The organism is Actinoplanes sp. CA-142083 (assembly GCF_050942195.1).
Taxonomy (GTDB): domain Bacteria; phylum Actinomycetota; class Actinomycetes; order Mycobacteriales; family Micromonosporaceae; genus Actinoplanes.
In genome coordinates this window covers 7041177-7271862 of record NZ_CP192076.1, presented here as the reverse complement: position 1 = coordinate 7271862, position 230686 = coordinate 7041177, and the positions used below count along the sequence as shown (strand labels likewise).

Here is a 230686-nt window from a genome sequence, read left to right as displayed (position 1 = left end):
CGGGGCGGGTGAAGCGGCCGGTTGCGGCGCCGCCGACCGCGCCCTTGGCGACCTCTTCGGGAGCGAGGCCGCCGGCCGCGCCGACGGTCTCGGCGACGCCGCCGGCGCCGAGCCACAGGTCGGTTTCCACGGGGCCGGGGCTGATGGTGTTGACACGTACGCCTCGGGGCCCGACCTCTTTCGACAACGCCTTGCTGAAGTTGGCGAGGGCGGCTTTCGCGGCGCTGTAGTCGATGACCAGCGGGTCCGGAAGCGACGCGTTGACCGAGCTGACCGTGACGATCGTTCCGGCCCGTTCCAGCAGGTGCGGGAGGGCGGCGCGGGTGACCCGTACGGCGGAGAGGAAGTTGATCGTCAGGGTCTCCAGCCAGTCGGCGTCGGTGACCGACAGGAAGCCGCCGGTGCGGGGATGCACGCCGCCGACGTTGTTGACGAGGATGTCCAGGCGGCCGCCGAGCAGGGCCGTGCCCGCCTCGACCAGGGCGGCCGGTCCGTCGGGGGTGCTGAGATCGGCGGTGACCGGGTGGACGTGGCCGGTCCCGGCGAGGGCGGCCAGCTCCGGCGGGGTGCTGCGGGCGCCCGCGACGACGGTCACGCCCTCGGCGGCCAGCGCCCGCACGATCGCCAGCCCGATGCCGCGGCTGGCCCCGGTGACCAGGGCCGTCCGGCCCTCGAGATCAAGCTGCATGACGCGGACCCTACAAGCGGGCCGGCGCCGGTCGCGAGCGTCAGATGACGGTCGCCCGGCCGCGCACGATCGCGCCCAGCTGGGACCGTGACGTGATCTCCAGCTTCGGGAAGATCCGGTGCAGGTGCGAGCTGATCGTGCGGTGCGACAGGTAGAGCCGTTCGCCGATCTCGCGGTTGGTCATGCCCTCGGCGGCCATCTGCGCGATCTGCAGCTCCTGGGCGGTGAGCCGCTCGTACGCCTCGACCGTCCGGCGCCGGCTCGTCTCGCCCGACGCCCGCAGCTCCTGACGGGCCAGCTCGCCCCACGGCGTGGCGCCGAGGCCGTCGAACGTGTCGCGGGCGGCCCGCAGCGGCTCGCGGCAGTCGGCGCTCCGGCGTTGCCGCCGCAGCCATTTCCCGTACGCCAGCTGCACCCGCGCCCGGGTGAACGGCCAGCGCCCGGCCCCTTCCCCGAGCGCCACCCGGAACAGCTCCTCGGCGTCGGCGTCCCCGGCGAGGACGGCCCGGGCATGCCGGAGCCCGCCGTGCAGCGCCGGCGACGGGGTCTGCCGGCCGAGCTCCTCGATCTCGGCGATCACCGTGGCCACCGCCGTGGCCTGCCCGCTGTGGAGGGCGGCGTCGGCGAGCTCGCCGACGGCGAAACAGCGCAGCGCCGGGTGGAACGACGGATCGGCCGGGTCGTGCATGCGCCGCAGTTGCTGGTACGCCTCGGCGTACCGGCCCGCGCCGAGCGCCGCCAGCCCGCGGGCGAGCCGGGCGGTGGCCAGCACCGGGCGGACCCCGCCGGAGAGGGCGCCCTGCTCCGCGGCGGTGGCCAGGCGCCCGGCGGCCTCCTCGTCGCCGCGCAGCGCCGCCAGCACCGCGGCCGTGGACTGGCCGATCCCGACGAAGAGCGGCTGGGAGGTCTCGGCGGCCAGCCGGGTGCACTCCTCGGCGGCGGGAATGCCGGCGTCGAGGTCGGCCAAGTGGGCGGCGCTCCACGCCTGGGCGCCGAGGGCCCGGGCCAGGAGGCCGAGCCGGCCCTGGGCGCGCAGCGCGGGCAGGGCGGCCGCGGAGCAGGTCTCCGCCAGGTCGAAGACGCCCACCAGGATCGCCGCGGAACCCACCAGCCGCATCGCCTCCGGATCGCCGTCCGAGCGGGCGGCGCTGCGCCGGAGGCTGTCGATGACCGCGGCGCCCCGCTCGATCGGCGCCGCGAACGCGAGGATCGCCAGCAGGTCCGGATCGCCCGCGGCGACCGGCAGGGACTCGGCGACATCGACGATGCGGAGCCGGGCCGCGGTGTCCGCCTCCGTCCAGAACGAGCGCAGGGCGGCGCCGTTCAGCAGCCGCATCGCCACGTCGGCATGCCCGTCCGCCGCCACTTGCTCGGCGGCGGCCGCGATCGCCTCCGGCCGCCGGTGCTCCTCGCGCAGGCCGGCGCCGAAGCTCGCCTCGATCCACAGCAGCTGGCCGCGCTGCCGCGCCGACAGCTCCACCGTCCGGACTTCCCGGACGAGATCGGTCACCACGTCGTGGCGACCCAGCTCGACCGCGGCCTCGGCGGCGCGCAGCAGCCGTGCTGCCCGGCGGGCCGGGTCGGCGGTGAGGCGTGCGGCCCGTTCCAGCGCGGACAGCGCCAGCCGGGCCGCGCCCTGCCGGCGGGCCGCCTTGGCGGCCTCCTCCAGACCGGCCGCCACGCTCTCGTCCGGCTCCGACAGCGACGCCGCCCGGTGCCAGATCGCCCGGTTCGGCTTGCCGGCGAGCACCTGGGCCAGCGCCGCGTGCGCCGCGTGCCGCTCGGCGACGCTCGCCCGCTGGTGGATGGCCGAGCGCATCAGCGGGTGCCGGAACCGGACCCGGATCTCGTCGGGGTCCAGCAGGGACGCGGCGACGGCGGGGGCGAGGTCGTCGGCGGTGACCCCCTCGCCGCCGGCCGCCATCGTCTCGGACAGGGAGTCGCTGTCGTTGATCGCGGCGATCAGCAGCAGGGTCCGGGTGGCGGCGGGCAGCCTGCCGACCCGGGCCGCGAACGCCTCCTCCAGCCGTTCGCTGAGCGGCTGGAACGCCTGCGCCGAGGACTCGGCCCCGGCCGCCAGCTCCACCAGCGCCAGCGGATTGCCGGCGGCGTCGCGCAACAGGCGCCGGCGAGCGCCGGGCGGCAGGGCGCCGGCCCTGGCGTCGAGCAGGGCCGCCGCCGCAGCCTCGCCCAGCCGTTCCAGGCGCAGAGCCGGCAGGTCGGCCCCGAACGAGCTGGGGAATCCGTCACGCACCGCGGCGAGCAGCAACACCGGGTCCGCGTCGAGCCGTCGGGCGACGAAGGCGAGCACGTCCGCGCTGGCCGGGTCGAGCCAGTGCGCGTCCTCGACGAGCAGCAGGGTGGCGGGTTCGGGGCCGGTGTCGGCCAGCAGGTTCAGCGCGGCCAGGGCGACGAGGAAGAGGTCCGGCGTGGCCGCGCCGGTCATGCCGAACGCCGCCATCATCGCGTCCCGCTGCGGCGCCGGCAGCGCTCGGGTCCGGCCGAGGACCGGTCGCAGCAGGTTGTGCAGGCCGGCGAACGGCAGCCGCGACTCCGCCTCGACGCCGGCGGCCGACAGGACGAGCAGCCCGTCGCCGGTCGCGATCCGGCGGGCCTCGCTCAGCAGCGTCGACTTGCCGATGCCGGCCTCGCCGCGGACCACCAGCGCCCCGCCCCGATCACGCCCGCCCCGATCACGCCCGCCCCGATCACGCCCGCCCCGATCACGCCCGCTCCGGACGAAAGCGCTCAACTGCCGCAGTTCGGCATCGCGGCCGTAAAGGGCCTCGCCGCTCATCCCCATTGTGATCATCAGGCCCTTGAGCCTAAGGCTCGGGTGCCGGACCGGCCAGGGCGCGTCAGGCGCGGCGGAACAGGTCGGCCTCGAAGCGGTAGGCGTCGCCCCGGTACTTGTTGTGGCCGATCAGCACCGGGGTGCCGTCGGCGGTGTAGGCGACCTCGTCGCCCACGAGCACGGGCGCGCCGGCGGTGATGCCCAGCAACCGGGCCAGCTCCGCGTCGGCGCTCTCGGCCATCAGCGTGTAGGCGCTGCGATGCACCTCGATGCCGCAGGTCTCCCGCAGCACGTCGTAGAGCGACGCGTCGGTGAGGTCGGCGGTCGCCAGGTCGGCGGCGCGGGCCTCCGGCACGACCACGACGTCGAAGCAGACCGGTGTGCCGTCCATGCCGCGCAGGCGGTCGACCTCGATGACCGGCGCGGCCGGCGCGATGCGCAGCTTGGCGGCCTCGTCGATGCCGGCGGGCCGCACCTCCTGCCGCATGACGCGGGCGGTCGGGCGCAGGCCGCGAGCGCGGGCCATCTCGGTGAAGGACTGCAGCGTGCTGGGCGGCTCGCTGAGCACCTGGGTGGGCACGAACCAGCCGCGCTGGGCGGATCGCTGCAGGGTGCCCTCGGACTCGAGACGGCTCAGCGCCAGGCGCAGCGTGGCCCGGCTGACGCCCAGCTGGGTGGCCAGGTCGCGCTCGCCGGGCAGCCGCGAGCCGGGGGCGTAACGGCCGACGGTGAGGTCGCGGGTCAGCTGCTCATAGGCCTGCGTCGAAGCGGTCCCAGTCGTCACGCGGAGCAGAGTACCAGTTTCACCGCTGGGTGGACCAGTGGCGATTCGTGGTTCAGCACTGGACTAACTGGTATAGGAGGATCTAGTGTCCGTTAACACCGGCGACACAACGGAGTGAAGATGAGATTTCATAAAGCGGGAGTTGCGGCGGCCATAGCGCTGAGCCTGGCGGCCTGCTCGCCCGGAGGCGGCTCGACCGCCAAGAACGACGCCCCGAGCACCGTCTCGACCGACGTCGCCAAGGCCGGCAACGTGACGCTCAAGCTGACCGACTTCTGGGGCGCGGCCGAGGGCGAGTGGATCAAGTCCTTGATCACCGGCTTCCAGACGAAGTACCCGAACGTCAAGATCGAGCGCACGACCGAGGACTGGGGTCAGCTCAACTCGACGCTCAACCTGCAGCTGCAGGACGACAGCGGGCCCGACATCGCGACCGCCAACAACGGCTGGCAGTCGCTGGGCACCCTGGCCAAGGGCAACCTGGTGCTCAACCTCGACGCGTACGCGAAGGCCTATGGCTGGGACAAGAAGGTCCCGAGCACCATCACCCGGCAGAACACCTTCACCACCGACTTCAAGACGATGGGCGCGGGCTCGTGGTTCGGCACGCCCATGGCCCGTACGTCGCTGATCGGCCTTTATTACAACGCCGACAAGCTGAAGAAACTCGGCATCACCCCGCCCACCACCCTCGACGAGCTCGAGGCCGGCGCCGCCAAGGCCAAGGCCGCCGGCGAGGTCCCCTTCGAGTACGGCAGCCTCGACGGCTCCACGACGATCCTTCTCGGCACGCAGGCCTTGCTGGCCGACAAGAAGAAGCTGAACGACTACATCTACGGCGACACGTCGGTGAAGGCCACCGACGTCGGGATGACCGACGCCATCACCCTTACCAAGAAGTGGGCCGACGCGGGCTACTTCCCGCCGAAGTTCAACGGCATCGACTACCAGACGGCGGTCGCCAACTTCGTCGGCGGCAAGGGCGTCTTCCGCTGGGAGTACACCGGCTCGCTCGGCCTGAACGCCTCGCAGCAGGGGCACTTCGGCTACATCCAGCTGCCGCAGAAGAGCGGTAGCGGCACGGTCGGCGTCGGCGCCGCCCCGGGCGCCATGGTGATCTCGGCGAAGAGCAAGCACCCGGACGTCGCCGCGGCGTTCCTCGACTACATGATGTCGCCCGACGCCGGCCAGGTCGCCGTCGACAAGGGCCTCGTCCCCGCGATGTCCCCGGACGTCAAGGTGCCGGCCTCGTCGCTCAGCCTGACCGGCGAGTCGGCGGGCGCGGCGACCCTGGACAAGAACGACGGCTACGTGCCGTACTTCGACTGGTCCAGCCCGACGATGCTCGACACCATCAGCCAGAACCTGCAGCTCGTGTACGCCGGCAAGATGACCCCGGACAAGTTCACCGAGGCCGTCGACAAGGACCGGGACACGTTCCTCGCGGGGCAGGGCTGACCCGTGACCGACACGGTGGCCCCGGCACGCGAGGTGCGCACGGCCACGAACACCGACGTCCGGCGTCGCCCCCTGCGGCGCAGGACGCGGTGGATCGGCCTCGGCTTCGCCGCGCTCCCGCTGGGCGTGTACGCGCTCGTCGTGCTCGTCCCGCTGGCCCAGTCGGTGCAGTACTCGTTCTACAAGTGGGACGGGGTCACCGCCTCGACATGGGTCGGGTTCGACAACTACAAGGCGTTCGTCACGGACCCGGTCCTGCGGTCGACGCTCGGACACGTACTCGTGCTCATCGGCTTTTTTGCCCTGTTGCCCATCATCCTGGGGCTGTTGTCGGCGGCGTTGCTGACCCGGGCGAAGCAGCCGGGCATGGCGGTCTACCGGTGGATCTTCTTCCTGCCGCAGGTCATGACCACCGTCGTGATCGCGCTGGTCTTCAAGCGGATCTACGCGCCGGACGGCCCGCTCAACACCGCGCTGCGGGCCGTCGGCCTCGACTCGCTGGCCAAGACCTGGCTCGGCGACTTCACCTGGGCGCTGCCGGCGCTCGGCCTGGTCGGCACGTGGGTGACCTTCGGTTTCTGCATGGTGCTGTTCATTTCCGGCACCTCTGCGATCGCGCCCGAGCTGTACGAGGCGGCCCGCATCGACGGCGCCGGTCCGGTCCGCGAGTTCTTCGCGGTGACGCTGCCGGGCCTGCGCGGTCAGCTGGCCGTCGCGCTGACGCTGACCATCACCGCCGCGCTGCGCACCTTCGACCTGGTCTGGATCACGACGCACGGCGGCCCGGGCACCTCGACCCTGACCCCGGCGGTGGCGCTCTACAAGGCGGCGTTCCAGAACCCGCAAGTCGGACTCGCGGCGGCGATCGGCGTCGTGATGGCGGCCCTGTGCCTGGTCATCGCGGTCGTCATCACCCGCGTCTCGGAGAGGGACTGACCGTGATCTCGAAGATGGAACGCGTCGTCAACTACGTCGTGCTGACGATCCTGGCCGTGGTCGTGCTCTTCCCGGTCGGCACGTTCGTCGTCGCGGCGCTCAGTCCCGACCGCTCCGGCAAGCCGGTCGGCGTCGGCGACTTCGCGTGGGGGAACTTCGCGACCGCGTGGCGCGACGCCGACTTCTCCCGGGCCATGACGATCTCCATCGTCATTGCCGTGTGCGTTGTCGCGGGCCAGGTCCTTCTCGCTCTTCTTGGCGGGTACGCCTTCGGCGTGCTGGGCGTGGTCGGGGACAAGGTGCTGTTCCCGATCGTCCTGCTCGGCATGATGATCTCCCTCGAGGCCATCATCGTCCCGCTCTACTACCAGTTCCGGACGTTCGGCCTCACGAACACGCTGCCCGGCATCATCCTCATCCATTTGGGCATGGGCGTGCCGTTCGGCATCTTCTGGATGCGCGCCGCGTTCCGCGCCCTGCCCCGCTCGGCCTTCGAGTCGGCCGAGATGGACGGCGCCGGCGCGCTGCGCATGCTGCGGTCGATGGCCGCCCCCATGGCCCGGCCCGCCATCTACACGCTGATCCTGCTCAGCTTCATGTGGACCTGGAACGACTACTTCCTGTCCCTGGTGTTCCTGCACGGCTCGAACCAGACGGCGACCGTCGCGCTCGGGGTCTTCCAGGGCAAGTACGTCACCCAGATCAACCTGATGGCCGCGGGCGGGCTCATCGTCGCCGCGCCCGTGCTGGTCCTCTACGTCGTCTTCCAGCGGAAATTCATCTCCGGAATGCTGGCCGGCGCGATCAAGGAGTAACCCTCGTGTCTCTGCAACCCATCGTGCTGCCCGACGCCGACGCGGTCGGCGACCAGGTCGCCGCGACGATCCTCGACCGCATGGCCGCGACCGGCGACCGGCCCTTCCTGCTCGGCTGCCCCAGCGGCCGTACGGCGATGCCGGTCTACCGGGCCCTGGCGCGGCACGCCGCCCTCGGCACCGACCTCTCGCGCCTGGTGATCGTCATGATGGACGACTATCTCGACCCTGCCCTCCAACGGGTCGCGCCTGAGTTGTCCTATTCATGTCTCGGCTTCGCGCAACGCCAGATCGCCGATCCGCTGGGAGCGCCCCTCGAGATCTGGGTGCCGGATCCGGCCGACCCGATCGGCTACGACGAGAGCATCGAGGCGTCCGGCGGGATCGACCTGTTCCTGCTGGCCACCGGCGCCGGGGACGGTCACATCGCCTTCAACCAGCCCGGCACGCCCCGCGACGCCCGCACCCACGTCACCGCGCTCGGCGAGGCGACCCGGCGCGACAACATGGGGACGTTCCCCGAGTTCACCCGCCTCGACATGGTGCCCACCCACGGAGTGACGGTCGGCGTCGACACGATCGCCACCCTGTCCCGCGAGGTGATCATGATCGTCTGCGGCGCGCACAAGCACGAAGCGTTCGCCCGCATCACGGCGGCCGAGGCCTACGAAGCCGACTGGCCGTCCACCATCGTCGTCGAATGCAAGAACCCCACGCTCATCGCGGACCACGCGGCCGCTGTCAGGGAGAAATGATCATGGCATCCATCAAGCTCGTCTACATCGGTGGCGGATCCTCCCGCGGCGCCGGCACCATGGCGTCGATCCTGGCGCACGGCAAGGAGTTCGACGGCTCCGAGATCGTCATCCAGGACGTCAACCCCGACCGCCTCCAGGCCGTCGAGACCATCGCCCGCAAGATCGCCAAGGCCGACGGCCTGAACATCAAGATCTCGTCGACCACCGACCGGCGGGCCGCGCTGACCGACGCCGACGCCGTCCTCGCGAGCTTCCGCCCCGGCGACTTCGCCGCCCGCGCGCTCGACGAGCGGATCCCGCTCAAGCACGGCGTCATCGGCCAGGAGACGCAGGGACCGGGCGGCTTCTTCATGTCGCTGCGGTCGATCCACATCTACGAGGACATCATCCGCGACCTTGACGCGGTCGCCCCGAACGCGGTCATCTTCAACTACACGAACCCGGTCAACATCGTGTCGCAGGCGGTCACCCGCTTCACCGACCGCACGATCTGGTCGATGTGCGAGGGGCCGATCACCTTCCCCAACACGGTGCTCCGGGCCGCCGGCCTCGACCCGGCGAAGGCCAACGTGGTGATGGCGGGCGTCAACCACAACTGCTGGTCCTACGAGCACACGTACGAGGGCAAAGATCTTATGCCTTTGCTCGACGCCGCCTGGGAGGCGCGCAAGGACGATCCGACCCTCGACCTGCACGCCAAGCGGATGCTGCGCCTGGCCACCACGATGCGCTCGGTGCCCAGCGACTACTTCCAGTACTACTACTTCCGCGAGGAGGTGCTGCGGGAGGCGCAGGCGGCCCGGCGGACGCGCGCCGAGGTCCTGCTCGACGCGCTGCCCGGGTACTGGCAGCACTACGAGGAGCAGATGCTCGCCGACGTTCCCCAGCTCGACCCCAAGCGGTCGCGGGGCGGCATCCATGAGCTCGAGCTGGCGATCGACGTGATGAGCGCGTACTACAACGACAACAGCGCCCGCCTGCCGGTCAACCTGCCGAACATCGGGGGCGCGCTGCCGGGCTTCGACGAGGATGTCGTCGTGGAGATGTGGTGCACCGTCGACGGGCAAGGCGTCCGGCCGCTGCCGCAAAAGCCATTGCCGCATTCCGTACGGGGTCTGGTCCAGCAACTCGCCGAGTTCCAATATCTCGCCGCCGAGGCCGCGTGGAAGGGCACCCGGGCCGACGGCGTCCGCGCGCTGGCCGCCAACCCGATGGTCCCCACGCTCGCCGTCGCCGAGGAGCTGTACGACGAGATGGCGTACGCGCACCGCGCCTACCTCCCGGAGCGTCTGCTCAAGTGAGTCACGCGTACCTGGCGGTCGACGCCGGAAACTCCAAGTCGGTCGCCCTCGTCACCGACGCCGAGGGTGCCGTCCTGGGCCGCGGCCGGGGCGGCAACGGCGACATCTACGGCGCCGACAGCGTCCCTTCCGCGCTCGAGTCGGTATTCGAAGCGGTGCAGGCCGCCCTGGCCGGCGCCGGGGCCGTCGACATCGCTGCGGCCGCGTTCCGGATCGCCGGCGTGGACTACCCCGAGGACGCCACCTTCTGGGACGACCACCTGCGGTCGCGTTTCCCTTTTCTGCGGGCAGTGAGCGTCAAGAACGACGCGTACGCGTCATTGCGGCTGATCGACGGATCCGGGGTCGCCGTGTCGATCACCGTCGGCACCGGGCCCGCGGTGGCCGCGCGCGCCAAGGACGGCCGCGAGGAGCACTCCGGCTTCTTCGTCTTCGACCACCTCGGCGGCAGCGGGCTCGGCAACGCGGCCCTGCGGGCGGTGTGCCTGGCCTGGATGGGCGCCGGCCCGGAGACGGCCCTCACCGAGTCGATGTTGTCGTTCTACGGCGTCGCGGACGGCTGGGAGTTGCGCCACGTGTTCACCCGGCGGTTCGGCGCGCGGCCCGCGTCGGACCTGTGGCAGGCGTCGCGGCTCGTCCTGGCCGCGGCGGAGGCCGGTGACGCGGTCGCCGTTTCCATCGTCGCCGAGCAGGCGTCGGCGTTTGTTCGGTACGCGGAATGGTGTGCCCGGCGGGTCGGCGTCGACCTCGCGTCGGGCGAGCTGCCGGTGCTGCTCAACGGATCGGTCGCCACGTCCGAGCACCCGGCGATGCGCGACGCCCTGTTTTCTTCGCTTCATCGCGTCGCGCCGGCCGCGCGGGTCGTCGTCGCCGACGCCTCCCCGCTGAGCGGCGTGGTGCTCGACGCGCTGGCCGAGGGTGGCGTCGAGGTCGGCCCCGAACTGCTGGCCCGGGTGCGCGACGACCACCCCCACGACTTCCTCACGACGTTCTAAGGAACCCCTTGATGATCGACATCGCCGCCCTCACGCTCGAGGAGAAGGCGTCCCTGCTCTCGGGCCACGACGACTGGTACACCGAGGCGATCGACCGGCTCGGCCTGCCCGCCATCGAGGTCGGCGACGGCCCGCACGGGCTGCGCAAGGAAACCGGCGTCGACATGGTGTGGGTGCCCGCCACGGGCTTCCCCACCGCGTCGGCGATGGGCGCCTCCTGGGACCGCGACCTCGTCCGCCGGGTCGCGGTCGCGATCGGCGAGGAGGCCCGCGCCGAGGGCGTGCAGGTGGTGCTCGGCCCCGGCGTCAACATGAAGCGGTCCCCGCTGTGCGGGCGCAACTTCGAGTACTTCTCCGAGGACCCGCTGCTTTCCGGCGAGCTCGGCAGCGCGTACGTGAAAGGCGTGCAAAGCGTCGGCGTGGGTGCCTCCCTGAAGCATTTCGCCGCCAACAACCAGGAGATCGAGCGAACCCGCATCTCGGTCGAGGCCGACGAGCGGACGCTGCGCGAGATCTACCTGGCCGCCTTCGAGCGGGTGGTGAAGGCGGCCGACCCGTGGACCGTCATGTGCTCCTACAACCGCTTGCACGGCGTGCACGCCTCGGAGAACCGGTGGCTGCTCACCACGATCCTGCGGGAGGAGTGGGGCTACGACGGCGTCGTCGTCTCCGACTGGAACGCCGTGCACCACCGTGTGCGCGCCCTGGCCGCCGGCCTCGACTTGGAGATGCCCGGCACCGCGGGCAAGACCGACGCCGAGATCGTCTCCGCCGTCCGCGCGGGCGAGCTGGACGAGAGCGTCGTGGACGAGGCGGTCCGCCGGGTGGTGCGGCTGGTCGAGCGCGCTCACCCCGCCGCCGTCCCCGGCTTCGAGGTCTCGCCCGGCGCCAGGCTCACCGATTCGCAACTGGAGCTCCTGCGCGCCGACGAGCACCACGCGCTCGCCCGGGAGGCCGCGGCCGGTTGCGTGACGCTTCTGCGCAACGAGGGCGGCGTGCTGCCCCTGAACCCTTCCGCCCGGGTAGCCGTCATCGGCGCTTTCGCCGCCCACGCCCGCATCCAGGGCGGCGGCTCCTCCGGCGTGGACCCGACCCGCGTTGACAACGCCCTGGATTTCTTCGAGGCCGCCGCCTACGCCCCCGGCTACGTCCACACCCCCTTGAACGCCTACCAGGACGACCTGACCGCCTACTTGGCCGCCCACGACGCCACTTTCGTGGACGACGGCCGCGGCCCCGCGCGCCGCTCGGCCGCGCTGGCGGAGGCTTTACGCCTGGCCGCCGCCGCCGAGCGCGTAGCCGCCGGCCCCCTTTCCGCCGAGGCCCGCCGCTTGATCGACGAGGCGGTGCTGGTAGCCCAGGACGCCGACGTGATCGTCGTCTTCGCAGGCTTGCCGCTGGCCTTCGAGCAGGAGGCCGACGACCGCACCACGCTGTCCTTGCCGGCCGACCAGTTGGCCCTGCTGGACCGCCTGGCTTCCCTGCGCGACCGAACCGGCGCCGACCTGGTAGTGGTCCTCTCCAACGGCGCGGCAATCACGATGGACCCGTGGCACGACCGAGTAGACGCCATAGTCGAGGCGTGGCTGCCCGGCCAGGCAGGCGCCGGCGCCGTGGCAGACGTCCTCTATGGCCGCGTGAACCCTTCGGGAAAGGTCGCCGAGACCTTCCCCCTGGCCTTGGAGGACACCCCCAGCTACGTCACGTGGACCGGAGAGCGCGGCACGGTGCTCTACGGCGAGGGTGTCTTCATCGGTTACCGCTGGTACGACGCCCTCAACCGCCCGGTCCGCTACCCCTTCGGCCACGGCTTGTCCTACACAACCTTCGACTACACAAACCTCAACATCAAAATCACCGATTCCGTACGGGTCACCTGCACCGTCACCAACACCGGCCCCCGCCACGGCCGCGAGGTGGTCCAGCTCTACATAGGAGACCCCGACGCCACAGTCCGCCGCCCCGTACGCGAGCTGCGCGCCTTCGAAAAGCTAACCCTGGCCCCCGGCGAAAGCACCCCAGTCACCTTCGACCTGACCCCCCGAGACTTCGCCTACTGGGACATCGCAGCGGGCCCCCACGGCGCCTGGCGCTTGGAGGGAGGCGAGTTCGTCATCGAGATAGGCGCCTCGTCACGCGACATCCGCCTGCAAACAACCATCACCCTCCCCGACGACCCCACCCTCCCACCCATAATCCCCGACGAGAAGCTCCTAGAACTAGGCGGTTCACGCTTCACCCAGGGCCACCGCTGACCCCGAACGCGAATTCGAGATTACCTTTTACCCCCACCCCCGTCCCTGCCAGCAAACACCGATTCTTGGGTGCCGACTTTCGCCCTCAAAACGCCGGGAAATGGGTTGCCCAGCCACCGAAATCCCGGTAAGAACGAAGGACGGTTTGAACGGCGCGCCGACCCGCTGAATGCCGCGTGCATTACCTGCTCGCGACTTGGACGCGCGCGCCGTTCTTCGACGCCGACGGTCAACTCGGCCCTGGCACCCCTCGCTGTCGCCGCCACTGCCGCCGCCGCCGCCGCTGCTGCCGCTGCTGCCGCCACTGGCGTCGCTGCTGCCGCTGCCGTCGTTCGCGCTGCCGTCGTTCGCGCTGCCGTCGTTCGCGCTGCCGTCGTTCGCGCTGCCGTCGTCGCCGCTGCCGTCGTCGCTGCCGTCGTTCGCGCTGCCGTCGCTGCCACGGTTGGCGCCGTTGCCGCTGCTGGCGCGGCCGTTGGTGGTGCCGCCGTTGCTGCTGGCGTTCGCGCTGTCGTCGCTGCCACCGTTGGCGCCATTGCCGCTGCTGGCGCGGCCGCCGCTGCCGCCGTTGGCGCCGCTGGGGCCGCCGTCACTGCCACCGTTGGCGTCGCTGTCGCTGTCGCCGTTGCTGCTGGCGTTGGCGCCGCTGGGGCCGCCGTCACTGCCACCGTTGGCGTCGCTGTCGCTGTCGCCGTTGCTGCTGGCGTTGGCGCCGCTGGGGCCGCCGTCACTGCCACCGTTGGCGTCGCTGTCGCTGTCGCCGTTGCTGCTGGCGTTGGCGTCGCTGTCGCCGCTGGTGCTGGCGTCGCTGGCGGAGCAAACCGACGTGCTGTCTGGCCAGGCTTCGGCGCCGTCGCTGCTACCGCGTCGCCCTCGTGCAGGCGGCGCAGCTTCTGAGCGTGGCGCTGAGTCAGGCCCCAGGCGCGATGCCGGGCATGCTCCCGGCGAAACGCCTCCGCCGCCGGCGAATAACGGCGTGACCGGGTGCGATCGCGCATTTCGGCCAATTGCGCCTTGGAAAAGAACCCCAGCTGTCCCACCCCAGAATTCTCCCACCTCCGAGAATGCCGCGGTAAGCCCGGGACCGCGTTCGATCATGCCATTCTTTGGCGGCGCGGTGATGGCATGGCAGAGTGGGCGATGTGACGCTTCCCGAGACCTCAGATTCCCGATGAGCCCCGCCCGCACGCTCGCCGCCGGCCAGGTGTGCCGGATCCACACCTACGATGTGGCCACCGGCATCACGACCCTGGTGCACTCCAGCGACTCCGTGCTGTTCGAGGCGCCCAACTGGGCCGCGAACGGCGACCTGATCCTCAACGGTGACGGCCTGCTCTGGCGCCTGCCGGCCGACGGTGATGGCCCGGCCGACGGTGATGGCCCGGCCGACGGTGATGGCCCGGCCGACGGTGATGGCCCGGCGCCGCAGCGGATCCCGCTCGACGGCGTGCCGGAGCTCAACAACGACCACGTCCTGGCGCCCGGCGGCGACACGATCTACGTCTCCGCCGACGACGGGCACATCTACGAGGCGCCGCTGGGCGGGGGAGCGGCGCGCCGCGTGACCCACGAGGACCGCCTGCATTTCCTGCATGGCGTCAGCCCGGATGGCGCGGCCCTCGCCTACGTGGGGATCGAGCCCGGCAACTGGGATTCCGCCGCCCTCTTCACGATCGGCCGCGGCGGCGGCCCCTCGACCCGGCTCACGTCAGCTGGCGGGCGGGATGACGGGCCGGAGTACACGCCCGCCGGTGACTGGATCTACTTCAACACCGAGCTGTTCACCGGCCGAGCGCAGATCGCCCGGATCCGCCCGGACGGGAGCGACCCACAGCAACTCACCGACGACGAGCGGGTCAACTGGTTCCCCCACTTCGCGCCGGACGGCGGCCGGGCGGTCTACCTGAGCTACCCGCCCGGCACGCAAGGCCATCCCGCCGACCGGCGAGTCCAGCTGCGGCTGGTCGACGGCGACGGCTGGAAGGCGCCGCGAACCATCGCCGAGCTGCCCGGCGGCCAGGGGACGATCAACGTCAACAGCTGGTCGCCGGACGGCCGCCGCTTCGCCTACGTCGACTACCCCATCGGCTGACCGTCACGCCGCCCCGCGCGTTATTGAGACCGCCGGGTCAGTAGGTCCGTGCCTGGCCGCTTTGCTCTGCTTACCTATGCGCGCGCCGACGTGCGTTCAGGTAAGCAGAGCAAAGTGCCGCGGAGTGCAGCCCGGCGCGCCCGCCCGTCGGCCAGCAGCGGGGAGGGTTTCAGGCGGCGCGCCAAGCGTCGCGCAGGCGGACGCGGGCGCCGCTTCGCAGCACCGCGTTGCTGTAGATGCGGGACGCGATCCAGAGCAGCAACGGGATCACCACGATGATGCCGGCCAGGGCGATCGCCGCCTGCCAAGCCGGCACCACGCCGAGGGCCAGCCGGACCGGCATCAGGGTGGGTGCGAAGACCGGGATCATCGAGAGCAGCGCGACGAACCCGGAGTCGGGGTTGCTCGGCAGGATCGAGATGCCGATGACGTAGCCGACGATCAGCAGCATCATCACCGGCGTGACCACCGCGGCGACCTCCTCCTGGCGGCTGACCAGGGAGGCGACCGCGGCGAAGGCCAGCGAGTAGGCGGCGTAGCCCAGCAGGAACCAGATGATCAGCCACACGATGGTGCTGACGGCCGCGCTGATGTGCAGGTCGAGCGATCCCGTGGCGAGGCCGACGGCCACGCCGGACAGCGCGATGATCGCCACCTGGATGAGGCCGACGATGCCCAGCCCGAGAACTTTGCCGATCATCAACTGCCATGGTCGTACGGCGGCAAGGATGATCTCGACGACGCGGCTGGTCTTCTCTTCCACGACGCCCTGGGCGACGGCCTGGCCGTTGAGCAGCAGCGCCATGTAGATCAGGATGCTCGTGAGGATGCCCAGCACCAGTTGCTGGCCGTTGTTGTGCTTGGGCGGGGAGAGCGGCGTGACCGCGACGGTCGCCGTGGAGATCGAGGCCGCGACCTTGGCCGGGTCGCCGCCGAGGGCCTGGACCTGCTGATCGAGCGCGCTGCGCTGGGCCACGAGCTGGAGCACCGACTGGAGGCCGTCGTCGAGCTCGGTCTTGACCACGACCTGGATCGGGCTGGCCCCGGTGACCAGCAGCGCGTCGAGCGTGCCGGCGTCGACCTGGACCCGGCCGGTCGCATCGTCGACCTCGTGGGTGTGCATGTCGACGTTGATCGAGGCCGCCGTCGTGGTGAGCGCGCCGGTCAGGTTCGCGGCCGCGGGGGTGACGCCGACGTCCAGGTAGGACGGGCCGTTGTCGGCCAGCTTCGCGATCAGCCCGAGGGCGACCAGGATGAGCACGCTGACCACGGTCGCGATGCGGAAGGCCTTGGAGCGCAGCCGGGTGCCGATCTCCCGGCCGGCGATCATCCAGATCATGCCGCTTCTCCCTCGGTCGGAGCGCTGACGATGTGACGGAACAGGTCGGTCAGGGACGGGCGGCGGCGGGCGAACTCGTGCACCGGGCCGGTGGCGAGCGCGGCCTGCAGGATCGCCTGGTCGTCGGCGCCGTCGAGGAGCGCCAGGCGGGTGCTGGCGCCGGACTGGTCGAGCACGGTGACGCCGGTCAGGGAGTCCGCCCACCCGGGTGGTGCGGCCGGCGCGTTGATGATGAGCTCCTCCGGGCCGCCGGCGCGCAGCTCGTCGACGGTGCCGACGGCGACCATGCGGCCCTGCCGGACGATGCCGATCCGATCGCAGAGACGCTCGACGAGGTCGAGCTGATGAGAGGAGAACATGACGGGTACGCCTGCGTCAGCCTTGTCGCGGAGCACGCCACTCATCACGTCGACGGCCACCGGATCGAGGCCGGAGAACGGCTCGTCGAGCACCAGGATCTCGGGGTCGTGGACGAGCGCGGCGGCCAGCTGGACGCGTTGCTGATTGCCCAGCGAAAGCTTGATCACATCGTCGTCGCGCCGGCCCGCGACGCCCAGCCGCTCCACCCACGCGTCGACCGAGGCGCGGGCCGCGGCCGGCGTCATGCCGTGCAGGCGGGCCAGGTAGACGAGCTGCTCGGCGACCTTCATCCGGGGGTAGAGGCCGCGCTCCTCGGGCATGTAGCCGATCTTGCGGCGGGTGTCGCGATCGAGCACCTGGCCGTCCCACCGGACCGCGCCCGCGTCCGACGCCAGGACGCCGAGGACGATGCGCATCGCGGTGGTCTTGCCCGCGCCGTTGCTGCCCACGAGACCGAAGATCTCGCCGGCGCGCACCTCGAAGGTGGTGCCCTGCAGGGCGACCACGTCGCCGTAGCGCTTGCTTACCCCGTCTATCTCCAACTGGCGTGTCACAGAAAATGTGATATCACTTTGATAGGAGCGGGGCAACCCCGTGCCGACCGGAGGGGGAGGACCATGGTCACCGAAACCATCACCCAGGAACGCCGCGCCGACGGCGCGCCCGGCATTCCGGTCCTGCTCGGCGGCATCGTCGTGATCGTCGCGGCCTTCGTCCTGCTGGCACAGGGCACCGAGGCAACCGTCGTGACCGGTGCCCTGATCATCGCCGCCGTCATCGTCGCGCTGCGCGGGCTGACCCCGGTCGCTCCCGGTGAGGCGCGGGTCGTCCAGTTCCTCGGGCGGTACACCGGCAGCGTCCGGACGACCGGCCTGCGCTGGGTGAACCCGTTCACGACCCGGCGCCGCGTCTCCACCCGCATCCGCAACCACCAGACCGAGGTGACCAAGGTCAACGACGCGGACGGCAACCCCATCGAGATCGCCGCCGTCGTCGTGTGGCAGGTCAGCGACACGGCGAAGGCGGTCTTCGAGGTCGACCAGTTCGAGCAGTTCGTCGCCATCCAGGCCGAGACCGCCGTACGGCACATCGCCAACTCCTACCCGTACGACGCCCACCAGGCCGGCCAGACCTCCCTGCGGGACAGCGCCGACGAGATCACCCAGAAGCTCGCCGAGGAGATCGGCGCCCGGGTGGCGGCGGCCGGCGTGACGATCGTCGAGGCGCGGCTCTCCCACTTGGCGTACGCGTCGGAGATCGCCCAGGCGATGCTGCGCCGCCAGCAGGCCAACGCGGTGGTCGCCGCCCGCCAGCGCATCGTCGAGGGCGCGGTCGGCATGGTCGACATGGCGCTGACCAAGCTGGCCGAGGAGTCGATCGTCGAGCTCGACGAGGAGCGCAAGGCGGCCATGGTCTCCAACCTGCTCGTCGTGCTGTGCGCCGATCGAGACACCCAGCCTGTCGTCAACACCGGCACCCTCTACCACTGACCTGGGCACGCGAATGGCAGAGCGCAAGAGCATCCTGTTGCGGCTGGACCCGGCCGTGCACGATGCCCTGGCCCGGTGGGCGGCCGACGAGCTGCGCAGCACCAACGCGCAGATCGAGTACCTGCTCCGGCAGGCGCTGCAGGCCCAGGGGCGGCTGCCCGGCGAGGCCAAGAAAATGCGCCGGCCCGGGCGTCCCTCTCGTGAAGAGGAGGACTAGGGCAGGCGGGTCTTGCCGGTGACCAGGACGATGACGTGGTGGCCGACGTTGACGGCGTGGTCGGCGTACCGCTCGTAGTAGCGGCCCAGCAGCGCGCCGTCGACGGCGGCCTCGACGCCCATTGGCCACTCCTGGCTGATCATGACCTTGAACAGCTCGCGGTGCAGCTGGTCCATCGCGTCGTCGTCGCTGTCGAGCTGGGCCGCCAGCGTCGCGTCGTGGTCGGCCAGCGCCGCCACGATCTTGCCGGCCAGCTCGTCGGCGACCTTGCTCATCTGCCGGAACATGCCGGCCAGCTCGGGCGCGACCGCCGGCACCGGGGACCGGCGCAGCGTGGCCCGGGCGACGTGCGCGGCCAGGTCGCCCATGCGCTCGAGGTCGGCGGCCGCCTGCAGCGCGGTCAGGGCCACCCGCAGCTCGTCGGCGACCGGCTGGTGGCGGGCGATCAGGTCGAAGACCCGGTCGTCGACGACGCGGTAGAGCACGTCGATCTCGGCGTCGCGTACCGTCACCTGCTGGGCGAGGGTGTGATCGGCCGCGAGCAGCGCCGCGCTGGCCTGGCGCATCGCTTCCCGTACGGCCTTGGCCATGGTGACCAGTGAACTGCTCACCCTTGCGAGCTCGTCGTGAAAGTCCCCGCGCATCGGCAAACTCTATGCGCCGGCACGTACGGAAAACGCATAGTGACTCAGGTCACAGCGATTGGTGAATCGTGGGCGATGCGGGGGTCGTCTTGCTTGGTGTGAAACGGAGTCTGGACGCGGCCGACGAGGGCGAGCTGGTGCGGCGCACCGCCGCCGGCGATCGGCGCGCCTTCGACGAGCTCTACCGGCGGACTTCGCCGTGGTTGCTCGCCCGGCTGCGCCGCCGGTGCGCCGACGAGGACGTGGTCGCCGACGTGATGCAGGAGACCTACCTCGCGGTCTGGCGGGCGGCGGGCAGCTTCAGCGGTCCGGGCGTCCAGGGCAGCGCGGTCGGCTGGCTCTGGACCATCGCCGCGCACCGCCTGGTCGACGCGTTCCGCCGGCGGGCCCGGCAGCACGACGTGCCCGCCGTGGCGCTCGCCGAGACGGTCGCTCCGGCCGCCGAGGACGAGGTCATGGCCGGGCGGGTCGGCCAGGAGCTCGAGCAGGCCCTGCTCGTGCTCCCGGCGGAGGCGCGGCAGGTGCTGCGGGCGATGGTTCTCGACGGCCTCTCGGTGCGGGAGACGTCGCTGCTGCTGGGCGTGCCGGAGAGCACGGTGAAGTCGCGGGCCCGGCGGGCCCGGATTGCTCTGCGAGAAACATTGGGGGAGGCGCTGTCATGACCACACATCCGAGCGCCGCGGTGATCGCCCGCTACGCCGACCCGGGGGCCGACCTCGACGAGGTCACGATGTGGTCGGTCGAGCTGCACCTGGAGGAGTGCGCGGAGTGCCGCTCGCGGCTGACCGGCGGCGCCGACGTCCTCGAGCGGGTCGCGGCCGCCCTGGACCGCGAGATCGCCGCCGGTCCCGCTCCGGCCCGCCGCCGGCGCTGGTCGGTGGCGAGCAACCGCTGGCTGGTCTGGCACCTGGTGCCGTGGCTCGTCATGTCGCTGGCGGTGCTGGCCTGCGCGGTCCTGCTGCAGGCGGCGCAGCCCCTCGTGCCGCTGGTCTTGCTGCTGGCCCCGGTGGCGCCGCTGCCCGGGGTCGCGATCGCGTGGAGCCGGCGCCACGACCCCGCCTGGGAACTGATCGCGGGCACCCCCGCCGCCGGCCTGGCGATGCTGCTCAGGCGTACGGCAGCGGTCTTGATCGTGATTGTGCCCTCGCTGGCCTTGGCCAGCAGCCGGACCGGCGTCTCCCTGGCCTTGACGCTCCTGCCCTGCCTGGCTTTCACGGCCGCGACCATCGCGCTCGGCGCCTTCATCGGCGTCCATCGCGCCGCGGCCGGGCTCGGGATCGCCTGGACGCTGGCGGTCCTGGTGCCCGCCGTGATCTCCACGCACGTGCCCCTGGTGCTGCGACCCGGCAGCTCCGGGGCTTGGGCGCTGCTCACCCTCGCGCTCGCCGGTCTCGCGGCGACGCGCGCCGCCAACTACCGCCGGCTGTCCAGCCACAACTGAGGAGGACGAAGATCATGCGTACGGTGAGCGCGGCCGAGACGGCCCCCACCACGTTTCCCTGGGTGGTGGCCGCCGAGGGGCTGAAGGTGCGCGCCGGCAGGCACCTGGCAGTCGACGGTCTCGACCTGACCCTCGGCAACGGCGTCCACGGCCTGCTCGGCCCGAACGGGGCCGGCAAGACGACGCTGATGCGCGCGCTGGCGACGGTGGCGAAACCGGCCGGCGGGCGGTTGACCCTGCTCGGCGAGCCGGTCGACGGCCGGGCCGACCTGCGGCGGGTGCGCCGGGGGATCGGCTACCTGCCGCAGCAGTTCGGCTTCTACCCGCGCTTCACGGTGCGCGAGTTCGTCGAGTACATGGCTTGGCTCAAGGAGATGCCGAAAGGCGAGGTGGCGGGCGCGACGCAGCGGGCGATCGACCGGGTCGGGCTGACCGCCAAGGCGGACGCGCGGATGAAGACGCTCTCCGGCGGCATGCTGCGCCGGGCCGGGATCGCCCAGGCGATCGTGAACGACCCGGCGATGCTGCTGCTCGACGAGCCCACCGTCGGCCTCGACCCCGAGCAGCGCCTCGACTTCCGGGAGCTGCTGCGCGACGCCGGCGTCGACAGCTGCGTCGTGGTCTCCACCCACCTCGTCGAGGACGTGGTGGCCGCCTGCTCCGACGTGGTCCTGATCAACGAGGGCCGGCTCGTCCACCAGGGCACCCCCGGCGACCTGGCCGCGCAGGGCGGCGAGAGCGACGCCGGCGACAGTCCCGCCGAGCGCGGCTATTCGGCGCTGCTGCGCCGGCACCGGGCGGGGGAGGGCCGGTGAGCCGCGTGTTCGGCATCGAGCTGCGCCGGTCCGCGGCGCTCGGGTCGGCCGTGATCCTGCTGGTGGTCGGCGTGCTGGTGCTGTTCTTCGCCGGCGAGACGTTGTTCACGACCGGCTGGATGCAGCTGGCCATGTCGCAGCGGCTCTTCCTGGCCCTGCTGTGGCCGGTCGCGCTTGCGGCCGGCGCCTGGCAGGCTCGCCGCGAGATCCGGTCGAAGGTCGAGGAGCTGTTCGCCACCACCCCGCGCCCGCGGGCGCACCGGATGATCCCGACGCTCGGCGCGATGGGAGTCGGGGTCGTCGCCGGCTATCTGGCGATGGCGCTCGCCGGCGGCCTGTGGATCGTCCGGACCGCTCGTTACCTGCCGGTTCAGTTCTTCGCCGTCACGGCCGTCGGACTGCTGTCGCTGATCGCGGCGGTCTGGCTCGGGCTGGCGGTCGGCCGCCTGCTGCCGTCGCCGGCGACCGCCCCCGGGCTCGGCGTCGCCGGATTGGGGCTGCTGCTGGTCATCCCGGGCGCGACGCGTCCCCGCGGGTGGCTGGCTCTGGTGTTCTCGCCGATCTACGAGATGAACATGCCCGACGCCTACACGACCGTGCCCGGCCGGGTCAGTCTCTCGCAGGCGATCTGGATGACCGCCCTGGCCGTCGCCGCGGTGCTGCTGTTCGCCTCGAACGGCTGGCGGCTGCGGGTGGCGGCGGTGCTGCCGGTGGTGCTCGGCGCCGCGCTGGCGATCGCCGCCATGCCCCACCAGAAGAGGGTCGTCGTCGACGCGATCGACCCGGTGGCGCGAGAGCTGGTGTGCGAGCCTCAGGTGTGCGTCAGCCGGGTGCACTCCGGGCTGCTCGGCGAGGTGACCCCGCGGGCGCGGGAGGGGCTGAAGATCCTGGCGAAGCTTCCGGCGGCGCCGACGCAAGTGCATGAGGACACCACGACGTACGGGCCGCCGATGTACCCGGCGTGGCACGACGACGTCGTGTTGCTCACCGTGCACGCCGACTCGAAGGCCCACCTCGACAACCGCGGCGGGACGGCGGCGGAGGTGGTCGCCGGCGCCTTCGCCAGCAAGCCCAACTGCGCCAATTTCGCCGGTCCGGCCGAGCGGCTCGCGGCCGCCTACTGGCTGATCGGCAGCGAGCCGGTGGCCCGCGGCGACTACGACCCGGCGGCCATCGGCGAGGCCGTCCAGCTGTGGCAGGGCCTGCGTCAGCTGCCCGAGAGCGAGGCGATGGCCAAAATCGTGGCGCTGCGCCAGGCTGCCCTCGCCTGCACGGTCGAGAAAGGGCAGCTGTCCCGATGAGGTGGCTCGCTCTCTACCTGCGCTCCCGGCGCGCGCCGCTCGCGCTGGCCGTCACTCTTACCGGCTCGGCCGCGATGTGGACCCTGTGGTCGGTCTTCTCCGACAGCCGCGAGGTGGCGGTGGAGATGGTCGTCCTGACGGTCCTGCTGCTGGTCACGGCGCTGACCGCCACCCTCGGCGGCCCCGACGACGCGCTCGAGGGGACGGCCGCGCTGCCGTGGCGGCCGCGACGGGCCGCGCACGTGCTGGCGGCGTTCCTGGTCGTGGCGGGATTGCCGCTGGTCACGCTGGCGACGGGCGCCCGGTTCGGCCCGGCCTGGCTGGTGCTGCGCGACGCGGCCGGGCTGATCGGGCTGACCGCCCTGGGCGCCGCGACGATCGGGGTCGCCCGGGCCTGGTTCGCGCCGCTGGGCTGGACGCTGGCCGCGACCCTCTTCCCCCAGTCGGAGCCGGTCATCGCCCGGGTCCTGACGTGGCAGACCCAGCCGCGGGTGAGCACGGCCGCGACGGTGACGGCCGGGTTGCTCGCCGTCGGCGGCCTGATCGTGTACGCGGTCGCCGGCCCGGCCCGCCGCGCACCCGCCGAGGCCGCCCAGCAGTGACCCGGCCGGCGCTCGGCCCGCGGCGCGGGCTGCGGCGCGAGGCCCTCACCCTGCTCGGCTCGCCGGCCGCCGCGCACACATAGACGATCCTCGCCGGCTTCTTGACGCAGGCGTACGATGCCGGTAGGTGTGCCGGGAAGACTGGTCGGCGAGTCGTCGACCCGTGGAGGCGTCATGGTTTCCCGCGCGATCACCATCTCCGAGCTTCGCAAGTCCTTCGGCAGCGCCAAGGCCCTCGACGGGCTCGACCTGACCGTCGCCGAGGGCGAGGTGCACGGCTTCCTCGGGCCTGACGAGGAGTCCGGGCGATGACCGGGACGCTGCCGCTGCTGCGCTTCCTGCTGCGGCGCGAGCGCCGAGGCCTGCCGCTGTGGCTGCTGGGCGCCACGCTGCTGGTGCTGGTCCAGTCCGGGCAGAGCCAGAACCTCTACGGCACCGCCGAGGCGCTGCAACGGCTGCGGCAGACCATCGGCTCCAACAGCGCCGTGATCGCCATGAGCGGGCCCACCGGGCTGCTCGCGTCGATCGGCGGCGAGATCGTGTTCGAGATCTTCGCCTTCGCGTCGATTGTCGTCGCGCTGATGAGCATGTTCCTGGTCGGCCGGCACACCCGCGCCGACGAGGAGTCCGGCCGGGCCGAGCTGATCCGGTCGGCGCGGGTCGGCCGGCACGCCCCGCTGGCGGCGGCGCTGGTCCTGGCGGGGACGGCCGACGTGGTCGCCGGCCTGCTGGTGTTCGCCGTGGCGGCCGGCACCGGTCTGCCGGTCGCCGGGTCGGCCCTTTTCGGCGCCGGCATCGCCGGGGTCGGCCTGGTCTTCGCGGCGCTGACCGCGATCGCGGCGCAGGTCTTCGAGAGCACCCGGGCCGTGTACGGGTCGGTGGCGCTCCTGCTCGGCGCCGCCTTCGCGCTGCGGGCCGCCGGCGACGTGAGCAACGGCGCGATGGCCTGGGCCTCGCCCATCGGCTGGGGCCAGCGCGCGTACCCGTACTCCGAGAACCGCTGGTGGCCGGTGCTGCTCGCGGTGGCCGTCTCCGCGCTGTTGGCCACCGCCGCGGTGGCGCTGCTGGCCCGCCGGGACTTCGGCGCGGGCCTGGTGCCGCCCCGGCCCGGCCGGCCGTCCGCCTCGCCGCTGCTGCGCAACCCGTACGCGCTGGCCTGGCGCCTGCATCGCGGCGCCCTCGCCGGATGGACCGCCGGGCTCGCCCTGCTCGGCGTCGCCTACGGTTCCATCGGCGACAGCATCGCGCAGTACGTCCGCGACAACCCGGAGATCGCGCAGTTCCTGCCGGGCGGCGCCGACGACGTCGTGAACTCCTATCTGGCGCTGACCACCGGGCTGTCCGCCCTGCTGGCCGCCGCCTACGGCGTGAGCAGCGTGCTCCGCGTCCGGTCCGAGGAGACCACCGGCCGCGCCGAAGTCGTCCTGGCCGGCCCGACCAGCCGGTGGGCCTGGCTGGCGGGTCAGCTCAGCGTCGCCCTGGCGGGCGCCGCCATCACCCTGACCGCGTTCGGGCTGGGCTTCGGCATCGCGTACGGAATGGCGGTGTCCGACGCCGGCCAGGTGCCGCGCCTGATCGGGGTCGCTCTCGCGTATCTGCCGGCGGTGTGGCTGGTCATCGCCGTGACGGTGCTGGCGGTCGGCTGGCTCCCGCGCCCCGCCGCCGCCGTGGCCTGGGCGGTGGTCGCCTACTGCGCCGTGATCGCCCTGTTCGCCGACTCGTTCGACCTGCCCGGCTGGTCCCGGCGCGCGTCGCCGTTCGTGCACACCCCGAGGGTGCCGCTCGACGACCTCAGCCTCCCGCCGCTGCTGACGCTGATCCTGATCGCGGCGGCCCTCATCGCCGCCGGTTACGCCGGCCTGCGCCGCCGGGACGTCGGAATCTGACCATGGTCCAATGGGTGCCGTGCTGCATCTGCGGATCATCAGCCCGGCCGATCGGACCACCAGAGTTGAGCGGCTGCTCGCCGAGGACGTGGCGGCAACCCATGTCGTGGTGTTCCCGGGCGTCGCGCGAGATCCGATCGGCGATCTGATCACCTGCGACGTGGCGCGGGAGGGGGCCAGCGCGCTGCTGGCGCGATTGCGCGATCTGGATCTGGAGCGGGACGGCTCGATCATGCTGGAGACCGTCGACGTGTCGCTGTCCCGGTCGGCCGATCGCGCCGAGCGGCGGGCGCCCGGGTTCGGGGTGGACGCAGTGGTGTGGGAGCAGATCGAGCAATCCACCGGGGAGGAGTCCCGGCTGTCGGCGGCCTTCCTGGTCTTCATGGCGGTGGCCACCGCGATCGCCGGGATCGGCGTGCTGCTCGACCAGCCGATCCTCATCGTCGGGGCGATGGTCGTCGGCCCGGAGTTCGGACCGCTGGCCGCGCTCTGCGTCGGTCTGGTGCGCCGCCGCGCCTTCCTGTTCCGGCGGGCGCTGGTCACGCTGGCCGTCGGGTTCCCGGTGGGCATGGCGGTCACCGTGCTGACCACCTGGTTGCTCGACGCGGCCGGGCTGGTCAGCCGGGACATGCTGCTCGCCGACCGGCCGCTCACCAGCTTCATCTGGCAGCCGGACGCGCTGAGCTGGGTGGTCGGCTTCCTCGCCGGCGTCGCCGGGATGCTGTCGCTGACCTCGGCCAAGGCGGGCACGCTCGTCGGGGTGCTGATCTCGGTGACCACGGTGCCGGCCGCGGCGAACGCCGCGGTCGCCCTCTCCTACGGCGTCACCGACGAGGCGGTCGGCTCGGCGGTGCAGCTCCTGGTGAACGTGGCTGCGATCGTCCTCGCCGGGGTGCTCACCCTGCTGGTCCAGCGGGTCGCCTGGCACCGCCCTCGGCGCTCCTAGCCGCCGAGCTGGAACCGCTCGAACCGCGCGAGTGCGGCGTCGATCGGCTCCCGATCGGCGCCGCCGAGCCACGTCCACTGCTGGATCAGCAGCTTGCCGGCGGCGCGGTCGGTCTTGAGGTCGATGACGGCAACGATCTCGTCGCCCACGAGCACGGGCAGCGCGAAGTAGCCGAAGACCCGCTTCTCCTTCGGCACGTACGCCTCGAACACATGCCGGTAACCGAAGAACAGCTCGAGCCGCTTGCGCTGAATGACCAGCGGATCGAACGGCGAGAGCAGATGCGCGGTTCCCGGATCCGGCTGCGGCGCCGTGTCGAGCGCCTCCGACGTGGCCCAGTGTTCGGCGCCCTCCACCGTCACCGGCACGAGCCGCTTGCGGCGCACACGTTCGTCGATCAGGGCCCGGACCGCCGGCTTGGCCGCGTGCTCGTGGTAGCAGGCGGAGTCGAGGCTGATCAGGCCCTGTGAGCGGAGCGCCCGGTCGAGCCGGTACGCGGCAATCTGCTTGGCCGTGGCGGCCCGCGGTTTCGCCCAGCCGAAGTGCCGCTCCGGCAGCTCGTACGTCTTGATGATGCCGGTGCGCTCGCTGACCGTGACCAGACCCCAGGCGAAGGCGACCTCGAGGGCGCGCTTCGACGGCTTCCGGCTGGCCCAGGCCCAGTCCTTGTCGATGAGCACGTCGTCCTTGATGTCGCTGACCTTCAGCGGCCCGTTGTCGCGGATGCGTTTGACCGCGCGCCGGACGTCGTCGGCCGTGAACCCCTTGTGCCACGACAGCCAGGGCCCGGTCCGCACGCTGCGCATCGCCGGGACGAAGTACTTGTAGTCGTCGGTCGGCACGTAGGAGAGCGCGTGCGTCCACGTCTCGAAGAGCGTCTTGTCGACGGTCTGCGCCCGATGCAGATGCGCCTTGTCGTAGCCCGGGATGCGACTCCACAGGATGTGGTGGTGGGCGCGCTCCACCACATTGATCGAGTCGATCTGCACATACCCCAGATGCTTCGTCGCGGCGAGGGTCGCCTCCGGTCCGCTCCCGAACGGCTCGGCCACGTCGAGCCGCTGAGCACGCAACCAGACGCGGCGGGCTTGATCCACTGCGATGCGCATCGCTCCACTATGCCCGCCTGGAAGCGGGAGGCAAGCGGTAGATCCACTGACGACGATGGATGACATGAACGGCACGATCCACGGCGGCGTCCACAACTACTACCAGGTCCCGGAGGGCGCCTCGGCCGGGGAGAAGTTCGAGTTCGCCCGGAACTATCTCGCCTCCGGCCAGGCGACGACCGCCCGCAAGCTGCTGGCGGACGTGACCGCCGAGATCCGCTATTCGAACGAGATGTGGTTCTTCTGGATGCTCGCCTTCTACAGCGGGCGGACCCGCTGGGAGCTCTCCGCCGAGGACCGGGCGCATTGGCGGACGGCGTGTGAGCAGATCGACGATCTGCCGAGGGACAGCTGGTCGCCGGGCATCGACGTCATCCGGAGACTGGCCGGGAATGAGGCCACCCAGGACGAGGCCACCCTTCGCGACCTCGACGCGCTGGATGCCCCGCTGCGCGACGAGATCCTGCGGCACCTGGAGCGTGTGCTGCGCGGCGCGCTCAAGGACGAGCTCTGGCTGCGTGAGGTGACGCGGGCGGTAGCCGAGCAGAACGCCGAGCGCAGGCAGGAGCGGGTGTGGAAGTTCTTCGAGCCCGAACCGGCGGAGCCGCGGGCCCGCCGCGTGCGCGGGCCCGACTACTCCGCCGCGCACCTGGCGCTGGCGGTGCTGGCCGGCGCGGTCGTCGCGGGCGCGCTCGGGACGATCGGCTGGCTCGCGCTCGGCCGCGACGACACCTCGGCACTCGTCGCGCTGACGGTCACCATCCTCGCCGCCGGCGTGGCCCTGATGAACGGGGCGGACTGGCGGTTCCGGCTCGATCAAGCGCGCGCCGAGGAGCGCCGGCGCCGGGCGGCGCGCTTCCCCGGCGCCCAGGCGAGGCCTCCGGGATTCGCCGCGACCGTGGACCGGATGTACACGCGCTACGCCCGCCGGTGCGGCGAGGAAGGCGCCGAACGTGCCGCTTGGCTACTGGATGCCTACCTGCCGCTGTGCCGGCTCCGCGACGACCTGGTCGAGGCCTACCGCGAGAACCGCGTCAAGGCCGACCGGGTCAGATGGCTGATCCGGTTCCAGGTCCGGGAGCTGTACCGGCAGTGGTCCGAGGGCACGCCGCTCGATCCCCGGCAACGGTGGGCCGTACCGGCGCACCTGAAGGCGCTCACCGCGATCGGCACGGTCGCCGCCTTGGCCGCCACCGTCTGGGCCGTTCAGGCCGCCGCGCGGCAGGACCCGGTGTACGCGGCGGAGGCCCTGATCGCGTTGATTCTCGGCGCCTGGGTGGCCGTCCCCATCGGGCTGCGCATCGCGGCCGAGAACCGGCGGTTCGCGGCCGAGCGGATCGACCACGACCAGCGGCTGACGGCGTCTTTCTTCGAGTTCCAGCGGTGGCGGCACCGGCTCTCCGACCGCCCCAGCGACATCGAGATGGCGCGGTGGCTCGAGTGCGACCGCCGCATCCTGTTGCGGCTCGCCATGCGGATGCATCAGCTCAGCTGGAGCGACATCAGCGCGTACGCCTCGCTGGAGGCGCCGGGACCGGACAGCCGCAAGGCGCGCGCCAAGAACGGCCCGTGGCGGTACTCCCGGTACCGGCTTTTCGTCTTCCTGCTCACCGTGGACGGGGTTCGGCAGATCACCGTCGAGCTGGACTTCGAGGAGGCCTCCTTGCACCACTGGGAGCGCACCAACTATCGCTACGAAGCCGTGGCCGCCGTCCGCGTGACGCTTCAGGACGACGGCGCCCGCGAGTTTCAGCTGTTCCTCGTCAACGGCGCCGACATCGACGTCCCCGTGACCGAGCCCGGTGGCGCGCTCGACGACGAGGACCAGCGGATCCTGGCCGACGGCGCGCAGGACGCCACCGGCCTGCGCAACACCCTGTTCGTCCTGGAAGGCGTCGCCGCGGAGGGCCGCAAGTGGTGGAAGGGCGCCGCCAACCGGCGGTGAAGCGGAAATGAATCACCGCCCTGCCAGCATCCGGACATCAAGTCTGCGATCGCGCGGCGGGGGGAGACGGTGGTGCGGGGACGGATCATGCGGGTTGTCGCCTTGGTGGCGGCTACCGCGCTCACGATAGGGACGATGGCCGCGCCACAAAGCGCGGCGGCCGATACCAAGAAGCCGGAACAGCGCGTCGAGGTCACCTCGGCGCGGTCGGAGACCCGGCAGGTGTTCGCTGAGCCCGACGGCACGTACACGATGGAGATCTCGGCCGAGCCGCAGCGGGTCCGCCGGGGCAAGGGCTGGGTTACCCCCGACGCGACCCTGCAAGCGCGTCCGGACGGCACCGTCGGCCCGCGCGCCGCGGTGTCCGGCATCTCCTTCTCGGGCGGCGGCGAGGGTAAGCCGCTCGTGCACCTCACCGCCGACGGCCATCGGCTGGATCTGTCGTGGCCCGGCCGTCTGCCGGCACCGAGGCTGGAGGGCGCTGCGGCGGTCTACCCCGACGTGCTGCCGGGCGTGGACCTGCGCCTCGAAGCCGGCCAGCGGGGCTATACCCAGGAACTCGTGATCAAGACCCGGGAAGCCGCCTTGAAAAGCGTCACCTACAAGGTGGCGACCGACGGGCTGACGCTCAGCGCCGACGGTAAGGGCCTGCAGGCGAAGGACGAGCACGGCAACGTGGCCTTCGCCTCCGGCCCCGCCGCGATGTGGGACGCCGCCGGGGCGAAGGCGGTGGCCGAGCAGCGCGCGGGCCCGGGCACGATCACGCTGACCCCCGACCAGAAGCTCCTGGCCGACCCGGCGACCGTCTACCCGGTCACGGTCGACCCGGACTTCTCGCCGCCCAGCACCGGCTGGGCGAAGGTCTTCTCCGGCCACCCCGACCAGAGCTACTGGACCGGCCAGGGCGACGACGCGCTCGCGAAGATCGGCAACTGCGCCTTCGCGGGGTGCAACGGCGTCGGCACGGCCCGGTCGTTCTGGCAGTTCAACATCTCGGCCCTGCGCGGCGCGGTGATCCTCGGCGCCGAGCTCAACCTGCACGAGACGCACGCGCCGTCGTGCTCGGCGCGGCCGTTCCGGGTCTATCAGATCGACCCGATGACCTCGGCGCCGACGTGGAACCGCCAGCCGACCGGCTGGTACGGCCCGATCGCCCAACCCAATGTCGCGTACGGCTACAGCTCCGCCTGCCCCGCGAACTGGGTCGGCATCTCCGCCGGTGAACGGGTCGCGGCCCAGCTCGCGGCCGGCTGGACCACCTCGGCCTACGCGGTGGTGGCCGCCGACGAGAACGACTCGCTGGCCTGGAAGAAGTTCGACAACGGCTACCTCGTCGTGCACTACGACTGGAAGCCGGGCGTGGCGTCGGCCTGGAGCACGGTCGGGCAGGGCCCGAGCCTGGGCTGCGCCGACGACCCGGCCAAGGCGTTCACCGCGACCGCCCGCCCGATCCTGCACGCGACGCTGACCGACCCGGACGGCCAGAACGTCAGCGCCACCTTCGAGTGGGCGGTCTGGAACGGCGCCTCGGTCGGTTCGCAATCGCTCGCCGCCCAGGCCAACGGCAGCTCGTTCCAGGTGACGGTCCCGGCGGGCGCGTTCGCCCACGGCAGCCGGATCGCCTGGCGGGTCAAGCCCAACGACGGCATCGTCGACGGCCCCTGGTCGACCTGGTGCGGCCTGACGGTCGACACCGCGCCACCGGACCGACCGGCGGTGTCCTCGGTGGACTACCCCGAGGGTCAGACCGCCGGGTACGTGGGCCGGACCGGCTCGTTCACCGCGCGCTCGACCGAACCCGACCTGCTGGGCTTCCAGTGGAGCCTGAACTTCCAGGACTTCCCGCCGGTCAACGTCAGCTCGCCGTTCTTCGCGCCGGCGGCCGGCGGCGCGGCCACGATCCGGGCCACTCCGCCCCGGACCGGCCGCAACGACCTGTACGTGCGCGCTGTCGACAAGGCGCTGAACGTCTCCGCGGCGTACCAGAGCGGCTTCAATGTCGGCTCGGCGATCCCGCCCCCGGTCGGCTATTGGCCGATGGACGGCACCGGCACGATGACCGAGGTCCCCGACCTCTCCGGCGGCGGCCGGCACGCCACCGCGACCGGCATCTGGCCGGGCAGCGCCGCGGCCTGGACAACCGGCCGGGTCGAGGACGCCATGCGGTTCAACGCGAGCGCCGACGGAACCTCGGGTGGTTTCGCCCTGGCGTCGGGCACCCGGGCGGTCGACACGACCGGCACCTTCGCCGTGTCGGTCTGGGCGAACCTGGATCGCGCCGACGCCGTCAGCCACACCGCGATCAGCCAGGCGTCCGGCTTCAGCCTCGGCTACGAGGGCGACACCCGCCGGTTCGCCTTCACGATGTACGCACCGGACGGCGCCCCGACCCGAGCGACGGCGGCCCTCGCGCCGACCCCGGGAGCGTGGGCCCACCTGATCGGCATGTATGACGCCGGCGCCAAGCAACTACGCCTCTACGTCAACGGCGCCCTCGACGGCACCGCCGGCCTGGCCTCGCCGCGCGCCTCGACCGGCCCGGTGCAGCTCGGCCGCGGCCAGGCCGGCGCCTACTGGCCCGGCCTGGTCGACGAGGCGAAGGTGTGGAACCGGCTGCTCTCCGACGACGAGATCCGGACCGCGGCGGGCACCCCCGCGATCGAGGAAGCGTTCTACCCGCTGAACGACGACACCGGCGACGAGTCCGGCAACTACCGCACCGGCGTCCTGACCGGCGGCGCGCGGCTGGATTCGGGCGCGGTGCTGCTCGACGGCGTCGACGATGCGGTCACCACCGCGGGACCGGCCGTCCGCACCGACACCAGCTTCACCGTGAGTGCCCGCGTCGTCCTGAGCGACGACACCCGCACCCAGACGGTGGTCAGCCAGGACGGGTTCGCCCTGCGATATGAGAGCGGCCGCTGGGTGATGCGGGTCGGGTCCATCGTCGCGGCGTCCGCGCCGGCGGAGGTCCACGAGGAGTGGGTGTTCGTGGCCGGCGTGTACGACGCCGGCTCGCGCCAGGTCCGCCTCTACGTCGATGGCAACGAGTACCTCGCCCCGGGCCGGGTCGCCGCGAACGTGGGCGGCAACCTCGCGATCGGCCGCGACACCACCGGCAACTTCCTCGACGGCCGGGTCGACGACGTGCACGTCTGGACCGGCGCGCGCAGCCCCGAGGACCTCACCGCCGACAAGCTGAGCCTGGCCACCTCGCGGCCCACGCCGTACACGGGTCAGCTCAGCCGCTATTACGACCACAACAGCCACCACTGGGTCACCAGCGGCCCGGTCCCGCCCGGCACCGCCTTCGAGATCGGGCTCGGCACGATGGCGCCGCCCGGATCGCCGGACACCCGGATGCTCTACTCCTGCCTGTACCCCGGTGGCCAGTACGTGACCCTGACGCCCGGCTGCGAGACCTCGGACAGCCGCGTCCTCGGCGAGATCGGCCTGCTGTTCAAGAATCCGCGCCCCGACGTGGCGACGGTTCCGGTGTACCGGTGCGTGACGACCAAGGGCGACCACTTCGTCGCGGTCACCGAGGACTGTGAGGGAAGCAAGAACGAAGGACTCCTCGGGTACGCCCAGGCGTATCGCGCCCTGATCCGATACGTGCACGTAGTGGCGCCGTCCGACCACTTCACCTCGATCACCGGGCGTACGGCGTTCAACGGCGGCCCGGCCTACACCTACCGGGCGGAGGGCCGGCTGGGCTTCGTCGGGATGGCCACCGAGCCCGGCCAGCGCCCGCTGTACGCCTGCGTCGACGGCGCCGACGAGTTCCTGGCCACCAGCTCCGCCTGCGACGGGAAACAGCAGCGGTACTGGACCGGCAACGTCTGGAACGATCCACCGCCCGTCGCCCTGGAGAGCCGCCCGCTCATGGCGTGCCGCTCCGGCCTCGACGGGTCGGGGGAGTGGTTCGCCTCGACCGACCCGCTGTGCGAGCAGCGCAGCGTTCTGGGTCCGCTCGGCTACGTGATCACCAGGTTGTGACGGGGGAGATGAGCATGCGAAGAGTACGAAGCGTGGCGGCCGTAGCCGTCCTGGCCTTGGTCACGACGATCGCCGGCCAGATCCCGGCCTCGGGCGCGCCGAAAACGCCCGCGGAGAAAAGGCAGCACGACCCAGCGGTTCCCGTGACGCCGGTGAAGCCGCGAGAAAAGGCAGCGGATCCCGCCGCCGCCAAGGCAATGCGGGGGACTCCCAAGGTGTCGTGGCCCGCGTCGGAGAAAGGCATCGATGTCGAGGTCGTGGACCGGGGTGGCGGGAAGAAAGACACAAAGGTGACCCTGGACTACAACGGTTTCCGCCAGGCGTACGGCGGGGACTGGGCCACCCGCCTGCGCCTGGTCCGCCGCTCCGACGGCAAGCCCGTGCCCACCACCAACGACCCCGCGACCGGCACGCTGACCGCCAAAGTCCCGGGCTCCGCCACGGCCGAGACCTTCGCCCTAGCCGCCGGACCGTCCGGAGCGGGCGGCTCCTTCACCGCCAACCCCCTGCCGCTGCAGTCCAAGTGGGACGTGACCGGCCAGACCGGCGAGTTCGCCTGGAACTACCCGCTCCGGCTCCCGGAGGTGCCCGGCACCCTGGCGCCCCAGCTGGCGATCTCGTACTCGTCGGGCTCGGTCGACGGCCGGACCGCCTCCACCAACAACCAGCCGTCCTGGGTCGGCGAGGGCTTCGACCTGGCCACCGGCTATATCTCGCGGTCCTACAAGGGCTGCAACGAGGACCCCGGCAACAACGGCTCGACACTGACCGGCGACCAGTGCTGGGCGTCGGACAACGCGACGCTGGCGATGGCCGGCCATTCCGGGGAGCTGGTCCGGGATGACGCCACCGGTGTGTGGAAGCTGAAGTCCGACGACGGCACGAGGATCGAGAAGCTGGCCGATCACTGGAAAGTGACCACCACCGACGGCACGCAGTACTTCTTCGGTCAACTGCCGCAGACCAACTCGACGCAGATGGCGCCGGTCTTCGGCAACAACCCGGGCGAGCCCTGCAACAAGCCCACCTTCGCGGCGTCCTGGTGCATGCAGGGCTACCAGTGGAACCTCGACCACGTCGTCGACCGCCGGGGCAACGCGATCGTCTACACCTACGCCAAGGAGACCAACTCGTACGGTCTGCTAGCCGGCGCTCAGACCGTGAGCTACGACCGTTCGGCGACGCTGCAGCGGATCGATTACGGCCTGCGCGCGGGCAGCGAGTTCGCCGGCGCCGCCCCGGCGAGCGTAGTGTTCGAGACCGCGCCGCGGTGTGCACCGGGCGCCAACTGCACCGCGCAGACGCCGCAGAGCTACCCCGACACCCCGCTGGATCAGGCCTGCGCGGCGAACTGCAAAACCGTTGTCTCCCCGACCTTCTGGACCACCCGGCGGCTGGCGAGCATCACCACCCGCGTCGGCTCGTCCGATGTGGAGAAGTGGACGCTCGACCAGGACTATCCCGACCCCGGCGACAAGTCGAGCCCGTCGCTGTCGCTCAAGAGCATCGCGCACACCGGTCTCTACGGCGGCTCGGTGGCGTTGCCGCCGGTCACCTTCAGCCGGGAGGCCAAGGCCAACCGGGTCGACGCGGACGCCGACGGTCTGCCCGCGATGAACAAGTTCCGGGTCATCGCGATCAACAACGAGTCGGGCGGCACGACGAGCGTCAACTACGCGCCGGCCAACTGCCCGTCCAAGCCCACCGCCGAGGACACCAACACGCTGCGGTGCTTCCCGGTGTTCTGGGCGCCCGAGGGCGCCCCCGAGATCAAAGACTGGATGCACAAGTACGTCGTGAGCAGCGTGACCCAAGTCGACAACGTCGGCCGCTCGCCCACCGAGGTCACCTCCTACGAGTACGTCGGCGACGGCGCCTGGCGCTACAACGACAGCGAGCTGATCAAGCCCGAGCGGCGCACCTGGTCGGAATGGCGCGGCTACGGCAGCGTCGTGATCCGGCACGGCGACGCCACCACCACCCGCGGCATCACCGAGATGCGCTACTTCCGCGGCATGAACGGCGACCGGCTCAAGACCGGCACCCGCCCGGCCGTGTACGTGGAGGACAGCCGGGGCGGCAAGGTGCTCGACGACGACCAGCTCAACGGCGTCGTGCGGGAGGTGCTCACCCGCAACGGCGACGGCGGCCCCGTCCTGGGCACCACGATCACCGATCCGTGGCAGAGCGGGCCGACGGCTCAGCGCGGGTCCCTGAAGGCGTACCTGCTCGACACCGCCGCGGCCACCGACTACACCGCGCTCGACGGCGGCCGGTGGCGCCGCACCCAGGTGGTCCGCCGGCACGATCCCGGCAACGGGCAGGTCACCCAGATCGACGACCACGGCGACCTCGACGTCGCCGGCGACGACACCTGCACGCGTACGTGGTACGACGGCGCCCTGGTCACCCGCTCGCAGGTGACCGCCGCCGCCTGCCCGGCCGCCCCGGAGTATCCGGCCGAGTCGCCGGCCACCGAGGCGACCGCCCTGTCCGATGTGCGCACCTCCTACGACGCGGCGGGCCTGCCCACCCGGGTCGACCAGCTCAAGGGCGTCGGCACCTACGTCACGGTCAACACCAGCACCTACGACTCGTACGGGCGGCCGAAGGTGTCGACCGACGCGCTCGGCCGCAAGACCACCTTCGACTACGTCGAGACCGGCGGCCTCACCACCCGGCAGACCATCACCAACAACGTCGGCCACGCCACGACCACCGAGATCAGCCCGGCCTGGGGCGAGGCCACCCGCGCGCTCGACCCGAACAACCGGCGCACGGACGTGACCTACGACCCGGTGGGCCGGGTGACCGCGGTGTGGCTGCCCGGCCGCAGCAAGGACGCCCTGCAGGGGCCGAACACGCGCTACACGTACAACGTCGGCGCCGACCGCACCAACTCGGTGCTGACCGAGGCGCTGCACGCCAACGACAACTACGTCGGCACCTACGTGATCTACGACGGGTTCATGCGGCCGCGGCAGACCCAGGCCCCGGCGTGGGGCGGCGGGCGGGTGCTCACCGACACCGTCTACGACTCGCGCGGCCTGGCGGTCAAGAACAACAACCCGTACTACGTCGAGGGCAACCCGTCCGGCACGCTGCAGGGCTTCGGGGACCAGAACATCCCCTCGCAGACGGTGACCACCTTCGACGGCGCGTCGCGGCCGCTGACCGTGACCGTGCTGAACAAGAACGTGCCGCAGTGGTCGTCGACCAGCAGCTATCACGGCGATCACACCGACTTCACCCCGCCGCGGGGCGGTACCGCGACCAGCACCTATGTCGACGCGCAGGGCAACACCACGGCCCTCCACCAGTACGCCGGCAGCACCCCCGACATCACCCGCTACACGTACGCCAAGGGCGGGCAGCCGGCCACCGTCACCGACCCGGCCGGCAACCAGTGGCGGTACGAGTACGACCTGCTCGGCCGCCGGATCAAGGTGCACGACCCGGACACCGGCGACAGCACCACCTCGTACGATGACGGTGGCCAGATGCTGACGGCGACGGACGGCCGCGGCCGGACGCTCTCCTATGTCTACGACGGCCTCGGCCGTCGCACCGAGGAGCACGACGCCGCCACCGGCAAGCTGCTGGCCGGCTGGACGTACGACCAGACGCCCTCCACCGCCGGCGACGGCGTGACCGCGATGAAGGGCCTGCCCAGCACCAGCACCCGGTACGACAACGGCAACGCCTACACCAGCACCACGGTCGGCTACGACGCCGCCAACCGGCCCACCGGCGCGAAGGTGAGCATTCCGGCGGCGGAAGGCAACCTCGCCGGGACGTACCAGAGCAGCGTCGCCTACCGCCCCGACGGCAGCGTGGCCTCGACCGGCCTGCCGTCGGCGCCGAACCCGGTGCCCGGCGACCTCGCCGCCGAGACCCTCACCTACGACTACGACAACCTCGGCATGGCCAAGACGCTCAAGGGCAGCGGCGGCTACACCGCGACCTACGTCGCGGCCAGCTCGTACACCCGGTTCGCCGAGCCGGAGCAGTTCGCCTACGGCGCGGCCGGCAAGCAGGTCACCAGCAACTTCTACTACGACGAGACCACCCGCCGCGCGACCCGGGTGCTGACCAGCCGCGACCCGGCCGGCGGGTCCGCGACACCGTCCGCGGTGGACGACTTCCGCTACGACTACGACCCGGCCGGCAACGTCACCCGGATCGGGGACGAGCCCGCGGCCGACAATCAGTGCTTCAAGTACGACTACCTGCGCCGGATGACCGACGCCTGGACGGTCGAGGGGGCCGGGTGCCCGGAAAGTGTCGGCGGCCGGCAGCCTTACCGGACCTCGTACACCTACGACAAGACCGGCAACCGCACGTCGGAGACCCAGCAGGGCGGCACGACCCGCACCTACACCTACCAGGGCCATCTGCTGTCCTCGGTGACCACGGGCACTCACACCGACACCTACGAGTACGACAAGGCCGGCAACACCGTCACCCGGCCCGGCCAGACGCTCGAGTGGGACGTCGCCGGAAGACTGGCGGCGGTCGGGGACACGACGTTCGTCTACGACGCCGACGGCAACCGCCTGCTGCGGCGCGAGCCCGGCGCGGTCACCCTCTACCTCGGCGACCAGGAGTTCCGCCTCGACAAGGCCACCGGCAAGCGCACCGGCACGCGCTATTACGGCAACGGCGACGCCACGGTGGCGGTGCGGACCGGCGGCAGCCTGTACTGGCTGGTCAACGACCGGCACGGCACCGCGACCACGCTGGTCGGCTCGGTCGACCTGGCCGTCATCCGGCGCCTGTTCACCCCGTTCGGCGACGTCCGCGGCGCGGCGGTGGACTGGCCCGGCGACCGGGGCTTCGTCGGCGGCGTCGACGACGTGTCCCTCGGCCTGGTCCAGCTCGGCGCCCGCGAGTACGACCCCGGCACCGGCCGCTTCCTCTCGGCCGACCCGGTCGTCGACCCGGGCGACCCGCAACAACTCAACGGCTACGCGTACGCCAACAACAGCCCGGCCACCTACAGCGACCCGGACGGGCTGCGGTACATCGTCGACGCCGACGGCTACGTCTCCATCCCGTCGCTGGCCCACGCCACCGCCGGGCAGATCAAGAAGGCCGCCGCGAAGGCCGCCAAGTTCGCCCGCGTCAACAAGCAGATCGCCGACAAGATCAAGCAGCGCAAGGCGAAGGCGGCCAAGGCCAGCGGGCACTCCCAGAAGGAGATCGACGAGGCCCGCCGGGTCAAGAACATGAGCGTGATCGACGTCGTCCTCGAGGTCGGCGGCGACGTCATCAAGGAGTTCCTGCACGTCGACGAGATCAAGGGCTGCTTCGGGCAGGGCAACCTCGGCTCCTGCATCTCGCTGCTGTTCACCGCCGTCCCCTGGGGCAAGATCTTCGAGATCGGGCGGCTGGTCGGCGCGGTCAAGAAGGCCTGGTCGGCGGTGAAGGACTTCCTGCGGATCAAGAAGAAGTCCCCCGAGGTCCTCGAGGACGTCGCGGAGGCCGAGAGGGACCTCGCGAAGCTGGACGACGAGGTGCCCGGCGGCGGCACGAAGGAGTCGTCCAAACCCGCGGCCGAGAACGCCGAGGGGCACGACGGCGGCGCGGCCAGCCAGGAGACCACCCGGAAGGGTCCGGTGAGCGCGGTCGCCGACGGGCTGGAAGGGCCCGGGAAGAGAACGGAAACCCGGCCCGAGACCTACATCGAGGTTCCGGTCAGCCGCGAGCAACCGGGAATGCACGGCAACAAGACCGTCATGACCCCTGGTGGAGCCGCCATCGGCGCCGCGGTGATCGTGGCCGCGGGGAAGATGCTGTGGGACCGGTGGCGCCGCTGACCGATGGAAGCCGGCGTTTGCGTGATCGCGCAACGGATGTCAGGGATGTCCCGCACGACCGCAGACGCCGGCGGCACGGCTGTGCTTCCCTCAGGGGGTAACGGAGTCCAACGGGGAGGGTTCTTCGTGACACGGAACAGCAATACGGGGGTGCTGACCGTCGGGAGTGCGGTGCCGTCGCTGGTCCGCTGGGGTGTCTCGGCCGACGCCGACCTGGTGTACCGGTACCTGGCGAGCTTCGGGCCACGGCCCGCCGGCGAGGTCGCGGCCGACCTGGGCCTCGCCGCCCGGCGAGTCCGGGCCGCCCTGGACGAGCTGGACGGCTGCGGCGCGGCCGGCACGGACGGCACACGGTGGCGGGCGTCGCCGGTCGGCGCTGCGGTGAACACGCTGCGGCGGCGGGCGTTGCGTCCCGCCAACGCTCCGGCCCGCCGCGCCGACCATCCGGTGGTGGCCCGGCGGCTCCCGGACCGGGCCGCCACCCGCCGCCGGATCGCCGAGCTGGTGGCGGTCGAGCGCGGCGAGCACCTGGCGATGAACCCGGAGCAGACGTTCGGCGCCGAGACGCTGGCGATCGCCACGCCGATGGACGCGGAACTGCTCCGGCGCCGGATCCGGCTGCGGTCGCTGGGCCGCCCGCCGACCGACGGCGACCGATCGGCCCGCCGCGCCGAGGAGTTCGTGCGGCTCGGCGGGGAGTACCGGGAGGCGCCGCGGCTGCCGTACAAATTGATGATTTTTGATCGGCGGGTGGCGCTTCTGGCCGTCGACCCGCTCGACCTGGACAGCGGCACCTGGGAGATAGACGAGCCCGCCGTGGTCGCCGCGCTGGTCACCCTGTTCGTCCGCCACTGGAGTGGCGCGACGGATCCGCGCCGAAAGGGAGTGCCCACGGTCGTGCTGACCCCACGGGAGAAGGCGGTGGTGGCGTTGCTCGCCGAGGGGCACACCGACGCCACCGCGGCGAAATGCCTGGGCATGTCCCAGCGGTCGGTCACCTATCTGCTGCGCGGGGTGATGGATCGCTTCGGCGTGGAGAACAGGTTCCAGCTGGGCCTCGCGCTGGGCGCGACGCACGCGATCACACCGCCGGGCGACGCGACAACGGAGGAGACCGAGCAATGAGATCTTTTATCGTACGGGTGGGAGCGGCGTTGACCGCCGCGGTGGTGCTGCTGGCCGCCCCCGCCACGGCCCGGGCCGACGACCCCGGGTGGACCCGCATCCCTTGCGCCTCGGGCGCGATCGACCGGGTCACCGCGTCCGGCGGCCTCATCGAGGTCGACGGTCACGTCGACTGCGCGGCGGATCCGGAAACCCCGAACGCCGCCTTCATGTACGCGCTGTACCGCGACAAGCAGGCCGTGGCGTACTGGTCCACGATGAACGGCTACGACCTGACCGGCCCGGCGACGACGAACTCGATCCGCAAGGACCTGCCGTCCGGCCAGTTCGTGATCTGCCTGGTCACCGACTACAACGTCCGGGTCGCCTGCGACACGGTCAGCCCCGGTCGCGGCGGCACGGTCTTCACGACGCCGCTGCCCACCGACGACCCGCTGGTGAACCGGGAGGTCCGCGTCCACGGCTACGACGGCGGCGGCGACCCGGCCTGCGGCACCTGCTGGTAGCCATGCCGTCCCCGGCGCCTGGCCCGTCCGGGACCGGACTGCTGCTTTTCGTCGGCGTGCTCGGCCCCTTGGAGGTCCGGCTCGGCGGCCGGCCGGTGGAGATCACCACCGGCCGGCTGCGGGCCCTGCTGGCGGTGCTGGCGATGACGGCCGGCCGCCCGGCCTCGGCGGACCGGCTGGCCGGCGCCATCTGGGGCGAGAACCTCCCGGACGACGCCCGCCGAAGCATCCGCACCTACGTGACCCGCCTGCGCACCATCCTGGGCGCCGACGCGATCGAGTCCGGCCCCGACGGCTACCTCCTGCACGCCGAGGTCGACGCCCTTTCCTTCGAACGCCTGCTGGAACGCGAGGCCGTCGCGGAAGCCCTGGCCCTCTGGCGAGGCGAGCCTTTCGAGGGCATCCGCGCGGTGTGGCTGGAAGACGTCGAGGCCCCCCGCCTGGCCGAGCGCCGCCTGGACGCCGTCGAGCGCCGCATCGAGCTCGACCTGGCCGCCGGCGCGCCCAGCGGCTTGATCGGCGAGCTGCGGGATCTGACCGCCCGGCACCCGCTGCGCGAGACGTTCTGGGCCCAGCTGATGGTCGCCCTCTACCGCTCGGGCCGCCAGGTCGAGGCGCTATCCACCTATCAGATCCTCTACCGACTGCTGGCCGACGAGGCCGGTGTCGAGCCGGGCGCCCACGTGCAGCACCTGCACCGGCGAATGGTCCGCGCGGATCCGGCGCTGCACCACCGTCCCACCGATGACCCAGTCGTTCCCGTGCCCGAGCGGCTCCCACCGGGCGTCGCCGGCCTCGAGCAGCTCCTCCCATCCGGTGACGCCGCGGCCGTTGCCGTGGTCGCGGGCGGCTCCTGGTCCTACGCCGCGGTCGGTCCCGCCGCGCAGCGGCTGTTCCGCCTGCTCAGCGCCCACCCCGGCCCCGACATCGCCCTGGACGCCGCCGCCGGCCTCGCCGGCCTGCCGATCCCCGAGGCGAGACCGGTGCTGCGCGAGCTGTGCGACGCCCACCTGCTGACCGAGCACACCCCCGGCCGGTACGCGATGCACGAGCTCCTGCGGGCCTATGCCGCCGAGCTCGGCCGGCAACACGACGGCGAGGGCGACCGCGAGGCCGCCGAGCGCCGGCTCCTCGACCACTACCTGACCACGGCGGGCGCGGCCGCCGAACTGATCGAGGCCGAGGAGCATTGCGACCGAGCGGTGGCCTGGTTCGGCGCCGAGCTCTCCCCGATCCTGGGCGCGGTGGCCCTGGCCCGCTCGACCGGCCGCGACGACGAGGCCGGCCGCCTCGCGAGATCGCTCGCCGACTACCTCCAGTGGCAGTGAGCCGCCCTACGGAGCGGCGTTCAACAGGTCCAGCGCGCTGTGCTGACAGCCGTGGTTGGTCCCGCGGAACGGTCCGGCCCAATGCGACCCGTACGCGTCAATGCTGTCTCGGTCGTTGGCGTAGGCACTGTCGGCGTTGCGTTGCAGGTAACCGTTGTAGGCTCCGCCGGTCGCCGCGTTCAGCACGCCCAGCCCGCGGATCGCCGCGCCCTTGAAGGACACGCCGTCGCCGCCGCAGGCGTCCGGCTCGTTGGGCTCACGCAGGATCCCGCCCGGCGACAGATAGCCGCTGGCAGTCATCGCGTCGCCGATCCGCCGCGCGGTCGCGAGCAGTCCGGAGTCACCGGTCAGGCGATTCAGCTCGACCAGGGCATTGATCGAAGCCCCTTGGTTGTACGTCCACGTCACGTCGCCGTTGTTCTTGCAGGTCGACAGGTTGACGCCGTCATTGACCAGGTTGCCGCTGTTGAGCATGCCGGTGCTCTGGAACCACGACCATCCCGCCTGGGCCCGCTGGCGGTAGACGGTGTCGCCCGCGATGCGCCGGCTGAGCGCGGCGTTGAGGTGGATGTAGAGGCTGTTCGGGATCGCGTTCTTCACGGTCCGGCTGGTGCTCCAGTAGACGCCCCCGCCGCAGCGCGAGTCCCAGTAGCTGTACATCCAGTCCGCGTCCGCCCGGGCCGTGTTGAGGTACCGGCTGTCGCCCGTCACGTCGTACGCGGCCACCCACGCCAGACCCCACCAGCCGGTGTCGTCGAGGTACTCGTTGCGGAACTGCCCCTGGTGCGTGCCGACCTGTTTGTCGTAGGTGCTCGCGATCGCGTACCGATAGCTGTTCATGCCGCTGCGCTGGATGTTGTTGATGATCGCGGTCAGCGCGTTGGCCCCCGTCCACCAGCCGTTCGTGTCGAACAGACCGGTGGCGCGGTCGAAGCGCATCATCAGCGCGGTGGCCGCCGCCGTACGCCGATCCCACGCGTTCCACGTGCTGCGCGTCCACGCCGTGCACACGATCTCCGGCCGGTCGCCCGCTTTCCCGCACGCGCGCAGCGCCCCGACGCCGTTGCTGGCCCAGTCGTCCACGTTGAACTGACCCGTACGCCGGCTGCCGGCGCCACTGGGAATCGTCCCGTCCCCGAGCTTCGAGCCGCCCGCCCACGTCCGCCCGCCATCGAACGACCGGTCCAGCCACACCTCGTCGCCCGCCGAGCCGTTCTCCACCGACCCCCAGGCCATCGCGTCGGTGTCGTTCACGTGGACCTTGAAGACCCGCCCGTAGAGCCCCGCGCTCACCGGAGCCCGATCCGCCGGCGCGAGCCCCGCATCGCGCCCGTCGCAATACTTGTTACAGATCGCGGCCGCCACCGCCGGCGCCGTGCTCACCTGCGGGGAGACTGTCGCCGCGATGGCCAGCACCGCGGCCGAAATCCACGTCGTCATGAAGTTAACAAAGCTTCAATATCGGCGTCTGTCAATGAAATGTGCCCACAGGGGCAGCTCACAGGGCTTCCGGGAGCAATTTCCGCAGCAGGCGGTCGAGCGTCTCGCGCTCCTGGTGCGTCAGCGGCGCCAGCAGATCGCTCTCATCCCGGTTCTCCGCCTTGGCGTGCCTCTCGAAGGCCGCGTGGCCCGCATCGGTGAGCCGCACCTCGACCCGCCGGCGGTCACTCGTGTCGTGCGTGCGAACGAGCAGCCCCGCTTCTTCCAGTGGCGCCAGCCGCGCCGAGAGCGCCCCGCGGGTCAGTCCCATCTCGTCGGCCAGCCGAGACGGGCTCGTCGCATAGGGCGCCCCTTGCCGACGCAGCGTCAGCAGAATCTTGAACTCCCACAGCCGGAGCCCGCTACCGGCGAGCGCCCGCTTGCGCGACTGCGTGAGGTACCGAGAAGCCGCAGCCAGCCGCACCGTGATCGCCTCGGTGAGCGGATCCAGCCACTCGAGCTCCCGAGTCCAGGTCTCCACATGCCGATCGACCGACCCTTCCACACCCACCCCCAGGTAGTTTTCTTGTGGATAGTTTTCCCGAAAACTACCGTCCTCCACCATGACGACTTTGACGAACGAGATTGTGGCGGCCGCCCGGGAGCTGTCCAACGGCGGCCGCTGGCAGAGGGCGCTGGCCCTGCTGGACGCCATGGATCGCGATGGTTCGATCGCTTTGGCGGCGGCCGAGGTGGCCCTGGAACAAGACTGGTGGGTAGGCACCGATACCGCGGGGGAGCGGCTCGATGAGGCCGAGAGGGCCGGCGCCCAGGGTTGGTCCCTCGACTTCCTGCGTATGCGCAACGACTACCTCCGGCTGATCCACCCACCGGGCGAGACCTTCCAGCCGGGCCCGTGGGGCAAGGACTCCGACGCGATCCTCGCCGTGGAACGCGGCGCCGAGCTGCTGCTGCAGACCGCGCCGGGCCCACTCGAGGCAGGTTGGGCCGAGATGTATCTAGGCCTGATCGCCGACAACCTCCGCGCCGACCGCGAATCAGCACCACCCCACTACGAGGCAGCCCTGGCCGCGGCCACCGGCGACGACCTGCTCGCCCGGGAGGCGCTCCGGCACCTCGGCGACCATGACCACGACCACGGCGACCACGCGCTGGCGCTGGACCGCTGGCGACGGGCGACGGCCCTAGGCGCGGGCGTAGGCAAGGTGACCGGCACGCTCTCCCAGCAGTTGCTCCTGGCCGTCCTGGCCCGAGACGCCGGCGACGAGGCAGGCGCCGCGGCCCTGGCCACCGAGATCCAGCGCTGGGCGAACGCCCTGGGCGCCACCCGCGTCCGCGACAACGCGGCCGCATTCCTGGCCGGCGTCGATCCCACGGCCGCCCCGGAGGAAGCAGCGGCATAGGGCTCAAGGTTGGCCTTCCTCCGCCGATGGGGGCGTTCCCCAGACCGCGGAGGTCGGCCTTGAGCTTGTCCCGCTATGGCGCCCGGACCGCCGGATTCGCCCTGCTCTACCTGCTTGCCCTGGTCGCCGGCGACGCCACCGACGGCGTCGTCTGGCCGGCCGCGGCCGTGGGCGCGATCTGGCTGGTCGCGCAGGCCGGGCTCGGGCCCCGCCGTTTCGACATGCTCGCGATGATGGTGCTGTCCGCGCTGGTCCCGATGACCGACGACCTGCTGGCGGGCCTCTCCCAGGCGGTACCGCAGGTCGTGCCGGCCGTGCTCTTCGCCTGGTTGCTCGAGCGCTGGCTGCCCGGCTACTGGCGGGGCCACGGCGACCGTTTCCGCCGCCGCGAGACCACACTCGCCCGGCTGGCGGGCGCGGCAGCCTCGGCGGCCGCAGCCGGCGCGATCCTGCAGAGCGTCGCCCTGATCGCCGACTTCGATCCGGCCGAGGCGGGCTACGCGCTGGTGCGCGACACGGTCACCGTCCTCGCCGCGGTCCTGCTCGCCCGGCTCACCAAGCAGCGAATCTTCAAGAACCGACCCGCCGAGCAGCGGTCCGCCGACCAGCGGTCCGCCGAGCTGGCGCCGGGCAAGGGTGGGAGGCCGCGCCTCACCATCGTCCGGTAGGGCACGGTGTTGGATGGTGGCATGGACATCGTCGATCGCTTGGCGGGCGCCTCCCGGATCGGGCTCGGGCTGGCCGCCGTCGGACGCCCGGCCTACATCAACCTCGGGCGCGCAGAAGACCTGCCGGCCGACCGGACGGTCGAGGCGATGCGCTCGCGTGCGCATGAGCTGCTCGATCAGGCGTACGCGATGGGGGTCAGGTATTTCGATGTTGCACGCTCCTACGGGCGCGCCGAGGAGTTCCTGGCCGAGTGGCTGGATGACCGCGATGTCGTGGTGGGCAGCAAGTGGGGCTACACCTACACGGCGGGGTGGCGGATGGATGCCGAGGTCAACGAGGCCAAGGATCACAGCGTTGCCACCTTCGAGCGGCAGCTCGGCGAGACCCGGGCGCTGCTCGGCGACCGGCTCGACGTCTATCACATCCACTCGGTGACCCCGGAGAGCACGGCGCTGCGCGACCCGGCCCTGCACAGCCGGCTCGCAGCTCTCGCGGCGCAGGGCGTCGTGGTCGGGCTGTCGACCAGCGGGCCGGCGCAGGCCGAGGTGATCCGGGCCGCGCTCGAGGTGCAGGTCGGTGGGCAGCCGTTGTTCCGCAGCGTGCAGGCCACCTGGAACCTGCTCGAACCCAGCGCCGGCCCGGCCCTCGCCGAAGCCCACGACGCCGGGTGCCTGGTCATCGTGAACGAAGCCCTCGCCAACGGACGCCTGGCCGTCGCCACAGGAGACGCCGCCGCTCAGGCAGACGCCGCCGCTCAGGGAGACGCCGGGTCGGGGGCGCCGGGCGACGCCGTCTCGATCGCTGCGGCGCTCGCGCAACCCTGGGCGACGATCGTCCTCTCCGGCGCCGCCACCGTCGATCAGCTCGCGTCGAACCTCCGCGCCGAGCAGATCACCGCGCCGCCGCCGAACGATCTGGCGGAGCCGCCCGACCAGTACTGGCGGGAGCGCTCACGCCTGCCGTGGAGCTGAGGCTTTGCCGGCGAGGAGCAGCTCCACCCCGTTCGCCTCGAGGGCCTCGCGCAGGTCCGGCGGCGGCGCCGTGTCGGTGATCAGGTAGTCGGCCGCGCCCAGCTCGGACACCTGGGCAAAGAGGCGGCGGCCGAATTTCGACGAGTCGGCGAGGATCGCCACCCGGGCCGCTCGCGAGATCATCTCCTGCATCATCGCGGCCTCGGCCAGGTTGCTCGTCGTGTAGCCCGCCTCGGCCGCCACCGCGCCCACCCCGATCAGCGCCAGGTCGCAGCTGATGTCCAGCTCGGCGCCGGTGTTGGCGCGGAAGCTGACCGGCCCGATCGTGGCGAGGGTGAGCGCGCGGACCGCGCCGCCGAAGACGTAGATGTCGCGGACCGCGGTGGCCGGCAGCGCCCCGGGCACCAGCAGGTTGTTGGTCGCCACTGTCAGGTCGCGGTGCTGGCCGAGGCTGCGGGCGAGCGCCAGCGTGGTGGTGCCGCCGTTGATCATGATGGTGGAGCCGTCCTGGACGAGGGCCGCGGCCATCGCCGCGATCTTCTCCTTTTCCTGCTCCTGCACGGAGAGCCGCTGGTCGACCGCGCGGTCGGTGGTGCGCGAGACCGTGGAGAGGCTGACGGCGCCGCCGTACGTCCGCACCAGGCTGCCCTCGGCGGCCAGCTGATCGAGGTCGCGGCGCACCGTGTCGATCGAGACGCCGAAGCGTTCGGCCAGCTCGCCGACCGTGACCTGACCAGCCTCGGCGACGTAGGTGGCCAGCTGGGCCTTGCGTCCGGCCGGCAGATGGCGCTGCCGGTCGTCCTTGTCAACGGTCACTGCTTCCCCCTAGGTCAGTGCGGGAGTATGCCACACCTGCGTGTCCACTGAGCACAACGCCGCGTAGAGCGGCGCAGAGCCGCAAGCGCGCGCAGGGCCTCTCAGCTCGACAAACCCGGAACATGCGCAAGAGTATGCCGTACTCCGCTGTTTTCTGCTGTTCTTCTCTTGTCTCCTTGTGTAACACGCTGCTAACGTGACGCCAACACGGCAGAGAACAGAAAGATCTCGATATAGAAGGAGCCACCATGGCGGTTCGTGCAACCCGGCTGAAGCGAGTGATAGGGGCGGTGACGGCGGCCGCGATGGTCGCGTTCGTGGCGGCGTGCGGCGGTGGCGGCTCGGAGGAGGCCGCCTCGGGTGGCGACGTCACGCTGGAGTTCGCCCAGTGGTGGGGGGCCGAGCTTCCGGCCGGGGAGTTCGACAAGATCGTCAACGATTTCACGGCGCAGAACCCGAAGATCAAGATCAAGCTGCTGAGCGCGCCGTACGCTTCGACCAAGCAGCAGCTCGTCACCGGCGCCGCCTCCAAGACCCTGCCCGACGTGGTGGGCCTCGACGGCGCCTGGGTCAACGACTTCGCCAAGCAGGGTGCGATCACCGATCTGTCCAAGCTGATGACCGACGCCAACTACGACGCGAGCCAGCTCGCCAGCGAGGTCAAGGTCAAGGACAAGACCTACATGATCCCGGTGGTCAACTTCGTGTATCCGCTCTTCGTCAACAAGGACCTGCTGGCCAAGGCGGGCGTCACCAAGACGCCGACGACGCGTACGGAGTTCCTCGACGCGGCCAAGAAGATCAGCGCCTCCGGCGGTGACGTGAAGGGCTGGGCGCTCCCGCTCGACACCGCCGTCCCCAACGGCATCCAGAACGACGTCATGTCCTGGCTCTGGGCCTCCGGCGGCAGCATGCTGCAGGACGGCAAGCCGGCCCTGCAGACCCCTGCGGTCAAGAGCACCGTCGAGTACGTGAAGAGCCTCAACGACGCGGGCGTCATCGTCCCCGGCTCGCTCACCATGAAAGAGCAGGACAAGGTCGAGAAGTTCACCAACGGCCAGGTCGGCATGATGATCGACTCGCTCGCGCACATCAACCTGATCAAGAAGAACAAGCCCGATCTGAAGTTCGAGGTGGCGGCCCTGCCGGCCGAGGACGGCTACACCGGCAAGCGCGGCATCCCGTACGCGTCATGGGGAATTGGCATCTCCAACTCGACAAAGCACAAGGCCGAAGCGTTCAAGTTCGTGTCCTACCTGCTCGACCAGCAGACCAACGCGAAGCTGAGCACGATCGCCAACGGCTTCCCCGGCAACAAGAACGCGCAGCCCGACTTCGGTGACAGCGACCCGCTGTTCAAGACCGCTTTCGACATCTACCAGCAGGGCTACCCGGCCAACGAGTTCACCGGCCTGCCCAAGTCCGAGGACCTGATGCGCAGCTTCGACGAGCAGCTGCAGCTGGTGCTGACCGGCAAGACGAGTGTCGATGACGCGCTCGCCAAGTCCCAGGCCTCCTGGTCCGAGGTCATCGGTTAGTCATGTCATCCCTGATTGCTTCCAAGGTGGCGCCGCCGATCGAGCAGGCGGCGCCACCGGCGAAGAAAACGCTGGCGCGGCGCCTGATCCCGTACGGCTATCTGTCGCCCACGGTGATTTTGATCGTGGTCCTGATGGTGGTCCCCATCGTCATGGTGATCAGCTACTCGTTCCGGGACAACGTGATCGTCCAGGAGAACTCGGTGTTCGCCGGGTTCGCCAACTACACCAAGGTGCTCACCGACGCCGACTTCCTGGCGGCCATCAAGAACACGGCCATCTTCATCTCGGTCAGCACGGTCGCCCACCTGGTGCTCGGCCTGGCCTTCGCGATGATGCTCAACACCCCGCTGCTGGGCGGATTCACCAAGGCCGTCTTCCGGATCGTCTACATCCTGCCGTGGCTGTTCACGATCGCGGTGATCGCCGTGATCTGGCGGCTGCTGCTCGACCCGACCGGCGTCGTCAACTACGTGCTGCACACCCTCGGCCTGATCCAGCAGGGTGTGAACTGGCTCGGCGACCCGGGCACGGCGCTCTGGGCGATCACCTTCATCAACATCTGGTGCGGGTACCCGTTCTTCATGATCAGCCTGCTGGCCGGGCTGCAGGGCATTCCCGGCGAGCTGTACGAGGCGGCCGGCGTGGACGGGGCGAACTGGTTCCAGCGGTTCCGGCACGTCACGCTGCCCCAGCTGCGGCCGGTGATCATCAGCATGGCCGTGCTCGACCTGATCTGGACCTCGCAACAGTTCGCCCTGATCTGGATGACGACCGGTGGCGGCCCGCTCAACACCACCGAGATGCTCAGCACTTTCACCTACAAACAGGCATTCAGCGAGTACGAGTTCTCGACCGCGTCGGCGGCCGCGGTGATCGTGCTGCTGCTGACGATGGTCCTGGCGTTCTTCTACGTGCGTCAGCAGAGAGAGCGGTGAGACGCGTGGCCACCCTGAAGACCCGTCGCACCGTCGCCAAGGCCGGCGTCATCACCGGGCTCGTCCTCGGCGGCCTGTTCGCCGGCCTGCCGGTGCTGTGGATGCTGTCCACCTCGTTCAAGGCCAACGGCGAGGTCTTCCAGAACCCGCCGCGGCTGATCACCAAGACCTTCTCGTTCGACGCCTACCGCGAGATCCTCGGCAGCTCGACCCAGCTGCGCTTCTTTGCCAACAGCTACATCGTCGCCATCGGGGTGACGGTCCTGACGCTGCTGGTGGCGCTGCTGGCCGGGTTCGCGTTCAGTCGCTTCACCTTCCCCTTCCAGAAGACCATCAACGCCGTGATCGTCAGCGTCCAGGCGGTGCCGCCGATCACGCTCGTCATCCCGTACTTCGGGCTCGTCGTCGCGCTCGGCCTGTACAACACCTATCCCGGCCTGATCCTCACCCACATGGTGTTCACCCTGCCGTACGCGATCATCATGATCACCGCGTACCTGAACACGCTGCCCAAGGAGCTGGACGAGTCCGTCAAGGTCGACGGCGGCACCAGCTGGACGGCGCTGTGGCGGATCCTGGTGCCGATCTCGGTGCCCGGGCTCATCGCGGTCGGGGTCTACACCTTCATGATCTCGTGGAACGAGTACCTGTTCGCGCTCACGCTGACCCGCACCGACGACATGCGCACCGTGCCGATCGGCATTCAGCTGCTCATGGGCCAGCACTCGTACGAGTGGAACCAGATGATGGCGATGAGCATCCTCGGCTCCATCCCGGTCCTCGTCCTCTTCCTGCTCTTCCAGCGGCGCTTCATCGGCGGGCTCACCGCCGGCGCCGTCAAGGCCTGACCCCCGTTTCTCGTCGAAGGAGAAAAAGCCGTAATGCTCACGACCGGCAAGGCGATCCTGGACGTCGCCAACGAACACAGCTTCGCCGTGCCCGCCTTCAACATCAGCGACTGGGCGATGTTCCAGGGGATCGTGGAGATCAGCGAGGAGACGAACGCGCCGCTGATCGTCGCCATCCACCCCGACGAGGTGAAGCACATCGGCCCCGACATGATCACCGGCATCATCTCGCGGGCGCACCGCTCCTCGGTGCCGATCGCGATCCACTGGGACCACGGCGCCACCTATCACGAGGTTCTGACCGCCATTCAGTACGGCTTCACCTCGGTGATGATCGACGGCTCGCTGAAGCCGTTCGACGAGAACATCGCGATCACCAAGAAGGTCACCGAGTCGGCGCACATCCTCGGCGTCTCGGTCGAGGGCGAGCTCGGCACGATCGGCGGGAACGACAGCTACGCCGAGGCCGGCGCCGCCGAGATCATCTACACCGACCCGGACGACGCGGTCACCTTCGTCGAGCAGACCGGCGTGGACAGCCTGGCCATCGCGATCGGCACGTTCCACGGCTTCTATCCGGCGCACCTCAAGCCGGAGCTGAAGCTCGACCTGCTCAAGGAGATCAAGGGCCGGCTGCAGATCCCGCTGGTGCTGCACGGCGGCTCCGGCAACCCGGACGACGAGATCCGCGAGGCGGCCCGGATCGGCATCAACAAGATCAATATCTCGACCGACATCAAGGTCGCTTACCACAACAAGATGCGGGAGGTGCTCGGCAACGACCCGAAGGTCCGCGAGCCCAATGCCATCCAGCCTGCTTGCATTCGCGCCATGCAGGTGGTCGCCGCCCAGAAGATCGAGCTGTTCGGGGCGGCCGGCAAGGGCTCGCTCTACTGACATGACCGATGCGTCCCGTGTGCTGCTGGGTCTTGGCGGTTGTGTCGACTACGAGCTCAAGCTGACCCCTTTTCCGTTGGCGCGGCTGATCTCCGAGCACGGCATCGTTGCCGCCGACCTGACGTCGCCGGCGGTGGTGACCAATGAGCGGGACCTGGTCGTGTCGATCCTCAGCTACGTGGCGCGGGGCGCGGGCGGCGAGCACTTCGTCGCCTCCGCCCCGGCGCTGTCGGCCTTCGCCAACCGGTTCCCCCATCGGGAGACCCTAGGCGGCACCTCGGTGCGGGCCGGGATCCTGATGAGCCGGCTCGGCGTCCCGTCGACGCTGCATCTGGTCACCGTCAACGACACGTTCCGCCGGCTGCTGCCGGCGGACACCGACTACATCAACAGCGGCGTCGAGGACACCTTCTTCCCGCACCTGATCGTTCAGTACGACAAGGGCCTGCGGATCCGGTCGGGCGACCTCGACATCGAGGCGCCGTCGCCCAACCGCCTGATCTACGTCAACGACCCGGCCAACGGCGACATGCTGCTCACCGACGACCTCGGCGACCGGCTGGCCCAGGCGGAGGTCTTCCTGATCTCCGGCTTCAACGCCATGCGGAGCGAGCAGGAGCTCGACGCCCGCCTGGCCCAGCTGCGAGACCACATGCGCCAGCTGCCGTCCGGGGCGGTGACCTACTTCGAGGACGCCGCCTACCACGAGCCCGCCTTCAGCCGCCGGGTCCGTTCGGCGCTGCTCGACGAGATCGACGTCTACGGCCTCAACGAGGACGAGCTGCAGTCGTATCTGGGCCGCCCGGTCGACCTGCTCGACGCCGCCGAGGTGGCGAAGGCGCTCACCGAGGTGCGCGAGCTCATCCCGGTGCCGACGCTGGTGCTGCACACCAAGTACTGGGCGCTGGCGCTCGGCGCCGGCGACCACGCCGCGGCCCTGGACACCGGCACCGTCATGGCCGCCACCCGCTACAGCCACGGCGACGACTTCACCGACGAGGACGCCGAGCGCCTGCGCCGGCAGCCCCGGCGACCCGAGTCGGTGGCTTTCGCGGCGGCGCTGCGCTCGCGGATGGGCGAGACTGTTGTCTGCGTCCCGGGCTTCGCCCTCGACGTGGAGAACCCCACCACCGTCGGGCTCGGCGACACCTTCGTCGGCGGATTCCTGACCGAGCTAGCCCTGGAGCGACACCGATGACCGTCGAGGCCCTCGCCGCCAACCAGCCCGAGACGTTCTACCGCGGCGCCGGCCGGATCGCCGAGTTCCGCAACGTGCCGGCGCTGCCCGACCGTCCCGAGGACTGGGTCGGCTCGACGACCAGCCGCTTCGATCTCGCGCCGTCCGGGCTGTCGGCGCTGGCCGACGGGCGGCTGCTGGCCTCCGCCGTCGAGGACGACCCGCGGTACTGGGTCGGGCCCGGCCGCAAGGACACCGGCGTCCTGGTCAAGCTGCTCGACGCCGGCCAGCGCCTGCCCCTGCACGTCCACCCTGATCGCCGTTTCGCGACGTCGCACCTCGCATCGCCGTACGGGAAGACGGAAGCGTGGGTGATCGTCTCGGCGCGACCCGGCGCGTACGTGCATCTGGGTTTCGCTCGCGACGTCGCGAGCGAGGAATTGGCAGCCTGGGTGACCACGCAGGACTCCGCGGGCATGCTCGCGGCCACCAACCGAATCCCGGTCGCGGCCGGTGACGCGATCCTCTGCCCGGCCGGCCTGCCGCACGCGATCGGCGACGGCATCCTGCTGGTCGAGATCCAGGAGCCGACCGATTTCTCGGTGCTGCTCGAGTATTCGGAGTTCGGCCTGGCGGACGGCCACCTCGGCCTCGGCTACGACCTCGCGCTGGCGTGCGTCGACCGCAGCGCCTGGAGCCCGTCGCGACTGGCCGGCCTGCGCGGCGGCGAGACCCTGCTGCCGGCCGCCGCCGACGAGTTCTTCCGGGCCTCGCGCCATCGCGGTGGCGACCGGCTCGAGCAGGGCTTCAGCATTCTGGTCGCGGTGGCCGGCGGGGGCCGCTTGACCGGTGAACAGGACAACCTGTCGATCCGGCGTGGCGACACCCTGCTCGTGCCGCACGCCGCCGGCCCGCTGCGCCTGGACGGCCCGGTCGAGGCGATCCGTCTCTCGGCCTCCTCCTGAGGCGTCCGTTAGGCTGGGCGGCATGGCCGTTCTCTGCCGGTTCGCCTGTCGAGCCGGGCGGGCTCATGGGCATTGACTTCGCCGCGTCGAGCAGGTCGCGGCTGGGGATCGAGTGGGAGATCGCCTGCGTCGACCGGCGCAGCGGGGAGCTTTCCCCGGCCGGCCCCGAGCTGCTGACCAAGCTCGGCACCGCCGACACCTTCCCGCATGTGACGAGCGAGCTGCTCACCAACACGGTCGAGCTGGTCAGCGCGCCGCACCCGCGGGTGCGCGACGCCGTCGACGATCTCACCCGCCTGGCCGAGCGGGTGAGCGAGTTCGCCGAGCCGATGGGCGTCGACCTGATCTCGTCGGGCACCCATCCGTTCGCCCAGTGGTTCCAGCAGCACGTGACGCCGGGCAAGCCGCGCTACGCCACGCTGATCGACCGCACGAGGTGGTGGGGCCGGCAGATGCTGATCTGGGGCGTCCACGTGCACGTGGGGGTCGAGGACCGCCGCAAGGTGTTCCCGATCATCGACGGCCTGCTCACCTACCTGCCGCACTTCCAGGCGCTCAGCGCGTCGAGCCCGTTCTGGGGCGGGGAGAACACCGGGTACGCGTCCAACCGCGCCCTGATGTTCCAGCAGTTGCCGACGGCCGGGCTGCCGCCGCAGTTCACCGAGTGGGCGCAGTTCGAGGCGATGGTGGCCGACCTGCGGCACATCGGCGTCATCGAGGAGCTGAGCGAGCTGCGCTGGGACATCCGCCCGTCGCCGCGGCTGGGCACGATCGAGGTGCGCACCTTCGACGGCATCCCCACCGCGCGGGAGATCGGCGCGCTCGCGGCCCTCACCCAGTGCCTGGTCGAGCACTTCTCCCGTGAGCTCGACGCCGGCCGGGAGATCCCGCAGATGCAGCCCTGGTTCGTCCGTGAGAACAAATGGCGCACCGCCCGCTACGGCATGGACGCGATCATCATCCAGAACGCCGCAGGCGACGAGCGCCTGGTCACCAAGGACCTCGACCAACTGCTGCCGGCCCTCACGCCGATCGCCGAGGAGCTCGACTGCGTGGCGGAGCTGGAGCATCTGCGCGACGTCGCCGAGTGCGGCGCCAGCTACCAGCGCCAGCTGCGCGTCGCGGCGGCGAACGACGGAAGCCTCAAAGCCGTCGTTGCCTCCCTCGTGCGTGAGCTGCGCGAGGGCCGGCCCCTCTGATGCCGGAGTTGCCGGAGGTCGAGTTCGCCAGATCGGTCATCGAGCGCGCAGCCTTGGGCCGGCTCATCGTCGATGTCGACGATTCCGACGCGTACGTGTGCCGCCCGCACCGACCGGGTGACATCCGTGCCGCCCTTACCGGTCTCAAGCTCACCGCCGTCCACCGGCGTGGCAAGACCATGTGGTGCGACACCTCCGGCGGCCCGATTCTGGGCGTCCACCTGGGCATGTCCGGCAAGATCGTCATCGCCGACCCCGGCGGCCAGGAGATCGACGGCGGCGACTACTGGGAGGGCCGGCGCGTGCCCGGCGACTACCGCTGGTCCCGCTTCACTCTCACCTTCGCCGACGGCGGGCGCCTCATGCTCGTCGACCCTCGCCGGCTCGGCCGGATCCGCCTCGACCCGGTGCTCGACGCCCTGGGCCCCGACGCGACAACCATCACCGACAAGGCCTTCCTCCACGCCGTCACGGGCGGCACAGCCCCGGTCAAGGGCCGCCTGATGGACCAGCACCTGATCGCCGGGATCGGCAACCTGCTGGCCGACGAGATCCTCTGGCAGGCACGGGTGAACCCGGCCCGCCCCGGCGACGAGCTGACCCGCCCCCAGGCAAAGCGCCTGCTGAACGCCACCCGGGAAGCCGTGGCCGCCGCCCTCCGCGACGGCGGCGTGCACACCCTGACGATCGTCGCCCAGCGCCGCCCCGACGGCCGCTGCCCCCGGGACGGCGCCCCGATGAAACACGGCACGGTCGCCGGCCGGACCACCTGGTGGTGCCCGGCCGAGCAGCGCTAGCACGCCGGGTCAGGGCCGCCAGGCTGCCACCACGTCTCCGGCACCCCACACGACGTCGGCGGCATCCGCCGGAATATCCGCACTGGAGCGGCTGACGGCGAGCAGCCCGGTGGCGGCAGCGTCGAAGCCGGGAACCTGGCGAGCGCCGTCCCGCAATTGATGTAGGTCGTGGCCGTCGAACGGAGTGCTAAGCCATTTCACCGACCCGCAGAAATGAATCCGCGATGCGACGGGGGCCCGGTCGGCGCCCACCAGGTCGATCTCGGGGTTGAACTGCCGGTTCCACCAGCCACCGACGACCTGGGCTTCCGGCCACGGCAGCGCCCCGGTGAGGGTGGCCTGCTCCACCGACGTACGGATCAACGGTTCGACGGCCCGGCCACGCCAGCTGCTCCACCGGTTCTGGAACAGGGCGTACCCGGCGTCGGGCCGGCCGCGTGGAGGTGGTCTTCGGCGGGAGTGCCGGACGGCCAGCGCAGGAGCATGCCGGGTAGGCCACCGGTGATCAGGTGTGCGTCGACGGCGTCGGATCCCGCCAGACCGGCTGCGTCGGCCGTCTCCGCGAGATTCAGCGGGCCGAGGACGAGGTTGTCGGCACGGCCGTAGAACGGCTGGTCGTATGCGGTGAAGCGCCGCATCATGTGCAGGTCGCTGCCGAGAAGGAGCAACAGGACCGGCCGGTCAAGGCCGCGAGGAACTGGGTCGTGGATTCGGTGACGGAAGCGCCCTTGACCGCGGTGAAGTACAGGTAGGGCAGGCCCGAACGGTCGCAGAGTTCCTGAACCAGACGCGACTTCCCGACCTTCCCTTTGTTGTGAGTATGGGAGCGCTCCCGTAACATTCTTCGCGATCTTTAAATGCGATTATGCAATGACTTTCATGAATGCGCCGGGGAGGACTGCTCCATGCCCAGATCGAGAGCGACCACATTCGGGCTGGCATCCGCCGGTGTCCTGGCGCTGGCGTCGGCGGCGGTTGCCGTCGCGCTGCCGGCCGATGCCGCGGCGGCCGGATGTTCGGTCGACTACGCCGTGTCGTCGCAGTGGCAGGGTGGGTTCGGCGCCAACGTCACCATCACCAATCTGGGCGATCCACTCACGAGCTGGACGCTGACGTGGTCCTACAGCGCGGGCCAGTCGGTCACCCAGGCCTGGAACACGACGCTGACCCAGAGCGGCGCGGCGGTCACGGCCAGGAACGTGAGCTACAACGGCGCCGTCGCGACCAACGGCACGGTCTCGTTCGGCTTCAACGGCTCATGGACGGGCAGCAACCCGGCCCCGACCAGCTTCGCCGTGAATGGAGTGGCGTGCACGGGCGGCACCGGACCGACGACGGGGCCAACTTCCCCGCCTCCGGCCACCTCGGCGGACATCACCGTCAATACCGCGACCAAGTATCAGACCGTCGACGGTTTCGGTGCGGCGGTGTCGATCTGGGGCAGCGCCTGGTCGACGACCGAGACGCAGACCCTGGTCGGGCTCGGCGCCGGCCAGCTCGGCCTGTCGATCGTGCGTACCGGGATCTCTCCGGTCTCCAGCGAATGGGCGACCCAGGTGAGCGCCCTGAAGACCGCGAAATCCTCCGGCTCCGGGGTGAAGATCCTCGCCACCCCGTGGACCGCCCCGGCGGCGTGGAAGACCAACAACAGCCGGACCAACGGCGGGTCGTTGAAGACTGACTACTACGACGACTACGCCGGCCATCTGAACAGCTATGTCCAGTACATGCGCAACCAGGGCGTGACCATTGACGTCACGTCGGTGCAGAACGAGCCGGACTGGGCCCCCGACTACGACTCGATGACCTGGACCGGCAACCAGTTGCGCGACTTCGTCCGCGATCAGGGCGCCAAGGTGCAGAACACCAAGCTGATGGTCGCCGAGGCGGTGAACCTTAACTACGGCTACACCGATCCGGCGCTGAACGACGCGGGCGCCCGCGCCAACCTCGGCTACATCGGCGGCCACCTGTACGGCACCGAGGACGCCGGCCGGCTGAAGCAGTATCCGCTGGCCGAGCAGTACAACAAGCCGGTGTGGATGACCGAGTGGAACTTCCACGAGGCCGACGGCAGCGGCTCGAACATCTGGGGCGACCCCGCCAACAAGGCGGCCTGGGACGAGACGCTCGACGACATCATGCGTACGGTCCACAAGTCGATGGAGTCGAACTGGAGCGCCTACATCTGGTGGTACGGCAAGCGGTACTACTCCTTCATCGGTGACGGCGAGGCCGCGTACGGCACCACCGCCGGCGCCCCGCTCAAGCGCGGCTACGCGTTCTCGCAGTACGCCAAGTACGTGCGTCCCGGCTACCAGCGGATCGCCCTGACGAAGAGCACCAAGGCGTCCCCGCTGGAGGTGACCGCGTACCAGGGCGGCGGGAAGATCGCGCTGGTGATCCTCAACCGGTCGGGCAGCGCGGTCAACGGCGCCGTTCTGCAGGCGCCGCAGAGCATCGCGAAGGCGGAGTACTACGCCACCACGCAGAACGCCGGCGCGGCCACCCAGCCGGCGAGTGTGAACAGCAGTCAGGTCACCGTCACTGTCCCCGCGCGCAGCGTTTCCACGGTCGTGCTGACCCTCTGAATCAGCGGATCAGACCCGGAAGCGGGACACCACCGATTGCAACTCCGCGGACATCTGGGCCAGCTCCTGGGCCGAGCGCTGCGTCTCGGCGACCGTGGCGGTCGTCGTCCGGGCGGCCTCGGCGACGCTGGCGATGTTGTCCGAGATGCTCGCGGAGCCGGTGGAGGCCTCGCCGATCGAGCGGCTCATCTCGTTGGTGGTGGCGGTCTGCTCCTCGACCGCGGAGGCGATGGTCGTCTGGTAGTCGTTGATCTGGGCGATGATCTCGGAGATCCGCCCGATCGCGGCCACCGCGCCGTCAGTGTCGGCCTGGATCGCCTCCACCCGCTGGGAGATGTCGCCGGTGGCCTTGGCGGTCTCCTGGGCGAGGTCCTTGACCTCGGAGGCCACCACGGCGAAGCCCTTGCCGGACTCGCCGGCCCGCGCCGCCTCGATGGTGGCGTTGAGCGCCAGCAGGTTGGTCTGCTCGGCGATCGCGGTGATGACCCGGACCACGTTGCCGATCTCCGCCGACGACTCGCCGAGCTTGGCGATGCTCGCGTTGGTGGCGGCGGCCTCGGTGACCGCCTGCGAGGCGACGCCGGCCGCGTCGTTGGCCGACTGGGAGATCTCGCGGATGGCCGACCCCATCTGCTCGGTGCCGGCGGCCACCGTCTGCACGCTGCGCGCGACGTCCTCGGACGCGGCGGCCAGCAGGCCGGTCTGGGCCGACGTGTCCTGGGCGTTGCCGGCGATGGCCTCGGCCGAGGACGACAGCTGCCGCGACGACTCGGCGAGCGTCCGGGACGAGCCGGCCAGCGCCGCCACGGTCTCGCGGATCGAGGTCGTGGCCTGGTTCACCGAACCGGCCATCATGCCCACCTCGTCGCCGCCGCCGGCCGCCGCCTGCCGGGTCAGGTCACCGCCGGCGACGGCGTCGAGCACGCCGCGGACGCCGGCCAGGCGGCGGGAGATGCTGCGGCCGATCAGCATCGCCAGCCCGACCGCGATGATGACCCCGGCCAGCACCAGGATGAGGATGGTCCGCCGGCCGCCGACCGCGTCCTGGTGGGCCTCGGTGCTGTCCTGCGCCGCCTGCGAGCGCTCGAGGTCCATCAGCTTGTCGACGGCGGTGTTCATCGTGTTCTCGGAGTCGCTCCACAGCTTGTACTGCTCGGCCTGTGTGGTCGGCAGGGTGACCCCGGCCGGCGGCGCCTCCTGGAACAGCAGCAGGTTGACCAGCGCCTTGTACTGGCTCCAGGCGGCCCCGAAGGCCTTGGTCTGGGTCTGCCAGGTGGACGACGGGTCGGGGGAGGAGACGTACTGCTGGCCGGCGGCGTCCACCGCGGCCTGCCCGTCCCTCGTGAGCTTCGCGTAGTTGGTGCGGTCGGCGGCCGTCTGTGCACCCGAATAGAGGAAGAGCGCACGATACATGTCCGACATGCCGTTCTGCAGGCTTACCAGCGCATCGAGCCGCACGATGTTGTCGCTCTTGAGGCCCTGGACGCGGACGTCCAGCGACCCGAGCCGCGCCCAGGCGACCCCGGCGGTCACCACGGCGACCAGGGCGACCACCGCCACCGCCAACACGATCTTGACGCTGACCCGCATGTCGTTGAGGCGACCGTTCATGTTGCTCTCCTGGCCTGGCGCAGTCGCTGAATGATGCAACTTCCCGTTCGGCCGGTTCGCAAAGTTGCTGAGCGGTTGCTGACATACATCGGATCTTTCAGCAAGCGCTGAAACTCGATCATCACCGAAGTAGGCAGCCCACCGGCCTTTTGTGCGCCTCGCGAGACATCGACATCAGGGAATTGACGGCGGCAGAGACCCGATGTTAATCCTTCGTGGCGGACATGTGTCGATCCGATCTCACTCCCCGGAGGGTCGTCCCTATGAGAGTGCTCCGTGCGGCCGCGGCCGGCCTCCTCCTCGCCGGCCTGGTCGTCGCCCACCCGTCCCCGGCGAGCGCCGCCCCGACCGACGCCGCCTTCAACTCGAGCTCCGGCGCGCTGAACGTCGACTACGCCGGCTATCTCGCCAAGCACGACGTCGTCTACAACCGCCCGAACACCAATCCCCTGCACGGGCTGACCGTCGGCAACGGCCGCACCGGCGCGATGGCCTGGGACCAGAACGGCATCACCATGCAGGTGTCCGGTGTGGACCTCGCCGAGCAGTCCACCTACGCGGCCGGCAACCTGAATTTGAACCTGAACACGGCCGCCACCACGTACCAGCAACGGCTCTCGCTGTACGACGGCACGCTCACCACGAAATACGACAGCAACCGTACGGTCACCGTGATGGGCGCCCCGAACTCCGAGGTGATGGGCGTCCACGTCGAGGGACCGGCGGGCGGCAGCATCACGCTCGACTTGAGCCTCTGGGACATGAACACGGTGCAGAACATCGCCGACGTTCCCGACCTCAACACCTGGCGCACGGTGAGCACATACGCCGACTCGACCGGCGCCGGCCTCAGCCGCGGGCAGACCGACGCCAACGGGTTCGGCTACACGTTCGCCGCGACCGTCGAGGGCGCCGCCTACACCTCGCAGACCGTCAACGGCACCCGGGTCCGCCTGAGCATCACGCCGACCAGCAGCTACACCATCTGGTTCACGGCGGCGAGCCGCGTCAACGCGCCCGGCCGCAACTCGGTGCAGGAGGCGAGGAACCAGCTCGCCGCGGTCAAGCAGACCGGTTACGCCACCACGTTCGCCAACTACAAGAACTGGTGGCACGCGTTCTGGCAGAGGTCGTTCGTGCAGTACAACGCCGGCGGCTCGGATTACCTGGAGAACGTCTACTACCTCGCGACGTACATGATCGCCGCGGGCGGCCAGGGCAACTATCCGCTGCACTTCATCAACGGCGTCTTCCGCGCCACCCAGGACAACTCCAAATGGAGCAACGGGTACTGGTACTGGAACCAGCGCGACGTCTACAACTCCTTCTACGCCTCGAATCACGCCGACATGATGCGGACGTTCAACAACCTGTACGGCCGCAACCTCAACTCGCTCAAGGCGTACACCCAGACCCGCTACGGCACCGACTCGCTCTGGGTGCCCGAGACGATGGGCTGGGACGGCAACGCGCGGGGCACGGTCGGCAGCGACTTCGTCAACGACATCTACTCGACCGGCACCGAGGCCGCCTACAACATGTACCTCTACTACCGCTACACCAACGACGCCTCCTACCTGCAGAACGTGGCGTACCCGTTCATGCGGGAGTCGGCGCGCTTCTACCAGAACCGGTTGTCCCGCAACGGATCCCAGTACTACATGGCCAGCTCCAACGCGCACGAGACGTACTGGGACGTGAAGAACGCGATCACCGACCTGGCCGCCGTACGCCTGCTGTTTCCCTTGACCATCCAGGTCTCGACGCAGCTCGGCCTCGACGCGGGGTTGCGCGCCGGCTGGCAGGACGTGCTGAACAACCTCGCGCCCTACCAGACCAGCAACGGCGCCTACCTCCCGCACGACCCGCCCACCGCGCAGACCCGCAACGGTGAGAACGTGGCGCTCGAGCTCGTCTGGCCCTACGACCAGACCGGCATCGGCTACCCCGACACGCAGACCGCCGTCCAGACCTGGAACGTGCGGCCCTTCCCGTACGGCAACGTCTGGGCCAACGACCACGTGCACGCCGCGCGTCTCGGCCTCGGCGAGCAGGCGTACCAGGGCATGCGGACGATGCTGCAGAAGTACCAGAACTACCCGAACGGGATGACCAACAACACCAACGGCGTGTTCGAGTACCTCGGCATCCACCTCGCCGCGATGAACGAGTCGCTGCTGCAGTCGTACAACGACAAGATCCGGGTCTTTCCGGCCCTCCCCAGCGACTCCGGCTTCGTCGGCAAGTTCACCCTTCTCGCCAAGGACGGCTTCCTGGTCAGCTCCGAGCGCGAGGCGGGCGAGACAAAGTACATCGGGATCCGCAGCCAGTTCGGCAAGCAGGCCCGCGTCGTCAATCCGTGGGGCACCCAGCAGATCCGGGTCCGCCGCACCTCCGACAACGCCATCGTCACCACGGTCTCGACCGCCGAGGTCAGTTTCGCGACCACCAGCGGCACCACCTACGTCATCGAGAGAACGGCAAAACCCCTTTCCTCGTACGCCTCCGTCACGCTCACCGGCACGCCGAACCAAGGGGTGAAGACGCTCAGCGGAACGGCGTCCACCTTGGGCCTCGGGACCGCGACCGGCGGAGGCGGCGGCACCGCGCTTCTCGCCCAGGCCAACAGCAAATACGTGAGCGCGAACGGCAATCTCGTCGCGAGCGCCACCGCGATCGGCGCCACGGAGCGCTTCGACCTGATCGACCTCGGCGGCGGCAACGTCGCCCTGCGTTCCCGAGCCAACAACCTGTATGTCTGCGCCGAGAACGCCGGCGCCAACCCCCTGGTGGCCAACCGCACCGCGGCCGGCCCGTGGGAGACCTTCGCCCGCGTCAACAACAGCGACGGCACGATCAGCCTGCGCGCGACGGTCAACAACAAGTACGTGGTGGCCGAGAACGCCGGCGCCGCGGCCCTGATCGCCAACCGGGACGCCATCGGTCCCTGGGAGAAGTTCACGCTCGTCAACGGCTAGGAGTCGATTCCCCATGTCGCGACGCCTCACCACGATCCTCTGCGCCCTCGTCCTCCTGTTCATCGCGTCGCCGGCGATCCCCGCGTCGGCCGCGCCCCTCACCAAGGTCCTGGTCTTCTCGAAGACGGCCGGCTTCCGGCACGACGCCATCCCCGCCGGCATCGCCGCCATCCAGAAGCTGGGCAACGAGAACGGCTTCTCGGTCACCGCCACCGAGGACGCCGCCCAGTTCACCGCCGCCAACCTGGCGCAGTACCAGGCCGTCGTCTGGCTCTCCACCACCGGCGACGTGCTCGACGCCAACCAGCAGGCCGCGTTCCAGTCGTACATCGGGGCCGGAGGCGGTTACGTCGGCGTCCACGCGGCCGCCGACACCGAGTACGACTGGCCCTGGTACGGCGGCCTCGTCGGCGCGTATTTCCTTTCCCACCCGGCGATCCAGCCGGCAACCGTGCGGGTGGAGGACGCCACCAACCCGGCCACCGCGCACCTCCCGGCGGCCTGGGTTCGCACCGACGAGTGGTACAACTACCGCGCCAACCCGCGAGCGAACGTCCGCGTGCTGCTGAGCCTGGACGAGAGCACCTACTCGGGCGGCTCGATGGCCGGCGACCACCCGATCACCTGGTGCCAGAACTACGGCGGCGGCCGCGCCTTCTACACCGGCCTCGGCCACACCCAGGAGTCCTACGCCGACCCGAATTTCACCCGGCTCCTGCTCGGCGGCCTCCGCATCGCCGCCGGCGCCGTGACGGCGGACTGCACCCCCCGAAGTAACCCGCAGCCGACCGGCACCGCGCTGCGCGCACGGGCCAACAACAAGTTCGTCACCGCCGCCTCCGGCAACCTCATCGCCAGCGCCGCCACGGCCGCCGACCGCTTCGACATCGTCACGCTCTCCGGCGGCAACGTCGCGCTGCGCTCCAAGGCCAACGGCCTCTACGTCTGCGCCGAGAACGCCGGCAACAATCCCCTCGTGGCAAACCGGGCCGCCGTCGGCTCGTGGGAGACATTCGCGCTGATCCGCAACAGCGATGGCACGGTCAGCCTGCGCGCCACCGTCAACAACCGCTACGTCACGGCCGAGAACGCCGGCGCCGCGCCGCTCATCGCCAACCGCACCGCGATCGGCCTCTGGGAGAAGTTCGACCTCGTCACGGGAGCCTGACCATGCGACGCACTCGATTCCTGACCGCCGTTCTCCTGGGACTGACCAGCGCCGTCTTCGTGGCGAAAGGCGCCGAGGCCGCCGACATCCCGGCCGCCGACTACCAGCAGGTCTCATTGGCGCGCGGCAGCGCCGAGCTCGGTGAGGCCATGTCCCTGGCCGTCCTGCCCAACCGCTCGGTCCTGCACACCGCCCGCAACGGCGTGGTCCGCGTGACCGACGCCGCCGGCAACACCAAGGTGGCCGGGACCATCCCGGTCTACACCCACGACGAGGAGGGGATGCAGGGCGTCGCGGTCGACCCGAACTTCGCGACCAACCGCTGGATCTACCTCTACTACTCGCCGACCCTCAGCACGCCCGCCGGCGACGCGCCCACGACCGGCACCGCGGCCGATTTCAACGCCTGGAAGGGCCACCTGAACCTGTCGCGCTTCACCCTCAACGCCGACGAGACCATCAACCCGGCCAGCGAGGTCGTGGTGCTGACCGTCGACAACGACCGCGGCCAGTGCTGCCACGTCGGCGGCGACATCGACTTCGACGCGGCCGGCAACCTGTACCTGACCACCGGCGACGACACCAACCCGTTCGAGTCGCAGGCGTTCACCCCGATCGACGAGCGCACCAACCGCAACCCGCAGTTCGACGCGCAGCGCTCCTCGGCCAACACCAACGACCTGCGCGGCAAGGTGCTGCGCATCAAGCCGCAGGCCAACGGCACGTACACGATTCCGGCCGGCAACCTGTTCGCGCCCGGCACCGCGAACACCCGTCCCGAGATCTACGCGATGGGCTTCCGCAATCCGTTCCGGATGAGCGTCGACAAGCCCACGGGCATCGTTTATCTCGGCGACTACGGCCCCGACGCGGGCGCCGCCGATCCCAACCGCGGGCCGGGCGGGCAGGTCGAGTTCGACCGGATCACGTCGCCCGGCAACTACGGCTGGCCGTACTGCACCGGCAGCAACTCGACCGCCGAGACCTACAACGACTACACGTTCCCGTCCGGGCCGTCCGGCGCGAAGTTCAACTGCGCCGGCGGACCCACCAACAACTCGTTCCGCAACACCGGCCAGCAAACGCTTCCGGCCGCGCGGCCCGCGTGGATCCGTTACGGCTTCGACTTCACCCCGCCGGAGTTCGGCGGCGGCTCGGAATCCCCGATGGGCGGCCCGGTCTACCGCTACGACGCGGCGCTCAACTCGCCCGTCAAGTTCCCGCAGTCGCTCGACGGCCGCTACTTCGCCGGCGAATACGGCCGCCGCTGGATCAAGGCGATCCAGGTCAACACCAATGGCACGTACGGCGAGATCAGCGGCTTCCCGTGGACCGGCACCCAGGTCATGGACATGGCGTTCGGGCCGGACGGCGCGCTGTACGTCCTCGACTACGGCACCGGGGCGAACGACCAGGCCCTGTACCGGATCGAGTACATCGGCGGCGGCAACCGCAGTCCCGTCGCGGTGGCCACGGCGAACCGGACCTCCGGCCCGTCGCCGCTCACCGTCGCGTTCTCGTCGGCGGGCAGCAGCGACCCCGAGGGCGGCGCGCTGACCTACCTGTGGACGTTCGGCGACGGCACCACGTCGACCGCGGCGAGCCCGACGAAGACGTACACGGGCAACGGCAGTTTTGTCGCGACGCTCAGGGTGACCGACCCGACCGGCTTGAGCGGCACCGCCAGTATCCCGATCACCGTGGGCAATACCGCGCCCACGGTCACGCTGACCACCCCCGCCGACGGCACGCTGTTCAGCTTCGGCGACACCGTCCCGTTCAGCGTGACGGTCACCGACCCCGAGGACGGCGCCATCGACTGCACCAAGGTGACCGTCGCCTACTTCCTCGGCCACGACAGCCACCAGCACCAGATCACCTCGAAGACCGGCTGCACCGGCACCCTGACCGTTCCGGCCGACGGTGAGCACGACAACGCCGCCAACATCTTCGGCGTCTTCGTCGCCTCCTACACCGACAAGGGCGGCCTGACCGGCACCAGCCAGCGCACCCTGCAGCCCCGGCACCGCCAGGGCGAGCACTTCGGGAGCCAGTCCGGCGGCGTCCAGGTAGCCACGCACGCGACCGCCGAGGGCGGCGCCACGGCCGGCTACATCGACAACAACGACTGGATTTCCTTCCGCCCCTACAACCTCTCCACGGCGACCCGCTTCACCGCCCGGGTGGCCTCGGCCGGCGCCGGCGGCACCATCGAGGTCCGTACGGGTTCGGCCACCGGCCCCCTCCACGGCACGGCAACGGTCGCGAACACCGGAGGCTGGGAGACCTACGTCAACGTCAGCACCGCGCTCACCAACGTGCCCGCCGGCCCCACCCAGCTGTACCTGGTCTTCAAGGGCGGCGCCGGCAGCCTCTTCGACGTGGACGCCTTCACCTTCGACGCTCCCGCGCAGTCGCAGGGCTCGACCTTGAAGGCCCTGGTCAACAACCAGTTCGTCTCGGCCCCCAACGCCACCACCGCCCTGATCGCCAACAAGCCCACGGCCGGCGCCACCGAGCGCTTCGATGTGATCGATCTGGGCGCCGGCAACGTGGCCCTACGCTCCCGCGCCACCAACATGTACGTCTGCGCCGAAAACGCCGGCGCCGCCGCCCTGATCGCCAACCGAGCCGCGGTAGGCCCCTGGGAGACGTTCGCCCTGATCCGCAACGCCGACGGAAGCGAAAGCCTCCGAGCGGCCGCCAACAACATGTACGTCACCGCCGAAAACGCCGGCGCGGCAGCCCTGATCGCCAACCGCGCCGCCATCGGCGCCTGGGAGAAGTTCGACCTCGTCTGACCACTGGCCGAGCGCCTAGTGCCGCGTGAAGAACGCGGCCAGGCGCTCGGCCAGCCCTCTCGGATTCTGGAGGTGCATGAGGTGATTGGCGCCCGGCAGCTCGAAGGCCTCGGCGTGCGGCAGCCAGTCGCGCAGCAGGGCGTGCCGCTCGGCGAACGCCGGGCTGACGTCCGCGCTGCGCTCGCCGAGGACGAGCAGGACCGGCTGGGTGAGCGACCGGGCCTCGGCCGGGCCGAACGACCACGCCCGCACGGCCGGCAGCTCCTGCCCGAAGAAGGTGTCGGCGTCGGCGACCGCGCGGTCGATCGCGCCGGGTAGGACGGCCTCGAACGCCTTGCGGTAGTCCGGGCCGCAGACGCCACGCATCCAGGTGTCGACCGCCGCCGCGTGGTTCCCCTCGGTATAAGCCCGCAACGCCTCGCCGGCGAACGGGCCGCTCGGCACGTCGAGCACCGCGGTCTCCAGCAGCGCGAGGCTCCGCACCACCTCGGGATGATCGAGCGCCAATTGCAGGGCGATCACCGCGCTCGACGAATGCCCGACAACGTGTGCCCGCTCGGCTCCGAGGTGACACAGCAGATCCCGGCACTGGTCCGCCATGCGCGCGACAGTGACCGGCCCCGCCATCCTGTCACTGTCGCCGTATCCGGGCCGGTGACAGCGGATCAGCCGGTACGCCCCGGCCAGCGCCGGCTCGGCCGTCAGGGTGGCGAACCAGTCCGCGCAGACGCCGGCGTGCAAGAGCAGGACCGGCGGCCCGGCACCGCGCTCCTCGTAGGCCCGGCGCATGGTCAGTCCACCCGTACCGTGACTAGCAGCCAGGCGAAGCGCCAGCGCCCGGGCGCGCCCGGCGCAGCCTCGTGCTCGGCGGTGAGCAGGTCGACCAGGTCGCGGTCGAACGCGGTCCGGGCCTCGTCGCTGTCGAGGGCCGCGCGGGTCGCGATCACCGGTGCGAACGACGAGCGGTAGAGGGCCGCCAGCTCGGTCGGCGTGCCGGTGAAGGGGTACTCGACCACCCGCTGCTCGGTCTTGACCGGTCGGCCCCCGAACAGCGCGCCGACCTGGGCCGGATCGCCCCACCGCGTCGGCGGCGGGCCGCCCGGAGGTCCGGGTGCGTAGCGCGCGAGCAGGGCGAAGAACCGGCCCACGCCGCCGTCCGGTGTCCAGTTCGCCATCGCGACCAGGCCGCCGGGGCGGCACACCCGGGTGAGCTCGCGGGCGGTCGCCTCCTGGTCGGCGGCGAACATCGCGCCGACCGCGGAGAGCACGACGTCGAACTCGCCGTCGGCGAACGGAAGATCGCTCGCGTCGGCCTCGACCCACTTGATCGGCAGATCGCCGGCCGCCCGCCGGCCGGCTTCCAGCAGCTCCGGCGTGATGTCCGACGCGGTGACCTTTGCCCGCGCCTGTGCGGCGGGGATGGCGACGTTGCCCGTGCCGGCGGCGACGTCGAGGACCCGATCGCCGGGCCGCAGGCCGGCCGCGACGACCAGGTCGCGGCCGATGTCGGTGATGAGCTCGGCGATGCGTGCGTAGTTTCCCAGTTCCCACATGCGACCAGGCTGCGCCCGGGCCGCGGGGACGCGAGGTACGAAGAATGGACTTCCCTTGGCCGCGGGGCGGCCGGACGATGGGTCATGCGCAGTTACGGACAGTACTGCCCGGTCGCGCTCGGCGCGGAGGTCTTCGCGGAGCGCTGGACCCCGATCATCCTCCGCAATCTGCACCTCGGCTGCGAGCGGTTCGCCGAGATCCTCGAGGGCGCGCCCGGCCTGCCCCGTAGCGTCCTGGCCGCGCGCCTGCGCACCCTCTGCCAGGCCGGCGTCGTCCGGCAGACCGCATCGGGACGGCGGACCCGGTACGTGCTCACCGACTGCGGCCTCGAGCTCGCCGAGGTGTGCACCGCGCTCGGGGCCTGGGGCGCCCGCTGGCTCGAGGCGCGGCCCGAGGACCAGGACCCCTACCTCGCGCTGTGGACCGTCTCGCGGATGGTCGACCCGGGCTCGCTGCCGCGCGACCGGGTGGTGGTGCGGTTCGATCTCACCGGCGTGCGTGGCCCGCACCGATACTGGCTGGTCGCGGGCCGGACCGGCAACGAGGTGTGCGTCGAGCCGCCCGGCTACCCCGAGGACGGCGTGGTCACCAGCGACCCGGCCGCGCTGATCGGCTGGTACGCGGGGCGGCTCCCGCTCGGCGCGGCGCAGCGGACCGGTCGGATGACGGTCACCGGCCCGCGCTGGCTCGAACGGGAGCTGGCCCGCTGGGGACGGCTGAGCCCGTACGCCGGTATCGAGACGGGCTGACGTGGCCTGGGCCACACCGGGCGCGTGAGCCGATCGGTTCGGGGCGGGCAGCGGGTCTACACCACCGGAAGCCGAGCGGCTGACGAGTGGGGGTGACGCGATGAGCTGGGCACTGACCGCCATGGCCGGCCTCGCCGGCGTGTTGCTGACGGTGGGGTGGGTCGCCGGCCGCCCGGCGAGCGTCGGCGACTGGCTGTCGGGCGTCGTTCACGTCGCGGGCAGCGTGGCCATGACTCTGATGGCCTGGCCCTGGGGAACGAAACCGCAGATTGCCGCGTTCGCGCTGGCGGCGGCCTGGTTCGGCGCACGGGCGGCCCGTGGGGTGATCGCCCGGTCCGCCGGGCGATGGGCCGACCTTCACCACGCGGCGATGGCCGGTGCTCTCGCCTGGTCCATCGCCCAGCCGGCGCATCACCATCATCATCCGGCGCCGCCGTTCGCCGCGGTCGTCTTCTCGGCGTACTTCCTCGTCGCGGCGTGGCCGTGGCTGTACGCGGCATTCCGGACCATTCGAAGCTCGGGCCGCGCGGCGACCACCGAGCCCCTGGGTCACGCCGTCATGAGCATCGGCATGGCCGCCATGTTCACGGCGATGACCTGACCATCCACCACCAAGGTAAGGAAAGACGATGAACCTGCCACAGGTCGTGTCCCAAGACGATTGGCTGACGGCTCGCAAGGAGCTTCTCCAGGCCGAGAAGGAGGCGTTGCTCGCGCAGGACTCGCTGAGCGCGCGACGCCGCGAGCTGCCGATGGTCCGGATCGACAAGGAGTACACGTTCGAAGGGCCACAGGGGAAGGTGCGCCTGCTCGACCTGTTCGAGGGCCGGGACCAGCTGATCATCTACCACTTCATGTTCGGCCCGGACCAGGACGAGGGCCACAACAGCTGCTCGCTGCTGGTGGACAACATCGGCCACCCGTCGCACCTGCACGCCAACAACACCACCATCGCGCTCGTCTCCCGGGCGCCGATGGCGAAGCTCGCGGCGTTCCGGGAGCGGATGGGGTGGACCGTTCCCTGGTACTCGTCGTTCGGCAGCGACTTCAACTACGACTACCACGTCACCAACGACGAGGCGGTCGCCCCGGTCCAATACAACTACAAGGACAAGGCCACCCTGGAGGCGAAGGGCACGCCGTGGTACGTCGACGGGGAGTGGCAGGGGCTGAGCGTCTTCCTGCGTGACGGGGACGACGTCTACCACACCTATTCGACCTACGAGCGCGGGCTCGACCCGCTGGTCAACACGTACACGTACCTGGACCTCACGCCGCTCGGCCGGCAGTCACACGTCACGCAGTTCGCCCTGCACGACGCCTACGAGGCGTGATCAGGCCTCGGCCCTGAGGACCGGGCCGAACAGGCGCCGCGTCTGTTCGGCCCGCAGGCCGACGAACGTGCCCGTGGCCGAGACCAGCACCGTGTCGGGCTCGGCCTCGGTTGCTATCGCGCCGGTGGCGGTCACCCGGCGGCCGTTCACCTCCTGCACCTCGGCGGTGAGCCGCAGCGGAGTCAGCAGGGGCACCGGCGCCCGGTAGGAAGTGTCGAGACGAACCGTCATCCCGGGATTGCCGGAAGCGACCACGGCGTGGCCGAGGATCTGGTCGAGCAGCATCGCGCTGACGCCGCCGTGGGCGAACCTCGGCGGCCCCTCGTAGGCCATGCCCAAGGTGCAATGGCCGATCGCCGTGCCGTCCACCACCTCGATGTGCACCGGCGGCGCCAGGGCGCTGCCCGCGCCTATGACCGGGTTGTACATGCGCACACCGTCCAACAGGTCGTCGGCGGTGGACAGGGTCGAACGATCGCGCACCCGCTCGCCGAGCCGGGCGGCGACCTCGCGGATCTCGGCCGCCGCGCGCCGCAGATCGCCGGCCGGCGCCTCGGTGGTGGTGGCTTGCTCGACCAGCACCCGCAGCGCGTCACCCAGCTCGGCGATGGCCGCGCGCCTCTCGATCCGCGTGTCTTCCACAAGGAACAGCATCGCTGCCCCACGACGGTCAGAGCTAGTGAATCAAGTCACACTGCTATAACCTGTTCTAGTTGCTCTAACGGAGGAGGCGCGCCATGACCAAGGTGACTGTCGAGGCCGATGCCAAGGCGGATCCGCAGCGGGTTTGGGAGATCGTGGCGACCCCGTCGCGGGTCGGAGAATGGAACACGATGCACGAGGGTTTCACCGGTGAGGTCCCGGAGACTCTCGGTGAGGGCGCCACCTACCGGCAGCGGGTGAAGCTGATGGGCATGCCGGCCGAGATGGCATGGCGGGTGACGACCGCGGCGGCGCCGGGCCGGCTCGAGCAGAACGGCGACGGCCCGATGGGCGTGAAGGCCAAGAATCTTTTTGTGATCGAGCCGAGCGGCGAGGGCTCGCACATCACCTACGAGATGGAGTTCGTCGGCCCGGCGCTCAAAGGCCCGATGGCCGGCATGCTGGAAAAGCAGGCCGGCGCCGCGGGCAAGCAGGCGTTGGAGAAGCTGGTGGCGCTAGCGCAGCAGTAACCGGCTGGCCAGTTCCAGATGGTTGACCACGTCGTTGGCCGAGGCGCGGCGGGTCACCCAGGCCACCAGGTTGGACAGCCACACGTCGCCGATGACCCGCGCCTTGGCCCGGTCGTCGGCGGTCGGCTCGCCCTCGTGCATGGCGCGGGTGAACATCTCCTCCATCAGGCGGGCGACCGCGTTGACCTCGGCGCTCGCGGAGGGGTCGGCGAACATGAAGGCCCGGGTCATCGCCTCGGTGAGCAGCGGCTCGCGCTGCATCGCCCGGGTCACCAGGTTGAGCACGAACTGCATGCGCTCGTGCGGGGTGTCGCCGGGGATCGGCTTGCGCTCGAGCTTCTCCTGGATCTTTTCCAGCTCGGAGGCCAGCGCCGACACCAGCAGGTGGATCTTCGACGGGAAGTAGCGGTACAGCGTGCCGAGGGCGACCTCGGCGCGCTCCGCGACCGCGCGCATCTGCACGGCCTCGTAGCCGCCCCGCGACGCCAGCTGCAGCGTCGCCTCGAGGATCCGGCGTCGCCTGTCCCGCTGCGCGGCGGAGCCCTGCTCGCCGTCGAGGGTGCTGCGGGCGGCGCCAGTACTGGTATTCGTTCTCGATGCTGCCATCGCTACCTTCCAAGGCCCAACGTCTCTTCCCAGCCTAGCAACGCGATGTTGTGAGGATGTCGTGGCGAGCGGTGTTCTTCCCGAACTGGAACGTGTTCTAATGGCGGAATGGGTCCGGACTTCGCGCTCGACGACGCCCAGGAGGCGATCGTCCGCCTCGCCGGCGAGGTGCTGAGCGACAACGCCGACACACCCGAGCGCCTGTGGAAGTCTCTCGGCCAGGCGGGGCTGCTCGGCCTCGCGGTGCCCGAGGAACTGGGCGGCGCCGGGCTCGGCGCGATGGCGACCGGCCTGCTGCTCGCCGAGATCGGCCGGCGCGCCGCCCGGGTCCCCGCATGGTCCACGCTGGCCCTCGGCGTGCTGCCGGTGACCCGCTGGGGCAGCCGCGAGCAGCAGCGCGACCTGCTCCCGGGCGTGCTGGAGGGCCGGGTGCTGACGGCCGCGCTGGGCGAGCCCGCGGTCTTCTCGAGAACAGCGAAAACGATCAGCGGCGAGTGGAGCTCGGTGCCGGACGCCGACCGGGCCTACCGCATCCTCGTCCCGACGACCAACGGCGTCGCGGTGGTCGACCGGGCCGCGCCGGGCGTGACGCTGCGCCGGAGCGCGGCACCGGAGGAGTTCGTCCTGCTGCTCGAGGACGCCGCGGCCGAGCCTCTGGGTGACAAAGACGCCGACTTGTACGGCTTCGCCGTGGCGGGCGCGTGCGCGCTCGGCGACGGGGCGCTGGCCGGTGCGCTGACGATGACCGCCGGCCACGTCCGGGACCGGCATCAGTTCGGCCGCCCGCTGGCCACCTTCCAGGCGGTCGCCCAGCAGATCGCCGACGTCTACATCGCCTCGCGCACCATGCATCTGGTGTCCCTCGCCGCGTCCTGGGAGGTCGAGAACGACAAGGACGGCGAAGACCTGTGGACCGCCGCGCACTGGCTGCGCAGCGAGGCCCTGCCGGCGTTGCGCACGTGCCACCACCTGCACGGCGGGCTCGGCCTGTCGGTGGACTATCCGCTGCACCGGCACACCGCCCTGGTCCGCGATCTGGTCCGCCATCTCGACCGGCTGGGAGCCCATGGTGTTCATCGACCTCACTGAGGAACAGCACGCTCTGCGGGCGCGCCTGCGCGCGTACCTGAAAGGGGTCCTGTCCCGCGAGGAGCGCGAGATTCTGCTGCGAGAGCGGCACGGCGGGGTTTATCGCGGCCTGGTCCGCCGGCTGGGCCACGACGGCTGGCTGGGGCTTGCGTTCCCGGAGCGCTTCGGCGGTGGCGGTCTCGGCCCGGTGGAGCAGCAGATCTTCGTGAACGAGGCGGCCCGCGCCGATGTGCCGCTGCCCGCGGTCACCTTGCAGACCGTGGCGCCGACGCTGCTGGCCCACGGCTCGGCCGAGCAGCAGGAGTTCTTCCTGCCGCGGATCCTGGCCGGGGAGCTCCATTTCGCGATCGGTTACACCGAGCCCGAGGCGGGCACCGACCTCGCCTCGTTGCGCACGCGGGCGGTGCGCGACGGCGACGAGTACGTGGTGAACGGGCAGAAGACGTTCACCACCGGCGCGCACGACGCCGACTACCTCTGGCTCGCCTGCCGCACCGATCCCGACGCGCCTCGCCACAAGGGTTTGTCCGTCCTCATCGTGGACACCCGCGACCCCGGCTACTCATGGACGCCGATCATCACCTGCGACGGCGCGCACCACGTCAACTCGGTCTACCTCACCGACGTGCGGGTGCCGGTCTCCCGGCGGGTGGGCGCGGAGAACGGCGGCTGGCGGCTGCTCACCACCCAGCTGAACCACGAGCGCGTGATGCTCGGCCCGGAGGGTCGCCTCGGCGCGCTCATCGAGCGGGTCGGCGCCTGGGCCGAGGGGCGGAACCTGCCGGACGCCCGGGACGCCCTCGCCCGCGCCGAGGCGTGCCGGCGTGTCAACGAGCTGCTCAACTGGCAGGTGGCCGGCGCCGAGCCGAACGCCGCCGACGCCTCGGCCACCAAGGTGTTCTCCTCGGAACGGCTGCTGCGGCACCTCCAGGAGCTCGAGGAAACGGTCTGGCGGCACGGCGACCCCGCCGACCCGGCGACCGCCGAGCTGCTGACGTGGCTGGACGTCCAGGCCAAGCGCAACCTCGTGCTGACGTTCGGCGGCGGGGTCAACGAGATCCAGCGGGAGATCATCGCGTCGGCCGGTCTCGGGCTGCCCCGGGTGCCGCGATGAGCGACATCGAGGAGGCCGCGCGGCGAATCCAGGAGGCCGGCCCGTCGCCGGCCCGGCTCGCCCGCGATCCGGTGAACCGCCCGGCGATCCGGGACTGGCTGGCCGCGATGGGCGACGACAATCCCGTGTACGAGCGGGACGGCGTGGCCCCGCCCGCCATGGTTCAGGTGTGGACGATGCGGGGGCTGCGGCCCCTCCCGAGTGAGCGGGACCCGCTGCAGGCCATGTCGGACGCGCTCGACCAGGCCGGATTCACCTCCGTGGTGGCCACCGACTGCGCCCAGACCTACCACCGCTACCTGCGCGAGGGCGAGCGGGTGGCGGTCAGCACCCGCCTCACCGACGTCACCGGGCCGAAGCGAACGGCGCTTGGCGAAGGCTGGTTCTTCACCACCGACAGCATCTGGGAGGTGGACGGCGAGCCGGTCGCCGAGATGCGGTTCCGGATCCTCAAGTTCCGTCCCGGCGGCGCCGCCCCGCCCGCGCCGCGCGCCGAGCCGATCCGGCCGGTCGTCAGCCCCGACACCGCGTTCTTCTGGGCCGGCGTGGAGGCCGGCGAGCTGCGCATCCAGCAATGCGGCGACTGCGGCGGGCTGCGCCACCCGCCCGGGCCGGCCTGCCCGCGCTGCGGGGCTCTGAAGCCCGAGTACGCGGTGGCGGCGGGCACCGGCCGTATCCACAGCTACGTCGTGCACCACCATCCGCCGCTGCCCGGGCGGAAGTCGCCCGTGGTGGTCGCGCTGGTCGACCTGGACGAGGGGGTACGGATGGTGGGCGAGCTGCGCGGCGTACGGCCGGGCGAGGTGCGCATCGGCGACGAGGTGCAGGTCGGCTTCGCCGACGGTCTCCCGGTCTGGTTCGCCGGAGAGCGCCTGCCGCCGTGGGAGCTGGCGGTGACTCCGACGGTGGTCATCAGCACGGCCCTGGCCACCCACGACTTCCAGGACGTCCATCACGACCGGGACGCGGCCGTGCGCCGCGGCGGCAAGGACATCTTCCTCAACATCCTCACCACCACCGGCCTGGTGCAGCGCTTCGTCACCGACTGGGCCGGTCCCGAGGCGGTGCTGCGGGGCATCGAGATCCGGCTCGGGGCGCCCTGCTACCCGTACGACACGTTGACCTTCACCGGGTCGGCGCGCGGCGGCGAGGTGGCGGTGACCGGGCGGACGGCGGGCGGCGAGCACGCCTCCGGCATCGTGCGGGTGGCGTCGTGATCGCGCGGGCCGCGGCGATCGCGGGCATCGGCGCCACCGAGTTCTCCAAGGATTCCGGGCGCAGCGAGCTGCGACTGGCCGTCGAGGCGGTGCGCGCGGCGCTCGACGACGCGGGCCTGCAGCCGTCCGATGTGGACGGCCTGGTCACCTTCACCATGGACGACAACGCCGAGATCGCGGTGGCCCGCGAGATCGGCGCGGGCGAGCTCACCTTCCTCAGCCGCATCGGGTACGGCGGGGGAGCGGCGTGCGCGGTCGTGCAGCAGGCGGTGCTCGCCATCGCGGCCGGCGTCGCCGAGACGGTGGTCTGCTACCGCGCGCTCAACGAGCGCTCGGGCCGCCGGTTCGGGCAGGCGATGGCCGCGCCCGGCATCGACGCGAGCTGGCACTATCCGATGGGCCTGGCCACGCCGGCCGCGATGGTGGCCATGGTGGCCCGGCGCTACCTGCACGACTTCGGCGCGACGCCGGACGATTTCGGCCGGGTGGCGGTGACCTCCCGGCGGTACGCGGCCACCAATCCGGCCGCCTGGTTCTACGGCCGCCCGATCACGCTGGAGGACCATCGCGCGTCCCGCTGGATCGCCGAGCCGCTGCGGCTGCTGGACTGCTGCCAGGAGAGCGACGGCGCGGTGGCCCTGGTGGTGACCTCGGCGGAGCGGGCCCGCGACCTGCGGCGGCCACCGGCCGTGGTGTGCGCGGCGGCGCAGGGCAGCGGGCCCGACCAGTTCGTGATGACCAGCTACTACCGCGACGAGGTGGCCGCGCTGCCGGAGATGGGCGTGGTGGCGCGCCAGCTGTGGCGGCAGTCCGGCTTCACCCCCGCCGATGTGCGCACCGCCGTGCTCTACGACCACTTCACGCCGTACGTGCTGCTGCAGTTGGAGGAATTGGGTTTTTGCGGTCGCGGCGAGGCGAGGCACGTCATCGAGGCCGGACGGCTGCCGATCAACCCGCACGGAGGTCAGCTCGGCGAGGCCTACATCCACGGCATGAACGGGATCGCCGAGGGCGTGCGGCAGGTCCGTGGCACGGCGGCCAACCAGATCCCCGGCGACGGCCCGGTGCTGGTCACGGCCGGCACCGGGGTGCCGACGAGCGGGCTGATCCTCAGCGCAACGTGACCACGGCGTCGGAGAGCGCCGGGGCGTCGTCCCGGTCGGCCACGGTCGCCCGCAGCACGATCCGGCCGTCCTCGCGCCAGATCCGGGTGCGCAGCGTCTCGCCCGGAAAGACCACGCCGGCGAAACGGGCCTGATAGCCGGCCACCCGATCGGGCTCTTCACCGACAACCGATTTCAAGACCATCCCGTACGTGCAAAGGCCGTGCAGAATCGGGCGCGGGAACCCGGCCCGCGCCGCGAAGACCGGGTCGACGTGCAACGGATTGCGGTCGCCCAGCAGCCGGTACCAGAGGGCCTGCCGCGGATCGGTGGGGGAGAGCACCTCGGCGTCCGGCTCGCGCTCCGGCACGGGCACCCGGGTGGATGGGCCACGGTCGCCGCCGAAGCCGCCCTCGCCCTTGACGAAGATGCTGATCCGGCTGGTGAAAAGCTCGGTGGTGGTCTCGGTGACGACGACCGCGGCGCTGCCCTTGTCGTAGACGGCTGCGACCCGCGCCCGGGCCGTGCATTGGCCGCTGACCGGGATCGGGCGGTGCAGCTCGATCTCCTGCCGGCCGTGCACCACCCGGGCCAGATCGACGTCGACGCCGGGCATCTTCACCGCGGGCGGGTCGGTGTCGCGCAGGGTGGTGGCCACGGTGGCGAAGGTGGGCAGCACGCCGCACAGCTGCTCCTCGTACGCGTAGGACAGCTCGCCGGCGCCCACCGCCAGGTGGTAGAGCAGAACGTCGTTGCTGTCCCAGCTCAGCTCGCGGCCGGGCAGCTCGGCGCCGACCGCGACATCGGGGTCGATGGGCATCAGGACTCCTTCGCCATGTCGAGCGCCGCCAGGTATCCGAAGGTGATGGCGGGGCCGAGCGTCGCGCCGGCGCCGGCGTAGCTGCGGCCCATCACCGCGGCGCTGACGTTGCCCGCCGCGTACAGGCCCGCGACGGCCGTGCCGTCCGGTCGCAGCACCCGGGCCCGCTCGTCGGTGCGCAGGCCGCCCTTGGTGCCGAGGTCGCCGGGGACCATCCGGAACGCGTAGAACGGCGGCTTGGCCACCGGGCCCAGGCACGGGTTCGGGCGCTGGCGCGGATCGCCGTAATAGCGGTCGTAGACCGAGTCGCCGCGGTGGAAGTCGTCGTCGCGGCCGCTCGCCGCGAACTCGTTGAACCGCCGTACGGTGCCGGCCAGCGCCTCGGCGGGCACGCCGATCCGGCCGGCCAGCTCGTCCAGCGTGCCGGCCCGGTGCGCCACCCCGGCGTCGAACCAGCGGCGGGGCAGCGGTGCGCGCGGCCCGCGCCCGGCGAACAGGTAGCGGTCCCGGTAGGTCTGGTCGGCCACCAGCCAGGCCGGCAGGCTCACCCCCGGGCCGAGCATGGCGTGCACCGCGTCCACGTAGGGCGCGGCCTCGTTGACGAAGCGCTTGCCGGAGCTGTCGACCATCAGGCAGCCCGGCTGGTTGCGCTCGGCGAGGCAGAAGTACGGTCCGCCGGTGAGCGGGATCGACGGGCCCCACCACGCCTCGTCCATCAGGTCGAGCGCCGCGCCCAGCTGCGCGCCGACCTCGATGCCGTCGCCGGTGTTGCCCGTCGCGCCGACCGACCACTCGGTGCCGATGTCCTGATATTTGCGGCGCATCGCTTCGTTGTGCTCGAACCCGCCGCTGGCCAGCAGCACACCTCGCCGGGCGCGGAACTCCCGGTCCTCGGAGCGCACCCCGGCGACCCGCCCGTCGTCGACGATGAGCTCGGTCATCGGCGTCTCGAGCAGCACCGGAACGCCGGCTTTCCGCAGCCCGGCGCGCAGGCCGGCGGCGAGCGCCTGGCCCATGGTGAGCATCCGCCGGCGGCGGAGCCGGGCGCTCAGTCCGCGTCCGGCGAGCCGGACCGCGGTGAGAATGGCCCGTGGATGCCGGGTGCCGAGCGAAAGCCACCGGTAGTCGACCTGGGTGACCGCGATCCCGTCCGGGGCGGCCCGGTACGGCGCGGCCAGCTGCGCCAGGTCGGGCCCGATCAGGCGGGCGTCCAGCGGCCGCGGCTCGATGCTGCGCCCGCCCGCAAGCCCGCCGGGCGCCTCGGGGTAATAGTCCGGATAGCCGGGCACCCAGGCGAAGTCGAGCGGCGTGTGCGCGCGGACGAAGGCCAGCACCTCGGGCCCGGCGGACAGGAACGCGTTCTGCCGCTCGGTGGTGGCGTCCGGTCCGGCGACGTGCGCCAGGTAGACCCGGGCGTCCTCGCCGGCCCCGGCCCGCTGCAGCACCTCGTTGCCCGGCATCCACAGGCCGCCTCCGGAGCGGGCGGTGGATCCGCCGTACGCGTCCGCCTTCTCCAGCACCACCGCACTCAGCCCGTGGTGCGCCGCGGCGAGCGCCGCGACCATGCCCGCACCGCCGCTGCCGGCCACGACAACGTCGAACTCACCCTCGGTCTTCGACACTAGAACAGGTTATAGTTTTTCCGTGAATGCCACCACCGACGTCATCGTGGTCGGCTTCGGCGCGGCCGGGGCCTGCGCCGCGATCGAGGCCGCCGACGCGGGCGCCCGGGTGGTGGTGCTCGACCGCTTCGGGGGCGGGGGCGCCACCGCGATCTCGGGCGGCGTGGTCTATGCCGGGGGCGGCACGCGCCAGCAGCGGGAGGCCGGCGTGGCGGACACCCCGCAGGCGATGTTCGACTACCTGCGCGAAGAGGTCGGCGACACCGTCTCGGCCGAGACCCTGCGCTGGTTCTGCGAGCAGAGCGCCGACATGGTCGACTGGCTCGCGGGGCTCGGCGTGCCGTTCGACGCCCGGGTCTGCCCCTACAAGACCTCGTATCCCACCAATCGGCACTACCTGTACTTCTCGGGAAGCGAGATCTCCTTCGGCCAGCGGGCGCCGCGCGGCCACCGGGTGCTCGCGCGCGGGACCTCGGGCCGGATGCTCTACGCCCGGCTCGCCGCGGCCGCCCGCAAGAGAGGCGTGGTGCTGCTTGCCCAGACCCGCGTCACCCGGTTGCTGACCGATGCCGGCGGGCGGGTGACCGGGGTCGAGTGCCAGACCCTGCGCGGCGCCCCGGCGTGGGCCCATCGGGTGCTGCATCGGTGGTCGGTCAAGCCGGGCCTCTACCTCCCGAGCCTGGGGCGTGCGCTGCATCGGCCGGTCGCCTGGCTGGAACGGCGCTACGGCCGCCCGCTGCGGGTCGAAGCCACGCGCGGCGTCGTGCTCGCGGCCGGCGGCTTCGTCTTCGACCGGGCGATGATGCGCGAGCACGCCCCCGATTACCGCGGCGGCCTGCGGCTGGGCACGCCCGGCGACGACGGTTCGGGCATCCGGCTCGGCGTCTCGGCCGGCGCCGGCACGGCCCATCTCGACCGGGTCAGCATCTGGCGATTCATCACCCCGCCCTCGGCCATGCTCGGCGGCCTCATCGTCGACCGGGACGGCCGGCGGGTCTGCGACGAATCCCGTTACGGCGCGGCCGTCGGCGAGGCGATCCTGCGGTCACCGGGTGCCCGGAGCTGGCTGCTGCTCGACGCGTCGGTGCTGGCCGAGTCCCGCCGTCAGGTGCGCGAGCAGACCCTGTGGTTCCAGCGGTGGCAGGCGCGTTATCTGCTCACCGCGGGGCGGGTCACCGCCCCGACGCCCGAGGCGGTCGCGCGCCGCGCCGGGATCGATCCGGCCGGGCTGGCGAAGACGCTCGCGGGATATCGGAGCGGGCCGCCGGGGAAGCCGCCCGAAGTCGCCCGGCCGCTCGACACGCCACCGTATTCGCTGATCGACGTCTCGGTGCGCAACCGGCCCGCGGCGCCGGCGCCGATGCTCACCCTCGGCGGCCTGACCGTGGACGAGGAGACCGGGCGGGCGCTGCGGCCCGACGGCCGTCCGATCGAGGGCCTCTACGCCGCGGGGCGCACCGCCGTCGGCATCTGCTCGCGCAGCTACGTCAGTGGGCTCTCGCTGGCCGACTGCGTCTTCTCGGGGCGCCGGGCCGGCCGCGACGCCGCCATCCAGGACAGGGGAGGACTGCATGCTCACCGAGGCTGACCGCCGCGCGCTCGCCGACCGGCTGTTCGCCGCCGAGCGCGACCGGGAGCCCATCCTGCCGCTGGTCGCCGAGCGACCGGATCTGACCGCCGCGGACGCGTACGAGATCCAGCTTTTGAATGTGCGCCGCCGCGGCGGCGTGGTCGTGGGCCACAAGGTCGGGCTGTCGTCGAAGGCGATGCAGCAGATGATGGGCGTCGACGAGCCCGACTACGGGCATCTGATGGCCGACATGCGGCTCTCCGAGAGCGAGCCGGCCGACGCGGGGCGCTACTGCTACCCGCGGGTCGAGATCGAGGTCGCCTTCCTGCTGGGCGCGGACCTGCCCGGCGAGGGGTGCACCGAGGAGGACGTGCTGGCCGCCACCGCCGCCTTCGCGCCGTCGATCGAGCTGATCGACAGCCGCATCCAGGATTGGAAGATCAGCCTGGCCGACACGATCGCCGACAATGCCTCCTCGGCCGGCTTCGTCGTCGGCGCCGCCCGAGTGCCGCCGTCCGACGTGGACCCGCGCGGCATCGATGCGGTCCTCTACAAGGGCGAGGATCTGGTGTCGGAAGGCCGATCGGACGCAGTCCTCGGCAACCCGGTCACGGCGGTGGCCTGGCTCGCCCGCACGGTCGCCGGCTTCGGCGTGCGGCTCCACGCAGGTCACCTGGTCCTGCCCGGCGCGTGCTGCCGGGCCGTCGACGCGCGTCCGGGCGACGAGTTCCGGGCGGTCTTCACGGGCCTCGGCGAGGTCCGGCTTTCCTTTGGAGAGGCATCATGACGCTCACGGCCGCCATTGTGGGATCGGGGAACATCGGCACCGACCTCATGTACAAGCTGTTGCGCTCCAAGGAGATCGAGCCGTGCTGGATGGTCGGCATCGATCCGGAGAGCCCGGGGCTGCGCCGCGCGTCCTCCCTCGGTTTAGCCGCTTCCGCCAAGGGCATCGACTGGCTCCTGGCCCAGGATCCGTTGCCGGACATCGTCTTCGAGGCCACCTCGGCGGCCGTGCACCGGGCCGCCGCGCCCCGATACGCCGAGGCCGGCATCCGTGCCATCGACCTCACCCCGGCCGCCGTCGGCCCCCTCGTCGTGCCCGAGGTCAACCTGCACGAGCACGCCGGCGCGCCCAATCTCAACCTCATCACCTGCGGCGGCCAGGCCACGATCCCGATGGTGTACGCGGTTTCCCGCCGCACGCCGGTCAGCTACGCCGAGATCGTGGCGACCGTCGCCTCGCGCTCGGCCGGCCCCGGCACCCGGCAGAACATCGACGAGTTCACCCGCACCACCGGCCGCGCCCTCGAACTTGTCGGCGGCGCCGGGCGGGGCAAGGCGATCGTGGTGCTCAACCCGGCCGACCCGCCGCTCGTCATGCGCGACACCATCTTCTGCGCGATCGGCCCCGACGCCGACACCTCCGCGATCGCTGTCTCGATCCACGAGATGGCCGCCGAGGTGGCGCGCTACGTGCCCGGCTACCGGCTGCTCAACGAGCCACAGTTCGACGAGGGCCGCGTCGCCATCTTCGTCGAGATCACCGGCGCCGGGGACTTCCTGCCGCCGTACGCGGGAAATCTCGACATCATGACCGCGGCCGCGACGCGCGTGGGAGAGGAACTGGCCTCATGACCGCCGACATCCGGATCACCGACTCCTCGCTGCGCGACGGCTCGCACGCCAAGCGCCATCAGTTCACCGTCGACGAGGTCACCGCGGTCGTCGCCGCGCTCGACGCGGCCGGCGTGCCGGTCATCGAGGTGACCCACGGCGACGGCCTCGGCGGCTCGTCCTTCACCTACGGCCTGAGCCGCACGCCCGAGCAGGAGCTCATCAAGGCGGCCGTGCGCACCGCCGCGCGCGCGAAGATCGCGTTCCTGATGCTGCCCGGGATCGGTGTCTTCGACGACATCCGCGCGGCCGCCGGCAGCGGCGCGACGGTCTGCCGGATAGCCAGCCACTGCACCGAGGCCGACATCACCGAGCAGCATTTCGGCCTGGCCCGCAAGCTCGGCCTCGAAACTGTCGGCTTCCTGATGATGGCCCACTCGCAGCCGCCTGAGGCCCTCGCCAAGCAGGCCCGCATCATGGCCGACGCCGGCTGCCAGTGCGTCTACGTCGTCGACTCGGCCGGCGCGCTCGTGCTCGACCAGACCGCCGACCGGGTCGCCGCGCTGGTGGCCGAGCTCGGCGACGACGCGCAGGTCGGCTTCCACGGCCACGAGAACCTCGGCCTCGGCGTCGCCAACTCGGTGCTCGCCGTGCGGGCCGGCGCCAAGCAGATCGACGGCAGCACCCGCCGCTTCGGCGCGGGCGCGGGCAACACGCCGGTGGAGGCCTTCGTCGGCGTCTGCGACAAGCTCGGCATCGAGACCGGCGTCGACTTTTTCTCCATTGTGGACGCCGCCGAGGACGTGGTGCGCCCGGTGATGGCCGACGAGTGCAAGCTCGACCGGATGGCGCTCATCATGGGCTACGCCGGGGTCTACTCCAGCTTCCTCGGCCACGCCTTCACGCTGGCCCAGCGATACCAGGTCTCCGGCGCGGAGATCCTGGTGCGGGCGGGCGAGCGGCGCCTCGTCGGCGGCCAGGAGGACCAGCTCATCGACATCGCCGTGCGGCTCAGTAATAGGTGACCGAGACCTCGTCGCTGCGGGCTAGGGCCTGGCAGGCGAGGATGTAGCCCTCGTCGAAGTCCTCCTGCTCGAGCACCTCGTTGTTGACCAGATCGACCTTGCCGCGCAGCATCCGCAGCGCGCAGGCGCCGCAATGCCCCTGCCGGCAGGAGAAGGGCGGGTTCAGCCCGGCCCCGATGATGACGTCGAGCATGCGGCTGCCGGCCGGCCACGGCAGCCGGTGCGTCTGCCCGTCGATCTCCACCTCGAGCGTGGCGTCCATGGATTTCTCCTGCTCGACCTCGAAGCGCTCGACATGCACGCGTTCCGGCGCGACACCGGCTTTCTGCAGCGCGTCGCGGGCCACTGCGACAAAGGGCTCAGGGCCGCACACGTACGCGTCAATGCGGTTTTTTGGTTTGAGTAGCGCGGCGAAAGCGGTCGCATCCGGAGCGCCGCGCTCGCTGTCGAGCCAATGCGTGACGGTCAGCCGGTCGCCGTGCCGCTCGGCCAGCTCGGCCAGCTCGGCCGCGAAGATGACCGATTGCTCGTCCCGATTGGCGTACACCAGCGTGACCCGGCCGCTGCCGTGCGCGAGCACCGACTTGATGATGCCCATGCCCGGGGTGATGCCGCTGCCGCCGGCGAGCAGCAGCAGGTCGTCGTCGAGCGAGGCGGGGGTGAACTCGCCGGCCGGGGGCAGGAGCTCCAGCGTCTCACCCGCCACCACATGGTCGCAGATCCAGTTCGACGCCTGGCCGTCGCGTACCCGCTTGACCGTGATTTTCAGATCGGTGTCGGTGTGCGGGGAACTGGAGAGCGAGTAACAACGGGCGACGCTGCCACCGTTGTGCGGCACCATCACGGTCAGGTATTGCCCGGGGCGGTAAGCGAACTCGGCGGCCAGGGTGGGTGGCACCGTGAAGATCAGCGAGTGCGCGTCGGGCGTCTCCGCGACGACCTCGGCGACGCGCAGCCGGTGGGTCATCAAGTCACCTCCAGCTTGCCCGCGCGCACCGCCTCGTCGATGCTGGCGCGCAGGTCCAGGCACGTGGGCACGAGCGCGCCGAGGTCACCGGCGCATCGTTTCGCGGCCTGGGCCGTCCACTGGACGCTCGTCTGCTGCGGGCTCGATTTGCGGACCCGGACCAGGGCTTCGCAGCGGGCGCAGGCCAGCTCGCTGAACCCGCCCTCCAGGTATTCCTGGCGCTCGGTCAGTGTCATGCCGACTTCTTCATGTTGGCTTCCACCTCGGCCGTCCAGGTCTCGACGGCGCGGGTGGTGTCGACCTCGAACTCGTAGCGCGCCACCATGTCCTCGGTGACGTCCTCGGCGTCGACGTAGAACTGCTCGTACCAGCGGCGCAACTGGTACACCGGGCCGTCCTCGGCGCACAGCAGCGGGTTGTCGATGCGGCTCTTGTGCTTCCAGATCTCGACGTCCTGCTCGAAGCCGATGCCGATGCTCTTCGAGAACTTCACCGCCGCCCGCTCGGCCTGCTCGGTGGTGAGGCCGGGCAGCCGCTTCACGATGACGCCCCACTGCAGCACGAACGAGTTGGCCGACACCGGGTAGTGGCAGTTGATCAGCACCGACTCGACGTCGATGCCGCGGTAGTTGTTGAAGAGGTAGTCGATCATGTACGAGGGGCCGTAGTAGGCCGCCTCCGAGCGCAGCGTCGCGTCGCCCGACTGCCGCGCCGTGATCGGCACGTCCGGCCGCGGCCGGGTCTCGAGGAACTGCGAGGCCACGTGGCCCTCGAGGACGTTCTTGAAGAACGTCGGGAAGGCGAAGTGGATGTAGAAGAAATGCGCCATGTCCACGACGTTGTCGATGACCTCGCGGCAGTTGGCGCCGTCGATCCGGATCGAGTCCCACGTCCAGGCGCTCCACTCGTCGGAGAAGGCGCCCTCGATGTGCGGGATGGTGACCTCGGGCGGCGGGGGAGCGCCCTGCGGGTCGTTCCAGACGAAGAGCTGTCTGTTTTCTTCGAGGGTCTGCCAGGAGCGGGTGCGGGCGCGCAGGGGCACGCGATGGGCGTACGGGACCGCGGCGCACCGGCCGTCGCCACGCCACCGCCAGTCGTGGAACGGGCAGGCGATCTCGTCGCCCTTGACCGTGCCCATCGTCAGGTCGCCGCCCATGTGCCGGCAGAACCCGTCGAGCACGTGCAGGGCGCCGCCCGAGTCGGCGAAGACCACCAGCTTGGTGCCGAACGCCTCGATCGCGTGCGGCTGACCGTCGCGGAAGGTGTCGGCCAATCCCAGGCAGTGCCAACCCCGGGCGAACCTGGTCGGCAGGGCCCCGGTGTCGATCGTGCGTGCTTCCGCGCCGTCGCTCATGTGTCGCCCCCAGGTTCGGCGGTAGCCCGTCAGGTAGAACGTGTTCTAGTATAGGGACCGTTCAGTTCGCCAGCCAAGCTTCGCCAGTCAAGCCGAGCCGGGGAGGGGTCTCATGGAGGTCGCAGCGGTCGCGCCGGGAGTGCGGGAACTGTTACCTGTTCTTCGTGACCGGGCGCAGGAGACCGAGGACCGCCGGCAGTTGTCGGCCGAGACGGTCAAGTCGCTGGCCGAGACCGGCTTCTTCAGGCTGCTCCAGCCGTCCCGCTTCGGCGGGTTCGAGGCCGATCCGCTGACCTTCCTCGGCTGCGTGCGCGACATCGCGTCGGCCTGCGGCTCGACCGGCTGGGTCGCCTCGGTGATCGGGGTGCACAACTGGCAGATGGCGCTCTTCCCCGACCAGGCCCAGCAGGACGTCTGGGGCGAGGACCCCGGCACGCTCATGTCCTCGTCGTACGCGCCCACCGGCAAGATCAAGGCGGTCGACGGCGGCTATCAGGTGAGCGGCCGGTGGAGCTTCAGTTCCGGCTGCGACCACGCCACCTGGGTGCTGCTCGGCGGTATCGTGCCGCCCGGCGAGGACGGCACGCCGGCCGACTTCCGCACGTTCCTGATCCCGGCCGCCGACTACACGATCGAGGACGTCTGGCACACCATCGGGCTGCGCGGCACCGGCAGCAACGACATCGTGGTCGCCGACGCGTTCGTTCCCGCGTACCGGTCGCTCAGCTTCGGCGACACCGCCCGCTGCGTCTGCCCCGGCCAGGAGCTGAACACGGCGCCGCTGTACCGGATCCCGTACGGCTCGATCTTCCCGTACTCGATCACCACCCCGATCATCGGCATGGCCACCGGGGCGTACGACGCGCACGTGACCTACATGCAGGAGCGGGTCCGGGCCGCGTACGCGGGGGTGCGCGCGGCCGAGGATCCGTACTCGCAGGTGCGGGTGGCCCGCGCGGGCGCCGACGTGGACGCCGCCTGGAACGCGCTCGCCGCCGACATGACCGAGCTGATGGGACTGGCGACCGCCGGTGCGAAGCTGCCGATGCGGCTGCGCCTGCGGATCCGGCGCGACCAGGTGCGCGGCACCGAGCTGGCGATCCAGGCGGTGGACCGGCTCTTCGAGAACTCGGGCGGCCGGGCGATCTACACATCGCACCCGATGCAGCGCTTCTGGCGCGACGCCCATGCCGGGCGGGTGCACGCCATCAACGACCCCGAGCGGGCGCTGTCCATGTACGGGCGGGGCGAGTTCGGGCTGTCCGTCGCCGACGCGATGGTGTGAGGCGGTTCCTGTGGAGCTCCTTCATTTCCACCGGGCCGGACCGGCGGACGTGGCCCCGGAGGGGCCTGGGTTCTCCGCGCCGTCAGTAGGACCAGGCGCCGGTAGCAGCACAGTTGTCCTGCTGCACGGCGGTGGGCCGGGCGCATCGGCGATGAGCAACTTCTCGCGTACTCTGCCCGCCTTTGCTTCTCGCTTCGACACCATCGCCGTCGACCAGCCCGGGTATGGCGGGTCTGCACTCGGGGATCTCAAGGATCAGTACTTCACCCATTCCGCCGACGCTCTCGCCGCGCTGCTCGACAAGCTCGGCCTCGAAAAGGTCGACCTGGTCGGCAACTCGCTCGGCGGCGGCACCGCGGTCCGCTTCGCGCTGCGCCACCGCGCGCGGGCCGGCAAGCTGCTGCTGATGGGCCCCGGCGGGCTGAGCCTCAACGTGTTCGCCGCCGATCCGACCGAGGGCGTCAAGCGGCTCGGCGCCTTCGGGGCCGGGCCCAGCCGCGAGAGGATGGCCGCGTTCCTTCGTACGCTCGTCTTCGACCCGTCGCTGATCACCGACGATCTGATCGACGAGCGCCTCGCCGCCGCCTCCACGCCCGCCGCGCTGCACGCCCTGCGCGAGATGGGCGCGTCCTTCACCGACCCGGCGCGATACGAGGACGGCATGCTCTGGCGCGAAGCGCACCGGCTGCGCAACGAGGTCCTGCTGGTGTGGGGCAGGGAAGATCGGGTCAACCCGCTCGACGGCGCGCTGGTCGCGCTGAAGGTGATCCGCCGCTGCCGGCTGCACGTCTTCGGCGGTTGCGGGCACTGGGCGCACCTCGAGAAGTTCGACGAGTTCAACCGCCTCGCGTTCGACTTCCTCGAAGGGGATAGGTCGCTCGCATCCGACCTCCGGGAAGGGGACAGGTCGTGAGTCTCATCCGATCCCTCGGCTACCTGCGCGTCGAGGCCACCGACGTGCCCGCCTGGCGGGAGTTCGGCGTCAAGGTGCTCGGCATGACCGAGGGCCGCGGCCCCGACCCGTCGGCCGTCTACCTACGCATGGACGACCTGCCCGCCCGCATCGTCGTCGTGCCCGGCGACCGCGACCGGCTCGCCGCCAGCGGCTGGGAAGTCGCCGACCCCGTGGGCTTTGCCCGTCTGCTTGGCGTGCTCGACGATGCGGGAGCCGCGGTGAAGATCGCCGGGGCCGACGAGCTCGCCGACCGGCGGGTCGCGCAGATGGTCAGCGTCGACGATCCGGCCGGCAACCGCCTCGAGTTCTTCTGCGGGGCCGCCCTCGACACCCGGCCCTTTTTGGGGCAATACGGAACCAGGTTCGTCACCGGCGACCAGGGCATGGGCCATGTCGTGCTGCCCACCTTCGACGACGCCGCCGGCCTGCGGTTCTGGACCGAGGTGCTCGGCTTCCGGCTGCGCGACTCGATGCGGCTGATCCCCGAGACCATCGGCCTGCCGCCCAGCGACAAGCCACTGTGGATGCGCTTCCTCGGCTGCGGGCCGCGCCACCACAGCGTTGCCCTGGCCCCGATTCCCGCCCCCAGCGGCCTCGTCCACCTGATGACCGAGACCGAGACCATCGACGACGTGGGCCGCGCGATCGACCGCTGCGCCCGCAACAAAGCGCCGATGATTTCCACCCTCGGCCGCCACGCCAACGACAAGATGATCTCGTTCTACGTCCGCACCCCGAGCGGTTTCGACATCGAGTACGGCACCGCCGGCCTGACGGTCGACGACGCCACCTGGGTGGCCCGCCAGACCACCGCGCACAGCGTTTGGGGCCACCGATTCGCCGCCGGCGGCGGGCACTGAGGCCGGGGTGACAGTCATCCCGGCCGGGTTGGACGCCCGCGAGTTCCGCCGGGTCTTCGGCCACTTCTGCACCGGCGTCACGATCATCACCACGGCCTCCGACGAGGAAGGCCCGGCCGGCTTCGCCTGCCAGGCCTTCGCCCCGCTCTCGCTGGACCCGCCGCTCGTGCTGTTCTGCCCGCAGGCGGGCTCCTCGACCTGGGCGAGGATCCGGCACAGTGGCCTTTTCGCGGTCAACGTGCTGGCCGAGGGCCACGACGACCTGTCCCGAGCTTTCGGCCTGCGAGGCGGCGACAAGTTCGCCGGCGTCTCCTGGACTCCGTCCCCGTCCGGCATGCCGATCCTGACCGGCGCGCTGACCTGGGCCGAATGCCGGGTCGAGGATGTCCACCCCGGCGGCGACCACGCCATCGTCGTGGGCCGGGTGCTCACCCTCGGCGAATGCCGCGGCGACGGGCCCCTGCTGTTCTTCAAGGGCCGCTACCACGGGGCCGCGCCCGTGTCGCCCAACGCCTCGCCCGAGGTGGTCGACACGCTGCTGGCGTGGCCCCGCCACACCGACTGGATCTAGGCGCCCCGGGCAAGGCCGTCAGTTCGCCGTCTGCAGACGATCGCGCCAACCTCCGCCGGGGCCGCCGCGTCGCCCGCCCGCGTCCCCCGCCCGCCCGCGTCCCCCGCCCGCGTCGCTCGCCCGCCCGCGTCGCTCGCCTGCCCGCCCGCCGCGTCGCTCGCTCGCCCGCCGCGTCGCTCGCCCGCCGCGTCGCTCGCCCGCCCGCGTCGCCCGCCCGCCCGCGTCGCCCGCCCGCGTCGCCTGCGATCTTGATGACAGAGATGATGGTGGGTGAGCACCTCCCGCCGGGGTCTGACCCGCTTGATGACTGACTTCGGGTCCTTCGTAAGACTTGTCGGCTCCGGTCGGGAGGTGCTCGTGCACGTGCCGGGTCGTGGCGTTGTGACTTCATAGGAGCCTGGCCAGAGGCCCCATCTCTGTCTTGTCCATCGTTGCCCGGCCGGTGCGTGCCGCCCTGCCCACAGTCACGAACGACAGGACGACGATGCCCTCCATTACACCTGACCCGGCCCTTTTCGATGTCGTCGGCGGCGTCGACACCCACCTGGACACTCACACCGCGGCGGTCATCGACCTGGTCGGGCGGGTCCTGGGCACCGAGCAGTTCCCGGCCACGGCGGCCGGCTATCAGGCGTTGCTGGCCTGGATGCGCGGGCACGGCCGGCTGTGGCGGGTCGGCGTCGAGGGCACCGGCGTCTACGGTGCCGGGCTGGCCCGCCGGCTGCGCGCCGCGGCCGTTGAGGTGATCGAGGTCGACCGCCCGGACCGCAAGACCCGCCGGTCACAGGGCAAGTCCGACCCGATCGACGCCATCGCCGCGGCCAAGACCGCCCTGGCCGGCGAACGCACCGGCCTGCCGAAACAACGCGACGGCCAGGTCGAGGCCCTGCGCCACCTGCGGCTGGCCCGGCGCAGCGCCATCGACCAGCGCGCCGACACCCAACGCCAGATCAAAGCCCTGATCGTCACCGCCGACGACCAGCTGCGCGCCCGGCTCCGCGAGCTGAGCGTCAAAGAACTGATCGGCACCTGCGCGAACCTGCGGCCGGACCGAGCCGACGCCGCCAGCCCGGCCACCGCCACCAAAATCGCCCTGCGCTCGCTGGCCCGCCGCCACCAGCACCTGACGGCCGAGATCACCGACCTGGACAGCCTGCTCAAACCCCTGGTGGCCGCGATCAACCCGGCCCTGACCGCCGCCCACGGCGTCGGCACCGACATCGCCGGTCAACTACTGGTCACCGTCGGCCAGAACCACCAGCGACTCACCAGCGAAGCCGCGTTCGCCATGCTCTGCGGCGTCGCGCCGATCCCCGCCTCGTCCGGCAAAACCCGCCGGCACCGGCTCAACCGCGGCGGCGACCGCCAAGCCAACGCCGCCCTCCACCGCGTCGCCATCGTCCGGCTCCGCAGCGACCCCAACACCCGCGCCTACGCGCAACGCCGCACCAAAGACGGCCTGTCCAAAAAAGAAATCATCCGCTGCCTCAAACGCTACATAGCCCGCGAGCTCTACCAACTCATCACCACCAACACCCACGAACCCGCCGCTTGACATCTATAGGAGCGTCTTGCCGTTCGAGGCATGCGGGAACTCACCAGTCTTCGCCGCCCGACCCGGCTGGCATCGGAAATATCCGGGTATTTCAGGCCCAGCCTTCGACCCGCTCCTCTCCGGCGGCGCTTTGCTCTGCTCACCGATACGCACCGATGCGCGTCAAGGTAAGCAGAGCAAAGCGTGCTGGTGGCTCCTCCCGGGCCGGGTCCGCGGGGGCAGCCTTTCGGGCAGCCGTCGCCTGCGGCCTTGTCGGCGCCGGTGCATCGGCCGATGCTGGGTGGCGGTCGCCGGTGCGGCCGTGTCATCGAGGCTGCGTCGCCGCGCGAGAAGCCGGCCCTGGTCCCGTCCGGGGTGAGGCGGCGAGGCGGCCCGCAGGGGCGCGGATCGGAAGGGGCCGGTGAAGGGTCACGGTGAGGCCGAGATGACGTATGGGCTGGGCGTGGACCTCGGTACCACCTGGACCGCGGCGGCCGTCCGGCGCGGCGACAAGGTCGAGGTGCTCCGCCTCGGCGGGCGGCGCCATGAGATCCCGTCGGTGATCTTCCTGCCGCCGAGCGGGCCGGTGCTGGTGGGCGAGCCCGCCGCGCGCCGCGGCGAGGAGCAGCCCGGCCGGTTGGCCCGCGAGTTCAAGCGGCGGGTCGGCGATCCCGTGCCGCTGCTGGTCGGCGGCTCGCCCTATCCGGCGCACGCGCTGCTCGCCCGCCAGCTGGAGCATGTGCTGGCGGTCGCCACCGCCGCCGAGCAGGGGCCGCCCGCGTCGGTGGTGCTCACCTGCCCGGCGAACTGGGGTCCCTACAAGCGGGACCTCCTCGAGCAGTCGGCGCGTCTGGCCGACGCACCGAGGGTGGTGCTGCGCAGCGAGCCGGAGGCGGCGGCCATATCGTACGCGGCGAGCGAGCACATGGCCGACGGCGACGTGGTGGCCGTCTACGACCTGGGCGGCGGCACCTTCGACGCGGCCGTGCTGCGCCGCACCGCCTCAGGCTTCGAACTGCTCGGCTCTCCGGAGGGGATCGAGCAGCTGGGCGGGGCCGACTTCGACGAGGCCGTCTTCGACCACGTGATCCGGCTCCTGCCACCCGACCGTCTGACCGGGGACGACGCCGAACTGCTGCCGGCCCTGACCCGCCTGCGGCGCGACTGTGTGGACGCCAAGGAGGCGCTCTCCTTCGACACCGAGGTGATGATCCCGGTGGCGCTGCCCGGCCTGCACACCCGCGTGCGCCTGACCCGCCGCGAGTTCGAGGAGATGATCGCGCCCGCGCTGCAGGAGACGGTGCGCGCCCTCGCCCGCGCGCTGCGCTCGGCCAACGTGGCGCCCGACCAGCTGCGCGTAGTCCTGCTGGCCGGCGGCTCATCCCGGATCCCCCTGGCGGGGGCGCTGGTGGGCGAGGCGTTCGAGCGCCCGGTCGTAGTAGACCCCGACCCGGAGCACAGCATCGCCCTCGGCGCCGCCCGCCTGACCGGCGCCCTCCCGACGCCGGCCCCCGCACGCCCCGCACCCGCCGCGCCGGCGCCTGCCGCGCCCGCGCCTGCCCCGCCCGTGTCCGCCTCACCCGCGCCTGCCGCGCCCGCGCCTGCCGCGCCCGCGCCTGCCGCGCCCGCGCCTGCCGCGCCCGCGCCTGCCGCGCCCGCGCCTGCCGCGCCCGCGCCTGCCGCGCCCGCGCCTGCCGCGCCCGCGCCTGCCGCGCCCGCGCCTGCCGCGCCCGCGCCTGCCCCGCCCGTGTCCGCCTCACCCGCGCCCGCCTCGCATGTGCGCGCGTCCGCCTCGCACGCGCCAGCCCTGCCCGGGCCTGCCTTGGCGGCGCCCGTCTCCGCCCCGGCCGCGACCACTAAGCCCGAGCCCGCCACGGTGCCAGTGGTCTCCCCACCGGCGCCGAAGCCACGGTCGCCTGAGCCGCGGGCCGAGCCGACCTCGCCGGCGTCGCCTTCGCCCGAGCCCGCCCCGCCGTCGGGCGGGACTCCACCAGGCGGGACTCCGCTGAGCCACACTCCGCCGGGCGGGACTCCGCTGAGCCACACTCCGCCGGGCGGCACTCCGCCGGGCGGCACTCCGCCGGGCGGCACTCCGCCGGGCAGGCCCCCTGCGGGCGGGGCGCCGGCGGCCCGGGATTCAGCGGGCGGGACTCCGTCGGGCGGGACGGCGGCGCCCCGGGATTCTGCGGGCGGGACTCCGTCGGGCGGGACCGCGGCGACGCAGCCTCTTGCGGTGGGGCGGGCCGCGCCTGATGAGGCCACCGAACCGCTGTCCGGAGCCACCCGCTCCGGGCGGCGTCGCACGCTCGTCGTGGTCGCGGCGGCGGCCGTCCTGCTGATCGCGGTCAGCGTGCCGATCACCGTGCGGGTTCTGCGGGACAATGACGGGCGGACCGGGGCGCAGCCGCCACCCGGCGCCAGCACCAGTGCCAGCGCGAGCGCGGCCCCGGCCTGCGGGTTCACTGACGACTTCGCCGGTAGCACGGTGGACAGCGCCTGGGAACGCAACCGCGCGGATCTCGGCATCACCGTCAGCGGGGGCGCGGCCGACCTGAACGCGCCGGACGGCGCCGACATCTACCAGTCCAACATGACGGCGCCGATGCTCTTGCGGCCGGTAACGGGTGACTTCGTGCTGGAAGCCACGATGCAGGTCTCCCCGGCCGTGTTCTACCAGGGCGCGGGTCTGCTTCTGTGGAACGGCCCGACCAGTTACGTGCGGATCGAGCGGGGCTTCGGTGGCGGGGTGGGCACGATCGGCTTCGAGTATCGGGACGGCGGCCCGCATCAGCGGGTGCACGGGCCGCTGCCCAGTCAGCATCCGATCAAGACCGGGGCCACCCGGATGGTTCTCCGGATGGCCCGGTCGGGCGGCACCATCACCGGTTCCTGGCGTCCGGCCGACAAGCCCGCCTTCGCCCAGCTGGCCAAGATCCCGATGACGCTGCCGCAAACCGTGCGGGTCGGCGTGTCCGCTCTCAACCGGGCCCAGTTCGGGGCGAAACCCACCCCGTTCCACGCGCGCTTCGAGCAGATCTCGGTGACCTGCTGACAACATTCAGGACAAGAAGCTCCCGTACGGCCCGGCCATGATGGCGTTCTTCTGCGCCTGGCTGAAGTGGGTGTTCGGGTAGCTGTAGAACGACGCGGACATCGGTGTCCCGTCGGTGGACGTCGAGTCGGGCAGGCCGAAGCCGTGGCCGAGCTCGTGCACCATCCCGCCGTACCAGCGGTTCATCGGCCCGTTGATGCCGGCCGCGCCGTCGGCGTCGTGGCCGCTGAGCACTACCCAGCCGGGGCTGGCGCCGCCGCCGGACTGGTTGGTCTCCTCGGCGCTGATCTCGCCGACGCACAACCAGCGGCTGTCGGGGTTGCTGATCCCGAAGCGGCGCATCAACTCCTGGTGCATGTTCCCGACCACGCACCAGTAGTGGTCGCTGCCGGTGCAGTTGGTGGTGATGTACCAGTTCCGGTCGTGTTCGCCGTTGACCACCTCGACCACGGTGTTGTTGAGCGTGAAGGTCTTGCCCAGCTCCTGCTTGTAGTAGCGCTGGGCCTCGCGCATGACGGCGGCGATGCCGTCGGGGTAGCGCTGGTCGAAGGCGACGTCGGTGGGCTTGAGGTAGAAGACCCGGACCGTCTTGAGGGCGGGGGAGCCGGTAGAGGTCGGCGTCGGCGTCGGGGTCGGGGTCGGGCTGGCCGGCGGTGAGGTGGACGGCGTCGTCGGGGTCACCGTGCCGGTGCAGGTGACGCCGTTCAGGGTGAACGAGCCGGGCACCGGGTTGCTGCCGGTCCAGGACCCGTTGAAGCCGAACGAGGCGCTGCCGTTGGTGGCGAGCGCGCCGTTGTACGAGACGTTGACGGCGGTCACCGCCGAGCCGCTCTGCGTCACCGTGGCGTTCCAGGCTTGCGTGACCGCCTGCCCGGCGCCGAACGACCAGCGTAAGGTCCATCCGGTGATCGGGTCGCCGAGGTTGGTGACGGCCACGCTCGCGCCGAAGCCGCCCTGCCATTGCGAGCTGATCGTGTACGACACCCGGCAGCCGGCCGCGGCGGCGCTGGCGCCCTGCGCGGAGATGGCGGTGGCGGCCAGCGCGGTCACGGCGGCGACCGCCATCAGGCCGCGGGTTCGTCCAGAAACCATCGTTTCCTCCAGACATGAGATTGATGCTCGTCAATCAACATGCCTGCCGAAAACGTTTTCGTAAAGAGGGTCAGCCCAGCAAAGTCGCCGCCAGCCGGTCGAGATGGGCGGCGGGCGCGCCGAACAGCTGTGCGTCGGCGTACGCCCGGCGCAGGTAGAGGTGGGCGTCGTGCTCCCAGGTGATGGCGAGTCCACCGTGCATCTGGACCATCTCGGCGGCGATCGCCTGCAGCGCCTCCGAGCAGTAGACCTTGGCCATCGCGGCCAGCGTCGAAGCCTCGGCCGACCCGGCCACCAGAGCCTCCGCCGCGGTCCAGGAGGCGGTGGTGGCGGCCTCCAGGCGCAGGTACGCCTCGGCCAGCCGGTGCTGGATCTCCTGGAACGATCCGATCGGCCGGCCGAACTGGACTCGCTGCTGCACGTACTCATGGGTGGCCTCGAACGCCCGCGACGCCGCGCCGACCTGCTCGGCGCTCAGCGCCACGCAGGCCAGGTCGCGCAGCCCGGGAAGCGAGATCTCGCCGATGCGGCGGCCGGCCACGCCGTCGAGCCGGATCGTGGCCAGCCGCCGGGTCGCATCCAGCACGTCGGCCGGCTGCACCGTGACCCCGGAGGCATCCGTTTCCACCTCCCACAGCTCGTCTCCGACCGGGACGAGCAACACCGAAGCGCCGAGGTCGAGCAGCTGATCCGCCGACCCACTGAGCCGGCCCGCGGCGGAAAGCGAGAAGTCGCCGGGCCACGCCACCGAGACGATCAGGTCGCCGGCGCAGATGCCGGGGAGAAGCCGTTTGTCGGCGTTCAGCAGCGCCTGGGTGGCGAGCACCGCGCAGCCGAGCATCGGCCCCGGTGTGAGCCCGCGGCCCCACTCGCCCAGCACCACGCACGATTCGAGCAGGGTCGCGCCGGCCCCGCCGTACGCGTCAGGGACCGCAAGCCCCGCGACCCCGATCTCTTTGCAGAGCCGTTGCCAGAGGCCGGTGTCGTAGCCTTCGGGCTGCTCGACGGCGGCGCGTGCCGGGTAGCCGGCCAGCAGGCCGCGCACGGCGTCGCGCAGCGCCCGGTGTTCCTCGGTCAGTTCCATGCGGCCCCCTTCTTCAGCTCCGCCATCACTCGCGCCCGGTGCTCGCCCGGGGTGCCCCAGGACAGGCTCAGCGCCCGGACTTTCGTCAGCCAGCGGCCCAGCCCGTGCTCCTGCGTGTAGCCGATCGCGCCGTGCACCTGCAGCGCCGCGCGGGCGGCCCGGCATGCGGCGCCGGAGCAGGCCACCTTCGCGGCCGAGACGTCCCGGGCGGTCAGGGTGACCGCCGCCGCGTACAGCAGCGGCCGCGCGAACTCCAGCCCGACCGCCACGTCGGCCAGCCGGTGCTGGACGGCCTGGAACCGCCCGATCGGCCCGCCGAACTGGACCCTCGTCCGTGCGTGGGCCACTGCCGCCTCGAGCAGCGCCCGGCCCGCACCGAGCAGCTGCGCCGCGCAGACCAGCGCGCCCAGATCGAGCGCGCGGCCGACCGCCGGGCAGGGAGTCAGCGGGCCGGAGACGGACACCTCGAACAGGCGGCGGGTGGGGTCCACGGAGGAGTGGACATCGCCGGGAACGGCGACCCCGACGGCATCATGAGAGGCGAGCAGCACGAGGCCTGCGGCGTCGGCGTCGGCGCCAAAGGGCAGCCACGGCGGCGCGGCAAGAGTTGCCAGAGCCCGCCCGGCGGCCAGCTCCGGCAGCCACCCGTCCGGGTCCTCCCAAGAGGCCAGCAGCGTCGGCACGGCAGCGAGGGACTCGGCGACCGGTCCCGGCAGCGCGTGGTGGCCCAGCTCCTCCGCGGCGATGATCAGGTCGGGCGTATCGGCGCCCAGGCCGCCGGAAAGCAAAGGGATCGCAAGCCCGGTGACGCCCACCTCGGCGAGCCGCGACCAAAGGAGCCGGCCGGGTCCGTGGTCGCCGGCAGCCCAGCTCTCCGCGGCCTCCGGCACCGCGGCCGCGGACAACAGGTCGTGCAGCGCTTCCCCGAACGCGGCCTGCTCCGCCGACGGCGCCAGATTCATCGGGGGAGCCCCAGCACCCGGGTGGCGACGATGCCGCGCTGGATCTCGTTGGTGCCCGCGTAAATCGGGCCCGCGAGCGAGAACAGGTACCCGCCGGTCCACGCGGCATGCGTCTCCGCATGCGGCCCGAGCACCTCGAGCGCGGTCTCGTGCAGCGCCACGTCCAGCTCCGACCAGAACAGCTTGGTGAGGCTGGCATCGCTACCCGAGGACGGCCGGTCGAGCGCCGCGAAGGCGTGCATCCGGTACGCCTGCGCGCCGATCCACGCGTCCGCCACCCGATCCCGCAACGCCGGATCCTCATCCTCCTGCCACAGCGCGACCAGCCGCCGGGCCGCCGCCATGAACCGCCCCGGACTGCGCAGCGTCAGACCGCGCTCGTGCCCGGCCGTGCTCATCGCGACCCGCCAGCCGTCGCCCGGCGCGCCGATGACGTCGGCGTCCGGGACGAACACGTCGTCCAGGAAGATCTCGGCGAAGCCCGGCTCGCCGTCGAGCTGCCGGATCGGCCGCACGGTGACCCCGGGCGCCCGCAGGCCGAACATCAGGTAGGTGAGGCCGCGGTGCCGTTCGGCCCCGGGGTCGCTGCGGAACAATCCGAACGCCCGGTCGGCGACCACGGCCCGGGAACTCCATGTTTTCTGCCCGGACAGCAGCCAGCCGCCCTCGGTGCGGCGCGCTCGCGAGCGGATCGCGGCGAGGTCGCTGCCCGCCTCGGGCTCGGACCAGGCCTGCGCCCACACCTCGTCGGCCCGGGCCATCGGCGGCAGGATCCGGTCGCGCTGCTCGTCGGTCCCGTGTGCCAGCAGGGTCGGGGCGAGCAGAAACAAGCCGTTCTGCCCGATCCGCACGGGCGCGCCGGCGGCGTGGTACTCCTCCTCGAAGAGCAGGGTGTGCAGGAGTGGCGCGTCCCGCCCGCCGTACCGCGATGGCCAGGACACCACCGCGAGCCCGGCGTCCGCGAGTCGCCGTTCCCAGGCACGGCCGTCCAGCGGCGCGGCGGGAACGTTGGCGGCGAGCCACTCCCGGACCTCGTCGCGGAACGCCAGCGCCGCCGGATCCAGATCGAGGTTCACGACGAAGCCTTCTTCATGGCGGCCGGATCCAGGCCTGCCAACGGGTTTCCGGTCACCTCGGCGTTGTGCGCGTGCGCCACGTGATGCAGGCCGAACACCGAATCCATGCCGGCCCGCATGCCCATCAGATCCTCGCACTGGTTCACCGCGCGCTTGGCCAGCGCGAGCCCGAACGCCGGCATGGCGGCCACGCGCTCCGCGAGCGCGAGCACGGTGGGTTCCAGCTCGTCGCGCGGCACCACGCGATTGACCATTCCGATTTCGTACGCCCGGCGCGCGCCGAACCGATCGCCGGTGAACAGCATCTCGCGGGCGAACCGCGGCCCGACCACCCATGGATGCGCGAAGTACTCGACCCCGGGGATTCCCATGCGCAGCACCGGATCGGCGAAGAACGCGTCCTCGGCCGCGACGATCAGGTCGCACACCCAGGCCAGCATGAGCCCGCCGGCGATGCACGCGCCCTGCACCATGGCGACGGTGGGCTTCGGGATCTCCCGCCACCGCCGGCACATGCTCAGGTAGACCTCAATCTCCCGGGCGTAGCGGCGGTCGGCGCCCTCTTTTCCGGTGTGGTCCCACCAGATCGCCGCGCGGCGCGGAAACGTCGTGTCCGCGTCGCGCTCCGGGGAGCCGATGTCGTGGCCGGCCGAGAAGTGGTCGCCGGCCCCGGCCAGCACGATCACCCGGACCTCGTCGTCGTCGACCGCGCGGGTGAACGCCGCGTCCAGCGCGTACGTCATAGCCGAGTTCTGTGCGTTGCGGTACCGCGGCCGGTTCATCTTCACCAGGCCGACCACGCCCCGGCGCTCGTACAGCACCTCGTCACCCATCGGCCGCCTCCGCGCGCAACAGATACTTGAGGACCTTGCCGGAAGCGTTGTGCGGCAACTCTTTCCGCACCTCGATCGAGCGGGGCACCTTGTAGCCGGCCAGCCGCCCCCGGCAGAACTCGATGACCTCGGACTCGGTGAGCGTCGCGCCCGGGCGGCACACCACGTACGCCCGGCCGACCTCGCCGAGCCTCGGGTCGGCCACGCCGATCACCGCCGACTCGGCCACCCCGGGCAGGCGGGCCAGCGCCCGCTCCACCTCGGCCGGGTACACGTTGAAGCCGCCGCAGATGTACATATCTTTGAGCCGGTCGGTGATGGTCAGGTAGCCCCGCTCGTCGAGCCGCCCGATGTCGCCGGTGTGCAACCAGCCGCCGGCGTCGATCGCCTCGGCGGTGGCCTCGGGATCGTCGAGGTAGCCGAGCATCATGTTCGGCCCGCGCAGCAGCACCTCACCGCCCGGCTCGGCTATGCGCACCTCGAAGCCGGCCGCGGCCCGTCCGCACGTCTCGGCCACCGTCCGCGCGTCGTCGCCCGCCCGGCACATCGTGGCCACTACTGCTTCGGTCAGGCCGTACGCGGTCAGCACGTCCGCACCCAGCTCCTTGCGCATCCGCTCGACCAGCGCGGGTGGCACCGTGGCGGCCCCGGTGACCGCCAGGCGCAAGCTCGACAGGTCGTGCCGCGCCGCGTCCGGATGGTCCATCAGGCTGGTGTAGAGCGTCGGCGGGCCGGGCAGCACGGTGATCCGCTCCGCGCCGATCAGCGCCATCGTGCGCGGCACGTCGAACACCGCCTGCGGCACGATGGCCGCGCCGCTGACCAGGCAGGCCAGGATGCCCGCCTTGAGCCCGAAGCTGTTGAAGAACGGGTTCACCACGAGGTAGCGGTCGTCGGGGGACAGCCCGGCGATCCCGGCCCAGGCGGCGGCCACCGCGAGGGACTGCCGGTGCGCGCTCATCACGCCCTTGCTGCGCCCGGTCGTGCCCGAGGTGAACAGGATGTCGGCGACGTCGTCGGGCGTGACCGCGGCGGCGCGGGCATCGGCCTCACCCTCGGGAACCTCGGCTCCCCGCGCCAGGAATTCGTCCCACTGGGAGGGGATCTCGACGACGAGGTGGGGGAGCGGGAAGCCCTCCGCATCGGCGGCGGCGCGCAATGCGGCGAGCCGGTCGACGCCGAGGAACGGCCCGGTGATGAGAAGGCCGCGGGCGCCGCTGCGCTGGATCACGTCGAGCGCCTCGACGCCGGTGAACCGGGTGTTGACCGGCACCAGGGTGAGGCCCGCGTAGCTCGAGCCGAGCGCGGCCAGCACCCACTGCGCCGAGTTGGGCGCCCAGAGCGCGAGCCGGTCGCCCGGCCGCAGCCTGTCGGCGATCAGGGCCCGCGCCACCCGGCGCGCCCCGGCCAGGAGCTGCTCGAACGTCAACCGCTCCAGGGCCGGTGAGCTGCCGAAATCGCGGGCCGCTCCGATCACCGCCGCCGGGACGGTCGACGTCATCGGGACCTCCCCACCGGCATGGTCAACCAAGCAAGTGCTTGGTAGGGTGAGCCTACGCGTGGAGCGGGAGGCGACGCCAGTGGACGATGACCGGCAGTTCCGGCGCGAGATCCGGGACTGGCTCGCCGCGAACGTGACCGGTGACCTGCGCGGCGCCGGCGGCGCCGGCCGGGAGAACGAGGCCTTCGAGCAACGCCTCGACTTCGCCCGCCGCCTGGCCGCGGCCGGCTGGAGCACCCTCGCCTGGCCGGTGGAGCACGGCGGGCAGGGCGCGTCCCTCGCGCGGCAGGTCATCTTCCACGAGGAGTACGCGCGATCCGGCGCTCCCGGTCGCGTCGACCACATCGGCATCACCATGGTCGGGCCCACCCTCATAGCGCTCGGCACCGACGCGCAGCGGCGACGCTTCCTGCCCGGCATCGCCTCGGCGACCGAGCTGTGGTGCCAGGGCTATTCCGAGCCCGGCGCCGGCTCCGACCTGGCCGCCGTCACCACCCGCGCCCGGCTCGACGGTGACCAGTGGGTGCTCACGGGGCAAAAGGTGTGGACCTCCCTTGCCCACGTGGCCGACTGGTGCTTCGTGCTGGCCCGCACCGCGCCGGTGCCCGAGGGCGCTTCCCGGCACGCCGGACTGTCCTATCTGCTCGTGCCGATGCGCCAGCCCGGCGTCTCGGTGCGCCCGATCCGCCAGCTGACCGGCGACAGCGAGTTCAACGAGGTCTTCTTCGACGAGGCCCGCACCGAGCGCGACCTGGTGGTCGGCGAGCCCGGCCAGGGCTGGCGGGTCGCGATGGCGACGCTCGGCTTCGAGCGCGGCGCGGCCACCGTCGGCCAGCAGGTCGGCTTCCAGCGCGACCTCGACGACCTCGTGGCGCTGGCCCGGCGCACGGGCGCGGTCGGCGATCCCGCCGTGCGCGAGAAGCTGACGCGCGCCTGGATCGACCTGACCGTCCTTCGTGCGCACACCCTGCGCGTGCTGGCCGCGCCGCCCACCATGGGCACCGCCACGGTCATCAAGCTGCTGTGGTCGCGCTGGCGGCAAGGGCTCGGCGAGCTCGCCATGACCGTGCTCGGCCCCGCGGGCATCGCGGCCACCGCCGGCGACGCCGAGGTCGACCGCTGGCGGCGGCTGTTCCTGTTCAGCCGGGCCGACACGATCTACGGCGGCTCCAACGAGATCCAGCGCGGCATCCTCGCCGAGCGGGTCCTCGGCCTGCCGAGGCAGGATCGCCGGTGACCACCCCGCCGGCGGGGCACGGGCTGCTCGACGACAAGGTCGTGGTGGTCACCGCCGCGGCCGGCACGGGCATCGGCTTCGCGGTGGCCGAGCGCTGCCTGGCCGAGGGCGCCTGCGTGGTGCTGAGCGACAGCCACGAGCGGCGCCTGGCCGAGACGCGGGAACGCCTGACGGAGGCGTACCCGAAACGGGTTGGGCATTTGATTTGCGATGTGACCGACGAGAACGCGGTGCGCGGGCTCATCGCGGGGGCGGTCGAGGAGTTCGGGCGGCTCGACGTGATGATCAACAACGCCGGGCTGGGCGGCAATCGGCCGGTCACCGAGATGAGCGACGACGAGTGGGGCAAAGTCCTCGACGTCACGCTCACTGGAACGTTCCGGTGCACCCGCGCGGCGCTCGGCCAGATGATCGCGCAGGGCGGTGGCGGCGCGGTCGTCAACAACGCCTCCGTGCTGGGCTGGCGGGCGCAGGCCGGGCAGGCACATTACGCGGCGGCCAAGGCCGGAGTCATGGCGTTCACGCGCTGCGCCGCGCTGGATGTGGCCGCACACGGGATCCGGGTCAACGCGGTCGCGCCCAGCCTCGCGATGCATCCCTTTCTCACCAAGGTGATCGGCGCGGAGGAGCTGGAGGGTCTCGCCAGGCGCGAGGCGTTCGGCCGGGCCGCGCACCCCTGGGAGGTGGCCACGGTGGTGGCGTTCCTGGCTAGCGACTACGCCTCGTACCTCACCGGCGAGGTGATCTCCGTGAGCAGCCAGCACCCGTGACCGCGACCGTGGTGTGGCGGCTGCGCGTGGCCACCTGCTGCGTGCTGCTGACCGCGCTGTCGTTCTGGCAGCAGCCCGGCCGGATCGTGCCGGACACCAAAGTGGACCTCGTGGTCGCGCCCGAGGCGTGGCTGGCCCGCGCGCTGCACGCCTGGGATCCGTCCGGCAACTTCGGCCAGATGCAGAACCAGGCGTACGGCTACCTGTGGCCGATGGGCCCGTTCTTCGCCCTCGGCAAGCTGCTCGGCGTTCCCGCCTGGGCCGTGCAGCGCCTGTGGTGGGCGCTGCTGCTGTGCGCCGCCTTCACCGGCGTGGTGCTGCTGGCCGGGCGGCTCGGCATCGGCACGCCCGCGGCCCGGCTCATCGGCGGCGTGGCCTTCGCCCTTTCCCCGCGCATCCTCAGCGAGCTCGGCCCGGTGTCGGTCGAGGCCTGGCCCACCGCCATCGCGCCCTGGGTCCTGCTCCCGTTGGTGGGCCTGGCCAACGGCCCGCTTCCCACGCGGCGGCTGGTGCGGGCGGTCGCGCTTTCCGCGCTCGCGGTGGCGACCGCCGGCGGGGTCAATGCCACCGCGGTGGTCGCGGTGCTGCCGCTGCCGCTGCTGTGGCTTTTCACCGTACGGCCATGGCGCCGGCGGTTGAAGGTAGGCGCCGCCTGGGGTGTCGCGGTCGCGTGCGCGACGGCCTGGTGGGTGGTGCCCCTGCTGCTGCTCGGCCGGTACAGCCCGCCGTTCCTCGAATACATCGAGACCGCCGCGACCACCACCCGCACCACCGATGTGGTGAGCAGCGTGCGTGGCGCCTCGCATTGGCTCGCCTATCTGGGCGGTGCCTACGGTCCGAGCTGGCCGGCGGGCTGGCGGCTGGCCGTCGAGACGCCGCTGGTGATCGCCACGATGGTGCTGGCCGGCCTCGGCCTCGCCGGCCTCTCGCGGCGCGGCCTGCCGCATCGGCGCTTCCTCATCGCGGCGGCGCTGACCGGACTGGCCGTCGTAGGTCTCGGCCATCTCTCCGCGGTGCCCGCCGCCGGCGCCGAGGCCGTGCGCACCTGGCTCGACGGGGCCGGCGCGCCGCTGCGCAACCTGCACAAATTCGATGTCCTGCTGCGATTGCCGCTCGTGCTCGGCCTCACCCATCTGCTCGGCATCGTCCTGCGGGCACGGCACGCTCTGTTCCGGCCCGTTCGTGTCGCCGCCGCTTCTGTCGCTGCCGCTTCTGTTGGTGCCGCTTTTGTCGCTGCCGCTGTGGGCACGGCGCTCGCGGTCGCCGCCGGGCCGGCTTTCGCCGGCGGTCTGCCGAGTCAGGGCACGTTCGCCGAGGTCCCGCAATATTGGCGTACGGCAACCGCATGGCTCGACGCGCACGCCGGCGCCGGCCGCACCTTGGTCGTGCCCGGCGCCCGCTTCCCGAGCTATTTGTGGGGCGCCCCCGGCGACGAGATGGTCCAGCCGCTGCTGAGCTCAGGCTGGGCTGTACGCAACTCGATCCCACTCGTACCGCCCACCACCGTCCGCCTGCTCGACACCGTCGAGGGTGTGCTCGCCTCCGGCGAGGGCTCACCCGGCCTGGCCGCGCTGCTTTCCCGCTCCGGCGTGCGATACCTGCTGATCCGAGCCGACCTCGACACCGGCCGCACCGATTCGCTGCGGCAGCTCATCGTGCGCTCCGCCCTGGCCGCTTCGCCGGGCCTGCGCCCGGTCACCAGTTTCGGCCCGCCCGTCGGAGGGCAGCCGTCCGGATCCTATGTGGATCGAGGCTTGGATGTCGCGGTGACCGCGCTGGAGGTATGGGAGGTGACCGACGCGGCCGCGCCGATCGGCGCCTACGACCTGTCCGACGTGCGCACGGTAGTGGGCGGCCCGGAGTCGCTGCTCGCACTCGCCGAAGCGGGTCAGCTGAGCCCGGCTCCCACCGTGCTCGCCTCCGACCTCGAAGCGCTCAGCTCCTCCTCCGCGCCCACCGCGCGCGCCACCTTCTCCGCGCCCAGCGCGCGCGCCACTTTCTCCGCGCCCACCGCACGCTCTTCGTCCTCCGCGCCCACCGCGCGCGCCTTCTCGTCCTCCTCCGCGCCTACGGTGCCCGCCGCCGGGGTCGCCGCCACAGGTGCGGGCGGCCTCGGCTTGCCCGCAGGCCTCGCCACGGGCGGCACGGTCGTCACCGACGGCCTGCGACGCCGGGAGGTCACCTTCGGGCAGGCGCGCGACAACGCGTCGGCCACGATGACCGCCACCGACCCGTGGCGGCTCACGCAGCCCGCGCACGACTACTCGCCCACCGACGCGGTCCGCTGGCAGACCGTCGCGCGCTACCTCGGGGTGCGGGGCATCACGGCGTCGAGCGCATACAGCCAGGCACTCACGCTCACCGGCAACCGCCCGGAGCACCTGCCCTACGCGGCACTCGACGGCGACGCGTCGACCTCGTGGCGCTCGGCACCGGGCACCGCGGCGGTCGGGCAGTGGCTTACCGTGGCCCTCGACCAGCCGCGCCGGATCAAGCAGGTGCGGCTCACCTTCGACCTCGGCGCCGACGCCATCCCCACCCGGATCGCCGTGCAGGCCGGCGGCGAGCGGCGCGAGGTCCCGGTCGCGGACAAGACGGTGACGGTGCCGCTCGAAGGGTGGTTTGCGGTCACCAAGGTCACCGTCGAGATCACGGCGGTCTGGAGCGTGCGGCTCGGCTACGGCGGCGTCGGCATCGCCGAACTGGCCATCCCCGGCGTATCGGCGCGCCGCACGCTGGTCCTGCCCGCCGAGCCGTCCGCCGCCGCCGGGGACAGCACGGTCGCGATGGCGGCTCCCACGAGCGCGGCCGCGAGTGCGGCATCCTCCCCAAGCGGGGCGGCTCCCCGGAGCGCGGCTTCGTCGCCCGGCGTGGCGGCCCCCACGAGCGTGGCTTCCTCCCCAAGCGGGGTGACTCCCGCCAGTGCAGGGACGGCGTCTTCCGCGAAGGCGCCGACGGTCTTGCTCGGGGCGGCGCCGTCCGTGCCTTCGTGCTTCTTCGCCCTCGGGTTGCCCTACTGCGCCGCCACGGCGGCGCGCGGCTCGGAGGACGGCTCGGTCCTCGACCGTACGGTGCCTTGGTCCCTGCCTGGCACCTACACCGCCCGGCTGTGGGCGAGGCCGCGCGCCGGACCGGCCGTCGATGCCCTGCTCGACCGCGCGATCGCCGGACCGGACACGCCCTGGGTGACCGCCTCCTCGACCGGGGTGGCCGATCCCGCCGCCCGGGCCGGAACGGTGGTCGACGGCAATCCCGAAACGGTCTGGTACGCGGGCGACGAGGACCGCACGCCGTGGCTGCGGCTCGACTGGTTCACCGCGCGGACGGTCACCGGCCTGCGCATCACGCTGCCCAATCGGGCCGCGGCGGCGCACCCGTGGGCGGTGACGGTGCAGACCGACGAGGGTTCGCGTTCCGGCACCCTCGATGCCCAGGGGCAGTTCGTCTTCAACCCGCCGGTGCACACCGACGACATCACGGTGCTGTTCGGCGGGGCGCCGGAGGCGATCTCGTTCAGCCCCTACGACAATCGCTTCGAGCGACTGCCGGTCGGCGTGGGCGAGCTGACCGTGCTTTCCGATCACCGGCAGTCCGCTCCCGCCGGACCGAACACCGTGGTCCGCGCACCGTGCGGCACGGGCCCGACCCTCGAGATCGGCGGCCGGCGGATCCGCACGTCGTTCACCGCAACGGTTTCCGACCTGCTCGCACGCCGCGAGCTCCCGATGCGACTGTGCGAGACCGACCGGGTGCGGCCAAGCACGACCGCGGGTGCGGCGCGACCCAGCACGGCTGAGGATGCGGCGCGGCCCGGCACGGCTGAGGATGCGGCGCCTGGCACGGCTAAGGGGACAGCGCGACCGGGCACCGCGGAGAATGCGGCGCGACCGGGCACGGCCGAGGATGCGGCGCGGCCGGGCACGGCGGAGGGCGCGGTGCGTGTCGTGGCGACCGGTAGCGCTGCGGCTTTGCCGACCCGGATGGCGCTCCTGCCCGCCGCCGGCGGCGCTTCCGCGGTGCCGGTGGACAGCGTGCTCTCCATCGACCGGTGGGACGCCGACCGGAGGCGGGTCACGCTCGCGCCGTGGGCGTCGGCACGGGTCCTGGTGCTCCGCGAGAACACCAACGCGGGCTGGCGCGCGCGGATCGGCGGCCAGACGCTGCGCCCGATCGTGGTCGACGGGTGGCAGCAGGCCTGGATCGTTCCGGCGGGGTTGTCCGGCGTGGCCACCATCGAATTCGCCCCGGACAGCCTCTACCGCGCCGGCCTCCTCGGCGGCGCCGTCCTGGCTGCGGCCGTCGTGGCAGCCGCTGCCCTTCCGGCCGGCTCGTCCGCTGCCCTTCCGGCCGGCTCGTCCGCTGCCCTTCCGGCCGGCTCGTCCGCTGCCCCGCCGGCTGGCTCGTCTGCCGCCCCTCCGGCTGGCTTGTCTGCTGCTCTTTCGGCCGGCGCTGTGGGCGGCGTGTCGCCTACTGCGTCTGTCCGGCGGCGCCGTCGTCGCGATGGCTTCCTGACGGCGTGGGGCGCCGTTCTCCTTGTCGTGGTCGGCGGATACGCGGGGGCGACGCTGGCGTTGCTCGGCGTTCTGGCCTTGCTTGGGTCGTGGGCGGCGATGCGGGCCGCGCGCGGCGAGCCACGTCGCGAGTTGCGGCGGGCGGTGCTGCGCGGCGAACGATGGGCGCCGGCTGGTCTCTTCGCCGTTGCCTGCGTGCTGTCGCTGCGATCCGACAGCCCACACGTGGCGCTCGGGCCTCAGCTCGCGGGACTGGCGGCTTTCGTCGCGCTCTGGCTGGGCACCTTGCCGTTGCCGTTCGTCCGCGGTACCGCCGACTCGGCTGACGCTGCGGAGGCCGGCTCGGCCGATGGCGCCCGCGCCGGCTCGGACGGCTCTGCGACGGACGATCCCGCGACGGGCGGCCGTGCGGCTGGCGGCCGTGCGGCGGACGGCCCTGCGGCGGACGGCCCTGCGGCGGACGGCCCTGCGACGGACGGCCCTGCGACGGACGGCGCAGCGGCGGACGGCGCAGCGGCGGACGGCGCAGCGGCGAACGGCCTTGCGGCGGACGGCTCGGTCGTTTCCTTTTCGACCGGTCGGGGTGAGGGCGGGGCCTGAGCGCCGGCCCGCGAGGCGCGGCTGAGCCGACGGCGACCGAGCTGTTGCATCGGCTGCTCCAGGCCGTACCAGCTCAGCGTGGCCAGAACCAACGCGCCGGCCACGGTCAGCAGGTACACCCGCATTACGCCGGCGAACGTCTCAGCGGTCATGACCGGGTGCAGCAGGGCCAGCACCAGCGGGTGCCACAAGAACAAGCCGTAGGAGACCATCCCCAGCCACCGGGCGACGGGAGCGGAGAGCGCCGACGTGACCCGCCCGGGGCCGGCGAAGGCGACCGGCAGCACGATCGCGACCGCCACCCCGAGGAACAGCAACACCTTGGTGGCGTACTGGCCGGGCGTGGGCTCGGCAAGGTCGCGCGGCCCGGTCAATGGGGTAGCGGCGACCACGAACAGCCCAGCCGCGAGCGCCCACCACGTCAGCGGCGCCTTGGCTGCCTCGGTCAGGACCGACCGGCCGCCGGTCGCCACAGCTACCTGAATCGTGGCCATCGCCATCCCGGCGGCGAACCAGACCGCGAAACCGGGCAGCCACATCGTGTGCAGCCCCATGTCGAGGCGGCCGGTGGCCATCGCGGCGAACCAGCCCAGGGTGACGACCGCCCCGCCCGCGCAGAGGATCAGGGCCGTGCGCCGAGGCCGCCACGACTTGCCCAGGGCGAGCACCGCCAGCAGCGGCAGCATCAGATAAAACACGGCCTCGACGGTCAAGCTCCAGGTGTGGCCGAGCGCGTCGTGCAGATGCCCGCGGTCGTAGAACTGCGTGAACGTGGCGTACCGCAGCCACTCCACCCAGGAGACGCCGGCGTTGTTCGGCAATACCAGGAAGCACACGGCCACGGTGAGCCAGTAGGCGGGCAGGATCCGCAGGGCGCGCCGCCACAGGTAGGCGCCGACGCCGGGGCGGCGGTCGCCGTGTGCGCGCGCCCAAGCGAACGGGCGGAACAGCACGAATCCGGAGAGGACGAAGAAGACCGCGACGCCCACGTCGAGCCGGACGACCATGCCGCCCCAGCGGCCCGCGCCCCAGCCGGTGGCGAAGCCGACGTGCACGCCGACCACGGCGGCGGCGCCGGCGGCGCGGAGCGCGTCCAGGGCGGGCAGGCGGGGTGGTGCCGATACGTCGTCGGAAGACATCGTTCTCCCGGGGTTTCGTCGTCGGTTACGCGGCAGTAGATTATAACGAGTTCTAGTCCATGGGAGGTGCTACGATGCGGCGAGTTGCCGGCGCGACGCTGTTCGGCCTGGGGTTGCTCTGCGTGGTTGCCGCGGCGGCCCTCGCATGGCTGATCGTCCCCGCCCTCAGTCAGGTTCCGTACGATCTGAAGCCGCCAGACGTCGTGGTCATGGCCCCGAATGCGAAGTTTGTGAGCGCCCGCCTGCTGGCCAACGGCGAACCGAGAATTGCCGTCGAGTCGGGCACGCTGCGTTCGATGACCGGCGTCAAGCCCGACTACCAGGCTGCAGCCGATCTGACCGGCGACCTCGCTGGAAACACTCTTATCTGGAACGTGTATCAGGCGACAGACTGGGTCGACGAGCAGGTGCCGATCAACCGGGCCGAGAGCCGCATCGCGCTCGACCGCAAGTCCGGCGCGGCCGTCCCGTGGGAGGGCCAGTGCTACAACGACGTCAAGGTCACCAAGCAGGACGCGACCACGTGCGAGCCGGGAAACATCGAGTACTCGGGGCAGCTTTACCTCTTCCCGTTCGGGACCGAGAAGACGACGTACCAGTACTTCGACGGAACCCTGCGCAAGGCGCTGCCGATGCAGTACCGCGGTGACGACGACGTCGCCGGCATGCCCACATACCGCTTCGAGCAGACGGTGCCGCAGCAGGAGATCGAGGCCGACGACGAGACGCTCGCCGGGCTCATCGGCTTCCTGGCGCCGAAGGCGAAGAGCGCGACGATGAACTACGAGGCCTCCCGCACCCTGTGGGTGGAGCCGATGACCGGCGCCATCGTGGCCTACCGCGAGCAGCAGCACCGCCAGCTGGTGCCGGACACCGGGGCGCCCATCGACATTCTCGACGCGACCTTCACCTACGACCAGGCCACCGCCGACGCCATTGTGAAGCAGGCCAAGGACGGCCGGTCCCAGCTGCTGCTCTACGGCCGCTACCTGCCGATCGGGCTGCTGGTCGGCGGGCTGCTGGCCATCGTCGCCGGGCTGATGATCACGCGACGCGTCGCGCCGCCGAAGGAGCACGCCCCGGCGCACGCCGCCGAACCCGAGCCGTCCACTGTGCCGCAAGGCTGACGGCCGCCCGCCGCCGTGCCCGCCGCGACCGCGGCCCGCCATATCCTCTTCCTCAACTGGCGGGACACCCGGAACCCCGAGGGTGGAGGCTCCGAGGTCTACACCGAGCGGATCGCGGCCGAGCTGGTGGCCCGCGGCCACCGGGTGACGCTGCTGTGCGCGGCGCATGACGGCGCGCTCGCCGAGCAGGTGCTTCCCACCGACGTCCACGTCCTGCGGCGCGGTGGGCGGCACACGGTGTACCTGCGCGCGGCAATTACGTACCTCGCGGGCGCCTGCAAACTCGGGCGCCTTGCCGCAGGCGTACGCGGAAGACCGGATTTGATTGTGGATGTCTGCAACGGGGTGCCGTTCCTGTCGCCGTTGTACGCCCGATGCCCGACCGTCGTGGTGGTGCATCACGTGCATCGCGAGCAGTGGCCGGTGGTGTTCGGCGACTGGCGCGGCCGGTTCGGCTGGTGGCTGGAATCCCGCGTGGCGCCGCGCATCTACCGGCAATGCCGCTACGTCACGGTTTCGGCGGCCACCCGCGACGAGTTGGTGCGCCTCGGCATCAACGGCCCACGCATTTCCATAATTCAAAACGGCCTTTCCCGTACGGGTGGGGAGCCGGCCGTCCGCGCCGCGTACCCATGTCTCGTGGTTCTCGGGCGGCTCGTGCCGCACAAGCGGGTCGAATACGCGCTGGATGCCCTCGCGGCGCTCGCGCCGGACCTGCCCGGCTTGCGGCTGATCGTGGCCGGCCGCGGATGGTGGGAGCCGCGGCTGCGGGAGTACGCCGCGCGGCTCGGCGTCGAGAGCCGCACCGAGTTCGCCGGATACGTGAGCGAGCGCACCAAACACGAGCTGCTGTCGCGGGGCTGGGTGGCGCTGGTCCCGTCGCTCAAGGAGGGCTGGGGCCTGACCATTATGGAGGCCGCCGCGCACGAGACTCCGGCCATCGCGTTCCGGAGCGGGGGCGGCGTGTGCGACGCGATCCGGGACGGCGAGACGGGCCTGCTCGCCGAGGACCGCGACGACTTCGTCGCGAAGATCCGATGGTTGCTCACCGACGACCAGGCGCGCGGGCAGATGGGTACGGCCGCGCGCGCGTACGCGGAAAGCTTCACCTGGACCGCCGCGGGGGAGCAGCTCGCCGCCCTCGTCGACGGGCTGCTCGCCGATCAGCGGGCGCCGTAGAAGGTCGGCGGCTCGATCGGGTCGGCGGCCGCCTTGCCCGCCTCGCCGTTCGAGCTCGCCTGGCTGGCCATCTCGGTCGCGACCTCCTTGGCCGTGGGGTTGAGCGCCGCCATCGCGGCCGCGACACCGACGACGGCGAGCAGCGCGCCCACCGCGGCGCCGACGATCAGGGTCTTGAACATAATCATCGGGATTTCCTCCTCATCGCTCTGCCAAGGGCCAAACGTCGCCATCCCGCGATGGCTATGACCAGTCCGGCCAATGCGTAGCCGGCCAGCGCCCATACCGGCGCTTCGCCCCGGGCGCGGTAATCCGGGTTGCCGTACAGCTCCAGACTCGGTCCACGATGGACCGGTACGAGCCCGTCCAATGCCGTCGCCGGCACGCTCCCGGCGGCGTCGACCTGCACGAGCACCCAGCGGATCCGGTCGTCGGCGGCCGGGCCTCCGGTCTTGAGCCGCTCCTGCACGGTCTCCGCCACTTCGCTCTCACCGCGGATCGTTGTGGAGCTGCCGTGGCCCCGGTCTATCCGCAGGCGGTCGTCCATGATGACCGTGGCCGGCAGGTAGCGGTTCGCGGGGTCGTACACGATCGTCCCCGGATTCCACGGGTAGGCCCGGTAAGCCGACATCGGCAGCGACACCACGGGTCCGGGATCGGCCCTTATCGCCGCCGCCACGGTGGCCCATTCCGCCGGATATTCGACCGGGCGCAGCTTTCCGCCGGCGCCCCACGCCAGGTCGGGCAGCGCCACCACCGGCAGCAGCAGGAAGCCGGCCAGCACGAGACGGCCGCCGACGGCCGGGAGCCGGTCGGCGATCCGCTCGGCGCCCAGCGCCAGACAAACGGCAAGCAGCAGCGCGTACGGCATGGCGAACTTCTGCCCGTCGCGGAACAGGCCCGCGCCCGGCAGCAGATCGACGGCGGAGCCCAGGGCGCCGCGGGTGCCCGGCAGCACGCCGACCGACGACAGCAGCAGGGCGCCGCCGGCGAGCCACGCGAAGCGGGTCGCGGTGCCGTCCGGCCAACGCCGGCGGAGTGGCCAGAATCCGACCACGGCCACGGCGACCAGGGCGATCGTGATCAGCGGGACCAGCTGCCCGGCGCGGCTCGCGGGTGCGGCGTTGGCATTCCAGATGCCGCCGGTGCCGGCGAGCGCGAGGAGAGCGCCGCCCCAGTTCTCGGCGCGGGCCGCGAACATGGCCACGACCTCCGGGCCGGACACCCGGATCATCGGCGACGTCACGGCCACCACCAGCCAGGGCGCGTTCAGCGCGACGACCCCGATCACGACGAGGTTTCCCCGGCGGCGGCTAAGGTGCCAGGCCGGATCGGTGGGAGTGTGCCCGGCCGGCCGCTTGGCGGTGGGCCGCCCACCGAGGACCAGGACGGCCGTCGTGACCATCGCGATGACCCCGCCGGTCGGCGTCACCGAGGCGCAGGCCGCGGCCAGCACGAGCCGGGCGCCGGCGCCCGGCCGGCCCAGCCGCAGGTCACGCGCCGCGCCGACCAGCCACGGCAGCGCGGCATAGCAGATCAGCAGGCCCCACTGGCCGATCAGCAGCCGCTCGGCGAGGAACGGGCTCCAGGCGTAGGCGAGCGCCGCGACCAGCCGGGTGAGGCCGCGCCGGGTGGGCACGAGCCGGCCGGCGCCGATGGCTGCCGCGGCGAGAATGCCGGCGAGCACCAGGCGCTGCACCAGCCAGCCGGGCGCGAGGAGCGCGGAGAGGCTCACGAGCGCGTCCTCCGGCACGGCCCGGGGCATCGTGCCGACGGGCGCCAGCAGGTTCCAGGTCAGCGGCTGCCGGGGGACGAAGACCATGTCGTAGCGCAGCACGTAGCCGGCACGGACGAGCGGCGCCAGGACCGCCACCACGACGGCAACCGCGCAGCCGTAGAGAAGCAACCGCTGCCGCCGGTCGGGAGGACCGTCAACGAGCGCTACGCTGTCGGCACGATCGGGCCCCGCGTCACGCAACGACGGTGGAGGCACAGTGGATTCTTCCCCGGGCATTCGCGGCTCCCTCACCGCTCTCGGCCGCGCGGGCCTCGCCGTCACCGCAGCCACCGCGGCCGCCAACCTGCTGGCATACCTGCCACCGGCACTCGGCGCCCGCCGCCTGGCCCCGGCCGACCTGGGCGCGCTGGCAGCGGCGCTGGCGCTGGTGGCGATCGCAACCATGCCCGGCATCGGCCTGCAAACCGCCGTCGCCGTCGCGGTGGCCCGCGCGGGCGGGAAGGCCGCGGCGACGCGCGCGAGTGGGCCGGGCTCGGTGGCTCGGCAGGCGTGGCTCACGGCGCTGATGTGCGGGGGAGTGGTGCTGCTGGCCGCGCCCGTGCTGGCAGTGTCGCTGCGTCTGCCGGTGGGCGTGCCACCGATGCTGGCCGCGATGACCGTTCCGGCGGTGCTTGCCGGTTGGCCGCTCGGCGTGCTCCAGGGCGGCGAGCGCTTCGGTCGCTTGGCCGTCGGGACGGTGGCGCTGGCCTTCGGTCGATACGCCGGGGTGCTCGTCGGTCTGGTGGCCGGCCTCGGGCTGACCGGGACCTTCGCGCTCGGCGCGCTGGCGGCGTGGTTGGTCCCGCCGACGCTCTCGTGGCTGCTCCGCGCCAACGGCACCGCGTCGCTTGCCACCGCGTTGCCGGACGCCGAGACACCCGGCATCGAGGCGGCCGGCGTGACGAGTTCGGCGACTGAAGCGGCGCCCGGCGCGCTGCGTGGGCGGGCGGTGTTCGCGGCGGCGAGTGCCTCGCTGGCCATCCTGGTGGCCTCCTACGCCGATCTCATCCTCGCCCGGCGGCTGCTGCCACCCGGCGAGTCCGGGGCGTATGCGGTGGGCGCCGTGCTCACCAGGGCCGCGATCTGGGGCCCGCAGGTGGTCACGATCGTGGCCCTGCCGAGGCTGGTCCGGGGCGGCGCTGCCCTGCGCGTCGGCCTCGCTTTGGTCGTGGCGGCCGGCGCCGCGCTGGTCGGGGGCGCGGCCGTCGCCGGCGATCTGCTCGTGCGCGCGGTCGGCGGCGACGGATACGCCCGGATCGGCGAGCTCGCGCCGTACTTCGTGCTGGTCGGCGCCTTGTACGCCGTTACCGTCTTCTTCATCAATGCGCTGATCGCCGACCGTGCCCGCCGCCCGGCCGTGGGTGTGTGGGCCGTGGTGGCGGGCCTGGCGATCGTCGCCGCAATAGTCCGGCCGGGCACCGTGGGCGAGCTGCTCGCGTGCGCCGTCGGCGCCGCGGCGGCAAGTGCGCTGGTCACCGGCGCCGCGGTGTGGCGGCGCAAACGACCGGCCTTGGCGTGACCAAGGCGGCGGGGGCTCACATCCGCTCGATGATGGTCGCCGTGGACATCGCGCCTCCGGCGCACATGGTGACCAGCGCCGTTCCTCCACCCGAGCGCTCGAGCTCGTGAAGGGCCGTGGCGATCAGCCTCGCGCCGGTGCTGCCAACGGGATGGCCGAGGGCGATCGCGCCGCCGTTCACGTTGACCCGCGACGGGTCGGCCTGGTGCACGCTCAGCCAGCTGAGGACGACGCTGGCGAAGGCCTCGTTCACCTCGACCACGTCGACGTCCTGGATCTTCATGCCGGTGCGGGCCAGGACGCGGTCGGTGGCCGCGATCGGGCCGTCCAGGTGGTAGTAGGGCTCGGCGCCGACCAGGCATTGGGCCAGGATCCGGGCCCGCGGCCGCAATCCGAGGGCCTGCGCGCGGTCGGCCTCCATCAGCAGCACCGCGGCGGCGCCGTCGGAGATCTGTGACGAGGTGCCCGCGGTGTGCCGGCCGTCGGGCAGCACCGGCCGCAGCCCGGACAGACCCTCCATGGTGGTCTCCCGCAGGCCCTGGTCGCGGTCGACGTCGCCGACCGGGATCACCTCGCGCTGGAAGCGGCCCTCCTGCCAGGCGCGCGCGGCGTTGGCCTGTGAGCGCACGCCGAAGGCGTCCAGATCCTGGCGGGTCAGCCCGCGCCGGTCGGCGATCCGCTCGGCCGCCACGTACTGGTTGGGCAGGTCGATGTCCCACGAGTCGGGGCGGGGGAGGCCGGCGTCACCCAGGTTGGCGCGCAGCGGGACGCGGCTCATCGACTCGACCCCGCAGCCCACGCCGGCCTCGATGGCGTCCGCCGCGATCAGGCCGGCGATCAGGTGGGTGGCGTGCTGCGCGGAGCCGCATTGCGCGTCGATGGTGGCGCATCCGGTCGTGTACGGCAGTCCGGCGTGCAGCCACGCCGTACGCGTGATGTTGTTGGATTGCTCCCCGCCCTGGGTGACGCAGCCGCCGATCGCCTGTTCGACGAGGCCCGGGTCGAGGCCGGCGCGGTCGAGCAGCCCGTGCTGCGCCGTGCCGAGCAGCTCGGCGGGGTGCAGGCCGGACAGCACGCCGCCGCGGCGGCCGATGGGCGTGCGGACCGCGTCGACGATCACCGGTACGCCCACGGCGACCCTCCCGTTCATAGAACGTGTTCTTATATCAAAGCACAGCAGGCATACCGCTGGGGGCTTGTGCGTGCTTGAATCGGTAGAACCTGTTTCTGTAGGAGGAGCCGTGGCTGAGCCCCGTATCCCCGCCGGTTTCGACTTCACCGATCCGGAGATCTGCGTCCACGGCATCCCGCACGCGGAGTTCGCCGAGTTGCGGCGCCATGCCCCGGTCTGGTGGATCCCGCAGGAGCGCGGGAGCGCCGGCTTCGACGACGACGGCTACTGGGCGGTGACCCGGCACGCCGATGTGATGGCCGTGTCGCGCGACAGCGAGACGTTCTCCAGCTGGGAAAACACCGCGATCGTCCGGTTCCAGTCGGACATGCCGCGCGACCGCATCGAGATGCAGCGGTACGTGATGCTCAACATGGACCCGCCGCAGCACACTCAGCAGCGCGCGATCGTGTCCCGCGGCTTCACCCCGCGGGCGATCAACAGCCTGCGCGCGGCCCTGCAGACCCGGGCCGAGCGGATCGTCGGTGAGGCGAGCGAGGCCGGCGACGGCAGCGGTGGCGACTTCGTCACCGAGATCGCCTGCGAGCTGCCCCTGCAGGCGATCGCCGAGTTGCTCGGCGTGCCGCAGGAGGACAGGCGCAACGTGTTCGACTGGTCGAATGCGATGATCGGCTACGACGACCCGGAGTACCGCAACGTCGGCGATCCGCTCGAGCCCGCGATGGAGCTGCTCGGCTACGCCATGAAGATGGCCGAGGACCGGCAGGCGTGCCCGCGCGACGACATCGTGAGCACCCTGGTGCAGGCCGAGATCGGCGGCGAGCACCTGTCATCCGACGAGTTCGGGTTCTTCGTGCTGATGCTGGCCGTGGCCGGCAACGAGACCACCCGCAACGCCATCTCGCACGGCATGCTGGCCCTGCTCGAGCACCCCGAGCAGTGGGAGGCGTTCAAGGCGAGCCGCCCGCGCACCGCGGTCGACGAGATCGTCCGCTGGGGCACCCCGGTGAACGTCTTCCAGCGCACCGCGACCCGCGATGTCGAGCTCGGCGGCCAGCAGATCGCCAAGGGCCAGCGGGTCGCGCTCTTCTACGGCTCGGCGAACTTCGACGAGGAGGTCTTCGACCACCCGGAGAACTTCGACATCACCCGCAGTCCGAATCCGCATCTCGGCTTCGGCGGCAGCGGCGCGCATTTCTGCCTCGGCGCCAACCTGGCCCGGCTCGAGATCGACCTCATCTTCAACGCGATCGCCGACCACATGCCCGGCATCAGCCTGGCCGGCCCGGCCGAGCGCTTGCGCTCCGGCTGGCTCAACAGCATCAAGCACTTGCCGGTGCGCTATCGCTGACGACCCACATCGAGAAGAACTGAGATCCGCCACCGTACGCGTGACCGAGCGCCACCCGCGCCCCGGCCACCTGATGCTCGCCGGCGCGGCCCATCACCTGCATGGCCGCCTCGGCGAAGCGCAGCATGCCGGAGGCGCCGATCGGGTTGGAGCACATGACCCCGCCCGACGGGTTGACCGGCAGCCGCCCGCCGATCCGGGTCTCGCCCGATTCGGTGAGCTTCCAGCCGTGCCCGGCCTCGGCGAAGCCCAGGTTCTCCAGCCACATCGGCTCGAACCAGGAGAACGGCACGTAGATCTCGGCGGCGTCGACCTCGTCGAGCGGGTCGGTGATGCCGGCCGCGTGCCACAGCGCCTGGGCCGCCTCGGCGCCGGCGCGCGGGTTCACGTGGTCCTTGCCGGCGAAGAAGGTCGGCTCGGTGCGCATCGCGGTCGCCCGGATCCACGCCACCGGTCGCGAGGAGGACTCGGCCGCGGACTGGTCGCCGATGACGACCGCGCACGCGCCGTCGGAGGAGGGGCACGTCTCGTCGTACCGGATCGGATCCCACAGCATCGGTGACGCCTGCACGGACTCGAGGGTGATGTCGGGCTGGCGGAGGTGGGCGTAGGGGTTGAGCGCGCCGTTGCGCCGGTCCTTGACCGCGACCAGCGCGCCGATGTGCCCGGGCGCGTGCGAGCGCCGGATGTAGGAGCGAATGTGCGGGGCGAAGTAGCCACCGGCCCCGGCCCCGATCGGCGCGGTGAACGGCGGCTGGATCGACAGCGCCCACATCGCGTTGGACTCCGACTGCTTCTCGAACGCGACCGCCAGCACCCGCCGGTGCACGCCCGCCCGGATCAGGCTGGTCGCCACGATCGCGGTGGCGCCGCCGACCGAGCCGGCCGTGTGCACCCGCAGCAGCGGCCGGCCGGAGGCGCCGAGCGCATCGGCGAGGAACAGCTCGGGCATCATCACGCCCTCGAACAGGTCGGGCGCCTTGCCCAGCACCACCGCGTCGATCTGCGGCCAGTCGATGCCGGCGTCGGCGAGCGCCCGGTCGATCGCCTCCCGGCACAGCCCGGCCATCGACACGTCGGTGCGCCGCGTGCGGTGGTGCGTCTGCCCGGTGCCCAGCACGGCCGCTCGTCTCACGACTCCGCCTCCATCACGCAGATGAGGTTCTGTTGCAGGGCCGGCCCGCTGGTGGCGTGGCCGGCGACTTTCCGTGCTCGCCCGGACATCACTTGCTCGGCGGCGGTGCCGATCCGGGCCAGCCCGGCCGAGAACATCGGGTTGCCGCAGAGCGCGCCGCCGGAGGGGCTGATCCGGACCCGGTCGCTCAGGCCGAGCGCCGCGCGCAGGAGCAGTTCCTGATGGGTGAACGGCGCGTGCAGCTCGATCAGGTCGAGGTCGTCGGGCAGGCCGGCCGCGTCGGCCGCGTCGGTCGCCGAGGGCACCGCGGTGAGGTCGCGCTCGCCGAGGCCCTGCGGGTCGATCCGGTGCGCCAGGCCGGTGATCCAGGCCGGTCGCTCGCACAGCTCGCGGGCGCGGTCGCCGGCCGCCAGCACCAGCGCGGCCGCGCCGTCCGAGACCGGCGCGCAGTCGTGCTTGCGCAGCGGGTCGGCGACATAGGGTCCGGCGAGCAGGTCACCGGACGCGTCCCGGCCGGACACCTGGGCGTACGGATTGTCGATGGCGTCGGCCCGGCTGCGGGCCGCCACCTCGGCCATCGCCTGCTCGGTGACGATCCCGGCGTCGAGCGCGAAGCGGGCCTGCAGCGCGGCGATGCTCACCGAGTCGGGCCAAAGAGGCGCGGACACGTACGGGTCCAGCTGCAGCGCGAGCACGCGGCGCAACTCGCCGGCGGACGCCTTGCCGAAGCCGTACACGAGCGCGGTCTTCGCCTCGCCCGCCAGGATCTTCACGTAGGCCTCGTAGAACGCCCACGCCGCGTCCATCTCCACGTGGGACTCGCAGATCGGCGGGTACGCCCCGATCGCGTCGACCGCGTTGACGAAGCTGAACGCGCGGCCGGCCAGGTAGTCGGATGAGCCGGAGCACCAGAAGTCGATGTCGCGCCGGTCGAGGCCGGCCGAGGTGAGCGCCTGCTGAAAGACCGGCACCAGGGTCTCGACTCCGCTGGTGGTGCCGGCCGACGGGAGGTTGGGGGCCTGGGCGAAGCCGATGACGGCGACGTTCTCATCCATCACAGGTGGTCCTTGTAGGACTCGTAGGGGGCGTCGGGCTCGCCGGTGGGCCGGAAGTGCGCGATGTTCTCGGGCGTGGTCGTCCATTTCTCGCGTTCGCGCCAGACCGCGGCCACCCGCATGCCCATCCGCACGTCTTCCGCCGGCAGGCCGAGGATCAAATGCGGAATCGGGATGTCGGCGCCGTCCAGCAGGATCTGGGCGACCACGTACGGCGGTTCCAGGCGCTGCCCCGCGAACGGCACGTTGACGACGCAGAAGGTGGTGACCGTGCCGTGGTCGTGGACCGCCACCTCCTCCTCGGTCGGCACGCCGTCGGCGGGGCAGACCCGCGGCGGCACGTAGACCTTGCGGCAGACCGGGCAGCGCTGCCCCAGCAGCCGTCCCTCGGCCAGCGCGCGCAGGTAGCGGCTCTCGTCGTCGGAGGTGGTGTGCGTGTAGGCCAACCGGATCGGCGTCGTCATGATGGTGACCGGCTCACCGGCATCCGCGGAAGGACCGGCGGCCGGCGGGGACAGCGGTTCGAAGCACTCGATATCGCTGATGTGCCCTTTTCTCGAAAATGCCCACCGGATCTGGACCCGCATGCCGGTGTGCATCTCCTCGCGCGCGCCCGCGTCCACGGCGTGCAGCAGGGCGGTGTCGGCGCCGTCGAGCCGGATCAGCGCCCAGCCGAAGGGCCGGTCGAGGGGCTGGCCGTCGAGCGGCCGGTCGGTCCAGGTCCAGCTCGCCACCGTGCCGGTCGGCTGGACGTCGACGAGCTCGGTCACCGCGGCGTGGGTCACTGGGTCGTACTCGAGCGGGGGCACATGGATCCGTCCGTCCGCGGTGCGGCTGCCGAGCACCCGGCCCTCGCGCAGCGCGGTCATGAACCGGCCGAGTACCGGGCCGAGCGATCGGGTGTAGTCGAACTCGATGACCAGCGGCGCTTCCACGCCAGTCAGTGAAACACGTTCTAACTTCAGGCGGCAAGCGCGCGAGCGGCCGCTTCTCAGTAACTAGAACGCGTTATAGAGTGGCGGCCATGACGAGCGTCGGGCTGTGGAACATCGCGCGCGAGGAGCCGGGACTGACCGCGGTCGTCGACCCGGACGGCCGCACCGTCACCTACGGCGAGCTGGCCGCCGAGGCCGACCGGATCGGGCGTGGTCTCCAGGCGCTCGGGCTGGCGGCCGGCGACACCGTGGCGATGCTGCTGCCGAACGGCGCCGACCTGCTCGCCGTCGAGTTCGCGACGCTCGAGACCGGGCTGTATTCGGTGCCGCTCAACTGGCACCTGACCGCCGCCGAGATCGCCTACATCCTGCGCGACAGCGGCGCCAAGGTGTTCATAGCGCACGAGCGCTTCGCCGCGGCAGCCGCGGACGCGGCCGCACAAGCCGGAGTGCCGGCCGTGTTCTCGGTGGGCGAGGTGCCGGGATTCCCGCCGCTCGCGAGTCTCGGAGCCGGCGACAACAGGCCCGAGCCCCGCACGGCCGGCGCGCTGATGGTCTACACCTCCGGCACCTCGGGGCGGCCCAAGGGCGTGCGCCGGCCGCTCACCGGGCTCGACCCCGACGACGTACCCCCGGTGTCTCTGTGGTTCTTCGGCCTTTTCGGTCTCAAGCCCTTCGATGGGAACGTCCACCTTTGCTGCTCGCCGCTCTACCACACCGCCGTGATGAACTTCGCCGTCATCTCGCTGCAGCTCGGCCACTCCGTCGTGGTGATGGACCGCTGGGACCCGCACGAGATGCTCCGGCTCATCGAGCGCCACCGGGTCACCCACAGCCACATGGTGCCGACCCAGTTCCGCCGCCTGCTGGCCCTGCCCGACGACGTCCGCGGCGCCTACGACCTGTCCTCGATGCGCGTGATGATCCATGGCGCGGCGCCGTGCCCGCACGAGGTCAAGCGCCGCATGCTCGACTGGTGGGGCCCGGTGGTGCTGGAGTACTACGCGGCCAGCGAGGGCGGCGGCACGCTCATCACCGCGGCCGACTGGCTCGACCGGCCCGGCTCGGTCGGACAGGCCTGGCCCGGCTCGCGCGTGCGGGTGCTCGACCCGGAGGGCAACGACGCCGCGGCCGGCCAGCCGGGGACGGTGTACCTGCAGATGGGCGACGCCACCTTCGAATACCTCGGCGACCCCGAGAAGACCCGCGAGTCCTGGCGCGGCCGCATGTTCACGGTCGGCGACATCGGCTACCTCGACGACGAGGGCTACCTGTATCTGTGCGACCGCAAGAGCGACATCATCATCTCGGGCGGCGTCAACGTGTACCCCGCCGAGATCGAGAACGAGCTCGCCGTGCATCCGGCGGTCGCCGACGTCGCGGTCTTCGGCATCCCGCACGAGGAGTGGGGCGAGGAGATCAAGGCGGTCGTGCAGCCCGAGGCGGGCGTGCAGGCCGGGCCCGAGCTGACCGGCGAGCTGCTGGCGTTCCTGGCCGGGCGGCTGGCGAAGTTCAAGCTGCCGCGCAGCGTCGACTATGTGGACGAGCTGCCCCGCGACCCGAACGGCAAGCTCTACAAGAGACTGTTGCGCGACCCCTACTGGGCGGGGCGCGAGCGAGCCATTTAGCGGCCCTGGAACTGCGGCGCGCGCTTCTCGACGAAGGCGCGCGGTCCCTCCTTGGCGTCGGCGCTACGGAACACCGCCATACCGATCCGGGACTCCACGGCGAAGGCGTCGTTCTCGGCCATGCCTTCGGTTTCCCTTATCGTACGGAGGATCGCCTGCACCGCGACCGGACCGTTCGCGGCGATCGCGCCGGCCAGTTCGAGCGCCTTCTCCCGGGCCTGGCCGTCCGGCACGACGTGGCCGATCAGCCCCACGCGGTGAGCTTCGTCGGCGCTCAACTGGCGGCCGGTCAGGAGCATCTCGGCGGCGATCGTGTACGGGATCTGCCGCACCAGCCGCACCGCCGAGCCACCCAGCGGGAACAGGCCCCACCGCGCCTCGGAGACCGCGAACCGAGCGCTCGCGCCCGCCACCCGTACGTCGGTGGCTTGAAGAATCTCGGTGCCGCCGGCCACCGCCGGCCCTTCCACCGCGGCCACCAGCGGCTTGGAGAGCCGCCGCCCCTTGAGCAAGGCGTCGATGCGCGACAGGTCGGAGCCGTTGAAGTTGTCGCCGGGGTGGGACTGGGTCATCGCCTTGAGGTCGGCGCCCGCGCAGAACGCGCCGCCCGCGCCGGTGAGCACGGCAACCCGGATCTCCGGATCGTTGTCGACCCGATCCCAGGCGTCGCGCATGATGGCCATCATCTCGGCGGAGAGCGCGTTGCGGACCTGCGGCCGGTTCATCGTGACGATCAGGATCGGTCCACGTTGCTCGACGAGGGCATGCGGTTCCACGACGCCTCCTGCGGTGATTCTGGGGCTTGTCACGAACAATAACAGGTTCTACTTTCTGGTGATGGCGGCAAATATTGCGGACCTGTTCGAGCACGCGGTCGACGCCTTCGGGGACCGGACCGCCGTGTGCTTCGGCGAGCAGGCGATCACCTATGCCGAGCTCGAGGAGCGCGCCAATCGTCTGGCTCACTTCCTGCAAGATCGCGGCGTGCGCCCGGGCGACCACGTCGGCCTGTACGCCGGCAACTCGATCGAGGCCGTGGTGGCGATGATCGCCGTCTACAAGCTGCGGGCCGCGGTCGTCAACGTCAACTACCGCTATGTCGAGAACGAGTTGCAATTCCTCTTCGCCGACGCCGAGCTCGCGGCCCTGGTCCACGACCGTCGTTTCGCGCCCCGGGTCGCCGCGGTCCTCGCCGCTTCGCCCGGCCCGCACACGCTGGTGGCCCTGCCCGACGGCTCCGACGAAAACGCCGACGGGGTGCTGCTCGCGGACGCGCTCGCCGCCGGCGATCCCGGCCGGGACTTCGGCGAGCGCTCGGCCGACGACATCTACCTGCTCTACACCGGCGGCACGACCGGCTATCCGAAGGGTGTGCTCTGGCGGCACGAGGATGTGTGGCGCGCGCTCGGCGGGGGCGTCGACTTCATGACCGGCATCCCGCTCGAGGACGAGTGGCAGCAGTCCCAGCGCGGGGTCGGCGCCGACCCGATGGTGCGCCTCTGCCTGGCCCCTCTCATCCACGGCAACGCCCAATGGGCCGCGCTCATGGCGCTGTTCGCCGGCGACACCGTGGTGATGCTGCCGCACTTCGACGCCGACGAGGTCTGGCGCACGATCGATCGCCGCCGGGTCAACGTGGTGGTGCTGATCGGCGATGCCATGGCCCGGCCCATCATCGAGGCGTACGCGCAAGGCTCCTATGACGGCTCCTCGGTGGGCGCCGTCTCGTCGAGCGGCGCGCTGTTCTCTCCCGTGGTCAAGCGCCAATATCTGGATCTGCTGCCGAACGTGCTCGTCACCGACGCGGTCGGCGCCTCCGAGACCGGCTTCACCGGCCTCGGCGTGGTCGCCGACGTGCCCGGCGGCGCGGTCGAGGACCCGCGGGTGATGCCCGGCCCGACCACGGTCGTGCTCGGCGACGACGGCAAGCCCGTGCCGCCCGGAGAGGTGGGCCGGCTGGCCAAGAGCGGCTATCTGCCGCTCGGCTACTACAAGGACCCGGTCAAGACCGCAGCCCTGCTGGCCGAGGTCGACGGCGTGCGGTACGCGTTCCCCGGCGACCTGGCCCGGCTCGAGGATGACGGCACGATCACCCTGCTCGGGCGGGGCGCGACCTGCGTGAACACCGGAGGCGAGAAGGTCTTCCCCGAGGAGGTCGAGGGCGCCCTGAAGACCCACCTCGACGTCTTCGACGCGCTGGTCATCGGCCTGCCCGACGAACGGCTCGGGCAGCGCGTTGCGGCGCTGGTCCAGCCCCGCCCCGGCGCGAAGCTCGACCTGGCCGCGGTCGAGGAGCACCTGCGCGAGCAGATTGCCGGATACAAGGTGCCCCGGGCGGTCTGGCTGGTCGACGAGATCCACCGGACGATCAGCGGCAAGGCCGACTACCGATGGGCCCACGAACACGCTGCCGGGCATCCGGCCGAGGAGGTCAGCCATGCGGACTGAGCTGTGCGAGCGGCTCGGCATCGAGCACCCGATCGTCGGCTTCAGCCCTTCCGAGCACGTGGTCGCCGCGATCACCCGCGCCGGCGGCCTGGGGGTGCTCGGCTGCGTGCGCTACAACGACCCCGCCGAGCTCGACGAGGCGCTCAGCTGGCTCGACGCGGAGACCGACGGCCTTCCGTACGGGGTGGACGTGGTGATGCCGAGCCACGTGCCGACCGAGGGCGTCGCAACCGACCTCGACAAGCTGATCCCCGAAGGGCATCGCGACTTCGTCGAGCGGACGCTGCTGCGCCTGGGCGTGCCGCCGCTTGGCGTCTCCTCCGGCCGAGAAGGGGTGCTGGGCTGGCTGCACTCGGTCGCCCGCTCGCACGTGGAGGTGGCGCTGACCCACCGGCCGCGGCTCATCGCCAACGCGCTCGGCCCGCCGCCGCCCGACGTGATCGACCAGGCGCACGCGCACGGCCTGGTGGTGGCCGCGCTGGCCGGCCGGGCCGACCACGCCCGCAGCCACGTCGCGAGCGGCGTCGACATCGTGGTGGCGCAGGGCTACGAGGCCGGCGGCCACACCGGCGAGATCGCCAGCATGGTGCTGGTGCCCGAGGTGGTCGACGCGGTGGGGGAGTCGGTGCCGGTGCTCGCGGCCGGTGGCATCGGCAGTGGCCGCCAGATCGCGGCGGCCCTGGCCCTGGGCGCCCGCGGCGTGTGGATGGGGTCCGTCTGGCTCGGCACCGCGGAATACCGCAGCACGGACGCGCTGCGGGAGGCGCTGCTGAAGGCCCGTTCCTCGGACACCGTGCGCAGCCGGATCTACTCCGGCAAGCCGGCCCGCCTGCTGCGCAACCGCTGGACCGACGCCTGGAACGAGGCCGAGGCGCCGTCGCCACTGCCGATGCCGCTGCAGAACCTGCTGGTGGCGGAGGCGCACACCCGGCTCATGGAGTCGGGCGACCCGACGGTGGTGCCGATGCCGGTCGGCCAGATCGTGGGCCGGATGAACTCGGTCCGCCCGGTCGCCGACGTGCTGGCCGATCTGGTCGCCGAGGCCGACGAAACCCTGACCCGCCTGGGAAAGCTCGTTTAGTCACTTAATCGTTCGTCCGATCATCCGGCCGGGGCTGACCGTCCGGTTATCGCGGCTGTCAAATACCTTGCTCTCGCCAAACGCCCCCGGTTATTCGGGCCGAGAATTCCGGGATGGAAGACCGGACGCTCGACCACCTCCGCTCCCTGGCCATTACGGTCCTGGTAGCCGTGCTGGCGGGCGTCGTCGTCGTGCTGACTCCGCTGCTCGTCGGCGCCGCGCGGGCGCAGCGGACGGATACCGATGTGGTCAACCTGCGGGCTTATCCGGATATCGACGATCAATTGCTGCAGAAACAATTGAAGGATACCGACGGGTCATCCGTACTGCTCCTCATTCCACCGCCCGGGTCCTACGCCGGGCAGCCGTTCGATTGCACGAACCGCCGGCTGCCGCGTTCCTGCCCGATCATTCATGAGCACGAGCGGCGCGTCGTGCTCGACGGCGACACCGGCGACACGCTGAACACGATCTACGGCCAGGACACGGCGGACGCCGACGGGACCACCTACGTCCGACCGCTGCACGGCACGTTCGCCTGGGGCGCGGCCACGAAGGTGGGTTTGGTGATGGCCATCGTTGTTGCGGCTGCCTTCTTCTTCGTGCTGCGGGCCGGCCCGCGCAAGCTGCGCTCGGTCGCGCCCGACTCGGGGCCGGCGGGCGCCAGGCCCGCACCCGCCACCGGACCGCCGCCGGTGCAACACATGTCCGCCGCTCCCGTTCACCGGGGCGCCGCGGCGCCGCCGCCCTCGCCGCGCAAGCCGTCGCCGCCCCGGCCCGAGCCTCTCCCGGCCGACGCCATCCCGCCCGCCGGCCACCGCGTCGTCGCCCGCACCCACTTCGGGCCGGGTGGCGGCTACGTCGACGCCGGCGGCGTGGTCCTGTGGGCGAGCCTGGCCGAGCCCGCCGACGGCGCGTACCCGGGGCAGGAACTGACCGTGGTCGGCCCGGACCGGGGCAAGAACGGCCTTGTCGTCTCGCATCACGTCATCGAGGAGGTACGGCCATGACGGTCGATGCCCTGCCCGTCCGCCAGGCCCGCAACCGCACGCTGATCACGCTGGTGCTCGACACGTCGTCCTCGATGCGGCAGACCGGGGCGATCGACGAGCTCAACGACGCGCTCCGCAAGTGGTGCGAGGAGCTGCGCGGCAACGACTCGCTGCAGATGTCCGGCGAGATCGCGATGATCACCTTCGGCAAGGACCACGTGCGGGCGATCGACCCGAGCGGCCGGATCGGCGGCAACACGCCCCGCCCGTACGTGCCGCTGCGCGACTTCGACCCGCCCCGGCTGGAGGCCGACGGCGTCACCCCGATGGTCGAGGCGATCCAGTACGCGCTGGAGGTGCTCAGCGTCCGGCGCAACGAGCTGACCAGCGAGGGCGTCGGGCTCGCGTACCGGCCGATGCTGCATCTGATCACCGACGGGGTGCCGACCGACCCGCACGGCAACCGGACCGACCGGTGGCGGGACGTGGCCGCGATGCTGCGCCAGCACGAGGCCGGCAAGCACCTGCTGTTCTTCGCGCTCGGCGTGCGCGGCGCCGATCAGGAGGTGCTCACCGGGCTCGCCCCCAAGGCCTGGTACCTGCTCGAGGACACCGACTTCAGCAAGGTGCTGAGACTGGTCTCGACCAGCATCGGCTCGGCGCAGGCGGAGTCGCGCGACGCGCCGGCCGACGTCATCTACGACCACTTCCAGCGCGACAACCGCAAGAACGAGGAGATGCGCCGCTGGCTCGAGCGGGAAGGCGCCGCGGACGATGGCTGACAGCCGTTTGGAGCGGGGCTGGCGGGTGATCGCCGCCTCCGTGGCGGGCCCGAACCACGCCAGCGTCGGGATGGAGAACCAGGACAGCGCGCGGACCGGCGCGGTCGGCGACGCGCTGCATCTGCTCGCGGTCGCCGACGGGGCCGGCTCGCAGCCGAGGGCCGCGCTCGGGTCGCGGCTGTCGGTGGAGGCCGCGCGGGACGCCGCAAACCGTGTCTTCGTGACCGCCCCGCGCTCGCTGGCCGAGTGGCGGCGTGCCGCACAGGTGTTCGCGGGCGCCTGTCTCGCGGAATTCGACGAGCAGGTCGAGCGCCAGTTGACGCCGCTGCGCGCCCGGCCGACCGCGACCGGTGCGAACACCGCCGCCCGCACCGAGTTCGCCACCACGCTGCTCGCGGTGGTGGCCGACCCGCCGTACTTCGCCTATGTCTGTGTCGGCGACGGGTTTCTGGTCGTCGAGCGCGCACCGGGCGGCTCGCACCTGGTGCTGGCGCCACCGTCGGGGCGCGAGACCGCCAGCGAGACGGTGTTCATGACGTCGCCCGGGCGGGAGGCCGACCTGCGCTGCGGCGTGCTCGTCGACCCGGCGGTCGTCGGGCTGGCGCTGTGCACCGACGGCCTCATCGACGGCATGCTCGATGTCGCGCCGTCGCCGGACGGGCTGCGGCTGCTGACCGCGCCGGCCGACTTCGACGCGTACTTCGCGGCGTTCCGCGCTCCGGGCGTCGACGGCACCGAGCTGAGCCGGAAACTGCAGTCCCGGGAGTTCGCCGCCTCCTCCGGCGACGACAAGACGATGGTGCTGGCGGTGCGGCGATGACCAGGCTCAGTCTTCGGACCTCCACCGGCCGCCGGGTGCAGATCCTGGTCGACCAGGAGATCGGCAGCGGCGCCGAGGGCGTGATCTACCCGGTTGCCGATTCGCCGCACGTCTGCGCCAAGATCTACACCGACTTCGACCGGGCCACGGCGCTCGGACCGCGGATGGACGCGCTGACCCGGCTGCCGCCGGTCGCCTGGGGCGGCGATTGCCCGGAGCATCTGCACACCGCCTGGCCGCGGGCCTCGCTGCGGGACGAGCACGGCGACCTGCGCGGCGTGGTGCTGCCGCGGATCGACGGCACCCCGCTGCTGCGGCTGCGCGATCCGTTGCGCCGCATGGAGATCCTCGACGAGCCGACCTGGCGGACGACCTTCGCGATCGCGGCCCGCGTCGGGCGGCTGTTCGACATGCTGCACGCGGCCGGGGTCGTGGTCGGCGACGTCAGCCCGTCCAACGTGCTGGTCGACCGGCATGGCCACGTGACGCTGCTCGACTGCGACGGCGTGCAGTTCACCGATCCGCTGACCGGCACGCTGTACCGGGCCGAGAAGTTCACCCCGGAGTACGCGGCCCCGGAGGTCCTCAACGGCACCGGGCTGACCCGCGAACACGACCTGTTCGGGCTCGGCGTGATGGTCTGCGAGCTGCTGATGGAGGGCGAGCACCCGTTCGGCGGCGTGTCCACCGAGCGGCCGCCCTCGCTCAGCGTCGAGGAGAACATCAAGCGGCAGAACAACCGGGTGACCCGGGCCGAGCGGCTGGTGGCGTCGCCGGACGCGATGACCGCCGAGATCCTGCCCGGCCGGATCCAGGACCTCATCCGCGGATGCTTCGAGAACGGCTTCCTCGATCCCGCCCGCCGCCCGGGCGGGCAGGCCTGGGCGCACGAGCTCGACCAGGCCGGGTACGAGCTGATGGGCTGCCGGTACAACCCCCGGCACGCCTACCACCGGTCCGCGCCCTCGTGCGTGTGGTGCGCGCGGATCGCCGCCGGGTACGCCGACCAGTACCCGCCGCCGGCGGGATGGGTCGCGCCCGTCGCTGCTGTGCCCAGCGTCGTGCCGTCCGGGCGCCTTGCGGTCGCCGCCTTCTCGGCCTATCCGCCGCCGCCCTCGCCGACCGGCGCGTTCCCGGCCGTGGCTCCCTTGCCCGTCAAGCGGTCGCAGCCGATCCCGGTCTGGGCGATCGTGCTGATCGTGCTTCTGGTGCTGGCTTTCTGCATCGGGGTGGGGTCGACGCTGGGATGACCGATTTCACCGTACGTGTCGCCGCGCTGCACCCGTCCTGCACGGTGCTCGGGCCCGGCACCCGGTTCGCGATCTGGGTGCAGGGGTGCCCGCTGAGCTGCCGCGAGTGCATCAGTCCCCAATGGATCCCGGCCGAGGGTGGACACGAGACACCCATCGGCGAGCTGGCCGACCGGGTCGTGCGGGAGGCCGCCGACGGGCTGACGATCTCCGGCGGGGAACCGTTCGCCCAGGCCGCCGCGCTCGCCGCGCTGGTCGAGCAGGTTCGTGCCCGCCGTGACCTGTCGGTGCTCAGCTACACCGGGTACACCGTCGAGCACCTCCGCCGGCACGGCACGCCCGCACAGACCCGGCTGCTCGGCCTGCTGGATGTGGTGATCGACGGGCCGTACCTGGTGGACCGGCACGCCGATCTGCGCTGGCGCGGCTCGGCCAACCAGCGGATCCACGTCCTGACCGACCGGCACCGGGGGCTGGGTTCCGGCCCGGAGGCCGGCGTTGGCCTCCAGTTCGAGATCGACCGGTCGGGAGCGCTGACCTGGCTCGGGGTGCCGCCGGTGCGCGGTTTCCGGGGACGGCTGGAAGAGGCGCTCGGGGTGGCGGGCCCGTGAGCAGGTCGCCCAAGTACAGCTTCGCCCAGCTCGGCCAGCAGGTGCACGAGCGGCTGCGGCGCGAGCAGAGCGCCCGCCGCAAGCGCCGCGCCGACGCGGTCGAGCGGGAACGGGACCGGGCGTTCGCCCGGGCCCGGGCCGCGGCGCTCGAGCGGCAGCGTGAGCTGGCCGGGCGGGCCACGGCGCCCGACGTCCGCCAGACGCTTGCCGACGCGCTCTCCGCGATCGACCGCGCCACCACCGCGGCCGCGCTGGCCGCGGCGGACGGCATGCTGGACGGCGCGGAGCGGCAGATCGGCCGGCACCGGGCGGAGGTCACCCAGCGGGGCCGCCCCGACCCGGACCGCGTCGCGGTGCTCGCCGCCGAGCTTGCCGGTTTCGGCCCGGGCCGGCTGGCCCTCGACCCGGTCGGCGCCGCCGTGGTGGAGACCGGGCTCGCCCGCCTGCGCGCCCCCGTCCCGCCGGGTCCCGCCGCCGTCGACGAGGTCGAAGCGACCGTGCGCCAGCACCTCGAGCGGGCCATCGCGCGGCGCAGCGAGCACGACCGGAAGCGGCGCGAGGCCGTCGCCCGGGTCGGCGAGCTGGCCGCCCGGCTGACCGCGCTGACGGACGACGCCCGGGAGGCGCGGGTGCGGGTGCGCGACGGCGAGCGGGCGGCCGACGCGCTGGACGTGCTGCGCGGGCAGATCGCGGCCGGCGAGGTCGCCGACGTGCTGCGGCTCTGCGCTCGGCTGGAGCAGCGGCTCGACGCCAGCGAGGCGGCGCTGGACGCCGCGATCGACCAGATCACCCAGCGCCGGGCGATCCTGGGCTCGCTGATCAAGGCGCTGCCGGACGTCGGGTTCGCGGTGGACCGCGCCAGCCTGACCGAGAACGCCGACGGCGCGATAGCGGTGCGCGCGGTCCGGGCCGGCGGGGACACGATGGCGGTCGTGGTCGAGCCGCGCGAGAGCGATCACCGCGTGCTCTACAACTCCGACCGGCTGCGGCGCGAGCAGCGGCAGGGCCGGGGCGAGGCGGCCTGCGCGCAGCTGGTCGAGGTGATCGACGCGCTGCAGGCCTCCGCCGTCCACGACGGCGTCGTGCTGAGCACGGTCTCCTGGGAGGGCCAGGACCGGCCGGCGGCGCCCGGGGTGGTCGTCCGGCGGCAGTCCGCCGAGGAGGTCAAACAGCAGAAGGGGCAGCCATGGGCACGCTGACCGCGCCGCGCGGCGCGCCGTGGCTGGTCCGCGCCTACCACGAGCTCCAGCGTCGCCGCCATCTGGTGATCCACGGCAACGTCGACGACCTGGTTCGCTGGCACGACCGGTATCAGCCGTTCGCGGACACGCTGATGGAGTTCCTCGCGGTCGCCGGCTTCGACGTGATCGTCCGGTACAACATGGTCGACGGCCTGACCTACCACAACGAGGCGAGCCGCGAGTTCGTCCGGCGCCATCTCGGCGACGCCGCGAGCGACAGCGCTCGCGTGCCCAGGAGCCGCCCCCGGCGCGATGGTGTGGTCACCTCCGCCGACCTGCTCGAACAGCAACTGCTGGCGGCCGGGCAGGCGCAGCCGCGCACCGCTGTCGACGTGCTCGCGCTGGCGCTGCGGCTGATGGCCCAGCCGGACCGGCCGTGCGTGGTCGTGATCGAGTCGGCCGACCTGATCGTCGGGCCGGCGTCCGAGCTCAGCGCCGACCACGTGATGCAGCTGGCGTACGTCCGCCGGCTGCTCGCCTCCGGCGCCGCCGCCCCGCCCGGCGAGCAGCGCCACCACAACACGATCGTCTTCGTCGTGCGCGACCTCGGCTCGCTGCCGGCCTGGCTGCGCCGCGACAACCCGCACGTCGCCACGGTGCTCGCCGACCGGCCCGGGATCGTGGAACGGGCGGCGTTCCTGCGGGAGAACCTGCTCGCCTACTACCAGGCGGACGCCATGACCGACGAGGCCCGGGACAACGCCATCCGGGTGCTGGCCAACCTGACCGACGGCATGACGATCGTCGACATCGGCGCCCTCAGCGTGACCTCGCAGGTGGCCCTCATCTCGCCGTCCATGCCGCGCCGGCTGGTCGCCCGGCATCGGTTCGGGCTGCGCGACGACCCGTGGGAACAGCTCGACATCGCCAAGATCAAGTCGGCGGAGGAGCTGCTGTCCCGCCGGGTCATCGGCCAGCTCCCGGCCGTCCGCGCGGTCACCGACGTGCTGGTCAACGCCCGTGTCGGGCTCGACTTCGTCTCCGACGCCCAGCAGACCGGCACCCGGCCCAAGGGCGTCTTCTTCTTCGTCGGGCCGACCGGCGTGGGCAAGACCGAGCTGGCCAAGGCGCTCGCCGAGCTGGTCTTCGACGACGAGTCCGCGCTGCGCCGTTTCGACATGAGCGAGTACAGCGAGGAGCACGCCAGCGAACGGCTTACCGGGGCGCCACCCGGGTTCGTGGGGCACGACCACGGCGGCACGCTGACCAACTGGGTCCTCGACCGTCCGTTCAGCGTGCTGCTGTTCGACGAGATCGACAAGGCGCACGAGAAGATCCTGGACAAGTTCCTGCAGATCATCGACGACGGGCGGCTGACCGACGGGCAGGGGCGCACGGCGTACTTCACCCACTCGATCGTCATCTTCACGTCGAACATCGGCGCCGGCGACATCCGCCGCACGTTCAGCGATCCGGCCATGTCGTACGAGGCCATCAAGGAGCACTTCAACCGGGCGGTCGCCGACTTCTTCACCACCCGGCTGGGCCGCCCCGAGCTGCTCGGCCGGCTCGGCAGCGGGATCGTCGTCTTCGACCTGCTCCGGGAGAACGTGATCGTCGACATCACCAACAAGTTCCTCGACCAGATCATGACGGCCGCCCAGGCCCGCGGTTACGACCTGGTCTTCGACCGGATCGCCATCGGGCGGGCGGTGGTCGAGGAGATCGCCCGCCGCGGCGCCGCGCTCGGGGCCCGCCAGATCCGCAGCCCGCTGCTCGAGCAGTGGGTCCGGGTCCCGCTCAACCGCTGGATCCTCGAGAACCAGCCGCCGCCGGGCACCCGGATCATCGTGCATCGCAGCGACACGTCGCCGCCGTTCGCGGTCGACGCGCTGGGCGTGGCGGAGGCGCCATGACCACCCCGCCGCCGATGTCCGGCCTGGACGACTTCGCCAGCCTGCTGGCCGAGGTCGAGTACTACGAGCACCTGGCCGCGCTGGACCGGGACGACTTCGACCGGTACGTCCGGGCCGAGGCCGCGCTGGAAGACATGATCAGCGCGGAGGCGGCCCGGCGGCAGAAGGAGTTCGGCTTCGCCGAGGCCGGCGCCCTGCTCGACCAGTTCGTGGTGCTGAACACGACCCAGCGCGACATCGCCGAGCGGGAGATGGGCCGTCCCGGGCTCGACGACGACTACAGCCGGCAGCTCGCCTACGTCCGGGCCGCCGCGGCCGGCAACGTGCTGCTCGCGGAGGGGCAGCAGTACGCCAACCGCGCCGAGCGACGCCGGCTCGCCGGGGATTTCGAGGTCGCCCGCGACCACCTCGGCGAGGCGAAGAAGTGCTTCCGGCAGCTCGCGCTCAGCGACCTGCCGCTGCAGCCGGTCGGCGAGCTGCGGTACACGCTGGCCGAGAGCAACCGGCAGATGGTGGCCGGCCTGGCGCAGATGCGGACCGGCGACTTCAAGGGCGCCTACCAGAGCTTCGACCGCACGCACGTGGCGCTCGACGAGCTGCTCGTCGAGGTCGAGCAGGAGCACGAGCGGGCCGCGGACAAGAACGACGCCACGTTCGAGGAGCTGCGCCGTGATCTGGCCGACGGCATCCGCTACATCCAGGCCGTGCAGAGCTTCGTCGAGACCCTGCGCGAGGCCCAGAACGGCAACTACGGCGACGCCGTGGTGTCCGGCCGGGACGCGGTCGGACACTTCCAGCGCATCGTCGACGAGGCCGTCGCCCGCGAGACGTCGCGCAACGCCCAGTCTCTGCACGAGACCGAACTGGCCCGGGTCAACGGCTGGCTCAGCTGGGTGAACGCCGAGCTCGCCGTCGACGAGCGACGGTGGGCCGCCTGCCGCGAGCATGTCCGGGCCGCCCGCAACCACTGGAACCAGGCCGCGCGGCTGGCCGCCCGCAACACGTACCTCGGGATCATCACGCAGCGCTCCGACGACGGGAACACCGACATGCTGCTGCAGAACACGCTGCGGCGCTGCGACCGGGAGCTGGCGTTCCGCAAGGAGATCGACGGGCTGAACACCCAGCTCGCCTACATCAAACGAATCGAGATCAACGCCGTCGGCCAGGGAGGAAACGCCATGTCGTCGCCCAGCAACTACAACTTCAACGGGCCGGTCAGCTCGAACATCATCGGCAACGACGCCCGCATCGAGAACGCGCAGGCCCAGCAGACCGTGGGCGGCGACCTCAAGGAGCTCACCGGACAGCTGGCCGAGCTGCGCGACGTGCTCGGCGCGGCCGCCCGCTCGCCGGAGGAGCGGGAGACCGTGGAAGCGGTGACCGCGGCCCAGGAGGCGGCGAGCCGCAACGACGAGGCCGGGATGCGGCGTCACCTCGCCCGGGCGGGTCAGTGGGCGCTCGGGATCGCCGAGCAACTGGCGCTCACCGCGGTGAGCACCGCGATCAAGGCGGCGATCGGGGTCTGAGCCGTCACCGGGCCGCTTGGAGGGCGGCGGCCAGGACGGCGCTGCCGGTCATGTCCAGGGCCGGCTCGTCGGTCTGCCACGCCCGCACGTCATCGACGTAGCGGCTGCCATGGCCGGTGAACGCCGCGTACCGGTCGGCGCCGTCGGCCGGGCATTTCACCATGTCGTCCATGTAGTCGCCGAGGCCGTCGGCGAACAGCTCCGGGTCGTTCGGGCCGTTCACGACCGCGCCGGTCAGCGTGCGGCCGGTCAGGTTGGCGATCTGGTGCTGCGGGCACCTCGGGAAGGTCGAGCCCACTCCGATCATGAAGCTGACGCCCCAGGCGTTCGCGCCGAGCAGCCAGTCCCGCTGCCGGGTCGCGAACGTGGCGTACGAGCGGTCGCCGCTGCTCGTGCGGTAGAGCGCCTCGGTGGCGAGCAGTCCGAAGGTGTGCGACGCGACGTCAAAATCGGTGTAGACGCCGCCGGCGTGGAACACGTCGCGGGCCGCGCGGTCGGCGCCGGTGCGCACCTGGCGGCGCAGGTCGGCGACCAAACGGCCGGGACCGGTCTCGAGGCCGTGCGGGCCGCCGGTGCGCCGGATCGCGGTGATCAGGTCGGCGTGGGCCAGCGCGCTCACGTCGTACAGATTGAAGGTGTCGCCTGTTTCCTCGGCGAGATAGCCGTCCGCGAAGGCAGCGGCGTCGCGCACGTAGGCACGGCCGCCGGGCAGGCCCAGCCGTTGTAGCGCCAGGGCGATCTCGGTGGCGCCCAGCTCCATGTCGTCGTGCCAGGTGTCCTCGGGGTAGAACTCGTTGGGCAGCGCCGTCACGAGCGGCTCCGGCGGGCTGTCGACGTCGGCGCGGGCGTAGAGCGACGTGGCGGCGCGCAACTCGGCGCGGGCCCGCCGGGGATCGGTCGCGGCGTCCTCCTGCGCGGCCAGCGCGAAGGCGGCGGCGACCCGGCCGGCCAGGTTGGGGCTGATTCGCTCGCCTGGTTCGGCGGCGTCGAAGACCGGGCGGTGGGCGGTGGCGTACCGGTTGGCGGGGTCGGTGTCGCGGTCGTCGCCCGCCGGCAGCCGCCACAGATCGTGGTCGCCCGTGAAGGTGCCGGCCTCGTTGCCCGAGCCGATGCCGACCTGCAGGCGCAGCGTTCCGGTGCGCTCGTCCCAGGCCTTGCCGAGCCAGTCGACGCCCGGCCGGGCCGCGGCGCCGAGCGATTTCTTACCGAGGGCACGCTCGGCCGAGAGCAAGGCGATGACACCGTACGCGGTGGTGTGCGCCATCTTCAGATAGTCGCCGGCGTCGTACCAGCCGCCCGCGACGTCGACCGGTCCGCCGATCCGGGTGAGGTCCTCATCGCCGATGACGTCCTCGGTGACGAAGTGGGGCGTCGCGTACACCGTGGCGGCGGCGTCGTTGCGGTGCGCGGTGTCCCGTTGGGTGCGGAAGAACTTCACCCCGTCGCGAACGAGCTCGCCGTAGAGGTCGGCGGCGGGCCGCACGCTGAAGGCGGGGGATTTGATGCCGGCGACCCGGATCCGGTACGTGCCGGGGCGGTCGAGACGGCTCAGGTCGATCGGGTGGACGGCCGGATAGGCGGCGTTCCAGGAACCTCGGCTGGCGGCGACCTTCCCCGACAGCACGGAGTGGCCGGCGGCGTCGACGACCGTGAAACGTGCGCCCGGGGCGGGGGTGGTGGCCATCAGGTACGCCTGCTTGCTGTCGCCAGGCGTGTAGCCGGCCTGGTCGACGCGGATGACGCCGTGCACGACGGGATGCGCCGGCGGTGCGGCGGCGCCCGTGGTGACGAGCAGCAGCAGGCCACTGACCAGAGTCCGGATCACGGGCCCTCCAGCAATAGGAAAACCATTTAACATATTCGCGAGCGACAGTACGTCCGGCTCTCGCGCGGGGTCAAGAGATCGCCTGTGGGAAGTCGAAGAAGCGGTCCGGGTCGTACGCGTTCTTGACCGCCACCAGCCGACGGTAGTTGCCCGCGTGGTACGCCGTGGCCCAATCGTCGAGGGCCGGGTCGGGGAAGTTGGGGTAGACCCGGCCCGACCCGTCGGCGTGGGCGATCGCCCAGGACCGATCGACCCACGGGTCGTCCGGGTCGCCGACGTGCTCGAGCAGGAAGCGCTCGCCGCGGTGGGCGAAGGCTGTTGCATCCTCGGCGACCCGGTTGTAGGCCCCGCCCATGGTGGTGAAGCTCAGCCGGCCACCCAGCTCGGTCAGCAGCGTGGCGATCGTGCCGTCGGACAACCCCCGGGAGAAGAACTCGGATCGGGTCCGCTGACGCGGCTCGGGCGGGCCGGCGAAGGTTTGCTTCAGCCGGTGGTAGGGCAGCCCGTCGCGCAGTTCGAACGGTCGATCGGTGAACTCCCGCAGCAGTTTCCGGGTCGACGCTTCGTCGAGAGTGGACGCGCCGAAGAGCGTCGCCCGGCTTCCCATCAGGGTGAGGTTGAGGGTGAGCTCGTCGGGAGCGTCGGGCGCCCACGCCTGCCATTCGCGTACGAGATCCTCGAGCGCGACCTCCGGCCAATGCGCCTCGATGCGGGTCGTCAGCGGCTCGGCGATCGTGTCGAACCGGAACTCGGTCACCACCCCGAACTGGCCTCCGCCCGCGCCGCGCAAAGCCCAGAACAGCTCCGGATGCCGGTCCTCGTCGCAGTCCACCACGGTCCCGTCGGCCAGCACGACCTGCGCGCCGACGAGGCGATCGCAGGTCAGCCCATGTTGGCGGCCGAGCAGGCCGATCCCGCCGCCGAGGGTGAGACCGGCGATGCCGACGGTGGGACCGCATCCGGCGGGCAGGGTCCGGCCGTACGTGTGCAGCCCCTCGTACACCTGCTGGAGGCGAGCTCCGGGCCCGATCGCGGCGGGGGAGACGCTCTGGAGGCCGGAGAGGTCGAGCACGATGCCGTCGGTCGACGACCGGCCCGCGAAACAATGCCCGCCGCCGCGGGGAACGAGGCGTTCGCCGGTGGCCCGGGCGTACGCCAGCGCGCTGACCACATCGGCTACCGAGCGGCACAGCACCACGAAGCGGGGCCGCACATCGCCGTAGGCGGGATATCCCGGCGACTCCGGTGTGAACACCTGGCCGTCCGGCACAAGGAAAGACACGGGTTGAAGCTACGTGCGGCGGGGCGACCGGTCTTGAACAAAACGCGCGAGGAAGGGCTTGTACGAGGCGGAGTGGTCGTGGCCGCAGGAGCAACGGTCGACGGTGCCGCCGAGCAGTTGGGTCGGGGTCTGGCCGGTCAGGCGCAGGCACTCCCGGCTGAGGTGGGCCTGGTCGGCATACCCGACGTCGACCGACAGGCCCGCCACGCTCGCCGCGCCGGCCTGGGCCAGCGCGAGGAATCCCTGGAACCGCAGGGTCCGCTGCAGAACCTTGGGGCTCACGCCCACCGCCTGCAGGCAGCGGCGACGCAGCTGGCTCGCGGACAGCCCGAGATGGGCGGCGAGCGCGTCGATGCCGGCCGGGCGCCACGGCATCAGCGCCCGCACGGCCGCGCGGATCAGCGGATCCACGTGCCCGGCGCTGCGGAACTCGCGCACGAGGTGGGCCTGCAGGTCCAGGAGCGCCCGCTCGGGCGTCTCGGCGCGAGCCATCGCCTCCACCAGACGGTCGGCCGTGCGCCCCCACAGATCGGCCAGGCTCAGGCGCTGGTCGACCAGGTCGTCGAGCACCGTCGGCAGGGGCGGCGCGGTGCCCGGCAGGAACCGCACCCCCACGAGCGTGGTGCGCGGCGGGATGACCTCGACCTCGGGACCGGTCAGCGGGCCGACCAACTGGGGAGCGCCGCCGATCGGAAAGTGGATCTCGACCCCGCCGGTGGGCAGGTGTCGCTGCACCTGCGCCGTGTCGCCGGTGCGCTGGATCCAGACCGTCCGCACCACGCCCGCCAGAGCGGGCAGCGGTGGCCGCTCGATGTAAGAGTCCATCAGGCGACCACGGTAACCGGCTCTCTCCGATCCGTGTTTCCCCGTTCCGCGGACAACGCTCGGGACAGCAGCGGCACGACGAGCGCCAGCGTCGCGGTCACCCCGAGACCGGAGATGACGAGCAGCGAGCGGCCGCCGACCGCGCCCAGCAGCGCGGCGCCGGCGAGATAGGCGAGCACCTCCGCCGCGTACGGGAAAAGGTAGATCGTCCCGAAGACGGTGCCGAGGCGGTTGGCCGGCACGTGGCGCTGCACCAGCGTGTCGGCGGCGACGTTGTGCCAGCCCGCGCCCGCGCCGGCCAGGGCCTGCCCCGCCACGGCGATGGCGACCGCGTAACTCAGGCCGGTCAGCACCGTCCCCGCGCCGATCACCAGCAGGGAGGCGTACAGGACCAGGTCGATCCGGATCCGGTCGGCGCCGCGCGCGATCAGCAGCGGACCGGCGACCATGCCGACGCCGTACGCGGAAGTCAGCAGCCCGACCGCGACCGGGCCGGCGCCGAGGCTGTCGCGCACGAGCGGCACGATGGCCACGTTGTCCAGGGCCGCGAACGTGACCAGCATCAGGAAACCGCAGGCCACCGCCCGGACGACCAGGTTGCGGCGGACCACGCCGAGGCCGTCGCGCAGCACCGCCCGCAGCGGCTCCTTGATGGGGGCGCCGCGCCGGGCCAACGGGCGCAACCCTGCCACGAGTGCCGCCGAGACGAGGAACGTCGCCACGTCGAGCAGCAGCGTGGGCGTCAGGCCGGCGGTCGCCAGCAGCACGCCGCCGAGCGCGGGGCCGGCCGCGAAGCCGATGTTGACGCCGACGGCGAGGCGCGCGTTTGCCTCGCCGAGCCGCTCGGGGCCGACCAGCTCGGGCATCAGGCTGCGGCCGGCCGGCGTGAACGTCGTCGCGGCGACCGAGGCGGCGGCGACGAGCGCGAGCAGCACCGGCAGCGACGGGCTCAGGAGGGCGATCGTCGTATACAGAGCCGCCTGGGTCAGGTCGCAGGCCACGATGATGCGCCGCTGGTCGAACCGGTCCGCTAGCGCGCCAAGCGCCGGGCCGAACAGCCGTGGCACGGTGGCGGCGAGCAGGAACAGGCCGAGCGCGGCCCCGCCGTACCGGTCGAAGACCGCGACGAGCAGGGCGGTGCGGGCGATCTGGTCACCGGCGTACGAAACGAGCCGAGCCGTCCAGTAACGATGAAATGCCGCATTCATGAAGGCCCCCGTGATTGCAGTTTCCTGCAGTTCGCCGTCAAGACATTGTGCTCCAAGATTGTGCGGAACTAGTGTCGGGTTCGCAACAGCAAATGGGTATTTCCGATCGTGGCCCGGCCGGACTATGGTCGTCCACATCGGAATTTGGAAACGCTTGTCACAGGGGGATCAAATGATCAAGCAAGCGCACACCACCTGGGCCGGTCCCACCCGCACGTGGGCTGGCCCGACCCGCTAGGGTCACTCTTTCCGCAATTGGCCGCGTGGCCCGGTCGCGCCCCTTTTTCGGCGCGGCTGGGCCGCCGCCCGAGCCTGCCATTCTTATCGCGGGAATGGTCGCCATTCTCACCGCCGCGCCACCGCTCGTGGGGGTGGCGCGGCGGTTACCTTTCCGGCCCGAACGGAGAAATGATGACCCTATCCTGGCGCCGCGTCACCCTGGCACTCTTCACGCTGGCCACCTTGGCGCTGCTGCTCTACACGGTCGGCGCGCCCTACACGCACGGCGGCTAGACGACGGCGAACGCGGCGTCCACGTCGGCCGGGGTCAGCCCGAAATCCGCGAGGTCGTACCGGTGGGACGGTCGCCGGCCCTCGGCTTGCAGCGCAGTCATGGCAACCCGGGCCGGCGCCGTCAGTGGCATTCCCAGCCGGTCGTAAATACCCTCGACCGTCCTCATCGGATCGGCGACGAAGTCGTCGTAGTCGACGTCGATGAAATGCGCCGGGTCGTGCCGCGCGCGGGCGGAAGCGAACTTCCGCAACCCGCGCGACCACAACTCCAGCTGCGCCCGCCCCAGCACCGGTCCCCGGAACAGCGTCGACCATCCGTCCGAGGCGCGGGCGTTGAGGCTGCACACCGACGCGATCGCCACCCGCGGCGCCCGATGCGTCTGAATCACCACGGCGTCCGGGTATGCCGCGAGCAACGCGTCCAGCGCGAACAGGTGGCTCGGATTTTTGAGCACCCACCGGCGATCCCGGTCGTTCAGGCCGATCAGCTGCAGGTTGCGCCGATGCCGCCGATACGCCACGGTCCAATCCTGCGCGGCCAGCCAGGTCGAGTAACTCGGGATGTGCGCGAGGCACTCGAACGACACCGACGTCATCGACTGGCACAGCAGCCGCCAGCATTCCTCCACCTGGTCGGCGCCGGTGTAGTGCATCCCCATGAACTCCGGGTCGGCCTCGTGATGCTCCTCGTATCCGGCCTGCAGGGCCGCGAAAATCGGGTTCCCGGCCCAGGACGAACGCGGCGGGCGGGGCTGCGGCACCTCGGTGAGCCACAGCTCGAGGCCCTGATGCTCGGGATCGGCGGTGAGCAAGCGGTGCAGCGCGGTGGTTCCGGTGCGCGGCAGGCCGGTCAGGAAGATCGGGCGGGGCAGCGCCACGCCGGCGTGCTCGGGGAACTGCTTCCACGCCGCCTCGCTGAGGAGCCTCGAAACCAGGGCCGAACGCAAAAACGCCCGGGAAATCTTGCTGCCGGCGGGGGTCAGGGCCGCTTCTTTCCCGTACGCGTGAAGCAGCGCACCCATTCCCTCGCGATAGTCATCGCCGCCGAAGTCGTCGAGCCCGGTGAGCCGGGTCGCGGAGGAATGCAGGTCCTCGACCGTGCCGACATCCGTGCGTGCGCTCCGCATGCTCGCCCCCGGGGCTCAGTGGTGGAACTCGCCGCAGTTGACGTCGAGGCACTGCCCGGTGATGCCGCGCGCCAGCGGCGAGAGGAGGAACAGCACGGCGTCGGCCACCTCGTCGGGCTCGGGCAGGCGGCGCAGATCCGTGGTCGCCGCCACCTCGTCGTAGATCTGCTGGGCCGGCACCTCGCGTTGCGCGGCCTGGTAGTCGAACCACATGCGCAGGCTGTCCGCCCAGATCCAGCCGGGCGCCACCGAGTTGACGCGCACACCTTTCGGCCCGAGCTCGCCGGCCAGGTTCTGCGCCACCGCGAGCAGCCCGGCCTTGGCCAGCTTGTACGGCCCGAACGGGCGCCGGGAGTGGCGCAGCACCGCCGAGTTCACCATCACCACCGCGCCGGCCGACTCGATGAGCGCGGGCGTCAGCAGCCGGGTCAGCCGCAGCGCCGCCAGCACGTTGACGTCGAAGTTGGCCCGCAGCTCGTCCAGGTCGACCTTGCCGAGGCTGCGCATGGGCGGCATCGCGAACGCGTTGTTCACAAGCGCGTCGACCCGGCCGAACTCGTCGAGCGCCGCCCGCACCAGCGCCTCGCTCGCGTCGTCGGAAGTGAGGTCGGTGGGCACCACGAGCGCTCGCCTCCCGGCCGCCGTCACCTTGCCCGCCACCTCGGCCAGATACGACTCGGTGCGGGCCGCGAGCACCACGTCGGCCCCGTTCTGCGCCGCGCGGACCGCGACCGCCTGGCCGAGCCCCGGCCCGACGCCGGCTACCAGCACGACTTTTTCTTCGAGCAGCATGGCTCAGCCCAGCATCCGGATCGCGGTGGCGGCCTGGCGCGCCGCGATGCGGTCCCGCCACGCCGACGCGTCGATGGGCTCGTAGTACGGCAGTTGTTTGGGCAGGTCGTCCACGGCCATCACCTCCACCCGGGGACCGTCCTCATCGGTCAGTGCGCGGGACAGCCGCTGCCACCGCAGTTGCACGTAACCGCGGGAGTGGCCGGTGCGCTCGATCCAGTTGGCCACGCCCGGGTCGCGCTCGCTGATGACGTACCGGATCATGCCGTCGGCATCGGCGCGTGCCTGCGGCGCGGTGAGGCTGGTCTGGTGGTTGATGTAGTCGAGCGAGATGTACCACATGCTGCCCAGCTGGAGCCCCTGGTAGGGGGCGTCGGAGACCGGCACGGTGACCACCATGGCCTGGTCGTCGGCGAGCTCGTAGTGCCCGGCCGACGAGTACTGCGTGGCCAGCCCACCCGGGGTGAGCCGCGGCGGCGTGAGCGTGTTCACCGGCAGGTTCAGATAGAAGCGCTCGGCGAACGCCAGGAACGTGCGGATCCGGCCGACGAGCATCTTGCCGGCCACCTCGTACCGCTTGGCGATCAGCTCGGGCGTGAGCGGCGGCGGCGCCAGGCCGGCCCGGTCGGCGCGGTGGATGCGCAGCATGCCCGGGCGCTCGGTCGCCCAGTCGCTGAACACTTCGCGCACCACCAGCATGGCCGACCCCGGCGCGAGCGCGAACGCGTTGCGCCCGGACAGTCCCGGCCCGAACCGGATCTCGAAGCTGCCGTCCGCCGCGATGTCGATCTCCCGGTCGTCGAACGCCGCGAGGCTGCCCGGCACGTTCACCGGCGAGTAGGAGCCGTCGAGGATCTGGAAGCTCAGGTCGGCCGTGCTCCCGCGCCGGCCGGTCACCACGTACTCCGCGTCGTCGCGCAGCCATGCGTGGAAGTAGAGCGTGTCGGGGTTGTCGAGACCCATTTTCGTGTACGGCCCGGTCGAGCGCACGAAGTAGGGAAAGTCGCGCTCGTAGGCCCAGGCCATCTGGATCGAGGCCCGGATGCCGCCGGCCAGATAGTCGGCGCCCTCGACCAGATCTTGCTCGCTGCGGATGTGGGGTGCCTCGGCAACGACGCGCTCGGCTTCCGCGATGGCTTCGGCGAACGGCTGAGTAAGCACGCCTCATGCTAGAACGCGTTCTAACTTAGGGTCAACTTCGCCCCGGCGGTGCCTTGACCGTGGATAGAACGTGTTCCACTCTGGTGGTCATGCGGGCTTTCCGGATGACCGGCTGGGGTGCCGACCCTTCGCACACCGACGTGCCCGTGCCGTCGCCCGGCCCCGGCGAGATCCTGGTGCGCGTGGCCGGCTGCGGCCTGTGCCGTTCCGACCTCACCATGCGCCAGATGCCGCAGGCCGTCGGCGAGCGGCTCGGCTGGCGGATGCCGTTCACGCTCGGCCACGAGATCGCGGGCTGGGTGGCCTCGACCGGTCCCGGCGTCACCGGACTGGCCGAGGGTGCCCCCGTCGCGCTCGCTGCCTCCGCCTCCTGCGGCAATTGCTGGTTCTGCCTCCGCGGCCTCGACAACGGCTGCCCGCAGGGCCTGGCCGGCCGGGGCTACGGTCGCGACGGCGGCCTGGCCGACTACGTCCTGGTCGCCGGCGCCCGCGGGGTCGTGCCGCTGCCCGGCCTGGACCCGCGTCGTGCCGGCCCGCTGACCGACGCCGGCGCCACGGCCTATCACGCGGTGCGCCGCGCCCTGCCCCGCGTGGCCCCCGGCGGCACCGCCGTTGTCATCGGCGCGGGCGGCCTCGGCGCGTTCGCCGTCCAGTTCCTGCGGGTCCTGACCGCGGCCCGCGTCCTCGCCGTCGACACCGACCTCGCCCGGCGCGCCTACGCCGAGGCGGTCGGCGCCCACGAGGCCCTGGCCGGCGTCGAGCTCCTCCGCCGCGTCGGCGCCGACGCCGTGCTCGATTTCGTCGGCACCGACGAGACCATCGCGGCCGGCATCGCCGCGGTCCGCCCCGGCGGCGCGTACGGCCTGATCGGCTCGGCCGGCGGCCGGCTCGACCGGCCGTGGTTCGGCACGCTGCCCCGCGACGGCGAGGTCTTCACGTTCCAGGGCTCCACGATCGCCGACGCCCAGGAGGTCATCGCCCTGGCCGGCGCCGGCCTGATCCGCAACCAGGTCGAGGAGTTCGCCTTCGAGAAGGTCGAGGAGGCCTACGAACGGCTGGCCTCCGGCACCCTCACCGGCCGCGCGGTCATCCTGCTGTAGCGATATTCGGTTGGCCCCGGCCGCCCGGGCCAATACCTTGCGCCCATGGCCCTTCGCATCGAGCAACCGCAGGACGGCGAGGCCGTGGGGGCGGTGCACCGGGCGGCCTTCGGCGGCGACCACGGCGACACCGTGGCCCGGCTCGTCGACGCTCTCCGCCGTGACGATCCCGGCGCGCTCTCGCTCGTCTGGGAAGAGTCCGGGCAGGTCGTCGCGCACATCATGTTCAGCCGCGCGCTGCTCGACGCCCCTCGCCGGCTCGTGCCGATCGTGTCGCTGAGCCCGCTCGCCGTTGCCCCGCCCTGGCAGCGCCGCGGCATCGGAGGTGAGCTCATCCGGGCCGGCCTCAGCCGCCTCGACGAGCAGGGCGTCCCCCTGGTGTTCCTCGAGGGCGATCCGCGCTACTACTCCCGCTCGGGCTTCGGCCCGGCCGGCGAGCAGGGCTTCCGCAAGCCGTCGTTGCGGATCCCCGACCAGGGATTCCAGGTCGTGCGACTGTCCGCCTACGAGTCCTGGATGACCGGCACGTTCGTCTATTCGGACACCTTCTGGGCGTACGACTGCGTCGGGCTGCGCGAGTCGTGATCGGTCAGGCGTGCAGCGTGGGCCGGTAAACCAGCTCCAGGATGTTGCCGTCGAGGGTCCGGCTCTCGAGCAGCTCGAGGTCGAAGTCCTGGGCGCCCCGGAAGATCGGATCCGAGCCGGTCTGCCCGGTGATCACCGGGAAGAGCGTCACCTGGACGCGGTCGACCAGCCCGGCGGCCATCAGCGACCGGTTCATCGCCAGGCTGCCGTGCGAGCGCAGCGGCACGTCCGACTCCTGTTTGAGCCGCGCGACGACGTCGACGGCGTCGCCCTTGACGAGGGTCACGTCCGGCCAGTCGAGCGGGCCCTGCAGCGTGTTCGACACCACCGTCGCCGGCAGGTGCCGCAGCTTGGTCACCCACGCGTCGTGCACGGTCTCCTCCTCGCCGGCGGCGAGGATCTGCTCGAAAGCCCGGTACGTGTTGGCCCCCAGAACCAGCCGCTGTTGTTCGCTGTACTCGGCGAGGCGCTGTCCGAGCAGCTCCGGGCCTTGCTTGCCCCAGTAGCCGCCCCAGCCGCTGACGGCCGTGCCGAACCCGTCGAGGCTGGTGAAGAAGTCGAAGGTATAGGTGGCGGTCATCGTGGTCTCCTCGATTCGTCAGGCGGCGGGGACGCGGTGTCATGCTGGAGGCATGGCGTCGCAGCAGACACCGGGATCCGACGGGCATGGGGTCCGCGCATCGGATGCTGAACGGGAACAGGTGGCCCACATCGTGCGGACCGCGATGGGCGAGGGCCGGCTCACGCTCGACGAGGGCGAAGAGCGCCTCGCCGCGGTTTACCGGGCCGTGTACCGGGACGACTTGGCGCAGCTTACCGCCGACTTGCCCGAGAACGGGCGGTACGCGCTGGCCGAGCTTCCCGAGGCGAAGCTGGCCGCCGCGCGGGACAGGCGGCGCAAGGCCGCGGTCGCCGGCGCCGCGATCCTGGCGGCGACGGCGCTGATCGGGGTGCTGGTGCTCTCCGGCGTGCACTTCATCTGGCCCGGCTTCCTGTTCTTCCTGTTCATCTTCCGCCCGTTGGCGCGCGGCCGGCATCACCGCTGACGATGACCGTGATCGACCTTGGCGACGTCGCCGGGCCCGGCGCCGAGCCGGCGGCCGCCCCGGTGAATCTGCCGCGGCTGCGCCGGGCGGCGCTGGCCGTGCTCGCCGTGGCCGGTCTGCTAGCCGCGGCCGCCTCCGCCCCGCCGGCGCCGTCCCTGGTACGCCAGCTGTGGGCGACCGCGTACGGGCCGGGCGACACGTTGGCGCTGGACGGCCGGACGGTTTATCTGAACCGGACCAGCCCCGCCGGGCCGGCGGTGACCGCGTTCGACCTGGCCACCGGCAAGCCTCGATGGAGCACGCCGGACGGCGCCGGGATCGCCAACTACGGCGTGCTGCCGGCCGGTGACGTTCTGCTGGCGCCGACCGTCTCGTCGTCGGCCAAGCAGGGCACGATCGCGCTCGACGCGGCCACCGGCGAGCAGCTGTGGCACTCGGACGGCGACGCCTCGCCGTCGGTGGCGAGCGGCGACGTGCTGCTCGCCGAGACGGATCAGTTGGGGGTCACCACGGCCCTGCGCCTGGTCGGCCTGCGCGACGGCCACGAGATCTGGCGACACCCGATCGAGCCGGCCGTGCAGTGGACGACCGTCGCCGAGGGCGGCCGGCCGACCACGATCGCGTCGGTGACCCAGACCGGCGATGTCACCATTTACGGGTACGAGGACGGCGTGGTGCGGCATCGCGGCCGCATCCCCTGGAACGGCGTCTACTCGGCGACGCTCTTCCCGGCCGACCCGTACCTGGTGGTGGTCCGGACGGCGTCCGCGCAGACCGTCGCGACCATCTACCGCGCCACCGACCTGCGCCCGATGTGGCGATCCGACGAGCTGATCGGCTACGTCACCGGCTGCGGCGCGCTGATCTGCACCGCTGGCGTGCGGGGTGTGGTCGGCCGCGAGCCCGCCAACGGCGGCGAGGTCTGGCGGCGCGGCGACATGAACTTCGTGTGGAACCTCGGCGGCGGCCGCCTGCTGCTCTCCGCCGCCGCCAACCTCGCCTCGGCGACGACGGTGCTGGTCGACAGCGCCACCGGCCGCACGATCGGTCGCCCGATCGGCGGGCAGCAGGCGTTCTCGACCGGTGCGGCCGGCTCGCTGCTCCTGCTCCGCGGCACCACGACCCCGCCCTACCGCACCGCGGTGAACCGCCTCGACCTGGCCACCGGCCGGCAGACCGTCCTCGGCACCGTCGACCGGTTCGCCGAGCAGGACTGCCGGGGCACGCCCGGTTATCTGCTCTGCCCGCGCGGCGAGACCCTGACCGTCACCGCCGTCGGCTGATGTCGTAGCGCAGCAGCACGATGCCGTTCTCGAACAGGGTGGCCTCGACCGGCTTCAGGTCCTGCCGATCCGCGAAGACGCGGGTTCCCTTGCCGCGGGCCGCCGGGCAGACCATCATCCGCACCTCGTCGACGAGGCCGGCGTCCATCAGCGAGCGCATGAGCCGCAGGCTGCCCCACAGCCAGATGTCCTTGCCGCTCCGCTCCTTGAGCTCCCGGATCGTGGTGGCCGCGTCGCGGGTCACGGTCGCGGCGGGAAAGTCGCCCCAAGGTGCCGCGTCCAGCTTCGACGAGGCGACGTACTTGGTGAGGTTGTTCAGCTTCTCGCCGTACTCGCCCTGTTCGTCGGCGTGCGGCCAGTAATCCTTCGATTGAGCGTAGGTGTTCGCGCCGAGAATCATCGTGTCGACCGAATCGATGAAACCCATCACGCCGGCCTTGAACGCGGGGTTGGTGGCGTCGGAGAAGGGCTCCCCGGAGACGAAGCTGAGCCCGCCGTCTTCTTCGGCGGCGATGTTGTCGACGGTGACCCACTGCTGGGCGATCAGTTTTCGCATGCCGGCCAGTCTCGGCAAGGGCGCCTCCGCCTGGTTAGAGTTTCGCGTGGAGGCGAAACATGGGCATCTGGCTGATCAACGCCGACGTGCTGGCCGGCAGCCGGTTCCGGATCTCCGCGTTCGCCGAGACCGTTGCCACGCTGGGGGTGCTGGCGCGACTGCGATCACACCGGCCCGGCCAGCTGGGCCACCGCCCGCAGCAGCGGTGGGCGGCGTACGAGGCCCGCATGGCCGGCGACCCGGTCGGCCGCGCGTTCGTGAAGAACGCTCTGCTGCCCACCTGGCTGTCCGACTTCCTCTGCGCCCCGCCGGAGGAGGACGAGCTCACCTTCGACCAGGAGATGCGCCGCATCCGGGAGGCATCGGCGGCCGCGTTGCGCGCCGATCTGGCGCACGATGACCCCAAGCTGGACGTGCCGGATCTGCCGGACCGCATCGCCGCCGTGCTCGACTGGGTCTGGACCGAAGCCGTCGAGCCCGACTGGGAGCGCCGCCGGCGAGCGTTCGAGGCCGACATCATCGCCCGGACCGGGCGGCTGAGCAGCAGCGGTTGGGCGTCCGCCCTCGACGATATGCGACCCAACATGCGGTGGCTGGGCGAGGGTCAACTGCGGATCAACGCGTACGACTATCCGCCGCAGGACCTGACCGACGGGCAACTGCTGTTCATCCCCAGCACCAGCACGCGCGGCTGGGTCGGCTGGCGCCGGCCGCACCGCTACTCGGTGGTCTATCCGTGCGGCGGGCTGCTCGCCGAGGGTGCGACCACCGCGCCCGGCACCCTGAGCCGGCTGGTCGGCCCGGCCCGCGCGACGCTGCTGAGCCTGCTGAACGACCCCATGAGCACCACCCAGCTGGTGTCGGTGACCGGGTTCGCCCTCGGCGCCGTCGGCAACCACCTCAAGGTGCTGCTGGACGCGCAACTCGTGCGCCGCCGCCGGTCGGGCCGGTCGGTCCTCTACTACCGCACCGCCGACGGCGACCGCCTCGTGCACATCACCGGCTAGTCACAGAGCCGCGATCGCGGAGTCGTCGAGGGCGGCCAGCAGGGCGGCGGGATCGTCGTAGACCGCGACCGCGCCGGCTTCGGTCAACTCGTCGGCCGAGGTGCCTCCGCAGGCCACGCCGATGCACGGGATGTCCAGGCGGGCGGCGGCCCGCACGTCCCAGACCGAGTCGCCGACGAAGACCGCGGCGTGCGGGTCGACGTCGGACTGGTCGAGGGCGGCCTCGAGGATGTCGGGCGCGGGTTTGCTCTCCTTGGCGTCGGAGGACGAGGTGGCGGCCGCGATCACGTCGTCCGCGCCGACCACCCGGCGCAGCTGCTCGAGCTCCGGCTCCTTGGCCGACGAGGCGAGCACGACGGCGAGGCCGCGCCCGGCGACCGCCCGCAGCAGCTCGGTCGCCCCGGGCAGCGGGCGCAGCCGCTCCCACCAGGCGCCGTAGAGGACGTCGTGGGCGGTCGAGGCCTGCTCGTCCTTGTCCCGGTCGCGGGAGTCGCCGAGCAGATGATCGAGCAGCTTGTCGGAGCCCATTCCGATGGCCCGGTGGATCTTCGCCATCGGGACGTCCGCGCCCTGCTGGCGCAGCGCCTCCCACCAGGCGACCGTGTGCAGGTACGTGGTGTCGACCAGGGTGCCGTCGACGTCGAAGAGAACACCGGATCTCATGGGTGCGGAGTACCCGCGATCACGGCGGCGAACCGGCCTACGCCGGGGGCTTGCGGTGCATCGTGTAGTGCAGGACCAGGAACGGCAGCCCGTACAGCGAAAATGCGTGCTCGGCCCGCAGCTCGCCGCCCTCGGTGTAGACGTCGAGTTGTTCGGCGAAGCCGTGCACCGCCAAGGTGGTCAGCTCGCGGGTTTCGGGGTCGATGAAGCTCAGGTAGTGGCCGGGGTGGGGCAGGTCGCTGCGGCTGCTCAACACCAGCCCGCCGCCGGGGCGCGGCTGGGGGAGCAGGGTGGCGGTGAAGTTGCCCTGCGGCACCGGGAAGCCGACGCTGACATAGCCCCGGCCCTCGTGCCGGTATGTGGTGTAGACGCCGACGTAGATGGGCTCGTCGGTGTCGGCGAAGGAGCGGATCCAGCCGCGTACGCCGATCAGGTCGGTGCCCTCCGGCGTGATGGTGTCGATGCGGCTGCGCACGCCGCGCAGGGTCTCGCGCTGGTTCATCGGAACGTTGGCCTGACCGACCCGGCGCGCCACGAGCGTGCGGTAAAGCAGGTAGCCGGGGCGCACCCAGAGCCGCCACTCGGGGACGATGTCGAGGCGGAACCGGGTGGTGTGCTCGTAGAACTCACGCACCAGCGGATCGACCCCGGCCGGGTCGAACTGCGGGCCGGCGAGGTCGTCCAGGGAGGCGACGATCCCGACGTCCGGGGCGTCGGCCTGATAGGTGCCGCCCAGCACCTCGGCCAGCTCGCGCACGTAGCCGGTGCCGACGTAGCCGGTGCGGGCCTCCAGCGGAACCACGAAGGGCAGCTCCGCGGCCGGCACCTGCTCGGCCAGCAGGCCGACCTGCGGGTCGCGGAACAACGCCGCCGACAGGGCGCGGAAGCCGACCACGGCGGTCGCGGCGACGGCGGCCGGCGGCGCGTCGGGACCGGCGGCCAGGCGCCAGGCCGCGCCCACGGCCGCGCCGACGACGGGACCGAGGGCAACCTTCTGCGGGCGCAGGGCGAGCGCGCCCGCGAACGACCCGGCCGCGGCACCCACCGCCACCGGGCCGGCCTTGGTCAGCCGGCCGCCGAGCCAGCCGGCCTGCGCGGCCAGTGCGCCGCTCATCACGACCCGGGACCACCACGCCGGGATCTCGCCGGGCCGCTGCCGCGCTCGCGCCACCGCCTCGGTCGCGGCCAGCGCCGCCGCGCCGGCCAGTCCGCCGGCCGTCGCCGCCCGGACGCCCCGGCGGCTCGCGAGCGCGGCGCCGGTCAGCGCCCCCACGGCCGCGGCGAAAGCGATACCGGAAGCCCGCTTGCCACTCGTCATGAGGCGCACGCTAACAGGCAGGTCAGTCGTCGAGTTCGACCCGTTGGTCCTGTTCCACATCGAGGATGTCGGGATGCGCGGCGAGGTTGACGGCCTCAGCCTCGGTGAGCGTCGCGGCGAAGCCCTGCGGCACGTGGACGAACACCGAGTCGAGGGTGCCGCCGGCCTGGGCGACGATCTGCTCGGACCAGGCGGCCACCCGCTCCTGCTGAGCACCCCGGCAACCGGGCGAAGTGGGTCTGCCCGGCGGTCACGTCCCGCTGGTGGACCCGGTACGCGGTAGCGCCGGGCACCGCCTGCCAGGCCAGGTCGGCGTGGTCGTCCGCGGCGGTCACGGTGAAGTCCGGCCGGGCGCGGTCCAGAGCGGAATCGGCCCGGTGAAGGGCCCCACGGGGGAGCCGGATCGGTAGGCGACGAACTGCCGGTCGAAGACCAGGTTGGCCTCCTGGGTGACCAGGACGGAGTCCCACTCGACATGCTGCACCGAGAAGCCGGTGCCGACGTCACTGCTCGGGGAGCTTGCTGATCACCTCGTCGGCGAAGCGGCGGAGGCCGTCCTGCTTGGCTTTCAGGTCGCCGTCGAAGCCGACACCGTAGGCGCGCCAGGGCACCACGATCGCGTCGGTCACGCCGATGCCGGCCAGCTGGCGGAAGCCGTCGAGGCCGAAGCGGTCGACGCAGACGGCCTGGATCTCGAAGGGCTTGTCGGCGCGGCCGTACTCACCGCGCAGCGCGGCGAGCTTCTCGATGACGGTGCGCAGCTCGTCGAAGCGCATCATGGCCGAGGACCAGCCGTCGCCGACGCGCGCCGCCCGGCGCAGCGCCACGCCGGTGTGGCCGCCGATGTAGATCGGGACCGGCTCGGTGGGGGCGGGGCTCATCTGCAGGCGGCCGAACTCGAAGTGCTTGCCGTGGTACTCGACCATGCCGCCGCCGAGGATCAGGCGCAGGACCTCGATGGCCTCGTCGCCGCGGGCGCCCCGGTCGGCGAACGGGGCGCCGCACCACAGCGACTCCTCCGGCGACCAGCCGAGACCGACGCCGAGGCCGAACCGGTTGCCGGTCAGGTGGGCCACCGAGCCGACCTGGCGGGCCAGCAGCACCGGACTGCGCGGTCCGAGCTTGAGCACCTGCGTGTAGAACCGGATCGTCGTGGTGGCGGCGCCGAGCGCCGCGGCGGTCACCAGGGGATCGGACCACGGCGTCTCGGCCGTCCAGAAACGGCTTCCATCCGACGTGTACGGGTATTTCGCGCTGACCTCTTCGGAGTAGAACAGCGAGTCGGGCAGGGCGATCGACGCGAAGCCGCACTCCTCGGCGGTGCGCGCCAGGTCGATGAGCTGGTCGAGAGGGCTGAGCGCGATGCCGAGACTGAACTTCATGCGGTTTCTCCCGGGAGGGTCGAGGCGAGCGCGAGCAGTTGGCCGGTGCCGCCGCCCAGCAGGAACTCGTGGTACTTGGCGGCCAGGAAGTAGCGGTGCAGCGGGTACTCGACGTCGATGCCGACGCCGCCGTGCACGTGGACGGCGGTGTGCAGCACCCGATGGCCGGTCTCGGCGGCCCAGAACCCGGCCGTCGCCACCTCGGCCCCGGCCGGCCGGTCGGCGGACAGGAGCCAGACCGCCTGCCACATCGTCACCCGCAGCGCCTCCACGTCGATGTACGCGTCGGCGAGCCGCTGCGACACCGCCTGGAACGATCCGATCGGCTTGCCGAACTGGACGCGGGTGCGGGCGTACTCGGCGGTCATCTCGAGCGCGCGCTCCGCGACGCCGAGCTGGGCCGCGCAGGCGCCGACGGTGGCGTGCGCGGCCAGCCAGGCGGCGGCGCCCTCGAGGGGAAGCCCCGGCGCGCCTTCCAGCCGGAGCAGGCCCGCGCCGGGGCCGCCCTCGACGCGCTGCGGCTCGATCGTGACGCCCGGGTCGCCGGGCCGCACGAGAAAAACGTCGGGCCCGGAGGGTACGAGGATCAGCACGGCCCGGTCGGCGGCCGGAACGGCGACGACCTCACCGTCGAGCAGCCAGCTCTCGCCGTCGGGCCGGGCGTCGACCGAACCGTCCGTGGCGGTGAGCACGAGCTCGCCCGCGGCGGCCGGCGCGACCCACTCGGCCCGCAGCGAGTCGGTGCCGAACTGGGCCAGCGCGGACGCCGCCGCCACGATCGACGGCAGGTACGGCACGGTGGCGGCGGCCCGGCCCAGCTCGACCAGGATCGCGCACTGCTCCGGCAACCCGTACCCCTCGCCGCCGGCGCTCTTGGGCAGCGCCGCGGCCAGCACGCCGGCCTCGGCCAGCGCCGGCCACAGCGGACGGCCGGAGGCCGCCAGATCCCGGGTGAGCGCCGCCAGGTCGCGCGCCTCGCCGCTGAGTGTGAAGTCCACGAGCGCCTCCTAGCGCTTGACCGGCAGGCCGAGCGCGCCGGCCGCGATGATGTCGCGCTGCACCTCGTTGGTGCCGCCGCCGAAGGTGAGGATCAGCGAGGCCCGGTGCATCCGCTCGATCCGGCCGTGCAACAGCGCGCCCGGCGAGCCGGCCCGCACCGTGGCGGCCGGGCCGAGCACCTCCATGAGCAGCCGGTACGCCTCGACCGCGACCTCGGTCCCGTACACCTTGCCGGCCGATGCCTGCACCGCCGCCGGAGCGCCCTCCGCGCCGGCCGCCACCCGCCAGTTGAGCAGCTTGAGCACCTCGGTCTGGGCGTGCACCCGGGCCAGGTGCAGCCGCACCCACTCCTGCTCGATCCGCCGGGTCTCGACCGCCCAGGCGCTGACCTCGTCGAGCGCCCGGCGCAGCGGGGCGGCCGGGGTGAGCGCCACCCGCTCGTGGTTGAGCTGGTTGGTGATGAGCCGCCAGCCCTCGTTCTCGGCGCCGACCCGGGCCGTGACCGGCACCCGCACGTCGTTGTAGTACGTCGCGCTGGTCGTCGGCCCGGCCACGGTGCGCACCGGCGTCCAGGAGAAGCCCGGCGCGTCGGTCGGCACGATGAGCATCGACAGGCCCTTGTGGCGGGGCGCCTCCGGGTCGGTGCGGCAGGCCAGCCAGACGTAGTCGGCGTAGCGGATCAGGCTGGTCCACATCTTCTGGCCGTTGATGACGTACTCGTCGCCGTCACGGACCGCGCGGGTGCGCAGCGCGGCCAGGTCGGTGCCGGCCTCGGGCTCGGAATAGCCGATCGAGAAGTGCACCTCGCCGGCCGCGATCCGCGGCAGCAGGTCGGCGCGCTGGGCGGGGGAGCCGTGCCGGGCGATGGTCGGCCCGACGGTGTAGATGGTCAGGAACGGCACCGGCACGCCGGCCATGGCCGCCTCGTCGGCGAAGATGAGCTGGTCCATGCGGGACCGCCCGCCGCCGCCGTGGTCGACCGGCCAGCCCAGCGCGAGCCAGCCGTCGCGGCCCAGCTGCCGCACGACCTCGCGGTACGCCGAACCGTCGCCGTACTCGCCCTCGTCGTCGGTCAGCGCCTCGCGCAGCGACGGCGTCATGAGATCGGCGAAGTACGCCCGCAGCTCCCGCTGGAGCTGCTCCTGCTCGGGGGTGTATCCGATGTGCATGTCGCCACCCGATGCCATAGATTAGAACCTGTTCTAGTAGAGTCCATCCGGCGGAGGGGCGTCAACCGTGGAGACGGCGTATCTGGCGGGCGCGGTCCGCACCCCGGTCGGCAAGCGCGACGGCGGCCTCTCCGGCGTGCACCCGGCTGACCTGGCCGGCCACGTCATCGGGGAGCTGCTCGACCGCACGGGCGTCGACCCGGCCGCGGTGGACGACGTGATCCTGGGTTGCGTCGACACCGTCGGGCCGCAGTCCGGCGACATCGCGCGCACGAGCTGGCTCGCGGCCGGCCTGCCCGAGCACGTGCCCGGCGTGACTGTCGACCGGCAGTGCGGCTCGGGGCAGCAGGCCGTGCATTTCGCCGCGCAGGCGGTCATGAGCGGCACCGCCGACCTCGTGGTGGCCGGCGGCGTGCAGAGCATGAGCCAGGTGCCGATCGGCAGCGCGATGCATCCCGAGGGTCCGTATCGGAACAGCAAGGGCTGGGCCAAGCGGTACGGCGACCAGGAGGTCTCGCAGTTCCGCAGCGCCGACGACATCGCCGCCAAGTGGGGGCTGACCCGCGAGGAGCTCGAGGAGTGGGCCCTCGAAAGCCACCGGAAGGCGATCCGGGCGATCGACGCGGGAAGCCTGCGAGACGAGATCGTGCCGGTCGGTGAGTGCGCGGCCGACGAGGGACCGCGCCGCGACACCAGCGCCGAGCGGATGGCCGCGCTGCCGGCCCTGCGCCTCGGCGGCGTCACCACGGCCGCGACCTCCAGCCAGATCGCCGACGGCGCGGCCGCCCTGCTCGTCGCGTCCGGGCACGCCGTCCGCGCGCACGGGCTGCGCCCGAGGGCGAGGATCCGCCACCTGTCGGCCCGTGGCGGCGACCCGGTGCTCATGCTGACCGCGCCGATCGAGGCGACGGTGTCCGCGCTGTCCAAGGCCGGCCTGGATATAAAAAGCATCGACCGGTTCGAGATCAACGAGGCGTTCGCCAGCGTGGTGCTCGCCTGGCTGCGGGAGAGCGGCGCCGACCCGGCCAAGGTCAACGTCAACGGCGGCGCGATCGCGCTCGGCCACCCGCTCGGCGCGACGGGCGCGCGGCTGCTCACGAGCCTGCTGCACGAGCTGGAACGCTGCGGCGGCCGCTACGGCCTGCTCACCATGTGCGAGGGCGGCGGCCAGGCCAACGTCACCGTCATCGAACGGCTGTGAGGGCGGCCAGGCGGTCGTCGGCTTCCTTCATGATGCGGTCGATGAGCTCGGCGCACGACGGCAGGTCGTCGATGACGCCGGCCACCTGACCGGAAGGCATCACACCGGACTCGGGCCGGCCCTCCACCATGGACGTGCGCAGCAGCGCCGGGGTGTTCGCCGCCATCAACCTCTGAGTCCAGGAAAGCCCCCGCCCGGCCCGCAGCAGCGAGGACCACGACAGCCCCGACTCGCGACGGAAGGCCACGGCGTGCCGGGCCGAGCGGGCCAGCGCGGCGACGCGGCCGGAACGTTCCAGGGAGTCGACGAACGGGGTCCGCAGCACCCGGTGCGGCACCCCGTCGACCCGCGTCGTCACGACCGTGCCGGTCACGGTGGCGGTCAGGTACCGCCGCTTGACCTCGAGGCCGACCGGGCTGTCCGAGGTGAGCAGGAAACGCGTGCCCATGGCGACGCCGGCCGCGCCGTACGCGAGCGCCGCCACCAGCCCGCGCCCGTCGAAGAACCCGCCGGCCGCGACCACCGGGACGCCGACGGCGTCGACCACCTGCGGCAGCAGCAGCGTGGTCGGCACCGGCCCGGTGTGCCCGCCGCCCTCGCCGCCCTGCGCCAGCACGGCGTCCACGCCCCACTCGGCGACCTTCTCGGCGTGCCGGCGAGCGCCCACCGACGGCATGGTGAGGACGCCGCCGTCCGCGCAGCGCCGGATCAGATCGCGATCCGGGGCCAGCGCGAAGGAGGCCAGCCGCACCCGCTCGGCGATCAGCAGGTCGATCCGTTCGGCGGCGTCGGGGAGGTCGGCCCGGATGTTGACCCCGAAGGGCGCGTCGGTGTGCTCCCGGATCTCGCGCAGCGTCACGCGGAGCTGCGGAAGGGTCATCGTCGCGGAGGCAACGATGCCGAAGCCGCCGGCCGCCGACGTGGCCGCCACCAGTCCGGCGCCCGCCACGTAGCCCATGCCGGTCTGCACGATCGGGTGCCGGCAGCCGAGCAGCTCGGTGAGCCGGGTTCTCACCGGATCTCCTTCTCCCGCAGGCCTTCCCGGTCGAGCTTGTCGCGGAGCAGCGCCAGCTCGGCCTCCGTCGGCGACCGGGTCTGCGGCACCTCGGAGGGCACCACGAGCGGAAACCCGGTGGCGGCAACGACTTCGGTGACCGGCACCCCGGGATGCACCGACCGCAGCCGCATCGAGTGGTCGGGCGTCGCGAAATCCAGCACCGCCAGGTTGGTCACCACCACCCGGATCTCGACGGCGCCGCGATCGAAGCCGACGCCGCTGACCATGTCCACTTGCGGGACGAACACGCGCGGCGCATGCCGGGGCACCCAGTAGCTGGTGGTGTGGTTGACCGTGTTGCCCGGCGCGCCCCGCACACCCAGCAGCTGCCGGGCCGGCCGCGCCCAGTCGCCGATGCACGAGATGTTCTGGTTGCCGAACCGGTCGAGCTGGCTCGCCCCCATCATCACGTGCCGGGTGCCGGCCGCGACCACGCCGAACACCGCCCGGTACGGCAGCCAGCCCTCGGCCTCGTCCTCGCGCAGCAGGGTGGCCTCGCCGTCGGTCAGCAGCAGGTCGGGGGCGAAGGTGAGCTGCGCCAGCCGGGCGCCCAGCCGCGGGATCAGGCCGGTCGGCGAGGCCAGCACCGCGCCGTCGCCGCGCCAGGCATCGGCACACGCCACCACGCAGACGTCGGCCCGGCTCATCGCGCGGCCACCGCCTTCTGATAGTGCTCCTCGTCGCCGTCCAGATAGGTCGCGCGGAAACGGTCCCAATCCTCGGGGCTCGCGGCCGCCGTCGCGTACTCCCGCTGGAACGCCTCGTCGCGGTCGTAATCGGGGACGCAGCTGGTGAAATGCGCGCCGCGCGGGGTCTCCACCACGCCGTCGACCATCATCCGGTTGAGCAGCAGGCCCTGCGGCGGCCCGGCATCGCGCAGCTCGGCGGTCGAGACCAGCCGCTCGCAGGAAAGATAGCGGCGGCCGGCGGCGAGACAGAACAGGTCGTCGAAATACGGATCCGGGCCCAGGTAGCGGCCGTTGCCGCGCCTATCGGCGCGATTGAGGTGGACCAGCGCCGCGTCCAGCTCCAGCGCGGGCATGGCGACAAGCTCAGAGCCATCCGCGTACGGCGACCGCACCGTCGACAGCGAAGGATTGACGCGCATCACGTCGGAGCCGAGCCCGGCGCGGATCGGCAGGAACGGCAACCGATTGGCGGCCGCCAGTAGTCCCCAGTAGAGCATGCCCTCGTCGTACTCGGTCAGCTCGATCTTGCCCTCGCGGCGGGCCCGGCCGAAGTGTGGCTCGAGCGGGATGCTGTCCAGGGACACGAAACCGGTGACCACGCGGCGGACGCAGCCGGCCGCGATCAGCAGGCCCACATCGGGCCCGCCGTAGGAGACGACGGTCAGGTCCTTCAGGGCGGCCCGGCAGATCGCCCGCACCAGAGCCATCGGCTTGCGGCGGGAACCCCAGCCGCCGATGCCGATCGTCATCCCGTCGCGGAGCTCGGCGACCACGTCGTCGACGGTCATCACCGTCATCGTTCCTCCACGAACTTCTGCCGGGCGCGGTCGCCGGCGCCGTTGAGGTTGAGCTCGAAGGTGAAGCCCTGCTCGAACCGGTACGACCGCTTCACGTCGACGGGGTCGATGCCGTTGAGCGCCTCCTTGGCCCGCCGGATCACCACCGGATCCTTGGCCGCGATCTCGCCGGCCACCGCCCGCGCGGCGGCGCGCAGCCGGCCCGGGGGGACGACCTCGTGGACGGTGCCGAAGCGGTGCAGGTCGGCGGCGGTGACCGTGCGGCAGGTGTAGACCATCGTGCGCATCAGCTGCGGCGGCACCAGCCGGGCCAGGTGTGTGGCCGCGCCGAGCGCGCCCCGGTCGACCTCGGGCAGCCCGAACGTCGCGTCGCCGGACGCCACGATCAGGTCGGCGTTGCCCGCCAGGCCGATGCCGCCGCCCAGGCAGAAGCCGTGCACCGCGGCGATCACCGGGACCGGGCAGTCGTAGACGGCCGCGAACGCGGCGGCGCAGCCCCGGTTGGCGGCCAGCAGCACGTCGTGGCCGGGGGAGCGCTGCATCTCTTTGATGTCCACGCCGGCGCAGAAGCCGCGGCCCTCGGCGGACAGGATGACCACCCGGGTGCCGGGGTCGGCGCCGGCCGCGGTGACCAGATCGGCGATGGACAGCCAGCCGGCCGCCGGCACCGCGTTGACCGGCGGAAAGTCGATCACCACCTCGGCGACGGCGCCGCGATCCAGGTGTACGCCCACGCCGCTCAGGCTAACCTAGCGCTTGCTTGGTCGGCTAGGCTCTGCCGATGGACCCCCTCGACTTCACCGGGCGCGGCGTGGTGGTCACCGGCGGGACCCGGGGGATCGGCGCGGCCATCGCCGCGGCCTTCCGCGCGGCGGGCGCCCGGGTGCTCGTCTGCGGCCGCCGGTCCCGCGACCTGCCGGATTTCTTCCAGGCCGACGTGCGCGACCCCGACCAGGCGGCCGCGCTCGTGGCGGCCGCGGTGGACCGGTTCGGCCGCCTCGACGTCCTGGTGAACAACGCCGGGGGCGCTCCGCAGGCCGCGGCCGCCACGGCCTCGCCGCGGCTGCACGCGCGGGTCATCGAGCTCAACCTGATCGCCCCGCTGCACGTCTCGCAGGCGGCCCACGCGGTGATGGCCGCGCAGCCCGAGGGCGGCGTCATCCTCATGGTGGGCAGCGTCAGCGGCACGCGCCCGTCGCCCGGCACCGCGGCGTACGGCGCGGCCAAGGCCGGCCTGCACCACCTGGCGACCAGCCTGGCCGCCGAGTGGGCCCCGGCGGTGCGGGTCAACAGCGTGGTCCCCGGCCCGGTGGGCAACGGCGGGCTGGATCCCGAGGCGGTCGCGCGGACTGTCCCGCTCGGCCGGCCCGCCACGGTGCAGGAGGTCGCCGGCGTCTGCCTGCTGCTCGCCTCGCCGCTGGCCTCCTATGTGAGCGGCGCGGCGGTGGCCGTGCACGGCGGCGGCGAGTGGCCGGGGTATCTGGCGCACCTGCGAGGCACGGCGTACCCTGCGCAGAAGTAGAACGTGTTCCAGTTGCCCACCGGAGGTGCCGGATGGTTCTCTCGATCAAGACGAGGCGGGACGCGGTCGGCCTGGCCACCGGCGAACTGCTGATCGGCGGCGCCTGGCGCCCCGCGGCCGACGGCCGCACCTGGACACACACCCACCCGGCCACCGGCGAGTCGGTCGGCGACTTCGCGGTGGCCTCGCCCGCCGATGTGGACGCGGCCGTGCGCGCCGCCCGCCGCGCCTTCGACGAGGGCTCGTGGCCGCGCTCCCGGGCCAAGGAACGCATCCGGGTGCTGCGCCGCACGGCCGACCTGATCCGCGAGCACACTCCCGAGCTGCGCACGCTGCAGGCGCTCGACAACGGCGTCCCGCTGACCTTCGGCGAGGAGTACGCCATGTCGATCGAGTGCGTGGCCGACGTCTTCGAGCACCACGCCGGCTGGGTCGACAAGCTCGGCGGCGAGACGCTTCCCGGCTATCAGGGCGGCGACCACCTGGTGATGACGCTGCGCGAGCCGGTCGGCGTGGTGGCCGCGGTGGTGCCGTGGAACGGCCCGCTGCTGCTCGCGGCGCAGAAGGTCGCGCCCGCCCTGGCGGCCGGCTGCACGGTCGTGCTCAAGCCGTCGGAGTTCGCGACGTTCGCGGCGCTGCGGCTGGCGCGCCTGCTCGAGGAGGCGGGCCTGCCGGCCGGGGTGCTCAACGTGGTGACCGGCCCCGGCGATCCGACCGGCGAGGCGCTGATCACCCACCCGCTGGTTGACAAGATCACCTTCACCGGCAGCCGGGCCGTGGGCAAGCGGGTCCTCGCGGCCGCCTCCGAGGGGATGAAGCGGGTCAGCCTCGAGCTCGGCGGCAAGAGCCCGTCGATCGTCTTCCCCGACGCCGAGGTGTACGCGGCCGCCACCCTCACCATGGGCACCGTGACCCTCGGCCTCTCCGGGCAGGCGTGCGTGGCGCATTCCCGCGCGCTGGTCCACCGCGACGTGTACGACGAGTTCCTCGCCATCGCCGAGGGCATGACGACCCTGGTCACGTACGGCGATCCCTTCGACCCCGAGGTCACCGCCTCGCCGCTGATCAACCCGCGGCAGCTCGACCGGGTGCTCGGCTACATCGAGCGCGGGCAGGCCGAGGGCGCCCGGCTGGTCTGCGGCGGCGGGCGGCCCGACGGCGAGCTGGCGGCCGGCAACTTCGTCGAGCCGGCGGTCTTCGCCGACGTGTCCAACGACGCCACCATCGCCCGCGAGGAGATCTTCGGCCCGGTGCTGGCGGTCGTGCCGTTCACCGACGAGGACGAGGCGATCCGGCTGGCCAACGACACCTCGTACGGCCTGGCCGCCACCGTCTACACGTCGGACGTCAAGCGGGCGATCCGGCTGGCGCGCGCGGTGCGGGCCGGGACGGTCGGCATCAACGGCTACCAGCTGGAGCCGCACGTGGCCTTCGGCGGGTTCGGCCAGTCGGGCCTCGGCCGCGAGGGCGGCCGCACGTCGATCGAGGCCTACACCGAGGTAAAGACGGTCCTGATCCCGACCACCGACGAGATGATGTAGCTAGCTCACCAGCCTGCGGTGGTCCCAGCTGACCACCTTCCGGGGCTCGACGAGGTACGCCGCGCGCTTTGTCGCCGCGTGCGCGACGTACCCGTCGAGCGCCTCGGCGATCTGCTCGGGCGGGAGGTCGCCGACCGCCGGGCTGGGCATCGGCGCGGCGACCAGCCGGCCGACCTCGGTCACCCCGGCCAAGTCGTCGATCCGCGTGACCACGCCGGTCACCTGGACGCCGCGCAGCTCGAAGTAGTCGTCGCCGTCCTCGACCAGGCAGGTCACCCGCGGGTCGCGGGCCAGGTTGCGGGCCTTCTGCGAGGCGCGGTAGGTCCAGAACGCTATCCGGCCGTCGCGCATGCCGTAGAACATGCTGACCAGATGCGGCGTGCCGTCCGGGTTGATGGTGGCGAGCTGGAGTTTGCGGCTGCCCTCCAACAACTTCTCGATGTCGGACGGCGGCATCGAGACGGTGTCGCGCTGCTTCACTCGCTCTCCCCGAAGGTGGACTCGGCCAAGGGCAGGGTTTCCTCGCAGACGAAGCCGGGCTGCGGCGGGTCTGCGGTGAACACCTTGCCCAGCGTGGCGTCCAGCTCGTCGAGCGTCCACTGGGAGCCCGAGGCGTGGAACGCGGCCCGGACCGTCGGCGGCCCGAGCACGGCCACCACGTCGCCGTGCGCCACGAAGACCTCGCCGGTGATGCGCTCGCCGGCCGGGCCGGCCAGATAGGTGACCAGCGGCGCGACCCGGGCGGGGGAGAGAGGGTCGGGGCCGTCCGGCGGCGGGCCCATCAGCTCGCCGGTCATCGCGGTGCGGGCGCGCGGGCAGATGGCGTTGGCGCGCACGCCGTATCGGGCACATCCGCGCGCGGTGGCGAGCGTGAGCGCGACTATGCCGCCCTTGGCGGCGGCGTAGTTGGGCTGGCCGGCCGAGCCGAGCAGGAACGCCTCCGAGGCGGTGTTGACGATCCGGGCGTAGGCCGGCCGCCCGCTTGTCTTCGACAGCGAGCGCCAGTACGCCGTCGCCAGCCGGGTGGTGACGAAGTGGCCGCGCAGGTGCACCCGGATCACGGTGTCCCATTCCTGCTCGGACATCGAGAAGACCATCCGGTCGCGGAGCACGCCGGCGTTGTTGACCAGGATGTCGACGCCGTCGAAAGCGGAAAGCAGCCCCTCGCCGGTCGACCACTCGGCGACGTCGCCGGGGCGGACCGCCGCCTCGCCGCCGGCGTCGCGGATCTGGGCCGCCACCGCGTCGAGCCCGGGACCGGGCAGATCGTTGAGCACCACCCGGGCGCCGGCCGCGGCGAGCGCGATCGCCTCGGCGGCGCCGAGCCCTTGCCCGGCGCCGGTGACCACAGCAACCCTGCCGTCGAGGAGGGCCATCTCAGTACCCCGGGCCCGCGAGCAGGCCGCCGTCGGCGAGGAACTCGGCGCCCGTCGTGTACGACGACTCGTCGGAGGCCAGGAACGCGACCAGCCGGGAGATCTCGATCGGCTCGGCGAACCGGGCGATCGGCAGCGCCTTGAGGAAAGCGGTGGGGTCGACCCCGGTCATCACCTCGGCGGCGGTGAGCGCCATCGAGGTCATCACGCCGCCGGGGTGCACTGAGTTGACCCGGATGCCGGACGGCCCGAGCTCCTGCGCGGCCGAGCGGGTGATCCCGCGGATGCCGAACTTGCTGGCGCTGTAGGCGGACAGGCCGGCGGCGCCGGCGAAGCCCTCGATCGACGACACGTTCACGATCGAGCCCCCGCCGGCCGCGACCATCGCCGGCACCACAGTGTGCACGCCGAGCCAGCAGCCGACCAGGTTGACGTCGATGACCCGGCGGAACTCGGCCGGATCCATCTCGGCGATCGGGCCGTGCTTGAGGATGCCGGCGTTGTTGACGAGGACGTCGAGCTTTCCGTACGCCGAGACCGTGGCGGCCACGGCGGCGGCCCAGTCGTCCTCGCTCGTCACGTCGTGATGCACGAACTGGCAGCGGTCGGGACCCAGGCCGTCGGCGACCGCCCGGCCGCGGTCGTCGAGCACGTCGCCGATGACCACCTGGGCGCCCTCGGCGGCAAAATGCCGGGCGTGCGACTTGCCCATGCCGCGGGCGCCGCCGGTGATGAGAGCAACCTTGCCGTCGAGACGTCCCATCGGAGCCCCCTACCAAGCGTTTGCTTGGGAGGGTATCACTCCCGATGCGTGCTGATGCCGTCGAAAAGCAACCGCAGCAAGCCGTCCACGATCTCGTCGGTGTTCCACGACTTGCCCCGGCTCTGCTTCCACGACGTGGGGATCCAGAGGATGTCGCGCAGCAGGCGGTAGATGAGCCGCGGGTCGAGGTCGGCGCGGAACTGGCCGGTCTGCTTGCCCCGCTCGAGCTGGTCGATCCAGGTCTGCTCGATCTCCTTCATCGCGGTCCGCAGGTAGGCGAAGCGCTTCTGGGCGCTGAAGTAGGCCCAGTCGTTCTGCAGCATGGTCAGGGCGGCCCGGTGGCGGCTGAGCGCCGCCGTGCTCGAGCGCACCATCTGCTCGATGGCGACCCGCGGGTCGCCATCGCCGGCGGCGGCCTCGCGATAGCCGGCGAGCACGTCGTCGAGGAACTCGCGCAGGATCTCGTCGCCGATCGACTCCTTGGAGTCGAAGTGGTGGTAGAGACTGCCGGACAGGATGCCGGCGGCGTCCGCGATCTCGCGGACCGTGGTGGCCCGGAAACCCTTCTCGGCGAACAGGTCGGCGGCCAGCCGGATCAGATGGGCGCGGCGCTCGGACGGCGGCGCGGCCTTCTTCGTGGTCGTCACCAGCCCGATGCTACTTGCCCAAGTGCTTGCTCGGTTCCACGGCGGCCGTTAGCGTAGAACGCGTTCTAGTTTCCGGAGGGGGTGGCGAGATGCGGGCGGCGGTTCTCCACGGCATCGGCGACGACGAGAAGCTCGACATACGCGACGACGTGACCGTGCTCGGCCCGGGCCCGGGTGAGATCCGGCTGCGGGTCCGGGCGGCCGGCGTCTGCCACTCCGACCAGTCCGCCCGCGACGGCGGCCTGCCCCAGCCGGTGCCGGCGGTGCTCGGCCACGAGGCGGCCGGCGACGTGCTCGAGGTCGGCGAGGGGGTGGACGACCTCGCGCCCGGCGACCGCGTCATCGTCAACTGGATGCCGTCCTGCGGCACCTGCGCCGAGTGCGTACGAGGAATGCCGTACCTGTGCATGACCCACGTGATGACCGGGTACGCGATGCCCCGCTTCATGGCCGGCGACCTGCCGGTGTTCGGGATGGCCGGCTGCGGCGCGTTCGCCGAGGAGATGGTGGTGCCCCGGATCGGCGCCGTGCGGATCGAGCCGGACGTGCCCTACGAGGTGGCCGCGCTGGTCGGCTGCGGGGTGATGACGGGGGTCGGCGCGGTCGTCAACACCGCGCAGGTCCGCCCGGGCGACAGCGTCGTGGTCATCGGTTGCGGCGGGGTGGGCATCTCGGCGATCCAGGGCGCCCGGCTCTCCGGCGCGGCGGTCATCGCGGCTGTCGACACCGTGCCCGAGAAGCTCGACGTGGCCCGCCGCTTCGGCGCGACCCACGCGGTCACGCCCGAGGGACTCAGCGACCTCGCCGCCGAGATAACCGGCGGCGAGGGCTTCGATTACGCCTTCGACGTGGTCGCGGTTCCCCAGACCTTGCGTACGGCGTGGACGGCCGCGCGCCGCGGCGGCACGGTCGTCGTGGTCGGCGCCGGACGGGCCGAGCACCAGGTCGAGTTCAACCCGTTCGAGCTGCTCTTCGAGGGCAAGCGGATCATCCCCTCGCTGTACGGCTCGGCCTACCCGCCGCGCGACTTCCCCCGGCTCATCGCGCTGTGGCGGGCCGGCCGGCTGGACCTCGAGGGCATGGTGTCGCACCGGCTGCGGCTCGAGGAGATCGACGACGCGCTCGCCGCGCTCGGCCGCGGGGACGTGATCCGGCAGGTGATCATCAACGACCCGAGCGCCTGACATGCGGCTCGGCATACAACTGGGGTACAGCGGGGAGGGCTTCGCGGCCGCGGTCGACGAGGTGGTCGAGTTCGAGGCGGCCGGCGCCGGCCTGGTGGTGGTGCCGGAGGCGTACAGCTTCGACGCCGTCAGCCAGCTCGGCTACCTCGCCGCCCGCACCAGCCGCATGCAGCTCGCGTCGGGGGTGATGCAGCTGTACACCCGCACGCCGACGCTGACCGCGATGACCGCGGCCGGCATCGACTACGTCTCGGGCGGCCGCTTCTCGCTGGGCCTCGGCGCGTCGGGCCCGCAGGTCATCGAGGGGTTCCACGGCGTCAAGTACGACGCGCCGCTCGCGCGCACGCGCGAGGTGGTGGACATCTGCCGGCGGGTGTGGCGCCGGGAGGTCCTGGTCCACGAGGGCGAGCACTACCGGATGCCGCTACCGGGCGGGCTGGGCAAGCCGCTGAAGCTCATCAACCGGCCGGTCCGCGACCGCATCCCGATCCTGCTGGCGGCCATGGGACCGCGGAACGTCGCGCTCGCCGCCGAGATCGCCGAGGGCTGGCAGGCGCTCTTCCTCGACCCGGAGGCCATCGACCGGGTGTTCGGGCCGGCGCTGGCCGAGGGCTTGGCCCGGCGCGACCCGGCGCTCGGGCCGCTGGACATCATGGTGCCGCTGCCGTTCGCCGTCGCCGAGCCGGCACCTTCGCTGCTGGCGCGGCACCGGGCGCAGCTCGCGCTCTACATCGGAGGGATGGGAGCCCGCGGGCGGAACTTCTCCAACGACCTGATCCGGCGCTACGGCTACCCCACCGAGGCCGCGACGATCCAGGAGCTGTTCCTGAGCGGGCGGCGCGAGGAGGCGGCCGCCGCGGTTCCCGAGCGGCTCGTCCGGGCGACCGCGCTCGTCGGCCCGTTGGATGATCTGCGCGTCCGGTTGGCGTCGCTCGCCGCCGCGGGAGTGACCACGCTGCTGGTCTCGCCGCTCGCGGCCACCCGGGCCGAGCGGATCAAGGACGTCGCAGAACTGAAACAGGTTCTTATAGACGAAGCCCTTTGACATCAGGGTTCGAGCGGGCTGATAGTAGAACGCGTTATAGCTCCAACCTCTGAGGAGCTTTCGCGATGACCGCTCATCTGAATCGGCGCCAGGTCCTCGCCGGCGCCGCCGCCCTCGGAACCGGCCTGGTCGCCGGTTCGTCCGCGCTCGGTCGTCCGGCGCGGGCCGCCCAGCCCTCGTACGATGTGGTGGTCATCGGCTGCGGCGCGGCCGGGATGACCGCGGCGCTGCGCGCCGCCAAGCGCGGGCTCAGCGTCCTCGTCGTGGAGAAGGCGCCCACCTTCGGCGGCTCGGCCGCCCGCTCCGGCGCCGGCATCTGGATCCCGAACAACCAGGTCATCCTCGCGGCCGGCGTGCCGGACACGCCCGCGAAGGCCGCCAGTTATCTCGCCGCGGTGGTGGGCGCCGACGTGCCGACCGCCAAGCAGCAGGCCTTCCTCGGCAACGGGCCGGCGATGATCTCGTTCGTCATGGCGAACAGCCCGCTGCGCTTCCGCTACATGGACGGCTACTCCGACTACTACCCCGAGCTGCCCGGCGGCATCGCGCGGGGCCGCTCGATCGAGCCCGACATGTTCGACGGCAAGCTGCTCGGGGCCGAGCTGGCGAACCTGAATCCGGCGTATCTGCCGACGCCCGCGGGCCTGACGGTGTTCAGCGCTGACTACAAGTGGCTCAATCTGGCGCTGGTCAACGTGAAGGGCACCGCCGTCGCGGCCGAGTGCGTCGCGCGGTACACGGCCGCCACGCTGGCGGGGAAGACGCCGCTCACGATGGGACAGGCACTCGCGGGGGCGTTGCGCGCCGGGCTGGCCGGCGCGGGCGTACCCGTGTGGTTGAACTCGCCCTTCGAAGAGCTCCAGTTCGACGCGAGCGGGCGGGCCACCGGGGTGGTCGTGACCCGCAACGGCGTCTCGACCGGCGTCACCGCCAACCGCGGCGTCCTCGTGGCAGCCGGCGGTTTCGAGCACAACCTGGCGATGCGGCTGGCCTATCAGCGGCAGCCGATCGGCGTCGACTGGACCGTCGGCGCCAAGGAGAACACCGGCGACGGGATCCGGGCCGGACTGCGCGCGGGCGCGGCGACCGACTTCCTGGAGGACGCGTGGTGGGGCCCGGCGATCCCGCTGCCCGAGGAGCCGTACTTCTGCCTGGCCGAGCGCACACTGCCCGGCAGCCTGATGGTCAACAGTGCCGGCAAGCGGTTCGTCAACGAGGCCGCGCCGTACAGCGACGTCGTGCACGTCATGTACGACAAGAACGGCATCACGCCGGACATCCCGGCCTGGCTGATCTTCGACCAGAACTATCGCAATCGGTACCTGTTCCGCGATACCGCGCCGGCCCTGCCGTTCCCTTCCTCCTGGTACAGCAGCGGCGCGGTCTTCAAGGAGCTGACCCTCTCCGGCCTGGCCGGCAAGATCGGCGTCCCGGCGTCCGCGCTGTCCGCCACCGTCAGCCGGTTCAACGGCTTCGCCTTCAACGGCAAGGACACCGACTTCCACCGTGGCGACAGCGCCTACGACCACTACTACACCGACCCGGCCGTCATGCCGAACTCGTGCCTGGCGCCGCTGTGGCTGCCGCCGTTCTACGCCTGCAAGATCGTGCCGGGCGACCTCGGCACCAAGGGCGGGCTGCGCACCGACGCCCGCGCCCGGGTGCTGCGCACCGACGGCTCGGTGATTCCCGGGCTCTACGCGGCCGGGAACTCCAGCGCGGCGGTGATGGGACACAGCTACGCGGGCGCCGGCTCGACCATCGGCCCCGCGATGACATTCGGCTACATAGCGGCCAATGACCTAGCGAACGGAGCCTGACATGGCACGCCGTCGCACCCTCCTTCGTGCCGCCGTGTTCGGGACACCGGCCGCCTTCCTGCTCGCGCGCGCTACCGCCGCCGGGGCGACCATCGCCAACGGCGACCACGTTCCGGCGCTCGTCGTCGGCAGCGGTTACGGCGGCGCGGTCGCCGCGTTGCGCCTGACCCAGGCCGGCATCGCCACCGCCGTCATCGAGATGGGCATGGCGTGGAACACCGCCGGCTCGAACGGCAAGGTCTTCTGCGACATGCTGAACCCGGACCAGCGCTCGTACTGGCTGCGGACCACCACCGACCAGCCCCTCGGCTACTTCCTCGGCATCGGCGTCAACAAATCCATCCCCCGGTACACCGGGATCCTCGACTCCGAGAAGTTCGCCGGGATCCGGGTCTACCAGGGCCGTGGCGTCGGGGGCGGCTCGCTGGTGAACGGCGGCATGGCGGTGGTGCCCAAACGGGACTACTTCAGCCAGATCCTGCCGTCGGTCGACGCCGCCTCGATGTACGGCACGTACTTCCCGCGCGCCAACGCCGGGCTGGGCGTCAACAGCATCGACACCGCGTGGTTCGAGAGCGCCGACTGCTACCGGTACGCGCGGGTCAGCCGCGATCAGGCCAAGGCCTCCGGCTTCACGACGACGTTCCTCAACAACGTGTACGACTTCGCGTACATGAAGCAGGAGCAGGCGAACACGGCGCCGCGGTCGGCGCTGGCCAGCGAGGTCATCTACGGCAACAACTACGGCAAGCGGTCGCTGGACAAGACGTATCTCGCCGCGGCGGCCGCCACCGGACGGCTCTCCGTCACCGCCCAGCACGTCGTGACCGCCGTCGCGCCGGCCGCAGCGGGCGGCTACTCGGTGACGATGAACCAGATCGACACGAGCGGCGCCACCGTGACCACCAAGACCGTACGGGCCGACCGGGTGTTCCTCGCGGCCGGCAGCGTCGGCACCAGCAAGCTGCTCGTCGCGATGCGGGCGCAGGGCAAGCTGCCCAACCTGCCGGACGCGGTCGGGCAGGGCTGGGGAAACAACGGCAACGTGATGGTGGCCCGCGCCAACCACATCTGGAACACCACCGGCGCGCTCGAGTCGGGCATGCCGGCCATGGGCATCGACAACTGGGCCGATGCCGCCGGGCCGGTCTTCGCCGAGATCGCGCCGTTCCCGGCCGGCACCGAGCTGTGGGTCAGCCTGTACCTGGCCATCACCAAGAACCCCAACCGGGCGCGGTTCACCTACAACGGCGCGACCGGGGCGGTCGACCTGAGCTGGCAGACGGCGCAGAACCAGCCCGCCGTCGACGCGGCGAAACGGCTCTTCGACAAGATCAACAGGGCGCAGGTGACCGTCTACCGCAGCGACCTGTTCGGCGTGAACAAGGTCTGGGGCGACGACTTCACCTACCACCCGCTCGGCGGCTGCATCCTCAACCAGGCCACCGACAACTACGGCCGGCTGCCCGGGTATCCGGGGCTGTATGTGATGGACGGTTCGCTGATCCCCGGCAGCACCGGGGTCAACCCGTTCGTCACGATCACCGCATTGGCCGAGCGCAACATCGAGAAGATCATCGCGACCGACTTGCTTTAGCCGAGGCGGCGGGGCGTTCCAGGCCGGCATGCGGTTGCTCGGCCGGTGGATTGGCCGGACTGATGGGACCGGTCCCGCATGGCGGCGGGCCGTTCCCGGTGACTGGGCGTTCCGGCCACATCGCGAGAAGCGGCGGCATGCCCTGCCAATTATATCCAGATATTTCGGGTAGTCGATCTCCGGCGGCCACGAAGGATGGTGAGTTCCGGCGCGCGGCTGACGGCAACTCATCAATATCGTGCGGGGAAGCTGCCGGCCGACGGCTTTCGGGAATATTGCCGGCCAGATCTTGCCGGTCGGGCGCGGTCGGGCGGGCGGTGCCGACGACGTGGGTGGGCGCGGGCGCGGGTGGCGCGGGCTGGCGCGGGCGGCACGGATGGCGGGGGCCGCGTCCACTCGGGCCGCCTAGGGCACCGCCGGCCCTGCTCGGCCGCCGATCGACGCAACGACGTCCGCGCCGGCCGGTGCGTTGTTGATCTCCGCGGCGCCCACAGGCCATCCCCCGCCCCGGCAGGCGGTTTCTGGGGGTCGTTGCAACACTGCTGGTCAGTTGGCTTGGGTGAGGAGTTTAGCGAAGCGTTCGGCGGGGGTGTCCCAGCCGAGGGTTTTGCGGGGGCGGCCGTTGAGTTGGACCGCGACCGCGTCGAGGTGTTCACGGCTGTGCACGGCTAGGTCGGTGGATTTCGGGAAGTACTGCCGCAGCAGGCCGTTGGTGTTCTCGTTGGTGCCGCGTTGCCAGGGTGAATGCGGGTCGCAGAAGTAGACGCTCATGTCGGTGGCCAGGCTGAACTGGTGGTGCAGGTGCATCTCGCTGCCCTGGTCCCAGGTCAACGACCGGCGCAGATGCGCGGGCAGAGTGGTGATCGTGGTGATCAAGGCGTCGCGGAACACGTCCGGGGTCCGTCGCCCGTCCGGCAGGTGCACCAGCATGAGGTAGCGGGTGTGCCGTTCGACCAGGGTGCCGATCGCGGACTTGTTGCCCTTGCCGATGATCAGATCACCTTCCCAGTGCCCGGGCACCGCCCGATCCTCGATCTCGGCCGGCCGCTCACTGATCATGATCATGTCGGTGGCCATCCGCGGGGTGCGCTGCCCTGCGCTGCGGTGGGGGCGGCGCATCACCCGCCCGGTGCGCAGCGCGGCCGCGACCTCGCGGCGTAAACCGCCGCGGCCTTGCAGGTAGAGGGCCTGGTAGATCGTCTCAGGACACACGGACAGCTCCGGCCGGTCAGGATGATCGCGGCGCAAGCGTCGCACGATCTGCTCCGGACTCCACCGCAGGTCCAGGCCGTCCTGAATCAGCGCCCGCAGTTGCGGGCTAGCGTCGATCTTGCGGGGTTTCGGGCGGGGTCGGCGGGCCTCGGCCCGCCGCTGCGCCGCATACGGCCGGTAGCTCCCGCTGTCCGGATGGGCGTTGCGGCGCAGTTCCCGGCTGACCGTGGACGGATCCCGGCCGAGCTCCGCGGCGATCTGCCGGACCGACGCCTGCTCCCGGCGGCGGTCAGCGATATGGATACGCTCGTCAGCGTTCAGATACCGGCCCCGCACCGAACGCTCAGCGGCCGACCTGATCGGCTTCGGCCCGTTACGCCAGCGTTTAGTCAGCCGATAGGAAACCCCGACAATCCGAGCCGCCCGCCGGAACCCCATGCCTTGATCCACCAGAGCAAGGTAGGCCTCCCGCCGCAACAACGACCGACCGGCGTAGTCGACCGACCCATCCCGGACCACCTGCTCCATCACACAAACCCCTCAGAACGAGGTGTTGCGACGACCCCTGGAATCCGGGGCACTGGGTGGGGTCGAGCAGAGCAGGTGGGTATGACAACTTTGGGCGGATGTCCACAGGGGGCGCCGCGTCGGTCGCGGCGTTGGCTGCACGATTATCGACGATATTGTTGAATCCTTTAGCCAAGGTAAAACCTGCCTGGCATGCAGCGCTTGTGGGCGTCCTCAAGACATGTTGCTCTCATCGGCTGTTCCATTGCTCTGGCGGCGACCCTGGCGCCGCAGGCGGCGTCATCTCACCCGGGCGGCGGCCATTCGGCCGACGCCGAAGACGCCGCGCTCACCTTCGACCCGGCCAACTACACGTCCTTCACCGTCACGGTCGACGGCCAGGCCACCAATGTGCGGTGGTACAAGGAGATCTGCGATGTCGCGGCGCCGGTGGCCGCGGCGGCGCAGCAGACCGGCATCGGCGGGACGACCACTATCAGCAACACTCGGTGCGGTTACCAGAGCATCAACGTCTTCGTCGCGGAGTCCACGGCCGGCGACCAGCGGGCGCCGATCTACTTCGCGGTCAACAACGCGGGCTGGATGGCGAGCTACATCAAGGCCAGCGTGACCGCCGGCGCCTCGTACGCGAGCTCCAAGCTTGGGTCTTGGACTGAGCGCCGGGAACTTGCTCGACACGATCAAGCATGAAGTCATCAGGTCGGCGGAGACATATTTGAAGACCGGCACGATCCCGCCGCTGGCGGCACGTTCGTCATCCAGGGTGGAGGGCCGCCGGGGACGCCGCCGACGACGAAGACCTACGTCACAACTGGATCGACGTCGACGTCGCCACCGGCAAGGTGCGGTCGGTGGACATGAAGAACTACCTCGACTTCGTCGCCACCCAGGCCACGCTGAAGTCCACGCCCGCCTTCGACCCGCTGGGGGTCAACGGCAACACGACCAGCGGCGCCGAGACCAACCTGTTCGGACCGGCGAACCAGCGGTACCTGAACTACACCGGGTACAGCTGGGACCACAACAACGTCGCCGGTGACGGCAGCGGTCTCGACGACACCGGGCTGACGTGGGCGCAGTACACCCGCAAGCGCGGCACGATCGTCGACGACCAGGTGCGGCTGATCGACCCGCTGGACCGTGCGCTCGACGCGGACCGGCAGGTCAGGGATGTGAACTACCGGCTCGCGTGGAACCAGCCGCACGCCGACAACTGCGACGTGCCGGAGGCGATGGCCTGGATCGCCGAGGTGGTCCACCAGGCCGGCCGAGGTCAGAGCGTGCGCAGCGCTTCGGTCGGGGAGAGACGGGCGGCGCGCAGGGCCGGATAGAGCCCCGCGCAACCGCCGATCAGAGCCGCGGCTGCCAGGCCCGCGCCCACCGCGTACGCGGGGACGAGGGTCTGCCAGCCGCGCGCGGCCGCCATCGCGTACGTGACGGCGGTGCCCAGGACCACGCCGGTCAGGCCGCCGGCGGCGCCCAGCAGGACCGACTCGACGAGGAACTGGGCGCCGACGTGGCCGCGGGTGGCGCCCAGGGCCCGGCGCAGGCCGATCTCGCCGCGCCGCTCGAGCACGGAGATGACCAGCACGTTCGCGATGCCGATGCCGCCGACCAGCAGGGCCACGCCGCCGAGGCCGAGCAGCAGCACGGTGGTGCCGCCGGTGACGGCCAGCCGGGCGGTGAGCGCCTCGGACGGGCGGCTCACGGCAACCTCCTCCGGGTGTTCGGGAGCGGCGGCGCGGGCCAGCATGGTGGCCACCTCGGTGGTGCGGTCGGTCCGGGCGCGTACGAAGATCCGGGTCGGGTTTCCCTGATAGCCGAAGTCCTGCGCGGCGATGGGCGCGCCGATGAACGCGGCGGTGTCCAGTTCGGGCGCCAGGTCGACCGGCGCCATCACGCCGACGACGGTGTACCAGCGGTCGCCGACCCGGATCCGGGGGCGGCCGGTCACGTCGCCGATGCCCAGCACCGTTGCGGCGTAATGGCCGAGCACGACGGCCGGGTAGCGGATCAGCGCGGCGTCCAGGAAACGGCCGTGCAGCAGCGTCCCGTCGAGGGTGGCGAGCAGGGCCGGGTCGGTGACGCGGACCGAGAGGCCGCCGGTGCGGCCGCTGGGGATCCGGTCGCTGCGATAGACCTGGATCGGCAGGGTCGCGGTCGCGGCGGCCGAGAGCACTCCTTGCGTACGGGCGACCGCCGGCCCCGCGGTGTCCGGCAGCTCGGCCTCGCCGCCCCGGAGGGTCTTGCCGTTGGCCACGGTCAGCAGGTTGGTGCCGACCCGGTCGATCTGGGCGAGCACGTCGGCCTGACTGGACCGGGTCACGCCGAGCACGGCCACCATGGCGGCTATTCCGATGGCGACGCCGAGGACAGAAAGGGCGGCGCGGCCCGGCCGTGAGCGCAGGCCGACCGTGCTCACCGGCAGCAGATCGGCGAGACGTAGGTGGGACTTCATTGTGCCTCCCCGACTACCAGGCCGTCGCGGATCTCGATGCGGCGGTGCATGGCCGCCGCGATCCGCTCGTCGTGCGTGATGACGACGATGGTGACGCCGTCCGCGTTGAGCTCGTGCAGCAGCGCCACCACGCCCTGCCCGGCGACCGAGTCCAGGTTGCCGGTGGGCTCGTCGGCCAGCACGAGGGCGGGCCGGCCGACCAGCGCGCGGGCGATCGCCACCCGTTGCCGTTCCCCGCCGGAGAGGTGCGCGGCGGGGAAGCCGGCGCGGTGGGCGAGGCCGACCCGCTCGAGGGCGTCGGCGGCGGCCCGGCGGCGCTCGGCGCCCGGCACACCGCGGTAGAGCAGGCCGGTCGCGACGTTCTCGGCGGCGGTCAGCCGGTCGAGCAGCATGAACTGCTGGAACACCACGCCGAGGCGGTGCGCGCGGACCCCGGAGAGCTGCCGGTCGCGCAGCTTCTCGACCGCCTGGCCGGTGATGCGCACCGAGCCCGACGAGGGGCGGTCCAGGCCGGCGGCGAGGTTGAGCAGCGTGGTCTTGCCGGACCCGGACGGCCCGACGACGGCGACGAGCTCGCCGCGGCGGATCGTGACGGTGATGCCGCGCAGTGACTCGACCGGCGGGGTGCCGGGGTAGACCTTGCGCACGTCGATCAGCTCCAGGACGTCGGTCATGCGGCCGGCACCTCCACGGACTGGCCCTCGGTGAGGCCGCTGACGATCTCGACCTGGCCGGTGCTCTGGTCGAAGCGGCCCGGCTCGACCGGCACGAGACCGCCGCCGGGCAGCCGCACCTGGTATCCGCCGCCCGGCCGGGCGAGGAGGGCGGCGATCGGGGCCAGCAGCACATTCGGGCGGGTGCCGACGATGACGTCGACCGTGACCGGGGCCCGGTCGAGGGCGAAGCCGCGGGGCAGGCGGACGGTGACGGTCACCGGGACCGTCGCCGCGTTCGGGTCGCCGGGCTGATCCGGCGACTCGGCCGAGGGGGCCGTCGCCACCCTGCCGATCGCGGTGACCCGCCCGGGGATCGGCCCGGCGTCCGGCAGGGAGACCTCGACCTCGTCGTTCACGTGCAGGGCGGCGACCTGCGCGGTGTCGACCTGCGCCACGACGGCGCGATTCGTCGACGTGCCGGTGAGCACGGTGACGCCGGGCGCCACCGCCGCGCCGACGCGGGCCGGCAGCGCGGTGACCCGGATCGCGGTGGGCAGGAAGACGACCTGCGCCTGATCGAGCCGGCCGGTGCGCTGGTAGGACGGTCGCCCCCACGACGCTTCCCAGCGGCGGATCGCGGCGGCGGTGGCGGCGCTGAAGTGCCGGTCGACGGTCATCCGGTGGTGCGGGTCGAAACCGAGGGCGGACAGGTTGGTCTCGAGTTGACGCACGTCCGGGCCGTCGCTCATGCCGTACGAGAAATCTCGGAAGGCCGGGACGGCACCCAGCAGAAGGCGGACCGGCGCGTCGGAGACGCGGAAGAGGACATCGCCGCGAGCGATCACGGCGCCCGGGGACGGCGCCGCGGTGAGCATGCCGGGATCGCCCTGATAGTCGACCGTGTACGAGCCGGTGTATTGAAGCGTGCCGCTGAGCTGGGTGGTCTGGGTGAGGGTGCCGCGCCGGACGGTGGCGGTCCCGGTGGAGATCTCGGCGGTGGGCGTGGCGGCGGCCTTCGGCTCGGAGCGGGCGGCGTAGGCGACCCCGGCGGCGAGCGGCGCGGTCACCGCGATGGCGACCACCGCGACCGCGCCGCGCCGAGGGCTCACTTCTTCACCCCGGTGCCGCCGGTGATCTTGACGTCGCCGCTCCAGACGCTCTTGCACGCCTCGTCGGCCTGGTCGCGCAGGTTGCCGGGGATGCCGTTGGCGAGCGGGGTGCCGCTGAGGTCGAACTCGCCGGCCTGGTTGGGGTCGGGGAAGTCGGGCAGGCCGTGCGCCCGGACGCATTTCGCGAACTCGGCCAGCTTGCGCAGGTCGTCCGCGCTGTACTGCTCCTTGGGGCGGAACGCGTTGGGCGGGTACCGGTCCTCGATCGGCTGGCAGGCGTCGATGATCGCCTTGTGGGTCCGGAGGTCGTCCTTCCAGTTGTAGTCGCCCGCGGGCGGGAACTGGAGGTAGCCGTCCTGGGTGAGCTGGGCGTCCGGCATCCGGGTCAGGCCGTGGTCGCGCAGGCATTCGACCCATTCCTGGCCGAGGCTCAGCAGCTGCTGGCGGTTCGCGGAGGCGGACGCGGACGCGGACGGGGTTGGCGGGTCGGCGCTGCACCCGGCGAGCCCGGCGGCGAGGACCGCGGCGATGAGCACTGTGGACGTTGTCCTGGTCATGCCCTCACGGTGACGGTCACGGCTTCGCGACTCGTCAACCCACGGTCGGGAATCCGGGCGGAATCGGCACCGGCGATGTAGTACCTGAGTCTGACGCTTCCGGCGGCCGCGCTTCCTACGATGGGCGCATGTCCCGGTTCTCGCGGCACCGACTGCTGACCGACGCCGCCCTGGCGCTGGCGCTGCTCGCGCTGACCCTGGGGCCGCAGCTCGTGACGGGCGCGCTGGCGGCGAAAAGGTCGGCCGAGTCCCTCATCCCGGTGTCCTCCGGCTGGTGGCTGTTCTCCGGGCTCGTCCTGGCCGGCCTGCTGATCCGGCAGCACCTCCCGGTCGCCGCGCTGGCGCTGGTCGCGGCCGGGTCGTTCGGGCACCTGGCGCTCCAGACCAAGTTCCAGCTGCTCGACCTGGCGCTGCCGCTGGTGCTGTACACGGTGGCGGCGGCCGCTCGCCGCCGGCGTCTCGCCTTCGGGATCCTGGCGCTCACCATGGTCCTGACCTACTTCGCGATGCTCGTGGGCCGGCTGGGCGTGCAGGTCGAGGAAAAGCAGGCGAAGGCCGCCAAGGAAGCCCAGGTCATGGTGGTGGAACGGGATGTGACCGGGAAGCCGGCGCCGTCGAAGCGGGTGGTCACGGTCGACGTGCTGGTCGACACCGGGCAGGCGGTGCTGGAGATCTGGCTGCTGTCGTTCGCGGCGTTCGCGGTCGGCGACGGGATCCGCAGCCGCCGCGCGCACCTGGCCGCGGTCGAGCAGCGGACCGCCGACCTGGCCCGGGAGGAGCGGCAGCGGGCGGCACTGGCCGTCGCCGCCGAAAGGGCTCGCATCACCCGCGAGCTGCACGACGTGGTGGCGCACGGCATGTCGGTGATGGTCGTGCAGGCCCAGGGGGCGGCCGCGGCGCTGGAACGGCATCCGGACCGCTCGGCCGACGCGCTCCAGCACGTGATCGAGACCGGGCGGTCGTCGCTGGCCGAGATGCGCCGGCTGCTCGCGGCCGGCCGCACCGGCCCGTCGACCGACGCGGTGCGGCTCGACCCGCTGCCCGGCATGGGCGACGTGCCCGCGCTGGTCGACCAGTTGCGCGCGGCCGGCATGCGGATCGAGCTGACCATCGAGGGCGTGCCCGACGTGGTGCCGGCGACGGTGGATCTCTCGGCCTATCGGATCGTGCAGGAAGCCCTGACCAACACCCTCAAGCACGCCGGACCGGGCGCGGTCGCGCGCGTACTGCTGGAGTTTCAGCCCGATCGGGTACGCGTGGAGGTCGTAGACGACGGGGTGGGGCTCGCCGGCGGCGTGGATGGGCACGGCAACGGCCTGCGCGGCATCGCGGAACGGGTCACCATGCTGGGTGGTGACCTGGAGACCGGCGCGGGCCCGGGCGGCGCCGGATATCGGCTGTCCGCCACGCTGCCGCTGGCGGCCGTTCCGGCTCGGTCATGACGCTGCGGGTGGTGCTGGTGGACGACCAGACGCTGGTGCGCACCGGGTTTCGGCTCGTGCTCGACGAGACCGACGACATCGAGGTGGTGGGGGAGGCGGCCGACGGGGCTCAAGCCCTCGACGTGGTGGCTCGGACGCGTCCGGATGTGGTGCTCATGGACGTACGGATGCCGGGTCTTGACGGCATCGAGGCAACCCGGCGCATCCGGTCCGGTCCGCACGCGGCGAAGGTGATCATTCTGACCACGTTCGACCTCGACGAGTACGTCCTGGCCGGTTTGCGCGCCGGGGCCAGTGGCTTCCTGCTCAAGGACGCCCTCGCCGCCGACCTGGTCAACGCCGTACGCGTGGTCGTGGCCGGCGAGGCGGTCGCGGCGCCCAGCGTGACCCGCCGCCTCTTCGCGCACTACCTGGGCCGGTCGCCGGGCCCGCCGCCGGCCGACGAGCGGCTCGCCGCCCTCACCGGACGCGAGCGCGAGATCCTGACGCTGATCACGCGCGGGCTGTCCAACGCCGAGATCGCGGTGGCGCTCTCGCTGGCCGAGAGCACGGTGAAGACCCACCTCGGCCGGATCCTGGCCAAGCTCGGCCTGCGCGACCGGGTTCAGGCGGTGATCCTCGGATACGAGTGCGGGCTGGCCGAGCGCTAGGGGGCGGGCGCCAGCACCCAGATGACCTCGCACTCCTCGTCGCCGTCGGTGGCGTTGGCCCAGGTGTGCGGCTCGCGGCCGGGGAAGGTGAAGGCGTCGCCGGCGTCCAGCAGCACCGACTCGTCGGAGAGCGTGATCCGCAGCCGGCCCCGGATCACGTAGACGAACTCCACATCGCTGTCGAGGGTGTAGAGCTCGTCGCCGCCGCTGCCGCCCGGCTCGACGGTCGAGTGGATGACCTGCAGGTGGCTCTGGGTGCCGGGGGTCAGCAGCAGCTCGTTGACCTTGCTGCCGCCGAAGTTGATCGGGCGGCCCTTGCCCGCGCGGACCAGCGAGGTCGCCGGCGGCTCGAACAGCTCGCCGACCCGGATGCCGACCACCGCGCAGATCGACATCAGCGACGCCACCGACGGCGACACGTCGTCGCGCTCGAGGCGGCTGATGAAGCCCTTGTTGAGGCCGGTCGCGTCGGCCACCTGCTGCAGGGTGAGCCCCCGGGCCTGCCGGGCGGCGCGGAGCCGGCCGCCGATCGCGACGCCGCCCACGGGGGGCTGGGCCACGCGTCGTACCTGGCCTGCCATTTCACTCCTCCAGCTGCATCGCGACCGCCCGTACGGGAGCCCCGTCGGCATTCTCCAAGGCGACCGGGAGGCAGGACACGATGGGGTTCGGGAAGTCGACCTGCTCCAGGTTACGGAAGTTCTCGCCGATCACGCCGCCGGCCTCGGCGATCAGATGGTGGACTGGGTAGCCGTCGCCCGGATGCGTCTCGTCCGGGGTCTCGTCGATGTTGATCGCATCCAGGCAGAACGTGCGCACGCCGAGGTCGAGCATCCGCCGGCAGGCGTCGGCGTCGAGGTAGGGATGGTCGAAGTAGGCGGGCGTGCCGTAGTGGGCGGACCAGCCGGTGCAGATCAGCGCGATCACGCCCGGGCCGAGCCGATCGGCGTACGGGGAAAGGCGCTCCCAGGTGATGCGCTCGCGCGCCTTGGCGCCGCGGACGTCGAGCAGCACCCCCGGGCCGACGAACAACCCGAGGTCGAGCTCGTGCAGCCGGGGCGCGTCGTCGCGGAAGTGGTACGGAGCATCGACGTGGGTGCCGGTCTGGGAACCCACCTCCAGGTGAAGCAGGTTGAACCCGTCCTCGCGCACGGTCGCGTGCACCGTGAACCGGGGGACCGGATCGCCCGGGTAGACCTGCGTCCCGGGGCCGACCGGCACGGACAGATCGACGATGCGCATTTTTCCTCCTAGGCAACAACCGTTGCGTGACGTGAAACTTACGCCTACGCTCCCCGAGCATCGAGTCCTAGACGAAGGACAATGCGCATGACCGAGACACAGCCCGCGCGGCCCAGAGTCACCGAGGTCGAGCAGCACGGCATTGACACCATCCCCGCCTCGCACCGGCACTCCCGCCCGCTGGACCTGTTCCGCATCCAGTTCGGCGGCGCCAACACCTTCGCCACCGTCATCCTCGGCACCTTCCCCGTCATCCTCGGGCTCTCCCTGTGGCAGGCCGTCGCGGCCACCGTGGCCGGCGTCGTCGTCGGCGCCCTCATTCTCATGCCGATGGGCCTGTTCGGGCCGCTCACCGGCACCAACAACGCGGTCAGCTCGGGCGCCCACTTCGGCGTCCGGGGCCGGGTGGTCGGCTCGTTCCTGTCGCTGCTGACCGCCATCGCGTTCTACTCGATCTCGGTCTGGGTCAGCGGCGACGCGGTCGTCGGCGCGCTGGTGCGGCTGGCCGGGGTGGACGACTCCGACCTGCTGCGGGGCGTCGTCTACGCGGTGCTCGGCGCGATCGTGATCGTCGTGGTGATCTACGGGTACGCGTTCATGCTGCTGGTCAACAAGGTTGTGGTCGTCGGCAACACGCTGCTCATCCTGCTCGGCGCCCTGGCGTACAGCGGCAAGCTCGACCTCGGCTACAACCCCGGGCCCGACGCGTACGCGCTCGGCACGTTCTGGCCGACGTTCGTACTCTCCGCGTTGATCGTGATGGGCAACCCGATCTCCTTCGGCGCGTTCCTCGGCGACTGGTCCCGCTACATCCCGGCCGCCACCAAACCCGTACGCCTGCTGGGCGCGACCCTGTTCGCCCAGCTCGCCACCCTCGTGCCGTTCCTCTTCGGCGTCTTCACCGCGACGCTGGTCGCGGGGGAGGCCGACTACATCGTGGCGCTCATCAACGCCTCGCCGGCCTGGTACGCGGTGCTGCTCATCGTCGTGGCGTTCCTCGGGGGCCTCTCCACCGGCATCACCTCGCTCTACGGCACCGGCCTGGACTTCTCGTCGGTGTTCCCGCGACTCAACCGGGTCCAGGCGTCGCTGTGCATCGGCTCGCTCGCCTTCGTGTTCATCCTGGTCGGGCGCCTCGCCTTCGACCTGATGGCGAGCGTGAACGCGTTCATCGGCGCGATCGTCATCTGCACCACCCCCTGGATGATCATCATGACGATCGGGTACGTCGTTCGCCGCGCCCACTACCGGCCGGCCGACCTGCAGGTCTTCAACCAGGGTCAGAGGGGCGGCGCGTACTGGTTCCACCACGGCGTGAACTGGCGCGGCATGGCGGCCTGGATCCCGTCCGCGATCGCCGGCCTGCTGTTCGCCAACTATCCGCCGCTGATCGAGGGCCCGTTCCGCAACGTCGCGGGCGGCGTCGACATCAGCCTGCTCGTGTCGATCGGGACCGCTGCCGTCGCGTACGTGTGCCTGATCGTTGTCTTCCCGGAGCCTCGCTATGTCTTCGGGCCGGACGGCCCGCGCGGTGTCCCGAGCACCGACGGCCCGATGCCGGAGATCGTCGATGACCACACGGCCTCGCGATACCGGGTCCGTGCCGCCGCTACCGAGTAGGAAAAATGCACGTTCCCCGGATTCTCCAGGACGGTCGCGTCGGCCAGGTCGACGCGACCGTCGTTCCCCGCTTCGCCGGGCCCGCCACCTTCGCCCGGCTCCCGCAGATCGACGAGGTGTCCGACGTGGACGTCGCCGTGCTCGGCGTGCCGTTCGACGCCGGCGTCTCCTACCGTCCCGGCGCGCGCTTCGGCCCCACGCACGTCCGCGAGTCGTCCCGGCTCCTGCGGCCCTTCAATCCCGCCGCCGGGATCTCGCCGTTCGCGAGCCAGCAGGTCGTCGACGCCGGCGACCTGGCCATCAACCCGTTCGACATCGAGGAGGCGATCGGCCAGATCGAGGCCGGCGCCCGCGCGGTGCTGGAACGTTCCCACCGCCTGGTCACCATCGGCGGCGACCACACCATCGCGCTGCCGCTGCTGCGGGCCATGGCCGCTCGCCATGGCCCGGTCGCCGTGGTGCACTTCGACGCGCACCTGGACACGTGGGACACGTATTTCGGTGCGGCGCACACCCACGGCACCCCGTTCCGGCGCGCGTCGGAGGAGGGCCTGATCGACCGCTCAGGCTGCCTGCACGTGGGCACGCGCGGCCCGCTCTACTCCACCAGCGACCTGCACGACGACCACGAACTGGGCTTCCACGTAGTGCCCAGCGTCGAGATCGACGACTTGGGCGCGCGCGGCATCGCCTCGCGCATCCACGAGCGCGTCGCCGACCGCCCGGTCTACCTTTCCATCGACATCGACGTGCTCGATCCGGCTTTCGCGCCCGGCACCGGCACCCCCGAGGCCGGCGGCATGACCAGCCGCGAGTTGCTGGCGGTGCTGCGCACTTTCGGCTCGCTCAACCTGGTCGGGGCGGATGTCGTCGAGGTCGCTCCCGCCTACGACCACGCCGAGATAACCGGCATCGCGGCGTCGCACACGGTTTACGAGATCCTCTCCGCGCTAGCCCTGGGGAAGAAGAATGACTGACGTCCTGCAAGCGGCGCGGAACCTGGTGGAGGCCTTCGCCGCGCACAACACCGAGGCCTATTTCGGCAGCTTCGCCGCCGACGCCACCTTCATCTTCCACACCCACGAGACGCCGTTGCGCTCCCGGTCCGATTACGAGCAGATCTGGTACGGCTGGGAGCAGTCGGGTTTCCACGTCCGCTCCTGCGAGTCCTCCGACCAGAACGTGCAGCACTTCGGCGACATAGCGGTATTCACCCACCGAGTCCGCACAGTAGTCTTTCTGGACGGCGCCGAGCAGACCCTCAACGAACGAGAAACAATCGTCTTCCACCGCGAAGCCGACGGCCGCTGGCTGGCCGTCCACGAACACCTCAGCCCCGACCCGTCCTGACCATTTCCGCCATGGCAATAATTCAGAGCCCCACGCAGCCGCCGATTTACCCAGCGCGGAGAATGCCGGCCGCGTCGGTGCGAAATTCTGTGCCCGATAGAATAGGCCAACGACATCGTCGAGAGCGCGGCTGAAGATTCGTACCGGCCGCCGTGAAACCCGGAGCGCGGACGTGGACGCGGGCCGCCGCTCGACCGGCGGTGTGGGCTGGGCTGCGTGCGGTGGCGTGAGCTGGGGCGCGGAGCTGGGTCGAAGCTGCGACGCCGGCCCGGACGCTGACGGCGGCGTGCACCGGGCGGGCGGCGGCGCCGGCGGAGCCGTGGGCGGCGATGCTCGGCCTGCCCGGCTGGGTCCGATGCCCTTCAGCATCTCCCGCACTTCGTCGCTGCTGTGCTGTCGGCGCAGCTTTTGCGCATACCGCTGGATGAGCCCCCAATCTCGACGCCGTGCCTGCTGGCGGCGGAACTCTTCCTTCTCCGGCGAATAGCGGCGCGACGCCGTGCGATCACGCATTACCGTCAATTGAGACCGGGTGAAGAACTCCAACTGCCGCATACCTGATTCTCCCATCCCGAGGAATGCGGCGGTAAGCCCGAACGGGTGTTCGATCATGCCAATTTCGTGCGGGGCAATTCATCAAGATTCCGATAGGGTCGCCTCGTGGATTGGCGCGCGGGCCGGCTGGACGGCTGCTCGGCTACCGGCTGACGCTGCTCGCCCTCGAGGCGATCCAGGCGGCGGGGGAGCGGCTCGAGTTGGGACCGTGCGAGCTGCGGTCGCCGAAACGCGACCGGGGGACTGACTAGCTTCCGCTGTTCGGACCGCCGGCGCCGGCGGGCGACCTGGACCGGCGGGTGCTGACCGAGCTGGCCTCCGCGCCGCCGGGCGCGGGGGTGGTGACTGGGCCCGCCGTGACCGGCTTCAAGAGTTGGTGCCAGGCCGTCGCCGGCAGGCTGGGCGCGCGCCGGGTCGACCAGCTGTCGCCAGGCCTGGCGCCGCTGCCCGACGCGGCGGCGCCGTCCGGCCCGGCGGCGCCGTCCGGCCCGGCGGCGCCGTCCGGCCCGGCGGCGCTGTCCGGCGCGGCGGCCCTGGTGCGAGTCGAGGGCGGTCAGGCGGCCGTCGCGTATTGGGTTAGTCAGTTAGCTGACTTCGCCGCTTCGGCGCTGTCGCGTCCGGTCGTCATCCAGGTGGTGGGCTGCGAGTCGCGTTCGTGAACTTCCGGCGGTGCGTGGAAACGCTTGCGCAGGGGGACCCGCGCCCCGACTCCGTGCAGGTCTGGACAGGCCCCTCCAAGGGAGGCGACGACGCCGGCCCGGAAGACGTCGCCGAGGGTGAGCTGGCCGCCGCCACGTTGCTGCCGCGCGGCGACCACTACGCCTTCGACGCGGCCCAGGCCTCCTGGAACGGGCGCTGGACGGCCTGGCCGACGTCGGCGAGTCCAACGGCCAGGGCGACCTCGCCTACTGGATCCTCACTCCCACCCGAAACCGTCGGGGTCGGTGAACGCGCCCGCGTCGCTGCCGATGGTGAAGCGGTGGGAGCCCTCGCCGTCCGGGGCGACGCCGGCGGCCTTGGCCAGGGCCTTGCGCTTCAGGAGCGCCAATTTCACGGTGCCGGCGAAATCCACGTACTTGCTGCCGTAGCTCTTGCCCACCTCAAGGCCGCGCGCGACGTAGAAGCGCTTGCTCGCCGCCACGTCCGCGACGCCCAGCTGGATCACCACGTCGTCGATCTGCCGGGTGGCGGGGCCGGTGTCCTTCTTCGACGAGGACGCGAACGTCACGATGGTCCCGTCCGGCGCCTGCAGCACGCCGCCGTAGCCCCACAGCGACTTCGCGGCGGGCTTCAGCGTCTTGCCGCCGGCCTCGGCCGCGGCGTCCATGAGGGCGTTGACCGTCGAGGGCTGGGACATCAGCAGCGACAGCGTGAAGCCGCGGAAGCCGGTCGTCGGCGCCTCGGAGGCCCGCAGGCGCACCTTGGCGCCCAGGTCGAGGGCCCCGGTGTAGAAGCGCTCGGCGTTCGCGATGTCGGCAACTTCGAGGGTGATGTGGTCGATGGAGGTCATGACAGGTCCTTACGTTCGAGGAATCCGAGAATATTGCCGCTGGGGTCTTCCACGACGGCGGCCAGCTGCCCCGCGCCGACGTCTTTGACACCTTGACGCGTACGCCATCCCGCGTCGACGGCCTGGGCGAGCACCGCGGCGACGTCGCCGACGTGGCAGTACCCGACCGGGCCGGTCATCCCGTGGTTGTGGCCGTTCGGGTCGAGGCCGATCTCCTGGTCGCCGACCCGGAAGCCGACGTAGTAGGGCTCGTCCGCGTACGGCGCCACGCCCAGGACCGTCTCGTAGAGCGCCCGGGCGGCGTCCAGGTCCCGGACCGGGACGATGATGGTCTTGATGCCGTGGTTCATGGCTATGAGCCTGCCGCCGGTGCCGTTCCGCTCGCATCCGTGGTGAGCACGGAGCGGACCACGGATCACGCTCACGGAGCCGTACGGCAGGATGGGTTTTGTGACGAAGCAGCCGGAGATCTCAGCGCGGGAGGCCGAGATCCTGGCGCTGGTGGGGGAGCACCTCAGCAACGCCGAGATCGGCGCGAAGCTGTTCATCTCGGTGCGCACCGTCGAGAGCCATGTGTCGTCGCTGCTGCGCAAGCTCGGCGCGGTGGACCGTCGCGCGCTGGCCGATCTCGCCCCGGCCGCGAAGGCGCCGGTGCGGCTCCCGTCGCCGGTCAACCCATTCATCGGCCGCGCCCGGGAGCGCGAGGCGCTGCGCGATGCCGTCACCGCCAACCGGGCGGTCACCGCCGTCGGTCCCGGCGGCGTGGGCAAGACCCGGCTGGCTCTGGCCGTCGCTTCCGACCTGGCCGGCGATTTCGCCGACGGCGTCTGGTTCGTCAACCTCGTGCCGGTCACCGACCCGGCGATGGTCGGCCCGGCGGTGGCGGCCGCGCTCGGGCTCGGCGAGCAACCGGGCCGCGACCTCGACGACTCGGTGCTGACCGCGCTCGCCGACCGGCGGGCCCTGCTGGTGCTGGACAACTGCGAGCACCTGACCGACGGGGTGGCGCCGTTCGTCGAGCGGCTGCTGGGCGGCTGCCCCCAGGTGCGCGTGCTGATCACGAGCCGGGCCCGGCTGATGGTCCCCTTCGAGTGGGTCTATCCGGTTCCTCCGCTGTCCCTCGCTTCCGATGCCGTCGGGCTCTTCATCGATCGGGCGCGGGCCGTCGGCTGGGTCGTCGAGGACGGGCAACGCGATCAGGTCGCCGAGGTGTGCCAGAAGCTCGACGGGGTGGCGCTGGCCATCGAGCTCGCAGCGGCGCGGCTGCCCGCGCTCGGGCTCGACGGGCTGGCCGCCGGCCTCGCCGACCACCTGCGGCTGCTGGTCGGCGGCTACCGGGCCGACGACCGCCACCGCTCGGTGCGGGCGATGCTGGACTGGGGGCGGGCGCTGCTCGCCGAGACCGACCTGGCGCTGCTGCGGCGCGTGTCGGTGTTCGTCTCGCCGTTCACCGCCGCGGCCGCCGCGGCGGTGGCCGGCTTCGACCCGCTCGAGCCCGGCCAGGTTGTCGAAGGGCTGGCCCGCCTCGCCGAGCAGAGCTTGCTGACCGTGAGCCCGGCGCCCGGAGGCACGCGCTATCAGGCTTTGGAGACGATCCGCCAGTACGGGTCCGAGCTGCTGGCCGGGGCCGGCGAGGTGGATGCCACCCACGCCCGGCATCTGCTGTGGTGCCTCGCGGTGGCGGGCGAACTGGGCGAGGCGACCGGCGGCGACTGGCGAGCGCGCTTCGACGCGGTGGCCGACGACTTGCGGGCCGCGCTGGGGCGAACTCCCGATTACGGCCTGGCGCTGGCGTTGGCGGGGCTCGCTTTCCGCCGCAACCTGATCGGGGAGTCTCAGCAGCGCTACGAGCAGGCAGCCGCCCTGGGAGCCGACGCTTCGGCGTTGCGTTCTGCTGCGAATGTGGCCGCTTGCCGGATGCGTGGCGACGACGCCTATCGCCTGTGGAAGGCCGCTGCTGACATCGCCGAGAGCCCGGCGCGTGACCTGGCCATGGCGAGCACCACCTACTTCCGGAAAACCGGGACCTTTGCTCAGCTGCCGCCGCGCGAGGAGCCGGGCAAGCTGCTCGACCGTGCGCGTGAGCTGGCCGGGGACGACCCCGCGGCGCAGGCGGCGGTGGCCCTCGGCGACTGCGCGGCCGCGGGCTATGCGTTCTTCGCCGAGCAGGTTCCGACTGACCTGACCGCTCTGGCCGAACGGGCGGTGGAGCTGGCCGGCCGGCTCGGCGATCCGGTGGCGGAGGCCGCGGCGCTCTTCGCGCTGACCGGTGCCCGGCGGCAGGCGGGGGACACCTTCGGGGCCGCGGCCACCGCGCGCCGCCGGGTCGAGCTGCTCGAGGCCCTGCCTCTCACCCCGGCTACCGCGGATGAGCTGATCGACGCCCTCCAGATCGCCACGGCGACCGGCATCGGCGTCGGCGACCTGCGCGCCGCGCGACGGTGGGGCCGGATGCTGCGGGACCTGCCGCCGCTGGCCGAGGCCGGGCATGTCGCCACGGCGCAGTTGCTCATGGCCGACGCCCTCGCCGGGCAGGCCGACGATGTGGTCGCGGTGAGCGGCCGGTTCCTCGACGCCTGGAGCCGGGAGGGACGGCCGCCGGTTCGCAGCTTCGGGCCGGTCGCCGCCGCCGTTGCGATGATCCACGACCTGCGCGGCGACGAGGCCGCCCGCGCCGAATGGCTGGACGTCCTCGACCAGCTGGGTGTCGGACCCGAGGACCGGGCCGGTTACAGCCCGGCCTTCGACGCCATCGGGCTGCTGCACCGCGGGCAGGCCGAGCTCGCCCTGAAGGAGCTCGACGGCGCATGGCTGCCGGGCATCCTGCAGCATTGGCACGTCGCCCTGCGCGCCGAGGCCGCCGTGCTGGCCGGCCATCCCGAGGCGGCTGAGCACCTCGCGGCCGCCGGCGGGATCGTCGCGGGAAACCCGATCGCCGAGGCCATCGTCGACCGCGCCGCCGCCCTGCTCGCCGACGACCGTGAACGGCTTCTCGCCGCCGCGATCGCGTTCGAGGCCGCGGGCTGCCCGTATCAGCGAGCTCGAACACTGCTGCTGGCGGGCGGGGAGAGCAGCGCGGGCGGGGAGAGCCGCGCGGCCGGCGAGGCCGCGCTCGCGGACCTAGGGCTCGCTGAGCGGTGAGCCGGGCCGGCCCGAGGGCCGTGTTCAGACGCCGCCGAGGACGTGTTGGATTCCCGCTACGGCGGCGCCCCGGGCCCAGTCGGTGAAGGTCAGCGGGGTAGTGACGATCTCGAGGGCGCAGCGCTGCACCTCATTCGGGCCGGGGCGCAAGCGCTCGGCGATGACCTCGCTCATGGCCGGTGACTCGGTGAGCGCGGCCACGTCTTCGCCCGCCAGCACCACGCACCTCGTCTGGAGCGCGCCGGCCATGGTCGCGACCACGTGCCCGAGGGCCCGCGCCGCGTCGTCGAGCAAGCGACCCGCGCGCGAGTCGCCGGCGCGGCCGGCCTCTGCCAGGGCGCCGAAGGTGATCGGGCGAGGGATCGTGGCGGGCGCGTGGCGGGCGACGTCGTCGTGGTCGAGGTAGGCGGAGGCGCAACCGGCATGCCCCAGGCCGCACGGCGGGCCGCCGGCGTCGATGGGGGAGTGGGCGAGCAGGTGGCCGTTGTCGATGAGGCGATCGACGGCCAAGCCCTCGCGGACCACGCCGAAGCCCAGGCCGGCGCCGACGGTGACGACGCCGAAGGTGGAATGGGTGCGGCCGGCACCGAACCACAGCTGCTCGCGGGCGAGGGCCGTCACGTCGTTGGTGACGATCACCGGCAGGCCGGTGCGCTCCTGCAGGGGCGTGGCCAGGTCGACGTCGCGCCAGCCCAGGAAGGTGCCCTCCTGGACGGTCGAGCTGGCGTCGATGACCCCGCCCAGCGCGACGCCGATGCCGTCGAGCGACGGGACCCGGCGGGCCAGACGCGCGGTGAGCTGGGCGACGACCTTGACGGTGGCGGCGACCGGCACGCCACCCTCCGGGCCGGGGCGGGGGAGCGCGGCGCGGGCGGTGCCCTGGACGTCGCCGAACATGTCGCAGACAACGGCGTACGCGGTGTCGGCAGTCAGCTTGCAACCCACGACGTGGCGCGCCCCGGGCACGGCGGTCAGCACCTGACGGGGACGGCCGACCGCCTGCTCGGGCTCGAGCGCCTCGGACGCCATGCCGCCGTCGACGAGGGCGCGGGCGAGGCGCGAGGTCGACGCGTAGGACAGGTTGAGCCGGTCGCCGAGGTCCTGCCGGGTGGCCGGCCCGTGGACGAGCAGGTGCCGGGTGACGGCCAGCTCGGCGGCGGACAGGCCTCGCCGCGGCGTCACGGGACGGCTCGTCATCACCATGTGCTCAGTTTACGAGTGACCCTTGTCACTGCCACGTCCCCGACTTATTTTCAATCTGGTTGTAAATAAGGAGGCACGATGGCGATCAGCACGAGCACCCCTGCCCGGCCGGCCACGGTTGCCACCGGGGCGCGGCCGAAGCGCCGCGACGACACCCGGCTGGCGATCGCGTTCATCGCGCCGGCCCTGATCGGATTCCTGGTCTTCATGGTGTGGCCGACGCTGCGCGGCATCTACCTGAGTTTCACCAAGTTCAATCTCTTGACGCCGCCGGAGTGGACCGGCCTGGACAACTACGTGCGGATGGTCCAGGACCCGGTGTTCTGGAACGCGCTGAAGGTGACCATCTACTACGTCTTCGTCAACATCGTGGTGCAGACCGTGGTGGCGCTGGTGATCGCGGTGATGATGCAGCGTCTGACCCGGCGCACCTGGCTGCGCGGGATCGTGCTGACCCCCTACCTGGTGTCCAATGTCGTGGCCGCCCTGGTCTTCCTGTGGATCCTCGACTACCAGCTCGGCATCGCGAACCACGTGATCGAATGGCTCGGCCTGGACCGGATCGCGTTCCTGTCCGACAGCGCCTGGGTCATCCCGACGATCGCGCTGATCAACGTCTGGCGGCACGTCGGCTACACGGCCCTGCTGATCTTCGCGGGCCTTCAGACAATTCCCGAGACCGTGTACGAGGCGGGGCGCTGCGACGGTGCGAGTGAGCTGACCATGTTCCGCCGGATCACCGTGCCGCTGCTCCGCCCGATCATGGCGCTCGTGCTGATCATCACCGTGGTCGGGTCGTTCCAGGTCTTCGACACCGTCGCGATCACCACCCGCGGCGGGCCGGTCGACTCGTCCCGGGTGCTGCAGTACTACATCTACGACATGGCGTTCGGCCGCTTCCAGTTCGGCTACGCGTCGGCGATGTCGGTCGCGCTGCTGATCATCCTGGTCGTGATCACCTTCGTGCAGTACCGGCTCACCCGGGCCGAGACGTCGGACCTGTCCTGAGGAGGCGACGATGACCACCACCACGGCGACTCCCGCCACGACCGCCACCCCGGTCGAGCCGGCCGCGAAGCCGGGCTTCAACTTCGGCCGTACGATCGCCTGGGTCTTTATGATCTTGGTGATCTTCCTGTCCTTGTTCCCGTTCTACTGGATGCTTCGCACGGCGCTGTCCAGCAACAACGCCCTCTACGCCGGGTCGGACAGCCTGCTGCCGGTGCAGTTCTCCTGGGGTGGGTTCGCGCGGGTCTTCGGGCTGCAGACCGGCCAGGAGGCGATCGACGCGGGCGGCGCGGGGCAGCCGATCGAGTTCTGGCACTACCTGGTCAATTCCGTCATCGTGTCGACGCTCGTGACCGGCGGGCAGGTGTTCTTCTCGGCGATGGCCGCGTACGCGTTCGCCCGCCTGCAGTGGCGGCACCGCGAGAAGGTCTTCGCGTTCTTCCTGGCCGGCCTGATGATCCCGACGATTTTCACGCTGCTGCCGAACTTCGTGCTGATCAAGCAGCTCGGGCTGGTCGACACGCTGCTCGGCATCGCGCTGCCGAACATGCTGATGACCCCGTTCGCCGTCTTCTTCCTGCGGCAGTTCTTCCTCGGCATCTCCCGCGAGGTCGAGGAGGCCGCGCTGGTGGAGGGCGCCAGCAAGGTACGGGTCTTCTTCCGGCTCATCCTGCCGATGGCGTCGGCGCCGATCGCGACCCTGTCGATCCTGACCTACATCACCTCGTGGAACGACTACTTCTGGCCGCTGATGGTCAGCTACACCGACCGGTCGCGGGTGCTGACGGTCGCGCTCGGCGTCTTCAAATCGCAGACGCCGCAGACCGGGCCCGACTGGTCGGGTCTGATGGCCGCGACGCTGGTGGCGGCGCTGCCGATGCTCATCCTCTTCTGCTTCTTCGCCAAGCGGATCGTCAACTCGATCGGATTCAGTGGGATCAAATGAGGCGCTTACTCGCTTTCTTCTCCGCGTTCCTCGTCGCCGGCTGCGGTTGGAGCGGGGCGGACGCCGCCACCGGGCCGGCCGGCAACGGCACCATCGAGTACTGGCTGTGGGACTCGGGCCAGCAACCGGGCTACCAGAAATGCGCGGACGCGTTCGCGGCACAGAACCCCGGCCTGCGGGTGCACATCTCGCAGTACGGCTGGGACGTGTACTGGCAGAAGCTGACCGCCGGCTTCATCGCCGACACCGCGCCCGACGTGTTCACCGACCACCTCGCCAAGTACGCGCAGTTCGTCGACCTGAAGGTGCTGCGCCCGCTCGACGACCTCGGCATCCAGGACGGCGACTACCAGCCCGGGCTCGCCGAGCTGTGGAAGGGGCAGGACGGCAAGCGGTACGGGTCGCCGAAGGACTGGGACACCATCGCGCTGTTCTACGACAAGACCGCGCTCCAGAAGGCCGGCGTCGACCCGGCCACGCTCGGCGACCTGACCTGGAACCCCACCGACGGCGGCACCTTCGAGAAGCTCGTCGCCCACCTGACCGTCGACGCCAACGGCAAGCGCGGCGACGAGCCCGGCTTCGACAAGAGCCACATCAAGACGCACGGGCTGAGCGCGGAAGGCTCCGGCGGCGCGGGCTGGGGGCAGACCCAGTGGTCCGCGTTCACCGGCAGCGCCGGCTGGCAGGCCACCGACCGCAACCCGTGGGGCACCCACTTCAACCTCGACCAGCCGGCCTTCCAGCAGACGCTGAACTGGTACTTCGGCCTGGCCCGCAAGGGATACATGCCGACGTACGAGGAGATCGGCGGCGCCAACGCGGTCGGCACCGACAAGCAGATCCAGTCCGGAATAGCGGCCATGGGCCTCAGCGGCTCCTGGATGATCTCCACCTTCACCAAGCTCACCGACGCGGCCGGCAAGAAGCTGGAGATCGGCATCGCGCCGACGCCGATCGGGCCGACCGGCAAGCGGGCGTCGATGTTCAACGGCCTCGCCGACTCGATCACCACGCTGTCGAAGCAACCCTCCAACGCGGGGAAATGGGTCAAGTTCCTCTCGGGTAGCGAGTGCCAGAGCATTATCGGCAAGTCCGGTGTGGTGTTCCCGGCCCGGCCCGAGGGCACCGAACTGGCCATCGCGTACAACCGGGACGAGCGGAAGCTCGACGTCACGCCGTTCACCGACCAGGTCAAGGACAAGACCACGTTCCTGTTCCCGGTGACCAGCAACGCCGCCGACATCACCGCGCTGATGAACCCGCGGATGGACGCCGTCTACATCGGCTCGGAGCCGGTGTCGTCGCTCACCACGCTCAACGACCAGCTCAACAAGCTCTTCGAGGTTGCTCAATGATTCTGCACTGGCGCGCCGCCGGGGTCAGCCTGGCGCTCGACTGCTCCGGCCCGCTGCTGCCGCGGGCGCTGCACTGGGGCGCCGACCTCGGCGACGGCCCGCTGGCGGCCCTGGCTTCCGCGGCGGTGCCGCCCCGGGTCAGCAACAGCATCGACCAGGTGGTGCCGGTCAGCGTGCTGCCCGAGCAGTCGGCCGGGTGGCTCGGCACTCCCGGGGTGACCGGGCATCGCGACGGCGCGGCCTTCTCGACCTCCTTCGCCGTGGTCGATCTCGAGGAGGACGATCGCCGCCTCTCGGTGACCGCGCGGGACTCCTCGGCCGGCGTCTCGCTGCTGCTGGAGCTGGAGCTGACCGAGTCGGGGCTGGTGCGGCAGCGAGCGACGCTGACCAACGATCACGCCGCATCGGTCTTCACGCTCGATGGGCTGCTGCCGACGCTGCCGGTGCCGGCCGAGGCGACCGAGCTGCTCGACTTCACCGGGCGGCACCTGCGGGAGCGCATCCCGCAACGGCAACCCTTCGCGCTCGGCACGCGGGTGCGGGAGAACCGGCGCGGGCGCACCGGCGCGGACGCCTCCATCGTCCTGGCCGCCGGGACCGCGGGCTTCGGCTTCGGTTCCGGCTCCGGGGAGGTTTGGGGCATTCACGTGGCTTGGAGCGGCAATCATCGTACGATCGCCGAGCGCACCCCGGACGGCGTAGCGCTCCTCGGCGGGGGCGAGCTGCTGCTGGCCGGCGAGGTGCGGCTGGCGCCGGGCGAGTCGTATCGCAGTCCATGGCTCTACGGCTCCTACGGCCGCGGTCTGGATGAGTTGTCCGCGCGATTCCATCGGCACTTGCGGCGGTCTTATTCGCCGAGGCCGGTGATCGTCAACACCTGGGAAGCGGTCTACTTCGACCACGACCTGGCCAAGCTCACCGCGCTCGCCGACGTCGCCGCGGAGGTCGGTGCCGAACGGTTCGTCCTCGACGACGGCTGGTTCCGGCATCGACGGCACGAGCGCGCCGGGCTCGGCGACTGGTATGTCGACGAGACGGTCTGGCCGAAAGGTCTGCACCCCCTCGTCGACCACGTGCGCGGGCTCGACATGGAGTTCGGCCTGTGGGTCGAGCCCGAGATGATCAACCCGGACTCCGACCTGGCCCGCGCCCACCCCGAGTGGATCATGTCGACCGGTGGCCGGATGCCGCCCGAGTCACGCCATCAGCAAGTTCTCGACCTTGGGCACGACGACGCGTACGAGTACATCTTTTCGCGGTTGGATGCGCTGCTGTCCGAGTACGACATCGCCTATCTCAAGTGGGACCACAACCGGGACCTGGTCGACGCGGGCCACTCGCCGGGCGGCGAGGCGGGCGTGCACACGCAGACCCTGCGCGTCTACCGGCTGCTGGACGAGCTGCGGGCCCGGCACCCCGGCGTGGAGATCGAATCGTGCTCTTCCGGCGGATCCCGGGTCGACCTGGGCATCCTCGAACGGACCGACCGGGTGTGGTCCAGCGACTGCAACGACGCGCTCGAGCGGCAGCACATCCAGCGCTGGACGGGCACGCTGCTGCCGCCGGAGATGATCGGCGCCCACGTGGGACCGACCGTCTCGCACACCACTGGGCGAGTGCACACCCTCGACTTCCGCGCCGGGACGGCACTGTTCGGCCACTTCGGCATCGAATGGGACCTGACCGAGGCCGGCGACGCCGACCGGGAGCGGCTGGCGGCTTGGGTGCGGCTCTACAAGGAGTTGCGCGGGCTGCTGCACGACGGCACCGTCGTACGCTCCGACCATCCCGACCCGGCGCTGTGGGTGCACGGCGTGGCGGCGCGGGACCGGTCCGAGGCCGTCTACGCCCTCGTCGCGATGACCACCGGGGTGTGGTCGCCGCCGGGACGCGTACGGCTGCCCGGTCTTGACCCGGACGCCGTCTATCGCGTCGAGCCGCTGCCGCCGGGGGACCAGCCGCAAGGGCCGACCAAGGCTCCGCCGCCGTGGTGGACTTCGGGGGTCGAGCTGACCGGGCGGATGCTGGGCGCCGTAGGGGTACAGGCGCCGGCTCTCTTTCCGGAGAGGCTGGTGCTGCTCCGAGCGACTTCGCTTTTACGGGACACCGTGCGCGTCCGTTGAGGACTAGCGTGGCCGGATGGAGCTGGACACCGGCCGGGCGCACGTCGCCCGGGTCTACGACTACTGGCTCGGCGGCAAGGACAACTTCGAGGCCGACCGGGCGTACGGCGACGAGCTGGAGCGCCGGGTGCCGGCCATCCGGGTCGCGGCTCGGATGAATCGGCTGTTCCTCGGCCGCGCCGTGCGGTACCTGGCGGGTGAAGCTGGTGTCCGGCAGTTCCTGGACATCGGGACGGGGCTGCCAACCGCGGGGAACACGCACCAGGTCGCCCAGGCTGTCGCGCCGTCGTCGCGGGTCGTCTACGTCGACAACGACCCGCTCGTGCTGACCCACGCGCGTGCGCTGCTGACCAGCTCGCCCGAGGGGCGTACCGCTTATATCGATGCCGATGTGCGCGAGCCGGCCTCCATCCTGGAGGAGCTTCCGGCAACGCTTGACCTGGAGCAGCCGGTCGCTGTGCTGCTGGTGGCGGTGCTGCATCTGGTCCGCGCGGACGAGGTCGCTTATCCGGCCATCTCGGCGATCGTGGGGGCGTTGCCGCCGGGCAGTTATCTGGCGATCACCCACGCCACCGGCGATTTCTGGCCGGCTTCACAGGTGGCGGCGGCGAACGCTACCAACCGGGCGCACGGCGTGGACTTCCGGTTCCGGGAGCGGGGGGAGGTGGCGCGCTTCTTCGACGGCATGGAGATCGTGGAGCCGGGCATCGTGCCGGTCGCGGAGTGGCGGCCCGACGGTGGCCCTGCCGCCGACCGGACGGACGCCAACATCTGGGCGGCTGTTGCCCGGATGCCGTAGCGGCACGCCCCTCTGTGGACGACATCTCAAAACTGTCATACCCACGTGCTCTGCTCGACCCCACCCAGTGCCGGGGCGGGGGATGGCCTGTGGGCGTCGCAGAGATCAACAAACGCTCTCTCGTCGCGGCCGGCTCGGCGATCAGTGGGTGGGCCGGTGGCAAACGGCCGGGGCGGGTGCGTGGTCGGGGTGGGTGCGGCCGGTTGCGCGTGTCGTTTGTGCTGGGTTGCCGTGGCGAAGGCCCGTGCGTGGTGGGTGCGGCCGGTCGCTCGTGTTCGTCAGTGCCGGCGGTGGTCCCGTCGTTGTTGGTGGGTGAGCGAGCTTGGCCGCGAAGATGCGCGGGCGCCGAGATCTAGGAGAGTTACTGTTCGGCGCGAACGCCAATTCATCATCCTTGGCTGCGCGCGCGGAGGCGTGACCGTCGATAACGCGATATTTCGGGCGCGGAAGTCGCTGGTTTCCCGCATTGTGGCTGCGCGCTCACTCATCGGGACAGCTGGTCGGGATCCGGGACCGGCTCCCATCAGCCGAGAGATGCCGCCACATAGCGGGATTCGGCGGCGCGATACGGCGGGGCGCGACTGGCGGCAGCCACGGCAACCATGCACGCCGCGGGCCATGGCAACCCGCCCGGACCGCCACGGTGCTGCAACGGGCCAGGCTGCGGCGAGTGGCGCCGCGACGTGCCGCGAGGGGACGCGCCGCGGCGAGCGGTTCGGGGGTTGCGGGCGAGCGGTGCGGGGATGCGGCGACTGCCGTGGGCGGTGCGGCGGTGCGGCGAGTGCGGTGGGCGGTGCGGGGATCCGGCGACTGCGGTGGGCGGTGCGGCGGTGGGGCGACTGCGGCGGGCGGTGCGGGGATGCGGCGAGTGCGGCGGGTGGTGCGGGGATGCGGCGGGCGGTTCGGGGATGCGGCGACTGCGGCGGGCGGTGCGGGGATGCGGCGAGCGGTGCTGGGCGGCGAGGCGCCGTTCAGGTGGTTGCGTCGAGGAGTAGCTCGAGCAAGTGGTGGTAGGTCTGGCCGGTCGCGCGGGTCAGGCCCAGCTCGCACGTGCGGTTGACCGAAGCGTGGGCGGTGAAGTCGCCGAGGCGCACGGCCGCGGCCTCCTCGAGGGTGGCGGACGCGGTCAGCTCGGGGTGCAGCAGGCCACGATCGCCGGCGAAGGCGCAGCACTGCCAACCCGACGGCACGGTCACGCGGTCGGCGATCGCGGAAGCTATCCGGGCGATGGCGTCGTCCAGGCCCAGGCGGGTGGAGCTGCAGGTGGGGTGCAGCGCCAGCGACGGCAGGCGGTGGGTGATGGTCAAGGTGGGGAGCACGTTGTCGGCCACCCACGCGACGGCGTCGATGGCGTCGATGCCCATGCGGTGGAAACCCTCGGTGCAGGAGGCGGCGTCGCTGATCACGGGCAGGTCGACGCCGGTGAGGGTGTCCACGACGCGGGTGCGCATGAGCTCGTAACCGTCGGGCAGGCCCTTGGAGCTCCAGGGGGTGCCGCAGCACAGGGCGGCGATGCCGTCGGGGACGGTGAGGTGGAGGCCGGCGCGGGTGGCCAGCTGCCGCACTGCCGCCATCACGCCGGGGCCGCCGTCCGCGGGGGCGAACATGGTGTTGAGGCACGAGGGCAGATAGAGGGCGTCGGCTCGCGCCGACAGCGAAGGGCGGCGTCTGGTTCCGCCGGGCGGCAGGTCACGGGACCAATTCGGTACGGCCGGAGCACGCGTGGCCGCCTCCACAAAGGATGAGGGAGCGGCCGCGGCGGCGCTGAGCGCGACGCCCATGGTGCGGGTGGCGGTGGGCCAGTGCCGGGCGGCGGTGGTCCAGAGGCGTTGGGTGGCGCGGCCGTTCGCCTCGGCGCGCAGGCGCTTGGTCAGGTCGCCGGTGTTGATGAGGACGGGGCAGGCGGTGGCGCACATGCCGTCGACCGCGCAGGTGTCCACGGCGTCGTACTGGTATTCGCGTTCCAGGGCGGCGGCGATGGCCGGGTCGCGGGCGGCGGCCAGCTCGCGGCGCAGCACGATGCGCTGGCGCGGCGTGGTGGTGAGGTCGCGGCTGGGGCAGACGGGCTCGCAGTAGCCGCATTCGACGCAGCGGTCGACCTCGGGCTCGACCGTCACGACCGGCTTGAGGTGGCGCAGGTGGGCGCGGGGGTCGTCGGTGAGCAGGACGCCGGGGTTCAGCAAGTTGTCGGGGTCGAAGGCGCGCTTGATCTCGAGCATGACCTCGTAGAGCTCGTCGCCGTACTGGCGGCGGACGAAGGGCGCCATGACCCGGCCGGTGCCGTGCTCGGCCTTGAGGGTGCCGCCGCGGGCGAGGACGGCGGTGACCATCTCCTCGGTGAAGTCGGCGTAGCGCTGGACCTGGTCGCCTTCGCCGAAGCGCTCGTTGAGCATGAAGTGGAGGTTGCCGTCCTTGGCGTGGCCGAAGATGACGCTGCGCTCGTAGTCGTGGCGGTCGAAGAGGCGGTTGAGGTCGTCGCAGAGGTCGGCCAGGACGGGGACGGGGACGGCTACATCCTCGAGGAGAGCAACGGTGCCGCTGGGACGGTTGCCGGCGACGGTGGCGTAGAGGCCCTTGCGGATGTGCCAGAGCGCGTTGCGGGCGGCCGGATCGCGGCTGAGGCGGGTGGGCAGGTCCCACGACGCGAAGATCTGCGCGGCGGCGTTCTCGCGGTCGGCCAGGCGGTCGGTGTCGGGCTCCTGCCATTCGACGAGCAGCGCGGCGTGCCGGTCGACGGCCAGGGCGCCGAGGGCGGGGTCGGTGCGGGCGACCCGCAGCGACTCGGCGTCGAGCAGCTCGACGGCGGCGGGGGAGAGGGCGACGAGGTCGGGCATGGCGGACATGGCGCGGTGCAGCGTGTCGAACACGACCAGGCCGGTGGTGGCGGCCGGGTTGACCGGGACGGTGTTCAAGACCGCCGAGGCGACGAAGCCGAGCGTGCCCTCGCTGCCGATCGCCAAATGAGCCAGGATCCCGGCCGGCGTGTCGTGGTCGAGGAGGCTGTTCAGGCCGTACCCCATGGTGTTCTTCATCGAGAACTGGGCGCGGATCACCCGTACGGAATCGGGATTTGACCGCACCCGGTCTCGCAGCCGCAGCAGGGCCGCATGGAGCGACGGCTCCGCCTCGCGGAGCCGAACGTCCGCGTCGGGCAGGCCGGTGTCGACGACGGTGCCGCTGGGCAGGATCAAGACCAAAGATTCGAGCGTCTTGTACGTGTTGGCGTGGGTGCCGCAGGTCATGCCGCTGGAGTTGTTGGCGATGACGCCGCCGATCGTGCAGGCCGACTCGCTGGCGGGATCAGGGCCGAGCTTGCGGCCGAACGGCGCGAGGCGCGCGTTGACCTGCCGGAGCACGGCGCCGGGCTGCACCCGCACGCGTTTGCCCTCGTCGAGGACCTCGATGTCGCGGAAGTGCCGGCGGGTGTCCATGAGCAGCGCGTCGGTGCCGGCTTGCCCGCTGAGGCTGGTGCCGCCGGAACGGAACGTGACGCCCAGCTTCAAGCCGGCGGCGGCCCGCATCAGCGCGGCGACCTGACCGGCGTCGTGCGGCACCAGCACGGCCTGCGGGGTGAGCAGATAGTGCGACGCGTCGTGGGCCATGCCGAAGCGGTCGGTGACCCGGGTCCGGACCGTCCCGGGCGCCGCCTCCTCCAAGGTCCTGAAGGGCTTCATCGGGCACCTCCTTCCATGACATCCTCGTCCCATGGGCCGGGGATTGGCGATCGTCGCTGTGCTGGCCGGTGGGTGGACGCTCGCCGTCGTCCTGTTCCTCTGGAGCCTGCGGCTCGCCGGCTTGATGTCCAACGGCTCGGTGATGAGCGGAATTCTCCTGGTCGCCGGCCTGGCGGTAACTCCGGCGGCGCCGGCCGCGGCGTCCTGGCTCGCCGGCCAGGGCGGGTGGACGGTCGCGGCGTGGATCCTCGGCGTGCAGGCCGCCATCCTGGCCGTCATTCTCGGCGGGTGGCTCATCGGCATGATCACGCAAAGCTGAGCGTCACTCTTTCGGTGACATACACGCCCGTCGCTGGTGGCTAGAGTCCGGGAACGTGTCCGTTGACCTGCCCGGCATGATCGTGCAGTCCGTGGGTGAGGCGATCGTCGGGGAGACGCTCGACGGCACGGTCGTGCTCTGGAACCGGGCGGCCGAGCAGCTGTACGGGTATCCCGCCGCGGAGATGATCGGGCAGCGGGCGGATCGGCTCTATCCGCCCGGGCGGCCCGACGGCGAGCGGATCCGGCGCGATGGCAGCAGAATCCGGGTCTGCTCGCGGGCGGCTCCGATCGTGGACCACGCCGGCGTCACCGTCGGCGTGGCCACGACCTCGTGGTTGCCGGAGAACGACCGGCTCGGGCACGACCTGCGGACGCCGCTGAACGCCGTCCTCGGGTTCACCGAGACGCTGCTGATGCGCCTGCCCGGCCCGCTCAACGACGAGCAGGAGCACCAGCTGCGGCTGGTGCGGACCAGCGCGGAGCAACTCCTGGCACGCATCAACCAACTGCCGTGAAGGGCGGACGCTCGTGAACGGTTGGACGGACACCTGGTGGCAGCTGACGGCGCTGGCGAACGCGGTGATCCTGGCCGCGTACCTGGCGATCTCGCTGGCGATCGCGCGGGGGCTGTGGCGCTCGCGGCAGTGGCGCAACAACCCGCTCGGGCTGGCGACCGCTGCCATCTTCTTCAGCTGCGCGGTGCACCACGGCTCGCACACGGTGCATTTGCTGATGCCGTACTTCGGCGGCGACATGCACGCGGGCATGGCGATGCGGATGGCGTTCGGCATGGACTTCCAGGCCGCCGGCTGGGACACCGTGACCGCGCTGCTGGCGGTCTGGTACTGGACGCTGCGCGGTCGGTTCCCGGCGCTGGTGCGCGGCGCGGCGGTCTTCGAGGACCTGCGGCTGCGGCAGGCGGCTGAGGCTACCCTGCGGGCGAGCGAGGAGCGCTTCCGCGAGATCGTGGAGACCACCAGCGAGGGCGTCGTGGTCGTCGGTGGCGACGGGCGGATCGGGTACGCCAACGACCGGTTCGCCGCGATGGTGGGCCGGCAGCCCGCCGAACTGCCCGGCACGCCGGTGCTGGACCTGGTCGCCATCGCCGACCGGCCGGTCGCGGCGCGGGCGCTGAGCGAGGTGGGCGCCAGCGGGGCGACCCGCATCGAGGTCGGCCTGCAGGCGCACGGCGGTCGGGCGGTATGGGCGCGGATCGCCCTGACCGCCCGGGTCGGCGACCCCGACCGGCCGGTCGGGGCGCTGGCGATGGTCGCCGACGTGACCGAGCAGAAGAGCATCGAGGCGCAGCTGCACCAGGCGCAGAAGCTGGAAGCGGTGGGGCAGCTCGCGGGCGGGCTCGCGCACGACTTCAACAACCTGCTGACCGTCATCGACGGGTACGCCGCGCTGCTGGTCGCCGGGGCCGACGAGGACACCGCCCGGGACCTCGTGATGATCCGCGACGCGTCGACCCGGGCCGGCGCGCTCACCCGCCAGCTGCTGACGTTCTCCCGGGCGCAGACCGCCCGCCCGCAGGTGGTCGACGTGGCCGAGCTGGTGGCCGGCGTCGAGGTGCTGCTGCGGCGGCTGATCCGGGAGGACGTCGACCTGATCGTCACCTCGGCGGCCGCGGCGACCCCGGTCCGCGTCGACCCGGGCCAGCTCGAACAGGTGCTGGTGAACCTGGCGATCAACGCCCGGGACGCGATGCCGGACGGCGGGACGCTGGCCATCGCCACCGACCGGGTCGTCGACGACGCCGGGGATCGGGTGCTCATCACCGTCACCGACACGGGCTGCGGCATGACGGCCGACGTCGCCGAGCGGGTGTTCGAGCCGTTCTTCACCACCAAGGGGCCGGGCGGCGGCACCGGACTGGGCCTGTCGACCGTGTACGGCATCGTCACCCGGGCCGGCGGGCAGGTGCGGCTCGAATCGCAGCCGGGCGCGGGCGCCACCTTCGAGGTCTTCCTGCCGGCCGCCGAGGTGCCCGCCGACGCGATCGGCGAGGCCGTCGAGCCGCAGCCGCTCACCGCCGGCACCGGGACGATCCTGCTGGTCGAGGACGATCCCGCGGTCCGTCAGCTGAGCCAGCGGATCCTCACCACCGCGGGGTACGAGGTGGTGGTCGGCGTGGACGGTGAGAACGCCCTCGAAGTGGCCCGCGCCCATGACGGCATCGACCTGCTGGTCACCGACGTGATCATGCCGGGGATGAACGGGCAGGAGCTGGCCGACCGGCTCACCGAGCTCCGCCCCGGCCTGCCGGTGATCTTCACGTCCGCGTACACCCGCGGCGTGCTCACCGACGACGCGGCGGCCTTCCTCGACAAGCCGTTCACCGCGGCCGCCCTCACCGCGAAGGTCAGATCCGTGCTGGACAGCCGGGCCGGCGTCGTGGCGTCCCGGGCATGACGGCGACGGTCCTCTACATCGAGGACAACCCGATCAACACGATGCTGGTGGAACGGGTCCTGCGGGCGCGGCCGGAGGTGACGTTCGGGTCGGCGCCGGACGGGCGTACGGGGCTGGACCGTGCCGAACAGACCCGGCCGGACCTGGTGCTGCTCGACCTCGAGCTGCCGGACATCGGCGGCGAGCGGGTCCTCGCCGAGCTACGGGCGCGGGACATCCCGGTGATCGTGATCAGCGGGGACGTCGACCCCGCGGTCCAGCGGCGGACGCTGGCGAACGGCGCCCGCTGCTTCCTGGTCAAGCCGTACGACATCACCGACCTGCTGCGGGCGGTCGACGCCGGCCTAGGCGTGTAACACCGCTCTTTCGCGTGGTCGACGCCGGCTCAGGCGTGCAGCACGGTCAGGCAGATGTCGTCGTCGGGGGCGGCGCCGCCGAGCATGTCCCGGACGATGGCCTCGGCCAGGAACTCGGCCACCGGCTGGTCCGGGTCGAGCCGGTTGAACGCCTGCGCGGCGACCTTCAGCAGGTGCTTCCCGTCGACCGAGGACGGGTCGCTGTGCCGGTCGGTCAGGCCGTCGGTGTAGGCCAGGAACGCCGAACCGACCGGCAGCTCCAGCTCCCGCTCCGGGAAGACGGCGTCGCGCAGCACGCCCAGGGCCGGGCCGGCCGCCTTCAGCAGCACCGCCGCGGTGGCCTCGCCCTCGGGCGCGACGACGACCGGCGCGGGGTGCCCGCCGTTGGCGAAGCGCAGCCGCCCGGTGTCCGGCTCGAACAGCGCCACCACCGCGGTGACGAAGGTGTCGTCCCGGCCGGTGCCGGCCAGGAACCGGTTGAGCCGGGTCAGCACGCCGACCGGGTCGGGATCGTCGTGGGCGTACGCCTGCAGCGCCGCGAGCGCGTGACTCATGACCGCGGCCGGGTGCCGGTCGTGGCCGGCGACCTTGCCGACCGACAGCAGCACGCGGCCCTGGTCGACCGCCCGCGCGTCGTACCAGGCCGAGCCGATGTCCAGCCGCTCCGGCGCGGGCAGGTACACCGCCGCCAGCTCGGCGCCGGGGACGGCGGGCAGGGCCGGTTGCAGCACCGCGCTGTGGAACGCGTCGATGGTCCGGCGCACCGCGAACCAGTCCACCTGGGCCTGCGAGTCGGCCCGCGACCGGGTACGGATCCCGGTGACGTCCTGGGCGACGCCCCACACCCGCGACGTGGCGGTGGGGCGGCAGGAGACGATCAGCTCCCGGACCGCGCCGTCGGCGTCCACGACGCGCAGCTCGGCCGAGGACGGCGCGCCCGCGTACCAGGTCCGCTCGATCATCGAGGCGATCCGGGCGGCGTCCTCCGGGTGGAGGCGGCGCATCAGCTCGGGCACGGTCAGCCGCGCCGACGGCAGCCCCAGCGCCTCGCGCAGCACGGGCGAGACGACGATCGTGTCGGTCGCCGGGTCGAACTCCCAGGTGCCGGCCCCGGTCACCCGCTGCGTCTCGACGACCTGCTCGACCGCGGAAACGGTGATCTGGTCGTCGACCAGCAGCGAGTCGATGGTCGCCAGCACCATGGACGGCTGCGCCGGTTTGAGGATCACGTCGTGCACGCCGCACGCCTGCGCCAGCGGCTGGATCTCCTGCGCGCCGTAGTGCGCGGTGCTGAAGACGATCGGGATGTGCCGGGTCGCCGGCTCGCCGCGCAGCGCACGGGCCAGCGCGTAGCCGTCCAGGCCCGGCATCAGGACGTCCGTGATCACCACGTCCGGTGGGCACAGCGCCGCCATCGCCAGGGCGCGGTCCCCGTCCGGCGCCTGTTCGACGCGGTGCCCGCGGTAGCTCAGCAACGTTCGCATGAACTCCCGGCTGGGGGCGTCATCATCGACAACAAGCACGGTCGCCATCGCTCGGACGCTAGTGCGCGCCGGGCCCGGCACTCGCACACGGTGTGCGGCGGGGTCGCACGAGCGAATGAAAACGGCTCCACCGGGTCCGCACGCGCATACCATGCCGCCATGGACCTGGGCCACGGGGACAGGTGGCGGCTCGACCCCTGTCAGGCATGTCCCGCGCAGACGTTGCCGGTCGGCGAGTTCGACGTCCTGGACCGGCCGGGGCCGGCGTCCCGCTACGACCCGGCCGCCGGGTATCGGACCAACCAGACGACCGGGCTGCCCGAGTGCGTCCACCCCGCGCGGGTCCAGCTGCCGGCCTGCCTGTACGCCAGCAACCACGAGCCGCCGCCCGGACCGGCGGGCAAGCGCCCGGAGCCGCCGGACGACGCGGCCGGGCTGGAGGCGTGGTTCGGCGCCGTGATCCGGGCCGCGCCGGCCGAGCTGGCCGACGCGGAGCTGGCCGCCAGTACCCGGTTCCCCCGCGCCGAGGTGCTCGCCGCGATGCGTCGCGCGCTCTCGGCCGAGCTGGTGCGCGGCCGACTCGTCCGGTCGTCGGACGCTCAGCGGGACCCGCAGAACTTCCGCAACGCCGCCGAGTCCACCGGGTCGATCCACTCGTAGGTGCCGCGCAGCTGGTCGGAGATCTGGTCGACGGTGGTGACGGCCGCGGTCATGACGCCCCACGGCATGCTGACGTGCAGCAGGGTGCGCACGATGCCCGCCGGGAGATGCGGGCGGCCGGCGCCGGTGGCCCGCAGCAGCAGCCCGCCGGTGGAGACGTCCTCGACGTGCCCGCTGACCGGCACCAGCCGGCGGCCGGGCTCCGAGTCGACCTGGGCGGTGCCGGTCGCCGCGTACGCCCCGGGCCGGCGCGCGGCCTCGCGCCGCTGCACCACGTCGGTGGTCAGGTCGCCGGCGATGGTGAGCCGGCCGCCGCGCAGCTCGGCCTCGATCCAGGTCACCCCGGCGTTGGTGACCAGCTCGACGATGCCGGCGCGCCGGGCGGCGGGGTCGTCGAGGCTGAGCACCGGGATCGGGGCGAGGGCCGCCACGAAATCCGCCCGCACGTCGTCGAGCACGATCAGGGGCAGGTCCGGCTCGCCCGGGCACCGCAGGGTGAGGGTGCTGCCCGCCGGCACCACGATCATGGCTCGACGCTCTCACATCGTCGCGCCGGATGGCGGCCGAATCCGGCAACCGGGTGCCGACTGACCTGGGAAAGTATGTGGGATATACGCATTTGAATATGCGAGATCTTTAGCCTTCGGCCGACGTCTGTCGTGACGGAGGATGCAGTGGGAAAACGTACGCGGGGGATTTTCGCAGGTGTTGTCGTGCTCGCGGCGGTGGCCGCCGTGGGAGCGCGATTCTCATGGACGGCCGGGGACGCCGAGCCGGCGCCGGCCGCCGGCACGACCGCGGCAGCCGAGCCGGGCGTGCTCGATCGGGTGGGCCGGGCGGCCCGGGCGCTCGTCGGCGCCGACAGCGGGCATCACACCGAGCCGGTCTCGGCCGGGATGTCGGTGAGCCGTCCCGCGCCGGCCGCGAAGAAGTGGCCCGCGCAGAAGCGGGTGCGTGAGGTCACCGCCAAGCGCACCGCGAACGGCCGGGTGTACCAGCTGTCGGACGGCCGGCTGCAGGCGGAGCTCTCCGCGACGCCGGTGAACTATCGCGACGGCAAGGGCCGCTACCAGCCGATCGACACCCGGGTGAAGGCGACGGGCCGGCCCGGGTACGTGCAGGGCAACGCGGCCAACACCTTCGCCAGCCTGTTCGGCGACCGCACCGACCGGCTGGTGCGCTTCGAGAAGGACGGCCGGTCGGTCGAGCTCGGCCTGGCCGGCGCGGCCAAGGGCGCCACGCCGCAGGTCTCCGGCTCCACCGTGACCTACCCCGGCCTCGCCGGTGGCGCGGACCTGGTCTACGACGTCGGCTCGACCGAGCTGAAGGAGAAGATCGTCCTCAAGCGGCCGCCCGCGGGCCCGGTGTCCTACGCGTTCACGCTCGACGCGCACGGTCTCACGGCCGTGCCGCAGGCGGACGGGTCGATCGCGTTCCGCGGCGCGAGCGGCGCCACCGAGCTGACGATGCCGGCGCCCTTCATGGCCGACGGCGCCGGCCGGACCAGCACCAAGGTCACCCAGACGGTCACCGGCTCCACCGTCACCGTGACCGCGGATCCGGCGTGGCTCGCCGACCCGGCGCGCGTCTACCCGGTCGTGGTGGACCCGACGATCAAGGTGCAGCCGGTGCCGGCCGACGCGCTGGACGCCCAGATCAACTCCGGCGCCGCGACGACGAGCTTCGGCGGGGACTACCAGCTGAAGGTGGGCACCGACGCCAATTCCGTGTGGCGGTCGCTCCTGAAGTTCGACACCAGCCCGGTGCCGGCCGGCACCACGATCGACGACGCGCAGCTGCAGCTCTACTACGACCAGTCGCTCTACGCGTACGGCCAGGACGTGCCGATGGAGGCGCGGCCGGTGACCACCGCCTGGACCGAGTCCACGGCCACGTGGGCCGGCACGAACGCGAACATCTCACCGGCGCCGGCCGGCAACATCGTGACGGTCGACGACGGTGACAGCAACACCGCGGCGGTCGGCACCTGGACCTCGTCGACGAACTCCACGCTGACGCCCAAGGCGATCGGCAGCGACTACCGGGTCAACAACGACGCGACGACCGGGCACACGTACACCTGGGTGCCGACCATCACCGAGGCCGGGAACTACCTGGTCGAGGTGCACTACGTCGGGGAGTCGGACCGGGCGTCGAACGCGCCGTACACGGTCTACTACAACGGCGGCTCGAAGGCGTACACGGTGGATCAGACCACCCCGACCGCGGACGGCGCCTGGAAGACGCTCGGCGTCCTGCCGTTCGCCGCCGGGACCAGCGGCAAGGTCGTGCTCGGCGACGTCGCGAGCAAGGCGGTGATCGCCGACGCGGTCCGGTTCACCAAGGCGAGCGCGGTGAAGGCCAACTCCAAGTCCAGCGCCTGGATCTCGTTCCCGGTGCGCAGCGCCGTGCAGAGCTGGGTCGGCGGCGCCGCCAACTACGGCCTGATGGTGAAGGCGGTCAACGAGACCGACCTGGGCCGCGGCGGCGCGATCTTCGAAGCGTCGGAGTACGCCTACAACAACGACCGGCGCGACTTCAACCTGCCGAAGCTGGTCATCACGTACGGCAAGCAGGGCGTCGCGGTGAACCCGCCGACCACCATCGCGGCGACCGGCGCGTTGCTGGACTGGCCGGCGTACACCGGCGCGGACATCGCCGAGTACCAGGTGCACCGCAGCGTCTACCAGACCTTCACGCCGTCCGCGGCCACGCTCGTCGCGCCGGTCAAGGCGGGAACGCTGTCGTTCCAGGACAGCACGGCCGCCCCGACGGCGGCGGCCGAGACCGATGCGATGAAGCGCAAGTTCTTCTACTACATGGTCGCCGTGAAGACCACCGACGGGAAGCTGCTAGCGGGTCCCACGGTCCCGGCGATGCTGCCCAAGGCCGGACAGATCACCAAGATCTTCCGGACCGGGGTCACCGACACCACGCTGTCGGCGGCCCAGCCGGCCGTCAACGTCAACAGCTACGCCGGCGACCCGTACGTCTCGCCCGGCAACAACTCGACGGTCTACGGCGACACCCGCGGCCTGGTCAAGTTCCCGATCTCGGGCGTGCCCGCGAACGCGCAGGTCGTCGACGCGCAGCTGCGGATGTGGAACGCCGGGCTCTACCCGGGCACGGACACCGACGAGTACGTCGACGTCTACCGCCTGACCCGGGCCTTCGACCAGACGAAGGCCACCTGGAACACCAGCGACGGCGCCACCGCCTGGACGAAGGCCGGCGGTGACTACGACACCGCCTGGTCGGCCGGATTCAACGGGTTCACCAACGACCCGGAATGGGAGACCTGGAACGTCACCACGGCCGCGAAGAGCTGGGTGGCGACGCCGGCCGGCAACTACGGCCTGCTCCTCAAGCAGCGCGACGAGGTGGGCGCCACGGCCCGGGCGATGCTGCTGGCGTCGGAGGCGAGCGAGCCGCTGCTGCGGCCGGCCCTCGAGGTGACGTACCTGGAGCAGACGCCCGAGTCGACGTACTACGCGCCGCAGACGCCGACCGACGTGGCGCCCGCGTCCACCTACACGACCCCGGTGTCGATCTCGAACCCGACGCCGGCCACGTGGAAGGCGGCCGACTGGCAGCTGTCGTACAAGTGGAGCCGGGCCAACGGCGAGGCCGTCGCCGGCTCGACAGCGGTCACCGCTCTGCCGGCCGACGTCCCGTCCGGCGGCACCGTCGACCTGACCGCGACCGTCACCACGCCGCCGTCGACGACCGAGGGCAACAAGAAGACCGACTACACGATCAGCTGGGAGCTGCAGAACAAGACCACCGGCCAGGCCCTCGCGCCGCTGGCGCAGACGGTCGCGGTGGTCGAGCCGACCTCCGACCAGCTCGGCCTCGAGCAGTTCTACGCCTACGCGGGGAAGAACACCGGCGCGGGCGGCACGCTCATGAACAACCTGGCGGCCGGCAACACGGTGTGGTCGTACAACGCGTTCAGCAACCCCGGCCGGGGCCTCAGCTCGTTCGTACGGCTGGCCTACAACTCGCTGGACACCAGCGACACCGTCTCCGGGTACGGCTGGTCGCTGCAGGCCTCCTCGATGATGCGCCTGGGCTCGCCGCTGGACTTCCACCCCAACCCGCACCCCACCAAGATCACCATGATCGACGGGGACGGCACCAGCCATTGGTGGACCCTCGACACGGCGAGCGGGCAGTGGGTGTCGCCCAAGGGCGTGCACCTGTACCTGCAGCAGAAGGCCGGGGTGCAGTGCAAGCCGAACACCCAGGAGCCGCAGGCCTGGTCGCTGACCCGCCCGGACCGGACGCAGTTCTTCTACGACTGCGACGGCTACCTGACCTCCGTCGTGGACAAGAACGGCAACACCATGACGTTCACGTACGAGGAGCGTAAGAGCAACAACAAGCCCACCAAGTTCCTGCGCTACGTCACCGACCCGGCCGGCCGGCAGACGCTCACGATCGACTACTTCGCCAAGGGCGACGCGTACGACTACGTGGACGACGCCACCTGGACGCGCAAGTCGGCGACCGGCCTGACCAATCCGAAGATCATCGACCACGTACGGCAGATCACCGACATCAGCGGCCGGAAGCTGACCTTCACCTACACCGACAAAGGGCTGCTCGGCGAGCTCGTGGACGGCGCCGGCTCGGCCAGCGGCGCGCCGAAGACGTTCAAGTTCCAGTACGACATGACCCAGGGCAACAAGAACGTCAAGCTGGTCAAGGTCACCGACCCGCGGGGCAACGCCACCAGCGTGGTCTACAACTACCCGTCCGCCGGGGACGACCCGCAGTGGCACTGGCGCACCAAGTCGTACACGGATCGGCTCAACGGCCTCACCCAGTTCGCCTACACCGACCCGGACGGCGCGCAGGGCACCGGCGTCGACGCGACGGTCACCGACGCGGAGAACCACGCCACCGCGTACCGGATGGACGGCTTCGGCCGGCCGTACCAGACCACCAACGCCCGGAACCAGGTGACCAAGCTGGTCTGGGACGACCAGCACAACGTCAGCAGCCTGACCGAGAACAACGGCGCCGTCTCGGCGTGGTCCTACGACCCGAAGACCGGCTACCCGCTGGAGACCAAGGACGCGCCGGCGGTCAAGAACGGTTACCCCGGCACGCGGCTGACCTACAGCACCCAGCTCAACGGGTACGTGGCCGACCTGGCCACCAAGACCAGCCCCGAGGGCCGCAAGTGGTCGTTCACCTACACCACGGCGGGCGACCTGGCCACGGTGACCGACCCTATCGGCAACACCACGGCCACCGCCGACGACTACACCACGACGAACACGTACGACGCGTACGGGCTGCCGCGCACCGTCAAGGACGCCAACGGTCACACCACCTCGTACGACGACTACGACGCCAACGGCTACCCGCAGACGATCACCGACGCGCTCACCCGCGCGACGAAGTACGTCTACGACGCCCGCGGCAACGTCACCAAGATCACCGATGCCCTGGGCAAGGACACCACCCAGGCGTACGACACGTTCGGCCGCCCGCTGGCCGGAAAGGCGCCCAAGGACCAGGGCGCCGGCGTCTATATCACCACCCCGGCGCCGGTCTATGACACCAACGACAACGTGCTGACCTCCACCGCGCCGAACGGGGCGGTCACCACGGCCGTCTACGACGCGGCCGACGAGCTCTCGTCGATCGTGGCGCCGGCCGACGTCAGCGGCGATCCGGCGCGCAAGACCACCTACACCTACGACAAGACCGGCAACCTGCTGACCACCACCGAGCCCGACGGCAACCTGCCCACGTCGACGAGCCCGACCGACTACGTCACGACCAACACGTACGACGCGATCTACCAGCTCAGCGCGGTGACCGACGCCAAGGGCCACAAGCTGCAGTACGAGTACGACGACGTCGGCAACGTGGTCACCGTGACCGACCCGCGCAAGAGCGCCACGGCCGACACCGCCGACTTCACCACCAAGATGGCCTACGACCTGGCCCACCGGGTCACCCGGACCACCGACGCGGCCGGCAAGTTCACCGGCAGCACCTACGACAAGGACGGCCTGACCACCTCGACCACCGACCAGGTCGGCACCACCACGCTGGCCACCTACGACGCCAAGGGCCAGCTGATCGAGCAGAAGGTGCCGCGGTCGGGCAGCGGCGCGACCGCGATCTACGCGATCACCCGCTTCGAGTACGACCAGGTGGGCAACCAGACGAAGGCGATCAGCCCGCGCGGCGTCGACACCACCGACGACCCGGACGACTTCGCCCAGGTCACCGTCTACGACGAGCTCAACCGGGTGAAGGAGACCCGGACCGCGTACGACAAGGACGACAGCCGCTACAAGACGCCGGACAAGACCACCTACACGTACGACAAGGTGGGCCGCCTCGACACGCTGTCCGCCCCGCCGTCGGCCGGCCAGTCGCTGCGCAACGACACGAAGTACACGTACTTCGACAACGGCTGGACCAAGTCGTCGTCGGATCCGTGGGACCTCGTGACCACCTACGACTACAACGAGCTGGGCTCGCAGACCGCCCAGACGGTCACCTCGGCGGGCGGCTCCTCGAACCGCACCATGAGCTGGACGTACTACCCCGACGGCAAGCTGCGGTCCCGCGCGGACGACGGCGTGCCGGTTGGCAAGCAGGTCGTGCTGGTCGAGAACTCCGATTTCAACAACACCGTCGCGACCGGCGTCTGGCCGGCGACCGGCGAGGGATCGGCGGGCTATGCCAGCCACGCGGCCGGCACCGGCAGCAACGCCTTCACCTGGCAACTGAACATCCCGCAGGACGGCAGCTATCAGGTCTTCGTCCGGTACCCGCAGGTGAGCGGCGCCGCCACCGACGCCAAGTACACCGTCACGCACGGCGGCGGCAGCGTGGTCAAGACGGTCGACCAGACCACGGCCACCGGAACGTGGGTCAGCCTCGGCTCGTACGCCTTCGCCGAGGGCAACGCCCAGAAGATCAGTCTCTCCGACCAGGCCGGCGGCACGGTCGTCGCCGACGCGGTGAAACTGGTGCGCGACAACGCCGCCGACACCGACAACGAGAAGAAGGACTACACCTACCGGTACGACGCCAACGGCAACATGACGACCATCAGCGACGTCTCTCCGGGCACCCGGGTCGACAACTACGCCGTGTCCTACACCGAGCTCAACCAGGTCGCCAAGGTCACCGAGTCGAAGTCGGGCGCGACCGTCGGCGCCACCTCGTTCGCCTACGACGAGAACGGCTCGCCGACCTCGACCACCCACGACAAACAGTTCGCGGCCTACGAGTACGACGTGCGCAACCTGGTGTCGAAGGTGACCAACGGCAAGTCCCCCACGGACAGCGCCGCCAAGGTCACCACCTACACCTACACCGACAAGGGCGAGAAGCTGCACGAGGTGAAGGGCAACGGCAACACGGTCGACTACGGCTACTACCTCGACGGGCTCCTCAAGAGCCAGACCGAGAACAAGCCGAACGGCACCCTGGTCTCCAGCACGGCCCTGGACTACGACCTCAACGGCAACCGGTCCCGCGAGGTCGCCAAGAAGATGAACGCCGACAACCACGGCGCCTACCTGACCACCACGAGCGACTACATGTACGACCCCCGCGACCGGCTCGCCCAGGTCGCCAAGACCGGCGACGGCGCCGGGACCGAGACGTACGTGCACGACGCCAACAACAACGTCACCAGCCAGACCGTCAAGGCCAAGACGACCACCTACAACTACGACCGGAACCGGCTGCTCACGTCGGTGTCCGGGGGCGCGACGGCGTCGTACAACTACGACCCGTTCGGCCGCCTGGACACCGTGACCGCGGCCGGCGCCGTCATCCAGCGCAACGTCTACGACGGCTTCGACCACATGGTGGAGAACCGGCAGCTCGCGGGCACGGGCACGTCGACCACCAAGTACACCTACGACCCGCTGGACCGGACCGCCACCAAGACCACCGACGCCGGCGCGGCCAAGGAGAAGACCACCGCGTACAACTACCTCGGCCTGTCCACCGAGGTGCTCGACGAGGAGGTCGCCGGGGAACTGACCAAGTCGTACCAGTACTCGCCGTGGGGCCAGCGGCTGTCGCAGATCACCAACAAGGAGGACGGCACCACGGAAGACGCCTACTACGGATACAACCCGCACTCGGACGTCGACACATTGACCGACGACTCGGGCGACACCAAGGCCACGTACGGCTATACCGCGTACGGCAGCAACGACGAGGCCCAGTTCACCGGCATCGACAAGCCGGACTCGGCCGACCCCACCAAGGAGCCGTACAACGCGTACCGGTTCAACGCCAAGCGGTGGGACCAGGCGTCCGGCTCGTACGACATGGGCTTCCGCGACTACAGCCCCGGACTCAACCGGTTCCTCACCCGGGACTCGTACGGCGGCGCCCTGGCCGACATGAACCTCGGCATCGACCCGTGGACGAGCAACCGGTACGCCTTCGGCGCCGGCAACCCGATCACCGCGATCGAGAACAACGGGCACACCCCGTGCGTCGAGCCCGGCGACTGTCCCTCGAAGTCGGGGCCGACCTGTTCGGACGCCACCCCCGAGTACTGCCACTCGGCCGGCAGCGAGGCGATCGACTCGTACGGGCTGTTCTTCATGTGGCTGGGCGGCTTGCTGTCGGGTTGCGACGACAACAAGACGGCCTGCCACGACACCAAGTACTTCCGTGACGGCGACCCGTTCACCGAGGACATCAAACGAATGCAGTCCATCCAGGACGCCCGGCAGCAGATCGCTTCCGACCTCGCGAACGGCGCGACCTCCGGCACGGTCAACATGCACTACGTGAGCCAGGGCCCCAAGGACCGGGCCGCCACGGCGCTCGACAACCTCTGGTCGATCCTCACCTTCGGCTACGGCAACGGCGCCATGCCGACCGTCCAGGCGTTCATCGGGTCGTACGACATGACGTGGGAGAAGGTCGGCACGGACAGCGGCGGCAACGCGATCATCGAGTTCCACCTGACGAACGCCAGCACCAAGGCGTCCGGAAGCCTCAACCCCATGAAGGTCTTCAACTATCCCGGGCAGGGCGAGGCCAACCAGAGCGCCGGCGACGGGCACGACGCCGAACCCGGGGAGCATTGGCTGCAGCAGTCCGTGCGCTGGCGGGAGACCTTCGTCGGCGGCGCCGCACCGGTGTTGCCGCCGATCGAGGGCCCGTCGTTCGGCACCGCGGACAACTGCTGCGTGCCGGGGCTGTGAGGGTAGCGTGATGGCCGTTCACACCGGAATCGAGGCTGGTACGCCGATGAGGAGATGGGCCGCCGCGCTGGCCGCCGTGCTGCTCCTGACGGGCTGCTCGTCGCTGGCGCCGGCCGGCGACAAGCGGGCCGAGGTGAGCCAGTCGCAGCTGGGCGGCACCTGGCAGGCGACCGGGGGAGGGGTCATCTCGTTCACCGAGGACGGCACCTTCCTCGCCTCCGACCTGCCGCACCAGATGTTCGACGGGTTCACCAACGTCCTGCCGCCCGACTACCGGCCCGGCCGCGACAAGCTGCGGGCCGCGGGCAGCTGGGAGTTGCGGGCCGGGCTGGGCGACCCGGACGGCCCGAAGAACCACGTGTACCTGCACGTGCGCGAGCTCTTCGGCCACGAGGCCGCCGGCGGCACCGACCTGGAGGCGGAACAGGGCAAGGACGGCGTGGTCCTGACGTACTACGCCGTCGACCCCGACCTGAACCAGCGGATCACCTGGACGAAGTGTTCGGAGACCAGCTCGACGAACGACCCGCCGAGCTGCTGAGAGTGCCGGGGTGGCCCGCGGTCCCGCGGGCCACCCCACCCCCACAACCGGAGCATCGCTGCTAGGTTCGTGCGGCGAAACGATCATCGATCTCTGGGACACGGGGTGAAGAGAGATGAGCGTCGGCCGCGAGCGGGTGGTCGGGATCATGCGGGCCGGGCAGGATGCCTTCGGGCGGGCCCCGGAGGAGTACGCCGAGGACGCCGGCCATTTCCACCGGACGTTGAAGGACTACTGCGACACCTACGATCCGGCCTTCTACCCGGAGGCCAAGAGCGCCTGCGACAACTACTTCTATCTGCCCCACCGCCGGGAGGCGCGGGGCGTGGGCGGCATCTTCTTCGACGGGCTGCGGCCCGCGGGCGAGGACGGCTGGGAGCGCGGGCTCGCCCTGGCCGAGCGCGGGATCGCGATGCTCGCCGAGGCCTACCTGCCGATCGTGCAACGGCGCATGGACCAGCTGTACGGGGATCGCGAGCGTCAATGGCAGCTCTACCGCCGCGGCCGGTACGTCGAGTTCAACCTGGTCTACGACCGGGGCACCAAGTTCGGGCTGCAGACCGGCGGCAACATCGAGGCCATCCTGATGTCGCTGCCGCCCCTCGCGGGTTGGGCCTTCGACGTGACGCCGGAGCCGGGCAGCCCCGAGGCGGAGATGCGCGACGAGTTCCTGACTCCGCGGGACTGGGCTTTGCATAGGTAGATCAGCTACATATGATGGCGACATGCCTATCGGACGGATGCGCGAGCCCACGTACTTCATCCTGGCCGCGCTGCAGGACGAGCCACGGCACGGGTACGCGATCATGACGCGCGCCGAGGAGCTGTCGCGAGGGCTGGTGAAGCTGGCGACCGGCACGCTCTACGCGGCGCTCGACCGGCTCACCGGCGAGGGCTACCTGCGGGTCGTCAACGAGGAGATCGTCAACGGGCGGGCCCGGCGCTACTACGCGCTGACCGACGAGGGGCGGGCCGCGCTGGTCGCCGAGGCCGAGCGGATGGCGGCGGCGGCCCGGGTCGTCACGCGCTTTCGGGGAGCGACCGCGTGAGCCCCGACCTGGAACGCTGGTACGCCGACCTGCTGCGGCTGTACCCGATGGCGTACCGCGAGGAACGCGCCGACGAGATGCTGGCGACGATGGTCGAGGCCGAGCGGCCGGTCGGCCGCGAGACGGCTGCGTTGCTTCTCGGGGCGGCGCGCGCTCGCGCGGGCCTGGCCGAGCTCACCTCGCCGGGCCAGGTGTGGCTCTCCGCGCTGCGCCTCACCGTCCTCGTGCTGGTCGTGCACGCCACCGCGCTCTCCGCCGCGCTGGCCGGGCGGATCGTCTTCTCCGACCTGCTCCAGGGACGCGGGCTCGCCCTCACCAGCGACCTCGGCCACGTCGGCGCGGTCGTGGTGGGCGCCCTCGCGCTGTTGGCCTTCGCCGGCGGGCGCTATCCGACCGGCATCCTGCTGTCCGCCGGCGCGTTCGCGCTGACGTTCTGGGCGCTGAGCTGGTATCCGACACCGCTGTTCCGCCTCGTCGACGGCGAGTTCTGGCAGCTGCCGCTGGCGATCCTGCTGGCCCTGCCCCTGCTGCGGTGGCGGCCGCGCCCGGCCGCGCGTCCGGTGTGGTGGCTCCTCGCGGTGCCGGTCGCGGTGGTGGTGCTCCCTACGGCCTTCGACGCCTCGCTGGGGTGGCAGCCCTATGCGCTGTGGGGCCTCGGGCTGCTCGCTCTGCTGTGGACCGCTGTCGACGCGCGCGTGGCGATCGCCGTGGGCAGCCTCTTCCTGGTGCAGGCGCTGACGCTCGTGGGCTACTGGACGCCGGGCTGGGTCAACTCGCCCATCTCACCGTATCTGCTGATCTACACGAGCTGCACGGCCGTGCTGGTCGCGGCGGGGTATGCCGGGATCCGGCGCCAGGCCGAGTTGTGAGTGGGGCGTCCCCTTCGCTAGGGAACGCCCCACCCGTACTAGAGCTTCACGTCGCCGCAGAGGTGGACCTGGATGCCCAGGGACGACAGCAGGGCGGCCTTGGCCAGTAGCGCCTTGTCGGCCGTCGCGACGTCGGGGGCGTAGGCGACATTCAGATGGTTCGCCTTGTGGCGGGCCATGAACTGGTCGCGGGTCACGCCGTGCAGGACGGCGTGCATGATGGGCCAGGCCGGCGTGGTGGCCTGGGAACGGCGCTCGGATTCCGCGGCCGGCAGCGAGACCGCGGTGGCGCGGCCCAGGTCGGCGTGCAGGGCGCCGCCCTGGACGAAGACGCGGCTCCAGACGACCTCGCCCGGCTTGCAGATGCCCTTGATGGTCGAGCCGCCCAGCGGGAAGTAGACGGGATCCTGCCGCCAGCCCTCGGCCTCGGCGTAACCGGTGGCGAAGTGCGACGCGGGGACGGAACCGGAGATCTCCCAGACCCAGACGAACTCGCCGTCGTACTCCTCGCCCCAGCGCACGTCGTGCAGGGTGGTGGCCGGGTCGAGGCCCATCGCGGTCCAGAGCCGGTTGGTGACCAGCGCGTCGACCGCGACGCCCTCGTCGGCCTCGTTGAAATGCGGGAGCGGGCGGCCGTCCCAGAGCACGCGGGCGCCGTCGCGGGAGGTGACCGGCGGGCGGTCGGCGTTGTTGAGCAGGCCCTCGGCCAGGTCGGAGGCGGGGCAGATGTCCTTGAGGCCCTGCTGGTACTGGATGCCGACGGCGTCGAGGCCGAAGTCGTCGCTGATCCGCAGGGCGGCGATGTACATCTTGTACTGCCAGCGCAGCTGGGCCTCGGTGAGCTCGGTGGCCTCGTCGGCGCCGAGCTTGAAGGTCATGCCCTTCCCGATCAGCCACGCGCCGACGGCGTCGGCCTCGGCGTCGGGGACGCGCTGCATCTCGGCCCAGAGGGCGCTCTGCGACAGGCGCTCCTTGTAGATGCCGATCGGGTTGAGCAGCTCGTCGTCGATGATGGCGTTGTACATGCCCATGCAGCCCTCGTCGAAGACGCCGATGATGGCCTTGTCGTTCTTCAGCTGGCCGGCCAGGGCGACGCCGAGCTCGGTCTCGGCGTTCTCCGGCAGCTTTCCGAGGTCGGCGACGTGGGACGCGTCATGGGTGATGCCGCCGGTGGTGACCCAGCTGCGCAGGCCGTCCTTGAACCAGTCGTCCTTGAAATCGACGGACCAGATCGTGGAGTACGGCACGCCCATCTTGGCCATGCCGGCGTTGACGCCGAGCAGGCCGACCAGGCCGGGCCAGTCGCCGGCGAAGTTGGCAACGGTGAGGATCGGGCCGCGGTGGGTGCGCAGGCCGGCCAGCACGTGGTGGCTGTACTGCCAGACCGCCTCGGCCACGATGAGCGGGGCGTCCGGCGGGATCGTCTTGAAGACCTCGAGACCCATGCGCTGACTGGAGATGAAGCCGTGCCCGGCCTCGGGGTCGAAATCGTGGGCGCGCCGCACCGACCAGCCGAGCCCGGCGAGCGCCGCGGTCACGTCGGCCTCCATCCGCTCCTGGGTCGGCCAGCCGGCCCGGTTGGCGGCGGGGCGCAGGTCGCCGCTCGCGATGAGATAGGCCGTGCGCGGCTCGGCGGCCGGGCGGGACGGGGCGGCGGGGAGGGTGTAGGTGCTCATGGGGTCCTCCGTTGGCGGGTTGCGAGCGAGTGCGCGACGGTGCGCGTGGCCGGGTAGAGGTCTCGGTAGAGGGCGTAGAGCTCGTCGTAGGTGTCCTTCGTGGACGGATCGGGCTCGACGACCGAAGCGGCGGGGTTCCACGCCGAGATGTCCGCGGTTTGCGCCGCCAGGAACGCGGCGCCGTAGGCCGCGCCGGTGGTGACCCGGGGCACGATCTGGGCCAGGCCGGTGACGTCGGAGACGATCTGCGTCCACAGCCCGCCCTGAGTGCCGCCGCCGACCGCCACGACGCGGCGGACGCCGGGCATCGACTCCACGTTGTGCCGCACCCCGAACGCGGTCGCCTCGAGCGCGGCCCGGTACAGGTCGCCGCGAGTGTGCTCGAGGGTCAGGCCGGCGATGACGCCGCGGGCGTCGGGGTCCATGATCGGGGTGCGCTCGCCGGCGAAGTACGGCAGCATGAGCAGCCCGCGGGCGCCGGGGCCGGAAGCGGCGGCCTCCTTCAGCAGCGCCGGATAGTCGGCGGCGGTGAGGTCGCGCAGCCAGGCGGTGATCGCGCCCGAGGTCGCCATGCCGCCGGCCAGGTTGCGGGTGCCGGGGAAGGCGCCGACCGTGCCCCACATCGCGGGGCTGGAGACCGGGTGGTCGGCCGTGGCGATGAGGAACATCGTGGTGCCGTACATGAGCATGAGGTCGCCGGGGTTCTGCGCGCCCACGCTGACCGCCTCGGTCCAGGCGTCGATCGTGCCGGTGATGACCGGGGTGCCGGCGGGAATGCCGGCCAGCGCCTGTGTGGTGGTTCCGGCGACGTCGCCCGGCCAGGAGAGCGGCGGCAGCTCCAGATCCGGCGCGATCCGCGACGCCCACGGCCGATACCAATCCAGCGCATGCGTGTCGAACAGCGGCGTGCACTGGCTGGCGGAGTGGTAGTCGAGGACGTAGGCGCCGGTCAGGCGGTAGGCCAGCCAGGAGGCAGGCATGAAGAGCCTTTTCGACTTCGCCCAGACGGCGGGCTCGTTCCGCGCGACCCAGGCCAGCTTCGGGCCGACCGCCTGGGTCGAGAGCGCGGAACCACATCGCTCCAGGACGGCGTCGCCGAACTCCGCGTTCATCTCGTCGATCTGAGCGGTGGCGCGCGTGTCCACCCCGTACAGAATCGCGGGTCTCAAAGGTTTTCCGCTGGAATCGGTGAGCAGGACGCACGGGCCCATGCCGCTGACCCCGACCGCGTCGACCGTGACGCCGGCGGTGAGCTCCGCGGCGAGCGAGACGAACTCCTGCCACCAGATCTCGCCGTCCATCTCGACGTGACCGGGGTGCGGGCGGTCGACGGCGTGCTCGCGTACGGCCAGTCGCTTGATGTCGCCGTCCTCGTCGACGAGGACGCCCTTACAGCTGGAGGTGCCGATGTCGACGCCCAGGAAAAGGCTCACCTCTGCTCCCTCGTCCGCAGGACAACGGTCTTCGCGGGGCCGGCGTCGCCGCCGATGCGCTCCAGCAGCAGCGCGGCCGCGGCCTCGCCGAGCTCCCGCGCCGGAACGTCGACGACGCGGATGCCGTGCCGGCCAAACGACGCGAACGGCAGGTCGCCGAAGACGGCCAGGCCGAACTCCGGCGGGGCGAGACCCGCGTCGTGCAGCGCGTCCAGCGCGCCGGCGGCCATGAGGTTGTTGGCCACGACCGCCGCGTCGGGCGGCTCCGGCAGCGCAAGGAGCTCGGCCATCGCCTGCCGCCCGCCGTCCACGCGGTAGTCGGCGTAGCGCAGCAGGTCCTCCAGATACTCGCCGCCCGCGTGCCGGGCCGCGGCCTGCCGCCAGCCCGCCATCCGCAGCTGGGCGGTCTCGACCGAGCTGGGACCGGTGATGCAGGCGACCCGGGTGAAACCGGCCGCGAACAGCGATTCGGCGGCGGAGCGGCCACCGGCCCGGTTGTCCACGGTGACCGCGTCCACATCGGCGTGCGCGAGACTGCGGTCGACCGCCACGACCGGCCGTCGCTGCGCGACGAGCCGGCTCACATCGCTGGCGTCGTCGGCCGGCGCGAGGATCACTCCCGCCATGTGCTCGGCCAAGGCGATGTCGATGTACGTCGACTCGCGCTCGGGATCCTCGTCGGTGTTGCACAGGACCACCGAGTAGCCGGCGGCGCGCGCCCGGTTCTCCACGCCGCGGGCGAGCGCGGTGAAGAACGGATTCTCGATGTCCGGGATGATCAGGCCGATCACCGCCGAGCCCTGGCCGCGCAGGCGCCGAGCCGTGCGGTTGGGCACGAAGTCGAGGTCGGCGGCGGCCGCGCGGACGAGCCGCTCGGACTCGGCGGAGACCTTGGCGCCGTTCAGGACGCGGCTCACCGTCGAAGGGGAGACGCCGGCCCGGGCCGCCACCTCGTAGATCGTCACCACGTGCGGAAATCCGCACGCAGGGAGTGGCGCAGGGCCTCCAAGCGGCGCTTGCGGGCCGCGCGACTGATCCCGGCCTCCGGGTCGAGCAGCTCGAAGGCGTGCACCGCCCCGGGAACCAGCTCGAAGAGCGTCGGCACGCCGGCCGCCCCGAGTCGTCTGGCGAAGTCGGCATCCTCGTCGCGGAACATGTCCCGCTCACCGGTGTCGACGTAGGTGGGCGGAAGGCCGCGCAGATCCGCTGTCCGGGCGGGGGCGGCGTAGCCGTCGGCGGGACGGCCGCCGAGGTACGCCGCCCACGCCACGTCGGCGAGGCGCCCGTTCCACATGGGTGCGTCGGCGTTCTCGCGGGAGCTGGCGGTCTCCCGGCGGTCGTCGAGCATGGGGTAGTACAGGTGCGCCGCCCGGATGGGAGGTCCGTTCTCGTCCTGGGCGAGAGGTTCGTTCTCGTCCCGGGTGAGCAGGCAGAGGGCCGCGGCGAGGCCGCCGCCCGCGCTGGCGCCGGCGACGACGACCCGCTCGTAGTGGGCCGCGCACCAGGCGAGGGCGTCACGGCAGTCATGCAGCGGGGCGGGGTGCGGGTGCTCGGGGGCGAGCCGGTAGTCGACGGCGACGACCGCGGCGCCCAGCGCGAAGGCCAGGTGGGAGCAGAAGGCGTCGTCGTATTCGGCGGCGCCGAGGAACATGCCGCCGCCGTGGATCCAGAGGACACAGCCGTCGCCGTCACCGTGCACGCGGAGGTTGTCGGCGACTTCCGGGGGTGCCAGGCCGGCGGGTGGCGGATTCAGGGCACGGAGGCGGTCGTCGATCCCCCGCACGGTCGCCACGTCGAGCGGCCCGTCGGGGAGGTGGGCGGTGAGAGGTTCGAAGGTCACTAGTGCACCCTCTTCCGTGCGGGCCCCTGGATGGGGCTTGTGGTAGGAACTAGGCGGAAGTCGGGGTGACGGCCTTTGATGGTTGCCCCTTGTGGGCTTCGATGACACTGCCGCCCCCGGCTTCCCCGGAACCGCTGATCGATGACAGAGGGACGCGCCGCAGAGCGCCGGTTAGTGACCGCTCGACAATCGGTTCCTTCGCCTCCGCCTGGCTCCTGCCTGTTGCTGCGAACGGGAAGGCGACGAGGTTGTCGCTGCAAGAGGGGCCGTTGTTCTTCGTCGGGATCGACTGGGCGACCACCGAGCATGCCGTGTGTGCTGGACCAGGGTGGCCGCAAGGTCGCGGCGTTCACCGTCGAGCACACCGCTGCCGGGTTCGCCAGGCTGGTCGTGCGGCTGGGCAAGCTCGGCGACACCGAGTTGACGCCGGTGGCGATCGAGCGTCCGGATGGGCGTCTGGTGGACGCTCTGCTGGAGGCTGGGCATCCGGTGATGCCGGTCAAGCCGAACGCGATCAAGGCCTGGCGTGAGGCCGAGGTTCTCTCCGGCGCCAAATCCGACCCAGGTGACGCACAGGTGATCGCTGATTACCTGCGCGTGCGGATCCACCGGCTGCGGCCGGCGGTCCCGTATTCGGGGCCTACCAAGGCTTTGCGGACGGTGACCCGCAGCCGCGGTGACCTGGTCGAGGCCCGGGTGGCCGCGGTCAACCAGCTCGCCGCGCTGCTGGACGCGCACTGGCCCGGAGGCAAGGCGATCTTCGCCAGCCTGTCCTCGGCGATTGCGCTGGCTTTCCTCACGAAATACCCGACCGCCGTGTCGGCAGCCCCCTTGACCGAGGCCCGGCTCGCCGCGTTCTGCACCAAGCAGAGTTACTCCGGCAAAAGGCCCGCGGCGGTTCTCCTGACCCGCCTGCGCTCGGCGCCGGCCGGCACCACCGATCCTGACCTGTGCACGGGAGTCCGTGCGGCGGTGCTGGCCCAGGTCAGCGTGATCAAGGCGCTCAACACCGCGATCAAGGACCTCGACCGGGCCATCGCCGAGAAGATGGACACCCACCCCGACGGGAAAATCTTCCAGTCCTTCCCCCGCGCCGGGACCGTCAACGCCGCCCAGATCCTGGCCGAATGGGGTGACGCAAGGGCCGCGTTCGAGCATCCCGACGCCATCGCCGCGCTGGCCGGGATCACCCCCGTCACCAAGGCATCCGGCAAACAACGCGGCGTGTCGTTCCGCTGGGCCTGCAACAAACGGCTCCGCCAGGCCATCACCACGTTCGCCGACAACAGCCGCCACGCCAGCCCCTGGGCCGCCGACATCTATGACCGGGCCCGCGCCAGCGGCAAAGACCACCCGCACGCCACCCGCATCCTCGCCCGAGCTTGGGTCCGCATCATCTGGCGCTGCTGGCAGAACAACACCACCTACGACCCGGCCCTGCACGGGAACGCACGGCACAGCACCGAACAACAGCTCGCGGCCTAATTCCGATCTACAGGTGGACACAGGGGGTGTCATCGCGCACCGGCCTGCACGGTGTCAATTTCGGCCAGCAGCGTTGTGGTCTGGCGGCAGGCGATGGTCAGGAGCAGCGGCGCCACCACGAGGGCGAGGACGCCGGCGGAGGCCGCCACGGCGAAGGCGGCGATGACCGTGAGGCCGGTCAGGGTCAGGGCCCAGGTGGGGCGGTACGCGGCGAGGATGACCCCGCCGCGTACCGCGGTCAGGCCGCGCTTGCCTCGCACCGCACCGTAGGCGAGCGCGTACGGCCCGACGATCAGGACGGCCGCGGCCGGCACCACACCCCAGGAGGTGAGCAGAGCAAAGCCGGCGACCGACAACAGAAGAGCCAGGACGGGATCCACCCGGCGCAGCGCGGCGAGCGAAGGCTCGTCGCCCCGGGCGACCGCGGCGGCGAACGACGCCACACCGGTCAACGCGAGCATCACCGGAAGCACCGTGGCGGCCGCCAGCCAGCGCGGCGCCCCGGAGAGCAGGGCCGCTGTCAGCGGCGCCGCGGCGACGAGCGTGACGGCGCCGGCGGCGAGGGCACGCGGAAGCTCGTGCCAGAGCGCGGTGGCGCCGGCCCGGGCGAAGGTCGAGTTGTCCATGGTGTTCCTTAGAGCTTCAGACCGCTGGAAGCGATCGATTGCACGATGTAGCGCTGCGCCGCGATGAAGACGACCAGGACCGGGACGATCGCCATGGCGATGCCGGCGGCGATGGTGCCGAGCGAGCCGGTGGAGAAGCGGCCGGCCAGCAGCACGAGGCCCACCGGGAGCGTCTGCCGGTCGGTGTCGCTGATCATGACCAGCGGCAGCAGCAGGTCGTTCCACCAGTAGGTGAAGCACAGGATGCCCAGCGTGGCGATGGACGGCCCGGACAGCGGCAGGATGACCCGGACGAACGTGCGCAGGTGGCCGGCGCCGTCGATCTTCGCGGCCTCCTCCAGCTCGGCCGGCAGCGCCAGGAAGTGCTGCCGCAGCAGGAAGATGCCGAAGCCGCTGAAGATGCCGGGCAGGATCAGCGCCCACAGCGTGTTGGTCAGCGACAGCTTCGACATGACCAGGAACAGCGGCACGATCGTCACCTGGATCGGGATCATCAGCGAGCCGATGACCACCGCGAAGAGCACGTTGCGGCCGCGGAAGTGCAGGCGGGCGAAGGCGTACGCGGCGGTGGCACAGGTGATGATCTGGGCCGCCGTGATCGTGGTGGACACGATGATGGAGTTGAGGAAGAACCGGAAGTACGGCACCTGGTCGGTGACCTTGCCGAAGTTCGCCCCGGTCAGGTTGTCGGGGCTGAACGTGGGCGGCAGCTTGTAGAGCTCCGCGTCCGAGGCCGAGAAGGCACCCCGGAAGATCCACAGGAACGGCGCGGTGATCGCGAGGGCGGCCACGATGAGGATCGCGAACGTGGCCACGCGCGAGAGGAGTCGGCTCATTCGTAAAATGTCCATTTGCGAGAGAGCCGGAACTGGACCGCCGTGAGCACGATCAGGACCAGCATGAACGTGATGCCGATGGCGGAGGCGTAGCCGAGGTCGAAGTCGCCGAAGGCCCGGTCGTAGAGGTACTCCACGATCGTGCGGCTGGCGTCGCCCGGCCCGCCCTGGGTGAGCACCCGCGGTTCGGCGAAGATCTGGAACGAGTTGATGGTGTTGATGACGACCAGGAAGAAGATGGTCGGCGACAGCATCGGGAACGTGATGCGCCAGAAGCGGGTCCAGGCGTTGGCCCCGTCGACGATCGCGGCCTCCTTGAGCTGCTCCGGGATGGCCTGCAGGCCGGCGATGTAGACGAGGATCGAGAAGCCGATCGTCTTCCACGAGTTCACGACGATCACCGACACCGGCGCCCACGTGGACGAGCCCAGCCAGTCGATGCGGTCGACGCCGACCAGCCCGATCACGTAGTTGACCAGCCCGAGGTCCTTGTTGAGCAGGAACCGCCAGATCAGCGCGACCGCCGAGGCCGAGACCACGAACGGGAACAGGAACGACAGGCGGAAGAACCCCCGGATCCAGCGGGGCATCCGAGTCTCCAGGAGCACCGCGAGCAGCAGTCCGACAACCAGATTCACGATCAAGATCACGAGTGCCATGTACGCCGTGGAGCCGTACACGTGAAGCAATCGATCGTCATGGATCAGCTTGTCGAAGTTGTCCGTCCCCACGAACGTGCCGTCGCTGAGCAGGTTCCAGTCGTAGAAGCTCAGGTACAGCACGCCGAGCGTGGGCGCCAGCACGAATACCAGGAAGGTCACGATGGCGGGGGAGAGGAACCCCAGGGCCGCCAGTCCGTCCTTGCGGCGCTTCCGGGGTGCCCCCGGCCCATGCAGGGCCGGGGGAGCCGTTTCTTGCGTCATCAATGTAGTCATTTCAGCAGGTGACGATGGTGCTCAGTTCCGCCTGCATGTCCTTGAGGCCGTCGGCGACGCTCTTCTCGCCGGCGAAGATGAGCTGCAGGTGGCGCAGGACGGTCGACTCGAACGCGCTGTACTTGGCGGGCGCCGGGTACGGCACGAGCGTCGGGTACTTGTCGATGCTGTCGTAGAACAGGTCGGAGTTCGCCGGGGGCACGCCGACCTTCGAGATGGTCTGGGCGAGCGAGCGGCGCGACGGGATCGAGTCGCCGGGCTTCTCGGGGGTGCCCACGTACTGCTTCTCGATGTCCTCGCTGACCGTGAACTTCTGGTACTCCCAGGCGAGGTCGGGGTTCTTCGACGACTTCAGGATCGGGTATCCGGCGCCGCCGAACACCGTCTTGTAGGTGTCGCCCTTCGGGTACAGCTGGATGTCGAAGTTCTTGAACTTCGGCAGGAACGTCGCGATCGGCCAGCGCCCGGCGCCGAACATCGCGATCTGGCCGTTCTGGAAGCGGGTGAAGACGTCGCTCATCGGCATCGGGGCGGGGGAGACGCCCTCTTTGATGAGGCCTTCCAGGAACGACACGGCCTTGTTGACCTGCGGGGTGTCGGCCGTCGCCTGGCAGACGTCGTCGCTGGTCAGGTTGCCGTTCGCGTTGGCCACCCAGGGCATGATGCCGGGGAAGATCTCGTTGCTGGCCCACGTGAAGCCGTACTGGTCGGGCTTGCCGTCGTTGTTGGTGTCCTTTGTCAGTTTCTTGGCCGTGGCCTCGAAGTCCGCCCACGTCCAGTCGGCCTTCGGCGGCTCGACACCGGCCTTGGAGAAGACGTCGGTGTTGTAGTAGACGACCATGTCGTTCCAGCCGTAGGTCAGCGTGACGACGTCGCCCTTGACCGTGAAGCCGTCGATCAGGCCCTGGGCGATGTCGCCGGTCAGCGTCTTCGCCTCGGGGTCCTTGTCGAGGTACTTGTTGATCGGCAGCACGAGGTTGTTGGAGTGCACGAACTGCGCGCCCTCGCCCGAGATGACCATGAGGTCGGGGCGCTTGCCCGAGGCGATCAGCGTGGCGACGTTGGCGTAGTAGGTGCCCCAGTTCTCGCCGGTGACCGGGGTGAGCGTCACCTTGGTGCCCGGATTCTTGGCCATGAAGGCGTCGGCCGTGGCCTTGTTGCCGGACTCGGCGGCCGGGCCGTAGTTCCAGTACACGATCTCGAGCGACTTCTCGCCCGACGAGGAGGCGTCAGATTTGTCGTTGGAGCAGGCGGCCGTGGGTGCGACCGCGAGCGCGACGGTCGCGCACAGCAGCGCGAGTTTGCGTAACCGGGTGTTCATGAGCCTGCGTCCCTCTCGATTGGGAACGGGTGGGAGGCGGTGCGGTGGACACAGTGAAGGCCAAGAAATCGATTTCGTCAAGAACTCGTTAACAGCTTCCTCAGGTTAGGCCTGATCAGGAAACTTTCAGTCGGTATCGATTGCAGCGTCAGGCCAGCTCGGCGCGCAGCACGATCGTGCGCGGCGGCTGGGCGTCGCCGCCGATGCGCTCCAGCAGCATCGTCGCGGCGGTCGTGCCCAAGTGGCGGGCCGGTAGCCGGATCTGCACCACGGCCGGCGGCGTGAGGAACATGAATGGCAGCTCACCGACCACGGCCAGGCCGAACTTGGCCGGGTCCACGCCCGCCTCGACGATCGCCTGCAGGGCGCCCACGCCCATCAGGTTGTTCGTGGTCAGCACCGCGTCCGGCGGCTCGGGCAGGGCCAGCAGCCGTTGCATGGCCGCGTGTCCGCCGTCCGCGCGGAAGTTCGCGTGCTGCAGGTAGCCCTCCGGCATCGGGGCCCGCCGCGCGGTCATCACCTGTCGCCAGCCCAGGAACCGGTCCTCGGTCGCCTCGATGCCCAGCGGGCCGGCGATGCAGGCGATCCGCCGGTGCCCGGCGTCGAAGAGCGCGGTCGTCGCGGCGATGCCGGCCGCGCGGTTGTCCACCTTGACGGCGTCCACCGGGTACGGCGTGGTGCGGTCCACCGCCACCACCGGGCGGCCCAGCGAGGCGATCGCGCCCAGGTCGGCCTCGTCCGACGCCGGCGCCAGGATCACGCCCGCCATCTGCTCGGACGCGGCGATCTCCAGGTAGCGCAGCTCCTTGCCCGGGTCGTCGTCGGTGTTGCACAGCACGACCGAGAAGCCCTTCTCCTGGGCCTTGTCCTCGACGCCGCGGGCCAGCGCGGTGAAGAACGGGTTCTCGATGTCCGGGATCAGCAGGCCGACCACCTCGGAGCTCTGCTTGCGCAGCCGGCGGGCGGTCTTGTTGGGGGTGAAGGCCAGCTTGGCGGCGGCCTCGCGCACGGCCTGCTGCTTCTCCGGCGACACGAAGTTGCCGTTGAAGTAGCGCGAGACGGTCGCGGGTGAGACGCCGGCAAGCGCCGCAACCTCGTAGATCGTGGCCATGAAGCCACACTGTAGGGCAGCTTGACAGTCGGCGGGTCTCGATCTACCTTCCGTGAAATCGATTTCACGCGGGAGGCCAGAAAATGCGGTTCACCGGGGACGCGCGGCGCGCGGTGGCTTTCCCGCTCGGCGGGCTCGGCACCGGGCACGTGGCGCTGTGCGGCGACGGTGCGCTGCGGCAGTGGCAACTGCTCGGGGTGCCCCACCACGGCGGGCTGCTGCCGGACAGCTTCTTCGCGCTGCGGGTGTCGTCGCTCGAGCCGCCGGACGACGTCGTGCGGTTGCTCCGGGCCGCGCCGCTGCCGCCGCACCCGCGGCCGGCCGCGAACGTCTCGGACGCCGACGTGCCCGACCGGGATCGGCGATGGCGCTGGCCGTTCGTCGAGGACACGACCTTCGAGGCGGATTATCCGTACGCCCGGGTCGGCTACCACGACGCGGAGCTGCCGGTATCGGTGGCGCTCGAGGCGCACACGCCGTTCGTGCCGCTGGACGCCGACGCCAGCGCGCTGCCGCTGGTCCGGTACCGCTTCACGATCCGCAACGACAGCGACCTGTTCCGGCACGGCTTCGTGCTCGGCGCGCTGCAGAACGCGGCCGGATGGGACGGGGTCACGCCGATCCACGGCACCCGCGGAGCCGGGTACGGCGGCAACGTCAACCGGCCGGTGCGACGGCCCGGACAGAGCGGTGTGCTGATGGACCACCCCGGGCTGGCCGAGGACGACGCCGCCGCCGGGGAGATGCTGCTCTGGACCGACGGGCCGGCCGCCGTGCTGCCCCGGGCGCACGATGCCGATGCCGTGCTGCGCTGGGCCGAGACGCTGCGGCTGGTGGCGCCGACCCAGCTCGGGGACTGGTCGGACGGGTCGTTGCGGGCGGCGCTGCGCGACGCGGCCTCGGCCTCGCCGATGCGGGCGCCGAGCGGGCCCAGCCCGGCCGGCCACACCTGGGACTCGGCGGTGGCGGTGGCGTTCGCGCTGGCGCCGGGGGAGTCGACGACCGTGGACATCGTGCACGCGTGGTGGTTTCCCAACCGGTACGCGGACTTCGACCGGTTCGGGCCGCAGCATCAGTATGGGCCGACCCGGTTCTGGGTGGGCAATCACTATGCGACCCGGTTCGGGGGTGCGCTCGATGTGCTCGACGCGTATCTGGGCGACCGGGAACGGCTCGACGCGGACTCGCTCGCCTGGGCTTCGGCGGTGGCGTCGAGCGACCTCCCCGCGCCGTTGAAGGACACGATTGCGGCGCAGCCTTCCCTCGTACGATCGCCAAGCGTCTTTAAAACGGCTGATGGGCGCACATTTGCGTTTGAGGGGGCGCTCGGCGCCTCGACCCGGAACTGGAACGGGGACGCGGGTGGGTCGTGCCCGCTCAACTGCAATCACGTGCTCAATTACGAGCAGGCGCTGTCGCGGCTCTTCCCCTCGGTGGGGCGCGACATGCGCGAAACCGAATTCGCCGTGCAGGCCGCCGATGGGTCGATTCCGCACCGGGTGGTGCTGCCTCTCTATCTGCCGCAGCTGCATGGGGTGCCGATCGGTGGGCCCGAGCGGCCCGCTCTTGACGGCATGCTGGGCGCGGTCTTGAAGACTTACCGTTCCGTTCTCGACGGCGCCGGCCTGTCGTGGCTCCGCTCGCAGTGGCCGTCGCTGGTGGCGCTCATGACGCATATTTCCGACAAATTGGATGATGAGGGTGTCATTCGCGGCGATCAACCGGTCACCTATGACATCTCGCTGCATGGGCCCAACATGTTCGTCGGCGCCCTGTGGCTGGCGGCGCTGCGGGCCCTCTCAGAGATGTCGGCCTTCTTGGGCGAGACGGATCCGTTGGCGGGAACGTTCGAGCGGGCGTCCAAGGCTTACGACGAGCTGCTCTGGAACGGGGAGTACTACGCGCAGCCGGACACCGGCGAGGCGTACGAGTTCGGCCGGGGCTGCCTCGCCGACCAGCTCCTCGGCCAGTGGTGGGCGCACGAGCTGGGCCTCGGCCACCTGCTGCCGCCGTCCCGGGTGCGGCAGGCCCTTCGCTCGATCGTGCGCTACAACCTGCGCACGGGCTTCGAGCCGCACGGCTACCGTTCGTTCGCCGACGGCGACGAGACCGGCCTGGTCGTCTGCACCTGGCCGCACGGCGGACGGCCCGAGGTCCCGCTGCGCTACTGCGACGAGGTGTGGACCGGAGTCGAGTACCAGGTCGCCGCGCACTGCTTCTACGAGGGCCTCGACGAGGAGGGCCTGGCCATCGTCCGCGGCGTCCGGGCCCGCTACGACGGCACCCGCCGCAACCCGTTCAACGAGATCGAGTGCGGCGACCACTACGTGCGGGCCATGGCGGGTTGGTCCCTCCTGACCGCCTGGACCGGCGTCCGCCACGACGCGACCGCCGGAACCCACACCGAGAGCACCCGCCCCGGCCGCTTCCCGTATGTGGCCGGCACAACGTGGGGAACCCTGACGGTCGCCGAGGACGGCGCCGTCGACCTCGGCCGGCCGCATGGTGGCCGCTGACGGCGCCGCCATCCTCGGCCGGCCCGCTGGCATCCGCGTGGTGGATCCAGCTGATCAACGGCCGCGAGCCCCTGGGCATGCACATCCAGCTGTCCACCGAGCTCATCGCCCGCGGCCTAAGAGCCGGCGCGGTGGGCGAAGACCTCATCCATGTGCGTCTCCGCCCACCGCTTGAGGCCGCGCATCGTCTCGTGCAAGGAGAGGCCCAGCTCCGTCAGCTCGTAGGTCACGGTGACCGGCACGGTGGGCGTCACGGTGCGGCTGATCAGCCCGTCCTGCTCCAGGGCGCGCAGCGTCTGCGTGAGCATCTTCTGGCTGACCCCGGCCAGCAGGCGCGCCAGCTCCGAGTAACGCATCGGGCGGGGATCGCCGGCGCAGTCCGGGCCGCTTCCGAGCGCGGACATGATCAGCGCGACCCATTTGCCGGAGATGCGGGCGAGCAGTTGATGGCTGGGGCACATCGCCAGGAAGGCATCGTATTCGGTACGCACTAAAAGGTGCCTACTTCCCGATAGAGAGTTAACGCCTCACGGTAGAGCGCATGTCATCCATCTCGCTTCCCGGCGGCACCTGGACGCTCGAAGATCTGACCGTCACCCGCTTCGGCTACGGCGCCATGCAGCTCGCCGGCCCCTGGGTCATAGGGCCGCCGGCCGACCGTGAGGGCGCGATCGCCGTCCTCCGAGAGGCCGTCGAGCGCGGCATCACGCACATCGACACCGCCGACGCGTACGGGCCGCGCGTGACGAACCAACTGATCAGGGAAGCACTGCACCCGTACGCGTCATCGCTTGTCATCGCCACGAAAGTCGGCGCGACCCGTGACCGGAAGGGCGGCTGGCCCCCGGCGCGCGACCCGCAGAGCCTGCGCCGGGCCGTCCACGACAACCTCGACGCTCTCGGACTCGACGTGCTCGACCTGGTCAACCTGCGGATCGGCAACGCCGAGGGACCGATGCCGGGCTCGCTCGCCGAGGCCTTCGAGACGCTCGCCGGGCTGCAGCGGCAGGGCCTGATCCGGCACCTGGGCGTCAGCAACGCGACGGCGGAGCAGGTCGCGGAGGCCCGGTCGATCGCGCCGATCGTCTGCGTGCAGAACATGTACAACCTCGCGCACCGCCAGGACGACGAGCTGATCGACAAGCTTGCCGCCGAGGGCATCGCCTACGTGCCCTTCTTCCCGCTCGGCGGCTACAGCCCGCTGCGGTCCGAGGCGCTCGCGACGGTGGCCGCCCGGTGGGAGACGACGCCGAAGTCGGTCGCCCTGGCCTGGCTGCTGCGGCGCTCGCCCAACATCCTGCTGATCCCCGGCACGTCGTCCGCGGCCCACCTGCGCGAGAACATCGTCGGCGCGGGACTCGCGCTCTCCGAGGACGATGTGGCGCTTCTGAACACTCTTCCCGGTTCCGGCGAACAAGGGGTGTGATGCACTCGGGACGACGACGGGGACGGATGTGGTGGTGATCGTGACGCAGCCGGGCACCGCGGGCTTGGACGCCGACGCCCACCTCATCGACCACGACTTCACGGCGATCTTCGATCGCCACTATCGGAACATCTACGCGTACGTGGCGCGGCGGCTCGGGCCCGATCTGGCGGAGGACGTGGCGTCGGAGACATTCCTGACCGCGTACGACCGCCGGCACACGTTCGACGCGGCCCGTGGCGACGCGCGGCCCTGGCTGTACGGGATCGCCTCGAACCTCGTCGCGCGGCACGTCCGGGCCGAGTCGCGGCGCTACAAGGCGCTCGCGCGAGCCGGACGGCAGGACATCGGCGAGGCCGACAGCCACGCCGACGCGGT

The 230686-nt window shown here is 71.5% G+C and carries 197 protein-coding genes and 4 pseudogenes (2 of these 201 only partly in view); 117 read left to right on the top strand and 84 right to left on the bottom strand.

Features of this window, described 5'->3' with window-relative positions:
* The 3 genes in view from ACQPZX_RS33395 to ACQPZX_RS33385 are tightly spaced (at most 46 nt apart) and all read right to left on the bottom strand, a layout consistent with a single transcriptional unit that may run on beyond the window.
* A protein-coding gene (locus ACQPZX_RS33395; protein WP_433364121.1) for an oxidoreductase crosses the window boundary here: on the bottom strand, positions 1-688 show its 5' portion. It extends 101 nt beyond the left edge of the window; 688 of the gene's 789 nt are visible here — the first part of the coding sequence; its start codon is at positions 686-688; its stop codon lies off the left edge, out of view.
* A 40-nt stretch (positions 689-728) separates the two neighbouring features.
* The gene (locus ACQPZX_RS33390; RefSeq protein ID WP_433364118.1) at positions 729-3500 is read right to left on the bottom strand and encodes an ATP-binding protein; all 2772 of its coding nucleotides are present in this window, start codon (positions 3498-3500) and stop codon (positions 729-731) included.
* A 46-nt stretch (positions 3501-3546) separates the two neighbouring features.
* The gene (locus tag ACQPZX_RS33385) at positions 3547-4266 is read right to left on the bottom strand and encodes a GntR family transcriptional regulator (protein ID WP_433364116.1); all 720 of its coding nucleotides are present in this window, start codon (positions 4264-4266) and stop codon (positions 3547-3549) included.
* 120 nt (positions 4267-4386) lie between these two features.
* Between ACQPZX_RS33385 and ACQPZX_RS33380 the strand changes: the two genes are divergently transcribed.
* From ACQPZX_RS33380 to ACQPZX_RS33350, 7 genes are read left to right on the top strand one after another with little or no spacing between them, the layout of a single operon-like run.
* Positions 4387-5724: an ABC transporter substrate-binding protein gene (locus tag ACQPZX_RS33380; protein ID WP_433364113.1), complete on the top strand. Its 1338-nt coding sequence runs from the start codon at positions 4387-4389 to the stop codon at positions 5722-5724.
* 3 nt (positions 5725-5727) lie between these two features.
* Positions 5728-6660: a carbohydrate ABC transporter permease gene (locus ACQPZX_RS33375; protein WP_433364110.1), complete on the top strand. Its 933-nt coding sequence runs from the start codon at positions 5728-5730 to the stop codon at positions 6658-6660.
* Between the two features lie 2 nt (positions 6661-6662).
* Positions 6663-7475: a carbohydrate ABC transporter permease gene (locus tag ACQPZX_RS33370; RefSeq protein WP_433364107.1), complete on the top strand. Its 813-nt coding sequence runs from the start codon at positions 6663-6665 to the stop codon at positions 7473-7475.
* A 5-nt stretch (positions 7476-7480) separates the two neighbouring features.
* Positions 7481-8230, top strand: a complete 750-nt coding sequence (locus ACQPZX_RS33365; protein WP_433364104.1) for a 6-phosphogluconolactonase — start codon at positions 7481-7483, stop codon at positions 8228-8230.
* A 2-nt stretch (positions 8231-8232) separates the two neighbouring features.
* Positions 8233-9534 (top strand): glycoside hydrolase, encoded by a 1302-nt coding sequence (locus ACQPZX_RS33360; RefSeq protein ID WP_433364101.1) that lies wholly within the window; start codon positions 8233-8235, stop codon positions 9532-9534.
* Entirely contained in the window at positions 9531-10529 is a 999-nt protein-coding gene (locus tag ACQPZX_RS33355; protein WP_433364098.1) for a BadF/BadG/BcrA/BcrD ATPase family protein, read from the top strand. Before ACQPZX_RS33360 ends, ACQPZX_RS33355 begins: the two co-directional genes overlap by 4 nt.
* An 11-nt stretch (positions 10530-10540) precedes the next feature.
* Positions 10541-12784 (top strand): beta-glucosidase family protein, encoded by a 2244-nt coding sequence (locus ACQPZX_RS33350; RefSeq protein ID WP_433364095.1) that lies wholly within the window; start codon positions 10541-10543, stop codon positions 12782-12784.
* 27 nt (positions 12785-12811) lie between these two features.
* Here ACQPZX_RS33350 and ACQPZX_RS33345 read toward each other — a convergent pair whose 3' ends face one another.
* Complete coding sequence (locus tag ACQPZX_RS33345) at positions 12812-13879, bottom strand: hypothetical protein (protein ID WP_433364092.1); 1068 nt, start codon at positions 13877-13879, stop codon at positions 12812-12814.
* Positions 13880-13952: 73 nt separating this feature from the next.
* Between ACQPZX_RS33345 and ACQPZX_RS33340 the strand changes: the two genes are divergently transcribed.
* Positions 13953-14873 carry a TolB family protein gene (locus ACQPZX_RS33340; RefSeq protein WP_433364086.1) on the top strand — a complete coding sequence of 307 codons (921 nt, stop codon included), beginning with the start codon at positions 13953-13955 and terminating at the stop codon, positions 14871-14873.
* A 169-nt stretch (positions 14874-15042) separates the two neighbouring features.
* On the opposite strand, the gene ACQPZX_RS33335 is transcribed toward ACQPZX_RS33340, so the two are convergent.
* Together ACQPZX_RS33335 and ACQPZX_RS33330 are read right to left on the bottom strand one after the other, a co-directional pair.
* Complete coding sequence (locus tag ACQPZX_RS33335; RefSeq protein ID WP_433364081.1) at positions 15043-16212, bottom strand: ABC transporter permease; 1170 nt, start codon at positions 16210-16212, stop codon at positions 15043-15045.
* Positions 16209-17126 (bottom strand): ABC transporter ATP-binding protein, encoded by a 918-nt coding sequence (locus ACQPZX_RS33330; RefSeq protein WP_433364078.1) that lies wholly within the window; start codon positions 17124-17126, stop codon positions 16209-16211. The genes ACQPZX_RS33335 and ACQPZX_RS33330 overlap by 4 nt, the downstream gene beginning before the upstream one ends.
* Positions 17127-17189: 63 nt before the next feature.
* On the opposite strand from ACQPZX_RS33330, the gene ACQPZX_RS33325 reads away from it, so the two are divergent.
* Together ACQPZX_RS33325 and ACQPZX_RS33320 are read left to right on the top strand one after the other, a co-directional pair.
* On the top strand, positions 17190-18062 hold the full coding sequence (locus tag ACQPZX_RS33325; RefSeq protein WP_433364075.1) for an SPFH domain-containing protein: 873 nt from the start codon (positions 17190-17192) through the stop codon (positions 18060-18062).
* 13 nt (positions 18063-18075) lie between these two features.
* Entirely contained in the window at positions 18076-18279 is a 204-nt protein-coding gene (locus ACQPZX_RS33320) for a hypothetical protein (RefSeq protein ID WP_433364072.1), read from the top strand.
* Here the strand turns inward: ACQPZX_RS33320 and phoU are convergent.
* Positions 18276-18923: a phosphate signaling complex protein PhoU gene (gene phoU, locus ACQPZX_RS33315; protein WP_433364069.1), complete on the bottom strand. Its 648-nt coding sequence runs from the start codon at positions 18921-18923 to the stop codon at positions 18276-18278. The genes ACQPZX_RS33320 and phoU overlap by 4 nt on opposite strands.
* A gap of 98 nt (positions 18924-19021) precedes the next feature.
* Here phoU and ACQPZX_RS33310 point away from each other — a divergent pair, with 98 nt between their 5' ends.
* The 8 genes and pseudogenes from ACQPZX_RS33310 to ACQPZX_RS33275 all read left to right on the top strand — a co-directional run bounded on the left by ACQPZX_RS33310 (position 19022) and on the right by ACQPZX_RS33275 (position 25914).
* The gene (locus ACQPZX_RS33310) at positions 19022-19585 is read left to right on the top strand and encodes an RNA polymerase sigma factor (protein ID WP_433364066.1); all 564 of its coding nucleotides are present in this window, start codon (positions 19022-19024) and stop codon (positions 19583-19585) included.
* On the top strand, positions 19582-20364 hold the full coding sequence (locus ACQPZX_RS33305) for a hypothetical protein (protein ID WP_433364063.1): 783 nt from the start codon (positions 19582-19584) through the stop codon (positions 20362-20364). Before ACQPZX_RS33310 ends, ACQPZX_RS33305 begins: the two co-directional genes overlap by 4 nt.
* 14 nt (positions 20365-20378) lie before the next feature.
* Positions 20379-21179, top strand: a complete 801-nt coding sequence (locus ACQPZX_RS33300) for an ABC transporter ATP-binding protein (protein ID WP_433364060.1) — start codon at positions 20379-20381, stop codon at positions 21177-21179.
* Positions 21176-22480, top strand: coding sequence for a hypothetical protein (locus ACQPZX_RS33295; RefSeq protein ID WP_433364057.1), 1305 nt, complete (start codon positions 21176-21178; stop codon positions 22478-22480). The genes ACQPZX_RS33300 and ACQPZX_RS33295 overlap by 4 nt, the downstream gene beginning before the upstream one ends.
* Entirely contained in the window at positions 22477-23082 is a 606-nt protein-coding gene (locus ACQPZX_RS33290; RefSeq protein ID WP_433364054.1) for a hypothetical protein, read from the top strand. The genes ACQPZX_RS33295 and ACQPZX_RS33290 overlap by 4 nt, the downstream gene beginning before the upstream one ends.
* A gap of 174 nt (positions 23083-23256) precedes the next feature.
* A pseudogene (locus ACQPZX_RS33285) lies at positions 23257-23376 on the top strand (ABC transporter ATP-binding protein); the annotation flags it as partial.
* Between the two features lie 14 nt (positions 23377-23390).
* Positions 23391-24968 (top strand): ABC transporter permease, encoded by a 1578-nt coding sequence (locus ACQPZX_RS33280; RefSeq protein WP_433364051.1) that lies wholly within the window; start codon positions 23391-23393, stop codon positions 24966-24968.
* Between the two features lie 10 nt (positions 24969-24978).
* The gene (locus ACQPZX_RS33275) at positions 24979-25914 is read left to right on the top strand and encodes a DUF389 domain-containing protein (protein ID WP_433364048.1); all 936 of its coding nucleotides are present in this window, start codon (positions 24979-24981) and stop codon (positions 25912-25914) included.
* Here the strand turns inward: ACQPZX_RS33275 and ACQPZX_RS33270 are convergent.
* Positions 25911-27023: a winged helix-turn-helix domain-containing protein gene (locus ACQPZX_RS33270; protein WP_433364045.1), complete on the bottom strand. Its 1113-nt coding sequence runs from the start codon at positions 27021-27023 to the stop codon at positions 25911-25913. The two genes, ACQPZX_RS33275 and ACQPZX_RS33270, sit on opposite strands and share 4 nt — an antisense overlap.
* 55 nt (positions 27024-27078) lie before the next feature.
* Here ACQPZX_RS33270 and ACQPZX_RS33265 point away from each other — a divergent pair, with 55 nt between their 5' ends.
* From ACQPZX_RS33265 to ACQPZX_RS33240, 6 genes are all read left to right on the top strand, one after another.
* A complete protein-coding gene (locus tag ACQPZX_RS33265; RefSeq protein WP_433364042.1) occupies positions 27079-28968 on the top strand; it encodes a hypothetical protein in 1890 nt (629 codons plus the stop codon).
* Positions 28969-29103: 135 nt separating this feature from the next.
* The gene (locus tag ACQPZX_RS33260; protein WP_433364039.1) at positions 29104-32967 is read left to right on the top strand and encodes a LamG-like jellyroll fold domain-containing protein; all 3864 of its coding nucleotides are present in this window, start codon (positions 29104-29106) and stop codon (positions 32965-32967) included.
* 14 nt (positions 32968-32981) lie between these two features.
* Positions 32982-38786 carry an RHS repeat-associated core domain-containing protein gene (locus ACQPZX_RS33255; RefSeq protein WP_433364036.1) on the top strand — a complete coding sequence of 1935 codons (5805 nt, stop codon included), beginning with the start codon at positions 32982-32984 and terminating at the stop codon, positions 38784-38786.
* Between the two features lie 126 nt (positions 38787-38912).
* On the top strand, positions 38913-39911 hold the full coding sequence (locus ACQPZX_RS33250) for a LuxR C-terminal-related transcriptional regulator (RefSeq protein ID WP_433364033.1): 999 nt from the start codon (positions 38913-38915) through the stop codon (positions 39909-39911).
* Positions 39908-40417 (top strand): hypothetical protein, encoded by a 510-nt coding sequence (locus ACQPZX_RS33245; RefSeq protein WP_433364030.1) that lies wholly within the window; start codon positions 39908-39910, stop codon positions 40415-40417. The genes ACQPZX_RS33250 and ACQPZX_RS33245 overlap by 4 nt, the downstream gene beginning before the upstream one ends.
* A gap of 2 nt (positions 40418-40419) precedes the next feature.
* Positions 40420-41745 carry a BTAD domain-containing putative transcriptional regulator gene (locus ACQPZX_RS33240; protein ID WP_433364027.1) on the top strand — a complete coding sequence of 442 codons (1326 nt, stop codon included), beginning with the start codon at positions 40420-40422 and terminating at the stop codon, positions 41743-41745.
* A gap of 6 nt (positions 41746-41751) precedes the next feature.
* Here ACQPZX_RS33240 and ACQPZX_RS33235 read toward each other — a convergent pair whose 3' ends face one another.
* Both ACQPZX_RS33235 and ACQPZX_RS33230 read right to left on the bottom strand, forming a co-directional pair.
* Positions 41752-43185, bottom strand: coding sequence for a glycoside hydrolase family 76 protein (locus ACQPZX_RS33235; protein WP_433364024.1), 1434 nt, complete (start codon positions 43183-43185; stop codon positions 41752-41754).
* Between the two features lie 58 nt (positions 43186-43243).
* Complete coding sequence (locus tag ACQPZX_RS33230; protein WP_433364021.1) at positions 43244-43789, bottom strand: MarR family winged helix-turn-helix transcriptional regulator; 546 nt, start codon at positions 43787-43789, stop codon at positions 43244-43246.
* Here ACQPZX_RS33230 and ACQPZX_RS33225 point away from each other — a divergent pair.
* The 3 genes from ACQPZX_RS33225 to ACQPZX_RS33215 are packed head-to-tail and all read left to right on the top strand — an operon-like array spanning position 43788 to position 46228.
* Positions 43788-44588, top strand: coding sequence for a hypothetical protein (locus ACQPZX_RS33225; RefSeq protein ID WP_433364018.1), 801 nt, complete (start codon positions 43788-43790; stop codon positions 44586-44588). The genes ACQPZX_RS33230 and ACQPZX_RS33225 overlap by 2 nt on opposite strands.
* Positions 44589-44647: 59 nt before the next feature.
* Positions 44648-45256: a hypothetical protein gene (locus tag ACQPZX_RS33220; RefSeq protein ID WP_433364016.1), complete on the top strand. Its 609-nt coding sequence runs from the start codon at positions 44648-44650 to the stop codon at positions 45254-45256.
* Positions 45257-45277: 21 nt separating this feature from the next.
* Complete coding sequence (locus ACQPZX_RS33215) at positions 45278-46228, top strand: aldo/keto reductase (protein ID WP_433364013.1); 951 nt, start codon at positions 45278-45280, stop codon at positions 46226-46228.
* On the opposite strand, the gene ACQPZX_RS33210 is transcribed toward ACQPZX_RS33215, so the two are convergent.
* The gene (locus ACQPZX_RS33210; RefSeq protein ID WP_433364010.1) at positions 46208-47044 is read right to left on the bottom strand and encodes a DeoR/GlpR family DNA-binding transcription regulator; all 837 of its coding nucleotides are present in this window, start codon (positions 47042-47044) and stop codon (positions 46208-46210) included. The genes ACQPZX_RS33215 and ACQPZX_RS33210 overlap by 21 nt on opposite strands.
* A gap of 248 nt (positions 47045-47292) precedes the next feature.
* Between ACQPZX_RS33210 and ACQPZX_RS33205 the strand changes: the two genes are divergently transcribed.
* The 8 genes from ACQPZX_RS33205 (at position 47293) to ACQPZX_RS33170 (ending at position 55403) form a co-directional block, all read left to right on the top strand.
* Positions 47293-48582, top strand: coding sequence for an ABC transporter substrate-binding protein (locus tag ACQPZX_RS33205; protein ID WP_433364007.1), 1290 nt, complete (start codon positions 47293-47295; stop codon positions 48580-48582).
* 2 nt (positions 48583-48584) lie between these two features.
* A complete protein-coding gene (locus tag ACQPZX_RS33200; protein ID WP_433364004.1) occupies positions 48585-49520 on the top strand; it encodes a carbohydrate ABC transporter permease in 936 nt (311 codons plus the stop codon).
* Between the two features lie 5 nt (positions 49521-49525).
* Positions 49526-50368 (top strand): carbohydrate ABC transporter permease, encoded by an 843-nt coding sequence (locus ACQPZX_RS33195; RefSeq protein ID WP_433364001.1) that lies wholly within the window; start codon positions 49526-49528, stop codon positions 50366-50368.
* 33 nt (positions 50369-50401) lie between these two features.
* Positions 50402-51265, top strand: coding sequence for a ketose-bisphosphate aldolase (locus ACQPZX_RS33190; RefSeq protein WP_433363998.1), 864 nt, complete (start codon positions 50402-50404; stop codon positions 51263-51265).
* Position 51266: 1 nt separating this feature from the next.
* The gene (locus ACQPZX_RS33185) at positions 51267-52463 is read left to right on the top strand and encodes an ADP-dependent glucokinase/phosphofructokinase (RefSeq protein ID WP_433363996.1); all 1197 of its coding nucleotides are present in this window, start codon (positions 51267-51269) and stop codon (positions 52461-52463) included.
* Complete coding sequence (locus ACQPZX_RS33180) at positions 52460-53407, top strand: class I mannose-6-phosphate isomerase (RefSeq protein ID WP_433363993.1); 948 nt, start codon at positions 52460-52462, stop codon at positions 53405-53407. The genes ACQPZX_RS33185 and ACQPZX_RS33180 overlap by 4 nt, the downstream gene beginning before the upstream one ends.
* A gap of 65 nt (positions 53408-53472) precedes the next feature.
* Complete coding sequence (locus ACQPZX_RS33175; RefSeq protein ID WP_433363990.1) at positions 53473-54606, top strand: glutamate--cysteine ligase; 1134 nt, start codon at positions 53473-53475, stop codon at positions 54604-54606.
* Positions 54606-55403: an Fpg/Nei family DNA glycosylase gene (locus tag ACQPZX_RS33170; protein WP_433363987.1), complete on the top strand. Its 798-nt coding sequence runs from the start codon at positions 54606-54608 to the stop codon at positions 55401-55403. The genes ACQPZX_RS33175 and ACQPZX_RS33170 overlap by 1 nt, the downstream gene beginning before the upstream one ends.
* A 9-nt stretch (positions 55404-55412) precedes the next feature.
* Here ACQPZX_RS33170 and ACQPZX_RS33165 read toward each other — a convergent pair whose 3' ends face one another.
* Entirely contained in the window at positions 55413-55751 is a 339-nt protein-coding gene (locus ACQPZX_RS33165; protein ID WP_433363984.1) for a hypothetical protein, read from the bottom strand.
* An 11-nt stretch (positions 55752-55762) separates the two neighbouring features.
* Entirely contained in the window at positions 55763-56044 is a 282-nt protein-coding gene (locus tag ACQPZX_RS33160; RefSeq protein WP_433363981.1) for a hypothetical protein, read from the bottom strand.
* Between the two features lie 264 nt (positions 56045-56308).
* On the opposite strand from ACQPZX_RS33160, the gene ACQPZX_RS33155 reads away from it, so the two are divergent.
* On the top strand, positions 56309-57994 hold the full coding sequence (locus ACQPZX_RS33155; protein WP_433363978.1) for a cellulose binding domain-containing protein: 1686 nt from the start codon (positions 56309-56311) through the stop codon (positions 57992-57994).
* A gap of 9 nt (positions 57995-58003) precedes the next feature.
* Here the strand turns inward: ACQPZX_RS33155 and ACQPZX_RS33150 are convergent, their stop codons facing one another.
* A complete protein-coding gene (locus tag ACQPZX_RS33150) occupies positions 58004-59605 on the bottom strand; it encodes a methyl-accepting chemotaxis protein (RefSeq protein WP_433363975.1) in 1602 nt (533 codons plus the stop codon).
* A 263-nt stretch (positions 59606-59868) separates the two neighbouring features.
* Between ACQPZX_RS33150 and ACQPZX_RS33145 the strand changes: the two genes are divergently transcribed.
* From ACQPZX_RS33145 to ACQPZX_RS33135, 3 genes are read left to right on the top strand one after another with little or no spacing between them, the layout of a single operon-like run.
* Positions 59869-62583 carry a glycosyl hydrolase family 95 catalytic domain-containing protein gene (locus ACQPZX_RS33145; RefSeq protein ID WP_433363971.1) on the top strand — a complete coding sequence of 905 codons (2715 nt, stop codon included), beginning with the start codon at positions 59869-59871 and terminating at the stop codon, positions 62581-62583.
* 13 nt (positions 62584-62596) lie between these two features.
* The gene (locus ACQPZX_RS33140; RefSeq protein ID WP_433363968.1) at positions 62597-63751 is read left to right on the top strand and encodes a ThuA domain-containing protein; all 1155 of its coding nucleotides are present in this window, start codon (positions 62597-62599) and stop codon (positions 63749-63751) included.
* 2 nt (positions 63752-63753) lie between these two features.
* Positions 63754-66552 carry a PQQ-dependent sugar dehydrogenase gene (locus ACQPZX_RS33135; RefSeq protein ID WP_433363965.1) on the top strand — a complete coding sequence of 933 codons (2799 nt, stop codon included), beginning with the start codon at positions 63754-63756 and terminating at the stop codon, positions 66550-66552.
* Between the two features lie 15 nt (positions 66553-66567).
* Here the strand turns inward: ACQPZX_RS33135 and ACQPZX_RS33130 are convergent, their stop codons facing one another.
* Complete coding sequence (locus ACQPZX_RS33130; RefSeq protein WP_433363962.1) at positions 66568-67341, bottom strand: alpha/beta fold hydrolase; 774 nt, start codon at positions 67339-67341, stop codon at positions 66568-66570.
* 2 nt (positions 67342-67343) lie between these two features.
* Entirely contained in the window at positions 67344-68105 is a 762-nt protein-coding gene (locus ACQPZX_RS33125; protein WP_433363959.1) for a class I SAM-dependent methyltransferase, read from the bottom strand.
* Positions 68106-68189: 84 nt separating this feature from the next.
* On the opposite strand from ACQPZX_RS33125, the gene ACQPZX_RS33120 reads away from it, so the two are divergent.
* From ACQPZX_RS33120 to ACQPZX_RS33110, 3 genes are all read left to right on the top strand, one after another.
* Entirely contained in the window at positions 68190-68855 is a 666-nt protein-coding gene (locus ACQPZX_RS33120; RefSeq protein WP_433363956.1) for a winged helix-turn-helix transcriptional regulator, read from the top strand.
* Positions 68856-68955: 100 nt separating this feature from the next.
* Entirely contained in the window at positions 68956-69456 is a 501-nt protein-coding gene (locus tag ACQPZX_RS33115; protein WP_433363953.1) for a DUF5134 domain-containing protein, read from the top strand.
* A 28-nt stretch (positions 69457-69484) separates the two neighbouring features.
* Positions 69485-70189 carry a DUF899 domain-containing protein gene (locus tag ACQPZX_RS33110; protein ID WP_433363950.1) on the top strand — a complete coding sequence of 235 codons (705 nt, stop codon included), beginning with the start codon at positions 69485-69487 and terminating at the stop codon, positions 70187-70189.
* Here ACQPZX_RS33110 and ACQPZX_RS33105 read toward each other — a convergent pair whose 3' ends face one another.
* Complete coding sequence (locus tag ACQPZX_RS33105) at positions 70190-70843, bottom strand: PaaI family thioesterase (protein ID WP_433363947.1); 654 nt, start codon at positions 70841-70843, stop codon at positions 70190-70192.
* Between the two features lie 83 nt (positions 70844-70926).
* Here ACQPZX_RS33105 and ACQPZX_RS33100 point away from each other — a divergent pair, with 83 nt between their 5' ends.
* Complete coding sequence (locus ACQPZX_RS33100; protein ID WP_433363944.1) at positions 70927-71361, top strand: type II toxin-antitoxin system Rv0910 family toxin; 435 nt, start codon at positions 70927-70929, stop codon at positions 71359-71361.
* Here the strand turns inward: ACQPZX_RS33100 and kstR are convergent.
* Positions 71347-71967, bottom strand: a complete 621-nt coding sequence (gene kstR, locus ACQPZX_RS33095; protein WP_433363941.1) for a cholesterol catabolism transcriptional regulator KstR — start codon at positions 71965-71967, stop codon at positions 71347-71349. The genes ACQPZX_RS33100 and kstR overlap by 15 nt on opposite strands.
* A gap of 108 nt (positions 71968-72075) precedes the next feature.
* On the opposite strand from kstR, the gene ACQPZX_RS33090 reads away from it, so the two are divergent.
* The 5 genes and pseudogenes from ACQPZX_RS33090 (at position 72076) to ACQPZX_RS33070 (ending at position 76511) form a co-directional block, all read left to right on the top strand.
* Positions 72076-73056 carry an acyl-CoA dehydrogenase family protein gene (locus ACQPZX_RS33090; RefSeq protein ID WP_433363938.1) on the top strand — a complete coding sequence of 327 codons (981 nt, stop codon included), beginning with the start codon at positions 72076-72078 and terminating at the stop codon, positions 73054-73056.
* Positions 73037-74170, top strand: a complete 1134-nt coding sequence (locus ACQPZX_RS33085; protein WP_433385554.1) for an acyl-CoA dehydrogenase family protein — start codon at positions 73037-73039, stop codon at positions 74168-74170. The genes ACQPZX_RS33090 and ACQPZX_RS33085 overlap by 20 nt, the downstream gene beginning before the upstream one ends.
* Positions 74167-75051, top strand: a pseudogene (locus ACQPZX_RS33080) (bifunctional MaoC family dehydratase N-terminal/OB-fold nucleic acid binding domain-containing protein); the annotation flags it as partial. The gene ACQPZX_RS33085 and the pseudogene ACQPZX_RS33080, both read left to right, overlap by 4 nt.
* On the top strand, positions 75043-75387 hold the full coding sequence (locus ACQPZX_RS33075; RefSeq protein ID WP_433385551.1) for an acyl dehydratase: 345 nt from the start codon (positions 75043-75045) through the stop codon (positions 75385-75387). The pseudogene ACQPZX_RS33080 and the gene ACQPZX_RS33075, both read left to right, overlap by 9 nt.
* Complete coding sequence (locus tag ACQPZX_RS33070; RefSeq protein WP_433363935.1) at positions 75384-76511, top strand: lipid-transfer protein; 1128 nt, start codon at positions 75384-75386, stop codon at positions 76509-76511. The genes ACQPZX_RS33075 and ACQPZX_RS33070 overlap by 4 nt, the downstream gene beginning before the upstream one ends.
* On the opposite strand, the gene ACQPZX_RS33065 is transcribed toward ACQPZX_RS33070, so the two are convergent.
* Together ACQPZX_RS33065 and kstD (ACQPZX_RS33060) are read right to left on the bottom strand one after the other, a co-directional pair.
* On the bottom strand, positions 76498-77310 hold the full coding sequence (locus tag ACQPZX_RS33065) for a MaoC/PaaZ C-terminal domain-containing protein (RefSeq protein ID WP_433363932.1): 813 nt from the start codon (positions 77308-77310) through the stop codon (positions 76498-76500). The two genes, ACQPZX_RS33070 and ACQPZX_RS33065, sit on opposite strands and share 14 nt — an antisense overlap.
* Positions 77310-78932 carry a 3-oxosteroid 1-dehydrogenase gene (gene kstD, locus ACQPZX_RS33060; protein WP_433363929.1) on the bottom strand — a complete coding sequence of 541 codons (1623 nt, stop codon included), beginning with the start codon at positions 78930-78932 and terminating at the stop codon, positions 77310-77312. Before kstD (ACQPZX_RS33060) ends, ACQPZX_RS33065 begins: the two co-directional genes overlap by 1 nt.
* Before the next feature lie 22 nt (positions 78933-78954).
* On the opposite strand from kstD (ACQPZX_RS33060), the gene ACQPZX_RS33055 reads away from it, so the two are divergent.
* Genes ACQPZX_RS33055 through dmpG form a run of 4 tightly spaced genes read left to right on the top strand, consistent with a single transcriptional unit; the run spans position 78955 to position 83144 of the window.
* On the top strand, positions 78955-80520 hold the full coding sequence (locus ACQPZX_RS33055) for an FAD-binding protein (RefSeq protein WP_433363926.1): 1566 nt from the start codon (positions 78955-78957) through the stop codon (positions 80518-80520).
* Positions 80504-81289, top strand: coding sequence for a 2-keto-4-pentenoate hydratase (locus ACQPZX_RS33050; protein ID WP_433363923.1), 786 nt, complete (start codon positions 80504-80506; stop codon positions 81287-81289). Before ACQPZX_RS33055 ends, ACQPZX_RS33050 begins: the two co-directional genes overlap by 17 nt.
* Entirely contained in the window at positions 81286-82140 is an 855-nt protein-coding gene (locus tag ACQPZX_RS33045; protein WP_433363920.1) for an acetaldehyde dehydrogenase (acetylating), read from the top strand. Before ACQPZX_RS33050 ends, ACQPZX_RS33045 begins: the two co-directional genes overlap by 4 nt.
* Positions 82137-83144 (top strand): 4-hydroxy-2-oxovalerate aldolase, encoded by a 1008-nt coding sequence (gene dmpG, locus ACQPZX_RS33040; protein WP_433363917.1) that lies wholly within the window; start codon positions 82137-82139, stop codon positions 83142-83144. The genes ACQPZX_RS33045 and dmpG overlap by 4 nt, the downstream gene beginning before the upstream one ends.
* Here dmpG and ACQPZX_RS33035 read toward each other — a convergent pair.
* Genes ACQPZX_RS33035 through ACQPZX_RS33025 form a run of 3 tightly spaced genes read right to left on the bottom strand, consistent with a single transcriptional unit; the run spans position 83131 to position 85465 of the window.
* Positions 83131-84111: a 2Fe-2S iron-sulfur cluster-binding protein gene (locus ACQPZX_RS33035; RefSeq protein ID WP_433363914.1), complete on the bottom strand. Its 981-nt coding sequence runs from the start codon at positions 84109-84111 to the stop codon at positions 83131-83133. The genes dmpG and ACQPZX_RS33035 overlap by 14 nt on opposite strands.
* Positions 84111-84347: a hypothetical protein gene (locus tag ACQPZX_RS33030; RefSeq protein WP_433363911.1), complete on the bottom strand. Its 237-nt coding sequence runs from the start codon at positions 84345-84347 to the stop codon at positions 84111-84113. The genes ACQPZX_RS33035 and ACQPZX_RS33030 overlap by 1 nt, the downstream gene beginning before the upstream one ends.
* On the bottom strand, positions 84344-85465 hold the full coding sequence (locus ACQPZX_RS33025) for a Rieske 2Fe-2S domain-containing protein (protein ID WP_433363908.1): 1122 nt from the start codon (positions 85463-85465) through the stop codon (positions 84344-84346). The genes ACQPZX_RS33030 and ACQPZX_RS33025 overlap by 4 nt, the downstream gene beginning before the upstream one ends.
* Positions 85466-85577: 112 nt before the next feature.
* Between ACQPZX_RS33025 and hsaA the strand changes: the two genes are divergently transcribed.
* The 6 genes from hsaA to ACQPZX_RS32995 all read left to right on the top strand — a co-directional run bounded on the left by hsaA (position 85578) and on the right by ACQPZX_RS32995 (position 93722).
* On the top strand, positions 85578-86750 hold the full coding sequence (hsaA, locus tag ACQPZX_RS33020; RefSeq protein WP_433363906.1) for a 3-hydroxy-9,10-secoandrosta-1,3,5(10)-triene-9,17-dione monooxygenase oxygenase subunit: 1173 nt from the start codon (positions 85578-85580) through the stop codon (positions 86748-86750).
* A 10-nt stretch (positions 86751-86760) separates the two neighbouring features.
* Entirely contained in the window at positions 86761-87663 is a 903-nt protein-coding gene (gene hsaD / locus ACQPZX_RS33015) for a 4,5:9,10-diseco-3-hydroxy-5,9,17-trioxoandrosta-1(10),2-diene-4-oate hydrolase (RefSeq protein WP_433363903.1), read from the top strand.
* Positions 87660-88565, top strand: a complete 906-nt coding sequence (gene hsaC / locus ACQPZX_RS33010; RefSeq protein ID WP_433363900.1) for an iron-dependent extradiol dioxygenase HsaC — start codon at positions 87660-87662, stop codon at positions 88563-88565. Before hsaD ends, hsaC begins: the two co-directional genes overlap by 4 nt.
* Positions 88566-88581: 16 nt before the next feature.
* Positions 88582-89136: a 3-hydroxy-9,10-secoandrosta-1,3,5(10)-triene-9,17-dione monooxygenase reductase subunit gene (hsaB, locus tag ACQPZX_RS33005; protein ID WP_433385548.1), complete on the top strand. Its 555-nt coding sequence runs from the start codon at positions 88582-88584 to the stop codon at positions 89134-89136.
* Between the two features lie 484 nt (positions 89137-89620).
* Entirely contained in the window at positions 89621-90691 is a 1071-nt protein-coding gene (locus ACQPZX_RS33000; protein ID WP_433384968.1) for an IS110 family transposase, read from the top strand.
* Positions 90692-91115: 424 nt separating this feature from the next.
* The gene (locus tag ACQPZX_RS32995) at positions 91116-93722 is read left to right on the top strand and encodes an Hsp70 family protein (protein WP_433363897.1); all 2607 of its coding nucleotides are present in this window, start codon (positions 91116-91118) and stop codon (positions 93720-93722) included.
* A gap of 6 nt (positions 93723-93728) precedes the next feature.
* Here ACQPZX_RS32995 and ACQPZX_RS32990 read toward each other — a convergent pair whose 3' ends face one another.
* The 6 genes from ACQPZX_RS32990 to ACQPZX_RS32965 all read right to left on the bottom strand — a co-directional run bounded on the left by ACQPZX_RS32990 (position 93729) and on the right by ACQPZX_RS32965 (position 100270).
* The gene (locus tag ACQPZX_RS32990) at positions 93729-94814 is read right to left on the bottom strand and encodes a cellulose binding domain-containing protein (RefSeq protein ID WP_433363894.1); all 1086 of its coding nucleotides are present in this window, start codon (positions 94812-94814) and stop codon (positions 93729-93731) included.
* Between the two features lie 70 nt (positions 94815-94884).
* Complete coding sequence (locus ACQPZX_RS32985) at positions 94885-95892, bottom strand: acyl-CoA dehydrogenase family protein (RefSeq protein ID WP_433385545.1); 1008 nt, start codon at positions 95890-95892, stop codon at positions 94885-94887.
* The gene (locus ACQPZX_RS32980; RefSeq protein WP_433363891.1) at positions 95889-96860 is read right to left on the bottom strand and encodes an acyl-CoA dehydrogenase family protein; all 972 of its coding nucleotides are present in this window, start codon (positions 96858-96860) and stop codon (positions 95889-95891) included. Before ACQPZX_RS32980 ends, ACQPZX_RS32985 begins: the two co-directional genes overlap by 4 nt.
* On the bottom strand, positions 96857-97936 hold the full coding sequence (locus ACQPZX_RS32975; protein ID WP_433363888.1) for an acyl-CoA dehydrogenase family protein: 1080 nt from the start codon (positions 97934-97936) through the stop codon (positions 96857-96859). The genes ACQPZX_RS32980 and ACQPZX_RS32975 overlap by 4 nt, the downstream gene beginning before the upstream one ends.
* On the bottom strand, positions 97933-98769 hold the full coding sequence (locus ACQPZX_RS32970) for an enoyl-CoA hydratase (RefSeq protein ID WP_433363885.1): 837 nt from the start codon (positions 98767-98769) through the stop codon (positions 97933-97935). Before ACQPZX_RS32970 ends, ACQPZX_RS32975 begins: the two co-directional genes overlap by 4 nt.
* Entirely contained in the window at positions 98762-100270 is a 1509-nt protein-coding gene (locus ACQPZX_RS32965; RefSeq protein ID WP_433363882.1) for a FadD3 family acyl-CoA ligase, read from the bottom strand. Before ACQPZX_RS32965 ends, ACQPZX_RS32970 begins: the two co-directional genes overlap by 8 nt.
* Positions 100271-100316: 46 nt before the next feature.
* On the opposite strand from ACQPZX_RS32965, the gene ACQPZX_RS32960 reads away from it, so the two are divergent.
* From ACQPZX_RS32960 to ACQPZX_RS32950, 3 genes and pseudogenes are all read left to right on the top strand, one after another.
* Positions 100317-101507 carry an acyl-CoA dehydrogenase family protein gene (locus ACQPZX_RS32960; protein ID WP_433363879.1) on the top strand — a complete coding sequence of 397 codons (1191 nt, stop codon included), beginning with the start codon at positions 100317-100319 and terminating at the stop codon, positions 101505-101507.
* Complete coding sequence (locus tag ACQPZX_RS32955; RefSeq protein ID WP_433363876.1) at positions 101504-102277, top strand: SDR family oxidoreductase; 774 nt, start codon at positions 101504-101506, stop codon at positions 102275-102277. The genes ACQPZX_RS32960 and ACQPZX_RS32955 overlap by 4 nt, the downstream gene beginning before the upstream one ends.
* Positions 102274-105810, top strand: a pseudogene (locus ACQPZX_RS32950) (alpha-(1->3)-arabinofuranosyltransferase domain-containing protein); the annotation flags it as partial. The gene ACQPZX_RS32955 and the pseudogene ACQPZX_RS32950, both read left to right, overlap by 4 nt.
* Positions 105811-107330: 1520 nt before the next feature.
* Here the strand turns inward: ACQPZX_RS32950 and ACQPZX_RS32945 are convergent.
* Positions 107331-108527 (bottom strand): annotated as a pseudogene (locus tag ACQPZX_RS32945) (acyltransferase family protein); the annotation flags it as partial.
* Positions 108528-108601: 74 nt separating this feature from the next.
* Between ACQPZX_RS32945 and ACQPZX_RS32940 the strand changes: the two are divergent.
* On the top strand, positions 108602-109654 hold the full coding sequence (locus ACQPZX_RS32940) for a DUF3068 domain-containing protein (RefSeq protein ID WP_433363873.1): 1053 nt from the start codon (positions 108602-108604) through the stop codon (positions 109652-109654).
* A gap of 15 nt (positions 109655-109669) precedes the next feature.
* Positions 109670-110833: a glycosyltransferase family 4 protein gene (locus ACQPZX_RS32935; RefSeq protein ID WP_433363870.1), complete on the top strand. Its 1164-nt coding sequence runs from the start codon at positions 109670-109672 to the stop codon at positions 110831-110833.
* Here ACQPZX_RS32935 and ACQPZX_RS32930 read toward each other — a convergent pair.
* Both ACQPZX_RS32930 and ACQPZX_RS32925 read right to left on the bottom strand, forming a co-directional pair.
* Positions 110818-111021, bottom strand: coding sequence for a hypothetical protein (locus ACQPZX_RS32930; protein WP_433363868.1), 204 nt, complete (start codon positions 111019-111021; stop codon positions 110818-110820). The genes ACQPZX_RS32935 and ACQPZX_RS32930 overlap by 16 nt on opposite strands.
* The gene (locus tag ACQPZX_RS32925; protein WP_433363865.1) at positions 111018-112709 is read right to left on the bottom strand and encodes a hypothetical protein; all 1692 of its coding nucleotides are present in this window, start codon (positions 112707-112709) and stop codon (positions 111018-111020) included. Before ACQPZX_RS32925 ends, ACQPZX_RS32930 begins: the two co-directional genes overlap by 4 nt.
* A 118-nt stretch (positions 112710-112827) precedes the next feature.
* On the opposite strand from ACQPZX_RS32925, the gene ACQPZX_RS32920 reads away from it, so the two are divergent.
* On the top strand, positions 112828-114129 hold the full coding sequence (locus ACQPZX_RS32920) for a polysaccharide biosynthesis protein (RefSeq protein WP_433363862.1): 1302 nt from the start codon (positions 112828-112830) through the stop codon (positions 114127-114129).
* 16 nt (positions 114130-114145) lie between these two features.
* Here the strand turns inward: ACQPZX_RS32920 and ACQPZX_RS32915 are convergent, their stop codons facing one another.
* Complete coding sequence (locus ACQPZX_RS32915) at positions 114146-115261, bottom strand: steroid 3-ketoacyl-CoA thiolase (RefSeq protein ID WP_433385542.1); 1116 nt, start codon at positions 115259-115261, stop codon at positions 114146-114148.
* A gap of 109 nt (positions 115262-115370) precedes the next feature.
* Between ACQPZX_RS32915 and ACQPZX_RS32910 the strand changes: the two genes are divergently transcribed.
* Positions 115371-116612 carry a cytochrome P450 gene (locus ACQPZX_RS32910; protein ID WP_433363859.1) on the top strand — a complete coding sequence of 414 codons (1242 nt, stop codon included), beginning with the start codon at positions 115371-115373 and terminating at the stop codon, positions 116610-116612.
* On the opposite strand, the gene ACQPZX_RS32905 is transcribed toward ACQPZX_RS32910, so the two are convergent.
* Genes ACQPZX_RS32905 through ACQPZX_RS32895 form a run of 3 tightly spaced genes read right to left on the bottom strand, consistent with a single transcriptional unit; the run spans position 116584 to position 119746 of the window.
* On the bottom strand, positions 116584-117747 hold the full coding sequence (locus tag ACQPZX_RS32905) for a thiolase domain-containing protein (RefSeq protein WP_433363856.1): 1164 nt from the start codon (positions 117745-117747) through the stop codon (positions 116584-116586). The genes ACQPZX_RS32910 and ACQPZX_RS32905 overlap by 29 nt on opposite strands.
* Positions 117744-118802: a thiolase domain-containing protein gene (locus ACQPZX_RS32900; protein WP_433363853.1), complete on the bottom strand. Its 1059-nt coding sequence runs from the start codon at positions 118800-118802 to the stop codon at positions 117744-117746. The genes ACQPZX_RS32905 and ACQPZX_RS32900 overlap by 4 nt, the downstream gene beginning before the upstream one ends.
* Positions 118802-119746, bottom strand: a complete 945-nt coding sequence (locus ACQPZX_RS32895) for a Zn-ribbon domain-containing OB-fold protein (RefSeq protein ID WP_433385539.1) — start codon at positions 119744-119746, stop codon at positions 118802-118804. Before ACQPZX_RS32895 ends, ACQPZX_RS32900 begins: the two co-directional genes overlap by 1 nt.
* 80 nt (positions 119747-119826) lie before the next feature.
* Here ACQPZX_RS32895 and ACQPZX_RS32890 point away from each other — a divergent pair, with 80 nt between their 5' ends.
* On the top strand, positions 119827-121365 hold the full coding sequence (locus ACQPZX_RS32890) for an acyl-CoA synthetase (protein WP_433363851.1): 1539 nt from the start codon (positions 119827-119829) through the stop codon (positions 121363-121365).
* Here the strand turns inward: ACQPZX_RS32890 and ACQPZX_RS32885 are convergent.
* Positions 121362-122090 carry a crotonase/enoyl-CoA hydratase family protein gene (locus tag ACQPZX_RS32885; RefSeq protein ID WP_433385536.1) on the bottom strand — a complete coding sequence of 243 codons (729 nt, stop codon included), beginning with the start codon at positions 122088-122090 and terminating at the stop codon, positions 121362-121364. The two genes, ACQPZX_RS32890 and ACQPZX_RS32885, sit on opposite strands and share 4 nt — an antisense overlap.
* A 112-nt stretch (positions 122091-122202) precedes the next feature.
* Between ACQPZX_RS32885 and ACQPZX_RS32880 the strand changes: the two genes are divergently transcribed.
* The 10 genes from ACQPZX_RS32880 to ACQPZX_RS32835 all read left to right on the top strand — a co-directional run bounded on the left by ACQPZX_RS32880 (position 122203) and on the right by ACQPZX_RS32835 (position 133975).
* Positions 122203-123813 carry an acyl-CoA synthetase gene (locus tag ACQPZX_RS32880; protein WP_433363848.1) on the top strand — a complete coding sequence of 537 codons (1611 nt, stop codon included), beginning with the start codon at positions 122203-122205 and terminating at the stop codon, positions 123811-123813.
* On the top strand, positions 123803-124894 hold the full coding sequence (locus ACQPZX_RS32875) for an NAD(P)H-dependent flavin oxidoreductase (protein ID WP_433363846.1): 1092 nt from the start codon (positions 123803-123805) through the stop codon (positions 124892-124894). Before ACQPZX_RS32880 ends, ACQPZX_RS32875 begins: the two co-directional genes overlap by 11 nt.
* A gap of 113 nt (positions 124895-125007) precedes the next feature.
* Positions 125008-125904 carry a hypothetical protein gene (locus ACQPZX_RS32870; RefSeq protein WP_433363843.1) on the top strand — a complete coding sequence of 299 codons (897 nt, stop codon included), beginning with the start codon at positions 125008-125010 and terminating at the stop codon, positions 125902-125904.
* Positions 125901-126668, top strand: coding sequence for a vWA domain-containing protein (locus tag ACQPZX_RS32865; protein WP_433363840.1), 768 nt, complete (start codon positions 125901-125903; stop codon positions 126666-126668). The genes ACQPZX_RS32870 and ACQPZX_RS32865 overlap by 4 nt, the downstream gene beginning before the upstream one ends.
* Positions 126661-127488, top strand: coding sequence for a PP2C family serine/threonine-protein phosphatase (locus ACQPZX_RS32860; protein ID WP_433363837.1), 828 nt, complete (start codon positions 126661-126663; stop codon positions 127486-127488). Before ACQPZX_RS32865 ends, ACQPZX_RS32860 begins: the two co-directional genes overlap by 8 nt.
* Complete coding sequence (locus ACQPZX_RS32855; protein ID WP_433363834.1) at positions 127485-128738, top strand: protein kinase domain-containing protein; 1254 nt, start codon at positions 127485-127487, stop codon at positions 128736-128738. Before ACQPZX_RS32860 ends, ACQPZX_RS32855 begins: the two co-directional genes overlap by 4 nt.
* Entirely contained in the window at positions 128735-129349 is a 615-nt protein-coding gene (locus ACQPZX_RS32850) for a 4Fe-4S single cluster domain-containing protein (RefSeq protein WP_433363831.1), read from the top strand. The genes ACQPZX_RS32855 and ACQPZX_RS32850 overlap by 4 nt, the downstream gene beginning before the upstream one ends.
* Complete coding sequence (locus tag ACQPZX_RS32845; RefSeq protein ID WP_433363828.1) at positions 129346-130548, top strand: hypothetical protein; 1203 nt, start codon at positions 129346-129348, stop codon at positions 130546-130548. Before ACQPZX_RS32850 ends, ACQPZX_RS32845 begins: the two co-directional genes overlap by 4 nt.
* A complete protein-coding gene (locus ACQPZX_RS32840; protein WP_433363825.1) occupies positions 130536-132446 on the top strand; it encodes an AAA family ATPase in 1911 nt (636 codons plus the stop codon). The genes ACQPZX_RS32845 and ACQPZX_RS32840 overlap by 13 nt, the downstream gene beginning before the upstream one ends.
* Positions 132443-133975 (top strand): hypothetical protein, encoded by a 1533-nt coding sequence (locus ACQPZX_RS32835; RefSeq protein WP_433363822.1) that lies wholly within the window; start codon positions 132443-132445, stop codon positions 133973-133975. The genes ACQPZX_RS32840 and ACQPZX_RS32835 overlap by 4 nt, the downstream gene beginning before the upstream one ends.
* A 4-nt stretch (positions 133976-133979) precedes the next feature.
* On the opposite strand, the gene ACQPZX_RS32830 is transcribed toward ACQPZX_RS32835, so the two are convergent.
* From ACQPZX_RS32830 to ACQPZX_RS32800, 7 genes are all read right to left on the bottom strand, one after another.
* Positions 133980-135800: a glycoside hydrolase family 9 protein gene (locus tag ACQPZX_RS32830; protein WP_433363819.1), complete on the bottom strand. Its 1821-nt coding sequence runs from the start codon at positions 135798-135800 to the stop codon at positions 133980-133982.
* A 70-nt stretch (positions 135801-135870) separates the two neighbouring features.
* On the bottom strand, positions 135871-137082 hold the full coding sequence (locus tag ACQPZX_RS32825; RefSeq protein ID WP_433363816.1) for an FAD-binding oxidoreductase: 1212 nt from the start codon (positions 137080-137082) through the stop codon (positions 135871-135873).
* Between the two features lie 9 nt (positions 137083-137091).
* Entirely contained in the window at positions 137092-137907 is an 816-nt protein-coding gene (locus ACQPZX_RS32820) for a helix-turn-helix domain-containing protein (protein WP_433363813.1), read from the bottom strand.
* The gene (locus tag ACQPZX_RS32815; RefSeq protein WP_433363810.1) at positions 137907-139115 is read right to left on the bottom strand and encodes an MFS transporter; all 1209 of its coding nucleotides are present in this window, start codon (positions 139113-139115) and stop codon (positions 137907-137909) included. The genes ACQPZX_RS32820 and ACQPZX_RS32815 overlap by 1 nt, the downstream gene beginning before the upstream one ends.
* Before the next feature lie 509 nt (positions 139116-139624).
* Positions 139625-140755: a sulfotransferase family protein gene (locus tag ACQPZX_RS32810; protein ID WP_433363807.1), complete on the bottom strand. Its 1131-nt coding sequence runs from the start codon at positions 140753-140755 to the stop codon at positions 139625-139627.
* 15 nt (positions 140756-140770) lie between these two features.
* A complete protein-coding gene (locus tag ACQPZX_RS32805; protein ID WP_433363804.1) occupies positions 140771-141547 on the bottom strand; it encodes an SDR family oxidoreductase in 777 nt (258 codons plus the stop codon).
* A 3-nt stretch (positions 141548-141550) separates the two neighbouring features.
* Positions 141551-142708: a hypothetical protein gene (locus tag ACQPZX_RS32800; protein ID WP_433363801.1), complete on the bottom strand. Its 1158-nt coding sequence runs from the start codon at positions 142706-142708 to the stop codon at positions 141551-141553.
* 89 nt (positions 142709-142797) lie between these two features.
* Between ACQPZX_RS32800 and ACQPZX_RS32795 the strand changes: the two genes are divergently transcribed.
* Together ACQPZX_RS32795 and ACQPZX_RS32790 are read left to right on the top strand one after the other, a co-directional pair.
* Complete coding sequence (locus ACQPZX_RS32795; RefSeq protein ID WP_433363798.1) at positions 142798-143808, top strand: alcohol dehydrogenase catalytic domain-containing protein; 1011 nt, start codon at positions 142798-142800, stop codon at positions 143806-143808.
* 45 nt (positions 143809-143853) lie between these two features.
* Positions 143854-144393: a GNAT family N-acetyltransferase gene (locus ACQPZX_RS32790; RefSeq protein ID WP_433363795.1), complete on the top strand. Its 540-nt coding sequence runs from the start codon at positions 143854-143856 to the stop codon at positions 144391-144393.
* A gap of 4 nt (positions 144394-144397) precedes the next feature.
* On the opposite strand, the gene ACQPZX_RS32785 is transcribed toward ACQPZX_RS32790, so the two are convergent.
* Complete coding sequence (locus ACQPZX_RS32785) at positions 144398-144973, bottom strand: dihydrofolate reductase family protein (RefSeq protein WP_433363792.1); 576 nt, start codon at positions 144971-144973, stop codon at positions 144398-144400.
* Positions 144974-145094: 121 nt separating this feature from the next.
* Here ACQPZX_RS32785 and ACQPZX_RS32780 point away from each other — a divergent pair, with 121 nt between their 5' ends.
* Positions 145095-145439 (top strand): DUF1707 SHOCT-like domain-containing protein, encoded by a 345-nt coding sequence (locus tag ACQPZX_RS32780; protein WP_433363789.1) that lies wholly within the window; start codon positions 145095-145097, stop codon positions 145437-145439.
* 2 nt (positions 145440-145441) lie between these two features.
* A complete protein-coding gene (locus tag ACQPZX_RS32775) occupies positions 145442-146722 on the top strand; it encodes a PQQ-binding-like beta-propeller repeat protein (RefSeq protein WP_433363786.1) in 1281 nt (426 codons plus the stop codon).
* On the opposite strand, the gene ACQPZX_RS32770 is transcribed toward ACQPZX_RS32775, so the two are convergent.
* Positions 146706-147278 (bottom strand): dihydrofolate reductase family protein, encoded by a 573-nt coding sequence (locus ACQPZX_RS32770; protein ID WP_433363783.1) that lies wholly within the window; start codon positions 147276-147278, stop codon positions 146706-146708. The two genes, ACQPZX_RS32775 and ACQPZX_RS32770, sit on opposite strands and share 17 nt — an antisense overlap.
* Before the next feature lie 59 nt (positions 147279-147337).
* On the opposite strand from ACQPZX_RS32770, the gene ACQPZX_RS32765 reads away from it, so the two are divergent.
* Positions 147338-148285: a transcriptional regulator gene (locus ACQPZX_RS32765; protein WP_433363780.1), complete on the top strand. Its 948-nt coding sequence runs from the start codon at positions 147338-147340 to the stop codon at positions 148283-148285.
* Here the strand turns inward: ACQPZX_RS32765 and ACQPZX_RS32760 are convergent, their stop codons facing one another.
* From ACQPZX_RS32760 to ACQPZX_RS32730, 7 genes are all read right to left on the bottom strand, one after another.
* Positions 148286-148948 (bottom strand): HAD family hydrolase, encoded by a 663-nt coding sequence (locus tag ACQPZX_RS32760; protein WP_433363777.1) that lies wholly within the window; start codon positions 148946-148948, stop codon positions 148286-148288. It abuts the gene before it with no gap.
* 37 nt (positions 148949-148985) lie between these two features.
* Positions 148986-150266, bottom strand: a complete 1281-nt coding sequence (locus ACQPZX_RS32755; RefSeq protein ID WP_433363774.1) for a hypothetical protein — start codon at positions 150264-150266, stop codon at positions 148986-148988.
* 22 nt (positions 150267-150288) lie between these two features.
* Positions 150289-150465 (bottom strand): protease inhibitor I9 family protein, encoded by a 177-nt coding sequence (locus tag ACQPZX_RS32750; protein ID WP_433363771.1) that lies wholly within the window; start codon positions 150463-150465, stop codon positions 150289-150291.
* A gap of 132 nt (positions 150466-150597) precedes the next feature.
* Positions 150598-150750, bottom strand: a complete 153-nt coding sequence (locus ACQPZX_RS32745) for a hypothetical protein (RefSeq protein WP_433363768.1) — start codon at positions 150748-150750, stop codon at positions 150598-150600.
* A gap of 19 nt (positions 150751-150769) precedes the next feature.
* Positions 150770-151648 (bottom strand): TIGR03619 family F420-dependent LLM class oxidoreductase, encoded by an 879-nt coding sequence (locus ACQPZX_RS32740; RefSeq protein ID WP_433363765.1) that lies wholly within the window; start codon positions 151646-151648, stop codon positions 150770-150772.
* Positions 151645-152646 (bottom strand): acyl-CoA dehydrogenase family protein, encoded by a 1002-nt coding sequence (locus ACQPZX_RS32735; protein WP_433363762.1) that lies wholly within the window; start codon positions 152644-152646, stop codon positions 151645-151647. The genes ACQPZX_RS32740 and ACQPZX_RS32735 overlap by 4 nt, the downstream gene beginning before the upstream one ends.
* Before the next feature lie 9 nt (positions 152647-152655).
* Positions 152656-153816: an acyl-CoA dehydrogenase family protein gene (locus tag ACQPZX_RS32730; RefSeq protein ID WP_433363760.1), complete on the bottom strand. Its 1161-nt coding sequence runs from the start codon at positions 153814-153816 to the stop codon at positions 152656-152658.
* A gap of 67 nt (positions 153817-153883) precedes the next feature.
* Between ACQPZX_RS32730 and ACQPZX_RS32725 the strand changes: the two genes are divergently transcribed.
* Positions 153884-155017, top strand: coding sequence for an acetyl-CoA C-acetyltransferase (locus ACQPZX_RS32725; protein WP_433363757.1), 1134 nt, complete (start codon positions 153884-153886; stop codon positions 155015-155017).
* On the opposite strand, the gene ACQPZX_RS32720 is transcribed toward ACQPZX_RS32725, so the two are convergent.
* The 4 genes from ACQPZX_RS32720 to ACQPZX_RS32705 are packed head-to-tail and all read right to left on the bottom strand — an operon-like array spanning position 155001 to position 158303.
* Positions 155001-155975: an NAD(P)H-dependent flavin oxidoreductase gene (locus ACQPZX_RS32720; RefSeq protein ID WP_433385533.1), complete on the bottom strand. Its 975-nt coding sequence runs from the start codon at positions 155973-155975 to the stop codon at positions 155001-155003. The two genes, ACQPZX_RS32725 and ACQPZX_RS32720, sit on opposite strands and share 17 nt — an antisense overlap.
* A gap of 53 nt (positions 155976-156028) precedes the next feature.
* Positions 156029-156721, bottom strand: a complete 693-nt coding sequence (locus ACQPZX_RS32715; protein WP_433363754.1) for a CoA-transferase subunit beta — start codon at positions 156719-156721, stop codon at positions 156029-156031.
* A complete protein-coding gene (locus tag ACQPZX_RS32710) occupies positions 156718-157560 on the bottom strand; it encodes a CoA transferase subunit A (protein WP_433363751.1) in 843 nt (280 codons plus the stop codon). Before ACQPZX_RS32710 ends, ACQPZX_RS32715 begins: the two co-directional genes overlap by 4 nt.
* Entirely contained in the window at positions 157557-158303 is a 747-nt protein-coding gene (locus ACQPZX_RS32705; protein ID WP_433385530.1) for an enoyl-CoA hydratase family protein, read from the bottom strand. Before ACQPZX_RS32705 ends, ACQPZX_RS32710 begins: the two co-directional genes overlap by 4 nt.
* A 38-nt stretch (positions 158304-158341) precedes the next feature.
* On the opposite strand from ACQPZX_RS32705, the gene ACQPZX_RS32700 reads away from it, so the two are divergent.
* Together ACQPZX_RS32700 and ACQPZX_RS32695 are read left to right on the top strand one after the other, a co-directional pair.
* Positions 158342-159082 carry an SDR family oxidoreductase gene (locus tag ACQPZX_RS32700; RefSeq protein WP_433363748.1) on the top strand — a complete coding sequence of 247 codons (741 nt, stop codon included), beginning with the start codon at positions 158342-158344 and terminating at the stop codon, positions 159080-159082.
* 32 nt (positions 159083-159114) lie between these two features.
* A complete protein-coding gene (locus ACQPZX_RS32695; protein ID WP_433363746.1) occupies positions 159115-160623 on the top strand; it encodes an aldehyde dehydrogenase family protein in 1509 nt (502 codons plus the stop codon).
* Here the strand turns inward: ACQPZX_RS32695 and ACQPZX_RS32690 are convergent, their stop codons facing one another.
* Genes ACQPZX_RS32690 through ACQPZX_RS32675 form a run of 4 tightly spaced genes read right to left on the bottom strand, consistent with a single transcriptional unit; the run spans position 160624 to position 163409 of the window.
* Positions 160624-161103 carry a pyridoxamine 5'-phosphate oxidase family protein gene (locus ACQPZX_RS32690; RefSeq protein ID WP_433363743.1) on the bottom strand — a complete coding sequence of 160 codons (480 nt, stop codon included), beginning with the start codon at positions 161101-161103 and terminating at the stop codon, positions 160624-160626.
* The gene (locus ACQPZX_RS32685; protein ID WP_433363740.1) at positions 161100-161999 is read right to left on the bottom strand and encodes an SDR family NAD(P)-dependent oxidoreductase; all 900 of its coding nucleotides are present in this window, start codon (positions 161997-161999) and stop codon (positions 161100-161102) included. The genes ACQPZX_RS32690 and ACQPZX_RS32685 overlap by 4 nt, the downstream gene beginning before the upstream one ends.
* A 1-nt stretch (position 162000) precedes the next feature.
* A complete protein-coding gene (locus tag ACQPZX_RS32680; protein WP_433363737.1) occupies positions 162001-162762 on the bottom strand; it encodes a glucose 1-dehydrogenase in 762 nt (253 codons plus the stop codon).
* Between the two features lie 35 nt (positions 162763-162797).
* Complete coding sequence (locus ACQPZX_RS32675) at positions 162798-163409, bottom strand: TetR/AcrR family transcriptional regulator (protein WP_433363735.1); 612 nt, start codon at positions 163407-163409, stop codon at positions 162798-162800.
* A gap of 89 nt (positions 163410-163498) precedes the next feature.
* On the opposite strand from ACQPZX_RS32675, the gene ACQPZX_RS32670 reads away from it, so the two are divergent.
* From ACQPZX_RS32670 to ACQPZX_RS32655, 4 genes are all read left to right on the top strand, one after another.
* Complete coding sequence (locus ACQPZX_RS32670; protein ID WP_433363732.1) at positions 163499-164593, top strand: Zn-dependent alcohol dehydrogenase; 1095 nt, start codon at positions 163499-163501, stop codon at positions 164591-164593.
* Between the two features lies 1 nt (position 164594).
* Positions 164595-165638, top strand: a complete 1044-nt coding sequence (locus tag ACQPZX_RS32665) for an LLM class F420-dependent oxidoreductase (protein WP_433363730.1) — start codon at positions 164595-164597, stop codon at positions 165636-165638.
* A 215-nt stretch (positions 165639-165853) separates the two neighbouring features.
* A complete protein-coding gene (gene kstD / locus ACQPZX_RS32660; protein ID WP_433385527.1) occupies positions 165854-167458 on the top strand; it encodes a 3-oxosteroid 1-dehydrogenase in 1605 nt (534 codons plus the stop codon).
* 1 nt (position 167459) lies between these two features.
* Positions 167460-169055: a GMC oxidoreductase gene (locus ACQPZX_RS32655; protein WP_433363727.1), complete on the top strand. Its 1596-nt coding sequence runs from the start codon at positions 167460-167462 to the stop codon at positions 169053-169055.
* A gap of 546 nt (positions 169056-169601) precedes the next feature.
* Here ACQPZX_RS32655 and ACQPZX_RS32650 read toward each other — a convergent pair.
* Entirely contained in the window at positions 169602-170795 is a 1194-nt protein-coding gene (locus tag ACQPZX_RS32650) for an IS30 family transposase (RefSeq protein WP_433363724.1), read from the bottom strand.
* A gap of 192 nt (positions 170796-170987) precedes the next feature.
* On the opposite strand from ACQPZX_RS32650, the gene ACQPZX_RS32645 reads away from it, so the two are divergent.
* The gene (locus tag ACQPZX_RS32645) at positions 170988-171485 is read left to right on the top strand and encodes a hypothetical protein (RefSeq protein WP_433363721.1); all 498 of its coding nucleotides are present in this window, start codon (positions 170988-170990) and stop codon (positions 171483-171485) included.
* 161 nt (positions 171486-171646) lie between these two features.
* The gene (locus ACQPZX_RS32640) at positions 171647-172126 is read left to right on the top strand and encodes a hypothetical protein (RefSeq protein WP_433363718.1); all 480 of its coding nucleotides are present in this window, start codon (positions 171647-171649) and stop codon (positions 172124-172126) included.
* Here the strand turns inward: ACQPZX_RS32640 and ACQPZX_RS32635 are convergent.
* From ACQPZX_RS32635 to ACQPZX_RS32620, 4 genes are read right to left on the bottom strand one after another with little or no spacing between them, the layout of a single operon-like run.
* Positions 172069-173253 (bottom strand): ABC transporter permease, encoded by a 1185-nt coding sequence (locus tag ACQPZX_RS32635; protein ID WP_433363716.1) that lies wholly within the window; start codon positions 173251-173253, stop codon positions 172069-172071. The two genes, ACQPZX_RS32640 and ACQPZX_RS32635, sit on opposite strands and share 58 nt — an antisense overlap.
* On the bottom strand, positions 173250-173927 hold the full coding sequence (locus ACQPZX_RS32630) for an ABC transporter ATP-binding protein (RefSeq protein ID WP_433363713.1): 678 nt from the start codon (positions 173925-173927) through the stop codon (positions 173250-173252). The genes ACQPZX_RS32635 and ACQPZX_RS32630 overlap by 4 nt, the downstream gene beginning before the upstream one ends.
* The gene (locus ACQPZX_RS32625) at positions 173924-175018 is read right to left on the bottom strand and encodes a peptidoglycan-binding protein (protein ID WP_433363710.1); all 1095 of its coding nucleotides are present in this window, start codon (positions 175016-175018) and stop codon (positions 173924-173926) included. Before ACQPZX_RS32625 ends, ACQPZX_RS32630 begins: the two co-directional genes overlap by 4 nt.
* A complete protein-coding gene (locus ACQPZX_RS32620) occupies positions 175015-175575 on the bottom strand; it encodes a hypothetical protein (RefSeq protein ID WP_433363707.1) in 561 nt (186 codons plus the stop codon). The genes ACQPZX_RS32625 and ACQPZX_RS32620 overlap by 4 nt, the downstream gene beginning before the upstream one ends.
* A gap of 128 nt (positions 175576-175703) precedes the next feature.
* On the opposite strand from ACQPZX_RS32620, the gene ACQPZX_RS32615 reads away from it, so the two are divergent.
* Together ACQPZX_RS32615 and ACQPZX_RS32610 are read left to right on the top strand one after the other, a co-directional pair.
* Entirely contained in the window at positions 175704-177017 is a 1314-nt protein-coding gene (locus ACQPZX_RS32615) for a sensor histidine kinase (RefSeq protein ID WP_433363704.1), read from the top strand.
* Complete coding sequence (locus ACQPZX_RS32610; RefSeq protein ID WP_433363701.1) at positions 177014-177667, top strand: response regulator; 654 nt, start codon at positions 177014-177016, stop codon at positions 177665-177667. The genes ACQPZX_RS32615 and ACQPZX_RS32610 overlap by 4 nt, the downstream gene beginning before the upstream one ends.
* Here ACQPZX_RS32610 and ACQPZX_RS32605 read toward each other — a convergent pair.
* Both ACQPZX_RS32605 and ACQPZX_RS32600 read right to left on the bottom strand, forming a co-directional pair.
* Positions 177664-178227 (bottom strand): helix-turn-helix domain-containing protein, encoded by a 564-nt coding sequence (locus tag ACQPZX_RS32605; RefSeq protein ID WP_433363698.1) that lies wholly within the window; start codon positions 178225-178227, stop codon positions 177664-177666. The two genes, ACQPZX_RS32610 and ACQPZX_RS32605, sit on opposite strands and share 4 nt — an antisense overlap.
* Before the next feature lie 22 nt (positions 178228-178249).
* On the bottom strand, positions 178250-178909 hold the full coding sequence (locus tag ACQPZX_RS32600) for a cyclase family protein (protein ID WP_433363695.1): 660 nt from the start codon (positions 178907-178909) through the stop codon (positions 178250-178252).
* A gap of 87 nt (positions 178910-178996) precedes the next feature.
* Between ACQPZX_RS32600 and ACQPZX_RS32595 the strand changes: the two genes are divergently transcribed.
* The 5 genes from ACQPZX_RS32595 (at position 178997) to ACQPZX_RS32575 (ending at position 183093) form a co-directional block, all read left to right on the top strand.
* On the top strand, positions 178997-180529 hold the full coding sequence (locus tag ACQPZX_RS32595; protein WP_433363692.1) for a purine-cytosine permease family protein: 1533 nt from the start codon (positions 178997-178999) through the stop codon (positions 180527-180529).
* Between the two features lie 5 nt (positions 180530-180534).
* Positions 180535-181506 (top strand): agmatinase, encoded by a 972-nt coding sequence (gene speB, locus ACQPZX_RS32590; protein WP_433363689.1) that lies wholly within the window; start codon positions 180535-180537, stop codon positions 181504-181506.
* Positions 181499-181879: a YybH family protein gene (locus tag ACQPZX_RS32585; protein WP_433363686.1), complete on the top strand. Its 381-nt coding sequence runs from the start codon at positions 181499-181501 to the stop codon at positions 181877-181879. Before speB ends, ACQPZX_RS32585 begins: the two co-directional genes overlap by 8 nt.
* A gap of 665 nt (positions 181880-182544) precedes the next feature.
* The gene (locus tag ACQPZX_RS32580) at positions 182545-182685 is read left to right on the top strand and encodes a hypothetical protein (protein ID WP_433363684.1); all 141 of its coding nucleotides are present in this window, start codon (positions 182545-182547) and stop codon (positions 182683-182685) included.
* Between the two features lie 48 nt (positions 182686-182733).
* Positions 182734-183093 (top strand): hypothetical protein, encoded by a 360-nt coding sequence (locus ACQPZX_RS32575; RefSeq protein ID WP_433363681.1) that lies wholly within the window; start codon positions 182734-182736, stop codon positions 183091-183093.
* Between the two features lie 257 nt (positions 183094-183350).
* On the opposite strand, the gene ACQPZX_RS32570 is transcribed toward ACQPZX_RS32575, so the two are convergent.
* Both ACQPZX_RS32570 and ACQPZX_RS32565 read right to left on the bottom strand, forming a co-directional pair.
* Entirely contained in the window at positions 183351-183944 is a 594-nt protein-coding gene (locus ACQPZX_RS32570) for a glyoxalase (RefSeq protein ID WP_433363678.1), read from the bottom strand.
* Complete coding sequence (locus ACQPZX_RS32565) at positions 183941-184294, bottom strand: VOC family protein (RefSeq protein ID WP_433363675.1); 354 nt, start codon at positions 184292-184294, stop codon at positions 183941-183943. The genes ACQPZX_RS32570 and ACQPZX_RS32565 overlap by 4 nt, the downstream gene beginning before the upstream one ends.
* A gap of 100 nt (positions 184295-184394) precedes the next feature.
* Here ACQPZX_RS32565 and ACQPZX_RS32560 point away from each other — a divergent pair, with 100 nt between their 5' ends.
* Positions 184395-187085, top strand: coding sequence for a LuxR C-terminal-related transcriptional regulator (locus tag ACQPZX_RS32560; RefSeq protein ID WP_433363672.1), 2691 nt, complete (start codon positions 184395-184397; stop codon positions 187083-187085).
* Between the two features lie 24 nt (positions 187086-187109).
* On the opposite strand, the gene ACQPZX_RS32555 is transcribed toward ACQPZX_RS32560, so the two are convergent.
* Positions 187110-188288, bottom strand: a complete 1179-nt coding sequence (locus ACQPZX_RS32555) for an ROK family transcriptional regulator (protein ID WP_433363669.1) — start codon at positions 188286-188288, stop codon at positions 187110-187112.
* 78 nt (positions 188289-188366) lie between these two features.
* On the opposite strand from ACQPZX_RS32555, the gene ACQPZX_RS32550 reads away from it, so the two are divergent.
* Genes ACQPZX_RS32550 through ACQPZX_RS32530 form a run of 5 tightly spaced genes read left to right on the top strand, consistent with a single transcriptional unit; the run spans position 188367 to position 194522 of the window.
* Complete coding sequence (locus ACQPZX_RS32550) at positions 188367-189296, top strand: carbohydrate ABC transporter permease (RefSeq protein WP_433363667.1); 930 nt, start codon at positions 188367-188369, stop codon at positions 189294-189296.
* Between the two features lie 10 nt (positions 189297-189306).
* On the top strand, positions 189307-190242 hold the full coding sequence (locus tag ACQPZX_RS32545; protein WP_433363664.1) for a carbohydrate ABC transporter permease: 936 nt from the start codon (positions 189307-189309) through the stop codon (positions 190240-190242).
* A complete protein-coding gene (locus ACQPZX_RS32540; RefSeq protein ID WP_433363661.1) occupies positions 190239-191600 on the top strand; it encodes an ABC transporter substrate-binding protein in 1362 nt (453 codons plus the stop codon). Before ACQPZX_RS32545 ends, ACQPZX_RS32540 begins: the two co-directional genes overlap by 4 nt.
* Positions 191597-193723, top strand: a complete 2127-nt coding sequence (locus tag ACQPZX_RS32535; protein WP_433363658.1) for an alpha-galactosidase — start codon at positions 191597-191599, stop codon at positions 193721-193723. Before ACQPZX_RS32540 ends, ACQPZX_RS32535 begins: the two co-directional genes overlap by 4 nt.
* Before the next feature lie 16 nt (positions 193724-193739).
* The gene (locus ACQPZX_RS32530; protein ID WP_433363655.1) at positions 193740-194522 is read left to right on the top strand and encodes an SAM-dependent methyltransferase; all 783 of its coding nucleotides are present in this window, start codon (positions 193740-193742) and stop codon (positions 194520-194522) included.
* 971 nt (positions 194523-195493) lie between these two features.
* Here ACQPZX_RS32530 and ACQPZX_RS32525 read toward each other — a convergent pair.
* Positions 195494-198196: an FAD-binding and (Fe-S)-binding domain-containing protein gene (locus ACQPZX_RS32525; RefSeq protein WP_433363652.1), complete on the bottom strand. Its 2703-nt coding sequence runs from the start codon at positions 198194-198196 to the stop codon at positions 195494-195496.
* A 31-nt stretch (positions 198197-198227) separates the two neighbouring features.
* On the opposite strand from ACQPZX_RS32525, the gene ACQPZX_RS32520 reads away from it, so the two are divergent.
* Genes ACQPZX_RS32520 through ACQPZX_RS32505 form a run of 4 tightly spaced genes read left to right on the top strand, consistent with a single transcriptional unit; the run spans position 198228 to position 201288 of the window.
* Positions 198228-198515 (top strand): hypothetical protein, encoded by a 288-nt coding sequence (locus ACQPZX_RS32520; RefSeq protein WP_433363649.1) that lies wholly within the window; start codon positions 198228-198230, stop codon positions 198513-198515.
* 55 nt (positions 198516-198570) lie between these two features.
* Entirely contained in the window at positions 198571-199032 is a 462-nt protein-coding gene (locus tag ACQPZX_RS32515; protein WP_433363646.1) for a histidine kinase dimerization/phospho-acceptor domain-containing protein, read from the top strand.
* A gap of 13 nt (positions 199033-199045) precedes the next feature.
* Positions 199046-200932, top strand: coding sequence for an ATP-binding protein (locus tag ACQPZX_RS32510; RefSeq protein ID WP_433363643.1), 1887 nt, complete (start codon positions 199046-199048; stop codon positions 200930-200932).
* Positions 200929-201288 carry a response regulator gene (locus ACQPZX_RS32505; RefSeq protein ID WP_433363640.1) on the top strand — a complete coding sequence of 120 codons (360 nt, stop codon included), beginning with the start codon at positions 200929-200931 and terminating at the stop codon, positions 201286-201288. Before ACQPZX_RS32510 ends, ACQPZX_RS32505 begins: the two co-directional genes overlap by 4 nt.
* 29 nt (positions 201289-201317) lie before the next feature.
* On the opposite strand, the gene ACQPZX_RS32500 is transcribed toward ACQPZX_RS32505, so the two are convergent.
* Positions 201318-202820: a SpoIIE family protein phosphatase gene (locus ACQPZX_RS32500; protein ID WP_433363637.1), complete on the bottom strand. Its 1503-nt coding sequence runs from the start codon at positions 202818-202820 to the stop codon at positions 201318-201320.
* Positions 202821-202931: 111 nt separating this feature from the next.
* On the opposite strand from ACQPZX_RS32500, the gene ACQPZX_RS32495 reads away from it, so the two are divergent.
* Complete coding sequence (locus ACQPZX_RS32495) at positions 202932-203432, top strand: hypothetical protein (RefSeq protein WP_433363634.1); 501 nt, start codon at positions 202932-202934, stop codon at positions 203430-203432.
* Here the strand turns inward: ACQPZX_RS32495 and ACQPZX_RS32490 are convergent.
* A complete protein-coding gene (locus ACQPZX_RS32490) occupies positions 203372-203959 on the bottom strand; it encodes a hypothetical protein (RefSeq protein ID WP_433363631.1) in 588 nt (195 codons plus the stop codon). The two genes, ACQPZX_RS32495 and ACQPZX_RS32490, sit on opposite strands and share 61 nt — an antisense overlap.
* A 147-nt stretch (positions 203960-204106) precedes the next feature.
* On the opposite strand from ACQPZX_RS32490, the gene ACQPZX_RS32485 reads away from it, so the two are divergent.
* From ACQPZX_RS32485 to ACQPZX_RS32465, 5 genes are all read left to right on the top strand, one after another.
* Positions 204107-212644, top strand: coding sequence for a DNRLRE domain-containing protein (locus tag ACQPZX_RS32485; protein WP_433363628.1), 8538 nt, complete (start codon positions 204107-204109; stop codon positions 212642-212644).
* Positions 212645-212690: 46 nt separating this feature from the next.
* Positions 212691-213185 (top strand): hypothetical protein, encoded by a 495-nt coding sequence (locus ACQPZX_RS32480; protein WP_433363625.1) that lies wholly within the window; start codon positions 212691-212693, stop codon positions 213183-213185.
* Between the two features lie 115 nt (positions 213186-213300).
* Entirely contained in the window at positions 213301-213888 is a 588-nt protein-coding gene (locus ACQPZX_RS32475) for a coproporphyrinogen III oxidase (protein ID WP_433363622.1), read from the top strand.
* A gap of 22 nt (positions 213889-213910) precedes the next feature.
* Positions 213911-214234 carry a PadR family transcriptional regulator gene (locus ACQPZX_RS32470; RefSeq protein ID WP_433363619.1) on the top strand — a complete coding sequence of 108 codons (324 nt, stop codon included), beginning with the start codon at positions 213911-213913 and terminating at the stop codon, positions 214232-214234.
* Positions 214231-215103, top strand: a complete 873-nt coding sequence (locus ACQPZX_RS32465) for a hypothetical protein (protein ID WP_433363616.1) — start codon at positions 214231-214233, stop codon at positions 215101-215103. Before ACQPZX_RS32470 ends, ACQPZX_RS32465 begins: the two co-directional genes overlap by 4 nt.
* A gap of 38 nt (positions 215104-215141) precedes the next feature.
* On the opposite strand, the gene ACQPZX_RS32460 is transcribed toward ACQPZX_RS32465, so the two are convergent.
* The 4 genes from ACQPZX_RS32460 to ACQPZX_RS32445 are packed head-to-tail and all read right to left on the bottom strand — an operon-like array spanning position 215142 to position 220052.
* Positions 215142-216779, bottom strand: a complete 1638-nt coding sequence (locus tag ACQPZX_RS32460) for a fucose isomerase (RefSeq protein ID WP_433363613.1) — start codon at positions 216777-216779, stop codon at positions 215142-215144.
* Positions 216776-218212, bottom strand: coding sequence for an FGGY-family carbohydrate kinase (locus ACQPZX_RS32455; RefSeq protein WP_433363611.1), 1437 nt, complete (start codon positions 218210-218212; stop codon positions 216776-216778). Before ACQPZX_RS32455 ends, ACQPZX_RS32460 begins: the two co-directional genes overlap by 4 nt.
* Complete coding sequence (locus tag ACQPZX_RS32450; RefSeq protein WP_433363608.1) at positions 218209-219180, bottom strand: LacI family DNA-binding transcriptional regulator; 972 nt, start codon at positions 219178-219180, stop codon at positions 218209-218211. Before ACQPZX_RS32450 ends, ACQPZX_RS32455 begins: the two co-directional genes overlap by 4 nt.
* Positions 219174-220052 carry an alpha/beta hydrolase gene (locus ACQPZX_RS32445; protein WP_433363605.1) on the bottom strand — a complete coding sequence of 293 codons (879 nt, stop codon included), beginning with the start codon at positions 220050-220052 and terminating at the stop codon, positions 219174-219176. Before ACQPZX_RS32445 ends, ACQPZX_RS32450 begins: the two co-directional genes overlap by 7 nt.
* Positions 220053-220367: 315 nt before the next feature.
* Between ACQPZX_RS32445 and ACQPZX_RS32440 the strand changes: the two genes are divergently transcribed.
* Positions 220368-221537: an IS110 family transposase gene (locus ACQPZX_RS32440; RefSeq protein WP_433363602.1), complete on the top strand. Its 1170-nt coding sequence runs from the start codon at positions 220368-220370 to the stop codon at positions 221535-221537.
* Positions 221538-221566: 29 nt separating this feature from the next.
* Here ACQPZX_RS32440 and ACQPZX_RS32435 read toward each other — a convergent pair whose 3' ends face one another.
* The 5 genes from ACQPZX_RS32435 to ACQPZX_RS32415 all read right to left on the bottom strand — a co-directional run bounded on the left by ACQPZX_RS32435 (position 221567) and on the right by ACQPZX_RS32415 (position 226366).
* Entirely contained in the window at positions 221567-222163 is a 597-nt protein-coding gene (locus ACQPZX_RS32435; RefSeq protein WP_433363599.1) for a hypothetical protein, read from the bottom strand.
* Between the two features lie 8 nt (positions 222164-222171).
* On the bottom strand, positions 222172-222999 hold the full coding sequence (locus ACQPZX_RS32430) for a carbohydrate ABC transporter permease (protein WP_433363596.1): 828 nt from the start codon (positions 222997-222999) through the stop codon (positions 222172-222174).
* Complete coding sequence (locus tag ACQPZX_RS32425; protein ID WP_433363593.1) at positions 222996-223934, bottom strand: carbohydrate ABC transporter permease; 939 nt, start codon at positions 223932-223934, stop codon at positions 222996-222998. The genes ACQPZX_RS32430 and ACQPZX_RS32425 overlap by 4 nt, the downstream gene beginning before the upstream one ends.
* Before the next feature lies 1 nt (position 223935).
* Positions 223936-225255 carry an ABC transporter substrate-binding protein gene (locus tag ACQPZX_RS32420; protein WP_433363590.1) on the bottom strand — a complete coding sequence of 440 codons (1320 nt, stop codon included), beginning with the start codon at positions 225253-225255 and terminating at the stop codon, positions 223936-223938.
* 148 nt (positions 225256-225403) lie between these two features.
* Positions 225404-226366, bottom strand: coding sequence for a LacI family DNA-binding transcriptional regulator (locus tag ACQPZX_RS32415; protein ID WP_433363587.1), 963 nt, complete (start codon positions 226364-226366; stop codon positions 225404-225406).
* Positions 226367-226449: 83 nt separating this feature from the next.
* On the opposite strand from ACQPZX_RS32415, the gene ACQPZX_RS32410 reads away from it, so the two are divergent.
* The gene (locus tag ACQPZX_RS32410) at positions 226450-228882 is read left to right on the top strand and encodes a GH116 family glycosyl hydrolase (protein WP_433363584.1); all 2433 of its coding nucleotides are present in this window, start codon (positions 226450-226452) and stop codon (positions 228880-228882) included.
* Between the two features lie 116 nt (positions 228883-228998).
* Here ACQPZX_RS32410 and ACQPZX_RS32405 read toward each other — a convergent pair whose 3' ends face one another.
* Entirely contained in the window at positions 228999-229343 is a 345-nt protein-coding gene (locus tag ACQPZX_RS32405; RefSeq protein WP_433385524.1) for a winged helix-turn-helix transcriptional regulator, read from the bottom strand.
* Positions 229344-229423: 80 nt separating this feature from the next.
* Between ACQPZX_RS32405 and ACQPZX_RS32400 the strand changes: the two genes are divergently transcribed.
* Positions 229424-230308, top strand: a complete 885-nt coding sequence (locus tag ACQPZX_RS32400) for an aldo/keto reductase family oxidoreductase (protein WP_433363581.1) — start codon at positions 229424-229426, stop codon at positions 230306-230308.
* Positions 230309-230342: 34 nt separating this feature from the next.
* Positions 230343-230686, top strand: partial view of an RNA polymerase sigma factor gene (locus ACQPZX_RS32395; protein ID WP_433363578.1) — the 5' portion only. It continues 229 nt past the right edge of the window; 344 of the gene's 573 nt are visible here — the first part of the coding sequence; the start codon lies at positions 230343-230345; its stop codon lies beyond the right edge, outside the window.

Coding starts and splice junctions, on each gene's coding strand:
- ACQPZX_RS32530 (WP_433363655.1), top strand. CDS start 193,740: ATGGAGCTGGACACCGGCCGGGCGCACGTCGCCCGGGTCTACGACTAC.
- ACQPZX_RS32710 (WP_433363751.1), bottom strand. CDS start 157,560: ATGACGGTGATGACCGTCGACGACGTGGTCGCCGAGCTCCGCGACGGG.
- ACQPZX_RS32645 (WP_433363721.1), top strand. CDS start 170,988: ATGCAGCGCTTGTGGGCGTCCTCAAGACATGTTGCTCTCATCGGCTGT.
- ACQPZX_RS32970 (WP_433363885.1), bottom strand. CDS start 98,769: ATGGGTGACGAGGTGCTGTACGAGCGCCGGGGCGTGGTCGGCCTGGTG.
- dmpG (WP_433363917.1), top strand. CDS start 82,137: ATGACCGCCGACATCCGGATCACCGACTCCTCGCTGCGCGACGGCTCG.
- ACQPZX_RS33025 (WP_433363908.1), bottom strand. CDS start 85,465: ATGAGCGACGGCGCGGAAGCACGCACGATCGACACCGGGGCCCTGCCG.
- ACQPZX_RS33115 (WP_433363953.1), top strand. CDS start 68,956: ATGAGCTGGGCACTGACCGCCATGGCCGGCCTCGCCGGCGTGTTGCTG.
- ACQPZX_RS32760 (WP_433363777.1), bottom strand. CDS start 148,948: ATGAGATCCGGTGTTCTCTTCGACGTCGACGGCACCCTGGTCGACACC.
- ACQPZX_RS33215 (WP_433364013.1), top strand. CDS start 45,278: ATGGACATCGTCGATCGCTTGGCGGGCGCCTCCCGGATCGGGCTCGGG.
- kstD (WP_433385527.1), top strand. CDS start 165,854: ATGACCGCGGCGCTGCGCGCCGCCAAGCGCGGGCTCAGCGTCCTCGTC.
- phoU (WP_433364069.1), bottom strand. CDS start 18,923: ATGCGCGGGGACTTTCACGACGAGCTCGCAAGGGTGAGCAGTTCACTG.
- ACQPZX_RS33360 (WP_433364101.1), top strand. CDS start 8,233: ATGGCATCCATCAAGCTCGTCTACATCGGTGGCGGATCCTCCCGCGGC.
- ACQPZX_RS32490 (WP_433363631.1), bottom strand. CDS start 203,959: ATGATCGTGGTGCCGGCGGGCAGCACCCTCACCCTGCGGTGCCCGGGC.
- ACQPZX_RS33380 (WP_433364113.1), top strand. CDS start 4,387: ATGAGATTTCATAAAGCGGGAGTTGCGGCGGCCATAGCGCTGAGCCTG.
- ACQPZX_RS32555 (WP_433363669.1), bottom strand. CDS start 188,288: ATGGTGATGACGAGCCGTCCCGTGACGCCGCGGCGAGGCCTGTCCGCC.
- ACQPZX_RS32855 (WP_433363834.1), top strand. CDS start 127,485: ATGACCAGGCTCAGTCTTCGGACCTCCACCGGCCGCCGGGTGCAGATC.
- ACQPZX_RS32500 (WP_433363637.1), bottom strand. CDS start 202,820: ATGGCGACCGTGCTTGTTGTCGATGATGACGCCCCCAGCCGGGAGTTC.
- ACQPZX_RS33130 (WP_433363962.1), bottom strand. CDS start 67,341: ATGCGCCGGGCCTACGAGGAGCGCGGTGCCGGGCCGCCGGTCCTGCTC.
- ACQPZX_RS33290 (WP_433364054.1), top strand. CDS start 22,477: ATGAGGTGGCTCGCTCTCTACCTGCGCTCCCGGCGCGCGCCGCTCGCG.
- ACQPZX_RS33280 (WP_433364051.1), top strand. CDS start 23,391: ATGACCGGGACGCTGCCGCTGCTGCGCTTCCTGCTGCGGCGCGAGCGC.
- ACQPZX_RS32545 (WP_433363664.1), top strand. CDS start 189,307: ATGACCACCACCACGGCGACTCCCGCCACGACCGCCACCCCGGTCGAG.
- ACQPZX_RS32930 (WP_433363868.1), bottom strand. CDS start 111,021: ATGATTATGTTCAAGACCCTGATCGTCGGCGCCGCGGTGGGCGCGCTG.
- ACQPZX_RS33135 (WP_433363965.1), top strand. CDS start 63,754: ATGCGACGCACTCGATTCCTGACCGCCGTTCTCCTGGGACTGACCAGC.
- ACQPZX_RS32680 (WP_433363737.1), bottom strand. CDS start 162,762: ATGGGACGTCTCGACGGCAAGGTTGCTCTCATCACCGGCGGCGCCCGC.
- ACQPZX_RS32495 (WP_433363634.1), top strand. CDS start 202,932: ATGGACCTGGGCCACGGGGACAGGTGGCGGCTCGACCCCTGTCAGGCA.
- ACQPZX_RS32990 (WP_433363894.1), bottom strand. CDS start 94,814: ATGGTTTCTGGACGAACCCGCGGCCTGATGGCGGTCGCCGCCGTGACC.
- ACQPZX_RS33300 (WP_433364060.1), top strand. CDS start 20,379: ATGCGTACGGTGAGCGCGGCCGAGACGGCCCCCACCACGTTTCCCTGG.
- ACQPZX_RS33265 (WP_433364042.1), top strand. CDS start 27,079: ATGGATGACATGAACGGCACGATCCACGGCGGCGTCCACAACTACTAC.
- ACQPZX_RS32570 (WP_433363678.1), bottom strand. CDS start 183,944: ATGACCTCCATCGACCACATCACCCTCGAAGTTGCCGACATCGCGAAC.
- ACQPZX_RS33125 (WP_433363959.1), bottom strand. CDS start 68,105: ATGTGGGAACTGGGAAACTACGCACGCATCGCCGAGCTCATCACCGAC.
- ACQPZX_RS32405 (WP_433385524.1), bottom strand. CDS start 229,343: ATGTGCCCCAGCCATCAACTGCTCGCCCGCATCTCCGGCAAATGGGTC.
- ACQPZX_RS32410 (WP_433363584.1), top strand. CDS start 226,450: ATGCGGTTCACCGGGGACGCGCGGCGCGCGGTGGCTTTCCCGCTCGGC.
- ACQPZX_RS32835 (WP_433363822.1), top strand. CDS start 132,443: ATGACCACCCCGCCGCCGATGTCCGGCCTGGACGACTTCGCCAGCCTG.
- ACQPZX_RS32805 (WP_433363804.1), bottom strand. CDS start 141,547: ATGCTGCTCGAAGAAAAAGTCGTGCTGGTAGCCGGCGTCGGGCCGGGG.
- ACQPZX_RS32995 (WP_433363897.1), top strand. CDS start 91,116: ATGACGTATGGGCTGGGCGTGGACCTCGGTACCACCTGGACCGCGGCG.
- ACQPZX_RS32585 (WP_433363686.1), top strand. CDS start 181,499: ATGACTGACGTCCTGCAAGCGGCGCGGAACCTGGTGGAGGCCTTCGCC.
- ACQPZX_RS32630 (WP_433363713.1), bottom strand. CDS start 173,927: ATGACCGACGTCCTGGAGCTGATCGACGTGCGCAAGGTCTACCCCGGC.
- ACQPZX_RS32655 (WP_433363727.1), top strand. CDS start 167,460: ATGGCACGCCGTCGCACCCTCCTTCGTGCCGCCGTGTTCGGGACACCG.
- ACQPZX_RS33170 (WP_433363987.1), top strand. CDS start 54,606: ATGCCGGAGTTGCCGGAGGTCGAGTTCGCCAGATCGGTCATCGAGCGC.
- ACQPZX_RS32460 (WP_433363613.1), bottom strand. CDS start 216,779: ATGAGCACCTACACCCTCCCCGCCGCCCCGTCCCGCCCGGCCGCCGAG.
- ACQPZX_RS32720 (WP_433385533.1), bottom strand. CDS start 155,975: ATGGGCTACGTGGCGGGCGCCGGACTGGTGGCGGCCACGTCGGCGGCC.
- ACQPZX_RS32400 (WP_433363581.1), top strand. CDS start 229,424: ATGTCATCCATCTCGCTTCCCGGCGGCACCTGGACGCTCGAAGATCTG.
- ACQPZX_RS33230 (WP_433364021.1), bottom strand. CDS start 43,789: ATGGTGGAGGACGGTAGTTTTCGGGAAAACTATCCACAAGAAAACTAC.
- ACQPZX_RS32870 (WP_433363843.1), top strand. CDS start 125,008: ATGGAAGACCGGACGCTCGACCACCTCCGCTCCCTGGCCATTACGGTC.
- ACQPZX_RS32540 (WP_433363661.1), top strand. CDS start 190,239: ATGAGGCGCTTACTCGCTTTCTTCTCCGCGTTCCTCGTCGCCGGCTGC.
- ACQPZX_RS33235 (WP_433364024.1), bottom strand. CDS start 43,185: ATGACGACGTGGATTTCGGCCGCGGTGCTGGCCATCGCGGCGACAGTC.
- ACQPZX_RS33245 (WP_433364030.1), top strand. CDS start 39,908: ATGAGATCTTTTATCGTACGGGTGGGAGCGGCGTTGACCGCCGCGGTG.
- ACQPZX_RS32880 (WP_433363848.1), top strand. CDS start 122,203: ATGGCGGCAAATATTGCGGACCTGTTCGAGCACGCGGTCGACGCCTTC.
- ACQPZX_RS33000 (WP_433384968.1), top strand. CDS start 89,621: ATGCCCTCCATTACACCTGACCCGGCCCTTTTCGATGTCGTCGGCGGC.
- ACQPZX_RS33050 (WP_433363923.1), top strand. CDS start 80,504: ATGCTCACCGAGGCTGACCGCCGCGCGCTCGCCGACCGGCTGTTCGCC.
- ACQPZX_RS32565 (WP_433363675.1), bottom strand. CDS start 184,294: ATGAACCACGGCATCAAGACCATCATCGTCCCGGTCCGGGACCTGGAC.
- ACQPZX_RS32715 (WP_433363754.1), bottom strand. CDS start 156,721: ATGAGCCGGGCCGACGTCTGCGTGGTGGCGTGTGCCGATGCCTGGCGC.
- ACQPZX_RS32840 (WP_433363825.1), top strand. CDS start 130,536: ATGGGCACGCTGACCGCGCCGCGCGGCGCGCCGTGGCTGGTCCGCGCC.
- ACQPZX_RS32885 (WP_433385536.1), bottom strand. CDS start 122,090: ATGAACCGGCCGCAGGTCCGCAACGCGCTCTCCGCCGAGATGATGGCC.
- ACQPZX_RS33035 (WP_433363914.1), bottom strand. CDS start 84,111: ATGACCCACCGGCTGCGCGTCGCCGAGGTCGTCGCGGAGACGCCCGAC.
- ACQPZX_RS32475 (WP_433363622.1), top strand. CDS start 213,301: ATGAGCGTCGGCCGCGAGCGGGTGGTCGGGATCATGCGGGCCGGGCAG.
- ACQPZX_RS33145 (WP_433363971.1), top strand. CDS start 59,869: ATGAGAGTGCTCCGTGCGGCCGCGGCCGGCCTCCTCCTCGCCGGCCTG.
- ACQPZX_RS33160 (WP_433363981.1), bottom strand. CDS start 56,044: ATGATGCGGCGCTTCACCGCATACGACCAGCCGTTCTACGGCCGTGCC.
- ACQPZX_RS33335 (WP_433364081.1), bottom strand. CDS start 16,212: ATGATCTGGATGATCGCCGGCCGGGAGATCGGCACCCGGCTGCGCTCC.
- ACQPZX_RS33340 (WP_433364086.1), top strand. CDS start 13,953: ATGAGCCCCGCCCGCACGCTCGCCGCCGGCCAGGTGTGCCGGATCCAC.
- ACQPZX_RS33090 (WP_433363938.1), top strand. CDS start 72,076: ATGGGTCCGGACTTCGCGCTCGACGACGCCCAGGAGGCGATCGTCCGC.
- ACQPZX_RS32890 (WP_433363851.1), top strand. CDS start 119,827: ATGACGAGCGTCGGGCTGTGGAACATCGCGCGCGAGGAGCCGGGACTG.
- ACQPZX_RS33345 (WP_433364092.1), bottom strand. CDS start 13,879: ATGATCGAACGCGGTCCCGGGCTTACCGCGGCATTCTCGGAGGTGGGA.
- ACQPZX_RS32415 (WP_433363587.1), bottom strand. CDS start 226,366: ATGGCCACGATCTACGAGGTTGCGGCGCTTGCCGGCGTCTCACCCGCG.
- ACQPZX_RS33390 (WP_433364118.1), bottom strand. CDS start 3,500: ATGATCACAATGGGGATGAGCGGCGAGGCCCTTTACGGCCGCGATGCC.
- ACQPZX_RS32425 (WP_433363593.1), bottom strand. CDS start 223,934: ATGACTACATTGATGACGCAAGAAACGGCTCCCCCGGCCCTGCATGGG.
- ACQPZX_RS33320 (WP_433364072.1), top strand. CDS start 18,076: ATGGCAGAGCGCAAGAGCATCCTGTTGCGGCTGGACCCGGCCGTGCAC.
- ACQPZX_RS33190 (WP_433363998.1), top strand. CDS start 50,402: ATGCTCACGACCGGCAAGGCGATCCTGGACGTCGCCAACGAACACAGC.
- ACQPZX_RS33105 (WP_433363947.1), bottom strand. CDS start 70,843: ATGCTGTTCCTTGTGGAAGACACGCGGATCGAGAGGCGCGCGGCCATC.
- ACQPZX_RS32810 (WP_433363807.1), bottom strand. CDS start 140,755: ATGCGGAGCGCACGCACGGATGTCGGCACGGTCGAGGACCTGCATTCC.
- ACQPZX_RS32980 (WP_433363891.1), bottom strand. CDS start 96,860: ATGAATCTGGCGCCGTCGGCGGAGCAGGCCGCGTTCGGGGAAGCGCTG.
- ACQPZX_RS33205 (WP_433364007.1), top strand. CDS start 47,293: ATGGCGGTTCGTGCAACCCGGCTGAAGCGAGTGATAGGGGCGGTGACG.
- ACQPZX_RS32595 (WP_433363692.1), top strand. CDS start 178,997: ATGACCGAGACACAGCCCGCGCGGCCCAGAGTCACCGAGGTCGAGCAG.
- ACQPZX_RS32610 (WP_433363701.1), top strand. CDS start 177,014: ATGACGCTGCGGGTGGTGCTGGTGGACGACCAGACGCTGGTGCGCACC.
- ACQPZX_RS33155 (WP_433363978.1), top strand. CDS start 56,309: ATGCCCAGATCGAGAGCGACCACATTCGGGCTGGCATCCGCCGGTGTC.
- ACQPZX_RS33225 (WP_433364018.1), top strand. CDS start 43,788: ATGACGACTTTGACGAACGAGATTGTGGCGGCCGCCCGGGAGCTGTCC.
- ACQPZX_RS33100 (WP_433363944.1), top strand. CDS start 70,927: ATGACCAAGGTGACTGTCGAGGCCGATGCCAAGGCGGATCCGCAGCGG.
- ACQPZX_RS33260 (WP_433364039.1), top strand. CDS start 29,104: ATGGCCGCGCCACAAAGCGCGGCGGCCGATACCAAGAAGCCGGAACAG.
- ACQPZX_RS33325 (WP_433364075.1), top strand. CDS start 17,190: ATGGTCACCGAAACCATCACCCAGGAACGCCGCGCCGACGGCGCGCCC.
- ACQPZX_RS32700 (WP_433363748.1), top strand. CDS start 158,342: ATGGACCCCCTCGACTTCACCGGGCGCGGCGTGGTGGTCACCGGCGGG.
- ACQPZX_RS33030 (WP_433363911.1), bottom strand. CDS start 84,347: ATGACACTGACCGAGCGCCAGGAATACCTGGAGGGCGGGTTCAGCGAG.
- ACQPZX_RS32740 (WP_433363765.1), bottom strand. CDS start 151,648: ATGAAGTTCAGTCTCGGCATCGCGCTCAGCCCTCTCGACCAGCTCATC.
- ACQPZX_RS32875 (WP_433363846.1), top strand. CDS start 123,803: ATGCGGACTGAGCTGTGCGAGCGGCTCGGCATCGAGCACCCGATCGTC.
- ACQPZX_RS32815 (WP_433363810.1), bottom strand. CDS start 139,115: ATGAATGCGGCATTTCATCGTTACTGGACGGCTCGGCTCGTTTCGTAC.
- ACQPZX_RS32470 (WP_433363619.1), top strand. CDS start 213,911: ATGCCTATCGGACGGATGCGCGAGCCCACGTACTTCATCCTGGCCGCG.
- ACQPZX_RS32850 (WP_433363831.1), top strand. CDS start 128,735: ATGACCGATTTCACCGTACGTGTCGCCGCGCTGCACCCGTCCTGCACG.
- ACQPZX_RS33045 (WP_433363920.1), top strand. CDS start 81,286: ATGACGCTCACGGCCGCCATTGTGGGATCGGGGAACATCGGCACCGAC.
- ACQPZX_RS33110 (WP_433363950.1), top strand. CDS start 69,485: ATGAACCTGCCACAGGTCGTGTCCCAAGACGATTGGCTGACGGCTCGC.
- ACQPZX_RS33180 (WP_433363993.1), top strand. CDS start 52,460: ATGACCGTCGAGGCCCTCGCCGCCAACCAGCCCGAGACGTTCTACCGC.
- ACQPZX_RS33305 (WP_433364063.1), top strand. CDS start 19,582: ATGACCACACATCCGAGCGCCGCGGTGATCGCCCGCTACGCCGACCCG.
- ACQPZX_RS32765 (WP_433363780.1), top strand. CDS start 147,338: ATGGGCATCTGGCTGATCAACGCCGACGTGCTGGCCGGCAGCCGGTTC.
- ACQPZX_RS33200 (WP_433364004.1), top strand. CDS start 48,585: ATGTCATCCCTGATTGCTTCCAAGGTGGCGCCGCCGATCGAGCAGGCG.
- ACQPZX_RS33350 (WP_433364095.1), top strand. CDS start 10,541: ATGATCGACATCGCCGCCCTCACGCTCGAGGAGAAGGCGTCCCTGCTC.
- ACQPZX_RS32860 (WP_433363837.1), top strand. CDS start 126,661: ATGGCTGACAGCCGTTTGGAGCGGGGCTGGCGGGTGATCGCCGCCTCC.
- ACQPZX_RS32900 (WP_433363853.1), bottom strand. CDS start 118,802: ATGGATGAGAACGTCGCCGTCATCGGCTTCGCCCAGGCCCCCAACCTC.
- ACQPZX_RS32420 (WP_433363590.1), bottom strand. CDS start 225,255: ATGAACACCCGGTTACGCAAACTCGCGCTGCTGTGCGCGACCGTCGCG.
- ACQPZX_RS32550 (WP_433363667.1), top strand. CDS start 188,367: ATGGCGATCAGCACGAGCACCCCTGCCCGGCCGGCCACGGTTGCCACC.
- ACQPZX_RS32790 (WP_433363795.1), top strand. CDS start 143,854: ATGGCCCTTCGCATCGAGCAACCGCAGGACGGCGAGGCCGTGGGGGCG.
- ACQPZX_RS33150 (WP_433363975.1), bottom strand. CDS start 59,605: ATGAACGGTCGCCTCAACGACATGCGGGTCAGCGTCAAGATCGTGTTG.
- ACQPZX_RS33120 (WP_433363956.1), top strand. CDS start 68,190: ATGCGCAGTTACGGACAGTACTGCCCGGTCGCGCTCGGCGCGGAGGTC.
- ACQPZX_RS32670 (WP_433363732.1), top strand. CDS start 163,499: ATGCGGGCGGCGGTTCTCCACGGCATCGGCGACGACGAGAAGCTCGAC.
- hsaA (WP_433363906.1), top strand. CDS start 85,578: ATGGAGGTCGCAGCGGTCGCGCCGGGAGTGCGGGAACTGTTACCTGTT.
- ACQPZX_RS32795 (WP_433363798.1), top strand. CDS start 142,798: ATGCGGGCTTTCCGGATGACCGGCTGGGGTGCCGACCCTTCGCACACC.
- ACQPZX_RS32775 (WP_433363786.1), top strand. CDS start 145,442: ATGACCGTGATCGACCTTGGCGACGTCGCCGGGCCCGGCGCCGAGCCG.
- ACQPZX_RS32730 (WP_433363760.1), bottom strand. CDS start 153,816: ATGCACATCGGATACACCCCCGAGCAGGAGCAGCTCCAGCGGGAGCTG.
- ACQPZX_RS33140 (WP_433363968.1), top strand. CDS start 62,597: ATGTCGCGACGCCTCACCACGATCCTCTGCGCCCTCGTCCTCCTGTTC.
- ACQPZX_RS32635 (WP_433363716.1), bottom strand. CDS start 173,253: ATGAAGTCCCACCTACGTCTCGCCGATCTGCTGCCGGTGAGCACGGTC.
- ACQPZX_RS32615 (WP_433363704.1), top strand. CDS start 175,704: ATGTCCCGGTTCTCGCGGCACCGACTGCTGACCGACGCCGCCCTGGCG.
- ACQPZX_RS32965 (WP_433363882.1), bottom strand. CDS start 100,270: ATGACGTCGACCGTCCCGGCGGCGGTGATCGGAGCGGCCCGCGATTTC.
- ACQPZX_RS32505 (WP_433363640.1), top strand. CDS start 200,929: ATGACGGCGACGGTCCTCTACATCGAGGACAACCCGATCAACACGATG.
- ACQPZX_RS32600 (WP_433363695.1), bottom strand. CDS start 178,909: ATGCGCATCGTCGATCTGTCCGTGCCGGTCGGCCCCGGGACGCAGGTC.
- ACQPZX_RS32620 (WP_433363707.1), bottom strand. CDS start 175,575: ATGACCAGGACAACGTCCACAGTGCTCATCGCCGCGGTCCTCGCCGCC.
- ACQPZX_RS32480 (WP_433363625.1), top strand. CDS start 212,691: ATGAGGAGATGGGCCGCCGCGCTGGCCGCCGTGCTGCTCCTGACGGGC.
- ACQPZX_RS33185 (WP_433363996.1), top strand. CDS start 51,267: ATGACCGATGCGTCCCGTGTGCTGCTGGGTCTTGGCGGTTGTGTCGAC.
- speB (WP_433363689.1), top strand. CDS start 180,535: ATGCACGTTCCCCGGATTCTCCAGGACGGTCGCGTCGGCCAGGTCGAC.
- ACQPZX_RS32685 (WP_433363740.1), bottom strand. CDS start 161,999: ATGGCCCTCCTCGACGGCAGGGTTGCTGTGGTCACCGGCGCCGGGCAA.
- ACQPZX_RS33065 (WP_433363932.1), bottom strand. CDS start 77,310: ATGCCCATCGACCCCGATGTCGCGGTCGGCGCCGAGCTGCCCGGCCGC.
- ACQPZX_RS33255 (WP_433364036.1), top strand. CDS start 32,982: ATGCGAAGAGTACGAAGCGTGGCGGCCGTAGCCGTCCTGGCCTTGGTC.
- ACQPZX_RS32695 (WP_433363746.1), top strand. CDS start 159,115: ATGGTTCTCTCGATCAAGACGAGGCGGGACGCGGTCGGCCTGGCCACC.
- ACQPZX_RS32525 (WP_433363652.1), bottom strand. CDS start 198,196: ATGAAGCCCTTCAGGACCTTGGAGGAGGCGGCGCCCGGGACGGTCCGG.
- ACQPZX_RS32755 (WP_433363774.1), bottom strand. CDS start 150,266: ATGACGAGTGGCAAGCGGGCTTCCGGTATCGCTTTCGCCGCGGCCGTG.
- ACQPZX_RS32785 (WP_433363792.1), bottom strand. CDS start 144,973: ATGACCGCCACCTATACCTTCGACTTCTTCACCAGCCTCGACGGGTTC.
- ACQPZX_RS32940 (WP_433363873.1), top strand. CDS start 108,602: ATGCGGCGAGTTGCCGGCGCGACGCTGTTCGGCCTGGGGTTGCTCTGC.
- ACQPZX_RS32770 (WP_433363783.1), bottom strand. CDS start 147,278: ATGCGAAAACTGATCGCCCAGCAGTGGGTCACCGTCGACAACATCGCC.
- ACQPZX_RS32535 (WP_433363658.1), top strand. CDS start 191,597: ATGATTCTGCACTGGCGCGCCGCCGGGGTCAGCCTGGCGCTCGACTGC.
- ACQPZX_RS33270 (WP_433364045.1), bottom strand. CDS start 27,023: ATGCGCATCGCAGTGGATCAAGCCCGCCGCGTCTGGTTGCGTGCTCAG.
- ACQPZX_RS32430 (WP_433363596.1), bottom strand. CDS start 222,999: ATGAGCCGACTCCTCTCGCGCGTGGCCACGTTCGCGATCCTCATCGTG.
- ACQPZX_RS32665 (WP_433363730.1), top strand. CDS start 164,595: ATGCGGCTCGGCATACAACTGGGGTACAGCGGGGAGGGCTTCGCGGCC.
- ACQPZX_RS32865 (WP_433363840.1), top strand. CDS start 125,901: ATGACGGTCGATGCCCTGCCCGTCCGCCAGGCCCGCAACCGCACGCTG.
- ACQPZX_RS32650 (WP_433363724.1), bottom strand. CDS start 170,795: ATGGAGCAGGTGGTCCGGGATGGGTCGGTCGACTACGCCGGTCGGTCG.
- ACQPZX_RS33240 (WP_433364027.1), top strand. CDS start 40,420: ATGCCGTCCCCGGCGCCTGGCCCGTCCGGGACCGGACTGCTGCTTTTC.
- kstR (WP_433363941.1), bottom strand. CDS start 71,967: ATGGCAGCATCGAGAACGAATACCAGTACTGGCGCCGCCCGCAGCACC.
- ACQPZX_RS32435 (WP_433363599.1), bottom strand. CDS start 222,163: ATGGACAACTCGACCTTCGCCCGGGCCGGCGCCACCGCGCTCTGGCAC.
- ACQPZX_RS33275 (WP_433364048.1), top strand. CDS start 24,979: ATGGGTGCCGTGCTGCATCTGCGGATCATCAGCCCGGCCGATCGGACC.
- ACQPZX_RS32820 (WP_433363813.1), bottom strand. CDS start 137,907: ATGGACTCTTACATCGAGCGGCCACCGCTGCCCGCTCTGGCGGGCGTG.
- ACQPZX_RS33175 (WP_433363990.1), top strand. CDS start 53,473: ATGGGCATTGACTTCGCCGCGTCGAGCAGGTCGCGGCTGGGGATCGAG.
- ACQPZX_RS32520 (WP_433363649.1), top strand. CDS start 198,228: ATGGGCCGGGGATTGGCGATCGTCGCTGTGCTGGCCGGTGGGTGGACG.